A 226,135-nucleotide genomic window follows, 5' to 3' on the forward strand; every position below is an offset into this window, starting at 1 on the left:
CTCAAGCCAGCACTGCCTGCGCAATAGTCCTGCACCGCCGCGAGTTTTGCCTGTTCTGTATACTTAACCATGACACCCCCAAGTTGTGTCCAACCTTTGGGGGTCAGTTCAGAGCGTGGGAACGATCGCTCAACCTGGCGCTGATGGAAGAGCGCTGGCCGGATGTGAAATTCCGCGCGACCCGGGAACACCATTAAGGTCTGAACGGTAGCAGAGAGGGCGAAGCTGTCATGGCTTCGCTCTTTTTGTTGGCCCTATAACTGTGCTGCCAATAGCTTTGGTCTGAATGTGTGTCGAGCTTCTGCATGCATGTAAGTCAGGGCAAAGATACAGGACATCCGCTTGTTGCTCGGCGGCGCCGGGTCAATAGGCTGACTGAATCCAGTCGGCATTTATATGAATAGCGTTGGTGTGTCTACTGTTAATGTTGGCAGTAGACAGGTGCTTTTTCCGCTACTAACGTTGAGTTGTGATGTGAATAAGGAGTGTGGGGCAAACGGTATTTTTTATAGTTGAACGTTAGCTGTCTAGCTGAGGAGGAAAAGGCTATGGGAACTACAAAAGTTATGGCGCCGACCGGGCATTTGGATGTTTACGTCGAAAAGAAGCTTGATTTCAGCGCGAAGGATTTTTTATTTAACAAGGACGATAGAGGGGTCCTGACTTTTGGCGGAAGTAAAGGTTCTTTTTCCCCTGCGGCCTACGTGGCTTGGAGAGGAGACGATTTTGCTGTCGGTTCTTATTCCATTGCGCCTGTTGGCGAGGGTGATGCCATAGCCTGGTATAACCATGCGAGCCTTAATAGTTGGCCGGCGATAAGTGGAACCTTCAATATCCACGCCATTTCGCTGGGAGACAACCCCAGCATTGATTTTGATTTTGATTTTATTGCTAAAAACCGATGGGGTAATAGAGAAGAGATTCATGTTTCAGGGCGGGGAGTTATTAACGGATTTGATAGTAAAGTTGTTTCTCCAAGCGATAAGGATAGCCCGGCGGGCGATGAGCTGTGGCGATAACCACACACCTCCTCGATTGCGGCTGAGCAATCAACTGTGGGAGGGGCTTGCCCCCGATGGCGGTCTATCAGTGACATGTAACGTCCTGACCCACTGCTATCGGGGGCAAGCCCCCTCCCACATTTTGATCTCTATAGGGCTGGAGATTGGCGAGAACCCTGCATCGGGTCTAGCGTTCACACATTGACTGCGAAGGAGACCACCGTGCGCAATGTTCGATACGCTATTTGTCTGATGCTACTGGCAGGCCCGGGGCTGACGACGCTCCCGGCACTGGCTGTCGATGGTACGCCCCAATGGAAGGACACCGGCCCTGTCACCAAGAGAAAGGCCAACGAGGTCAATTCCGGCAGCTGGAAACCGCAGCCTCAGCCCACCGATGTCAGGGATCCGGAAAACCCCGTCAACGAAGGGGAGGACAGTGAGACCTTTGACGACGGCGAGACCTGAGACGCGGCGCTAACCCAAAAAGAAGCCCTTCCCGCCAGGCTGATGCGCAACCTGACGGGAAGGGCTGTAGAACGCTGTATCACTGATCGTTCCCACGCTCCGCGTGGGAATGCATCCCGTGACGCTCCGCGTCACACCACGGGACGCAGAGCGTCCCAGGCGGCATTCCCACGCAGAGCGTGGGAACGATCGCTCAGGCCACAAACTGCTCCGCGTAGTGGCAAGCCACCTGCCGATTATCCAACGGCCGCAACAGCGGCTCCTCGGTGCTGCAGCGCGCTGTCGCATACGGGCAGCGCTTGTGGAACGCGCAGCCAGGCGGCGGGTTCAGTGGGTTGGGCAGCTCGCCGACGATCTTGATCTTCGGCTTGTTCGGATCCGGGTGAATGGTCGGGGTGGCCGACAGCAGCGCCTGGGTGTAGGGGTGCAGCGGGCGGGCGTAGATGTCTTCCTTGGGGCCCACTTCTACCGGGCGGCCGAGGTACATCACCATCACGTCGTCGGCCACATGCTGCACCACCGCCAGGTTGTGGGAGATGAACACGTAGGCGGTGTTGAATTCCTGCTGCAGGTCCATGAACAGGTTGAGCACCTGGGCCTGGATCGACACGTCCAGCGCCGAGGTCGGCTCATCCGCCACCAGCACTTTGGGTTGCAGCATCATCGCCCGGGCCAGGGCGATACGCTGACGCTGACCGCCGGAGAACATGTGCGGGTAGCGCTGATAATGCTCGGGGCGCAGGCCCACTTGCTTCATCATCGCCTGCACTTTCTCGCGGCGCTCGGCGGCGGACAAGTTGGTGTTGATCAACAGCGGCTCGCCGAGCTGGTCACCGACTTTCTGCCGGGGATTCAACGAGGCATACGGGCTCTGGAACACCATCTGCACGTCTTTGCGCAATTGCTTGCGCTGGGCCTTGTCGGCACCGGCGACTTCCTGGCCGGCGATTTTAAGCGAGCCCGAAGACGGCTCCTCGATCAGCGTGAGGGCGCGGGCCAGGGTGGATTTGCCGCAGCCCGATTCGCCCACTACGGCGAGGGTCTTGCCGGCTTCCAGTTCGAAGGACACACCATTAAGGGCACGCACCGTGGCGTGGCCCTTGAACAGGCCACGGGACACTTCGTAGTGACGGGTCAGGTCGCGGGCGGTAAGAACGACGGCCATTACGCCACCTCCTGGTTCAAGGGGTAGAAGCAGCGCGCAAGGCTGTTGGTTTTCGGATCAAGGCTCGGGCGCTGGGTGCGGCAGTTGTCCTGCACGTACGGGCAACGCGGCGAGAGCAGGCAACCCTGCGGGCGGTCATAACGGCCCGGCACGATGCCCGGCAGCGTGGCCAGCCGCGTGGCGCCCAGGCTGTGTTCCGGAATCGCCTTGAGCAAGGCTTCGCTGTAAGGATGCGCCGGGATGTCGAACAGTTGCGGCACCTGACCGACTTCCACCGCTTGGCCTGCGTACATCACGCAGACGCGCTGGGCGGTTTCAGCCACCACCGCCAGGTCGTGGGTGATCAGCACCAGGCCCATGTTCTGTTCTTTCTGCAGGGCCAGCAGCAGTTCCATGATCTGCGCCTGGATGGTCACGTCCAGAGCAGTGGTCGGTTCATCGGCGATCAGCAGTTTCGGTTCGCCGGCAATCGCCATGGCGATTGCCACGCGCTGGCTCATGCCGCCGGACAATTGGTGCGGGTAGGCATCCATACGGCTGGCGGCGCCCGGGATTTCAACCTTTTCCAGCAGTTCGATGGCACGCTTGCGCGCTTGCTTGCCGGACATTTTCAGGTGCAGGCGCAGCACTTCTTCGATCTGGAAACCCACGGTGTAGCTGGGGTTCAGGGCGGTCATCGGGTCCTGGAACACCATCGCCAGGTCTTTGCCGACGATCTGGCGGCGCTGGCGGTTGCTGAGCTTGAGCATGTTCTTGCCGTCGAAGTTCAGCGCATCGGCGGTGACGATGCCGGGATGCTCGATCAGGCCCATCAGCGCCATCATGGTCACGGATTTGCCCGAGCCCGACTCGCCAACGATCGCCAGGACTTCGCCTTTGTCGACCGTAATGTCGAGGCCATCGACCACCGGTACGGCGGTCTTGTCGCCGAAGCGCACGTTGAGATTCTTGATTTCTAACAGTGACATGGGAATCTCCTCAGGCGGCGTTCTTGAGTTTCGGGTCCAGCGCGTCGCGCAGGCCGTCACCCATCAAGTTGATTGCCAGCACGCTGAGCAAAATGGTCAGACCCGGCAGGCTCACCACCCACCAGGCGCGTTCGATGTAGTCACGGGCCGAAGCCAGCATGGTGCCCCACTCAGGCGTTGGCGGTTGTACGCCAAGACCCAGGAAGCCCAGGGCCGCGGCATCGAGGATCGCCGAGGAAAAGCTCAAGGTCGCTTGTACGATCAGCGGCGCCATGCAGTTAGGCAGCACAGTGATGAACATCAGGCGTGGCAGGCCGGCACCGGCCAGGCGCGCGGCAGTCACGTAGTCACGGTTCAGCTCGCCCATCACCGCAGCGCGGGTCAGGCGCACGTAGGACGGCAGCGACACGATGGCGATAGCGATCACGGTATTGATCAGGCCAGGGCCGAGGATGGCGACAATCGCCACGGCCAGCAGCAGCGACGGCAGGGCCAGCATGATGTCCATCAAACGCATGATGGTCGGACCGAGCAAACGCGGGAAGAAACCGGCAAACAGGCCCAGCAGGATGCCCGGGATCAGCGACATCACCACCGACGACAAGCCGATCAGCAGCGACAGGCGCGAACCCTGGATCAGGCGCGAGAGCAAGTCACGCCCCAGTTCGTCGGTGCCGAGCAGGAACTGGATCTGCCCGCCCTCGAGCCAGGACGGCGGGGTGAGCAGGAAATCGCGGTACTGCTCGCTCGGGTTATGCGGTGCAACCCACGGCGCGAAGATCGCGCAGAACACGATCAGCAGCATGAACAGCAGCCCGGCAACCGCGCCTTTGTTCTTGGAGAAGGCTTGCCAGAATTCTTTGTACGGGGACGGGTACAGCAGGCTCTGATCGACTGCTGACACTGGAGTAGAGGTAGTCATGGTCATGATCTCAGCGCTGGTGACGGATGCGTGGGTTGGCGAAGCCGTAGAGGATGTCCACCACGAAGTTCACCAGGATCACCAGGCAGGCGATCAGCAGAATGCCGTTCTGCACCACCGGGTAGTCCCGCGCGCCAATGGCTTCGATCAGCCATTTGCCGATGCCGGGCCACGAGAAGATGGTTTCGGTGAGTACGGCGCCGGCCAGCAGTGTGCCGACTTGCAGGCCCACCACGGTCAGCACCGGAATCAGCGCGTTACGCAGACCGTGCACGAACACCACGCGCGCCGGCGACAGGCCCTTGGCCTTGGCGGTGCGGATGTAGTCTTCACGCAGCACTTCGAGCATCGACGAACGGGTCATTCGCGCGATCACGGCCAGCGGGATGGTGCCCAGCACGATGGCCGGCAGGATCAGGTGATGCAGCGCGTCCCAGAAGGCGTCCGGCTCGTCGGCCAGCAGCGTGTCGATCAGCATGAAGCCGGTGCGCGGCTCGATGTCGTAGAGCAGGTCGATACGCCCGGACACCGGGGTCCAGCCCAGGCTCACCGAGAAGAACATGATCAGGATCAGGCCCCACCAGAAGATCGGCATCGAATAGCCCGCCAGGGAGATGCCCATTACCCCGTGGTCGAACAGGGATCCTCGTTTGAGTGCCGCGATCACCCCGGCCAGCAGGCCCAGGATACCGGCGAACAGCAGGGCGGCCATGGACAGTTCCAGGGTCGCCGGAAAGAGTGCGGTGAACTCGGTCCACACGCTGGTGCGCGTGCGCAGGGACTCGCCGAGGTCGCCCTGGGCAAGTTTGCCCACGTAGTCCAGGTATTGCGCATACAACGGCTTGTTCAAGCCAAGGCGTTCCATTGCCTGGGCATGCATTTCGGGGTCAACCCGCCGCTCGCCCATCATGACTTCTACGGGGTCGCCAGGAATCATGCGAATCAACGCAAAGGTCAGCAACGTGATGCCGAAGAACGTGGGGATCAGTAACCCCAGTCGGCGGGCAATAAAACTAAACATCTTGGTGTATACCTCAATCAGCCGGTTAGGCAGGTTCGGCGCCGTCAATAGCAACGGCGCCGAGCGTTTTTCTTATTTACTTCACCTGGGTGGTGGCGAAGTTATTGGTCGTCAGAGGGCTCAGGGTATAACCCTCGACGTTCTTGCGCATGGCGGTAAACATTTTCGGGTAAGCCATGGGAATCCACGGCTGATCCTTTTCAAACACATCCAGGGCTTGTTCATAGAGTACAGCGCGCTCGGCGGGTTCAGCGTCGGCGCGGGCCTTGTCGATCAAGTCTTGAAATTCTTTGTTACACCAGCGGGCGTAGTTTTCGCCGTTTTTCGCCGCATCGCAACTCAGGTTCGGGGTGAGGAAGTTATCCGGGTCCCCGTTATCCCCGGCCCAGCCGGCGGAAACCATGTCGTGTTCGCCGGCTTTGGCGCGCTTGAGCATCTCGCCCCATTCCATGACCTTGATATTGACCTTCAGGCCAATCTGCGCCAGATCCGCCTGCATGCGCTGGGCGCCGAGCATGGGGTTGGGGTTGGTCGGGCCGCCGCCGTTACGGGTGAACAGGGTGAACTCGGTGCCTTCCGGTACGCCGGCTTCCTTGAGCAGGGCGCGGGCCTTGTCCAGGTCGCGGGGCGGGTTCTTGAGCTTGTCATTGAAGCCCAGCAAGGTCGGTGGATACGGGCCAGTGCCGACGACTGCGTTGCCTTTGCCGTACAGGGCGTCGGTGTAGCCGGCCTTGTCGAACGCAATGTTGATCGCGTGGCGCACCCGCGCATCACTCATGTATTTGTGAGTGGTGTTCAGGGCGGTGTAGCTGGTCATCATCGCCGCCAGTTCATCCACTTTCAGATTCGGGTCAGCCTTGACGCTCGGCACATCGTCGGGCTTTGGATACAGCGCGATCTGGCACTCGTTGGCCTTGAGCTTTTGCAGGCGCACGTTGTTGTCGGTGGTGATTGCCAGGATCAGCGGATCGGCCGGCGGCTTGCCACGGAAGTACTCCGGGTTGGCCTTGAAGCGCACCTGGGCGTCTTTGGCATAGCGTGTGAAGATGAACGGCCCGGTGCCGATCGGCTTGGCGTTGAGGTCATCGGTCTTGCCGGACTTGAGCAACTGGTCGGCGTATTCGGCGGAGTGGATCGAGGAAAACGCCATGGCCAGGTCGGCCAGGAACGGTGCTTCAGGACGGGTCAGGGTAAAGACGACGGTGTGGTCATCGGTCTTCTCTACGCTCTTGAGCAGGTCCTTGAAGCCCATGCTTTCGAAGTACGGGTAGCCCACGTTGGACTTTTTATGCCACGGGTGATTCGGGTCCAGCTGGCGCTGAAAGCTCCAAAGCACATCATCGGCGTTCATGTTGCGCGTGGGTTTGAAATAATCGGTGGTGTGGAACTTGATATCGTCACGCAGGTGGAACGTATAGGTCAGGCCATCTGCGCTGATTTCCGGCAGATCCTTGGCCAGGGCAGCGACCACTTCGGTGGTGCCGGGCTTGAAATCCACCAGGCGGTTGAACATGGTTTCCGCAGCGGCGTCAGCGGTCACGGCGGTGGTGTACAGGACCGGGTCAAAACCTTCCGGGCTGGCTTCGGTGCAGACCACCAGCGGTTTGGCCGAAACGCCGATCGCCACGCTCAGCAGCGCAGCGGCCATGGCAGCTTGTAACGGGAGCATTTTCATTCAGAGCCCTCTGCAATCGATGGAGCCAGAAACGCGAAGGCGGCGGGCTCGTCCTGAGCCCGCCGCTTACCTGGCGCTAATTAAAGAATGTTGAACGGGATGGTGGTGACCAGACGGAACTCTTTGATGCTGCCGTCGGACTGGAACTCGCTGCCACGGTGCTCAACATAGGTTGCGCGCACGGTAGTGGCTTTGAGTGGGCCGCTTTGCAGGGCGTAAGAGGCGCCTACACCGTATTCCTGGTGCTTCTCGCCGTCCTGGGACTGAATGCCGTCGTAGGCGAACTTGGCGCGACCGTTGTTGCCGGTGTAGTGGGTACCGTCGATACCCCAGCCGCGGGCCGAGTAGGCGTTGAACTTCAGGCCTGGCACGCCGTATTCGGCCATGTTGATGGCGTAGGCGATCTGGAACGATTTCTCGTTCGGGCCGTTGAAGTCGGACGTCAGGGAGTTGGCCAGGTAGATGCCGTTGGTTTCGTGCAGGTAGTCGAAGTACTCGTTACCGTTCACTTGCTGGTAGCCGAAGGTCAGGCTGTGGGCCTGGTGAGTCAGCCCCAGGGACAGGGAGAAGGTATCGTTGTCGATTTCCCCCATCTCTTTTTTGCCTTCATCGACCGTCTTGTAGTAGTTGAAGCCGGTGGTCAGGCCCAGTTGCTGAGCGTCGCCCAATTCGTGGGTGGCGCCGAAGTAGTACTGGTTCCAGAAGTCCTTCACGTTGGCGGCGAAGAAGCTGGTCTTCAGGCTTTTCAGCGGCTGGTAGTTCACACCCAGGGTGGAGACTTTGTCGGTCTCCGCGCCATTGCCGTATTCGCTGCGAAATTTCGACAGGCTCTGTTCGCTACGCGGGGAAACGCGATCAAACACGCCGCCCTGGAACGACAGGTTGCTGAATTCTTCGCTGTTGAAGCTCACACCCTGGAAGCTTGAAGGCAGCGCACGGTTGCCGATGGTGTCGACGATGCCGCTGCTGAAGTTCTGGCGACCGGCGGTCAGCGTAGTGTTGGATACGCGGAACTGCACGTTGGCCAGGCCCAGTTTGCTCCATTGGTCTACGGCATCACCGTTGGAGTCGGCCAGGGTGCGGTTGGAGCCGCCCTTGATATCACGCTTGCTGCGGTCCAGGACCAGCGCGTTGTACACGGCTACTTCGGTCTTGACGCCGACAGTGCCCTGAGTGAAACCCGAGCTGGCGTTGAGGATGGTGCCCTGCACCCAGTTGGTACGGTTGCGGTCGGTCAGGGTCTGGCCATGCTTCTGGTAAGAAAAGGTGCCCCCACGGTATTTGCTTTCATGGGAGTACCAGTTACGCGTGGTGCCGCCCAGGCTGAAATCTTCGATGAAGCCCTTGGCCTCGCTTTGGGCGCTGGTGCCGGCCAGAGTGGTAGGAACGAAGTCCTGGCTCTGGGTTTCAGCGTAGGCGGTGGCCGTGATGCTGCTGATGGCCAGGGCCAGAAGCGCTTTGCTGCTCAGTTTCATGGGTGAAGCTCCTTTGGTTCTCTTTTTTATGCCGGTCTTTTTAGGTGAACCGGCTATTGGGTGTGTAACTCGTTCAAGCTGTTGCAAACGTTTGGCGTAGGAAAAATCCCAACAAAAGGCTGCACGTTTGCCGCAGGGCCAACTTCGCCCTGCGCAATCCGGTTATTTTTCTTATGGGGTGATGCTGACGCCCGAGAACACGTTGCGGCCGAAGGGGCTCACTTTGAAACCTTCGACTTTGGCGCTTAACGGCTGGTTGACCGTCGAGTGGGCGACTGGCGTGATCGGCACCTGCTGCTTGAGCAGTTGCTGCGCCTGTTTGTACAGAACAGTCCTTTGTTCACGGTCGGTAACGACCTTGGCTTGCTTGATCAGCTTGTCGTACGCCGGGTCACACCACATGGAGTAGTTGTTCCCGCCGATGGCGTCGCAGCTGTAGAGGGTGCCCAGCCAGTTGTCCGGGTCACCGTTGTCGCCGGTCCAGCCGATCAGGCTGACATCGTGCTCGCCGTTCTTGGTGCGCTTGATGTATTCGCCCCATTCGTAGCTGACGATCTTCACTTTCAGGCCGATCTTGGCCCAGTCGTTCTGCAGCATTTCAGCCATCAGCTTGGCGTTGGGGTTGTATGGACGTTGAACCGGCATCGCCCACAGGGTGATCTCGGTGCCTTCCTTCACGCCGGCGGCCTTGAGCAGCTCCTTGGCTTTTTCCGGGTTGTAGGCGGCGTCCTTGATGCTGTCGTCGTAAGACCACTGGGTTGGCGGCATGGCGTTCACCGCCAGTTGCCCCGCGCCCTGGTAGACGGCATTGAGGATGCTCTGCTTGTTCACCGCCATGTCCAGCGCCTGGCGCACTTCGAGCTGGTCGAACGGCTTGTGGCGCACGTTGTAGGCGATGTAGCCGAGGTTGAAGCCCGGCTTGGTCAGCAGTTGCAGGTTCGGGTCGGCCTTGAGTGCGTCGACGTCGGCGGGGCGCGGATGCAGGGTGACCTGGCATTCGCCGGCCTTGAGCTTCTGCACGCGTACCGACGCGTCGGTGTTGATGGCGAAGATCAACTGGTCGAGCTTGACCCGGCTCGGGTCCCAGTACTGTTTGTTCGCCACGTAGCGAATCTGCGAGTCTTTCTGGTACCGCTGGAACACAAACGGGCCGGTGCCGATTGGCTTCTGGTTGATATCGCTGGGTTTGCCTTCCTTGAGCAACTGATCGGCATACTCGGCGGAGAGGATCGCGGCGAAGCTCATGGCAATGTTTTGCACGAACGCGGCATCGACCGTGTTCAAGGTGATCACCACGGTGTGCGGGTCGGTTTTTTCGACCTTGGCAATGTTCTTGTTCAGGCTCATCCCGTTGAAGTAGGGGAATTCGGTAGGGTAGGCCTTGCGAAACGGATGGTCGGGGTCAAGCATGCGGTTGAAGGTGAACAGCACGTCGTCGGCGTTGAAGTCGCGCGTCGGCTTGAATTCCTTGTTGCTGTGGAACTTCACCCCTTCACGCAGATGAAAGGTGTAGGTGAGCCCGTCTTCGGAGATGTCCCACTTGGTGGCCAGGCCAGGCACTACGTCAGTTGCGCCTTTTTCGAATTCGACCAGACGGTTGTACAACGGCTCTGCAGCATCATTGTCGGTGGCGGTGGTGTATTGCGCGGTATCAAAGCCTGCAGGGCTGCCCTCGGAGCAGAACACCAGGCTCTTCTTGTCGGCGGCTTGAGCCATCGTGGCCACGGCCAACAGGCTGGTGGCAAACAGTGCGGATAGAACGGTGGTATGGCGCATGACGATCCCGATCCTTGTTTGTAGTTATCAACAGCGAGCGATCCCACTGGCCACAGCCAGGGAGACATCACTGATCCCACACACAGCGAGCGCCTTTCCCAAAGTGGGGCCTCTGCTGTCCTACGACGTTATGGGTCGCGGACTTCACAGTAAATGCGCCAAATCGGATTGACCTTGTAGGCAACGGAGACACAGAGCGCAGTTCATTGCTGTAGGACGGCAACGATTGCAGTGTGGTCTGTTTCCTACGGCCTGGCGGATGGAATAACGGCGACGTTACGAACGTCGCCGTTACTGATCCTTACTTGCCGCTTACGCCGACACCGTAGAAGGAGTTCAAGCCAAACGGGCTGATCTTGAAGTCCTGCACGGTGTTGCGCATGGGTTGATACACCGTCGAGTGCGCGATAGGTGTCATCGGAACTGCGTCTTTGAGTACATGTTGCGCCTGCTTGTACAGCTCGGTGCGTTTGGCGACATCCGATGTGGCCTTGGCTTCTTTCACGATGCCGTCGAATTTCTTGTCGCACCACTTGGAGAAGTTGTTGCCCGACAGCGAGTCGCAGCCGAACAGCACGTTCAGCCAGTTGTCCGGGTCACCATTGTCGCCGCTCCAGCCAATGATCATGGCCTGGTTCTCGCCGCCCTTGGAGCGCTTGATGTATTCGCCCCACTCGTAGCTGGTGATCTTGACCTTCAAGCCGATCTTGGACCAGTCGTTCTGCAGCATCTCAGCCATCAGTTTGGCGTTCGGGTTGTACGGACGCTGAACCGGCATGGCCCACAGTACGATCTCGGTGCCTTCCTTGACACCGGCTTCCTTGAGCAGCGCTTTGGCTTTCTCAGGATTGTAGGCGGCGTCCTTGATGGTGGTGTCGTAGGACCATTGGGTTGGCGGCATGGCGTTGACGGCCAATTGACCTGCCCCCTGGTATACCGAGTCGATGATCTGCTGCTTGTTCACCGACATGTCCAGCGCCTGGCGTACGCGCAGGTCGGCCAGTGGATTTGGCTGATCGCTGCCCTTGACCTTGTCCATCACGTTGTAGGCCACGTAGCCCAGGTTGAAACCGGCCTGGTGCGGCAGTTTCAGGTCCTTGTCTTCACCCAGCGCCTTGAGGTCGGCCGGACGTGGGAACAGGGTGACCTGGCATTCGTTTTTCTTGAGCTTCTGGATACGCACCGACGGGTCAGTGGTGATGGCGAAGATCAGGTTATCGATCTTCACGTCTTCAGGTTTCCAGTAGTCCTTGTTGCCGGTGTAGCGAATGTTCGAGTCTTTCTGGTAGCTCTTGAACACGAACGGGCCAGTACCCACCGGTTTCTGGTTGATGTCGGCGGGTTTGCCTTCCTTCAACAATTGCGCGGCGTATTCGGCGGATTGGATCGAGGCGAAACTCATGGCCATGTTCTGGATGAACGCAGCGTCCACTTTGCCAAGGGTGAACTTGACGGTGTGGTCATCGATCTTTTCGATGTTCTTGATGTTGGTGTCCATCCCCATGTCCGTGAAGTACGGAAACTCGGTGGGGTAGGCTTTACGGAATGGATCGTCTTTATTGATCATCCGGTTAAAGGTGAACAGTACGTCGTCGGCCGAAAATTCACGAGTCGGCTTGAAGTACGGGGTGGTGTGGAACTTGACGCCTTCGCGCAGGTGGAAGGTATATGTCAGGCCGTCCGGGGACACGTCCCAGCGGGTGGCGAGGCCTGGCACCACGGCGGTGCCGCCGCGTTCGAACTGGCTCAGGCGGTTGAACATGGTTTCGGCCGAGGCATCGAAGTCTGTTCCGGTGGTGTACTGGCCTGGGTCAAAACCGGCCGGGCTCCCTTCGGAGCAGAACACCAGGTTAGTTGCCGCTTGGGCAAATGGGGCTGCGGCCATAAGGCCAGCGCTCACTAATAACGGAAGGACTGCGTGTTTAAGCATGTTGGCCTCATGATTTGTTGTCATTTTTGGTGGTGAGGGCGACCTCGTGAGTCGGCCTGCGGATACTTATGCAGGCGCCATACCCATTGCAAGATGTTGAACGGTTGCAAGCGTCAAACAGTGGGACGGGCGTACAAGAATGTCGCATTTATGAAAGTTTCGACATAAATGTGTCTGTTTGGCGGGTTTTTTCGGTGCGTGTGGCGCACCGGAAAAGCCCAATCGAGGCGTCTAGTGCACTCGATTGGGGCATTGTTGTTACTTATCTAGACTCACACCATAGAACGGTGTCAGCCCGAAAGGGCTGATCTTGAAATCGCGCACTTGCTTGCGCATCGGTTGGAAAACCGTCGAGTTCGCGATAGGTGTTATAGGTACTTGTTCCTTAAGGATTTGTTGCGCCTGCTGATACCACTTGATGCGCTGGCCGCGATCGTTGCTGACCTTGGCCTGCTGCACCAGCTTGTCATACGCCGGGTTACACCATTTGGCGTAGTTGCTGCCCTTGACCGCGGCACAACTGTAGAGCACGCCGAGCCAGTTATCGGGGTCGCCGTTGTCGCCGGTCCAGCCGTAAATCATCGCGTCATGTTCACCATTCTTGGCGCGCTTGATGTATTCGCCCCACTCATAGCTGACGATATTGGCCTTGATGCCGACCTTGGCCCAGTCCTGCTGGATCATTTGCGCGGACATGCGCGCATTGGGATTGGAGGCGCGTTGCACGGTCATCGCCCAGAGATCAATGGTGGTACCTGGTGCAACCCCTGCTTCTTTTAGTAGCGCCCGGGCCTTGGTCGGATCGTACGGCGCATCCTTGATAGTCGGGTCGTAAGACCACTGCGCGGGTGGCAGCGCGTTCTGCGCCAATTGTCCGGCGCCCTGGTAAACCGCCTTGATGATTGCAGGCTTGTCGATGGCCATATCCAGGGCCTGGCGCACTTTGAGCTGATCCAGCGGCGGATGGGTGACGTTGTAGGCCAGGAAACCCAGGTTGAAGCCGGCCTGTTGCAGCACCCGCAAGTCAGGGTCCTGCTTCATCACCTCGATGTCGGCGGGGCGCGGGTAGCCGCTGACCTGGCATTCACCGGCCTTGAGTTTCTGCAGGCGTGCGGCGGCGTCCGGGGTGATGGCGAAAACCAGATTGTCGAGCTTCACATCTTCGGGTTTCCAATATTGTTTATTGGCAACGTAGCGGATCTGTGAGTCTTTCTGGTAGCGCTTGAACACGAACGGGCCGGTGCCCACCGGTTTCTGGTTGATGTCCTCGGCCTTGCCTTGCTTGAGGAGCTGGGCGGCGTACTCGGCCGATTGCACGGAGGCGAAACTCATCGCCAGGTTCTGTACGAACGAGGCATCCACGTTGTTCAGATTGAAGCGCACGGTGCGGTCGTCGAGTTTGTCGAGGCTTTTGATCGTGGTATTCAGGCCCATGTCGGTGAAGTAGGGCGACTCGGAGGGGTAGGCCTTGCGAAACGGACTTTCGGCATCCAGCAGGCGGTTGAAGGTAAACACCACGTCATCGGCGTTGAAGTCGCGGGTCGGGGTGAAGAAATCGGTGGTGTGAAACTTGACGCCATCGCGCAAGTGGAAGGTGTAGGTCAGTCCGTCGTCGGACACATCCCAGCGGGTGGCGAGGCCGGGCTCGACTTCGGTGCCGCCACGCTTGAACTGGGTAAGGCGGTTGAATACGGTTTCGGCAGAGGCATCAAAGTCGGTGCCGCTGGTGTACTGGCTGGGGTCGAAGCCGGCGGGGCTGGCTTCGGAGCAGTAGACCAGGGTGGTGGCTGCGTGCGCCATGGGCATGAAGGCCAGGAGGCCGGCGGCGAGGAGGAGCGGTTTGAAGGCAATTCTGTGCATGGAGACCCCAGCAATGGCAGCCCTGTAAAAGCAGCGCAAATGAAAACGGCGGTCACCGAGGTTACCGCCGTTCAGGGTTGTCAGGTAGGGGTCACTGCATCTGCACTTCAACCACGCCGTCTGCACTCATGCTGACCTGGCTGGTGCCGGCTTCCACTTCAGGCGTGGGCGCTGAATCGGCCATCGCCGCTTTCATCATCATGGCGCCGCGTGCATAGGGCATCGGGTAGCCGTTGGTGTTGAAGTTCAGGTTGACGATCTTGTAGCCCTTGCCGCCGAGTGCATCGGTGGCCAGTTGCGCACGGGCCTTGAACGCGGCCACCGCGTCTTTGAGCAGCGCATCTTCGCTGGCCTTGCGCGTGCCGTCGGCGATGGCAAAGTCCATGCTGTCCATTTTCAGGGTGTTCAACAGCTCGCCGGTGAGTTTGGACAACGCCGGGAAGTCCGCGCTTTCCAGACGCAGTTCGGCGCGTTCACGCCAGCCGGTGATTTTCTGGTTCTTGCTGTCGTAGATCGGGTAGCTGTTGCGGCTGCCCTGGCGCAGGGTCACGGCCTTGACTTCGCGGGCCTGGCCCAGGGCTGTGTTCATCGTCGTGGTGATTTCGGCGGCAAGCTTGGCCGGGTCCGCGTTCTGCGATTCGGTGTAGAGGGTCACGATCATCTTGTCGCGCGCCACTTCCTGGCTGACTTCGGCGCGCAGGGAGATCTGGTTGTAATGCAGTTCATCGGCGGCCATGGCCGGCAGGCTGGCCAGGGCGCTGGCGCCGAGGGTGAGGACAGCGGCACTGCGAGTGAAACGGGACATGAAAGCTCCTTGAGATTGTCGTGTTCGGTATGACTGTAGACGGTGGCATCGGGTTCTTCGGGTTTACATATTCCCTACATGTCGTGGAGGCGGCGACGAATGGTCATCTGTCCGGCCTGCGTCAAAGAGCCACACGCGCCGTGCCGGCGGGTCTGCTTCGTTTATACTCGTGCCGATCCGCCTGCAGCGCTCATCGGGAGAGCTCATGCTCGCCGCCGTAAAACTGACTTCCGCCACCCGCCAGAACCTCTGGCGCCTGACGTTCATCCGCACCCTGGTATTGGCCGCGCAGGCCGGTTCCGTCGGGCTCGCCTATTGGTTCGACCTGCTGCCGCTGCCCTGGCTGCAACTGGCCGTGACCCTCGGCTTCTCCACTGTGCTGTGTGCGTTTACCGCCATCCGCTTGCGCACCACCTGGCCGGTCACCGAGTTGGAATACGCGCTGCAATTGGCCTGCGACCTGTTTATCCACAGTGTGTTGCTGTACTTCTCCGGTGGTTCCACCAATCCGTTTGTGTCTTATTACCTGGTGCCGCTGACCATTGCCGCCGTGACCTTGCCATGGCGCTATTCGGTGGTGCTGTCGGGCATCGCGCTGACGCTGTACACGCTGCTGCTGGCGCAATTCTATCCACTGCAGACCTTTCCGATCGCTCGGGAAAATCTGCAGATCTACGGCATGTGGCTCAGCTTTGCCTTGTCTGCCGCCGTCATCACGTTTTTTGCCGCACGCATGGCCGAAGAGTTGCGTCGTCAGGAAGAACTGCGCGCGATTCGCCGCGAAGAAGGCCTGCGCGACCAGCAACTGCTGGCGGTCGCCACCCAGGCGGCGGGTGCCGCCCATGAATTGGGCACGCCGCTGGCGACCATGAGCGTACTGCTCAAGGAGATGACCCAGGACCATCACGACCCTGCATTGCAGGATGACCTCAGCGTGCTGCAGGAACAGGTCAAACAGTGCAAGTTGACCTTGCAGCAACTGGTGCGCGCCGCCGAAGCCAATCGGCGTCTGGCGGTCGAGATGCAGGATGTCACCCAGTGGCTCGATGAAGCCCTGAACCGCTGGCACCTGATGCGCCCCGAAGCCAGTTACCGTTTCAGCCTGTTGGGCCAGGGCAGCGTACCGCGCATGGCGCCGCCGCCGGATCTCACCCAGGCCTTGCTCAACCTGTTGAACAATGCCGCCGATGCCTGCCCTGAAGGCCTGGGCGTGCAGTTGGACTGGGACGCGGAAAACGTCACCATCAGCATTCGTGACCACGGCGCGGGCGTGCCGCTGGCCATTGCCGAGCAGATCGGCAAGCCCTTTTTTACCACCAAGGGCAAAGGCTTCGGCCTCGGCCTGTTTTTGAGCAAGGCCAGCGTGACCCGCGCGGGCGGCTCAGTGAAGCTCTATAGTCATGAGGAAGGTGGCACGCTTACCGAGCTGCGCCTGCCCCGTGTCGCACGAGGAGATATCGATGAGTGACGAGATCCAAGTCGAAGGCGAAGAACTGCCGCACCTGCTGCTGGTAGATGATGACGCCACCTTTACCCGCGTGATGGCGCGCGCCATGAGCCGTCGCGGCTTTCGCGTCAGCACCGCAGGCTCAGCCGAAGAAGGCCTGACCATCGCCCAGGCCGACCTGCCGGACTACGCCGCGCTCGACCTGAAAATGGACGGCGACTCGGGCCTGGTACTGTTGCCCAAGCTGCTCGAGCTGGACCCGGAGATGCGTGTGGTGATCCTCACCGGCTATTCCAGCATCGCCACTGCCGTCGAAGCCATCAAGCGTGGCGCCTGCAATTACCTGTGCAAGCCTGCGGATGCCGATGACGTGCTCGCCGCGCTGCTGTCCGAGCACGCCGACCTCGACACCCTGGTGCCGGAAAACCCCATGTCGGTGGATCGCCTGCAGTGGGAACACATCCAGCGCGTACTGACCGAGCATGAAGGCAACATCTCCGCCACTGCGCGCGCGTTGGGCATGCACCGTCGGACGTTGCAGCGCAAATTGCAGAAGCGTCCGGTACGCCGCTGAACGAAGACTGAACAAGCTGCTTCAGGCCGCACGGAGCCCTGAACCGATCGCCTATGATCGGTTCAAACGCCTGTCATATTTTCCCTACCGAGCCTGAACAATGAATCAGAACGCTGAGTACTCTGCGGTCAATGATGCGGTGCGTGGGCAATTCTTCCGCCGAACCTGGGCGATGATCACGCCGTATTGGCGCAGTGAAGAGAAGGGCAGGGCCTGGTTGCTGCTGGCCGCCGTGATTGGGTTGTCGCTGTTTAGCGTGGCGATCTCGGTGTGGATCAACCACTGGTACAAGGATTTCTACAACGCCTTGGAGAAGAAGGACACGGCCGCCTTCTGGCAACTGATCGGTTACTTCGGCGGCATCGCGGCCGTGGCGATCCTGGGCGCGGTGTACCGCTTGTACCTGACCCAGATGCTGACCATCCGCTGGCGTGCCTGGCTGACCGAAAAGCACTTCGCACGCTGGCTCGCCCACAAGAACTACTACCAGCTGGAGCAGGGCGGCTACACCGATAACCCGGACCAGCGGATTTCCGAAGACCTCAACACCTTCACCTCCAGCACCTTGAGCCTGGGCCTGGGGTTGTTGCGCAACGTGGTCAGCCTGGTGTCGTTCTCGATCATCCTGTGGGGCGTGTCGGGCAGCATCGAGGTGTTCGGCATCACGATTCCCGGCTACATGTTCTGGTGCGCGCTGCTGTATGCCGCCGTGGGCAGTTGGCTGACGCACTTGATCGGGCGTCGCTTGATCGGCTTGAGCAACCAGCAACAGCGCTTCGAAGCGGACTTGCGTTTCTCCATGGTGCGGGTGCGTGAAAATGCCGAAAGCATCGCGCTGTACAACGGCGAACCGAATGAAAAGCAGCGCCTGAGCACGCGCTTCGGCAAAGTCTGGCACAACTATTGGGACATGATGAAAGTGTCCAAGCGCCTGACCTTCTTTACCGCCGGCTACGGCCAGATCGCGATTATCTTCCCGTTTATCGTCGCTGCGCCGCGCTACTTCACCGGCAAGATCGAACTGGGCGAGCTGATGCAAATCAACTCGGCATTCGGCAACGTGCAGGAAAACTTCAGCTGGTTTATCAACGCCTACTCGGAATTGGCGTCGTGGCGCGCTACCAGTGACCGTCTGCTGAGTTTCCAGCAGGCCATGAGCGACAACGAACAGCGTGCTCCGGCCATCGATGTGCGCCCTGAAGGCGAACGCCTGGTGATCAAGGATCTGGGCATGGACCTGGCCGACGGCCGTCACCTGCTCACCGACGCCGACATGAGCGTGGAGCCTGGCCAGCGCGTGATGCTCAGTGGGCGTTCCGGCAGCGGCAAGAGCACCTTGCTGCGGGCAATGGGCCATCTGTGGCCGGCCGGTCATGGCAGCATTCGGCTACCGGCGACGCGCTACTTGTTCCTGCCGCAGAAGCCTTACCTGCCGATAGGCACGCTCAAGGCGGTGCTGAGTTATCCACAGGACGACAGCGTCTATCCGGCAGAACGTTATGCACAGGTCCTGGAAACCTGCCGCTTGCCGCATCTGGTTGGTCGCCTGGATGAAGCCAATCACTGGCAACGCATGCTTTCGCCGGGCGAACAGCAGCGCCTGGCCTTCGCCCGCGCCTTGTTGTTCGCGCCGCAATGGCTGTACATGGACGAAGCCACTTCTGCCATGGATGAAGAGGATGAGGCGACGTTGTACCAGGCGCTGATCGATGAACTGCCGGGGCTGAGCATCGTCAGCGTTGGCCACCGCAGCAGCCTCAAGCGCTTTCATGGAAGGCATGTGCGGATCGAGGGTGGGCGGTTGCAGGAACAACAGCCAGCCTAGGGTCATGTGGGGTCAAGTGTGGGAGGGGGCTTGCCCCCGATGGCGGTGTGTCAGTCACCTGATTCGGGTCTGACACACTGCCATCGGGGGCAAGCCCCCTTCCACATTGGATCTCCGTTTTCAGGGAAACTTAGCCCCAACAAAAAGCCCGGCTGATCATCGATCAGCCGGGCTTTTTTATTGCTTGAGGATGACCTACTTCTTCAAGCCGTAATGTTCATCCAGCATGCCTGGGGCGTCCGGCGTTTTTGGCGCGTAGTCCCGCGGCGGTTCCTGGTTTTCCCGGGGCGGGGTCAGGCGTTCCCGTGGGGTTTGCGGTGCATCGGAATGCAGCGCGGCCAGCAGGCGCTGGCGGGTGATGTCGTCGAGGGCCAGGCGGTTTGCGCCATCGGCGAGATGATCCTGTACTTCCTGGTAGCTCTGGGTGAGCTTCTTGACCAGGGTCGCGGTGCTGTTGAAGTGGGTAACAACCTCGTTCTGATAACTGTCAAAACGTTCCTGAATGTCATCCAACTGACGTTGCGTGCGGTTAGGCGCGGCATTCGGCAGCAGGCGAGCAACCAGGAATCCAATGGCGACACCGGCAACCAGGGCAAGAGTCGGCAACAACCAAACTAAGAGCGAGTGTTCCACGAGTCCTTCCTCTATAAACGGCTTTGCTTTACGTTAACGGCTCAAACCTGCGCTGTATACCGCGATTAAGCTCGCAATGATGCCATGCACAGACTTTTAGCTAGACGAGTCGACCCCTTGAGAGGTCACGGAGTTCATCCTTGCTCATGCGTGAAACCCCCGTTTTGATCGATGGCCCGGTAGGGCAATTGGAAGCCCTGTACCTGGATCACCCCGAACCACGTGGCCTGGCGTTGATCTGCCACCCCAACCCGGTGCAGGGCGGCACCATGCTCAATAAAGTCGTGTCGACCCTGCAACGCACCGCCCGCGATGCCGGTTTGATTACGTTGCGTTTCAATTATCGTGGCGTCGGCGCCAGCGCCGGTTCCCACGATATGGCCAGCGGTGAAGTCGACGACGCCGAAGCGGTCGCCACCTGGCTGCGGGAAAAACACCCGGACCTGCCGATCACCTTGCTGGGTTTTTCCTTCGGCGGTTACGTGGCTGCCAGTCTCGGCGGGCGTCTGGAAGCCAAGGGCGAGAAGCTCGCGCACCTGTTTATGGTCGCTGCGGCGGTGATGCGCCTGGGCGAGTCGGACGTGTTGCCCCAAGGCTGCCCGTTGACCCTGATCCAACCGGAAAGCGACGAAGTGGTTAACCCGCAAATCGTCTACGACTGGTCCGCAGCCTTGAATCGCCCCCATACGCTGCTGAAAGTGGCAGAATGCGGACACTTTTTTCATGGCAAGCTGACCGATCTCAAGGATCTGGTGCTGCCACGCCTTTCGAATTGATGACAAGCGATCACCCATGACGACCCGTACCCGCATCCTCACCGGCATTACCACCACCGGCACGCCGCACCTGGGCAACTACGCCGGTGCGATCCGCCCGGCGATCCTTGCAAGCGAAGACGCCAATGCCGACTCCTTCTACTTCCTGGCCGACTACCACGCCCTGATCAAATGCGATGACCCGCAGCGCATCCAGCGCTCGCGCATGGAAATCGCCGCGACCTGGCTGGCCGGCGGCCTGGATGTGAACCGGGTGACGTTCTATCGCCAGTCCGACATTCCCGAGATCCCCGAGCTGACCTGGCTGCTGACCTGCGTGGCCGCCAAGGGCCTGCTCAACCGCGCCCACGCCTACAAGGCCTCGGTGGACAAGAACGTGGAGACCGGCGAAGACCCGGACGCGGGCATCACCATGGGCCTGTACAGCTACCCGGTCTTGATGGCGGCGGACATCCTGATGTTCAACGCGCACAAGGTGCCGGTGGGTCGCGACCAGATCCAGCATGTGGAAATGGCCCGTGATATCGGCCAGCGTTTCAACCACCTGTTCGGCAAGGGCAAAGAGTTCTTCACCATGCCCGAGGCGTTGATCGAAGAAAGCGTCGCCACCTTGCCGGGGCTGGATGGACGCAAGATGTCCAAGAGCTATGACAACACCATCCCGTTGTTCACCAGCGCCAAGGAGATGAAGGACGCGATCTCGCGGATCGTCACCGACTCGCGCGCGCCCGGCGAAGCCAAGGACCCGGGCAACTCGCATCTGTTTACCCTGTACCAGGCGTTCGCGACCAAGGCCCAGGAAGAAGAATTGCGTGGCGAACTGCTGCAAGGCCTTGGCTGGGGTGAAGCGAAAAATCGTCTGTTCCAACTGCTCGACGGCCAACTCGGTGAAGCGCGCGAGCGTTACCATCAACTGATGTCGCGCCCGTCCGACATGGAAGACCTGCTGCTGGTCGGCGCGAAAAAAGCCCGTGCCGTGGCGGCGCCGTTCCTCGCCGAGCTGCGTGAAGCGGTGGGCCTGCGCTCGTTCGTCAACCAGGCTGCGGCGCCGGTCGCGGCGAAGAAGAAAGCCGCTAAATCTTCTCGTGTTCTCAGTTTTCGCGAAGGCAACAGCTTCCGTTTCCGTGTACTTGCCGCTGATGGCTCGCCATTGTTGCTGTCGAGCGAATTTGCCGATGGCAAAAAGGCTGGCGCGGTGATTAAGCAATTGCAATCCGGTCAAACTTTGGACATTCGCACCGAAGCGTATGGCTTCAATGTTTGGCTCGACGGTGAGTGTGTGGCAGAAAGCTCGGCTATTTACGCGGATGCTGCGCAACGAGATGCCGGTATCGAAGCCCTGCGGGTTGCGTTGACCCCCCTCGAGGATTAATTAACCCGACCAAGGGTTGATTGCCATTATCCAGGGCCGTCGTTACAGTGACGGCCCGTTTTTGTTGCCTTGCTAACGAAATTATGACGCCCCTAGAACGATATCAAGCTGATCTGAAACGCCCTGACTTCTTCCATGACGCGGCCCAGGAAAATGCGGTGCGTCATTTGCAGCGCCTGTATGAAGACCTGGTCGCGGCCTCGCAAACCAAGCCGGGAATGTTCAGCAAGCTGTTTGGCAAAAAAGACCACACGCCGGTCAAGGGCCTGTACTTCTGGGGTGGCGTCGGCCGGGGCAAGACTTACCTGGTGGACACCTTCTTCGAAGCGCTGCCGTTCAAGGAAAAGGTGCGTACCCACTTCCACCGCTTCATGAAGCGTGTGCACGAAGAGATGAAGACCCTGCCGGGTGAAAAAAACCCGCTGACGATCATCGCCAAGCGTTTCTCCGACGAAGCGCGGGTAATCTGCTTCGATGAATTCTTCGTCTCCGACATCACCGATGCCATGATCCTCGGCACCTTGATGGAAGAACTGTTCAAGAACGGCGTGACCCTGGTCGCCACCTCGAACATCGTGCCCGATGGCCTCTACAAGGACGGCCTGCAGCGCGCACGCTTCCTGCCGGCCATTGCGTTGATCAAGCAGAACACCGACATCGTCAACGTCGACAGCGGCGTCGACTATCGTTTGCGTCACCTTGAGCAGGCGGAGCTGTTCCACTTCCCGCTCAACGAAGCGGCCCACGAAAGCCTGAAGAAAAGCTTCCGCGCGCTGACGCCGGAATGCACCCAGGCGGTGGAAAACGACAAGCTGATGATCGAGAACCGCGAAATCATCGCCTTGCGTACCTGCGATGACGTGGCCTGGTTTGAATTCCGTCAACTGTGCGACGGCCCGCGCAGCCAGAACGACTACATCGAACTGGGCAAGATCTTCCATGCGGTGATCTTGAGCGGCGTGGAGCAGATGGGCGTGACCACCGACGACATCGCGCGGCGTTTTATCAACATGGTCGACGAATTCTACGACCGCAACGTCAAGCTGATCATCTCGGCGGAAGTCGAACTCAAGGACCTGTATACCGGCGGTCGCTTGAATTTCGAATTCCAGCGCACCTTGAGCCGTTTGCTGGAAATGCAGTCCCACGAATTCCTCTCGCGCGGACACAAACCCTAAGATCAATGCAAATCAAACTGTGGGAGGGGGCTTGCCCCCGATAGCGGTGGATCAGTCAACTCATGCAGTGATTGACCCACCGCAATCGGGGGCAAGCCCCCTCCCACATTTGCTTAAGCGGCCTGCTGGAATTGCTGCCGGTATTGATTCGGCGACAACTCCGTGTGCTGCCTGAACAACCGCGCAAAGAAGCTCGCATCGTCGTAACCCACCTCGTAGCTGATGGTCTTGATGCTCTTGCGACTGGCCGACAGCAGGCCCTTTGCCGTCTCGATGCGCAAACGTTGCAGATAATGCAGCGGCTTGTCGCCGGTGGCGGCCTGGAAGCGCCGCATGAAGTTGCGGATGCTCATGCCATGCTCGCGCGCGACGTCTTCGAAGCGGAATTTGTCGGCGAAATGCTCTTCGAGCCAGTGCTGGATCTGCAGGATGATCACATCCTGGTGCAGCTTCTGCCCGCCAAACCCGATACGCCCCGGCGCATAGTTGCGTTGCACCTCATACAGAATGTCGCGGGCCACGGCCTGGGCAATGTTGGCGCCGCAGAAGCGTTCGATCAGATAAATATAAAGGTCGCAGGCTGAGGTGGTGCCGCCGGCGCAGTAGAGGTTATCGGCGTCGGTCAGGTGCTTGTCCTGGTTGAGCTGAACCTGGGGGAAGCGTTCGCTGAAGACAGTGAAGAAGCGCCAATAGGTGGTCGCCTCCTTGCCGTCGAGCAGGCCGGCTTCGGCCAGCCAGAACACTCCGGTGGCTTCACCACACAGCACGGCGCCGCGAGCGTGTTGTTCGCGCAACCACGGCAGCACCTGGGGGTAGCGGGTGCACATGGCGTCGAAGTCGTCCCAGAAGGCAGGCAGCACGATGATGTCGGCGTCTTCCAGGCCGCCGTCCACCGGCATGATCACATCGCTGAAACTGCGCACCGATTGCCCGTCGGGGCTGACCAGGCGCGTTTCAAACGCAGGGGTCAGACCCAGGCCCTGTTGCTTGCCGTAACGCAGGCTGGCGAGGTGGAAAAAATCCTTGGCTTGCATGAGGGTTGAAGCGAATACCCGATCAATGGCCAGAATGCTGACGCGCCGCAACGGCGTGGAGATTTGGTTAGGCATGATTTCATTTATTCTTATAGGGGAAAGTGGTCACCAGACGGCTGGATCGTCTTATTTTTTGTCGAATGTGTCCAGTGTCCCGTGACGCATTCGCGGCATAGGCTCTGTGGGCTTGTTTTTGTCCGACAATCTACGCAGGTGAGCCATGATTCCCAGAACCTTGTTCAGCCCGGAGCACGAACTCTTTCGCGACAGCGTACGCACGTTCCTCGAAAAAGAAGCCGCGCCGTTCCATGGGCAATGGGAAAAACAGGGTTATATCGACCGCAGTCTGTGGAGCAAGGCCGGTGAGGCGGGGATGCGGTGCTCCCATCTGCCGGAGGAATATGGCGGCTTGGGTGCAGACTTTTTGTACAGCGCGGTGGTGATCGAGGAAATCCGCCGACTGGGGCTGACGGGCATCGGCTTTGCGTACCTTATGCAGGAACTGCCCCAGGAGCGGCTGACCGTGGCGGTTGGCGCGCTGTCTTCAGCGGAGGCGGCGCTGCAGTGGACGCTGGATTACACCCGCGAGCGCAAGGCGTTCGGCAAGGCGATTGCCGACTTTCAGAACACCCGGTTCAAGCTGGCGGAGATGTCCACCGAAATTCAGATCGGCCGTGTGTTCGTGGATAAATGCCTGGCGCTGCATCTCGAAGGCGAGCTGGATGTGCCCACTGCGGCAATGGCCAAATACTGGGCCACAGACCTGCAATGCAAGGTGCTCGATGAGTGCGTGCAGTTGCACGGCGGCTACGGCTTCATGTGGGAATACCCGATTGCACGGGCGTGGGCGGATGCGCGGGTGCAGCGCATTTATGCGGGGACCAATGAGATCATGAAAGAGATCATTGCGCGGGCGCTTTGATCTTGTGGTGTGGCTGATGGCCTCATCGGGGGCAAGCCCCCTCCCACACTTGACCGGGTGCGCAGATTAAAATGTGGGAGGGGGCTTGCCCCCGATGGCGGCCTGAAGGTCAGTCAAGGCGCCGGATTCGGATGATCCTTCTGAATCGCCTCAATCCCTTCCAGCACTTCCTTCGACAGTTTCAAATCGGCACTGGCAATGTTGCTATCGAGCTGTTCCAGTGACGTGGCACCAATAATATTGCTGGTCACAAACGGCTGCTGCGTCACAAACGCCAACGCCATCTGCGCCGGATCCAGTCCATGCTCCCGCGCCAATGCCACATAACGGCTGCACGCCGCTTCCGACTGCGGGTTGAAGTAGCGGCTGAAGCGGCTGTATTCCGTCAGGCGCGCCTTGGCCGGGCGCGCCCCGTCCTCGTATTTGCCGCTGAGCATGCCGAACGCCAGGGGCGAGTAGGCCAGCAAGCCGCATTGTTCGCGAATGGCGATTTCCGCCAGGCCCACTTCAAAGCTGCGGTTGAGCAGGTTGTAGGGGTTCTGGATCGACACCGCGCGGGTCCAGCCGCGGGCTTGGGCCAGGGCCAGGAATTTCATGGTGCCCCACGGCGTTTCGTTGGACAGGCCGATGTGGCGGATCTTGCCGGCCTTGACCTGTTCATCCAGCGCTTCGAGGGTTTCCTCCAGTGGCGTGAGGTCGTCTTCGTCCTTGTGCTTGTAGCTCAGTTGCCCGAAGAAGTTGGTGCTGCGTTCGGGCCAGTGCAGTTGGTAAAGGTCGATCCAGTCGGTCTGCAGGCGCTTGAGACTGGCATCGAGGGCGTCGACGATGTGCCTGCGGTTATGACGCAGGTGGCCGTCGCGGATGTAGTCGATGGTGTTGCCGGGGCCGGCGATCTTGCTGGCGAGGATCCAGTCGGCGCGGTCGCCACGGCTCTTGAAGTAATTGCCGATATACCGCTCGGTGGTGGCATAGGTGTCGGCCTTGGGCGGTACCGGGTACATTTCCGCCGTATCGAGGAAGTTGATGCCCGCGGCCTTGGCCCGTTCGATCTGGGCAAAGGCCTCTGCCTCGCTGTTCTGCTCACCCCAGGTCATGGTGCCCAGGGCGATCGCGCTTACGTTCAGATCGGTCCGGCCCAGCTGTCGATAATCCATCGGGTACTCCTTCGGGGAAAACAATCATAAAAGCAGGTTGAATTTTTTTTCGCAATCTGCATAATTGCCCACCTCTTTCTGCAGTGGAAGTGATGCGCCGCCTGCCGAAGAATCTTGCCGTTGAACGGACGCGCTGACCCGAGCCCCCGATAGCGTCTGTATCCGGCTGCCTTTGACCTTGTCAAAGTAAGCACTATTCAGTAAGATCCGCCGTCTAATTTACAGGGCGGCCCCTGAGGCTATTAAAGAATGACAACTTTTACTGCAAAACCGGAAACAGTTCAGCGCGACTGGTTTGTCGTCGACGCCGCTGGTCAGACCCTGGGTCGTCTGGCCACTGAAGTCGCCAGCCGTCTGCGTGGCAAGCACAAGCCTGAATACACCCCGCACGTTGATACCGGTGACTACATTGTCATCATCAACGCTGAGCAGGTACGTGTTACCGGCAACAAAGCGCAAGACAAAATGTACTACCGTCACTCCGGTTTCCCAGGCGGTATCAAGTCTTCCAACTTTGAAGGCCTGATCTCCAAGAAGCCTGAAGCCCCGATCGAAATCGCGGTCAAAGGCATGCTGCCTAAGGGCCCACTGGGTCGCGATATGTTTCGCAAGCTGAAAGTCTATGCGGGCGCTGTACACCCTCATGCTGCTCAGCAGCCCCAAGAACTGAAGTTTTAACGGAATAGTTCATTATGTCGGCGACTCAAAATTACGGCACTGGCCGTCGCAAAACCGCAACCGCACGCGTTTTCCTGCGTCCGGGCACTGGTAACATCTCGATCAACAACCGCACTCTGGACAACTTCTTCGGCCGCGAAACTGCCCGCATGGTAGTTCGTCAGCCGCTGGAATTGACCGAGACCGTTGAAAAGTTCGACATCTACGTCACCGTTATCGGTGGCGGTGTAAGTGGTCAAGCTGGCGCAATCCGCCACGGTATCACTCGCGCTCTGATGCAGTACGACGAAACCCTGCGTGGCGCTCTGCGCAAAGCTGGCTTCGTAACTCGCGATGCTCGTGAAGTTGAACGTAAGAAAGTCGGTCTGCGTAAAGCGCGTAAGCGTCCGCAGTACTCGAAGCGTTAATTCGCTTTACGTTCTACAAAAACGCCCAGCCTCCTCACGGAGCTGGGCGTTTTTTATTGCCTTGGATTTATGCAGATTTTTCGCCGTGACAACTTGCCACATCCGTAGACCCCCTATACTACAAGGCCTGGGGGTAGTGGCCCGGGCAATTCCCTTGTCATACGTGGGGCTTTTCATTACCATCCGTCAAAATTTTTATAAGTAAAGATTCAATACTTAGTAGACGCCTGATTTAACAGGCCAAAAAGCTGATGGGAGAGGACTGAATGAGCAATGACGGCGTGAATGCAGGCCGGCGTCGCTTCCTGGTAGCAGCCACATCCGTGGTGGGTGCTGCAGGAGCGGTGGGGGCTGCGGTCCCGTTCGTGGGGTCATGGTTTCCCAGTGCCAAGGCGAAAGCCGCAGGTGCACCGGTGAAGGTGAATGTCAGCAAGATCGAGCCAGGCCAGCAGATGATTGCTGAATGGCGCGGCCAGCCGGTTTTCATTGTTCGTCGTACCGAGGAAATCCTGGGGAATCTCAAGAAGATCGAAGGCCAGTTGTCTGACCCTCAATCCGAGAAATCCGACCAACCCGCCTACGCCAAGAACGAAGCACGTTCGATCAAGCCGGAGATCCTGCTGCTGGTCGGTCTGTGCACCCACCTGGGATGCTCGCCGACCTTTCGCCCGGAAGTCGCGCCCGTCGATTTGGGCAAGGATTGGGTTGGCGGTTACTTCTGTCCCTGTCACGGCTCCCATTACGACCTCGCCGGCCGCGTCTACAAGTCCCAGCCCGCGCCCTTGAACCTGCCGGTTCCTCCGCACAACTACGAATCTGACGACATCATTGTCATTGGCCTCGATAAGGAGAACGCGTGATGAGCAAGTTCATGGATTGGGTGGATGCGCGCTTCCCCGCCACCAAAATGTGGGAAGACCATCTCAGCAAATATTACGCGCCAAAAAACTTCAATTTCTTCTACTTCTTCGGTTCCCTGGCTCTGTTGGTGCTGGTCAACCAGATCGTCACCGGCGTCTGGCTGACGATGAGCTACACGCCGTCGGCGGAAGAAGCATTCGCCTCCGTCGAATACATCATGCGTGACGTCGAGTACGGCTCGATCCTGCGCCTGCTGCACTCCACCGGTGCGTCGGCGTTCTTTATCGTCGTCTACCTGCACATGTTCCGCGGCCTGCTCTACGGTTCATACCAGAAACCCCGCGAGTTGGTGTGGGTGTTCGGCATGCTGATCTACCTGGCGCTGATGGCCGAAGCCTTCATGGGCTACCTGCTGCCATGGGGCCAGATGTCGTACTGGGGCGCCCAGGTGATCATCTCGCTGTTCGGTGCAATCCCGGTGATCGGCAACGACCTGACCCAGTGGATTCGTGGCGACTACCTGATTTCCGGCATTACCCTGAACCGCTTCTTTGCCTTGCATGTCGTCGCATTGCCGATCGTGATCCTGGGCCTGGTGGTGTTGCACATCCTGGCGCTGCACGAAGTGGGTTCCAACAACCCGGATGGCGTGGATATCAAGAAGCACAAGGACGAGAACGGCATTCCCCTGGATGGCATTCCATTCCACCCTTACTACACCGTCAAAGACATTGTCGGCGTCGTCGTGTTCCTGTTCGTGTTCTGCTCGATCGTGTTCTTTTTCCCGGAGATGGGTGGCTATTTCCTGGAGAAGCCCAACTTCGAGCAGGCCAATGCGTTCAAGACCCCTGAGCATATTGCCCCGGTTTGGTACTTCACGCCGTTCTACGCCATCTTGCGTGCGATCCCCGACAAACTCATGGGCGTGATTGCGATGGGCGCGGCGATTGCGGTGCTGTTCGTGCTGCCTTGGCTCGACCGCAGCCCGGTCAAGTCCATGCGCTACAAGGGCTGGCTGAGCAAAATCTGGCTGTGGGTCTTCTGCATCTCGTTCGTGATCCTGGGTGTGCTGGGCGTCCTGGCGCCGACCCCTGAGCGCACGTTGCTGTCGCAGGTCTGCACCTTCCTGTACTTCGCCTACTTCATTCTGATGCCGTTCTACACCCGGCTCGAGAAGACCAAACCGGTTCCGGAAAGGGTGACTGGCTGATGAAAAAATTATTCGTTGCATTAGTGCTTGCGGCCCTGCCGCTACTGTCTCTGGCCGCCGAGCATGGCGCGGAACTGGAAAAAGTCGACATCGACGTCGCCGATAAAGCTGCCTTGCAGGATGGTGCGCGCACGTTCGCCAACTACTGCATGGGCTGCCACAGCGCCAAGTTCCAGCGCTACGAACGGGTGGCCGACGACCTGGGCATCCCCCATGAGTTGATGCTGGAAAAACTGGTGTTCACCGGGGCCAAGATCGGCGATCACATGAACATCGGCATGAAGCCGGCAGACGCCAAGGCCTGGTTCGGTGCAGCTCCGCCTGACCTGACCCTGGTGGCGCGTGTGCGTGGCACCGACTGGCTCTACGGCTATCTCAAATCCTTCTACGAAGACCCGGCCCGCCCCTGGGGCGTGAACAACAAAGTGTTCCCGAACGTCGGCATGCCTAACGTTCTGGTCGGTCTGCAGGGTCGCCAGGTGGTAGGATGCAAGCAGGTTCAGGTCGTTGAAGACGGCAAGAAGCAATATGATCCGTTGACCGGCACGCCGCTGACCCATGAAGCGTGTGATCAACTGACCATCGTGCCCAAGACCGGTACGCTGAACGAAGAGCAGTTCGACGAGAAGGTCAAGAACCTGGTGACCTTCCTGGCCTACTCGGCCAACCCGGTCAAACTGCAGCACCAGCGCATCGGTACGTACGTCTTGCTGTACCTGGCTTTCTTCTTCGTATTCGCCTATCTGCTCAAACGCGAGTACTGGAAGGATGTGCATTGATCCAACCGTAAGCAATTGCTGTTAATCTTGCGCGCCCAGCGGCATCTCTGAACACGTAGCGCCGGTTTTACCGGACGTTACAGAGATGCTCTCTGGGCGCGCTCGTTTTTGAGCTTTCGATAATTTCAACAAGCGAGGAGGACCGCCATGGGCGTGACCAACCGGTTGGCCTGTTACTCCGACCCCGCCGACCACTATTCCCACCGAGTACGCATCGTGCTCGCAGAGAAGGGTGTCAGCGCCGAGATCATCAGTGTGGAAGCGGGCCGTCAGCCGCCGAAACTGATCGAAGTGAACCCTTACGGCAGCTTGCCCACCCTGGTCGATCGTGACCTGGCGTTGTGGGAGTCAACCGTGGTGATGGAATACCTGGATGAGCGTTACCCGCATCCGCCTTTGCTGCCGGTCTACCCGGTGGCGCGTGCCAACAGCCGCCTGCTGATCCATCGGATCCAGCGTGACTGGTGCGGGCTGGTGGATGTAATTCTGGATACCCGCAGTAAAGAGGCCGCACGCGTACAGGCGCGTAAGGAATTGCGCGAAAGCCTGACCGGCGTTTCGCCTTTGTTCGCCGACAAACCTTTTTTCCTCAGTGAGGAACAAAGTTTGGTCGATTGCTGCCTATTACCCATACTCTGGCGCTTGCCGATCCTGGGCATTGAACTGCCACGGCCGGCCAAGCCGTTGCTTGATTACATGGAGCGCCAATTTGCGCGTGAGGCTTTCCAGGCGAGTCTGTCTGGCGTCGAACGCGATATGCGCTAAGGCTTAAGGAGCCGTTGATGAACTCCAGTCGACCTTATCTGGTCCGCGCGCTCTATGAGTGGATAGTGGACAATGATTGCACCCCGCACATGCTGGTCAATTCCGAATTTCCGGCGGTTCAGGTACCGCAGGGTTTTGCCAGCGACGGGCAGATTGTATTGAACGTATCGCCCAGCGCCGTGCGCCACCTGCACATGGACAACGAAGCGGTCAGTTTCGAAGGGCGTTTCGGCGGCGTGCCGCATACGCTGTTCGTGCCGATCGGCGCCATCCTTGGGATTTATGCCCGTGAGAACGGCCAAGGTATGGTCTTTGATCTGGAGTCGCCTTTCGAGGACGACGAAACGATCGAAGGGCAAGACGGCGATGATGTACCGCCACCGGATAACGAGCCGCCGCGCCCCACTGGCCGGCCGAGCTTGAAAGTGGTGAAGTAAGCGGCTGCCGCCTTCGGGCGAGCCTGAAAAATGCCTCGGCGGTTGCCGGGGCATTTTTTTGCCTGCCGCACAGGCATGAAAGTCGCGACAGGAACGGTGATCGTACAACCGCCATGGGCTATGATGCGTCTTCAGTTCACCGAGAAAGATGACTCATCATGGAAAACGCCAACGCCGTCCCACGTCTTCCCCGCAAGCGTCGCAGCCTTGCCCAGGAATTGGTCACGGTGTTGTCCGAACAGATCCGCGACGGCCAGCTCAAGCGTGGCGACAAGCTGCCCACCGAGTCGGCGATCATGGAGGCCCATGGCGTCAGCCGGACCGTGGTGCGCGAGGCCATCTCGCGCTTGCAGGCGGCGGGGCAGGTGGAGACGCGGCACGGTATCGGTACGTTCGTATTGGACACGCCAAGCCCGAGCGGTTTTCGCATCGACCCGGCCACCGTGGTGACCCTGCGCGATGTGTTGGCGATTCTCGAATTGCGCATCAGCCTGGAAGTGGAGTCCGCAGGCCTGGCTGCCTTGCGCCGCAGCGACGAGCAACTGTCGGCCATGCGTGCCGCCCTCGATGCGCTGAATGAAAGCGCGGCTCACGCGGGTGATGCGGTGGCGTCAGACTTCGCGTTCCACCTGGAAATTGCGCTGTCCACCGGCAACCGCTACTTCACCGACATCATGACCCACCTGGGCACCAGCATCATTCCGCGTACCCGCCTGAATTCGGCGCGCCTGGCCCATGATGACCAGCAGCACTACATGGGGCGCCTGAGCCGTGAGCATGAAGAGATTTACGAGGCGATCGCACGTCAGGATTCGGACGCGGCGCGGGCGGCCATGCGATTGCATTTGACCAATAGTCGGGAGAGGCTGCGCCATGCCCATGAAGAGGCGGAGGCGCAGCGGGGGTAGACGCTCAGTCAAGGATATGGCTTTTCGGACGTTTTCAAATAGATCGCAATCTGGTTGTTCACCTCGTCGAAGATCTTGCGCTCGACCTGATCGAGAGCAACTTGATCATCTATTTTGGAATAGATCTCATCACCAATGTTTGGCTCATAATCAAGCGAGCGCGCTTTTTTCCCGCTTTTGACGACATTCACTTTCCAAGCCTTGGACATCGTGCACCTCCACAGTTTTGAGAGTTAGCAGCTTTCCGATATCACAGTGCTTGTAGACGAACTCCGCACTGAGGTAACTGAAAGTAGGATGTAACTTATGGCTGCTGGGGAGGGCGTGCTACTGTCAGAATTGACAGTAGCGACGAGCGGTTCAAGACAATAGGTCATTCATCTCAAGCAGGGGGTTGGTCGGCTTGTAGTCCTTGAGCAGCAGATAAGTACTCCACCCCCACCAATCATTCGTCCAGTGTTTGTCGTTAAGGTCATTCACATCCTTACGGCGCAGCACCTTGTCTCCCTCCATCCTGAACAATGGCGAGAAATTGTTTGCCGGGTTTTGCGCTGCATTCAGGTCAGGCACATACAGCGGTGCCCTGAAGCTGGCCGGAGAGGGCGCGACACCGCTGATGAACGTCTCGAAAATTTCATCCGCCGAAGCCTGCACCGCACGTTTGACCTGCACCCGATTGTCCGCATCAACAGTGTCGAAATAGCGTTTATCCCCAAACGCGTGCCACTGATCCCCCACGGCATTGCGCACCTTGAGGCCGAACTTGCTGTCTTCGTCATGCATGAAGCGGCTGATCAGCGACCCCAGTTCCCCAGGTGTGACCACCGCCGCCAGTTGTTTGCGTGGGACGCGCAGGTGGCCAGCGGAAAACAGGTCGGTGAGGAAATGATCGGCAAAGCCGTTCATGGCGTATGCCAATTCCAGTGCCTGGTCGGTGCCGGTCTGATGCGCGACCACGGCTTGTTGCAGCGCTGCGGTATGCCCGGCCAGGTAGGCCGACAATGCCCATTCGCCAAAATGGTCGGCATTGTCCGCCGCCAGTTTCAGGTAGCGTCCCAGTGGAATCAGGGCGGAGATGGCGCTGCCGCCACCGGTGATACGGTTCCACTCCTCGGACAACGTATCACCCAGGGCGTCATAGGCTTCATGAGGTTGCTTGCCGTCCTTTATCGCCTGTTTTACCGCGTTGATCTCTTTTTGCATCACCGCCAGGATCTTGCCGGCTTCTTCTCGCGAAGCAGGCAGGACTGCCAGTGAATTAAAGGCTGCGATGAAGCGTTGTGCACGGTCGGCAGGGGAAGCGCCATCGCTGATAGGTTGGCCGGGAATCCCATAGAAGTCGCCACCCAGGGCAATTACTTGGCCATAGGTCAGCGCCAGCCCGTTAGGCAAATGCAGCTGCACTTCGCGTGCAGGCATCGCTGCGGCGTCCTTGGCAAAACGCAACAGCGTATCGTCGCCGATGGCGCTGTGTTCTGCGCCTTCGAAGCGCAGGGTAGGGGGCTTTTTTGCGGGTGCGGCGTATTCAAGACCTGACATGTTAGCTCCTTGCTATGTCGTAGGAATTTCCCTTTATACTGTATTTATATACAGTAAAAAGAATCATAGGCGGGAAATCTCCTACGTCAAGAAACCTGTTTCAACGACGAGCGTAAGATGAGCGCTGATGAATTGCAGTTGACGAATCTTTTTATAGTTGTACGATGACGTACGACATCACTTAAACCAACAACAACGCTTTCCTTAGAAAGTCTTCGCCCAGGGTGTTCGAATAATGAATCCACAAGAACTGAAGTCCATCCTTTCCCACGGTCTGCTGTCTTTCCCCGTGACCGATTTTAATGCCCAGGGTGATTTTCACCAGGCGGGCTACATCAAGCGCCTGGAATGGCTGGCCCCGTATGGCGCCACCGCCTTGTTCGCTGCCGGCGGCACCGGTGAGTTTTTCTCCCTCGCCGCCAGCGAATACTCCCAGGTGGTAAAAACCGCCGTCGATACCTGCGCCACAAGCGTGCCGATTCTTGCCGGTGTCGGTGGCGCGACCCGCCAGGCCATCGAGTACGCTCAAGAAGCCGAGCGCCTGGGCGCCAAAGGCCTGCTGCTGCTGCCGCACTACCTGACCGAAGCCAGCCAGGACGGGGTTGCCGCCCACGTTGAAGCGGTGTGCAAGTCGGTCAAGATCGGCGTGGTGGTGTACAACCGCAACGTGTGCCGCCTGACCGCGCCGCTGCTGGAACGCCTGGCCGAGCGCTGCCCGAACCTGATCGGCTACAAGGATGGCCTGGGTGACATCGAGTTGATGGTGTCGATCCGCCGTCGTCTCGGTGACCGTTTCAGCTACCTCGGCGGCCTGCCGACTGCAGAGGTTTACGCCGCTGCCTACAAGGCCCTGGGGGTGCCGGTGTATTCCTCGGCGGTGTTCAACTTCATTCCGAAAACCGCGATGGATTTCTACCACGCGATTGCCAAGGATGATCACGCCACCGTTTCCAGAATCATTGACGATTTCTTCCTGCCTTACCTCGACATCCGTAACCGCAAGGCCGGTTATGCCGTGAGCATCGTCAAGGCCGGTGCGAAAATCGCCGGCTACGACGCCGGCCCGGTGCGCACGCCGCTGACCGATCTGTTGCCGGAAGAATACGAAGCCCTGGCCGCGCTGATCGACAAGCAAGGCGCGCAATAACTTATCAACAAGGCCGCTGAGAGATCAGCGGCCTTTTGCGTCAGGAGAAGATTCGTGTCCCAAGCAAAGCGTTTTGACAACTACATCAACGGTGAATGGGTAACCGGCGCCGACTACTGCACCAATATCAACCCGTCGGATCTTTCCGATCTGATCGGCGAATATGCCAAGGCTGACGTCGCTCAGGTCAATGCCGCTATCGACGCCGCCCGTGCGGCATTTCCGGCCTGGTCCACGTCCGGTATCCAGGCGCGCCACGACGCGCTGGACAAAGTCGGCAGCGAAATCCTCGCCCGCCGCGAAGAACTTGGCACGTTGCTGGCCCGGGAAGAAGGTAAGACCCTGCCCGAAGCCATCGGCGAGGTGACTCGCGCCGGTAACATCTTCAAGTTCTTCGCCGGTGAGTGCCTGCGTCTGTCTGGCGACTACGTGCCGTCGGTGCGCCCGGGTGTCAACGTTGAAGTCACCCGTGAAGCCCTCGGCGTGGTCGGCTTGATCACGCCGTGGAACTTCCCGATCGCCATCCCCGCCTGGAAAATCGCTCCGGCCCTGGCCTATGGCAACTGCGTGGTGATCAAGCCGGCCGAGCTGGTACCCGGCTGTGCCTGGGCCCTGGCCGACATCATTTCCCGCGCCGGCTTCCCGGCCGGTGTGTTCAACCTGGTGATGGGCAGCGGTCGCATAGTGGGCGATGTGCTGGTCAACAGCCCGAAAGTCGATGGCATCAGCTTTACCGGTTCCGTCGGTGTCGGTCGCCAGATCGCCGTCAGCTGCGTATCGCGCCAGGCCAAGGTGCAGCTGGAAATGGGCGGCAAGAACCCGCAGATCATTCTCGATGACGCCGACCTCAAGCAGGCGGTCGAGCTGTCGGTGCAAAGCGCGTTCTACTCGACCGGCCAGCGTTGCACCGCTTCCAGCCGCCTGATCGTTACCGCCGGTATCCACGATCAGTTCGTCGCGGCCATGGCCGAACGCATGAAGTCGATCAAGGTCGGCCATGCGCTCAGCAGCGGTACCGACATTGGCCCGGTGGTTTCCCAGGCCCAGTTGGACCAGGACATGAAGTACATCGACATCGGCCAGAGCGAAGGCGCGCGGCTGGTCAGCGGTGGCGGTCTGGTGACCTGCGACACCGAGGGCTACTACCTGGCGCCGACGCTGTTTGCCGACAGCGAAGCGGCCATGCGCATCAGCCGTGAAGAGATTTTCGGCCCGGTGGCCAACGTGGTGCGCGTAGCCGACTACGAGGCGGCGCTGGCCATGGCCAACGACACCGAGTTCGGCCTGTCGGCCGGCATCGCCACCACGTCGTTGAAGTACGCCAATCACTTCAAGCGCCATTCCCAGGCCGGAATGGTGATGGTCAACTTGCCGACCGCCGGGGTGGACTACCACGTTCCGTTCGGTGGCCGTAAGGGTTCGTCCTACGGTTCGCGTGAGCAGGGTCGCTATGCGCAAGAGTTCTACACCGTGGTGAAAACCAGCTACATCGGGTCGTAGCCCCCATTTCACTGTAGGAGCGAGCTTGCTCGCGAAGAACGTCAACGATGACGCGGGCATTCAGGATGCCCGCGGTGCCTGTGAGTTTTTCGCGAGCAAGCTCGCTCCTACAGGGGCTGCACCCAGTAAGACATAACTATTACCCGCAAAAAAAATAATTAGTGGGAGTACTTCTACATGCAAGCGACCAAGCCGACCCACGTCCGCTATTTGATCCTGCTCATGCTGTTTCTGGTGACCACGATCAACTACGCCGACCGGGCCACTATCGCCATCGCAGGCTCCAGCCTGCAAAAAGACCTCGGCATCGACGCGGTCACCCTCGGTTATATCTTCTCCGCATTCGGTTGGGCCTACGTGGCCGGGCAAATTCCCGGTGGCTGGCTGCTCGACCGGTTCGGCTCGAAAAAAGTCTATGCCCTGAGCATCTTCACCTGGTCACTGTTCACTGTGCTGCAAGGCTACGTCGGTGAGTTCGGTATCTCCACTGCCGTGGTTGCGCTGTTCATGCTGCGCTTTATGGTGGGCCTGGCCGAAGCGCCATCCTTCCCGGGTAACGCGCGGATTGTGGCGGCCTGGTTCCCCACGGCCGAGCGCGGTACGGCGTCGGCGATCTTCAACTCGGCGCAGTACTTCGCTACGGTGTTGTTCGCGCCGCTGATGGGCTGGATCGTTTATCGCTTCGGCTGGCAGCACGTGTTTATCGTGATGGGCGTCATTGGCATCGTGTTCTCCCTGATCTGGCTGAAAGTTATCCACAGCCCGCGTCAGCACCCGATGATCAACGAAGCTGAGTTCAATCACATCGCCGCCAATGGCGCGATGGTCGACATGGACCAGGACAAGGGCAAGGGTAAGAAAACCGACGGTCCCAAGTGGGATTACATCCGCCAGTTGCTGACCAATCGCATGATGCTTGGCGTGTACCTGGGCCAATACTGCATCAATGGCATTACTTACTTCTTCCTGACCTGGTTCCCGGTGTATCTGGTGCAGGATCGTGGCATGACCATCCTCAAGGCCGGTTTCATTGCCTCGTTGCCGGCGATCTGCGGGTTTATCGGTGGCGTGCTGGGCGGGGTGATTTCCGACTATCTGCTGCGCAAGGGCCATTCCCTGACCTTCGCCCGCAAGGCGCCGATCATTGCCGGGCTGCTGGTGTCCAGCAGTATCATTGCGTGCAACTACGTCGACGTTGAGTGGATGGTGGTGGGTTTCATGGCGCTGGCCTTCTTCGGCAAGGGCGTTGGCGCACTGGGCTGGGCGGTGGTGTCCGACACCTCGCCGAAACAAATCGCCGGCCTCAGTGGCGGCTTGTTCAACACCTTCGGTAACCTGGCGTCGATCACCACGCCGATTGTGATTGGCTACATCATCAGCACCACCGGCTCGTTCAAATGGGCCTTGGTGTTCGTCGGCGCCAATGCGCTGGTGGCGGTGTTCAGCTACCTGGTGATTGTCGGCCCGATCAAGCGGGTGGTGCTCAAGGAGCCGCCAAGCGAAGGCCCTGCGTTGACCCATCTTTCCCAAGCGCATTCCTGAGGTTCGTGTGATGCAGTTGATTGAACATGCCGACTCGCCGCGCTCGATTCGTTTGCACGAGCGTGACAATGTGGTGATCGTGGTGAACGACCAGGGCGTACCGGCCGGGACCGAATTTCCGGACGGCCTGGTCACCGTGGATTTCATCCCGCAGAGCCATAAGGTGACGCTGGAAGATATTCCCGAAGGCGGACCGATCATTCGTTATGGCCAGACGATCGGCTACGCGCTGGCGCCGATCCCGCGTGGCAGCTGGGTGCAGGAAGACCAGTTGCGCATGCCCACCGCGCCGCCGCTGGACAGCCTTCCTTTGTCCACCGACGTACCCGAAACCCAGGCGCCGCTGGAGGGGTTCACCTTCGAGGGCTATCGCAATGCCGATGGCACCGTGGGCACGCGCAATATCCTGGGGATCACCACCACGGTGCAGTGCGTGACCGGCGTGCTGGATCATGCCGTCAAGCGCATCAAGGATGAATTACTGCCCAGGTACCCGCACGTCGACGATGTGGTGGCGCTGACGCATAGCTATGGCTGCGGCGTGGCGATCACGGCGACGGATGCCTACATCCCGATCCGTACCGTGCGCAACCTGGCGCGCAACCCGAACCTGGGCGGCGAAGCTCTGGTGATCAGTCTGGGCTGCGAGAAATTGCAGGCCGGGCAAGTGATGCACGACAACGACAGCTCCGTCGACCTGAGTGAGCCCTGGCTGTACCGGTTGCAGGATTCCAGCCACGGCTTCACCGAGATGATCGAGCAGATCATGGCGCTGGCCGAAGTCCGTTTGAAAAAGCTCGACCTGCGCCGCCGCGAAACGGTGCCCGCGTCCGAGCTGATCCTGGGCATGCAATGCGGTGGCAGTGATGCGTTTTCCGGCATCACCGCCAACCCGGCGCTGGGTTATGCCTCCGACCTGTTGCTGCGTGCCGGCGCGACGGTGATGTTTTCGGAAGTCACCGAAGTCCGCGATGCCATCTACCTGCTGACTTCTCGCGCAGAGACGAAGGAAGTTGCCGAAGAATTGGTGCGTGAAATGGACTGGTACGACCGTTACCTGGCCAAGGGCGAGGCGGATCGCAGCGCCAATACCACGCCGGGCAACAAGAAGGGCGGGCTGTCGAATATCGTCGAGAAGTCCCTGGGCTCCATCGTCAAGTCCGGCAGCAGCGCGATCAACGGCGTGCTCGGTCCAGGCGAGCGCTTCAAGACCAAGGGCCTGATTTTTTGCGCAACCCCGGCCAGTGACTTTGTGTGCGGCACCTTGCAGCTGGCGGCGGGGATGAACCTGCATGTGTTCACCACCGGGCGTGGCACGCCTTACGGACTGGCGATGGCGCCGGTGGTGAAGGTGTCGACACGCACCGAGCTGGCGCAGCGCTGGCCGGACCTGATCGATATCGACGCCGGGCGCATCGCCACCGGGCGCGCGAGTATCGAGGAGCTGGGCTGGGAGTTGTTTCACTTCTACCTGGATGTGGCCAGCGGCAGGAAGCAGACGTGGGCGGAGCGGCACAAGCTGCACAACGACATCACCTTGTTCAACCCCGCGCCAATCACCTAGGGCTGTCGTTTCCGTCAGCAACGCTCGTTCATCAACGCCTGGATGTGCGCGTGAATCTGGATGGGCGCGTCAGCTCGAAGGACGTGCCCGGACATCTCGGGCATGGGTTGCTTCGTGTAATAGTCAGCGCAAACGAAACCGTCGACCCAGCCATCGGCATACACCTGATAGTCGGATCTGGCATCTCCGACCATCAGGGCTCGACCCGTCAGCCGGCCTTCCTTGCGCCATCGCTGCACGATGCTACTTTTCCCTCTGCCGGGGTTTATCAGCGGTGATGGCCTGGGGCACATCGCTCGCGAACCGGCCCAGAAAAGACGGTTGGCGATGACATTATGGGCGTCGATATTCAGTGATTGGGCAATCGGGGTGATGCACTCTGTGTAACCTCCGGAGAGGATGTACACACGCGTACCCTCTTGTTGCAGGTCGTGCATTGTCTGCTCCAGGGACGGGTCGAGGCTGCCAATGATGGTGTCGACGTACCGTTGAATATGATGCTTGCGGATATACGGGATCATTTTCATCACAGACAGCATTTCCCAGAGGCTGGCCTTGCCCGACAACGCCTTGGGCGTGATGAGTTGCAGTTGCTCCAGCATTGGCTGGGCATTCGGACTTTCCCCAATGGCCGACTTGACGATCTCCAGGGTGCTTTCGTGGTTTACCAGGGTCTGGTCGAAGTCGAAAATGACATGCGTGTCACGGGTCGTTGTCATGGGTGTGCCTGCGCATCTATCCGACGGTAGTGGTGTTTGTCTTCTCGGGTCCACCGGGTTGCTGCGATGCCCAGGTGCTCGGCGATACGCGCTTGTATTAAGTCCGAAAATGCTTGGCCGCTTTGGTTTTCATTGCGCTCCACCGGTTCCAGGTATGTCATTTCGACGGTCATCCAGGGCATGGCCAGCAGGCGCAGAAAGCACGCCAGACCTGACGCATGAAGCGGGCTCGCAACCAGGCCAAAGGGCAGAATCAAGCGTCCCGCAAGTGGCACCACAGGCAACCCGCGGCTCAGCAGCCCGGGGCGGAAGCGATACAAGCCACGGCCATTGTTGATGGTCGCTTCGGGATTGGTGTAAAGGGCGGTGCCTTGGGGGGCGTCTCGCAGACTACGCAGGTTACGTGAAAACGTCTTTTTATCCGCGCCGTTCCAGACGCGGCCACCCGCGCACTTGATCAAAAGGAATGCAGTGAGGCTGATAACCCTGTTGTAGCCGCTCGAGGCCACAAGCGTTGCGCCAGGCATTGCCAGTATGGCGAACGGATCAATAACGCTTACGTGATTGGCGGCCACCACACAACCATCGGTAAGGGTTGCGATTTGTCGCGTTGTAAGTGCGCACCTGACCCTCAGGCCCATTATCCAGAGAATACCTCGGTATATGACGCGCTTGACGGCTAGTGGAAATGGCCAGGCTAACAGGCTTAGTACAACTATCAAGAACATGCGAAGGATGGCCAGTATGTAGCCAAAGGGCATATAAAGTTGCCTTGGGAAACTAGGATAAGCCCAGGTTTCTCGACTGCAGAGGTCCGCTACGGAGTGCAAAGGGCAAGCGGGAGCCGGTTGTATTTTCAAGGGAGCGAATACTCAATGGTGATTTTCGTCAAGCGGACTTGGTGTGTTCAGGCTTTTTCATGCGGCGCGAGAACCGTGTGATTCGCTCGAGATTTGCCAGCCTTATTTCCTGGAACCGCTCACGTGTAAGATCAATTTTTATGTGAGGACCATAGGCGGTATCTATGACTTCTCCCGCCACCGCGGGCATATGCAAAAATGCTCTGTTCATCTCCAGTGCACGGTGATGGTGGATATTGGTAAGCGTGTAGACCTGCTCAAATCCCAGGCGTTGGAAACCGTATTCGAGCGCCAGATGAATCGCAATAAAGGGGTAGGGCGTGCCCCAGTATTTCCTGAGAAAACGGTTGCCAAAGTTGATGCCAAATTCTTTTTTTGCGAATCCTGCATAACCGATAAATGATCCTTCCACGCCCAGGCTTACAGCCCAGCGTGACCAGTCCTGATCGATAAGTTCTTTTGTGAATACCGAAATTTCATTGGCGGCGGCGTCCCTGCCTCGTGTAGTGCCGGCCGAAATGAACTTCATTGCCTCCGGATCAGCGAGCAGGTCGGCATAGCCTTCAATGTCCTGATTGTCCCAGCTCCTGATATGCACATTGTGCAATTGACTGAAGGATCTACGCATAGTCACCCCTTGTGTTTCGAACACATGATGGTTCGCTACCGGATAATTAAAATGTTACAGGGAGGATTTTCAGGGGAGATGCCGATAATGCAGAGGCGCGGATTCTTATCAGTGTGTAGGAGCTTGTGTAGCGTTTTGTGGGATGGGCTGAGCTGAGCCAAGAACTTTGAATTACATCCTACAAATGGATGCAGTTCTCTGATCCTGGATTTTATTTGCAGGCCTATTGTTAAATGAAATGTCAGCCGCACACCCCAGTGCTTTATTATTACGACTCCCTGATAACAGGACTCAAGGCTGATACAGCATGCTCGCTATTTTCCTCACGACGCTAACCATCACCGCGCCGGTGTTCGCCATGCTGTTCCTCGGTGTGCTGCTCAAGCGCATCAACTGGATCAACGACAACTTTATCCATACCGCCTCGTCCCTGGTGTTCAACGTCACCATGCCGGCGCTGCTGTTCCTGGGCATCCTGCATGCCGACCTGCATGCGGCGCTCAAGCCGGGTTTGCTGATTTACTTTGCCGTGGCCACGTTGGTGAGCTTTGCCATGGCGTGGGGCTGGGCGATTTTTCGCTGCAAGCGCGAAGACCGTGGCATCTATACCCAGGGCGCGTTTCGCGGCAATAACGGGGTGATCGGCCTGGCGCTGGCTGCCAGCATGTACGGCGACTACGGGATTTCCCTCGGTGCGATTCTCGCGGCGTTGGTGATCCTGTTCTACAACACGCTCTCCACCATTGTGCTGGCGGTGTACAGCCCGGTGATCAAGTCCGACCCGTGGAGCATCTTCAAGAGTGTGGTGGCCAACCCGCTGATCATCAGCGTGATTGTCGCGGCGCCGTTTGCGTACTTCCAGATCGGCCTGCCCGGCTGGCTGGAAAAATCCCTGGGGTACCTGGCGGACACGACACTGCCCCTGGCGCTGATCTGCATCGGCGGCACCTTGTCCCTGGCGGCGCTGCGCAAGAGCGGCAACATGGCCTTGAGCGCGAGCCTGATGAAGATGGTCTGGTTGCCGGTGATCGCCACACTGGGCGCGTGGCTGCTGGGGTTCCGTGGGCCGGAGTTGGGGATTCTGTTCCTGTACTTCGGCGCGCCGACGGCGGCGGCGAGCTTCGTGATGGCCAGGGCGGCCGAGGGTAATCATGAGCTGGCGGCGGCAATTATCGTGATCACCACCTTGATGGCGGCGGTGACCACGAACATCGGCATCTTTGTGTTGCAGGCGGGCGGCTGGATCTGACGCCTGCAGCGGCTGGCTTTTTCCGAGCGGTCAGTGCGATTCCCTCTTGTGTTGACGGCGCCAGGCGCGCAGCGACGTGAACAACAGCACCAGCACCAGCGCCGGCAGGACGTAAAACAGCATCAATTGCTCAAGTTTGGTAGCCAGCGGCATGCCGGTGGTGAATGCCATGACATGCAGGCCATACGCCAGGTACAGCCCCAGCAACACCAGCCCCTCGGCGCGGGTGACGCGGTAGCCGGTATAGAACACCGGCAGGCACAGGGTGATTGTGCCGAGCATGACCGGCAGGTCAAAGTCCAGGGCGTTGGGCGAGACCGACAGCGGCGACGGCGCCACCAGGGCGGTAAAACCCAGCACGCCGAGCAGGTTGAACAGGTTGCTGCCGATCACATTGCCCACGGCGATCTCCCGCTCGCCACGCAAGGCGGCGATCAGCGACGTGGCCAGGCAGGGCAGCGAGGTGCCGACGCCGATCAACGTCAGGCCGATAATGCGCTCCGACAGGCCCAGGTCGCTCGCCACCGCCACGGCCGCCCCCAGCAGCAAGTGTCCGGCCAGCACCAGTAACAGCAACCCGCCAAGCATCAACAGCACGCTGCTCAGCCAGGGCGCCCTGGTCACGGTGGCCAGCGTGCGTGGGCGCCGCGAATGGCGGGTCTGGTAGTGCAGCACGCCGAGGTAGGCCACCAGCGCCACCAGCAGCACCAGGCCGTCGAGCGGCGTCAGTGCCTCATTGGCGGCAAGGATGAACACCAGCAGGCCGGCGACGATCATCACCGGGATATCCAGGCGCACCAGTTGCCGTGACACCCGCAACGGAATGATCAACGCCGACAAGCCCAGGGTGACGAGGATATTGAAGATGCTGCTGCCGATCACACTGCCCACCGCGATGTCGGTGTTGCCGGCCAGGGTGGCTTGCAGGCTGACCGCCATCTGTGGCGCGCTGCTGCCGAAGGCGACGATGCTCAGGCCGATGATCAACGGCCGCACCTTGAGGCTCGCAGCCAGGCGTACCGCGGCCCGCACCAGGATTTCAGCGCCGACGATCAGCAGCAGCAAGCCGCTGATCAGTTCAAGCAGGCTCCAGGGCGAGAGGGCGTTCAATCCGAAAATACTCAAGGCGGCCTCGATCAGTTGTTCAGGGCTTGCACGCGCACCCGTGCGGTGCCGCTGCCCAGCATACGCAGTTGCTCGGCGGCCTTGCGTGAAAGGTCGATCAGGCGCCCGCGGCCATGCGGTCCGCGATCATTGATGCGCACCACCACAGAGCGGTTGTTGGCGAGATTGGTCACCTTGACCTGAGTACCGAAGGGCAGGCGCCGATGGGCGGCAGTCATGGCGTTCTGGTTGAAGGCTTCACCGCTGGCGGTTCGTTTGCCATGGTGCCTGGCGCCGTAATAGGAGGCGATGCCGGTTTCGTCGTAGCCGTTGGGGTCGATGAGGCCGCTGGCGCAACCGGCCAGCAGGGAAGACAGGGCCAGGAGGCCGAGTAGACGCTTCATTTCAAAATGTCCCCAATAACAAATGTGGGAGGGGGCTTGCCCCCGATAGCGGTGCAGCAGTCAATACATGTGCCGACTGACACACCCTCATCGGGGGCAAGCCCCCTCCCACATGGGGCCGAGTCGAGCATGACATCCCACTCGGACCGTTCTGCGCTATCAGCCTTCAAGCTTGCTTTTGAGCAGTTCGTTGACCTGTTGCGGGTTGGCCTTGCCCTTGGACGCTTTCATCGCCTGACCGACGAAGAAGCCGAACATCTTGCCGCGCTTGGCTTCGTCAGCCGCACGGTATTGTTCGACCTGCTCGGCATTGGCCGCGAGCATTTCATCGAGCACGGCCGAAATCGCGCCGCTGTCGGTGACTTGCTTGAGGCCGCGCTTGTCGATGATTTCATCGGCGCTGCCTTCGCCTGCCGCCATCGCTTCGAACACGGTCTTGGCGATCTTGCCGGAGATGGTGTTGTCTTTGATGCGCAGCAGCATGCCGCCCAGTTGCTCGGCGCTGACCGGTGCTTCGTCGATTTCAAGGCCTTGCTTGTTCAACAGGCTGCCCAGTTCGACCATGACCCAGTTGGCCGCCAGCTTGGCGTCGCCGGCAATGCTCACGACTTTTTCGAAGTAGTTGGCTTGCTCGCGGCTGGAGGCCAGGACGCTGGCATCGTAGACCGACAGGCCGAACTGCGCCTGGAAGCGCTCGCGTTTCTGCTGCGGCAACTCCGGCAGGGTGGCGCGGATATCGCTGAGGAACGAGTCTTCCAGCACCACCGGCAACAGGTCCGGGTCGGGGAAGTAGCGGTAGTCGTTGGCTTCCTCTTTGCTGCGCATGGCGCGGGTTTCGTCTTTGTTCGGGTCGTACAGGCGGGTTTGCTGGATGACCTTGCCGCCGTCCTCGATCAACTCGATCTGGCGACGCACTTCGCTGTTGATCGCCTTCTCGATGAAGCGGAACGAGTTGACGTTCTTGATCTCGCAGCGCGTACCGTATTCGGCCTGGCCCTTGGGACGGATCGACACGTTGCAGTCGCAGCGCAGCGAACCCTCGGCCATGTTGCCGTCGCAGATGCCCAGGTAACGCACCAGCGCGTGGATCGTCTTGACGTAGGCCACGGCTTCCTTGGCGCTGCGCATGTCCGGCTCGGAGACGATTTCCAGCAAAGGCGTGCCGGCACGGTTCAGGTCGATGCCGGTGGCGCCGGGGAACTCTTCGTGCAGGCTCTTGCCGGCGTCTTCCTCAAGGTGCGCACGGGTGACGCCGACACGCTTGATGGTGCCGTCTTCCAGGGGAATGTCCAGGTGGCCCTTGCCGACGATCGGCAATTCCATCTGGCTGATCTGGTAGCCCTTGGGCAGGTCCGGGTAGAAGTAGTTCTTGCGCGCGAACACGTTGTGCTGGCCGATCTCGGCGTCAATCGCCAGGCCGAACATCACCGCCATGCGCACCGCTTCCTGGTTCAGCACCGGCAAGACGCCGGGCATGCCCAGGTCCACCAGGCTGGCCTGGGTGTTGGGCGCGGAGCCGAACGTGGTGGCGCTGCCGGAGAAAATCTTCGATTGGGTGGCGAGCTGGGTATGAATCTCCAGCCCGATCACGACTTCCCATTGCATAGTGTTCTCCTCAGAAGCCGGTAGGGGTGCGGGTGTGCCAGTCGGTGTGCAACTGGTACTGGTGCGCCACATTGAGCAGGCGGCCTTCCTGGAAATACGGGGCGAGCAATTGCACGCCGACCGGCAGGCCATCGACGAAACCTGCGGGCATGGACAAGCCCGGCAAGCCCGCGAGGTTGGCGGTGATGGTGTAGAGGTCTTCCAGGTACTCGGCGATCGGGTCGCCGGTCTTGGCGCCGATCTTCCACGCCGGGTTCGGCGTGGTCGGGCCGAGGATCACGTCGACTTCTTCAAAGGCCGCCATGAAGTCGTTCTTGATCAGGCGACGGATCTTCTGCGCCTTGAGGTAGTACGCGTCGTAGTAGCCGGCGGACAGGGCGTAGGCACCGACCATGATGCGGCGTTGTACTTCGACACCGAAGCCTTCGCCACGGGAGCGTTTGTACAGGTCGGTGAGGTCCTTCGGATTTTCGCAGCGATAGCCGAAGCGCACACCGTCGAAACGCGACAGGTTCGAGGACGCCTCCGCCGGCGCGATCACGTAGTAGGCGGGAATCGCGTGCTGGTTGTTCGGCAGGCTGATTTCCTTGATCACCGCGCCCAGCTTTTCCAGCTCCTTGATGCTGTTGTGCACCAGATCGGCGATACGCGGGTCGAGGCCGGCGCTGAAATATTCTTTTGGCACGCCGATGCGCAGACCCTTGAGCGAGTCATTCAGGCTGGCGCTGTAGTCCGGCACGGGTTCATCGATGCTGGTGGAGTCCTGTTTGTCGAAGCCTGCCATGCCTTGTAACAATATTGCGCAGTCTTCGGCGGTGCGTGCCAATGGGCCGCCCTGATCCAGGCTGGAAGCGTAGGCGATCATGCCCCAGCGGGAAACGCGACCGTAGGTCGGCTTCAGGCCGGTGAGGTTGGTGAACGCTGCCGGCTGGCGGATCGAACCGCCGGTGTCGGTCGCCGTAGCGGCCGGCAGGAAGCGTGCAGCCACGGCTGCAGCCGAACCACCGGAGGAACCGCCGGGAACGTGGTCCAGGTTCCAGGGGTTTTTCACCGCGCCGTAGTAGCTCGACTCGTTGGCCGAACCCATGGCGAATTCGTCCATGTTGGTCTTGCCCAGGGTCACGGCGCCGGCGGTGGCCAGTTTGGAGACCACGGTAGCGTCGTAGGGCGCTTTGAAATTGTCGAGCATCTTCGAGCCGCAGCTGGTGCGAATGCCCTGGGTGCAGAACAGGTCCTTGTGGGCGATCGGTGCGCCGAGCAGCGCGCCGTTTTCACCGTTGGCGCGACGTGCGTCGGCGGCCTTGGCCTGGCTCAGGGCCAGCTCCTCGGTGAGGCTGATGAAGCTGTTGACCTTGGGATCGTGCTCGGCGATACGCGCCAGCAGGGTTTTGGTCAGCTCTTCGCTTGAAAACGTTTTGTCGGCGAGACCGCGGGCGATCTCGGCCAGAGTCATGTGATGCATGAAAGGCTCTTTCCCTTTAGTCGATGACTTTCGGAACCAGGTACAGGCCGTTTTCGACCGCTGGCGCGATGGACTGGTAGGCCTCGCGGTTATTGCGCTCGGTCACGACGTCTGCGCGCAGGCGCTGACTGGCTTCCAGCGGGTGAGCCAGGGGCTCGATGCCGTCGGTGTCGACGGCCTGCATTTGGTCAACCAGCCCGAGAATGCTGTTCAGGGCTGCGGTGGTCTGTGGAAGATCGGCGTCATTGAGGCCAAGCGAGGCCAGATGCGCGATTTTTTCCACGTCGGAGCGTTCAAGCGCCATGGGATTCTCCAGTGGAAAACAGAACGGAGGGCGTCCGTGTGTTAGATTGTCGGAACACTACCGCATTTCTACGGTCATAAGGCCGCGATTGTGGGGGTTGGTGCACAGAAAGTCGGCCAATTTAGCACATTGGCGCCTTGCCCAAAATCCCTGTCGTTGTTAGAGTTTGCCGCACTTTTTTACCCACGCGTTGCCTAGGGTCCCTTTCCCATGTTCAAGAAACTGCGTGGCATGTTTTCCAGCGATCTTTCCATTGACCTGGGCACTGCCAACACCCTTATTTACGTGCGCGAGCGCGGTATCGTCCTGAATGAACCATCGGTTGTGGCCATTCGGACCCATGGTAATCAGAAAAGTGTCGTTGCCGTCGGCACCGAGGCCAAGCGCATGCTCGGCCGTACACCAGGCAATATTGCTGCCATTCGTCCGATGAAAGACGGCGTGATCGCCGACTTCAGCGTCTGCGAGAAGATGCTGCAGTACTTCATCAACAAGGTTCACGAAAACAGTTTCCTGCAGCCCAGCCCTCGTGTGCTGATCTGCGTTCCGTGCAAATCCACCCAGGTGGAGCGTCGTGCCATCCGTGAATCGGCCCTTGGCGCCGGTGCCCGCGAAGTATTCCTGATCGAAGAGCCGATGGCCGCCGCAATCGGCGCCGGCCTGCCGGTTGAAGAAGCGCGCGGTTCGATGGTGGTGGATATCGGTGGCGGTACCACCGAGATCGCCCTGATTTCCCTGAACGGTGTGGTGTATGCCGAATCCGTACGCGTTGGCGGCGACCGCTTCGACGAAGCGATCATCACCTATGTGCGTCGTAACTACGGCAGCCTGATCGGCGAATCCACCGCCGAGCGCATCAAGCAGGAAATCGGTACCGCTTACCCGGGCGGCGAAGTACGCGAAGTCGATGTTCGCGGTCGCAACCTGGCCGAAGGTGTGCCACGTGCCTTCACCCTGAACTCCAATGAGGTGTTGGAGGCTCTGCAAGAGTCCCTGGCCACCATCGTTCAGGCGGTGAAGAGCGCTCTGGAGCAGTCGCCGCCGGAACTGGCCTCCGATATCGCCGAGCGTGGCCTGGTACTGACGGGTGGTGGCGCCTTGCTGCGCGACCTCGACAAGTTGCTGGCCCAGGAAACCGGCCTGCCGGTGATCGTCGCCGAAGACCCGCTGACCTGCGTTGCCCGTGGCGGTGGTCGTGCACTGGAAATGATGGATAAACACACCATGGACCTGCTCTCCAGCGAATAACATCGCCTGGACGGTTCATGCTGGGTCGGCAGGCAGCACTTTGCAGTGCTGCCTGTTGGCGTTTATCTTCTTCAATCTGCATCCAGGCCGGTTTGATGCCGTATGAATAAAGAGAACATTTGCCTGGGAGGAGCGGCCTATTAAACCGCTCTTTGCCAAAGGCCCCTCATTGGGCGTGCGCCTGTTGGTGCTGACCGTGCTTTCGGTCGCGCTGATGGTGGTCGATGCGCGCTTTTCGCTGCTCAAGCCTGTGCGTAGCCAGATGTCGCTGGTGTTGATGCAGACTTACTGGATCACCGACCTGCCGCAACGTCTCTACCAGGGCGTGGCCAGCCAATTCGGCAGCCGCACCGAGCTGGTCGCCGAGAACGAAAAACTCAAGACCGAAAACCTGCTGTTGCAGGGCCGCATGCAAAAGCTCGCGGCCCTCACCGAGCAGAACGTTCGGCTGCGCGAGTTGCTCAATTCTTCCGCGCTGGTCAACGAAAAGGTCGAAGTGGCCGAGTTGATCGGCATGGACCCCAACCCCTTCACCCATCGCATCATCATCAACAAGGGCGAGCGCGACGGCGTGGTGCTCGGCCAGCCGGTGCTCGATGCCCGCGGCCTGATGGGCCAGGTGGTCGAGTTGATGCCCTATACCTCGCGCGTCCTGCTGTTGACGGACACCACCCACAGCATCCCCGTGCAGGTCAATCGCAACGGCTTGCGCGCGATTGCCAGCGGTACCGGTAACCCGGAACGCCTGGAGTTGCGGCACGTGGCCGATACCGCCGACATCAAGGAAGGCGACCTGCTGGTCAGCTCCGGCCTGGGTCAGCGTTTCCCGGCGGGTTACCCGGTGGCCACGGTCAAGGAGGTCATCCACGATTCCGGCCAGCCGTTTGCCATTGTGCGCGCAGTCCCGACTGCCGCGTTGAACCGCAGCCGTTATCTGCTGCTGGTGTTCAGCGACAACCGCACGCCGGAAGAGCGCGCCAATGACGCCGCCCAGGCCCAGGAAGCGGAAGACAAGCAGAACGGCACCGCCCCCGTGATTCCCGCCACTGTGCCGAAACCGGCGTTCGTGGGGCCACCGGCGCCTGCTGCCGTACCCGCCACCGCAGCGCCTGTCGCCACACCGGCCAAGCCCGCTGCACACAGCGCACGCCCGGCGAAACCGGCGGCGACCACCGCGCCTGCCGCAAGGCCCGCGACCACCGCCCCGGCCACGACGCGGCAGAGGGAGGAATAATGGCCAGTACTCATTCGCGTAACGGCTGGGTGGTCTGGCTGACCTTTGCGGTCGGCTTGCTGCTCAGCGTGTCGCCGCTGCCGCAATTCATGGAAATCCTGCGCCCGCTGTGGCTGGCGCTGCTGTTGGCGTTCTGGTCGTTGCACCTGCCGCACAAAGTGGGCATGGTCACGGCGATGTGCCTGGGCCTGGCGGAGGATGTGCTCTATGGCACCTTGCTCGGCCAGAATGCATTGATCCTGACCCTGATTACCTTCCTGGTGCTGTCGTTACAGCAGCGCTTGCGTATGTTCCCGATGTGGCAGCAGTGCCTGGTGATTCTGGTGATCTTCGGCCTGGCGCAACTGGTTCAACTCTGGCTCAGTGCCTTGACCGGCAATCGCCAGCCCACCCTGGCACTGGTGCTGCCGGCGCTGGTCAGCGCGTTGCTGTGGCCTTGGGTCAGTTTCGGCCTGCGTGGGTTACGTCGCCGCTACAAAATCAATTGACGGATTGCGAGGCTCTGCCTGGTTATCGAACCCTACAGGGAGAGTCTGCAATGAATCTGCTTTATCTGGCCTCGGGCTCCCCGCGCCGGCGCGAGTTGTTGACCCAGATCGGTGTGCCTTTCACCGTGGTCAGCGCCGCCATCGATGAAACACCTCTTACCCACGAAACCCCTGTGGCTTATGTCGAGCGCCTGGCGCTAAGCAAGGCCGGGGCGGGGTTGGCTGCGCTTGAGCAAACCGCAGGCCTCTGCGTATTGGGGGCCGATACGGCGGTTATCGTGGATGGCAAGATTCTTGGCAAACCGGTGGACCAGGCCGATGCTCTCGCGATGTTGATGGCCCTGGCGGGACGTGAGCATGAAGTCCTCACGGCGATTGCCCTGACCGACGGCCAGCGCTGTGAAACCCGATGTGTCAGCAGCCGTGTGGCTTTTCGCCAGATTTCTGCTCAGGAGGCGACGGCCTACTGGCACAGCGGCGAACCCCAGGACAAAGCCGGCGGCTATGCTATCCAGGGGCTTGGCTCGGTGTTCGTGACCGGACTCAGTGGCAGCTATTCCGCCGTGGTTGGCTTGCCCGTGTGCGAAACCGCGCAACTGCTGGCGCAATTCGGCATACCCTGTTGGCAAAACCTTACCGTGCGCTGAACGTCGTATACCAGCGCCCAGCCTTAAGCGACCGGTCACTATTGTGAAAACGCCTGAACGAGACCCAGCCATGAGTGAAGAGATTCTGATCAATATCACGCCGATGGAATCGCGCGTGGCGGTGGTAGAGAACGGTGTTCTGCAAGAAGTGCATGTGGAGCGTACCCAGAAGCGCGGGATCGTCGGCAACATCTATAAAGGCAAGGTGGTGCGCGTATTGCCGGGCATGCAGGCGGCTTTCGTCGACATTGGCCTGGACCGTGCCGCGTTTATCCACGCTTCGGAAATCTCCCTGCGCGAAGGCCCGACGGTGGAAAGCATCAGCGCCCTGGTGCACGAAGGGCAGAGCCTGGTGGTGCAGGTCACCAAGGACCCCATCGGCTCCAAGGGGGCTCGGCTCACTACTCAACTGTCGATTCCTTCGCGGTACCTGGTGTACATGCCGCGTACGGCCCATGTGGGCATTTCCCTCAAGATCGAAGACGAAGCCGAACGCGAGCGCCTGAAGAAGGTGGTCAGCGACTGTGTGGCCGCCGAAGGCATCAAGGAAGCCGGTGGTTTTATCCTGCGCACCGCCGCCGAAGGGGCGGGCGCCGATGAAATCCTGATGGATATCCGCTACCTGCGACGCCTGTGGGACCAGATCGATGTACAGATCAAGACTATCGGCGCGCCAAGCGTGATCTATGAAGACCTTGGCCTGGCGTTGCGTACCTTGCGCGATCTGGTCAGCCCAAAAATCGAGAAAATTCGCATCGACTCGCGGGAAACCTTCCAGCGCACCACGCAGTTTGTCGCCGAGTTGATGCCGGAAATCGCCGACCGCCTGGAGCACTATCCGGGCGAGCGGCCGATCTTCGACCTGTATGGCGTCGAAGACGAAATCCAGAAAGCCCTGGAGCGCAAGGTTCCGCTCAAATCCGGTGGTTATCTGGTGGTGGACCCGGCGGAAGCCATGACCACCATCGACGTCAACACCGGCGCGTTCGTGGGCCACCGCAACCTCGAAGAAACCATCTTCAAGACCAATCTCGAAGCGGCCACCGCGATTGCGCGCCAACTGCGCCTGCGCAATCTGGGCGGCATTATCATCATCGACTTCATCGACATGGAGGACGGCGAGCACCAACGCCAGGTCCTGCGCACCCTCGAAAAGCAGTTGGAGCGCGACCACGCCAAGACCAACATCATTGGCATCACCGAGCTGGGCCTGGTGCAGATGACCCGCAAGCGCACCCGCGAAAGCCTTGAACAAGTGCTGTGCGAACCCTGCGGCAGTTGCCAGGGCCGCGGTAAGTTGAAAACCCCTGAAACGGTTTGCTACGAGATTTTCCGCGAAATCCTGCGGGAGGCGCGCGCCTACCAGGCTGAAGGTTATAGAGTGCTCGCCAACCAGAAAGTGGTGGATCGCCTGCTGGATGAAGAGTCGGGTAACGTCGCTGAACTGGAGGGCTTTATCGGGCGCACCATTCGTTTTCAGGTCGAAACCATGTACTCCCAGGAACAATACGACGTGGTGCTGCTCTGATCCCCATTCGTTTTCTCTTTTCGAGACCGACAGGCACTGATCTGTGGTCCGACTACTGCTTTGAGGGTCGCCTGACATGGAGCGTCTGATACGCTTTTTTGCCGCTTTGACCCGTTGGGGGCTGGGCCTGTGTGCATTGCTGCTGGTAGTGGCGGCGGTGTACGTGAGCCTGGGCCGTGAATTGACCCCACTGGTGGCCGAATACCGCGCTGAAGTCGAAGCCAAGGCTCAGGCTGCGGTGCAGATGCCACTGCATATCGGTAGCCTCGAAGGCCGCTGGAGTGGTTTTGCGCCGATATTGCTGGCCCACGATGTGATGGTCGGCGAGGGCAGCAGCGCGTTGCGCCTGGATCAGGTTGAAGTAGTGCCCGACCTCTGGGCCAGCCTGATGGCCCGCGAAGTGCGCATCGCCCACCTGCAAGTCAGCGGCTTGCAGTTGAGCGTCAAGGAAGACAAGGAGGGCCGCTGGGCGCTGCAAGGCTTGCCCGTACAGGACGACCAGCCCCTGGACCCGGAGCAACTGCTCACCCGCATGCAAATGGTCAAGCGCGTATCGGTGCTGGACAGCCAGGTGACGCTGCAACCCTTCGACCGGTCGCCGGTGACCGTGACGTATGTAGGCCTGAACCTGCACACCGGTACCACCCGGCAACGTCTGGACGCGCGCCTGACATTGCCCGACGGCCAACCGCTGGCTTTGAGCCTGCGCAGCCACATGCGCGCCAGTCAGTGGAAAGATGCCGAGGTCGAGGCTTACCTGAGCCTTCCACAAAGCGACTGGGCCAAGTGGATTCCGTCCAGATTGACCCAGCAATGGAAGCTGACTCAGTTCAAGGCCGGCGGTGAATTCTGGCTCAACTGGGCCAACGGCACCCTGCAAAGCGCCGTGGTACGCCTCAATTCGCCGCAGGTGAAGGGCAGCTACGCCGAGCGTAAGCCGGTCCATATCGAGAACCTGGCGCTCACCGCTTATGTGCAACGCAGTGACGGCGGGCTCAAGGTGCTGTTCGATTCGCTGGCGATGAATATCGGTGAAACCCGCTGGGAATCGCGCATGCAACTGCAGCAGAGCCTGGCGACCGATAAAGATCAGGAAGTCTGGAAGCTTCAGGCCGATCGACTCGACCTGACCCCCATCACTCCACTGCTCAATGCCCTGGCACCACTGCCGGAAGGTTTCGCCAAGGCCGTCGAGCATCTGAAAGCCACCGGTCTGTTGCGCAATGTGCTCGTGGACTTTCGGCCACAGGACAACACCGATCAAAAAGTCAGCTTTGCCGCCAACCTTGAGCGTGTCGGTTTTGACGCCTACTTCGGCGCGCCGGCCGCACGCAATGTGTCCGGCAGCATCAGCGGCAACCTGGGCCATGGCGAGTTGCGCATGGACAGCAAGGACTTTTCCCTGCACCTGTCCCCGATCTTCGCCAAGCCATGGCAGTACATCCAGGCCAATGCGCGTCTGACCTGGACGCTGGACAAACAGGGCTTCACCCTCGTTGCGCCGTATATCAAAGTGCTGGGGGAAGAGGGCAAGGTCGCTGCGGACTTCCTGATTCGCCTGCATTTCGACCATAGCCAGGAGGACTACATGGACCTGCGGGTCGGCATGGTCGATGGCGATGGTCGTTTTACCCCCAAGTACCTGCCGGCAGTGTTGAGCCCGGCGCTGGATGAATGGTTGCGCACGGCAATCCTCAAAGGCGCGGTAGACGAGGGTTTTTTCCAGTACCAGGGCTCCTTGAGCCACAACGCGCTGCCGGCCTCGCGCAATATCAGCCTGTTCTTCAAGGTGCATGATGCCGAGCTGGCGTTCCAGCCGGGCTGGCCCCATGTGGGCAAGGTCAATGGTGAGGTGTTTGTCGAGGAGAGCGGCGTGCGCATCCTGGCCAGCAAAGGGCAGTTGCTCGATACCCAGGTCAAGGACGTCTACGTCAATATCCCCCACGCGCCGGCCGGCCAGGACAGTCACCTGCTGCTCACCGGCGGATTTTCCGGTGGTTTGGGCGATGGTCTGAAAATCCTTCAGGAAGCCCCGATCGGCACCGCCTCCACCTTTGCGGGCTGGAAGGGCGAGGGCAACCTGCAAGGCAGCCTGGACCTGGATGTGCCTCTGGCCAAGGGCACCGAGCCCAAAATCGTGGTCGACTTCAAGACCGACAAGGCGCGCCTGCAGCTGGCCGAGCCTACTCTGGACCTGACCCAGCTCAAGGGTGACTTCCGTTTCGACAGCGCCAAAGGCTTGAGCGGCCAGAATATTTCGGCCCAGGCGTTCGACCGCCCGATCACTGCGCAGATTTTTGCCGAAGGCAAGCCCGGCGCTATCAGCACCCGCGTGACCGCCAAGGGCCAGGTCACGGTCAAGCGGCTCACGGACTGGTTGAAAATCAGCCAGCCGCTGCCGGTGTCCGGCGATATCCCGTACCAATTGCAAGTCATCCTCGACGGCGCAGACAGCCAACTGATGGTCGACTCCAACCTCAAGGGCGTTGCGGTGGATTTGCCGGCGCCGTTCGGCATGCCGGCGAGCCAGGGCCGTGACAGTACGTTCCGCATGACCCTGCAGGGCGCTGAGCGTCGTTACTGGTTCGATTACGGTGAGCTGGCCAATTTCACCTTTGCCGCGCCGCCGGACAACTTCAATGATGGCCGCGGCGAATTGTTCCTCGGCGATGGCGATGCGGTATTGCCCGGCGCCAAGGGACTGCGCGTTCGCGGGGTGCTCTCCGAGTTGGATATCGACCCGTGGAGAAAGCTCGCCAACCGTTACGCGGGTAACGATCCGGGCGGCAGTGCCAGGCAACTGCTCAGTGGCGCTGATTTCAAGGTGGGCAAGCTGACCGGCTTTGGTACTCAATTCGACCAGGTCAAACTGCAGCTGGATCGCAAGCCCGTGGCCTGGGGCCTGCAGTTCGACAGCCAGCAAGCCAAGGGCACGGTGAATCTGCCGGATGCCAAGGGCGCCCCCATTGCGGTCAACCTGCAGTACGTGAAGTTGCCCGCCGTAGACCCTACCGTGCAGGCTGACGAGAACGCGCCGGACCCGTTGGCCGAGATCGATCCCAAGGATATTCCCGCGTTGGATATCGCCATCGACCAGCTTTTCCAGGGCCCGGACCTGGTAGGCGCGTGGTCGCTGAAAATCCGCCCGACCGCCAAGGGCCTGGCCTTCAACAACCTGGACCTGGGCCTCAAGGGCATGCAACTCAATGGCGCCGGTGGTTGGGAAGGCGCGCCGGGGGCCAGCAGCAGTTGGTACAAAGGGCGGCTGGACGGCAAGAACATTGCCGATGTGCTCAAAGGCTGGGGCTTTGCGCCCACGGTGACCAGCGAGGACTTTCATCTGGACGTGGACGGTCGTTGGCCGGGCTCGCCCGCCTGGGTCGGGCCCAAGCGGTTCTCCGGTAGCCTGGACGCGGCGTTCCGCAAAGGCCAGTTTGTCGAAGTGGAAGGTGGCGCCCAGGCGCTGCGGGTGTTCGGCCTGCTTAATTTCAACTCCATTGGCCGCCGTTTGCGCCTGGACTTCTCCGACTTGCTTGGCAAGGGCTTGAGCTATGACCGGGTCAAGGGCTTGCTGGCGGCCAGTGACGGTGTGTTCGTGACCCGTGAGCCCATCACCATGACCGGGCCGTCCACCAACCTGGAGCTCAACGGCACCCTGGACCTGGTGGCGGATCGCGTCGATGCCAAGTTGCTGGTGACCCTGCCGGTCACCAACAACCTGCCGATCGCTGCGTTGATTGTCGGCGCGCCGGCCATTGGCGGTGCGTTGTTCCTGATCGACAAGTTGATCGGAGACCGGGTGTCGCGCTTCGCCAGTGTGCAGTACACCGTACAAGGCCCCTGGAAAGACCCGAAAATCACCTTCGACAAGCCATTTGAAAAACCAAACTGAGAGGCTGTGGAGTAGCATGACCGCATGCCCTTTATGGAGTGTCGGCCCATGTCCTTTGCGGTAATTCAAATGGTCAGCCAGAGTGATGTGCTGGCCAACCTGGTCCAGGCACGCCGCCTGCTGGAGCGCGCGGCGGCGCAGGGCGCCAGGCTTGCGGTACTGCCGGAGAACTTCGCCGCCATGGGCCGCCGCGACATGGCCGATATCGGTCGCGCCGAGGCCTTGGGTGAAGGCCCGATCCTCCCATGGTTGAAACAGACCGCCCGAGACCTCACCTTATGGATAGTGGCGGGCACAATACCGTTGCCACCCAGGGATCAACCGCACGCCAAGCCCAACGCCTGCTCGCTGCTGCTCGACGACCGTGGTGAAATCGTTGCTCGTTACGACAAGCTGCACTTGTTCGATGTGGATGTGGCGGACGCCCGAGGTCGCTATCGCGAATCCGACGACTATGCTTTCGGAAGCAATGTAGTCGTGGCGGACACGCCCGTGGGGCGCCTGGGGCTGACGGTGTGTTACGACCTGCGCTTCCCCGAGTTGTACAGCGAGTTGCGTGCCGCCGGGGCTGAGTTGATCAGTGCGCCTTCGGCGTTTACGGCGGTAACCGGCGCTGCGCATTGGGATGTGCTGATTCGTGCGCGGGCCATCGAAACCCAGTGCTACCTGCTGGCGGCCGCCCAGGGCGGAGTGCACCCGGGGCCACGTGAAACCCATGGGCACGCGGCGATTATCGACCCCTGGGGGCGCATATTGGCCCAGCAGGATCAAGGCGAAGCGGTGCTGGTGGCCGAACGCGACAGCAGTGAACAGGCGTCGATACGGGCGCGCATGCCGGTGGTCAACCACCGGCGCTTTTTCTCGCAGGGCGCACAGCGACCTGCTTCAGAACGATGAATTTAAGGCCAAACCTATGAGCGAGTTGTTGTCCTCAGTCAGTGAACACCTCCTGGCACCCGGTGGCGTGACCATCGAAAATCTGCAAACCGTGCTGGGCGATCTGGCCGGGCCGGGCATTGACGCGGCCGACCTGTATTTCCAGGGGCAGATTTCCGAGTCCTGGGCGCTGGAAGACGGCATCGTCAAGGAAGGCAGTTTCAACCTTGACCAGGGTGTGGGCGTTCGCGCGCAATCGGGCGAAAAAACCGGTTTTGCCTACAGCAACGCCATTACCCTGGAGGCCCTGGGCCTGGCGGCGCGTGCGGCGCGCTCGATCTCCCGCGCGGGGCAAAACGGCACGGTGCAGGCGTTCAGTACCCAGGACGTGGCGCAGTTGTACGCGCCGGATAATCCGCTGGAAGTGATCAGCCGCGCGGAGAAGGTCGAGCTGCTCAAGCGTGTTGACGCGGCTACGCGTGCCCTGGACCCGCGTATCCAGCAGGTCACCGTAAGCATGGCCGGCGTGTGGGAGCGCATCCTTGTCGCGTCCACCGACGGCGGGCTGGCGGCGGATGTGCGGCCACTGGTGCGTTTCAACGTGAGTGTGATCGTCGAACAGAATGGTCGCCGCGAGCGCGGTGGCCATGGCGGCGGCGGGCGTACCGACTACCGTTATTTCCTCGCCGAAGACCGCGCCATGGGCTACGCCCGTGAAGCGCTGCGCCAGGCACTGGTCAACCTGGAAGCGATTCCTGCGCCGGCCGGTACCTTGCCGGTGGTGCTGGGCTCGGGTTGGTCCGGTGTGTTGTTGCACGAAGCCGTGGGCCATGGGCTGGAAGGCGACTTCAACCGCAAGGGCAGTTCCGCCTACAGCGGCCGTATGGGCGAGAGGGTCGCATCCAAGCTGTGCACCATTGTCGATGACGGCACCCTGGCCGGTCGCCGTGGTTCGTTGAGCGTGGATGACGAAGGAACGCCGACCGAGTGCACCACCCTGATCGAAAACGGCGTGCTCAAGGGCTATATGCAGGACAAGCTCAACGCCCGCCTGATGGGCGTGGCGCGCACCGGCAACGGCCGCCGTGAATCCTATGCCCACCTGCCGATGCCACGCATGACCAACACCTACATGCTCGGTGGCGAGAGCGATCCGGCAGAAATCATTGCTTCGGTGAAGCGCGGCATCTACTGCGCCAACCTTGGTGGCGGGCAGGTGGATATCACCAGCGGCAAGTTCGTGTTCTCCACCAGCGAGGCGTACCTGATCGAAGACGGCAAGATTACCGCACCGGTCAAGGGCGCGACATTGATCGGTAATGGGCCGGAGGCCATGAGCAAGGTGTCGATGGTCGGTAACGACCTGTCGCTGGACAGCGGCGTGGGTACGTGCGGGAAGGATGGGCAGTCGGTGCCGGTGGGCGTGGGCCAGCCAACCTTGAAAATCGATGCGATCACCGTGGGTGGCACGGGGTCGTAAGCCGTGGAGCTTCGGGTGGCGAAGACCGCCACCCGCGGAAGAGGGTCAGCGCAGACCGCGTTGAGTCTCGTCCAGCTCACGGATGTATTTGAAGATTTTACGGCTGGTGGCCGGCGCCTTGTTATGCGCCTGCTCATGCTGGGCCTGACGGATCAGGGAACGCAATTGCTGGCGGTCCGCGTCCGGATAGTCCAGCACGAATTTCTCCAGCACGGCGTCATCGCCCGAGATCAGGCGGTCACGCCAGCGCTCCAGGTTATGGAAGCGTTCGTTGTACTGGCGAGTGGAGGCATCGGTCTGATCGAGCAAGGCCAGAATAGCGTCAGTGTCCTGATCGCGCATCAGCTTGCCGATAAACATGATGTGCCGTTTGCGCGCGATATTCGCGGTGTGCTTAGGCGCATCGGCCAAGGCCCGGCGCATTTCGTCGGTCAGTGGCAGTTTGGCTATCAAGTCCTTTTTGAGCGTTGTAAGGCGCTCGCCAAGGTCAACCAGAGCATGCAGCTCGCGTTTGACCTGGGTTTTGCTTTTCTCCCCATCGAGGGAGTCGTCGTAAGAATCAACCATGGTGGCAGTCCGCAAAGAAACGTCGCCATGATAACCAGTCGGGGGCCGCTTGTCCGGCCCGGTCGCTCGATGGCCTTAACCGAGAGCAGAATTTGAGTGGAGAAAACCATGAGTGCAGCCCAAAGCGTCGGTCCGCAAGCGTTACCGGCACTGCAGGAACAAGTCGAGCAGATCCTTGCCGAGGCCAAGCGCCAGGGGGCCAGCGCCTGTGAAGTAGCGGTGTCGCTGGAACAGGGGCTGTCGACGTCGGTGCGTCAGCGGGAAGTGGAAACCGTCGAGTTCAATCGCGACCAGGGGTTCGGCATTACCTTGTACGTTGGTCAGCGCAAGGGCTCGGCCAGTACGTCGGCCAGTGGCCCGGAGGCGATTCGCGAAACCGTCGCCGCTGCTTTGGCAATCGCCAAGCACACTTCCGAGGATGAAAGCTCGGGCTTGGCCGACAAAGCGTTGATGGCCAAGGATCTGCAGGATTTCGATCTGTTCCATGCCTGGGACATCACGCCTGAGCAAGCCATCGAGCAGGCGCTGACCTGCGAAGCGGCGGCGTTTGACGCCGATGCCCGCATCAAGAATGCCGACGGCACCACGCTGAGCACCCACCAGGGCTGCCGTGTCTATGGCAACAGCCATGGTTTTATCGGCGGCTATGCGTCCACCCGTCACAGCCTGAGCTGCGTGATGATCGCTGAAGCCAATGGCCAGATGCAGCGTGATTACTGGTATGACGTGAATCGTCAGGGTGAGTTGCTGGCAGACCCCGTAAGCATTGGCCAGCGCGCCGCGCAGCGTGCAGCCAGCCGTTTGGGCGCGCGCCCGGTGCCCACCTGCGAAGTACCGGTGTTGTTTTCCGCCGAGTTGGCCGGTGGTTTGTTCGGCAGTTTTCTCGGGGCGATTTCCGGCGGCAACCTCTACCGTAAATCTTCCTTCCTCGAAGGCGCGATCGGCGAGACGTTGTTCCCTGAATGGCTGACTATCGATGAGCGCCCGCACCTCATGCGCGCCATGGGCAGCACCTCGTTCGACGGCGATGGCCTGGCCACCTATGCCAAGCCGTTCGTCGAGAACGGCGAGTTGGTGTCTTATGTCTTGGGCACCTACGCGGGCCGCAAGCTTGGCCTGCCCAGCACCGCCAACTCCGGCGGCGTCCACAACCTGTTCGTGACTCATGGCGATGAAGACCAGGCGGCGCTGTTGCGTCGCATGGGACGCGGCCTGCTGGTGACCGAACTGATGGGCCACGGCCTGAACATGGTGACGGGTGACTATTCCCGTGGCGCGGCGGGATTCTGGGTGGAGAACGGCGAAATTCAGTTCGCCGTCCAGGAAGTGACGATCGCCGGCAACATGCGCGATATGTTCAAGCAGATCGTTGCAGTGGGGAATGATCTGGAGCTGCGCAGCAATATCCGCACGGGCTCCGTATTGATCGAACGGATGACGGTCGCCGGTAGCTGACCTGCGACGCGTCACCAAAAAAGGCGCGCCATCTCGATGATGGCGCGCCTTTTTTTGGGGCTCTGTAAGGCGAGTTCAACCTGTCGTTCTTGTTTTGATTCTTAATATCATTTAATAATGAATATCATTACTGGATGAGTGTGGATCATGAGTTCTGTCTTGCATGAGGACCCGTACCTGGAAAGTTGGCGGTGGATGAGTCGTCAGATCCGCTGCGGGCTCGACCCCAATGAACCTCGCCTGATCGAACATTACCTCAATGAGGGGCGGTATCTGGCGTGTTGCACCGCGACCCACCCGTGGACGATCGCCGAAACCTCATTTCGCCTGCTCATCGACACCGCCAGCGATACCGCGCTGCCCTGGCATTGGCGCTCCCTGTGTCTGGACCAGGCCTGGCGTCCATTGCGTGACCTGGAAAAACTCTCCCACTGCGCCTGCCGGCTAAAGCGCTGGCAGGCGTTCGCCTGGCAATTGGCAACCTGCCAACTGCTGCCATCCCTCTCTTTCTCCGATGTGGTGCAAGGATCCAACGATGAGTAATACACGTATCGAACGCGACAGCATGGGCGAACTGCAAGTCCCCGCCGAGGCCCTGTACGGCGCGCAAACCCAGCGTGCGGTGAACAACTTTCCGATCAGCCACCAGCGCATGCCGGCGCAATTCATTCGCGCGCTGATCCTGGCCAAGGCCGCAGCCGCCAGGGCCAACGTCGACCTCAAGCAAATCAGCGAAGGGCAGGGCAAGGCCATTGTCGATGCCGCCCAGGGCTTGCTGGAAGGCGACTACATGCAGCACTTTCCGGTGGATATATTCCAGACCGGCTCCGGCACCAGTTCCAACATGAACGCCAACGAAGTGATTGCCACCCTGGCCAGCCGCTTGCTGGGCGAGGTGGTAAACCCCAACGATCACGTCAATTGTGGGCAAAGCAGCAATGACATCATTCCTACCACCATTCATGTCAGCGCCGCGCTGGTGCTGCACGAGCAAACATTGCCGGCCTTGCTGCACCTGGTGCAGGTGATCGAGCAAAAAGCCGAAGCGGTTCACCCGTTTATCAAGACCGGGCGCACTCACTTGATGGATGCTATGCCGGTGCGCATGAGCCAGGTGCTCAAGGGTTGGGCGCAGCAACTCAAGGCCAATATCGGCCACTTGCAGGACCTGTTGCCGGCGCTGCAGGCGCTGGCCCAGGGCGGCACGGCCGTGGGCACCGGCATCAACGCGCATCCCGAATTTGCCGCACGCTTCAGCCAGCACCTGAGCCACCTGACCCAAGTGACGTTTACGCCGGGCAAGAACCTGTTTGCGTTGATTGGCTCCCAGGACACCGCCGTCGCCGTCTCCGGCCAGTTGAAAGCCACCGCCGTATCGCTGATGAAAATCGCCAATGACCTGCGCTGGATGAACTCCGGCCCGCTGGCCGGCCTTGGCGAAATCGAGCTGGAAGGCCTGCAGCCGGGTTCTTCGATCATGCCGGGAAAGGTCAATCCGGTGATCCCTGAAGCCACGGCCATGGTGGCCGCCCAGGTCATCGGCAACGACACGGTGATTACCGTGGCCGGCCAATCGGGCAACTTCGAGCTGAACGTGATGCTGCCGATCATCGCCCAGAACCTGCTCAGTAGCCTGGAGCTGCTGGCCAACGCCAGCCGTTTGCTGGCAGACAAGGCCATCGCCAGCTTCAAGGTCAACGAAGCGAAGCTCAAGGAGGCGTTGTCGCGCAACCCGATTCTGGTCACCGCCCTCAATCCGATCATTGGTTACCAAAAGGCCGCTGAAATCGCCAAACAGGCTCATCAGCAGGGCCGTTCGGTCATCGATGTCGCCCTCGAACACACCGACTTGCCGCGCAGCCAACTGGAAGTCCTGCTGGACCCGGAAAAGCTCACGGCTGGCGGCGTGTAAACCATCGACCCCGCTTTGGAGGTTCACCATGGAGCACTGGAAACGCACGATCGAACGGGCCAATCGCTGCTTTATGGCGGGCGAGCTGGTGGACGCCCGCGAGGCCTACCTGCAAGCCCTGGCCCTGGCCCAGGTGTTGTTCGAACGCTGGGCGGATGCCGACGAGGCAGTGGCGGCTTGCGTCATTTCCCATCACAACCTGGCAGACCTGCACCTGCGCCTCAACCAGCCTGAGGAAAGCGCGGAATACCTCTGCGCCATTCACCAGCGGCTGCTGCAGACCATGCAGGACCCCCGCCTCAGCCCCCAGTTGCGCGAGGCAGCGCTGCGCCAGAGCAGCAAAACCTACGTCGAACTGTTGAATTTCATCAGCGATCACGGCGAATACCCGCGCACCCATCGCTTACTGGGCGGTGCTACGACGCAACCGACCCCCTCTCAATATGGAGCACATTGATATGACCTACACCCTGCCGGCCCTGCCTTATGCCTTTGACGCGCTTGAACCCCATATCGATGCGCAAACCATGGAGATTCACTACACCAAGCACCACCAGACTTACATCAATAACCTTAATGCCGCGGTCGAGGGCACCGAGTTCGCGGGCTGGCCGGTGGAGAAACTGGTGTCCAGCGTTGAAAAATTACCGGAGCAATTACGCGCTGCCGTGGTCAACCAAGGAGGCGGCCATGCCAACCACTCATTGTTTTGGGCGGTCATGTCGCCTGCAGGTGGCGGAAAGCCTGAGGGTGTTCTGGGCCAGGCCATCGACGAACAACTGGGGGGCTTCGACAGTTTCAAGGACGCTTTTACCAAGGCAGCGTTGACCCGTTTCGGCAGCGGCTGGGCCTGGTTGAGTGTGACCCCACAAAAGACCTTGGTGGTGGAAAGCAGCGGCAACCAGGACAGCCCGTTGATGAGCGGCAATACGCCGATCCTCGGCCTGGACGTCTGGGAACACGCCTACTACCTGCTGTATCAAAACCGACGACCGGAGTACATCAATGCCTTCTATAGCGTCATCAATTGGCCGGAGGTTGCCGCGCGCTACCAGGCTGCCCTGGCCTGACATTCACTCTATAACAAGACCTAAGGCCGACTATGGGCACTGAAACACTGGCGATTAGCAGCGTGCGATTATTTCGCTACGCGTTTGGCTCCCTGCTTGTATTAGTCGGTACGGCACTACTGGTGGCTCATGGCCTGGCCTGGCTCGACCTGGAGCCGCGCATCTTGCGTGCGCTGCAGGGCGGGGCGATCTGCGCGCTCGGTACCGCTCTGGGCGCGGTGCCGGTGCTGGTGATTCGCCGTATGCCGGCGGCGTTGAGCGATACCTTGCTGGGTTTTGGTGCGGGGGTCATGCTGGCAGCGACCGCTTTTTCGCTGGTGGTGCCGGGTATTGCCGCCGCAGAAAACCTGGGGCTCTCGCCCTGGGGCGCAGGTGGCCTGATCAGCTTCGGCATCATGCTCGGTGCCTTCGGGCTGTATCTGGTGGACCGCAAGGTTTCAGGCGCCAGCCCGGAAATGCTGGTGGGCACGCCGGATAAGCCGGTTATCCCGCCGCGCATCTGGCTGTTTGTGTTCGCGATCATTGCCCACAACATTCCGGAAGGTATGGCGGTGGGTGTATCTGCCGGCGGCGGCATGGCGGATGCCGACAGCCTCGCCATGGGCATTGCCCTGCAGGACGTACCGGAAGGCTTGGTAATTGCGCTGGTATTGGCTGGGGCGGGGATGTCGCGGATCAAGGCGTTTTTGATCGGCGCTGCGTCGGGTCTGGTAGAGCCGGTATTTGCGGTGCTCTGTGCGTGGTTGGTGAGCCTTGCCGAAGTGCTGTTGCCCTTGGGGTTGGCACTGGCTGCCGGTGCGATGCTGCTGGTGGTAACCCATGAGGTCATCCCGGAGTCACGCCACAACGGTCACGACAAGCTCGCCAGCCTGGGATTGTGCATCGGGTTTTGCTTGATGATGGTAATGGATACGGCGTTGGGATAGCAGGAGCGAGCCGGTTCGCTCCTGCAAGAGGAAGGCGTTATTCACCCTCGTCGAAGTAGTTGTTGATCAACGCGACCAACGCGTCCATCGCTTCCTGCTCTTGTTCACCTTCGGTTTTCAGATGGATTTTGGTGCCCTTGCCTGCGGCGAGCATCATCATCGCCATGATGCTTTTGCCGTCGACCATCGATTCCGGGGTGCGCCCGGCGCGGATCTGGCAGGGGAACTGCCCGGCGACACCGACAAACTTGGCTGATGCGCGGGCGTGCAAGCCCAGCTTGTTGATGATTTCAATTTCCCGAGCCGGCATCGCAGTGGTGTTCCTTTCAGCTAAGGTCGCGGTGGCGAACCTGGACGTTCTTGAGGGTTTGTTGCAGCACCTGGCCCAGTCGCTCCGTCAGATAGACGGAACGGTGGTGGCCGCCGGTACAGCCGATGGCAATGGTGACATAGGCGCGGTTGCTTGCGGCAAAACGCGGCAACCATTTGAGCAGGTAGGTGGAGATATCCTGGAACATCTCTTCCACATCCGCTTGTGCCGCCAAGTAGTCGATCACCGGCTGATCAAGCCCGGACTGATCGCGCAACTCCGGTTTCCAATACGGATTAGGCAGGCAGCGCACGTCGAACACCAGGTCGGCATCCACCGGCATGCCCCGCTTGAAACCAAACGACTCGACCAGAAACGCCGTACCAGGCTCCGGCTGGTTCAGCAACCGCAGCTTGATCGCATCGCGCAGCTGGTACAGGTTCAGGTTGGTGGTGTTGATCTTGAGGTCGGCCAGGTCGATGATCGGCCCCAGCAGCTTGGTCTCGTCCTCGATGGCTTCGGCCAGGGAGCGATTGGCGCTGCTGAGCGGGTGGCGTCGCCGGGTTTCGGAGAACCGCTTGAGCAGGGTCTCTTCGTCGGCGTCCAGATACAGCACGTCGCAATGAATATGCTTGGCGCGCACCTCCTCGAGCAGTTCGGGGAACCGCGAGAGGTGACTGGGCAGGTTGCGGGCGTCGATCGACACGGCGACCAGCGGTTGCGCCAACTCGGTGTGGATCAGGGCGCGTTCCGCCAATTCCGGCAGCAAGCCGGCGGGCAGGTTGTCGATGCAATAGAAGCCGCTGTCTTCAAGAACATTAAGGGCAGTGCTCTTACCCGACCCGGAACGGCCGCTGACGATGATCAAACGCATGATTACTGCCCGTTTTGCTCATCCAGGACGACCTGATACAGCGCCTCATTACTGCTGGCGCTGCGCAATTTATCGCGCACTTCCTTGCGGTCGAGCATGCTGGCGATCTGCCGGAGCAGTTCCAGGTGGGCATCGGTGGCGGCTTGTGGGACCAGCAGAACAAACAGCAGGTCGACCGGAGCGCCGTCGATGGCATCGAAATCGATAGGGTGATCCAAGTGCAGCAGAGCGCTGACCGGTGTTTCGCAGCCTTTGAGGCGGCAGTGGGGGATGGCGATGCCGTTGCCAAAACCGGTCGAACCGAGTTTTTCACGGGCAATCAGCGCCTCGAAGACATCTTGCATCTCCAGCTCAGGCACTTGGCTGCTGATCAGGTTGGCAATTTGTTCGAGGGCTTTCTTCTTGCTGCCGCCCGGCACGTTCACAAGGGAACGGCCGGGGGTCAGGATGGTTTGAAGTTGGATCATAGGGGGAGGGTTAACGACCTGTACCTTGCATCAGGTGCAGATTCTTTTCCTTATGCTTTTTGAGTTGGCGGTCAAGCTTGTCGGTGAGCAAGTCGATCGATGCATACATGTCTTCATGCTCGGCATTGGCAACCACTTCGCCACCGGGTATCTGCAGGGTCGCTTCGATTTTCTGCTGAAGCTTGTCGACCTTCATGATGACCTGCACGTTGGTGATCTTGTCGAAATGTCCTTCAAGCTTCTTCAGCTTCTGTTCGACGTATTCGCGCATTGGTGGGGTGACTTCTACATGGTGTCCACTGATGTTGACTTGCATACAGCTTCTCCTTCGTTGCCAGTGCATAAAGCGACAGGCGAAAAGCGCCTGCCACTGGAACGCTGTGCCCCGCCCGTCACATCAAACGCTTACGCTCGCTGGAAGGCGCGATCCCAAGGGACTCGCGGTACTTGGCGACGGTTCGACGGGCGACCTGAATGCCTTGTGCCTCCAGTAAACCAGCGATCTTGCTGTCACTCAACGGCTTTTTCTGATTTTCCGCGGCAACCAGTTTTTTGATGATCGCGCGGATCGCCGTGGACGAGCATTCGCCGCCTTCGGAGGTGCTTACGTGGCTGGAGAAAAAGTATTTCAGCTCATATATACCCCGTGGGGTATGCATGAATTTTTGCGTGGTCACCCGTGAAATCGTCGACTCGTGCATGCCCACCGCCTCGGCGATGTCATGCAGCACCAGCGGCTTCATGGCTTCGTCACCGTATTCCAGGAAGCCGCGCTGGTGCTCGACGATCTGGGTGGCGACTTTCATCAGGGTTTCGTTGCGGCTTTGCAGGCTCTTGATGAACCAGCGCGCTTCCTGCAGCTGGTTGCGCATGAAGGTGTTGTCGGCGCTGGTATCGGCGCGGCGCACGAAACCGGCGTATTGCGGGTTGACCCGCAGGCGTGGCACCGATTCCTGATTCAACTCGACCAGCCAACGCTCATTGTCCTTGCGCACGATCACATCAGGCACGACATATTCGGCTTCGCTGGACTCGATCTGCGAGCCCGGACGCGGGTTGAGGCTCTGGACCAGCTCGATGACCTGGCGCAGCTCGTCTTCCTTGAGCTTCATGCGACGCATCAGCTGGCTGTAGTCGCGGCTGCCCAGCAGGTCGATGTAGTCGCTGACCAGGCGCTTGGCTTCAGCGAGCCAAGGGGTCTTGGCCGGCAGTTGGCGCAGTTGCAGCAACAGGCACTCGCTGAGCGTACGGGCGCCAATCCCGGCGGGCTCGAATTGCTGGATGCGGTGCAGGACGGCTTCGATCTCGTCCAGCTCGATATCCAGCTCAGGGTCGAACGCCTCAAGAATTTCTTCCAGCGTCTCGTCCAGGTAACCCTGGTTATTGATGCAGTCGATCAGGGTGACGGCAATGAGGCGGTCGGTGTCGGACATCGGCGCCAGGTTCAGTTGCCACAACAGGTGACTCTGCAGGCTCTCGCCGACCGACGTGCGGGTGGTGAAGTCCCATTCGTCGTCATCGTTGCTGGGCAGGCTGCTGGCGCTGGTCTGGTAGACGTCTTCCCAGGCGGTATCCACCGGAAGCTCGTTGGGAATGCGTTCGTTCCATTCGCCGTCCTCGAGGTTGTCCACCGTCGGGGCGGTTTCCTGATAGGACGGTTCCTGTACGTCGGGATTGGGCTTTTGCTCGATGTTGTCGGCCAAAGGGTCTGTGTTGTCGAAGTCGTCGCCTTCTTCCTGGCGTTCGAGCATCGGATTGGACTCCAGGGCCTCCTGGATTTCCTGTTGCAGGTCCAGGGTCGACAATTGGAGCAGGCGGATGGCCTGTTGCAGCTGCGGTGTCATCGTCAGCTGCTGGCCCATTCTCAGGACTAGCGATGGTTTCATGGCAGGGGCTTAACACCTTATTCGCCGGCGCAATGCGCCATCCACGACAGGGCGCGTGAGCGCCAAACATAAGCAAATTATATGCCTGATATCGGGGCCTTTGCCTAGAGCGCGGTAACAATAAAAAAACCGAGGTTTTCATTGACTCGCTCGCACTCTCGCGAATGGCCCGATAGCACCGCGTTTACAGGCGGAACTCGTGACCCAGGTAAACTTCTTTCACCAGTTCGTTGGCCAGGATCGTCGCGGAATCTCCTTCGGCGATCAATTGCCCGTCGTTGACGATGTAAGCGGTTTCGCAGATATCCAGGGTTTCACGCACGTTGTGGTCGGTGATCAGCACACCGATGCCCTTGGCCTTGAGGTGATGAATGATCTGCTTGATATCGCCTACCGAGATCGGGTCAACACCGGCAAAGGGTTCGTCCAGCAGGATGAACTTGGGGGCGGTGGCCAGGGCCCGGGCGATCTCCACGCGACGACGCTCACCACCGGACAGGCTCATGCCAAGGTTGTCGCGAATGTGGTTGATGTGGAATTCCTGCAGCAGGCTTTCCAGCTCCTTGCGGCGGCCGTCGCGGTCGAGTTCCTTGCGGGTCTCGAGGATTGCCATGATGTTGTCGGCCACCGACAGTTTGCGGAAGATCGACGCTTCCTGGGGAAGATAGCCAATGCCCGCGCGCGCACGACCGTGCATGGGCTGGTGGCTGACGTCCAGGTCGTCGATCAATACGCGCCCCTGGTCCGCCTGGACCAGCCCGACGATCATGTAGAAGCAGGTGGTCTTGCCGGCGCCGTTGGGGCCGAGCAAGCCGACGATCTGGCCGCTGTCGATCGACAGGCTCACATCGCGTACCACCTGGCGGCTTTTATAGGCCTTGGCCAGGTGCTGGGCTTTCAGGGTTGCCATTACTCGGCCTTCTTCTTCGGCTGGATGACCATGTCGATACGTGGGCGAGGCGCGGTGACCTTGTTGCCATTGGCGCGACCCGCCTGGGCGACCTGGGTCTTGGTGTTGTAGACGATCTTCTCGCCTTCGGTGGAGTTGCCGTCGGCACTGAGCACCTTGGCCTGGTCAATCAGTACGATGCGATTTTGCTGGGCATGGTATTGAATGGTCTTGCCGTAGCCTTTCATCGGGCCCGGATCTTCTGCCTTTTGCTTCTGTTCGAAGTAAGCCAGGTTGCCCACCGAGGTCACGACATCGATATCGCCGGCCGGAGTGCGCGTCAGGGTCACCGTGTTGCCGGTGATCTTCATCGAGCCCTGGGTGATGATCACGCCACCTGTGTAGGTCGCGACGCCTTGTTTGTCATCCAGCTGCGCATCGTCAGCCGAGATGTGGATCGGTTGCTGGCTATCGTTCGGCAGAGCCCAGGCGCTCACGCTTCCCAGTGCTGCGCCCAGACCGAGCAAAATAGGGAGGGTTTTAACGAGCCTCATACTGTCCTCTTACGTTCGATAGCAGGTGTATCCTGCTTTCTTTCAAATACGCTTTCATTCCCTTGCCAGTCGATACACCGCCAGCGCCGTCGATTCTAACGTCTTGCTCGGTCTGCGCATATTGCTGTTGTGGGAATACCGTCATGCGACTGCTGGTAATGATGGTGTCACGGTTCTGCGCGTCTGTACGTGCGACGCGTACCGAATCGATCAGTTCGATTTGAGTGCCGTCCGGATTGACCTCGCCACGCAGGCTGGTGACATGCCACGGCAGTTCGGTGCCACGGTACAAGTTCAGGTCCGGGTTGGTCAGCAGGCTGACTTCCGAGGCCTTCAGGCGCTCGACCTTGTCGGAGGCCAGCACATACTGCACCTTGCCATCGGGCAGGAACTGCACGGTGTGGGTGTTGGTGGCGAAGTTATCGATGATGCTTTCGTCAACCTGCACAACAGGTTTGTCGAGAAAGCGCTCAGGGCTGATATTCCAGTAGCCCACCGCGAGGAACAGCGCGGCGATGACCCCGAATAACAGGAAGTTGCGAATCTTTTTGCTCAGCATATAACGCTCTATAGGTAGGCGGCGTGGGCCGCTTCAAGACTGCCCTGGGCACGCAGGATCAACTCGCAGAACTCGCGGGCGGCACCCTCACCGCCACGGGCGGTGGTAATGCCATGGGCGTGTTCGCGCACAAACGCTGCGGCATTGGCGACGGCCATGCCCAGGCCTACCCGGCGGATCACCGGCAGGTCAGGCAGGTCGTCACCCAGATAGGCGACCTGTTCATAGCTTAGGTTGAGTTGGCCAAGAAGCTCGTCCAGCACCACCAGTTTATCCTCGCGGCCCTGATACAGGTGAGCAATACCCAGGTTTTGTGCGCGGCGTTCCACAACGGGTGTCTTTCGACCACTGATAATCGCGGTTTGCACGCCTGCGGCCATCAACATCTTGATGCCCTGGCCGTCGAGCGTGTTGAAGGTCTTGAATTCGCTGCCGTCTTCGAGAAAGTACAGGCGGCCATCGGTCAGCACGCCATCGACGTCGAATATCGCCAATTTGATGTTTTTGCCGCGTTGCAACAGGTCGCTGGTCATTTACATCACTCCCGCACGTAACAAGTCGTGCATGTTCAGGGCGCCGATCGGGCGGTCATTGTCATCGACCACCACCAGCGCGCCGATCTTGTGGTCTTCCATGATCTTCAGAGCTTCGGCTGCAAGCATCTCGGCGCGAGCGGTCTTGCCGTGGGGCGTCATCACGGCGTCGATGGTTGCGGTATGGATGTCGATGGTGCGGTCCAGGGTGCGACGCAAATCACCATCGGTAAACACGCCGGCCAGTCGCCCGTCGGCTTCCAGGATTACGGTCATGCCCAGACCCTTGCGGGTCATTTCCATCAGCGCGTCCTTGAGCAGGGTGCCGCGTTGTACATGGGGTAGTTCATCGCCCGCATGCATGACGTTCTCTACTTTCAGCAGCAGGCGACGGCCCAGGGCGCCACCGGGGTGGGAAAAGGCGAAGTCTTCGGCCGTGAACCCGCGCGCTTCCAGCAGTGCCACCGCCAGGGCGTCGCCCATGACCAGCGCGGCGGTGGTGGAGGAGGTGGGCGCCAGGTTCAGCGGGCAGGCTTCGTGGGCGACATGAACGTTCAGGTTCACTTCGGCAGCCTTGGCCAGCGTCGATTCCGGGTTGCCGGTGACGCTGATCAGCTTGATGCCCAGGCGCTTGATCAGCGGCAGCAGCGTCACGATTTCGTTGGTGGTGCCCGAGTTGGACAGGGCCAGAATCACGTCATCCCGGGTGATCATGCCCATATCACCGTGGCTGGCTTCGGCCGGGTGCACGAAGAACGCCGTGGTGCCGGTGCTTGCCAGCGTCGCGGCGATCTTGTTGCCGATGTGGCCGGACTTGCCCATGCCCACCACGACAACGCGGCCCTTGCTGGCCAGAATCATCTCGCAGGCGCGTACGAAATCTGCGTCGATATGGGCCAGCAAACCTTCTACGGCTTCCAGCTCGAGGCGGATGGTGCGTTGTGCGGATTGAATAAGGTCGCTGGATTGGCTCATGTCTGAAATCGTATAGCCTGACGAAAAGTCGGCGATTATAGCGGTAATGATCAATTCCCTCACGCAAGTTCGTCAGGCTTTGTTCCGAAGGTCTTCGGGATTCGTCCCGATGACATGGCGGGCAAGGTTTTTTTCGCTGTCCTTAATCTGAACAAGCGCTGTTCCGGCCTTGGGGGCGCTGTACCAGCAGTGATATAGTTCGCGGCCAGTTCGGTCCGCCCAACCCATGGCGCAAACATTTGCGCATCCGCAGCAAACGAAAGCTGCATACATGGTGTCTGAGTGAAAGGCTGCATCCCAAGGAGATTAGATGAGTGCCGATAACGCCTACGCGGTCGAGCTGAAGGGCCTTTCCTTCAAGCGCGGTACGCGCAGCATCTTCAATAACGTCGATATTCGCATTCCTCGCGGAAAAGTCACGGGCATCATGGGGCCTTCCGGTTGCGGCAAGACCACCTTGTTGCGCCTGATGGGCATGCAATTGCGCCCCAGTGCCGGCGAAGTGTGGGTCAACGGCCAGAACCTGCCGACGCTGTCGCGCAGCGATCTGTTCGATGCGCGCAAGCACATGGGGGTTCTGTTCCAGAGCGGCGCGCTGTTTACCGACCTCGATGTATTCGAAAACGTAGCGTTCCCGCTGCGGGTGCACACGCAGCTGTCCGATGAAATGATTCGTGACATTGTGCTGCTGAAACTGCAGGCCGTAGGGCTTCGCGGGGCCATCGACCTGATGCCTGACGAATTGTCCGGCGGCATGAAGCGCCGTGTGGCCCTGGCGCGAGCCATCGCACTGGACCCGCAGATCCTCATGTATGACGAGCCTTTCGTGGGCCAGGACCCGATCGCCATGGGCGTGCTGGTGCGCCTGATCCGCCTGCTCAACGACGCACTGGGCATCACCAGCATCGTGGTATCCCACGACCTGGCTGAAACCGCGAGCATCGCCGACTACCTCTATGTAGTGGGTGATGGCCAGGTGCTGGGGCAGGGGACGCCGGAAGAGCTGATGAACGCCGATAATCCGCGCATTCGCCAATTCATGACCGGCGATCCCGATGGCCCGGTGCCTTTTCACTTTCCGGCAGCGGACTACCGCGCAGATCTTCTGGGGAAGCGCTGATGCGCAAAACATCTATTATCGAGAAGGTTCGCCTTTTCGGTCGCTCGGGCATCGACATTGTCGAAGTTCTCGGGCGTTCGACCATTTTCCTGTTCCACGCCTTGCTCGGCCGCGGCGGCATCGGCGGCGGTTTTGGCTTGCTGCTCAAGCAACTGCATGCGGTCGGCGTGATGTCCCTGGTGATCATCGTGGTCTCCGGGGTGTTCATCGGCATGGTGCTGGCGCTGCAAGGCTTCAACATCCTGTCCAGCTACGGTTCCGAGCAGGCGGTAGGGCAGATGGTCGCCCTGACGCTGTTGCGTGAACTGGGGCCGGTGGTCACCGCCTTGTTGTTCGCCGGGCGTGCCGGTTCGGCGCTGACCGCCGAAATCGGCAACATGAAGTCCACTGAACAGCTGTCCAGCCTGGAAATGATCGGCGTGGACCCGCTCAAGTACATTGTTGCCCCGCGCCTGTGGGCCGGCTTCATCTCCCTGCCGCTGCTGGCGATGATCTTCAGCGTGGTCGGGATCTGGGGCGGTTCATGGGTGGCGGTGGACTGGTTGGGCGTCTATGACGGTTCCTACTGGGCCAACATGCAAAACAGCGTGACCTTCACGGGCGACGTGCTCAACGGCATCATAAAGAGCATCGTCTTCGCCTTTGTAGTGACCTGGATCGCCGTATTCCAAGGCTATGACTGTGAGCCCACTTCAGAAGGGATCAGTCGCGCCACCACCAAGACCGTTGTGTACGCCTCGCTGGCGGTACTGGGCCTTGACTTCATTTTGACCGCCTTGATGTTTGGAGATTTCTGATGCAAAACCGCACTGTGGAGATCGGTGTCGGCCTTTTCTTGCTGGCTGGCATCCTGGCTTTACTGTTGCTGGCCCTGCGGGTCAGTGGCCTGTCGGCCAGCCCCACCGCCGACACTTATAAACTTTATGCGTACTTCGACAATATCGCCGGTTTGACGGTCAGAGCTAAAGTGACCATGGCTGGCGTAACCGTCGGCAAGGTCACGGCAATCGATCTGGATCGCGACAGCTTCACCGGGCGAGTGACGATGCAACTGGACAAGAAGGTGGATAATCTGCCGACTGACTCCACGGCATCTATCCTCACTGCGGGTCTGCTGGGCGAGAAGTACATCGGTCTCAGCGTTGGCGGGGAAACAGCCCTGCTCAAGGATGGTTCGACAATCCACGACACACAGTCGTCGTTGGTACTTGAAGACTTGATCGGTAAATTCCTGCTCAACACGGTCAATAAAGACGCCAAATGAGGAATCTGTTCATGATCTCTACCTTGCGACGCGGCCTTCTGGTGCTGCTTGCAGCGCTGCCGTTGATGGCCAACGCAGCCGGTTCCGCCCACGAACTGGTGCAGGACACGACCAACAAAATGCTGGCCGATCTGTCGGCCAACAAGGAAAAGTACAAACAGGACCCGAGCCAGTTCTACAACGCGCTCAACAGCATTGTCGGTCCGGTGGTGGATGCCGAAGGCATTTCCCGCAGCATCATGACCGTCAAGTATTCGCGCAAGGCCACGCCTGCGCAGATGCAGCGCTTCCAGGAAAACTTCAAGCGTGGCCTGTTCCAGTTCTACGGCAACGCCTTGCTTGAATACAACAACCAGGGCATTACCGTGGCTCCGGCCGGTGATGAGTCGGGCGATCGCACCAGCGTCAACATGAGCGTCAAGGGCAACAATGGCGCTGTGTACCCTGTGCAGTACACGCTGGAGAAGGTCAACGGCGAGTGGAAACTGCGCAATGTGATCATCAACGGTATCAATATCGGCAAGCTGTTCCGCGACCAGTTCGCCGACGCGATGCAGCGCAATGGTAACAACCTGGACAAGACCATTGACGGCTGGGCCGGTGAAGTGGCCAAGGCCAAGGAAGAAACCGATAAAGCCGCCGAGAAGCCAGCACAATGACCGAGTCGGCTGTTCGTATCGGCGGCGCCGGCGAGTTGTTGCTCAGCGGTGTGCTGGATTACCGTACCGGGCCTGACCTGCGCAAGCAGGGCCAGGCACTGATCAAGGCCAGCAGCGCGCCTGCGCTGGTGGTTGACTGCTCGGCGGTGACCAAGTCCAGCAGTGTCGGGCTGTCGTTGCTGCTGTGCTTCATGCGCGATGCGCAAGCGGCAAAAAAGCCTCTCAGTATCCGTGCGTTGCCTGAAGACATGCGTGAGATTGCCGAGGTTTCCGGCTTGACCGAACTGTTGGCACACCCTTAATACACATTTATCACGAAAGCCCCCCGTCAGAGTCCTGCTATGCGGGGTTCGCAGGCGCGGGGCTTTTTTGTATGATGTGCGACCCGTGCGCACTGGGCGCCGATAGAGGTTGAGCATGCAGGCCCTAGAAGTTAAGAGCTTCCTTGAAGGAAAGCTGCCGGAAACGACTGTTGAAGTTGAAGGCGAAGGCTGCAATTTCCAGCTGAACGTGATTAGCGATGAACTGGCGGCATTGAGCCCGGTCAAGCGTCAGCAGCAGATCTATGCCCATTTGAACCCATGGATCACCGATGGCAGCATCCATGCGGTCACTATGAAATTTTTCAGCCGCGCGGCCTGGGCCGAGCGCACCTGAGCCCCCAAGGCGTCGAGATTCTTATGGATAAATTGATTATTACCGGCGGTGCCCGCCTTGATGGCGAGATTCGCATTTCCGGTGCGAAAAACTCCGCCTTGCCGATCCTGGCGGCGACCCTGCTGTGCGACGGTCCCGTGACTGTAGCCAACCTGCCGCATCTGCACGACATCACCACCATGATCGAGCTGTTCGGTCGCATGGGTATCGAGCCTGTGATCGACGAGAAATTGTCCGTCGAAATCGACCCACGCACCATCAAGACCCTGATCGCCCCGTACGAGCTGGTGAAAACCATGCGTGCGTCGATTCTGGTGCTCGGCCCGATGGTCGCGCGTTTCGGTGAGGCCGAAGTGGCCCTGCCTGGTGGTTGCGCCATTGGTTCGCGTCCGGTCGACCTGCACATCCGTGGCCTTGAAGCCATGGGCGCGGTCATCGACGTCGAAGGCGGCTACATCAAGGCCAAGGCGCCGGAAGGCGGCCTGCGTGGCGCCAACTTCTTCTTTGATACCGTCAGCGTGACCGGTACCGAGAACATCATGATGGCCGCTGCCCTGGCCAAGGGCCGCAGCGTCCTGCAAAACGCCGCGCGCGAGCCGGAAGTGGTCGACCTGGCCAACTTCCTCAACGCCATGGGCGCGAAGGTTTCCGGTGCCGGCACCGACACCATCACTATCGATGGTGTAGAGCGTCTGCACACCGCCACCTACAAAGTCATGCCCGACCGCATCGAGACCGGCACGTACCTGGTTGCCGCTGCCGTCACCGGTGGCCGCGTGAAGGTCAAGGACACCGATCCGACCATCCTCGAAGCCGTGCTGGAAAAACTCAAGGAAGCCGGTGCTGAAATCACCACCGGTGAAGACTGGATCGAGCTGAACATGCATGGCAAGCGGCCAAAAGCCGTCAATGTGCGTACTGCCCCGTACCCGGCATTCCCGACCGACATGCAGGCGCAGTTCATTTCCTTGAACGCAATCGCTGAAGGCACCGGTGCCGTGATCGAGACCATCTTCGAAAACCGCTTCATGCATGTGTACGAACTGCACCGCATGGGCGCCAAGATCCAGGTCGAGGGCAATACCGCCATCGTCACCGGCATCGACAAGCTCAAGGGCGCGCCAGTGATGGCAACCGACCTGCGCGCTTCGGCCAGCCTGGTCATCTCGGCACTGTGCGCTGATGGCGACACCCTGATCGACCGCATCTACCACATAGACCGTGGCTACGAGTGCATCGAAGAAAAGCTGCAGATGCTCGGCGCGAAAATCCGCCGCGTTCCGGGCTAAAGCCTGCTGCCCTGTAGGAGCGAGCTTGCTCGCGAAAAACTCATGTACACCGCGTTGACTCTGAGTGAACGCGTTATCGTTGACGTTCTTCGCGAGCAAGCTCGCTCCTACACACACTGTTTGTTTCAATCGAGGCTGTAAGGGCCTCGATCTGTGTCTGGCGCCATTTGTGACCAGTCAGCAATAGCCTGATGAAGGACTGACATTTCCCATGTTGACCATCGCACTGTCCAAGGGCCGCATCCTTGACGACACGCTGCCGCTTCTGGCTGAAGCGGGCATCGTGCCGACCGAGAATCCGGACAAGAGCCGCAAGCTGATCATCCCCACGACCCAGGACGACGTGCGCCTGCTGATCGTGCGGGCTACCGACGTGCCGACCTATGTTGAACATGGTGCCGCCGACCTGGGTGTCGCCGGCAAGGACGTGCTGATGGAATACGGTGGTCAAGGTCTCTACGAGCCACTGGACCTGCGTATCGCGCTGTGCAAGCTGATGACCGCCGGCCGTGTCGGCGATGTTGAGCCCAAGGGCCGCCTGCGGGTGGCGACCAAGTTCGTTAACGTCGCCAAACGCTACTACGCTGAACAAGGCCGTCAGGTCGATATCATCAAGCTCTACGGTTCGATGGAACTGGCGCCGCTGATCGGCCTGGCCGACAAGATCATCGACGTGGTCGACACCGGCAACACCCTGCGTGCCAACGGTCTCGAGCCTCAGGATTTCATTGCCGACATCAGCTCGCGCCTGATCGTCAACAAAGCATCGATGAAGATGCAGCACGCCCGTATCCAGGCGTTGATCGACACCCTGCGCCAGGCAGTGGAGTCTCGACACCGCGGTTGACTCACCCGCGTAGCCCAAAAGCTGCGCCCGTCTATCCGCCTCATAGCCAGAATTCTCAGGTGCCCAAGCGGAAACGACTGCTAGTTTAGGGCGCCTGAGTTTTTGCCAATCTATTGAGGCCCTCGCTATGACCACGTCCACTGCAATTGCCCGACTCAACGCTGCCGACCCGGATTTCGCCCGCCATCTGGATCATCTGCTGAGCTGGGAAAGCGTGTCCGACGACTCGGTCAACCAGCGGGTGCTCGACATCATCAAAGCCGTGCGCGAGCGCGGCGATGCGGCACTGGTGGATTTCACCCGTCAGTTCGACGGCCTGGACGTCAAGTCCATGGCTGATTTGATTCTGCCCCGCGAACGCCTGGAACTGGCCCTGACGCGTATCACCGCGCCCCAGCGTGAAGCGCTGGAAGTGGCGGCGGCGCGGGTGCGCAGCTATCACGAAAAACAGAAACAGGATTCCTGGAGCTACACCGAGGCCGACGGCACCGTGCTGGGCCAGAAGGTCACGCCGCTGGACCGCGCCGGCCTGTATGTGCCGGGCGGCAAAGCCTCGTACCCATCGTCGGTGTTGATGAACGCGATCCCGGCCAAAGTGGCGGGCGTGACCGAGGTGGTCATGGTGGTGCCGACCCCCCGTGGCGAACTCAACGAGCTGGTATTGGCCGCCGCCTGCATCGCCGGCGTCGACCGCGTGTTCACCATCGGCGGCGCCCAGGCAGTGGCCGCCCTGGCCTATGGCACTGAAAGCGTGCCGAAGGTCGACAAAGTGGTGGGGCCGGGCAATATCTACGTCGCCACCGCCAAGCGCCATGTGTTCGGCCAGGTCGGTATCGACATGATCGCCGGGCCTTCGGAAATTCTCGTGGTGTGTGACGGCCAGACCGACCCGGACTGGATCGCCATGGACCTGTTCTCCCAGGCCGAGCACGACGAAGACGCCCAGGCGATCCTGGTCAGCCCCGACGCTGACTTCCTCGACCAGGTTGCCGCCAGCATCGAAAAGCTGCTGCCCACCATGGAACGCGCCGAAATCATCGAAAAATCGATCAATGGTCGCGGCGCACTGATTCTGGTGAGCGACATGGAGCAAGCCATCGAAGTGGCCAACCGTATTGCGCCGGAGCACCTTGAGCTGTCCGTGGCGGACCCACAAGCCTGGCTGCCGTCGATTCGTCACGCCGGAGCGATCTTCATGGGGCGTCACACCAGTGAAGCCCTGGGCGACTACTGCGCAGGCCCGAACCATGTGCTGCCGACCTCCGGCACCGCACGTTTTTCCTCGCCGCTGGGGGTGTATGACTTCCAGAAGCGCTCGTCGATCATCTTCTGTTCTCCCCAGGGCGCGTCCGAATTGGGCAAGACCGCTTCGGTGCTGGCCCGTGGCGAGTCGCTGAGCGCCCACGCGCGCAGTGCTGAATACCGCATTCTTGAAGAGGGGAAATGAGGCATGAGTAAATTCTGGAGCCCTTTCGTCAAGGATCTCGTGCCTTACGTGCCCGGCGAACAGCCGAAGCTGACCAAACTGGTCAAGCTCAACACCAACGAAAACCCCTACGGGCCATCGCCCAAGGCGCTGGCGGCGATGCAGGCCGAGTTGAACGACAACTTGCGTCTGTACCCGGACCCTAACAGCGATCTGCTCAAGCAGGCCGTTGCCGGCTATTACGCGATTGATGCGAGCAAAATATTCCTTGGCAACGGTTCCGACGAAGTCCTGGCGCACATCTTTCACGGCCTGTTCCAGCACGATCTGCCGCTGCTGTTCCCGGATATCAGCTACAGCTTCTATCCGGTGTATTGCGGCCTCTATGGCATCAGGTTCGACGCGGTGCCATTGGACGAGCAATTCCAGATTCGCGCGGCCGACTATGTACGGCCCAACGGCGGGATCATTTTCCCCAACCCGAACGCGCCGACCGGCTGCGTGCTGGCGCTGGACGCCGTGGAGCAGATCCTCAAGGCCAGCCCGGACTCGGTGGTGGTGGTCGACGAAGCCTATATCGACTTCGGCGGCGAGACGGCCATCAGCCTGGTGGACCGCTATCCCAACCTGCTGGTGACCCAGACCCTGTCCAAATCGCGCTCACTGGCCGGTTTGCGGGTGGGCCTCGCCGTGGGCCATCCGGACCTGATCGAGGCGCTGGAGCGGGTCAAGAACAGCTTCAACTCCTATCCCTTGGATCGGCTGGCAGTCGCTGGCGCAGCCGCCGCTTTCGATGACCGTGAATACTTTGAGAAGACGTGCCGGTGGGTGATCGACAGCCGCGAGAAGCTGGTTGCGCAGCTGCAGGCCAAGGGCTTTGAAGTGCTGCCGTCAGCCGCCAACTTCATCTTCGCCCGCCACCCGCAACATGACGCCGCCGGCCTGGCAGCCAGGTTGCGTGAACAAGGCGTGATTGTTCGGCACTTCAAGCAGGCGCGGATTGCCCAGTTCCTGCGGATCAGCATCGGCACACCGGAGCAGAACCAGGCGCTGATCGATGGCCTGGGCGAGCTCTAAGCCACACTGGAGATAAAAATGTGGGAGGGGGCTTGCCCCCGATAGCGGAGTGTCAGTCAACAGATGTAATGACTGACACACTGCCATCGGGGGCAAGCCCCCTCCCACATTTAGTTAGATCAGCGGTTCGTCAGGCTTCTTGTTCTTCCAGCCATCGTTACCCGGCAGCAGCAGGTTCAAACCAATCGCCACCACCGCACACAGGGCGATGCCCTTGAGGCCGAAGTCATCCGGGCCGGTGCCGGTTCCTACCAGTACACCACCAATCCCGAACACCAGGGTCACCGACACAATCACCAGATTGCGCGCTTCACCCAGGTCGATCCTGTGGCGAATCAGCGTATTCATCCCCACCGCCGCAATCGAGCCGAACAGCAGGCACAGAATCCCGCCCATCACCGGCACCGGAATGCTCTGCAGCAGCGCGCCGAACTTGCCGATGAACGCCAGGCTGATCGCGAACACCGCGGCCCAGGTCATGATTTTCGGGTTGTAGTTCTTGGTCAGCATCACCGCGCCCGTCACTTCGGCGTAGGTGGTATTGGGCGGGCCGCCAAACAGGCCGGCGGCCGTCGTGGCAATCCCGTCACCCAGCAAGGTGCGGTGCAGGCCAGGCTTCTTCAGGTAGTCGCGACCGGTCACGCTGCCTACCGCAATCACGCCACCGATATGTTCGATCGCAGGGGCCAGGGCCACCGGCACGATAAACAGGATCGCCTGCCAGTTGAACTCCGGCGCAGTGAAGTGGGGCAGGGCGAACCACGGCGCAGCCGCGATCTTTGCCGTGTCGACCACGCCGAAGTAGAACGCCATGGCAAAACCCACCAGCACGCCGGAAATGATCGGCACCAGGCGGAAAATGCCCTTGCCGAACACCGCCACGATCAAGGTGGTCAGCAGTGCCGGCATCGAGATCAGCATGGCCGTCTGGTAGTGGATCAGCTCGGCGCCGTCGCCGGACTTGCCCATGGCCATGTTGGCGGCAATCGGCGCCATGGCCAGGCCGATGGAAATGATCACCGGGCCGATCACGACCGGCGGCAGCAGTCGGTCGATAAAACCGGTGCCTTTGACCTTCACGGCCAGGCCCAGGAAGGTATAGACGAAACCCGCCGCCATCACCCCGCCCATGGTCGCCGCGAGGCCGAATTGGCCCTTGGCGAGAATGATCGGGGTGATGAACGCAAAGCTCGATGCCAGGAACACCGGCACCTGCCGCCCCGTCACCACCTGGAACAGCAGCGTGCCCAGGCCTGCGGTGAACAGTGCGACGTTTGGATCAAGACCTGTGATCAGCGGCATCAACACCAGCGCGCCAAATGCTACGAAGAGCATTTGTGCGCCAGACAGGATCTGGCGCCAAAGCGGGTCGTTGAATTCATCCTGCATGGTCACGCGTCCTTCTGCTTGGTGCCGAAGATTTTGTCACCGGCATCGCCCAGGCCTGGGATGATGTAGCCGTGTTCATTCAGGCGCTCGTCGATGGAGGCGGTGTAGATCTGTACGTCAGGGTGCGCTTTCTCGACGGCGGCGATGCCTTCGGGGGCCGCAACCAGCACCATGGCGCGAATGTCGCGGCAGCCGGCTTTTTTCAGCAGGTCGATGGTGGCGACCATGGAGCTGCCGGTGGCGAGCATCGGGTCGATGATCATGGCCAGGCGTTCGTTGATTTCCGGGACGAGTTTTTCCAGGTAAGTATGGGCCTGCAAGGTTTCTTCATTGCGGGCCACGCCCACGGCGCTCACCTTGGCGCCCGGGATCAGGCTGAGCACACCTTCGAGCATGCCGATACCGGCGCGCAGGATCGGGACTACGGTAATTTTCTTACCGGCGATTTTCTCGACTTGCACGGGACCGGCCCAACCGGAGATCTCGTAAGTCTCCAGGGGTAAATCCTTGGTGGCTTCGTAAGTGAGCAGCGCTCCAACTTCCTGAGCAAGCTCACGGAAATTCTTCGTGCTGATGTCGGCACGGCGCATAAGGCCGAGTTTGTGTCGGATCAGCGGGTGGCGGATCTCGCGAGTGGGCATGGGAAAGGCTCCGGCGGCGGGCAAAAAAACCGGCCTAGATTAATCTATCCGAGGGTGTTGTCCTATAGACATCACCTACGTTAGTCCATAAAGGCTTGATTGGAGCGCACGAGAAGCGTACCTTCGCCCGCTTTTCTTGCCACAGCACCCCTTGGAGAGCGCCATGTCCGCTGATCTCGAGCATATCCGTCAAATCATGCACGAGGCTGACTGCCTGTACACCGAAGCGCAAGTCGAAGCAGCGATCGCCAAGGTCGGCGCCCACATCACCCGCGAAATGGCCGACACCAACCCAGTAGTTTTCTGCGTGATGAACGGTGGCCTGATCTTCGCCGGCAAATTGCTCACCCATCTGCAATTTCCCCTGGAAGCGTCTTACCTGCACGCCACCCGCTATCGCAACGAAACCAGTGGCGGCGATCTGTTCTGGAAGGCCAAGCCGGAAGTCTCGTTTATCGACCGTGACGTGCTGATCATCGATGACATCCTCGACGAAGGGCACACCCTGGGCGCGATCATCGATTTCTGCAAACATGCTGGCGCGCGTAAAGTGCACACCGCCGTGCTGATCGACAAAGACCACGACCGCAAGGCGCGCCCCGAGCTGAAAGCCGATTTCGTCGGGCTGCCGTGCGTCGACCGCTATATCTTCGGGTATGGCATGGACTACAAGGGCTACTGGCGTAACGCCAATGGCATCTACGCCGTTAAAGGAATGTAATCGATGGCCCGTTTTCTTGATCAGACCTTATTTGCAGAGTTGGCCGAGAAAGCGGGCGACAGCCCCCGTGGCCGGCACCATCACAATTTCCACCAGATGCAAGAGCCGTGTCATCGCCTCGCCGTGGCCCTGCAGCCGAGTACCTATGTGCCCCCTCATCGGCACCTGAGCGCGGACAAGGCGGAAACCTTGCTGGTGCTCAAGGGCCGGTTGGGGTTGCTGATATTCAGCGAAACCGGCGAAGTCATCGCCAAGCGCGTCATGCAGGCCGGGGGCGAGTGCGCCGGCGTCGACCTGCCGCCGGGAGTGTTCCATGGCCTGGTGGTACTGGAACCCGATACGGTGATGTTCGAATGCAAGGCCGGGCCTTATCGGCCGGTGGGCGAGGGTGAGCAGGCTGCCTGGGCGCCGCGCGAAGGCGATGCCGGTGTGGCTGACTACCAACGCTGGATGCTCGCCCAGTTCGATTGAGCTGACCAAAATCCAAATGTGGGAGGGGGCTTGCCCCCGATAGCGGTGTGTCAGTCCATACCTGTGTGCCTGACCCACCCTCATCGGGAGCGAGCCCCCTCCCACATTGGCCCGTCCCCGCTTCCGAAGCCCGCGTCACGCAGGTAGACTTCAAGCCCCGTGTCAATGTCTGCAGGCTGGAGTCGGTAATGCGTAAAGATAAAAAACAGGTGATCGGTGACGAGATCGGCGACGACCAGATCAAGTTGTTCCTGAACTTCGAACCGGTCGATACGACTTCTGCGTCCCTGCACAAACTGATCAAGGCCTATCGCGGCCTGCGTGTCGACGACTTCGAGCGTTTCCTGGTTTTTTTCAAAGAAGCAGGGCTGGACCTGGATGGCAAGGATGAGCATGGCCAGACCTTTGTCGACCTGATCAAGGACCAGCGCAACGCCGCCGAGTACATCGCGCTGATCGACAAGGCTCGCGGCTGATTATCCAAGCCACGCAAAAACGCCCCGGCCTCATAAGAGTCCGGGGCGTTTCGCTTTTAGCTGTAGGAGCGAGCTTGCTCGCGAAGAACCTGAGAGCGCCGCGTTAATCCACTTGCGCTGCGTTATCGTTGACGTTTTTCGCGAGCGAGCTCGCTCCTACAGGTTCCACCAGCTCCAGGCTGATGTTGTTCTGCGTATTGATCCTGCGATACAGCTCGGCATCCGTCTCCAGCACTTTTTCGCGCGCCGGGAAGATCTCGTGCAGCTTGGTCGCCCATTCGCCTTTGGCTTTTTCAGGGAAGCAGCGTTCGATCAATTCCAGCATGATCGACACCGTCACCGAAGCGCCCGGCGAGGCGCCCAGCAGCGCCGCCAGCGAACCATCCGCGGCGGCAACCAGTTCGGTGCCGAATTGCAGCACGCCGCCTTTCTTCGGGTCCTTCTTGATGATCTGCACCCGTTGGCCGGCCACTTCCAGGCGCCAGTCTTCGGCTTTCGCTTCGGGGTAGAAGCGGCGCAGGGATTCCAGGCGCTGCTCCATGGACTGGCGCACTTCGCTGACCAGGTACTTGGTCAGGTCCATGTTGTCGCGCGCCACGGCGAGCATCGGGCCGATGTTGCCGGCGCGGATGGACATCGGCAGGTCCAGGAACGAGCCGTGCTTGAGGAACTTGGTGGTAAACCCGGCGTAGGGTCCGAACAACAGCGACTTCTTGCCATCCACCACGCGGGTGTCCAGGTGCGGCACCGACATCGGTGGCGAACCCACGGCCGCCTGGCTATAGACCTTGGCCTGATGCTGCTTGACCACTTCCGGATTATCGCAACGCAGCCACTGGCCGCTGACCGGGAAACCGCCGAAGCCTTTGCTTTCTTCGATGCCCGAAGCCTGCAGCAGCGGCAGGGCCGCACCGCCGGCGCCGAGGAACACGAACCGGGCATCCACTTCGCGGCTGTTGCCGCTGTTGACGTCCTTGATGCTCACGGTCCAGCCGGCGCCATTGCGCTTGAGGCCGGTAACGCGCTTGCAGTACTTGACCTGGGCGTCCGGCGAACTGGTCAAGTGATTGAGCAACTGGTTGGTCAGGGCGCCAAAGTTGACGTCAGTGCCATTCATCACGCGGGTCGCGGCGATTTTTTCATCGAGCGGGCGGCCGGGCATCATCAGCGGCATCCACTCGGCCATCTCGCTGCGGTCTTCGGTGTAGTGCATGTCCGAAAACGCATGGTGCCGGCTGAGGGTTTCAAAACGCTTCTTGAGAAAGGCAACGCCGTTGTCGCCCTGCACGAAACTCAAGTGCGGGACCGGGCTGATAAAGGACTTGCACGAGCCAAAGGTGCCTTTTTTGGCCAGGTACGCCCAGAACTGCTTCGATACCTCGAACTGGGTGTTGATGTGCACGGCTTTCTTGATGTCGATGGAACCATCGGCGGCCTGCGGCGTGTAGTTCAGCTCGCAGAGCCCGGCGTGGCCGGTACCGGCGTTGTTCCACGGGTTGGAACTCTCCGCGGCACCCGAATCCATCAGCTCAACGACTTCCAGCTTGAGGCCGGGGTCGAGCTCCTTGAGCAGTACGGCCAGGGTGGCACTCATGATGCCGGCCCCTACCAGAACTACGTCGACTGCTTCGTTATGCGCCATTTAACGCGTCTCCAAAATCTGCAGCACCAAATTGACGGCATGGCTGCCAGGAGTGACGGGGCGGTTCACGTGTTGCCCCAAATACTCATGGCCAGGATCGCCATGTCCGTTTCGCAATTCCTTGCAACTTCAGCGCACGCTTCCTGCCCGGCTAATCTGCCTATGAACGCATTCATGGGCGCCTGTGGCAATTCGACTTATGGTCAAAGCGTGCGATTCGTGCAACCAATCCGCAGCGGACAGGCTCAAGCTCCGGTTATTGAGGAACGCTCGGTCCTGTGTTGGGCTGTTTCAGACGCTGATGGTGCTTGTACAAACGCCAAACTATTCATTTGCTCGCCACACTCTTGTGAAGTTGTGAAAACCCGTTTTTTTCACGCTCTTTTGAAGACGTGAACCTCAAAAAAGGGCTGCCCCAGCCTGGCACCTGGCCCGCGAAACGGGCAAACAACTCAAGTGGCCGAGCGCAATGGCAGCTCTGGCAGATTCGATAAAGACGGGTGGTTTGCACAGGAAACAGCAAGCACGCCAGCTTCACTCGATCTGTGTGGGCGGCTCTCTGTGGGCGATTTGGAGGTTAATGCCAAGGCATTAACGATGCTGCGGGGCCCGATCAGGAGACGTCCTTATAATCGGGGGGAGATTGTAGCGAAGAACGCCGGGGAAATGGGCGTGTTTTATGACTTTTATTAGGACGTCGGTCAGGAGGCCAACGCTTGACGCGATTGTGCGCGTACAAATTGCGGGCTGACCCTGGCACTGACCGGCAGCGGGCGGTGCATCCAGCCCAGGTGTGTCTCGGCGACTTCGACCCAGCCTTCACCGACGGGCGGCAAGCTGCATTGCTTGAACGCCAGGCAATGACCATGGGCATCGAGCAGGGCAAAGTGACGGTGGCGGCTGTGTGACAGGAACAGTGACTTGAGAAGGCGCATGGCTGTGTACCGGTTGCGTTACATGCTTGAAGGTTGTCAGTCTGGCATGACATTGGAATGACGCTTTTATGCGAAATTGTAATTTGCCGATGCCTTCAGCTGCGGTTCAGGATCGCTGGTGGGTGATGCGCGTGCACCGTTATACTGGCGACCTGTCTGCGCCTAGTCCTGGAGAAATGAGTATGTTGCAACGCCTGTTGTTCGGTTTGATCACTGTGACCAGTTTGGCTTTGGTTGGCTGCGCCAACAGCCCGCAACAACTCAGCCCGCAACCCAAAGTCACGGCGCAGTTGGCCCCGGTCGGTCACGGCCAGCCGGTGTCGGTGCGTGTGGTGGACGGTCGTCCGTCACCGACCCTGGGTTCGCGTGGCGGTCTGTACCCGGAGACCGCGCTGATTTCGGTGACCGGCCAGGACGTGCTGCCCAAGCTGCAGGCCCAGGCTGAAGCCGCTGTGCGCCTGCTGGGCTTTACCCCGACCAATTCGCCCGGTGCGCCGCAACTGACCGTTACCCTGGCCGAACTGAAATATCAGTCGCCCAAGGAAGGCCTGTATGTGACCGAAGCGTCCATCGGCGCAACTTTCAAGTCCGACGTCAGCGCCGGGACCCGTCGCTACAGCGGTCGTTATGCCGCGTCCCTCAACCAGCGCTTCGGCATGTCGCCGAATCAGGAAACCAATACCAAGCTGGTCAGCGACGTGCTCAGCGATGCCCTGACCCGGCTGTTCAAGGACCCTAGCATCGGCCAGTTGCTCAGTTCGCAATAAGCGGTTCAAAAAGACCGGGCTCATCGCTGAGCCCGGTTTTTTTATGCCTGTCGCTTTCAGGCGGCGGTATCGACGTAAAAATCCAGCATGCTCACGCCGGTAAGTGAATCCAGCTCCGGCAGGTCGGCATGCGCATGCCCGGCGAGGGCGCAATACACCAGCCAATGACGGTCCTGGACATTGAATGCAAGGCCGCCGATCAGTGCTTCCTGTTCATCGCTCGGGGCGATCAGATACAGCCGGTCCTGGTTTTTCGCGTGCAGCATGACAAGCTCCTCAAGCGTCGAAGGGCAACAGAGTGGCCTGTTAAGGTGACGTTCAGGTGACGCTGTAAATTACTGGATACATTAGCCGTCAACGGGGAGGGAGCATTAACGGCGCAGGGAGCCACTATCGTTCAGGTTCGTATCTGGACCGATACCCGAATACTGTCTCGCCGAGGTTTTGCGATGGCGCTGCTGATCAATGCTATTGCCCTGATGGTCGCCTGCTGCGGCGCCATACTGCTGTTCATCACTCGCCTGCTGGCGCAACGGGCGATGGCCGAACTCACCGCGCAAAGTGAAGAGCGCGCGATTGACCAGCCGATGCTGTTTCTGGACACGCGCACCGAACGGGCGCATCGCCAGGCTTACCGCATCGGGTTCGCCGGACTGGGGTTGGCGCTGGCCATGTCCTGGATCAGCACCCACTTCTAAGTACACCCGCAGACAAATGTGGGAGGGGGCTTGCCCCCGATAGCGGTGGGTCAGATACAAATAGGCTTACTGACGCACTGCAATCGGGGGCAAGCCCCCTCCCACATTAGATCGATGTTTACAGGGGGATCCCGGCCTTGACCCGGTATTGATTGCGCACAGGCGTCGCATATTGCGTCACCAGATAAGGACGATGCTCGGACGGACATTCGTTCAGGCGCCGCTGCCACTCGGCTTTCGCCTTGGCCAGCTCATCGGCCGGGAACACGTCCGCGGCCTTTGGTACATCCAGTTGCGGGTCGGCATCGTTCCATTGGGCGTACGCCAGGTAGTGCACCGGGAACAACCGGTAACCACCGAGAATCTGCCGGTCCATTTCGGCCGCCAGCAACTTGGTGTCTTCGAAGCGCTCGGTAATCGGCGGCGCGAAATTCACGTGCACCCGACCCTTGTAGCCGGTGATGCCCAGCGCAATGCTCACGTCATCCTCGCCCGGCGCTTTGCAGTAGGTGCCGGTGGTGGCGCGGATATACAGCTCGCGGGCCTTGGCGGCGTCGCACGGATCATACTCGTAGCTGATCGACACCGGCGTCAGGTTCAACGACTGGATGACTTCGGCGAACGGCTCGTCCTTGCGGCTGACGTGGAACATCTTGAGGATCGCCGATTCGGTGCGATCATCTCCATCCTTGGCGCGGCCTTCGGCCTGGGCGATCCAGATCGACTGGCAGTCGTTGCGGATCGAATGGTTGATGTAGGCCGACAGCAACTGGTAGGCCGCCATCTTTTCCTTTCGCCCGGTGATCGAGCGGTGCACGATGAAGCTCTTGTTCAAACGCATCAGGTCGCTGACAAACGGTTTCTGCAGCAGGTTGTCGCCGATGGCGATGCGCGGCGTCGGCAGGCCGGCGTGGTACACGGCGTAGTTGACGAAGGCCGGGTCCATCACGATGTCGCGGTGGTTGGCCAGGAACAGGTAGGCGGTGCCGGATTTCAATTGCTCGACGCCGGTATAGGTCACGCCATCAGTTGCGCGGTCGATGGTATGGTCGACGTAATACTCGACTTTATCCTGCAGCGTCGCCACGGTGGTGACGCCGGCGAACTCACGGCGCAGTTTGCGTGCGATCATCGGCTTGAGCAGCCAGCCCAGCGCGCCGGCAAAGCGCGGGAAGCGAAAGTGAGTCAGAATGTCCAGAAAGGCCTTGTCACTGAACAGCCGGTCCAGCACTGCCGGGACTTCGCTGTCATTGTAAGGTCGGATGGTATCGAATTCGCCCATCATGCTCTCTTGTTAGAAACGGCTAGGGTAAGTAGAGGAAATACCAGGGGCGGCGTGAGTAAACGGGCTCAGCCGGGAATAGCCCTGTCAATAGACCGGCGATTATACGCACAAGTCACCTGGGAGACTGCGATGCTGGAAACTGCTACGTACGATTGTCCTTATTGTGGTGAGCAGGTCGAAACGACTGTGGATTTGTCCGGCGGTGATCAGGTTTACATAGAGGACTGCCAGGTGTGTTGCCGACCTATCACTTTCGACCTGCAGGTGCATGGGGAAGAGTGGATGCTCGAAACCCGCAGCGAGAATGACTGACAGGTATACCCATGCAGCGAATCTACGAACCGGAAAACCTGATGGAAGGCGAGCTGCTGCAACAGATGCTTGCCAGCGAAGGCATCGAGGCGCACCTGGTGGGCCGCCATTTGCTCGGTGGCACCGGCGAACTGCCAATATTCGGCCTGCTCGGGCTGGAGGTCGATAATGACCAGGCTGCCAGTGCCCGCGCGCTGATCACGGCCTATATCGGCGCGCAACCCATACCCGGGGATGAACCCGACAGCTTCCCCGACGTATTGGTCTGTTAGGCTGTCGGTCGGTTTACCCCAAGAGTCGTGTTGCCCCATGTGTGGACGTTATGCCCTGTTTCGCTGGAATCCCGCCTTTGCTGCCTTGCCGGGTTTCCCGGCCGACCAGCAGGCCCAGTGGAATATTTCCCCCAATGATTCGGTGCTGATCCAGCGCGCCACCGACGGCCAGCTCAGCCTGGCGCGCGCACGCTGGGGCCTGACGCCGCCTTGGCTCACCGACCTCTCGCGCACCCCCGCCCATGCCCGCGCCGAAACCCTGGCCGAGCAGCCGATGTTCCGCGAAGCGTTCCGCCAGCGCCGTTGCCTATTGCCGGCCAACGGGTTTTACGAATGGCGCGGTACCCAACGCAAACGCCCGTACTGGCTGACGCCGGGGGAAGGCTCCACGCTGTTTTTTGCGGCGATCTGGGAAGCCTATCCGGTGCAGGAGCAGGTGTGGTTGAGTACGGCGGTGGTCACCCAAGCTGCGCAGGCCCAGCGCCGGCCGTTGATTCTGGATGAGGCGGGGCAGGCCGCCTGGCTGGATCCCGAGACGCCGCTGCATGTGCTGCAAAGTCTGTTGGCCAGTGAACCTGCCGCGTTGCGCGAGCGGGTGCTGGCCAACATGGTCAACGATCCCAAGCTCAACGGGCCGGAGTGCCTGACCCCGGCTTGAACCTGGGCTTATCTGACGGCATGTGAGATGGGTCCGAAATACAGCAGTTAAACGTCTGATGTATCTGGCGCCGATACAAATGTACGCCTACGATACGCGCCATGTTTCTAGGGAGCGTGTTCATGAAGAAGTCATTGGCGGTAAGCGGGTTGGTTGCAGCGATGCTGCTGGCAGGGTGTCAGTCGGTCAACACCACCAGCGGCGGCGCGGTTGGGGTTGAGCGCAAGCAGTACATGTTCAGCATGCTGTCGAGCCAGGAAGTCGACCAGATGTATGCCCAGTCTTACCAGCAGACCCTGGGCGAAGCCAGTGGCAAAGGGGTTCTGGACAAGACCAGTGCCAACGCCAAGCGCGTGCAGGCCATCGCCAATCGCCTGATCGCCCAGGCCCCGACCTTCCGCCCGGATGCGGCGCAATGGAAGTGGGAAGTGAACCTGATCAAGAGTGATGAGATGAACGCCAACTGCGGACCGGGTGGCAAGATCCTGGTGTACAGCGCGTTGATCGATAACCTCAAGCTCACCGATGACGAACTGGCCGCCGTGATGGGCCATGAAATCGCCCACGCCTTACGTGAGCACGGTCGCGAAGCCATGTCCAAGGCCTACGGCATCGAGATGGCCAAGCAGGGCGCCGGTGCGATATTCGGACTCGGTCAGGACAGCCTGGCGCTGGCCGATACCGTGGCCAACTACGGCATGACCTTGCCCAACAGCCGCAGCAATGAAAACGAAGCCGACCTGATCGGCCTGGAACTGGCCGCCCGCGCCGGCTACAACCCGAACGCAGCCATCACGCTGTGGAACAAGATGGCCAAGGCCTCCGAAGGCGCGCCGCCGGAGTTCATGAGCACTCACCCGGCGTCTGATAGCCGCATTGCCTCGTTGCAGGCGGCTATTCCGAAGGTGATGCCGCTGTACCAGCAGGCCAAGAAATCCTGATATTCCAAGCCTGGTAAAGATCCAAATGTGGGAGGGGGCTTGCCCCCTCCCACATTGGATTGGGTTTACAGCTTTGGTTCCTTAGATCCAGCCACTGCTTTGCATGGCCTTGTACACCGCCACAACCGCCAACACAAAAAACGCCGTAGCCGCCAAGCGCCGAATCAAGGTCAACGGCAGCTTCTCCGCCGCGAAATTCCCCGCCAGCACCACCGGCACGTTGGCAATCAACATGCCCAGCGTGGTCCCGATAATCACCAGCCACAACTCCGGATACTGCGCCGCCAGCATCACCGTGGCGATCTGGGTCTTGTCACCGATTTCCGCGAGGAAGAACGCAATCAGCGTGGTCAGGAACGGCCCGAACTTGCGCGTGGTGCCGGCTTCGTCATCGTCGAGTTTGTCCGGCACCAGGGTCCACAACGCCGTGGCGCAGAAGCTCGCCGCAAGAATCCAGTGCAACACCGCATCGGAGAAGAAACTCCCGAACCAGGCCCCCACCGCACCGGCCGCCGCATGGTTGGCCAGGGTCGCGGCGACGATGCCGGCGATAATGGGCCAGGGCTTGCGAAAGCGGGCAGCGAGAATAAGCGCGAGCAGTTGCGTCTTGTCGCCGATTTCGGCCAGGGCAACGATTGCGGTAGGAACGAGCAGTGAATCCAGCATCAGGTAGTTTCCAGGGGCGGGTCGACACGGCTATGACACGTACAGCCTTCCCGCCCCGGGTAAGGTGTGCGTGTCATAGGTCTTGTCAGACCCCGGTCCGTCTGTGCGGACTCCTGGGTCGCATACGCCATGGTCTGCTGACCAAGTATGTTGACGTATGCCGGACGAGCATGGCGCTCGTGGGAGACTACTCCCCTAGGACGGAGCGGATTCTGCCTAGGCAAAACCCATTCGGCAAGCCTTCTTTTTCAAACGCCCGTCAGGGGCGCTTGGCCCGGTAGATGCGAAAACCATTGCCCTCGGCCTTGACCGCGCAGATGCCCAGGTGCTCTTCGATCAAAGGCTGGTACTTGAGGAAACTGTTCGCAACCAGGCGCAGTTCGCCGCCTTTTGCCAGGTGTTTACCGGCTTTTCGCAGAAGATTCTCCGTGGCGAAATAGTCGGTGTGCACGCCCACATGGAACGGTGGGTTGGTCAGAATCGCATTCAAACCCTGCGGTGCCGCGTCGATGCCATCACCGGTCAGCACGTCGGCTTCCAGACCATTGGCGGCCAGGGTCAGGCGGCTGCTGGCGGCGGCAAACGCATCCACATCCAGCATCGTCACGGTGTTGTGCGGGTAGCGACGCTTGACGGCCGCGCCCAGCACGCCGGCACCGCAACCGAAGTCCAGCAGATGGCCGCTGGGCAGCTTGTCCAGATGTTGCAGCAACAACTCGGTGCCGCGATCCAGACGGCCGTGGCTGAACACGCCCGGCAAGCTCACGACTTTCAGAGGGCCTTCGGCCAGGGGCACTTCGAAGACCTGCGCCAGGCTCTCCAGCTCGACGGCCTGCGGCGCGTTGGCCACGGTAATCTGCCACAGCTGGCAATGCCGCGCGCTGTCGAGCTTGCGCGGTTTGCCCAAGGGGCTCATCTGCTTGGCGGCGCTTTCGATGCCGGCTTTTTTCTCCCCCACCAGGAACAGCTCGGCGCCTGGCAGGCGCGCGGCCACCGCATTGAGCAGGTAGTCGGTGAGGTCCTTGGACTTGGGCAGGAAGATCACCGCCGCCTCGAACTCGCGCTCGGGCACATTCACGCCGAACTGGCTGCGCTCCGCAAAGCGGGCGTCGAGCGCTGCCTGGTCGCCGGCATGCCAGCACCAGCCGTGAGCGTCGGGCAGGCGCCCCAGCAAGTCGTCGGCAGGCAAACCTACCAGCAACAGCTTGCCCTGAAAAAGTTCGGCCTGGCGAAGCAGTACTTCACTGCGCGGATCCATGGTCTGCTCCTTGAAAAGGGGCGCAGTTTATCAAGCGACGACGCGCAGCGGGGCACCGTTGAAAAAGCCCAGGGCGTTTTCGCTCAATTGCCCGACGATCCGTTGCCGCGCTTCCCGGCTGCCCCAGGCGTTATGGGGCGTGACGATCAGCCGAGGGATATCCCCGGCCAGCAGCGGGTTGCCGTTTACCGGAGGCTCGACACTCAACACATCGGTGGCCGCGCCGCCCAGATGCCCACTGCGCAGCGCATCCGCCAGCGCCTGTTCATTGATCAAGCCGCCGCGTGCGGTGTTGACGATAAACGCGCCGGGCTTGAGCAGTGCCAGCTCGCGAGCCCCGATAAAATCGCGGGTGTGCTCGTTGAGCGGGCAATGCAAGGTCAGCGCGTCGACCTGCCCCAGCAGTTCATCCAGCGGCACGCGGTCGGCGCGGGCAGGGCGCCCGGGAATTGCGCCCAGCACCACGCGCATGCCGAAGGCTTCGGCCAGGCGCGCCACGGCGCTGCCCAGTTCGCCATGGCCGAGCAGGCCTAACGTCTTGCCTTCGAGCTCGACAATCGGATAGTCCAGCAGGCAGAACTGCCTGGCCTGCTGCCATTTGCCGGCTGCCACATCGCGCTGATAGTCCTTCAGGCGCGTGGCGAGGTTGAGCAGCAGCATGATCGTGTGCTGCGCCACCGAAGGCGTGCCGTAACCCTGGCAGTTGCTCACGGTGATGCCCTGGGTGCGGGCGGCTTGAAGGTCGATGTTGTTGGTGCCGGTGGCCGACACCAGGATCAGCTTGAGCTCGGGGCAGGCCGCCAGGGTCGCGGCGCTGAGCGGGATTTTGTTGCTGATGACCACTTGAGCGCCTTGCACGCGTTCGAGCACATTCTGCGGTGTGGTCTGTTCGAACAGCTGCAGCTCGCTGAAGCAGTCATGCAACTCGCTGAGGTCGAGGTCGCCGAGGTCCAGGGAAGGGTGATCGAGAAAGACGGCGCGGCGATTGTTCATTATCAACTGTACCTTTTGCGGCGAGGTTCGAAGGCGTAATCTGCTGAGCCTATCAGATGAAATAATCCGTTACTTATGGAGTGCGCATGTACGCCGCCGAGTTTTTGACCGTAGCCTTGATTCACCTGTTGGCGGTGGCCAGCCCCGGGCCGGACTTCGCCGTAGTGGTGCGTGAAAGCGTGACCCATGGCCGTCGCGCCGGCACCTGGACTGCGCTGGGCGTCGGTTCGGCGATTTTCCTCCATGTCGGTTATTCATTGCTGGGCATCGGCTTGATCGTGTCCCAGTCCATCGTGCTGTTCAATGCATTGAAATGGGCGGCGGCGGCGTACCTGTTGTACATCGGTTTCAAGGCGCTGCGCGCGCAACCGGCCAAGCCGCCGGTGGAAGGCGAGCTGCATCGCGAGGCGGGCGAGCGCACGCCGCGTGGCGCGTTTACCGCAGGTTTCGTCACCAACGGTTTGAATCCCAAGGCCACGCTGTTTTTCCTGTCGCTGTTCACAGTAGTGATCAACCCGCACACCCCGCTGGCGGTGCAGGCCGGTTATGGGGTGTACCTGGCGGTGGCGACGGCGCTGTGGTTTTGCCTGGTGGCCATGCTGTTCAGCCAGCAGCGCGTGCGCGCCGGGTTTGCGAAGATGGGGCATTGGTTTGATCGGACCATGGGCGCGGTGCTGATTGCGATCGGGGTGAAGCTGGCGTTTACCAGCATGAAATAAACGTCGCCCTTGAGCGGGCACGGTAGAAAAAATGTGGGAGGGGGCTTGCCAGTTAAGGCTTGTTGTAGGAGCGAGCTTGCTCGCGAAAAACTCACAGGCGCCGCGCTCATTCAAAAAGCACGCGTTATCGTTGACGTTTTTCGCGAGCAAGCTCGCTCCTACAGACGGCGAGGTACGCTTAACTGGCAAGCCCCCTCCCACATTGGATCCTCATAAGCTGGAGATGGTGGCGCAAAGCTAGCATTTGCCGGGCTCTGCAAATCATTCCTTTGGCTGATTTGGTTGAAACATAACGTCTCTACAGTGCAGGTCTTCACGCCAAGACCGCGCAGTCATAAAAGGGATTCGTATGTTGCAGACCCGTGTTATCCCACCCGCCGAAGGCGCTTACCAATACCCGCTGTTGATCAAGCGCCTGTTGATGTCCGGCACTCGTTACGAAAAGACCCGGGAGATCATTTACCGCGACACGCTGCGCTACACCTACCCGACCTTGATCGAGCGCGTCGCGCGCCTGGCCAATGTACTGACCGCAGCCGGGGTCAAGGCCGGGGACACGGTGGCGGTGATGGACTGGGACAGCCACCGTTACCTGGAATGCATGTTCGCCATCCCGATGATCGGCGCGGTGATCCACACCATCAACGTGCGCCTGTCGCCGGAGCAGATCCTCTACACCATGAACCACGCCGACGACCGCTTTGTGCTGGTCAACAGCGAATTCGTGGGGCTTTACCAGGCGATCGCCGGGCAGCTCACCAGTGTCGACAAGACCTTGCTGATCACCGACGGCGACAGCAAGACCGCCGACCTGCCCAACCTGGTGGGCGAGTACGAAACCCTGCTGGCCGCGGCGAGCCCGACGTACCACTTCGAGGATTTCGACGAGAACTCGGTGGCCACCACCTTCTACACCACCGGCACCACCGGCAACCCCAAGGGCGTGTATTTCACCCACCGCCAGTTGGTGCTGCACACCATCGGTGTGGCGACCATCATGGGCAGTGTCGACAGCGTGCGCCTGCTGGGCACCAACGACGTGTACATGCCCATCACGCCGATGTTCCATGTGCACGCCTGGGGCCTGCCTTACGTGGCAACCATGCTCGGTTTGAAGCAGGTCTACCCCGGCCGCTACGACCCCGAATACCTGGTGGAGCTGTGGCGCAAGGAAAAGGTCACCTTTTCCCACTGCGTGCCGACCATCCTGCAAATGGTGCTCAATGCCAAGGCCGCCCAGGACGTGGATTTCGGCGGTTGGAAAATCGTCATCGGCGGCAGCGCGCTCAACCGTTCGCTGTACGAGGCCGCCAAGGCCCGTGGCATTCAATTGACGGCTGCGTACGGCATGTCCGAGACCGGGCCGCTGGTGTCCTGTGCCCACCTCAACGCCGAGCTGATGGCCGGCAGCGAAGACGAACGCACCACCTACCGGATCAAGGCCGGTGTGCCCGGGCCGCTGGTGGAAGCCGCGATCATGGACACCGACGGCAACTTCCTGCCGGCCGACGGCGAATCCCAGGGCGAGCTGGTACTGCGCGCGCCCTGGCTCACCGAGGGTTATTACAACGAGCCGCAAAAGGGTGCCGAGCTGTGGGCCGGTGGCTGGATGCACACCGGTGATGTCGCCACCCTGGACGCGTTCGGCGTGATCGATATCCGTGACCGCATCAAGGATGTGATCAAGACCGGAGGCGAATGGATCTCCTCCCTGGCCCTGGAAGACCTGGTCAGCCGCCACCCGGCGGTACGCGAAGTAGCGGTAGTGGGCATTGCCGACCCGCAGTGGGGCGAGCGCCCGTTTGCCCTGTTGGTGTTGCGTGATGGCCATGTGATAGGGGCCCGTGAGCTCAAGGAGCACCTCAAGCCGTTCGTTGAATTGGGTCACTTGAGCAAGTGGGCGATTCCGAGCCAGATCGCCGTTGTTACTGAAATTCCCAAGACCAGCGTCGGCAAGCTCGACAAAAAACGTATCCGTATCGACATCATCCAATGGCAGGCCAACAACAGCACGTTCCTGTCGACCCTCTGACACCGCTTGCCGCGCCTTTCCGGGGGCGGCAATGCTCTATCTCAGGCCTTTACTTGTGATTTGCCAGATTTCAGCCATCCTTGCCGCGTCGACCTTCGTCGACGTGGCGAAAGGGTCGGGGCAGACGGGTTGGTGATGCAAATCACACTTTAGAGGGATCAAGCACTACCCCCTGCTGGCTATAGTCCCTTCCAGAGTTTTTCGCGGATGTTGCGCTTCGGGTGAGGGTGGCCCGGTTGTCGCTCGGCATTGGAATCGTTGTATCCCGGCCGTTACATGCATCTTCCGAAAGAGCTCACTGCCATAACAATAAAATGCACATGGAGTAGCGTCGATGACCTCAGTAAACCAGTTCTGGCGCCGGGCACGTCTGCCCCTGGCCGTCAGTCTCGCTTCTACGCTCGCCGGGCCCGCATTCGGCGTCAGTTTCAACATCGGTGAAATCGAAGGGAGTTTTGACTCGTCCCTGTCGGTAGGCGCCAGTTGGAGCACGTCCAAGGCCAATCGCGACCTGATCGGCGCCAACAACGGCGGCAGGGGCCTGTCCCAGACCTCCGACGACGGGCACCTGAACTTCAAGCGCGGAGAAACCTTCTCGAAGATCTTCAAGGGCATCCACGACCTGGAACTGAAGTACGGCGACACCGGTGTGTTTGTGCGTGGCAAGTACTGGTACGACTTTGAACTCAAGGACGAAAGCCGTGAGTTCAAGGACATCAGCGACAACAACCGCAAGGAAGGCGCCAAGTCGTCCGGCGGGCAGATCCTCGATGCGTTCGTCTACCACAACTACTCGATCGCCGATGCGCCGGGTTCCGTGCGTTTCGGCAAGCAGGTGGTGAGCTGGGGCGAAAGTACCTTCATCGGCGGCGGTATCAACTCCATCAACCCGATCGATGTTTCCGCATTCCGTCGTCCGGGCGCCGAGATCAAGGAAGGCCTGATTCCGGTCAACATGTTCTACGTGTCCCAGAGCCTCACCGACAACCTGTCGGCCGAGGCGTTTTACCAGTTGGAATGGGACCAGACCGTTACCGACAACTGCGGCACCTTCTTCTCGCAGCCGGATGTGATTTCCGACGGCTGCAGCAACAACCTGCGGGTACTCAACAAGCGCTCGACCATCCCTGCCGCGGCACTGCCGACCCTGGGCGCGCTGGGTGTGGACGTCAACAGCGAAGGCGTACTCGTGCGCCGTGGCCCGGACCGTGATGCCCGCGACAGCGGCCAGTTCGGCGTGGCCATGCGCTACAACTTCGAGCCGCTGGACACCGAGTTCGGCGCCTACTTCATGAACTACCACAGCCGTGCGCCGATCTTCAGCGCACAGGGCGCGCCATCGGCGGCCTACACCCGTCCGTTGGGGCCGCTGGGGGCATTGCGTCCGCTGATCGTGGCGGGCAGTTCGAACTACTTCGTCGAGTACCCGGAAGATATCCGCCTCTACGGCCTGAGTTTCTCCACCACCTTGCCGACCGGCACCGCCTGGAGCGGTGAGTTGAGCTATCGGCCGAATGCGCCGGTGCAGTTGAGCACCACCGACATTCTGTTCGCCGGTGTCACGCCGATCCCGGGCTTTGGCAATGCCTCCGTGCTAAAGGGCTCGCCGGGTCAGGACCTGCACGGTTACAACCGCAAGGAAGTGACCCAGTTCCAGACCACCTTCACGCACTTCTTCGACCAGGTGATGGGCGCCAGCCGCCTGACCACCGTCGGTGAAATCGGCGTGACCCATGTGGGCGGCCTGGAAAGCAAATCCCAGGCCCGCTATGGCCGCGACCCGGTATTTGGTCCCGGTACCTTGCCAGGCGGGTTCTGCAACGCCCTCAACAACTCGACCGCAACCGGTGCCGGCCTGCCCAACGCGGCCGGGCTGAACACCAACTGCAACAACGACGGCTACACCACCGCAACGTCCTGGGGCTACCGCGCCCGTGCCATCTGGGAATACCCGGACGTGTTCGCCGGCGTCAACCTCAAGCCCAACGTCGCCTGGTCCCATGACGTCAAAGGCTACTCGCCGGGCCCTGGCGGCAACTTCGAAGAAGGGCGCAAGGCGGTCAGCCTGGGCCTGGATGCCGAATACCAGAACACCTACACCGCGAGCCTGGCCTACACCAACTTCTTTGGTGGCAAGTTCAGCACCGTGGATGACCGTGACTTTGTCGCGTTGAGCTTTGGCGCCAACTTCTAAGCACACTCTTTTCAAGTGGTATGTATTCAGGAAGTCCAGAACATGAAAATAACTAAAAGTCTGTTGCACGTGGGTGTGCTTGGGCTGTCGATCCTGGCGAGCAACGTCATGGCGGCAGTGTCGGCGGATGAAGCCGCCAAGCTGGGCACCACCCTGACCCCGATGGGCGCCGAAATGGCCGGGAACGCGGCCGGCACCATCCCGAAGTGGTCACCGATGCCGGTGAACGCAGGGGCAGTGGATGCCAAGGGTTTCCTGGCCAACCCCTACGCCAGCGAACAACCGCAGTTCACCATCACCGCGCAGAACGTCGAGCAATACAAAGACAAACTGGCCCCCGGGCAGTACGCGATGTTCAAGCGTTACCCGGACAGCTTCAAGATGCCGGTGTACCCGAGCCATCGCGGCGCCACGGTGCCGGCTGAGGTGTTCGCCTCCATCAAGAAGAACGCCACCACCACCAACCTGGTGTCCGGCGGTAACGGCCTGGAAAACTTCGAGACGGCGGTGCCGTTCCCGATTCCGAAAAGCGGCGTCGAGGTGATCTGGAACCACATCACCCGTTATCGCGGTGGCAGCGTGACCCGCCTGGTGACCCAGGCCACGCCGCAAACCAACGGTTCCTACAGCCTGGTGTACTTCCGCGACCAGTTCGTGTTCCGCGACAAAATGAAAGACTTCGACCCGAAAAACCCGGGCAACGTGCTGTTCTACTTCAAGCAGCAAGTCACCGCCCCGGCGCGTCTGGCCGGTGGTGTACTGCTGGTACACGAGACCCTCGACCAGGTCAAGGAACCGCGTTCGGCGTGGGTCTACAACGCCGGGCAACGCCGCGTGCGTCGGGCGCCGCAGGTGTCCTATGACGGGCCGGGTACGGCCGCCGATGGCCTGCGCACCTCCGACAACCTCGACATGTACAACGGCGCGCCGGACCGCTACGACTGGAAACTGGAAGGCAAGAAGGAAATCTACATCGCCGCCAACAGCTACAAGATCGACGATCCGAAGTTGAAATACGCCGACATCATCAAGGCCGGCCACATCAATCAGGACCTGACGCGCTACGAGCTGCGCCGCGTCTGGCACGTGGTCGCCACCCTGAAAGAGGGCCAGCGCCACATCTATGCCAAACGTGACTTCTACATCGACGAAGACACCTGGCAAGCAGCGGTGATCGACCATTACGACGGCCGTGGCCAACTGTGGCGCGTCGCCGAAGCCCATGCCGAGAACTACTACGACAAACAAGTGCCGTGGTACGCCCTGGAAACCCTCTACGACTTGCAGTCCGGCCGCTATCTGGCCCTGGGCATGAAGAACGAAGAGAAGCAGGCCTATGACTTCGGCTTCACCGCCACCACCAGCGACTTCACCCCGGCAGCGCTGCGCCAGGACGGCGTTCGCTAACCTGCGCTGATACCCAACTGTGGGAGGGGGCTTGCCCCCGATGGCGGTGGTTCAGTCAACTAAGCGTTGGCTGGCACACCGCCATCGGGGGTAAGCCCCCTCCCACATTTTTGTTTGGGGTGGCTGTGGGGATATTTTTTGTCGCAGTTCTTTTTCAGGCATTTGTTGCAAAGATCTACAATCTCGGCGCTTTTACCGCTAGTCTGCGCACATCTGCAGTGCCGACAACAGCCTTCCACAAGAGCCCGGCGATGACTGATCTGTCCCGAATCCAGGGGCCTGCCGGCGCGGTGATTCCAAGCCTGGAAGGCCGTTTCTACAGGCCGCCGCTGCCCGACGGCTATGTGCTGCGCCCACGCCTGTGCGAACGCCTGGGCGCCGGCCTGGAGGGGCGACTGTTGCTGGTCAGCGCGCCGGCGGGGTTCGGCAAGAGTTCCCTGGCGGTCGAGTTCTGCCAGAGCCTGCCGGCCCACTGGCAAAACCTGTGGCTGGGCCTGAGCCCGCGGGACAGCGATCCTGGTCGTTTTCTCGAGCGCCTGCTCGAAGGCTTGCGCGAGTATTTCCCACAGTTGGGTGCCCAGTCCCTGGGCCTGCTGAAGATGCGTCAGCGTCATCAACCCTTCGCCTTTGAAGAATGGCTCGATGGCCTGCTCGATGAGCTGACGGTGCACTTGTCCGTCCAGACGCCGCTGTTGCTGGTACTTGATGACTACCATTTGGCCCAGGGCCCGGTGCTGGACCGTTGCCTGCAATTTTTCCTCAATCATTTGCCCGATGGCCTGCTGGTGCTGGTCACCAGCCGCCAGCGTCCGGACTGGCACCTGGCGCGCCTGCGCCTGTCTCGGCACCTGCTGGAATTGCACGAGCAAGACCTGCGCCTGACCCATGACGAATCCCTGGCCGTGCTGCGCCGGCACAGCAGCTCGTTGCGCGGCGAGGCTCTGGAAAACCTGATCCGCCGTAGCGAGGGTTGGGTCGCCGGCTTGCGCTTCTGGCTGCTGGCGGCCTCCGAAGCCGGCAATGACGGCGCTCTGCCACAAAGCCTGAACGGGGGCGAAGGGCTGATTCGTGATTACTTGCTCGAAGAGGTCATCGACTGCCTGCCGGCGCAGGTGCAGGCGTTTCTGTACGACACCGCGCCCCAGGAGCGCTTTTGCAGCGAGCTGTGCGACGCGGTCCGCGAGGCCCATGACAGCTCGGACATCCTGCGCTACCTGCAGGCCCATCAGGTTTTTCTGGTGCCATTGGATGAGCAGGGCCACTGGTACCGTTATCACCATTTGTTTTCCGATTTGCTGCGTGCCCGGCGCGAGAAGAGCGCCACGCCGCCGCCGGCCAGTCTGCACCTGCGGGCCTGTCGCTGGTTCAACGCCCAGGGCCTGATCGACGAGGCGGTAGAGCAGGCGCTGCGTGCCGGTCACCTGGATGTGGCGGCGAACCTGGTGCAGAGCCTGTCCGAGGAGCAGTTGCTGGCGGAACAGAATGTCGGCATGTTGCTGCGCTGGAAAATGGATTTGCCCGACAGCCTGCTGATCAGCACCCCACGCTTGATCGTGCTCTACAGCTGGGCGCTGGGGCTGGCGTGCCAGTTGGATGCGGCGCAGGAATTATCCAGCTACCTCAGTCGCTTCCTGCCGGCGCCGTCGGCCACCGCGCAGAAATCCATGCTGGCCCAGTGGCTGGCACTGAGCGGGATCATCGCCCGTGGACGCGGCGACCGCGAGTTGACCCAGCGCTATTGCAACGAGGCATTGGAGAGTCTGCCGCACAAACGTTACGGCCAACGGCTGATGTGCCTGTCCACCTTGTCCAACCTGGCGATTGTCGACGCGGACCTGTGGCGTGCCCGCGGTCTGAATCGCGAATCCCTGGAGTTGGCGCAGCGTGTCGGTAATCCGCTGTTCGAAGCCTTGGCCCATTACGACCGGGCCCGGGTGCTGCAGGCGCGCGGCGAGGTCCTGCGTGCCCTGGACGAAGTGCGCCAGGGCCTGCAGCGCCTGCACGGGCTGGCGGCCCAGCGGCTGTATGCGGTACGCGCGCGGTTGTCGCTCTATGAAGGCTACTTGTTGCTGTTGCGTTACCAGCCCGATGCCGGCCTTGCGCGGTTGCGCGCCGGCCTGGCGGAAGCCCGCGCCTGCCGGGATATCAGTGTGCTGATCGGGCATTGTGTGATCGCCAGCTTCGAAGGTCGACGTGGGGATTTTTCCACCGCCTTTGTCGAGCTGGCCGAGGCTGAACGATTGATGCATATCTGGGACGTGCCGCCGATCTACTACCTGGCGATGATCACCCTGATCAAATGCGAGCTGTGGCTGGCCCAGGGCCGCACTGACCTGGCGGACGCCTGGCTGACCCGGTTGGGCCAGACCTACACCGGTGAGCAGGCTGCCGCCGCTCCGGAGTTTCACCCGCACCTGCCGCAGCATGTGGAGCTGCAACAGGCCGCGCTGGACGCCATTCGCCACCAGCCCGAGCAGGCGCTGCAACGGCTTGAGCGCCTGGCGCAACAGGCGCTCGATAGCGGGCGTCAGATGATTGCCTTGATGGCGCTGACCCAGCAGGCGCATTTGCTGCTGGCGTGTGGTCAGCAAAGCAAGGCCGGGCCGGTGTTGGCCCGCGCCCTCGAAGCCGGCGCGGGAGGCGCGCTGCAACCGTTCCAGCGTTTGCTGGAGCACTATCCGGATTGGATGCGCGAGCAGTTGGGCAAGCATCCACTTAGCCTGCTGAACCAGGCGTTGCTGACGCTGCTACCGGCAATCGCCGCCGTTGAGAGCTTGCCTCACCATGAAACCCTGAGCGCACGGGAGCTGGCGGTACTGCAACTGATCGCCCAGGGCTGTTCAAACCAGGAGATCAGCAACCAGCTGTTCATTTCCCTGCACACCGTGAAAACCCACGCCAGCCATATCAACAGCAAGCTGGGCGTGGAGCGCCGCACCCAGGCGGTGGCGCGGGCCAAATCGATGGGCTTGCTCGGCTGATTGCGCCGCTCACTGCGCGCTCGGGCACTGCGTCAGGGACGAGCCTGCGGCGCTGTTGATCAGCGCGGCGAAGCGCTTGAGGTTGTTCTGGTGCGCCACCACCACGTCATCGATGCTCGGGCCTGCCGGTGACTGCAAGGTCGAGCGGCAGGTCAGTCCAGGACGATCACCCTCGCCGACCGGCCTGAGGCGCCAACGCGCGTCGAGCAGCGCGTACTGTCCAGGCACCGAATCAAAGCGCTGCACCTCGACGCGCAACGACACCGCTTGCCGGGCATCGCTGTTGGCCAGTTGGTCCACCAGCGCGCTCCTCAGCTCATCGGCAAGGCTGGCGGCCCACCACTGGGTTTCCAGAATCGCCAGGCCGCTGTCGCCCTCGCGGATCACGATCTGCGCGCGGTCGACCTGAGGCGGCACACTGATGCTTTCAATGCGTATTGCTCCGGCCTCCGCGCGCGTGGCGTTGTTCCCGTGCGCCGGGGTCAGGGTATGGAACGCAATCGGCTCGCTGCGGCACGCCGCCAGCAGCAAGAGGGCGGTCACCCAGGTGATTTTCAACGGCAACGTCATGGCGGCTCCAATAGTCATTTGCGGGGTGGCCCTTGCAGGTCCAGAGGCGCGGCGTTATCGGCGCGACCGCGAATCAGCGATTCCGGATGCCGGCCCAGGTAATCCGACAGCTCGCGCAAGGAGCGCGACATGCGCGCCAGTTCATCCAGGGTCTGGGTCAGTTGCTCGCGCTGCGGCGAGTCTTCGGCCAGGGTGGAACTGGCCGATTGCAGGGTCTTGCTCACGTCGCCCAAGGTGGTTTGCACACCGGGCAAGGTCTTGGCGTTGAATTGGGCCAGCCCCTTGCGCAGCTCGACCAGGCTGGCGTCGAGGTTGCCGGCAATGCGCTCGACAGGCAGTTGGCTAATTTTGTTGACGATGCCTTCGAATTTCTCCTGCAACTGTTCCAGGTTGCCGGGAAGGGTAGGGATGCCCACGGGGCGTTGGTTCGGGTCAAACGCGACTTTCTCGGCCTTGGGGTAGAAGTCCAGGGCAATGTACAGCTGACCGGTCAGCAGGTTGCCGCTGCGGGCCTGGGCGCGCAGGCCGTTTTCGATGAAGCTGCCGATCAGGCGCACGCCGGCGGCCTCATCGTCAGGGTTGTTGTTCATCGCCTTGAGCAGCTTGGTGTGCGCCTGGCCGAGCAGTTGCGGGTAGATCACGATGCCGACGTTGACCGGGAAACTGCGTTTGCGGGCGTCGAAATCCAGGTTGATCGAGACCACCTTGCCGAACTCGACCCCGAGGAACTCGACCGGCGCGCCGACCTTCAACCCACGCAGGGCCTGATCAAAGCGCAGTACCATGTATTGACCTTTGCCATTGGGCGGTGCAAGGGCGCTTTGCTGGTCTTCGAACAGCTCAAAGTTCTGATTTTCCCCGGCCGGTTTGTCATTGGGGCTGTAGGGCGGTGCCTGAAAGGAGATGCCGCCCATCAACATCGACGACACCGATTCGGTCTTCATCTCGAAGCCATTGGCACCGACGCTGAGGTCGACGCCGCTGGCGTTCCAGAACCGCGTGTTTTCGGTGACGTACGCATCATTGGGCGCATGCACGAACACTTCGATATTCACGCCCTTGCCCTCGCTGTCCAGTGCGTAGGCAACCACCTGGCCGACCGGGATCTTGCGGTAATACACCGGCGAGCCGATATCCAGCGACCCCAGGCCCTGGGTATGCAGGGTGAAGCGCTTGCCGGGCTCGCCGTAGGTGATGGGCGGCGGGTTTTCCAGGCCCTTGAACTGTTTGGCGCGGGTATCGGACTGGCCGATGTCGGCACCGATATAGTCGCCGGACAGCAGCGTATCGATGCCGGACACGCCACCGGCGCCGATGCGCGGGCGCACCACCCAGTACTTGGAGTCTTCACGGGTGAAGCTTTCGGCCTGCTTGACCAGTTCGACGGTGGCGTTGACGCTTTTCTGGTCATCGCTCAAGGCGACACCGGTCACCTGGCCAATGACCACGTTGCGGTATTTCACTTCGGTCTTGTTGGCGACCAGCCCGCTGCCGGTCTTGAAGTTGAGGGTGATGGTCGGTCCTTTTTGCAGCATGCTGTGGACCACCAATGAGAGACCCACCAGTACGGCGACAATCGGCACGATCCATACCAGCGAAACGCTGAAGCGACGTGTCTTGATCGCGGGTTGCCCCGCCGTGTTGTCAGCCTTGGATGAGCTCATCCGAGGTCTCCTCATTGTGTGGATTTTCCCAGATCAGCCGGGGATCGAAACTCATGGCGGCCAGCATCGTGAACACGACCACCAGCCCAAAAAACAGAATGCCCAGGCGCGGCTCGATGTTGCCCAGGGCCTGGAACTTCACCAGCGCGGCGACGAGTGCGACCACGATCACATCCAGCATCGACCAGTAGCCGATCAGCTCGATGAACCGAAACAGCTTCGAGCGCTCCTTGCGCGCCCACTGGCTATTGCGCTGCACGGTGATCAGCAGCAACCCCAGTGACACGAACTTGATACCCGGCACGGCAATGCTGGCAATGAAAATGATCAGCGCAATGTCCCAGGCGCCATGCTGCCAGAATTCCAGCACGCCGCTCATGATGGTGCTGTCCGCGCCGGAACCGAGCATGGTGGTGTTCATTACCGGCAATATGTTCGCCGGCACATAAAAGGCCAGCGCGGTGAGCAGGTAGGCCCAGGTGCGGGTCAGGGACTGCACCTTGCGTCGGTGCAAGGGCGCGCCGCAGCGGCTGCACTCGGTGGGCTCAAAGCGCATGTCGCAAGGCTTGCCGCAGGTGTGGCACAGGCACAGGTTGAGCTGGCGGGCGGTGGGTGGTGAATTCATAGGGTGTCCCACAGGTCGCGCACATCGCGCCCGGCGATGCGGATCAGCAAAAGGCTGAGGACGGCCAGCGCGAACAGGCCGATGCCGGGTATCACATCGAGCATGCCGGCCAGCTTGAACACCGCGACCATTGCGCCCAGCAGGCACACCTCCAGCATGCTCCAGGGCCTGAGTGCTTCCAGCCAGCGCATGCACAGCTTGAAGGCCGGCGAGCGCCTGCCGGTGAGGGCGAAACTCAATACCCAGGTCAGCAGCAGCAACTGGAATACCGGCGCGATGATCATGGAAATCGCCGCCACCAGGGCGATAAACGTGATCGGTCCCAGACTCAGCGCAACCACCGAATCCCACAGGGTCGCGCTGTTCTTCAAGCCTTGCAGGCTGATGCTCATCACCGGATAGAAATTGGCGAACGCCCACAGCACCGCAGCGGTGACCGTCAACGCGAGGCGCTGTTGCACCGACAGGCCGTTATAGCGCTGCAGTACACCGTCGCAGCGCAGGCACAGGGCTTTTTGATGCCGGGCGAGCGTGACTTTCTGATACACGCAGTCGCAGTGTTCGCAGATGACCTGTTGGGTTGCCATACGTGTTGCTCCGGATACAAATGACTGCGGTGTGGATCATCGCCGTGGGCTGAGTTCGGGTAGCTTAGCAGCCCGAAGGCTCGATTATCCTTTTGTGCGTGCCTGAAGGCGCGAGCTGCCTCTGTGGGAGGGGGCTTGCTCCCGATAACGGTGTGTCGGCTATAGTTGAGTTGACTGATCCACCGCTGTCGAGAGCAAGCCCCTCCCACACTTGAAACTCCATGTCCTGGATGAATCCGGTTTACGCCTCGCGCACGGAATTTTTACCGCTTGTCGTGTTCCAAACCCGGCACAGGTCCGTTGCCCATGTCCTCTGCATCACAGAATGCAAAAGTAGGAGCTTCCTTCATGTTCACTCCGCGTCGTCTGCTTGTTGTTGCTACCGCCGTAGCCCTGTTGTCCGGCTGCGCTTCACCTAATCCTTATGATGGCAGCCAGGGACAGGCCGGCAATGGTTCCGAAAGCGGCATGAGCAAGACCGCCAAGTACGGCGGCCTCGGTGCGCTGGCCGGGGCACTGGCCGGTGCCGCCATCGACCATAACAACCGTGGCAAGGGCGCGCTGATTGGCGCAGTGGTCGCCGGTGCCGGTGCTGCCGGCTATGGCTACTATGCCGACCAGCAAGAGAAAAAACTGCGCGAAAGCATGGCCAATACCGGGGTTGAAGTGCAGCGCCAGGGTGACCAGATCAAGTTGATCATGCCCGGCAATATCACCTTTGCTACCAACTCCGACGCCATCTCCAGCAGCTTCTACCAGCCGCTGAACAACCTGGCCAACTCCCTCAAGCAGTTCAATCAGAACACCATCCAGATTGTTGGCTACACCGACAGCACCGGCAGCCGCCAGTTGAACATGGACCTGTCCCAGCGCCGTGCGCAGAGCGTGGCCAACTACCTGACCTCTCAAGGTGTCAGTGCCGCCAACCTGAGCGCTCGTGGTGCCGGCCCGGATAATCCGATTGCCAGTAACGCCGACGTCAATGGCCGTGCCCAGAACCGTCGCGTGGAAGTGAACCTTGGTCCGATTCCTGGCCAGCAGTACGGCCAGCCGGGCGCCCAGCAACAGGCGCCGCAACAGAACAACCAGTTCCAGGGCAACCCGTACTCGCAATACCAGTAAACAACTGCTGCAAAAAAGGGCGCCGTGCATTGACTGCACGGCGCCCTTTTTTGTGGGTGTGGCTAGACGCTGGTTACATCAGTCGATGTATTCGAACACCTTCACGATTTTTTGAACGCCAGACACGCCCTGTACCAGGTTGGCCGCGCGAGTGGCTTCAGCCTGGGTCAGCAGGCCCATCATGTAGACGATGCCGTTGTCGGTGACGATCTTGATGCGCGAGCCCGGCACGGCACTGTCGGTGAGCATCTGCGCCTTGATCTTGGTGGTCAGCAACGCATCGTTGCTGATCGCCAGCAGCGTGATCGGGTCCATGACCTGCAGTTCGTTGTGCACCTTCTTGACCCGCTGCACCGCCGAGGCGGCCTGTTCAGCCTGGGCCTTGAGGTCTTCGCGCGGCGTTTGACCGGCCAGCAGCACGACGCCGTTGAAGCTGGTCACGACGATGCGCGATGCGCCATTGCCCAGGTCCGTAGCCGCTTTGGCGACGTTGACCTTGACCTTGGTTTCGATCAGCGAGTCATCGATGGTGCTGCCGAAGGTGCGTGTGCCCCGGTCGTCCTGGATGGGGGTGTCCCGTGTTGCGGTGATTGCCGTGCTGCAACCGCTGATGGCGAGGCACAGCGTGATGGCCAAAAGGCTGAGGCGGTTAACGGTCATTCTTCACTCCCGAACAGTTGGCTGTCGATCAGATCGCACAGGCAGTGGATCGCCAGCAGGTGGACTTCTTGAATGCGTGCAGTGACATTGGCCGGGACGCGAATCTCCACGTCCTCGGGCAGCAGCAACGAGGCCATGCCGCCGCCGTCGCGCCCGGTCAAGGCTACGACAATCATTTCGCGATCATGTGCGGCCTGGATCGCTTGAATGATGTTCGCCGAGTTGCCGCTGGTGGAAATCGCCAGCAGCACATCGCCCGGCTGGCCGAGGGCGCGGATCTGTTTGGAGAAGATTTCGTTGTAGCTGTAGTCGTTGGCGATCGAGGTGATCGTCGACGTATCGGTGGTCAGGGCAATCGCCGGCAGGCTCGGGCGTTCGCGCTCGAAGCGGTTGAGCAGCTCGGAGGAAAAATGCTGGGCGTCACCCGCCGAGCCGCCATTACCGCACGAAAGCATTTTGCCTTCGTTGAGCAAGGCATTGACCATGACCTGACTGGCTTGCTCGATGTGCGGTGCAAGTACGTCCATCGCCTGTTGCTTGGTGTCGATGCTGGCCTGGAAAAGCTGGCGAATTCGGGATTGCATGTCCATCTGTGTGACCTTAATTAGCGCGGCTGTTTGGCACAGGAATGTGCAGCCCGCAAAGCAAAGAGCAAAAGTGTGGGGTGAAGGAGCCGGGTGAGTCAGCTGTCGAAGGCATCTTTGAGCCAGTTCAGATCAGCAGGGCCCGACGGTGTGCTTTCTATGGCAACCACATCGAAACGGCAGGGGCTGTCGGCCCAGCGACGCTCTTTGAGCAGGAAAAACTGCGCGGCAAGTATCAGCTTCTGACGCTTGCGCCCATCGATACTGGCGAGCGCGCCACCCCATTGTGCGTGTTTTCTGTAGCGGACTTCGACGAATACTACTGTATCGCCGTCAAGCATGACCAGATCAAGCTCACCGCGTTTACATAACCAGTTCTGCGCCAGAAGGCGCAGACCCTGTTGTTGCAGGTAGCTCAGCGCTTGGTGTTCGGCATCCTTGCCGCTTTGCGCGCTGGACCGCTCGGGCATCAGCGTGGCGTGTCCGGCAGGCGCTGGATCTCGCCGCCGACGAACTTGGCCCAAGGCATCTGGCGGTCAACGCGCTGGTTGGCGCTGATGCCCAGGTTGCCGGAGAGGCCGTCGACACGGGTGTCCGGCAGTGCCTTGAGCTGGCCCAGGCGTGGCGCCAGGCGATAGGCATCCACGCCCATCGCGTAGAGGCGGCCCAGGCTGCCATTGGCTTGCGGCCATTGCGCGGCCACCTGGTTGCGCAGCGGGTCGGTAGTGTTGAGCAACCAGGGGGTTTCGCAGAACATCACGTTGGTCATGTCCAGGTACTGGTTGCGGTCGCCGCTGGCGCTGAATACGTGGGAAGTTGCGTAGACAGGCACATCACCGGCGTATTGGAAGTTCAGGGTCGGCTTGATCTGCTGGGCCAGTTGCGGGGTGACGGCCAGGAAGATGAATTCGATGTCCTGGCGACGCGACGGCTGGGCGGCAACGTCAGTGCCGACAGTGCCTTGCAGGCTCTTGGCGCGGCCTTCGCTTTTGCGCAACTGGAACAAGTCAGCGATCTGCTGGGCCAGTGCCACCGGTTGATCGACATACTCGACGCCCATGACGGTGCCGCCATTGGCTTCCCAATCCTCACGGAAGGCTTTGTAGACACGCTCGCCCCATTCGCCACGGGGCACCATGGCGGCGGCGCGATGCAGGCCGTCGGCACGGGCGCGGCGCGACACTTCACGGGCTTCGTCTTCAGCTGCCAGGCCGAACTGGAACAGTTGCGCCGGGCCTTGATCGGTTTCGCTGTAGTTCAGCGCCAGGGTGGTGATCGGCAGCTGCGGGCGAGCACTGAGCTGCTTGACCAGCGGCTTTTCCAGCGGGCCGACGACCAGTTGCACGCCGGCGGCCTGGGCCTTGGCGTAGAAGTCGTCGATGGAAGTCAGGCGCGAGCTGTCGTAAAACTCAATCACGGGCGGCTTCTGCCCGGCCTGTTCGGCCTGGTAGTGAGCGGCCATGAAGCCTTCACGCAAGGCCTTGCCGACTGACGCCAGGGCGCCTTCCTGCGGCAACAGCAGGGCGATCTTGCTAAGCGGCTGGCTGGCCAGTTCCTTGAGTTTGGTCAGCGGCGTCGGCAATTGCACGGCGGCCGGATGCCCCGGGTTGCGCGCACGCCAGGTGTCGATGGCGGTTTGCTGTTGTTCCAGCGTGCCGGCGCCCTTGACCGCCTGGGCCAGGGTGATCCAGCCGTCCAGTGTCGGGTTGCCGGTGGCTTGCAACTGCTCGGCCGGCAGCGCGGCAATCAGCGCCCAGATCGCTTCGTGGTTGCTGTTGGCCGCATCGCCGCTGAGCAGAGGTGCCATGGCGACCCGCTCGCGCGCTGCGGCCAGGGTCTGGCCGTCGGCTTCATAAGCGCGGGCATGCACGGTGCCCGTGCGGATCTGCTGATCGGCCGGCAGCTCCTTCAGGCTTTGCAGGCTGGGATGGTCCAGCGCCGTCAATGCCGCCTTGGGCTGGTTGCGGGTCATCGCCAGTTCCGCTGCCAGGGTGCTGGCAAATATCTGCGCGGCCGGCTTCAGAACAGTCAGGGGCACCTGGGCAAGGATCTGCGAGGAACGGCCAGGGTTGTTCTGCCGGAAGGCCAGGTCAGCCGCGCTCAGGCGCAGCAATGCGGCCTTTTCCGGCGTGCTGGCGGCGGTGGCCTGTTCAAGCAATTGCTCGATACTGGCATCCGGGGTGCGTGGAAGGTCGCCCAGACTCGACGAGGGCGAGCTGGCGCAAGCGGCCAGCAAGGCAGCGAGGCAGAGGGCGGAGAGCAGCCGCAGGCAAGCGATCATGTAAATGTTCCTGATACCGATCAAATTAGCGTGGAAGTGTACCCAAGCACTGGCCCAGGCGCGATGTTCGTGGCGTGAAACCGTGGATTTAGGTCGTGCAATTGTTGCCAGTTACTAACGGTGGCTGAAACGACATCCGCCGTGACGGCATATTTTCAGCGCGTCGACGCGCTACAATGTGGCTTTTGCCAATCATCGAGGTGTGCGTTTTGACTGCTCCAGGTCCTTTGAATTCCACTGCAGGCTCGCTTTTTGTCGTGGCGACGCCCATTGGCAACCTGGACGACATCAGTGCCCGGGCCTTGAAGGTGTTGCGCGAGGTTAAATTGATCGCGGCCGAAGACACACGGCACTCCCAGAGGTTGATGCAGCATTTTGGAATCAGCACGCCATTGGCGGCGTGCCATGAACACAATGAGCGTGAGGAGGGCAGCCGTTTTATCACCCGTTTGCTGGCCGGTGATGACGTTGCACTGATCTCCGACGCGGGCACGCCGCTGATTTCCGATCCCGGGTACCATCTGGTCCGCCAGGCGCGCGCCGCTGGTATCAATGTAGTGCCTGTTCCGGGAGCGTGCGCGCTGATCGCCGCATTATCTGCAGCCGGCTTGCCGTCGGACCGTTTTATTTTTGAAGGCTTCCTGCCCGCCAAGACGGTTGGGCGTCGCGCCCGTCTTCAGGCACTGAAGGAAGAGCCGCGCACCTTGATTTTCTACGAAGCGCCGCACCGCATCCTGGAATGCCTGCAGGATATGGAACTGGTATTCGGCGGCGAGCGCCTGGCGCTGCTGGCGCGTGAGTTGACCAAGACCTTCGAAACCCTCAAGGGCTTGCCCCTGGAAGAACTGCGTGGATTTGTCGAAGGCGACAGCAATCAGCAGCGTGGCGAGTGCGTGGTGCTGGTGGCCGGCTGGACGGCGCCAGAGAGTGAGGATGCGTTGGGTGGCGAGGCCATGCGCATCCTTGATCTGCTGCTCAAGGAAATGCCGCTCAAGCGTGCCGCCGCTCTTGCGGCGGAAATTACAGGGCTGCGCAAGAATGTGTTGTATCAAGCCGCGCTCGATAAACAGAAAGCCGAATAGTTCCGGGGCCGGGCCGGTGTTTCGTCCGAACGTGATGGCAATGCTGCACTTTTAATACTTGTCCTGAAGCCCTCGTGCCGTTAACCTGCGCGGCGGAGAGTCGATTGGACAGTCGCTGCCCTCTATGAAAATTAGGGGGGGGAGGAAAGTCCGGGCTCCATAGGGCGAAGTGCCAGGTAATGCCTGGGAGGCGTGAGCCTACGGAAAGTGCCACAGAAAATAACCGCCTAAGCACTTCGGTGCCGGTAAGGGTGAAAAGGTGCGGTAAGAGCGCACCGCACGACTGGCAACAGTTCGTGGCTAGGTAAACCCCACTTGGAGCAAGACCAAATAGGGTCCCAAGGCGTGGCCCGCGCTGGGACCGGGTAGGTTGCTAAAGATGTCCAGTGATGGCCATCGTAGACGAATGACTGTTCAAGACAGAACCCGGCTTACAGATCGACTCTCCACCTTTTTTCCTTCCGTCCGAAACTCGGGCAGAAACCGGTAGTAACGCAAGAATCCCTCCCTGCCAAATCATTGGCAGATGCGTCTTCGTAATACCAAAAAAATCTTACTCTTAATAAATTACTTTAACTTTGAGCCTCAGCTCTTTGAGTTTTTTGCGCTTGTTGAGTCAAAAACAACGCTGAAGTTGGGTTTCTCCTCTCGTTACGCTCGTAAATCTCCGTTCTGTAAGGCTTTTCCTTGTATCCGCGCCTTGACGGTGTGGTGGGCGCATTCCTATAGTGTGCGCAAGTGGCGGAAAGTGGCACAAAGTGGGTTTTTTGAACGTAAAACGCTAAAATTTGGAGAAACGCATCTGTGTTTCGCGGAGCTAACGCTATCAGTCTCGATGCAAAAGGCCGTCTCGCCATGCCGAGCCGGTATCGTGACGAGCTCATTTCGCGAAGTTCAGGGCAGTTGATCATCACGATTGACGCCGTTGACCCTTGTTTATGTGTTTACCCCCTTGATGAGTGGGAGTTGATCGAAACCAAGTTGCGCGCGCTGCCTTCATTGCGTGAAGAAAACCGTCGCCTCCAGCGTTTGCTGATCGGTAATGCCGTCGACCTTGAACTCGATGGCAGCGGTCGTTTCCTGGTGCCTCCTCGTCTGCGCGAATACGCCCGGCTCGACAAGCGCGCCATGCTGGTAGGCCAGCTGAACAAGTTCCAATTGTGGGACGAAGATGCCTGGGATGCTGTTTCTGCAGCTGACCTGGCTGCTATTCAACAACCGGGCGCCATGCCTGATGAACTGCGTGATCTGATCCTGTGACTATTGATAGCGGCTTTAACCACATCACCGTACTGCTTGACGAAGCCGTTGAGGCTCTCGCCGTACGCGCGGATGGCTGCTATCTGGATGGCACCTTCGGCAGGGGCGGGCACAGTCGGTTGATACTCAGCCAGCTCGGGCCCGGCGGTAAGCTCCTCGGGTTCGACAAAGACCCTCAAGCGATTGCCACCGGGCAAGCGCTAGCGGCCGAAGACGGCCGCTTTGTCGTTGTGCAGCGCAGCTTTGCCGAGCTTGGCGCCGAAGTCGCCGAACGCGGTATGGCGGGCAAGGTGGCCGGGGTTTTGCTCGATCTGGGCGTGTCTTCGCCGCAGCTCGATGACCCCGAGCGCGGCTTCAGCTTCATGAACGACGGTCCCCTCGACATGCGCATGGACCCGACGCGGGGCGTCAGCGCCGCGCAGTTCATCGCTACCGCGCCCGTGGAAGAAATCGCCCGGGTATTCAAGGAGTACGGTGAGGAGCGCTTCGCCGGCCGTATGGCCCGCGCCGTGGTCGAGCGCCGCGAGATCCAGCCGTTCGAACGCACCGCTGACCTGGCCGAAGTGCTGAAGGTCGCCAATCCGGCCTGGGAGAAGGGCAAGAACCCGGCAACCCGTGCGTTCCAGGGCCTGCGCATTCACGTCAACAACGAATTGGGCGACCTGGAGGCCGGCCTCGAGGCTGCCCTCGAGGCGCTGGAAGTGGGCGGTCGCCTGGTGGTGATCAGTTTTCACTCCCTGGAAGACCGCATCGTCAAGCTGTTCATGCGTCGCTTGGTCAAGGGCGAGTCCGACAACCTGCCGCGCAACCTGCCGGTGCGTTTCGAAGCCTTTGTGCCGAAAATCAAAATCCATGGCAAAGCGCAGTTCGCCTCCGAAGCCGAACTCAAGGCCAACCCACGTTCCCGCAGCGCCGTCATGCGCGTCGCGGAGAAGTTGCGGTGAGCAAGCTTTTCGCCAAACCCCTGCCGGGCGGCAGCTTCTTTATGTTGCTGTTGTTTGTCGGCGTGCTGGTGTCCGCAATTGCGGTGTCCTACAGCGCGCATTGGAATCGTCAGTTGCTCAACACCCTCTATGGGGAGTTGAGCGTGCGCGACAAGGCGCAGGCGGAATGGGGCCGGCTCATTCTGGAGCAGAGCACCTGGACGGCCCATAGCCGTATCGAAGTGCTGGCCACCGAACAGTTGAAGATGCACATTCCGGGCGCTGCCGATGTTCGCATGGTGGCACCATGATGAAGCTCGAGGGCGCACTCTACCCATGGCGCTTCCGCCTGATGCTCGGCTTGCTGGCCTTGATGGTCGGCGCGATCGTCTGGCGGATCTTTGACCTGCAGGTGGTCGACCGCGACTTCCTGATCGGCCAGGGCGATGCCCGTAGCCTGCGGCATATCCCGATTCCCGCGCACCGCGGCCTGATCACCGACCGTAACGGCGAGCCCTTGGCCGTGAGCACGCCGGTGACCACCCTGTGGGCCAACGCCAAGGAATTGCAGGTTGCCAAGGACAAGTGGCCCGAACTCGCCGCCGCCCTGGGGCAGGACCGCAAAGCGCTGACCGAGCGTCTGGAAGCCCAGGCCAACAAAGAATTCATCTATCTGGTTCGCGGGCTCACCCCTGAACAGGGTCAGCAAGTGCTCGACCTGAAAATTCCCGGTGTCTATGGCATCGAGGAATTTCGTCGTTTCTACCCGGCCGGGGAAACCACTGCGCATATGGTCGGTTTTACCGATATCGATGACCATGGCCGCGAAGGGGTCGAGTTGGCCTACGACGAATGGCTGGCCGGGGTTCCAGGCAAGCGCCAGGTCATCAAGGATCGGCGCGGCAGACTGATCAAGGATGTTCAGGTCACCAAGAACGCCAAGGCCGGCAAGCCCTTGGCGTTGTCGATTGACTTGCGCCTGCAATACTTGGCCAACCGCGAGCTGCGTAACGCGATCATCGAGAACGGCGCCAAGGCCGGCAGCCTGGTGATCATGGACGTGAAGACCGGCGAGATCCTCGCCATGGTCAACCAGCCGACGTACAACCCGAACAACCGTCGCAACCTGCAGCCGGCGATGATGCGCAACCGCGCCATGATCGACGTGTTCGAGCCAGGTTCGACCATGAAAGCCATCTCCATGAGTGCAGCCCTTGAAACCGGACGCTGGAAGCCCAGCGACAAGGTCGAGGTGTATCCAGGTACCTTGCAGTTGGGCAAATACACCATTCGTGACGTGTCTCGCACCGAGGGCCCGGTGCTCGACCTGACCGGCATCCTGATCAACTCCAGTAACGTCGGCATGAGTAAGGTCGCCTTTGATATCGGTGGCGAAACCATTTACCACCTGGCGCAGAAAATCGGCCTGGGTCAGCCCACCGGCCTTGATTTTCCCGGTGAGCGTGTCGGCAACCTGCCGAACTACCGCGACTGGAAAAAAGCCGAGACCGCCACGCTGTCCTACGGCTACGGCCTGTCCGTGACCGCGATCCAACTGGCCCACGCTTTCTCTGTATTGGCCAATAACGGCCGCATGGTTCCGCTGAGCCTGATTCATGTCGACGAAGCGCCGAAAGCCACCCAGGTGATCCCGGAAAAAGTCGCCAAGACCATGCAAGGCATGCTGCAACAAGTGATCGAGGCGCCGCGTGGCGTCTTCCGCGCCCAGGTGCCGGCTTATCACGTGGCGGGCAAGTCCGGTACCGCGCGTAAAACCTCGGTCGGCACCAAGGGCTATGCGGAAAACTCCTATCGCTCGCTGTTCGCCGGTTTCGGTCCGATGAGCGACCCGCGCTACGCCATCGTCGTGGTGATCGATGAACCGAGCAAGGCCGGTTACTTCGGTGGCCTGGTCTCGGCGCCGGTATTCAGCAAAGTGATGTCCGGCACCCTGCGCCTGATGAACATCACGCCGGACAACCTGCCGCCGACCCAGCAAGCGAATGCCGCACCGCCGGTAGCCGCCGTAAAAGCCAATGGAGGGCGCGGCTGATGTCTCTTAGCCTGAACAAGATTTTTGCCCACGCCGGCCGCGATCTGTTGATCCGCGAGTTGAGCCTGGACAGCCGTACTGTACGCGCCGGTGACCTGTTCCTGGCGGTGCCCGGTGGCAAATTCGATGGCCGTGCGCACATTGCCGACGCCCTGCAGCGTGGCGCCGCCGCCGTGGCCTATGAAGTGGATGGCGCCACTGTGCTGCCAATCACCGATGTGCCGTTGATTCCGGTGAAGAACCTGGCCGCCCAGTTGTCCGACATTGCCGGGCGCTTCTATGGCGAGCCGAGCCGCCACCTCAACCTGGTGGGTGTGACCGGCACCAACGGCAAGACCAGCGTGACTCAACTGGTCGCCCAGGCGCTGGACCTGCTGGGCCAGCACTGCGGCATCGTTGGCACCCTGGGCACCGGCTTTTATGGCGCGCTGCAAAGCGGCCTGCACACCACGCCGAACCCGATTGCCGTGCAAGCGACCCTGGCCGACCTGAAAAAGGCCGGCGCCAGGGCGGTTGCCATGGAAGTCTCGTCCCATGGCCTGGATCAGGGCCGCGTCACCGCGCTGGCGTTTGATGTGGCGGTGATGACCAACCTGTCCCGCGATCATCTGGATTACCACGGCACCATGGAGGCGTACGCCGCCGCCAAGGCCAGGCTGTTCGCCTGGAACGATCTGAAATGCCGGGTGATCAACCTCGACGACGCGTTCGGCCGCCAGTTGGCTGCCGAAGACAGCGAAGCGCGCCTGATCAGCTACAGCCTGGAAGATTCCAGCGCCTACTTGTATTGCCGCGAGGCCCAATTCAATGACGAAGGCGTGCGCGCTACGTTGGTCACCCCTCAGGGCGAGCACCATTTGCGCAGCACCTTGCTCGGTCGCTTCAACCTGAGCAATGTCCTCGCCGCTATCGGCGCGCTGCTCGGTCTGGATTACGCCCTCGACGAAATCCTCAAGGTCCTGCCGAAGCTGGAAGGCCCGGCCGGGCGCATGCAGCGCCTGGGTGGCGGTACGCAACCGCTGGTGGTGGTCGACTACGCTCACACCCCGGATGCACTGGAAAAAGTCCTGCTGGCGCTGCGCCCGCATGCCAAGGGCAAGCTGTTGTGCCTGTTCGGCTGCGGCGGCGACCGCGATCGCGGCAAGCGTCCGTTGATGGCCGAGATTGTCGAGCGCCTGGCTGACGGCGTGCTGGTGACCGACGATAATCCGCGCAGCGAAGACCCCGGCCGGATTTTCGACGATATCCGCGAAGGCTTCAAAGACACCGCCAACGTCACCTTCGTGGCCGGTCGCGGCGCAGCCATCGCTCAATTGATTGCCGGCGCCAGCGCGGATGACGTAGTGGTACTGGCCGGCAAAGGGCATGAGGACTACCAGGAAATCAATGGCGAGCGCCATGCCTTTTCCGATCTGGTCGAGGCGGATCGCGCCTTGACTGCCTGGGAGGTCGCCCATGCTTAAGGCGATGACATTCAGCCAGCTGACCCATTCCTTGTCGGCCCGCGTGCTGTCCAGCGATTGCACGTTCGACGGCGTCAGTATCGACAGCCGCAACATCAAGCCGGGCCAGTTGTTCGTCGCCCTCGCAGGGCCGCGCTTCGATGGTCACGACTACCTCAACGAAGTCGCCGCCAAAGGCGCCGTGGGTGCCCTGGTGCAACGTGAAGTGGCGCACGCCACCTTGCCGCAGTTGCTGGTTGCAGACACCCGCCTGGCCCTGGGTCAACTGGGCGCGCTGAACCGAGCCGCCTTCGACAAGCCGGTTGCCGCCGTCACCGGTTCCAGTGGCAAGACCACCGTCAAAGAGCTGTTGGCCGGCGTACTGCGCACGCGCGGGCCGGTGCTCGCCACCCGTGGCAACCTGAACAATGATTTCGGCGCACCGCTGACCCTGCTCGAACTGGCCCCGGAACACACGGCGGCAGTAATCGAGTTGGGCGCTTCACGCCTCGGCGAGATTGCCTACACCGTGGCGCTGACCAAGCCCCACGTCGCAATTATCAACAACGCCGGTACCGCCCATGTCGGTGAGTTCGGCGGCCCGGAAAAAATCGTCGAAGCCAAGGGTGAAATTCTTGAAGGCCTCGATGCGTCGGGCACCGCCGTACTGAACCTGGATGACAAGGCGTTCGAGACCTGGCGCGCACGCGCCGCCGGTCGCAAGGTGCTGACGTTTGCCGTGCTGAACGCCGCGGCCGATTTCCACGCCTCGAACATTACCGTCGATGCACGTGGCTGCCCGTCTTTCACCTTGCATACCCCGCAGGGCAATGAGCATGTGCAACTGAACCTGCTGGGCAACCATAACGTCGCCAACGCCCTGGCCGCCGCCGCTGCCGCTCACGCCCTGGGTGTGTCGCTGTTCGGCATCGCCACAGGCCTGGGCGCGGTGCAGCCGGTCAAGGGGCGCACCGTGGCGCAATTGGCCAGTAACGGCATGCGCGTGATCGATGACACCTACAACGCCAACCCGTCTTCCATCAATGCCGCCGTGGATCTGCTCAACGGCTTTGACGGCCGCAAGGTACTGGTACTGGGCGATATCGGCGAATTGGGCGACTGGGCCGAGCAAGGCCACCGCGAAGTCGGCGCCTATGCCGCCGGTAAAGTCGACGCGCTCTACGCCGTCGGCCCGAACATGGCTCACGCCGTCAACGCCTTCGGCCCCGGTGCGCGACATTTCGCGACCCAGGCCGAATTGATCCAGGCGTTGGCTGCGGCCGAGCACGATAAACACACAACCATTTTGATCAAGGGATCGCGCAGCGCGGTGATGGAAAACGTCGTCGCAGCCTTGTGTGGCTCAAGTACGGAGAAACATTAATGCTGCTGCTGCTGGCTGAGTATCTGCAACAGTTCCACAAAGGCTTCGCGGTCTTTCAGTACCTGACCCTGCGCGGGATCCTGGGTGTGCTGACCGCGCTGTGTTTGTCGCTGTTCCTGGGGCCGTGGATGATCCGCACCCTGCAGAACCTGCAAATTGGTCAATCGGTTCGCAATGACGGCCCGCAGTCGCACCTGTCCAAATCCGGCACCCCGACCATGGGGGGTGCGTTGATCCTGTCGTCCATCGGCGTCAGCACCTTGCTCTGGGCCGACCTGCATAACCGCTATGTGTGGGTGGTGCTGCTGGTGACCCTGCTGTTCGGCGCCATTGGCTGGGTGGATGACTACCGCAAAGTGATCGAGAAAAACTCCAAGGGCCTGCCAAGCCGCTGGAAGTATTTCTGGCAGTCGGTATTCGGCCTGGCGGCGGCGATCTTCCTGTACACCACCGCGCCAAGCGCCGTGGAGACCACCTTGATCATCCCGATGCTCAAGGACGCCAGCATTCCACTGGGCATCGGCTTCGTGGTGCTGACCTATTTCGTGATTGTCGGCTCCAGCAACGCGGTGAACCTGACCGACGGCCTCGACGGCCTGGCGATCATGCCGACGGTGATGGTGGGCGGCGCGCTCGGCATCTTCTGCTACCTGTCGGGTAACGTGAAATTCGCTGAATACCTGCTGATTCCCTATGTGCCGGGCGCGGGTGAGCTGATCGTGTTCTGCGGCGCGCTGATCGGAGCCGGCCTGGGATTCCTGTGGTTCAACACCTACCCGGCGCAAGTCTTCATGGGCGACGTCGGCGCACTGGCGCTGGGCGCGGCCCTGGGCACCATCGCGGTGATCGTGCGCCAGGAAATCGTGCTGTTCATCATGGGCGGTGTGTTCGTGATGGAAACCCTGTCGGTGGTCATCCAGGTGGCTTCCTTCAAATTGACCGGGCGCCGCGTATTCCGCATGGCTCCGATTCACCACCACTTTGAACTCAAGGGCTGGCCCGAGCCGCGCGTGATCGTCCGTTTCTGGATCATCACCGTGATTCTGGTACTGGTCGGCCTTGCCACCCTGAAACTGAGGTAGAAACGAGTGTCCCTGATCGCTTCAGACCACTTCCGCATCGTTGTCGGCCTCGGCAAGAGCGGCATGTCCCTGGTTCGCTTCCTGGCGAACCGGGGCACGTCGTTCGCCGTGGCCGATACGCGGGAAAATCCACCGGAGCTGGTCACGCTGCGCCGTGACTACCCGCACGTGGAAGTGCGCTGTGGCGAACTGGATGTCGAATTTCTGTGCCGCGCCGATGAGCTCTACGTGAGCCCTGGCCTGGCGCTGGCCACACCGGCCCTGCAAGCCGCCGCGGCGCGTGGCGTGAAGCTGTCCGGCGATATCGACCTGTTTGCGCGTAACGCCAAGGCGCCGATCGTGGCCATCAGCGGCTCCAACGCGAAAAGCACCGTGACCACCCTGGTCGGCGAGATGGCGATGGCTGCCGGCAAGCGCGTGGCGGTGGGCGGCAATCTCGGCATGCCTGCGCTGGACCTGCTCAACGACGATGTCGAGCTGTACGTGATGGAGCTGTCGAGCTTTCAGCTGGAAACCACCCACGACCTCGGTGCCGAAGTGGCGACCGTGTTGAACGTGAGTGAAGACCACATGGACCGCTACAGCGGCCTGCCGGCCTACCACCTGGCCAAGCACCGGATCTTCCGGGGGGCGAAGCAATTTGTGGTCAACCGCCAGGATGCCCTGAGCCGTCCGTTGATAGGCGAGGGCATGCCATGCTGGACTTTCGGCCTGGGCAAGCCCGACTTCAAGGGGTTCGGCATTCGCGAAGAGAACGGCGAGAAATACCTGGCCTTCGAATTCCAGAACCTGATGCCGGTGCGCGAACTGAAAATCCGTGGCGCCCATAACCAATCCAACGCGTTGGCAGCCTTGGCGCTCGGCCACGCGGTGGGCCTGCCGTTCGACGCCATGCTCGCCGCCCTGCGCACGTTCGCCGGCCTCGAGCACCGCTGCCAGTGGGTGCGCGACCTCGGTGGCGTCAGCTATTACAACGATTCCAAGGCCACCAATGTCGGGGCTGCCCTGGCGGCCATCGAGGGCCTGGGTGCCGATATCGACGGCAAGCTGGTGCTGATCGCCGGTGGCGACGGCAAGGGTGCCGACTTCAAGGACCTTAAAGGTCCGGTGGCTGCGCATTGCCGCGCCGTGGTGCTGATGGGCCGCGATTCGGACCTGATCGCCGCCGCCTTGGGTGACGCCGTGCCGCAGGTGCGTGCCACATCCCTGGACGACGCGATTGCCCAGTGCAAAGCCCTGGCCCAGCCGGGTGATGCGGTGCTGCTGTCGCCGGCCTGCGCCAGTTTCGACATGTTCAAGAACTATGAAGAGCGCGGCCAGTTGTTCGCCCGCGCCGTGGAGGCTTTGGCATGAGCCTCAACCTGAGAAACATCATCAAGCCGTACCCGTCGCCGATCATTACCGGGCGCGGCATCGACCTTGATTTCCCAATGCTCGCCGGTTGTCTGGCGCTGCTCGGCCTGGGCCTGGTGATGATCACCTCGGCATCTTCCGAAGTGGCCGCCGTGCAGTCGGGCAATACCCTGTACATGATGATCCGTCACCTGGTGTACCTGGTGATCGGTCTCGGCGCGTGCATCGTCACCATGATGATTCCGATCGCCACCTGGCAGCGCCTGGGTTGGCTGATGCTGATCGGTGCGTTCGGCTTGCTGGTCATGGTGATCCTGCCCGGCATCGGCCGCGAGGTGAACGGTTCGATGCGCTGGATCGGCTTCGGTGCGTTCAACGTACAGCCGTCGGAAATCGCCAAGGTGTTCGTGGTGATTTACCTGGCCGGCTACCTGGTACGCCGTCAGAAAGAAGTGCGCGAAAGCTGGATGGGCTTCTTCAAGCCGTTCATCGTGTTGCTGCCCATGGCCGGTCTGCTGCTGATGGAACCCGACTTCGGCGCCACCGTGGTGATGATGGGCGCCGCCGCCGCGATGCTGTTCCTCGGCGGTGTCGGCCTGTTCCGCTTCACCTTGATGGTGGTGCTGGCCGTCGCGGCGGTCACGATCCTGGTGCAGGCGCAACCCTACCGGATGGCGCGCCTGATTACTTTTACCGACCCGTGGTCCGACCAGTTCGGTTCCGGCTACCAGCTGACCCAGGCGTTGATCGCTTTCGGGCGCGGCGAGTGGCTGGGCGTGGGCCTGGGCAACAGCGTGCAGAAGCAGTTCTACCTGCCGGAAGCGCATACCGACTTCGTGTTCTCGGTCCTCGCCGAAGAACTGGGCGTGGTCGGTTCGCTGTGCACCGTCGCGCTGTTCGTGTTCGTGTGCGTGCGCGGCATGTACATCGGCCTGTGGGCCGAAAAGGCCAAACAGTATTTCGCCGCCTATGTGGCGTACGGCTTGTCGTTCCTGTGGATCGGCCAGTTCCTGATCAATATCGGCGTGAACGTCGGTTTGCTGCCGACCAAGGGCCTGACCTTGCCGTTCCTCAGTTACGGCGGCAGTTCGCTGGTGATTTGCTGCGCTTGCCTTGGCTTGTTGCTGCGCATCGAGTGGGAAAGTCGCACGCACCTGGGCAGCGAAGAGATGGAGTTCAGCGAAAGCGACTTCGCCGAGGAGCCGACCCATGGGCGCTAACGTGCTGATCATGGCCGGCGGCACCGGAGGCCACGTGTTCCCGGCCCTGGCCTGCGCGCGCGAATTCCAGAACCGTGGCTACAGCGTGCACTGGTTGGGCACGCCGCGTGGCATCGAGAACGAGCTGGTGCCGAACGCCGGTCTGCCGCTGCACCTGATCAACGTCACCGGATTGCGTGGCAAGGGCAAGCTGTCCCTGCTCAAGGCGCCGTTCGTGTTGCTCAAGGCTGTAATGCAGGCACGTAAAGTCATTCGTGAGGTGAAGCCTGTGTGTGTACTCGGCTTTGGCGGTTATGTGACCGGCCCCGGTGGCGTGGCGGCAAAACTTGCCGGTGTGCCGGTGATCGTGCACGAACAGAACGCCGTCGCCGGTACCGCCAACCGTTTGCTGGTGCCCCTGGCCGCACGGGTGTGTGAAGCCTTCCCGAACACCTTCGCGGCTTCGGACAAACGCCGCACCACCGGTAACCCGGTGCGCACCGAGCTGTTCATGGGCATTGCCCGTGAGGCGCTGGCCGGACGCAAGGCACATCTGCTGATCCTCGGCGGCAGCCTGGGCGCCGAGCCACTGAACAAATTGCTGCCTGAAGCCGTTGCGCAACTGCCTGAAGCGCTGCGCCCGGAGATCTTCCATCAGGCCGGCAAAAACCACGATGAAGTCACCGCCACGCGCTATCGCGAAGCCGGTGTCGAGGCGAACGTACAGCCCTTCATCCAAGACATGGCCCACGCCTATGGCTGGGCCGACCTGGTGGTCTGTCGCGCTGGTGCGCTGACCATCAGTGAACTGGCCGCCGCCGGTCTGCCGTCGTTGCTGGTGCCTCTGCCCCATGCCATCGACGATCACCAGACCCGCAACGCCGAATATTTGGCCGGGGAGGGCGCTGCCTTCCTGCTGCCGCAAAGAACGACTGGCGCCGCCGATTTGGCCGCACGCCTGACCGAGGTTTTGATGCAACCGGAACGACTCAACAGCATGGCGAGCACCGCAAGCCGCCTGGCCAAACCTGACGCAACCCGCACCGTGGTCGATATCTGCCTGGAGGTGGCCCATGGTTGAGAATCAAAAAGCCATGCCGCAACCGGAAATGCGCCGCATCCGTCGCATCCACTTCGTCGGTATCGGCGGCGTGGGCATGTGCGGGATTGCCGAAGTATTGCTCAACCTGGGCTACCAGGTGTCCGGCTCTGACCTGAAAGAGTCGCCGGTCACCGAGCGCCTGAAGTCCTTTGGCGCGCAGATTTTCATCGGCCACCGTGCCGAGAACGCCGCCGAGGCCGACGTGCTGGTAGTGTCCAGCGCCGTGAACACCTCCAACCCGGAAGTGGCCACCGCCCTCGAACGCCGCATCCCTGTGGTGCCGCGTGCCGAGATGCTTGCCGAACTGATGCGCTACCGCCATGGCATCGCCGTCGCCGGTACTCATGGCAAGACCACCACCACCAGCCTGATCGCCTCGGTGTTCGCCGCCGGTGGCCTGGACCCGACCTTCGTCATCGGTGGCCGCCTGAATGCAGCCGGCACCAATGCCCAGCTCGGCACCAGCCGCTACCTGATCGCCGAAGCCGACGAAAGCGATGCGAGCTTCCTGCACCTGCAACCGCTGGTCGCCGTCGTCACCAACATCGACGAAGACCACATGGCGACCTACGACGGTGACTTCAACAAGTTGAAGAAAACCTTCGTCGACTTCCTGCACAACCTGCCGTTCTACGGGTTGGCGGTGGTGTGCCTGGACGACCCGGTGGTGCGCGAGATCCTGCCGCAGGTCAAGCGCCCGACCGTGACCTACGGCTTCAGCGAAGACGCCGACGTGCGCGCCATCAATGTGCGCCAGGCCGGCATGCAGACCTTCTTTACCGTGCTGCGCCCCGACCGCGAGCCGCTGGATGTCTCGGTCAACATGCCGGGCAACCACAACGTGCTGAACTCCCTGGCGACCATCTGCATCGCCAGCGACGAGGGCGTCAGCGATGAAGCCATTGTCGAGGGCCTGTCGCGCTTTGCCGGTGTCGGCCGGCGCTTCCAGGTCTACGGCCAACTGCCGGTCGAAGGCGGTGACGTGATGCTGGTGGACGACTACGGTCATCACCCGACCGAAGTTGCCGCCGTGATCAAGGCCGTGCGCGGTGGCTGGCCGGAGCGCCGCCTGGTGATGGTGTACCAGCCGCACCGCTACAGCCGCACCCGCGACCTGTACGACGACTTCGTCAATGTATTGGCCGATGCCAACGTGCTGCTGCTGATGGAGGTCTACCCGGCCGGTGAAGAACCGATCCCGGGTGCCGACAGCCGCAAGCTGTGCAACAGCATCCGTCAGCGCGGGCAGTTGGACCCGATCTACATCGAGCGCGGCGTGGACCTGGCGCCGATCGTCAAGCCGCTGCTGCGCGCCGGCGACATCCTGCTGTGCCAGGGCGCCGGCGATATCGGTGGTCTCGCGCCTAAATTGCTGGCCAGCCCGTTGTTTGCCGCCGAGAAGGGGACGTCGAAATGATCACTGATTACGCCTCCCTGTTTTCCACGGTCGCGCCTGCCGACTTCGGTCGCGTCGCGGTGCTGTTCGGCGGCAAGAGCGCCGAGCGCGAAGTGTCGCTCAAGTCCGGCAATGCCGTGCTTGAAGCCCTGCAAAGCGCGGGTGTGAATGCGTTCGGCATCGACGTGGGCGATGACTTCCTCGCCCGTCTGCTGGCCGAAAAGATCGACCGCGCCTTCATCATTCTGCATGGCCGTGGCGGTGAAGACGGCAGCATGCAGGGCCTGCTCGAGTGCGCCGGCATCCCTTACACCGGCAGCGGCGTGCTGGCCTCGGCGCTGGCGATGGACAAGTTGCGCACCAAGCAGGTGTGGCACAGCTTGGGGATTCCGACGCCGCGTCACGCCGTGCTGTGCAGTGAAGACGATTGTATTTCTGCGGCCAAGGAACTGGGCCTGCCTTTGATCGTCAAACCAGCCCATGAAGGCTCCAGTATCGGCATGGCCAAAGTGAACTCGGCCGCCGAATTGATCGACGCATGGAAAGCGGCAAGCACCTACGATTCGCAAGTGATGGTGGAACAGTGGATCCAGGGTCCCGAGTACACCATCGCCACCCTGCGTGGCCAGGTATTGCCGCCCATCGCATTGGGCACGCCCCACACTTTCTACGATTACGACGCCAAGTACGTGGCTTCCGATACCCAGTACCGGATTCCCTGCGGTCTTGACGCAACCAAGGAACAGCAATTGATGGACCTCACGGCGAAAGCCTGTGAGGCGCTGGGTATCGCCGGTTGGGCGCGGGCGGACGTGATGCAGGATGACCAGGGCAATTTCTGGTTCCTGGAAGTCAACACCGCACCGGGCATGACCGACCACAGCCTGGTCCCCATGGCCGCCCGTGCCGCCGGCCTGGATTTCCAGCAGTTGGTGCTGGCGATCCTGGCCGCCAGCATCGAGCCAAGAGGCTAAGACATGAAAGGCGCATCGCTTCGTCATCAGCCCCCACAAGCACCGAGCCGCAAGCCGGTGCCACGGGGTGCCAGCCGCATGGTGGCCAAAGAGCCGATGTCGGCGCGCCTGCCCAAAGCCAACTTTGGTTTCATCAAGGCGCTGTTCTGGCCGGTGTTGCTGGTGGTGCTGGGCTTCGGTACCTACGAGGGCGCGCAGCGCCTGTTGCCGTATGCCGACCGCCCGATCACCAAAATCAGCGTGCAGGGCGACCTGAGCTACATCAGCCAGCAAGCGGTGCAGCAGCGTATCAGCCCGTTCCTGGCGGCGAGCTTCTTCACCATCGACCTGGCCGGCATGCGCGCCGAACTGGAACAGATGCCGTGGATCGCCCACGCCGAAGTCCGCCGCGTATGGCCGGACCAGGTGACGATCCGCCTGGAAGAACAACTGCCCGTGGCCCGTTGGGGCGATGGTGCGCTGTTGAACAACCAGGGGCAGGCGTTTGCGCCGCGTGAAGTGGCGAACTATGAGCACCTGCCGCAGCTGTTCGGGCCGCAGCGGGCGCAACAGCAAGTGATGCAGCAGTACCAGGCCTTGAGCCAGATGCTGCGGCCACTGGGCTTCTCCATTGCACGCCTGGAATTGCGTGAGCGGGGCAGCTGGTTTCTGACGACCGGGGCAGGCAGTTCCGGCCCGGGCATCGAGTTGTTGCTGGGACGCGACCGCTTGGTGGAAAAGATGCGCCGCTTTATTGCCATCTATGAAAAAACCTTGAAAGAACAGATTACGAACATTGCGAGCGTCGACCTGCGTTACGCCAACGGCCTGGCCGTCGGTTGGCGTGTACCGGTAGCGCCCACGGCAGCACAACCCGCTGTCGCGAAGAATTAAGAAGAGGCAGGACCCATGGCAAACGTGCAAAGCGGCAAAATGATCGTCGGTCTCGATATCGGCACCTCCAAGGTGGTGGCGCTGGTCGGCGAGGTCGGTGAAGACGGCACGATCGAAATCGTCGGTATTGGCACGCATCCGTCCCGGGGCCTGAAGAAGGGCGTGGTGGTGAACATCGAGTCCACCGTGCAATCGATCCAGCGCGCCATCGAAGAAGCGCAGCTGATGGCCGGTTGCCGGATTCACTCGGCGTTCGTCGGCGTGGCCGGTAACCATATCCGCAGCCTGAATTCCCACGGCATCGTGGCGATCCGCGACCGTGAAGTCAGCGCGGCCGACCTCGAGCGCGTGCTCGACGCGGCCCAGGCCGTGGCGATCCCGGCTGACCAGCGCGTGCTGCACACCCTGCCGCAGGACTACGTGATCGATAACCAGGAAGGCGTTCGCGAGCCGCTGGGCATGTCGGGCGTGCGCCTGGAAGCCAAGGTCCACGTGGTGACCTGCGCCGTCAACGCCGCCCAGAACATTGAAAAATGCGTGCGCCGCTGCGGCCTGGAAATCGACGACATCATTCTCGAGCAACTGGCGTCCGCGTATTCGGTACTGACCGACGACGAAAAAGAACTGGGCGTGTGCCTGGTGGACATCGGCGGCGGTACCACCGACATCGCGATCTTCACCGAGGGTGCGATCCGTCACACCGCCGTGATCCCGATTGCCGGCGACCAGGTCACCAACGACATCGCCATGGCCTTGCGTACACCGACCCAGTACGCCGAAGAGATCAAGATCCGCTATGCCTGCGCCCTGGCCAAGCTGGCCGGTGCCGGTGAAACCATCAAGGTGCCGAGCGTGGGCGATCGTCCACCGCGCGAGCTGTCGCGCCAGGCCCTGGCCGAAGTGGTCGAGCCGCGCTATGACGAGCTGTTCACCCTGATCCAGGCCGAGCTGCGCCGCAGCGGCTACGAAGATTTGATCCCGGCCGGCATCGTGCTGACCGGTGGCACCTCGAAGATGGAAGGCGCGGTCGAACTGGCCGAGGAAATCTTCCACATGCCAGTGCGCCTGGGCGTGCCCCATGGCGTCAAGGGCCTGGGCGACGTGGTGCGCAACCCGATTTATTCCACCGGTGTGGGCTTGCTGTTGTACGGACTGCAAAAGCAGACCGACGGCATTTCCCTGTCGGGCCCCAGCATCCGTGACAGCTACCGCAGCGACGACGAAGCCAAAGCGCCGTTGTTCGAGCGGCTGCAGGCCTGGGTCAAAGGCAATTTCTGAAGATTTACCGCAACACCGCAGCACCCGTAACAAGCAGTAGGCGAAAAAACTAGAGAAAACGAAAGGAGAGGGAACATGTTTGAACTCGTAGACAACATCCCCGCTAGCCCGGTTATCAAAGTAATCGGTGTCGGCGGTGGCGGCGGCAACGCTGTCAACCATATGGTCAAGAGCAACATTGAAGGCGTTGAATTCATCTGCGCCAACACTGATGCCCAGGCGCTGAAAAGCATCGGCGCGCGGACCATCCTGCAATTGGGCACAGCCGTGACCAAGGGCCTCGGCGCCGGCGCCAATCCGGAAGTCGGCCGTCAAGCCGCCCTGGAAGACCGCGAGCGTATTGCCGAAGTGCTGCAGGGCACCAACATGGTGTTCATCACCACCGGCATGGGCGGCGGTACCGGTACCGGTGCAGCGCCGATCATTGCCGAAGTGGCCAAGGAAATGGGGATCCTGACCGTCGCTGTCGTGACCCGTCCGTTCCCGTTCGAAGGCCGCAAGCGCATGCAGATCGCCGACGAAGGTATCCGTCTGCTGTCTGAAAGCGTCGACTCGTTGATCACCATTCCCAACGAGAAACTGCTGACCATCCTGGGCAAGGACGCAAGCCTGCTGTCCGCGTTCGCCAAGGCTGACGATGTACTGGCCGGTGCCGTTCGCGGTATCTCCGACATCATCAAGCGCCCGGGCATGATCAACGTCGACTTTGCCGACGTCCGTACCGTCATGAGCGAAATGGGCATGGCGATGATGGGCACCGGCTGCGCCAGCGGTCCGAACCGTGCACGCGAAGCCACTGAAGCGGCCATCCGCAACCCGCTGCTCGAAGACGTGAACCTGCAAGGCGCGCGCGGCATCCTGGTGAACATCACCGCAGGTCCCGACCTGTCCCTGGGTGAGTACTCCGACGTGGGTAGCATTATCGAAGCCTTCGCGTCCGAGCACGCCATGGTCAAGGTCGGTACCGTGATCGATCCGGACATGCGCGACGAGCTGCACGTGACCGTGGTTGCAACCGGCCTGGGCGCAAAAATCGAGAAGCCTGTGAAGGTCATCGACAACACCCTGCATAACAGCCAGGCCAGCCACGCCAGCCAAGCGGCTGCCGCTCCAGCGCCTTCGCGCCAGGAACTGCCGTCGGTGAACTACCGTGACCTGGACCGTCCGACCGTGATGCGCAACCAGGCGCAAGCCGGTGCCGCGGCGTCCCGTAGCCCGAATCCGCAAGATGATCTGGACTACCTGGATATCCCGGCATTCCTGCGTCGTCAGGCCGATTGATGGAATGTATCAGGGCTATGAAGGTGATTGGTGTTCAGCAAAGGTCTGGTCTGCTATTATCGCCAGCCTTTGTTGATACCAGTTCGCAATTTGCGCTCAAGCGGTCCAAGCCATGATTAAACAACGCACCCTGAAGAATATTATCCGTGCCACAGGTGTAGGTCTGCACTCCGGGGAGAAGGTATACCTGACCCTCAAGCCCGCACCTGTCGACACCGGCATCGTGTTTGTTCGTGCCGACCTGGACCCTGTGGTGCAGATTCCTGCTCGCGCGGAAAACGTTGGCGAAACCACTATGTCGACCACATTGGTCAACGGTGACGTCAAAGTGGACACGGTGGAGCACTTGCTCTCGGCCATGGCCGGTTTGGGCATCGATAACGCCTACGTCGAGCTCTCCGCGTCCGAAGTCCCGATCATGGATGGCAGCGCTGGACCTTTCGTATTCCTGATTCAATCTGCCGGCCTGGAAGAACAGGACGCAGCCAAGAAGTTCATACGCATTCTGCGGGAAGTGACAGTAGAAGACGGCGACAAGCGCGCCACCTTCGTCCCGTTCGAAGGCTTTAAAGTGAGCTTTGAGATCGATTTCGATCACCCGGTATTCCGCGACCGCACCCAAAGTGCAAGCGTGGATTTTTCCAGCACTTCGTTCGTAAAAGAAGTCAGCCGCGCCCGTACCTTTGGTTTCATGAGTGACATCGAGTACCTGCGCAAGCACAACCTCGCACTCGGCGGCAGCGTTGAAAACGCCATTGTGGTCGACGCGGATGGTGTACTGAACGAAGACGGCCTTCGCTACGAAGACGAATTCGTCAAGCACAAGATCCTCGATGCAATCGGTGACCTCTACCTGCTGGGCAATAGCCTGATAGGCGAGTTCAAAGGCTTCAAGTCGGGCCACGCCCTTAACAACCAGCTGCTGCGCAAGTTGATTGAGCAGACGGACGCTTGGGAAGTCGTGACCTTCGAAGATGCCAGCACCGCACCGATCTCTTACATGCGTCCCGTTGCGGCGGTGTAAGTAACAACTCTCTTTCTTTAGTTTTTAAAGGCTGCCTTCGGGTGGCCTTTTTTTATGCGCCGATAGATCGTTCCTACACGGGCAGGGTTGTCGCATCCATCGTTCGGTTACGCCCACTGTGTTTGGCCTCGTACAACGCCTGGTCGGCCTTGAGCAGCAGATCCTCCAGGGTATTACGGCTGTGCTTGTGCCAGGTACCCATGCCGATGCTCACCGTGATCGGCTGATCATCCCCGGCCATCCGTGGCAAGTACTGGACGCTCTGGCGGATACGCTCGGCGATCACCCATGCGCCCTTGGCGTCGGTATGGGGCAATACCACCGCGAATTCTTCACCGCCATAACGCGCCGCCAGGTCGGCCGGGCGGCGGATATTGCTGTCGATCACCTGCGCCACCGCGCGCAGCGCATCATCGCCGCCCTGATGGCCATGGCGGTCGTTGAAGGCCTTGAAGTGGTCGACGTCGATCATCAACACCGTAAGCGGTTCGGTCGAGCGTTGCGCGCGGTCCCATTCCAGGCGTAGGCGTTCGTCCAGGGTGCGGCGGTTGGCCAGGCCGGTGAGCGCATCGGTGCCTGCCAGTTCTGACAGCACCTGCTCGACCCGATGGCGCCGTCGCAGCTCCTTGCTCAGCGCCCAAGTCAGCCATAACAGGCCAATGCACAACACCCCCGTTGCGAGGCTGACCAGCCACGCTGCGCGTCGCCAGGGCGCGAACACTTCGTCGCTGGCCAAGGCCACCGCGACCATCAGCGGCAAATTGCCCACACTCGAGAAACTGTAGAGTCGCCCCCGGTGGTCGACACTGGATACGCTGCGAAAATTGCCGTCCCGCTCGCGCAGCATGCGTGCCACATTGGGTCGCGAACTCAGGTCCTGGTTGATCATGTCCGCTTCCAGCAGGGGTTCCTGCGCCAGCAGGATGCCTTGATGGTTGAGCAGATTGATGGTGCTGCCGGCGCCGATATTCAGGCTGCTGAACAGTTGGTGGAAGTACGAAAGACGCATGGAGGCGACCGCCACCCCTTCAAAGCGCCCGTTCGCTGAAGAAACCCGGCGGCTGAACGCAATGCGCCAGGGGTCTTCGCATTCACAGCGGGCCATGAACGGGCGACTGATATACAGCCCGATGTCGGAGTCGCCACGGTGGACCTGGAAATAGTCGCGGTCGGCGAAATTGCCGGCCTTGGGTGTGAGCAGGGAAGAGTCGGCAATCACCTCGCCGCTTGAATCCAGCAGCAGGATGTCGCCCTTATAAGGCGCTGCGTCGGAGCGGTCGAACAGCACCAGGTGCCGGATGCTGGGCGACAGGCCCTGCAGGTCGGTGCGCGCGGTCGCGGCGATCAGGCCTTCCAGCGCCATGTCATACAGCTCGACATTGCGCAGCACATCGGCGTCGATCAACTGAGTGATGGTATTGGCGGTGCGCTTGGCCGTCTGCAAGGTGTTGGCGTGTTCACGGATCAACAGGGCGGTGACGATGCCCACGATCAGCAATACCGTGAGGGTGCTGCTCAGGATCAGCAAGCGCTCCGGGCGGCGGGTAGGGCGGGCAGGGCTTGGGCTCATCGGGCGTACTTCTGCGTTGAGATGCCCTTAGCGTAGTAGCAACTCCGGAATATGCTGCAGGACCCAATGTGGGAGGGGGCTTGCCCCCGATAGCGGTGGGCCAGTCACCCTATCATTTGCTGACACTCTGCTATCGGGGGCAAGCCCCCTCCCACATTTGATCAGAACACGTTGATCGGGTAGTCCACGATCATCCGGTACTCATCCACATCCCGATCCACCGCCGAATACCCGTCGCCACCCCGGTTCGTCGCCCATTGCAGGCGCACCGCCAGGTCCTTGGCCTTGCCGCCTTGCACCACGTACTTCACGTCGATGTCCCGCTCCCAATGTCTGGCATTCTTGCCATCGGCGCTGTACCAGCTGGCGTAGCCGCGGCTGTTCGGGTCGACGCGGGTGAGGTCGGTCTTGCCGCTGATATAGGACACGGCGGACGTCAGGCCCGGCAGGCCCAGACCGGCGAAATCATAGGCGTACTTGAGCTTCCACGAACGCTCGTTGGGGCCGTTGAAGTCCGAGTATTGCTGGGAGTTGTCCAGGTACACGCTGTCGCCCTGGGTGATGTAGTCGAACGGCGTGTTGCCGTTGACCCGCTGATACGCGGCGGTGACGCTGTGGTTGCCCACGCCCAGAGTGACATGCAGGCTGTAGGTGTTGTTGTCGATGTCGCCCAGCAGGGCCTGGCCGGTGTTCTGGGTGTGGTAGTAGTGCAGGCCTGGGGTCAGGCTGACCAGGTCGTTCAGTGCGTAGGTGTATTCGAGGTCGTAGTAGTACTGGTGCCACACGTCCTTGAGCTCGGCGGCGTACAGGTTGCTGGTCAGCTCGGGAATACCGCTGAACGACACACCGGCCCAGTTCAGGTGCCGGCTGTCGGCGTTGGCCGGCAACGCGCCGTAGCTGGTGCCGATGCGCCGGTGGCCGCTCTGGTTGTAGAGCTTGGTAAAGCTGGCCTGGCCGCCTTCGAACGTCCAGCCGTCGAGGCTGTGGTTGCTCAGGCTGATGCCGCGAAACGTCTGGGGCAACATGCGGGTCATGCCGCCGGCGATCACCGGGTTGTTGAGGAACAGGTCGCCGGCCTTCAGCTCGGTGTCGAACGCACGCATTTTCAAGGTTCCGCCAGCGGTGGAGAACGAGCCGGGTGCCTTGCCGTTGCCGCTGCCGTAGGGAAGGATGCTGGAGCCGTCGGTACCGCCACCGCCGTCGAGCTTGAGGCCGAGCATGGCATTGAGGTCCAGGCCAAAGCCGACGGTGCCCTGGGTGTAGCCGGACGCGAAGGTGCCGATAAAGCCCTGGCCCCACTCCTTGCTGTCATCGCTGTGAATGTCGCGGCGGTCGCGGTTCATGTAGTAGTTGCGGGTGTTGATCGTGAGGTGTGAACCCTCGACGAAACCTTCGGCGGAGGCAGGGTCTGCCGCGTGGGCAAGGGGCGTGATCGTTGCTGCAATTGCGAGGAATAACGGGGTGAACGTCAGCGAGTTCTTCACCGGTGGAGCTCCTTTGGTCACATGAACGGCCAGTGTCGTGGAAGTGTGCCCGGCCTTTTTTCACGGCAAAAAAAAGCCGCTGAAGTCAGCGGCTTTAAGACAGATTCCCAGTGTAGAGCCCTGGAAATAAGTCGAGGGAAATTCGGGTGAGGGGCCAGCTGCCTTTGCCGTCGCGCTCATCGATGCGTCAAAGTAACGCAGGTGAGCGCTGCGATATAGAGTGTAACAAGATAATGACTGTTGCCCAAATCGCAACAGTTTCCACATGTATACATAGTCCAACTGTGGGAGGGGGCTTGCCCCCGATGGCGGTGAATCAGCCGACTCATCTGTAGCTGGCATACCGCAATCGGGGGCAAGCCCCCTCCCACATTTGATTGAGGTGTTCTAGACAGGCAGGGTCATGCCGAAGGTATTGCCGCCGTGCTCACTGCGCACAAACACATCCCCACCGTGCATCAGCGCAATCGCCTTGACGATCGCCAGCCCCAACCCGTGATTCGCGCCGCTGTTACTGCGTGACGCGTCCACTCGATAAAAACGTTCGAACAGGCGCGGCAGGTGTTCGTCGGCAATCGCCTCGCCGGGATTGGTCACGCCGATCATCACCTGTTGCCCCTGCACCTCAATATGCACATCGATGACCTGGCCGGGCGCGGTGTGTTGCACGGCGTTGCTCAGCAGATTGATCAGCGCACGCCGCAGGTGGGCCTTTTCGATCTGTACCCGTGCATCACCGTGTACGCGCACTTCGACCCGGGCGTCTTCCAGGATGAAGTCCAGGTAGTCGAGGGTGGTCGCGACTTCATCGGCCAGGGCGCTTTCGATCAGCTTGGTGGCCTTGCTGCCCTGGTCGGCGCTGGCGAGAAACAGCATGTCGTTGATGATCGAGCGCAGCCGTTCCAGTTCTTCCAGGTTCGATTGCAGCACCTCGAAATAATGCTCGGCCGAACGACCGCGGGTCAGTGCCACCTGGGTCTGGCCGATCAGGTTGGTCAGCGGCGAGCGCAGTTCATGGGCCACATCGGCGTTGAAGGATTCCAGGCGTGAATAGGCGAGTTCGACGCGGTCGAGGGTGGCGTTGAACGAGTTGACGAACTGGCTCAGTTCCGGCGGCAACGGTGACAGTTGCAGGCGCCCGGAGAGCTTGGGGGGCGCGAGTTTTTGCGCTTCGGCCGAGAGCTTTTCCAAGGGTTTGAGACCGATGCGCGACACCCAGAAACCCAGCAACGAGGCCATGACCACGCCGACCAGCGCCAGGCTGACCAGCGCCACCAGCAGATGGTGCTGGGTGGCGCGGAAATTCTCGGTGTCGATGGCGATCATGAACCGCAGCGGCGGGCGTTGCTCCTTGGCGGCAAACTGGCTGACCAGCACCTTGAACGGGTAATCGTGGCCGGGCAGGCGCAGGTCGCGTTTACCGGTCGGGCCCTGGGCAAACGCACGGATCTGCGCATCGGGCTCGCCGTATTCGTAATTCGGGTCGCTGCTGACCACCCAGAAGCGAATGCGCTTGTCTTCCTCGCCCAGCAGCTTGAGCTTGGCCCTTATCTTGACCCAGTGCTCCGGCGTACCGAAGCGGTTCACCGAGGATTCGAGCACGCTGTAGCGCGCATCCAGCTCGGCTCCCGGCAACAACCCCAGGCCGCGGTCCACTTGCTGGTAGAGCACGCCGCCGATCAGCACGAAGATCAGCAGCGCCACCAGGGTGAACATGCCGCTCAGGCGCAGGGCGATGGAATTAGCCGGCACTGCGGTTCTCCAGCACGTAGCCCATGCCGCGAATGGTGTGCAGCAGCTTGTGCTCGAACGGCCCGTCGAGTTTGGCGCGCAGGCGCTTGATCGCCACTTCGACCACGTTGGCATCGCTGTCGAAATTGATGTCCCAGACCATCTCGGCGATCGCCGTCTTGGACAGGATTTCGCCCTGGCGCCGCGCCAATACGCTGAGCAACGAAAACTCCTTGGCGGTCAGGTCCAGGCGCACGCCATTGCGGCTGGCCTTGCGGCTGATCAGGTCGATCCACAGGTCGGCCACCGTCACTTGCACCGGCTCATGGCCGCCGCTGCGCCGGGTCAGCGCCTGCAGGCGCGCCACCAGTTCCAGGAAGGAAAACGGCTTGCCCAGGTAGTCGTCGGCGCCTTCGCGCAGGCCACGGATGCGGTCTTCCACGCGTTCGCGGGCAGTGAGCATGATCACCGGGGTCTGTTTGCGCGCACGCAAGGCGCGCAACACGCCAAAACCGTCGAGTGCCGGCAGCATTACGTCGAGCACGATCACCGCGTAATCGTTCTCCAGCGCCAGGTGCAAGCCCTCGACGCCGTCGCGCGCCACGTCGACGGTGTAGCCTTGCTCCGTCAGGCCGCGGTGCAGGTAGTCGGCGGTTTTTTCTTCATCTTCGATAATCAGGACGCGCATCAGCCTTTTGTTCCAGGGCGGGGCCTTGGCCTCAGTGTGTGGTCGCCAGCGCGAGCGCTGGTTTGGGCCTGTGGAAAAATCGTTCAAGGTACAAGTATATGACCGGCGTGGTGAACAGCGTCAGCGCCTGGCTCACCAGCAAGCCACCGACCACCGCGATACCCAGCGGTTGGCGCAGCTCCGCGCCCGGGCCGGAGCCGAGCATCAACGGCACCGCGCCAAGCAGGGCGGCCAGGGTGGTCATGATGATCGGCCGGAACCGCGTCACACAGGCTTCGTAGATCGCATCCTCCGGTGGCAGGCCGCGCACGCGCTGGGCCTCCAGGGCGAAGTCGATCATTAGAATGCCGTTTTTCTTGACGATGCCGATCAGCAGTACCAGGCCGATCAAGGCCATGATCGAGAAGTCCTGGCCCAGCAGCCACAGCATAATCAACGCGCCCAGGCCCGCCGAGGGCAGGGTGGAAATGATCGTCAACGGGTGCACGAAACTCTCGTACAGCACGCCGAGGATAATGTAGACCGCCACCAGTGCCGCGAGGATCAGCCACGGCTGGCTGGCCAGCGAACTCTGGAACGCCTGGGCCGCGCCCTGGAAATTACCGATGATCGCAGCGGGCATGCCAATGTCGTTCTTGGCCTGGTTGAGCATGATCACCGCGTCGCCCAGGGCCACACCGGGCGCCAGGTTGAACGACAGGTTGGCGGCGGGGAACATGCCGTCATGGCTGATGGACAGCGGTCCCACCGTAGGCGGGTCAACCCTGGCCAGCGCCGACAGCGGCACCATCTCGTTGGTCAGCGGCGAGCGCAGGTAAAAATAGTTCAGGCTCTCGGCCTTGCCGCGCTGCTGGCGGTCCAGCTCCAGCACCACCTGGTACTGGTTGATTTCGGTCTGATACTCGTTGATCTGGCGCTGGCCGAAGGCATCGTACAGCGCCTGGTCGACATCGGTGGCGCTCAAGCCGAAACGCGCGGCAGCCTGGCGGTCGATCGTGATGTGGGTGATGCTGCCGCCCAGTTGCAAGTCGTTGGACAGGTCACGAAACGCCGGGTTGGTACGCAGCTTTTCGGTGAGGCGCTGGGTCCAGGTGTTCAGTGTCGGGCCGTCGTTGCTCTTGAGTACGTATTGGTATTGGGCGCGGCTGGGGCCGGAGCTCAGGTTGATGTCCTGGCCGGCGCGCAGGTACAGGACGATGCCCGGCACCTTCGCCAGCTGCGGGCGGATACGGTCGATGAACTGGCTGGCGGACACGTCACGGTCGGCGCGGTCTTTCAAGGCAATCCAGAAGCGACCGTTGGCGATGGTCTGGTTGCTGCCGGTGACCCCCACCGAGTGGGAGAAGGCCTGCACCGCCGGGTCGGCCTTGACGATCTCGGCCAGGGCCTTGTGCTTGGCAACCATGTCCGGGTACGACACATCGGCCGCCGCCTCGCTGGTGCCGAGCACAAAACCGGTGTCCTGCACCGGGAAGAATCCCTTGGGGATAAACACGTAGCCGATCACTGCCAGGGCCAGGGTCACCACGAAGATTGCCGCCATGCTGCGTTGATGGGCCAGGGCGCGGCGCAGGTTGCGCGCATAACCGGCCAGCAGGCGCTCGCTGAACGTGGGTGTGGCATGGGCATGATGGGTCGGCGCCCGCATGAACAGCGCCGCGAGTGTAGGCGCCAGGGTCAGCGAGACCACCACCGAAATCAGGATGGTCGAGGTGGCGGTCAGCGCAAACTCCTTGAACAGCCGCCCGACCACGCCGCCCATGAACAGCAGCGGAATGAAGGCCGCCACCAGCGAGAAGCTGATGGACACCACGGTAAAGCCGATTTCGCCCGCGCCCTTGATCGCGGCTTCGCGCTTGTCCAGCCCGGCCTCCAGATGCCGATGGATGTTTTCCACCACTACAATCGCATCGTCCACCACAAAGCCCACGGCAATCACGATGGCGACCAGGGTCAGGTTGTTCAGGCTGAAGCCCATCACATACATCAGCGCGAAACTGGCCACCAGCGAAACCCCGAGCACCGCCGACACAATCAACGTCGCCGACAGTTGGCGCAGGAACAACGCCATCACCGCCACCACCAGCAGAATGGCGATCAGCAGGGTCATTTCCACTTCATGCAGGGAGGCGCGGATGGTCTTGGTGCGGTCGGTCAATACGCTGACCTGCACCGAGGCCGGCAACATCGCTTCCAGGCGCGGCAGTGCCTGCTGGATGCGGTCCACCGTGTCGACGATATTCGCGCCCGGCTGGCGCGAAATCACCAGGTTGACCCCCGGTGTATCGCCGGACCAGGCCTGCACGTAGGCGTTTTCCGAACCGTTGATGACCCTGGCGATATCACGCAACTGCACCGGCGCGCCATTCTTGTAGGACACAATCAACTGGCCGTATTCGTCGGGGTGAAACAGTTGATCGTTGGTCGACAGGGTCGACACGCTGTTGGCGCCGTAGATCGCGCCTTTGGCCAGGTTCAGGCTCGACTGCTGGATGGCCAGGCGGATGTCCGCGAGCGTCAGGCCGACCGCCGCGAGTTTGTCGGGGGAGGCCTGCACGCGAATCGCCGGGCGTTGCTGGCCGGTGATGTTGATCTGGCCGACACCGTCGATCTGACTGATCTGGCGCGCCAGCAAGGTTTCAACGTAGTCGCTCAGTTCGGTGCTGGGCAGGCTGGCGGAGCTGACGCTGAGGATCAGCACCGGGCTGTCGGCCGGGTTGACCTTCTTCCAGGTCGGCAGGCTCGGCATATCGCCGGGCAGCTTGCCGGAGGCGGTGTTGATCGCGGCCTGCACTTCCTGGGCGGCGGTGTCGATGCTCTTGTCCAGGGTGAATTGCAGGGTCAGCAGGCTTGAGCCCAGGGCGCTGCTGGAGGTCATCTGGGTTATGCCGGGGATGGCGCTGAATTGCACCTCAAGCGGCGTCGCCACCGAGGAGGCCATGGTGTCCGGGCTGGCACCGGGTAACTGGGCGGTGACCTGGATCGTCGGAAATTCCGCTTCCGGCAGTGGCGCGACAGCCAGGCGCGGGAAGGCAATGATGCCCAGCAGTACCAAGGCGAATGTCAGCAGCAGGGTGGCGACCGGGTGATCGACGCACCAGGCCGAGGGCGAGCGACTGCCGCTCATGGCTGCACCCTGGCATCGGCGGTCTGGATAACTTGCGGCGGCTCCTTGAGCACTTCCACTCGGGCGCCGGCCTTGAGCCGCGACTGGCCGTCGCTGACCAGCACATCCCCGGCCTGCACGCCCTTGATGATATTCACCTCGCTGTTCTGGTAGCTGACCTGCACCGGCACCACTTCGACGTGGTCACCGTTGAGCCGGTAGACGAAATGCGAATCCAGGCCACGCTGCACCACGGTCGGCGGCACCACCAGGGCGTTCCTGTCGATGGCGGTCTGGATCTTGATGGTCACCAGTTGCCCCGGCCACAGCTTCTGCGCGCTGTTGGGGAACTCGGCCTTGGCGCGCAGGGTACCGGTGCTGGAACTGATCTGGTTGTCGATCACGCTCAAATGGCCTTCGCCGAGCAAGTCGCCGGTCTGGCCGTCGGTGTCGGCGCCCAGGTAGGCATTCACGCGGGCTTTTTCTGGCGCGGCGATCAAGCCTTGCAGGCTCGGCAGCATCTGCTGCGGCAGGGAAAACTCGACCGCAATCGGGTCGATCTGGGTGACCGAGAACAACCCCTGGGTATCGCTCATGCGCAGGAAGTTTCCTTCATCCACCGTGCGAATGCCCACGCGGCCGCTGACAGGAGAACGAATCTGGGTGAAGGAAAGTTGTACTTGAGCCGCATCAATCGCCGCCTGATTACCCTGCGCGGTGGCCTTGAGCTGATTGACCAGTGCCTGTTGCTGGTCGTAGGTCTGCTTCGACACGCCGTCGTCGATGCTCAGTGTCTTGTAGCGCTTGAGGTTGACCAGCGCCACTTGCAACTGCGCCTGGCTTTCGCCCAATTGTGCCCTGGCCTGGTCGAGGCTGGCGCGGATCGAACGGTCATCGATGGTTGCCAGCAAGTCGCCGGCCTTCACCCGCTGGCCTTCCTTGACCAGCAACCGAGTGAGGATGCCGTCGATCTGCGGGCGGATCACCACGCTGTGCAACGACAACACCGAGCCGATGCCGCTGACGAAGCGGGGCACATCCCGTTGCGCCACGCTCACCACGCGTACGGGAATCGCACTGGGTGCCGCCAGCCTGGCCTTGGCGGGCCGCGTCAGCGTCCAGGCTGTCACTGCCAGAACCAGAAGGGCGCCCACCAGCAGGGCCGTGTTTCGTTTTATGTGCATAGGTACGGCGCCAGGCAAAGGATTGGAAGCGTGAAATCACCGTTATAGACCTTTGATCGGGTCAGCACGGTGACGGCTATCTGACAGCACTGTCAGTTAAGCGGCGACCATTCGTACGCCAACGCATAAAGATCCAGAGCGCGCAGGTATACTGTGTGCCAGTGTGGCCCGCTTGCCGGACCCGCTTCATCTTTTGCGCACCTCGGAGCACCCATGACTTCCCCGATCCAACCCCCCGTTGAAGCGGTCGACGCCGACGGCGTTGAAAAAGCCGACATCCCGGCGTTCAAGTTTCCCTTCAAGCCGGGCGAACTGGCGGGGACCAAGCAGGCTGGCCAGCCTTGGTACAAAGGCGGCGCCAGGAACGGTCATACCAAGACGCCCGGTATGGCGCCGCCGGGTACACGCCGTTCGATGGGTAAACGTTGAGAGTAATGCCTGTGGGTGCGCTATAGGCATTTGCCTACAACTCGCGTCGATATTTCTGCTTGTAGGTCCGCGACCGTTTCTTGAAAGCTTGCCCAGCATCGCCAGGCCCTGATCAGTTGTATCAGGACATGGCGATGCCGCCCTCTCTGGAAAAGGACGTTTCCCGTGGCCCTGATACACCTTTGTGTTGCACTTGCCCTCTTGCTGTCGGTGGAGGCCTTGGCCGCCATCGAGCCGCCGCGACGCGAAATCCGCTTCGCCGTCGCTGCGCATTTTCCGCCCTTTCAAAGCCGTAACCCGCAAGGGCAACTGGTGGGGCTCAATATCGAATTGGGCAACGCCTTGTGCGTGCAACTCAATGTGCATTGCACCTGGGTCGACCAGGTCGTCATGGAAAATTTTCCCGCCCTCGACGCCAGGCGATTTGACGCGATCATGGGCATGGCGCCGACACCGGGCCGACGGCAATGGGTCAATTTCAGCGATGACCTTTACCCGATCACCACCCGCCTGGTGGCACGCAAGGACTCAGGTTTGAGCCCGGACAGGCAGTCACTCAAGGGCAAGCGCGTCGGAGTGCTGTTAAGAAGCAACCGGGAAGCCTTTGCCCTGGCACGCTGGGCGCCTTCGGGCGTGCACATCAAGAGTTTCTGGCTCAATGACCAACTGGTGGGCAGTCTCCTCGCGGGCGAGATCGATGCAACCCTGCAAGGCGCTGTGGAAATCCGCGAAGCCTTGCTCGACAAGCCCGAAGGCATGGATTTCGCGTTCATGGGCCCCCCGGTGTCGTCCGAGCTGTTGGGCGCCAGTGTCGCAATTGCCTTGCGCAAGACCGATACCGTCTTGCGTACCGAACTCAACCATGCCCTGGAGCAACTCAAGCAAAACGGCGAATACCAGCGCATCCTCCAGCCCTACCGCCTGGACACAACGCCGATTGATCCATCAACGCTCAGGCCGCCCGCAACGGGATAAACGCGTAATTGGCCGGCACCTCGGTGGCAATCTGCGCCCCGGCGTCCAGCAGTTGTTCGGCAATGTCCATGGCGGATACATGAAACACCCATTGATTGGCCGGCGCCGGCTGGGCGGTCGCCGCGTCAATGGCCTGGGCAAATGCCTGCATATCCGGGAGGTACGCCGTGAACCCGTCGCCCTTGAGCGCCGTGGTGCGAATTCCCAGCAAGGCGCACACGGACTCCTTGGTCTGCACATCATCACGGTCGGCCTGGCGTGAGCGGCGGATCAGTTCAGCCAGTTCCGCGTCCATCAACTCACCGCCGACGATCAACGCCGGGCCCTGTTCCCAGGACTCCGGTGGGCAATCCTTGGCGCTTGGGTTCAACGGGATATGCGGATTGATCTCCATCGGATAGATCCGGCACACCAGTGGGCGTCGTTCGTAGATGCCGCAGCGGTTGTCTTCGTCAAGATTCCGGCAGCGCCCGGCGTTGTACGCGGCAAAGGTGATTGCCACGAAGGCCTCGGTATTGCCGCTGGGGACCACCACTGAACGGCGCTCGGCATGTTCACGTTGCTGCGGGGGCAACCCCAGGCCGCTGGCGAGAAAACCTTCGACCAGCACGATCACGTTGCCGCCGTCCGCCGCCCAGTGGCGGGCCTCTTCGAGAGTCAGGGGCACATGGTGATCGGAGCAGCATTTGCCGCAACCTACGCAGGAAAAATGAGTGTTCATGGCAGATCGGTCACCAGGCAAGGTCAGAGGACAAGCGTGAGCGGTGACGGGTTTTGACCTCTGTCCACCGCTTGGTCTCTCTGCAAGCAAGTTATGCGCCAGTGACGTCAGTCCTCGGCAACCACGTCGCGCAGGACGAAGCGCATGCCTGCGCTTTCATACAGTTGCCGCGCGCGCAGATTACGCTCCAGCACCTTGAGATCCACATAGGGTTCGCCGCGTTGCTTGAACACATGGAAGGTATGCAGCAACAACGCACGGCCCAGTCCCTGGCCCTGGGCGCAGGGGTGTACCGAGAGGTTCTTGATAAAGGCGCTGGTCCAGCAGACGGCCACGCCAAGAATGCCATCGGCATTGCTGGCCACCAGGCACAGGCTGGGGTCGAACTCGGCATCGGCAACAAACTGCCGGCGCCACGGCTCCAGGCTCACCACACGGCCACCGCCCTGATCCTGGGTCATGCGCAACACCGCGTGAATCGCCGGGGCCAATTCATCGCGGTAGTGATCCAGTTGCGTATCGGCCGGCCACTGTGGGGCCGGCAGGCTGCCGGTGAGGTCGCGACGCAGCAGCTGGAAATATTCGGGCAAGGCTTACAAACCCTTTTGCGCCACGGTTTGCGCAGCGACGACCAGGCACTTGGTCAGTTCGGGGGAGGAAAACTTGGTCAGCACCGCATCGGCGCCGGCCAGGCGCGCTTTCTCACTGTTCATCGCGCTGTCCAGGGAGGTGTGCAGCAATATGTAGAGATGCTGGAAGTCCGGGGTTTCACGCAAGGTGCGGGTGAGCGCATAACCGTCCATTTCGGACATTTCAATGTCCGACACCACCACATTGATCTGCTCGCCGGTGCCTTGCAGCTCCAGCAGCACATCGATGGCTTCCTTGGCGCTGCGCGCGGTGTGACAGGTCAGGCCGAGGTTGCGCAGGGTGTGCACCGATTGCTGCAGCGCCACTTGGCTGTCATCGACCACCAGAATGCGCGCATTGCCCAGGACTTCGGCTTCTTCCATGGTCAGATCGGTCGGCGCGGCTTCGATCGGCGCCGGGGCGATGCCATGGATGACTTTTTCGATATCCAGCACCTGCACCAGGCCACCTTCCACCTGGGTCACCCCGGTAATGAACGCGCGATTGCCGCCCGAACCATAGGGCGGTGGACGGATGTCGGTGGTCAGGCAATGCACGATCTTGCTCACCGCCTGCACATGCAAACCCTGCTTGGAACGGCTGACATCGGTGACGATCAGGCAGCCGCCGTTCGGGTCCAGCAACGGCATCTCACCCAGGGCGCGGCTCAGGTCGATCACGGCCAACGAGTTACCGCGCAACGTGGCAATGCCTTTGACGTGGGGGTGCGACTCCGGCAGTTTGGTCAGCGGGGGGCAGGGGATGATTTCGCTGACCTTCAGCAGGTTGATCGCCATCAGCTTGCCGCTGCGCAAGGTAAAGAGCAGAAGCGACAATGAGTCTGCGCGGGCTTTGGTGGTGGACATAAAAACCTTCTGGGGGATCAGGGATGACGATCTATACACCGTTATCGGCCCTGACCCCGAAAACTGTAGGAGCGAGCTTGCTCGCGAAGAACGTCACGATAACGCAGCGAATCTGGTTTAACGCGGCGTTCTCAGGTTTTTCGCGAGCAAGCTCGCTCCTACAGTGGGGGGGTGTCAGCCCTTCCACACCTGCGGGTTCACCAGGTCCTGCGGGCGCTGCCCGAGCAAGGCGCTGCGCAGGTTGTCCAGCGCGCGGTTGGCCATGGCTTCGCGGGTTTCACCGGTGGCCGAGCCGATGTGCGGCAGGGTCACCGCATTGCTCAGTTGGAACAAGGGCGACTCGGCCAGCGGTTCCTTTTCATACACATCCAGCCCGGCGCCACGAATGCGCTGGGTTTGCAGGGCTTCGATCAGCGCCGGCTCGTCCACCACCGGGCCACGGGAGATGTTGATCAGGATGGCACTGGATTTCATCAGCGCCAGCTCCCGGCGGCTGATCAGGTGGCGGGTCTTGTCGCTCAAGGGCACCACCAGGCAGACGAAATCCGCCTCGGCCAGCAACTGGTCGAGGCTGCGAAACTGGGCGCCCAGCTCCTGTTCGAGCGCGCTCTTGCGGCTGTTGCCGCTGTACAGGATCGGCATATTGAAGCCCAGGCGCCCACGTCGGGCCACGGCCGCGCCGATATTGCCCATGCCGACGATGCCCAGGGTCTTGCCGTGCACATCGCAGCCGAACAACGGAGTGCCGACGCTGGCTTTCCACTGCCCGGCCTTGGTCCAGGCGTCGAGTTCGGCCACGCGGCGCGCGCTGCTCATCAACAGGGCGAAGGCCAGGTCGGCGGTGCTTTCGGTGAGCACGTCAGGGGTATTGGTGAGCATGATCCCGCGCTCATTGAAGTACGCGACATCGTAGTTGTCGTAGCCCACCGACACACTGGACACCACCTCCAGGTGGCGCGCGCCTTCAAGCTGTTCGCGGCCCAGCTTGCGGCCCACACCGATCAATCCGTGGGCATGGGGCAGGGCTTCGTTGAATTGAGCGTTGATGTCGCCCAGCTTGGGATTGGGTGCGATCACCTCGAAATCCTGTTGCAGGCGCTCGATCATTGGCGGCGTGACACGGCTGAAGGCGAGGACAGTCTTTTTCATGGCAGGCGGGCTCATCGACTACGAAAGAATGCCAGGCACGCTAACATTTATCCCCTCATCACAAAACCTGTAGGAGCGAGCTTGCTCGCGAAAAACGTCAACGATAACGCGTTCATCCAGATTGAATGCGGTGCCCTCAGGTTTTTCGCGAGCAAGCTCGCTCCTACACATGTCGTCAGTTCGCCATCCGCACGCCGCCCAGGCCACCGCTCAACTCATAGGCCACCAGCTCCGCCTGGTGCGCCGCGAGGATTTCCGGCAGCGAGCCGCGCAGGTATTCCACCCAGGTCTTGATCTTCGCATCCAGGTATTGGCGCGACGGGTAGATGGCGTACAGGTTCAGCTCCTGGGAGCGGTAGGTCGGCATCACGCGCACCAGCGTGCCGTTGCGCAGCCCTTCGATGGCGGCGTACACCGGCAGCAGGCCGACGCCCATGCCGCTGGTGATGGCGGTTTTCATCGCATCGGCCGAGTTCACCAGGAACGGCGAGGTGTTGATCGCCACGCTTTCCTGGCCTTCAGGGCCGTTGAAGGTCCATTTGTCCAATTGGATCACCGGACTGACCAGGCGCAGGCAGGCATGGTTGAGCAGATCCTGGGGCCGTTGTGCACAGCCCTTGGCTTTGACGTACTCCGGCGAGGCGCAGGCAATGCTGTAGGTGATGCCCAGGCGTTGCGAGACGAAGCCGGAATCCGGCAGTTCGCTGGCCAGTACGATGGACACGTCGTAGCCCTCATCGAGCAGGTCCGGCACACGGTTGGCCAGGGTCAGGTCGAAGGTCACGTCGGGGTGGGTGCGGCGGTAGCGGGCGATGGCGTCGATCACGAAATGCTGGCCGATACCGGTCATGGTGTGCACTTTCAATTGCCCGGCGGGGCGCGCATGGGCGTCGCTGGCTTCCGCTTCGGCTTCCTCGACGTAGGCGAGGATCTGCTCACAGCGCAGCAGATAGCGTTTGCCGGCCTCGGTGAGCGCGATGCGGCGGGTGGTACGGTTGAGCAAGCGGGTTTGCAGGTGGGCCTCAAGGTTTGAGACCGCGCGCGAGACGTTGGCGGTGGTGGTGTCCAGTTGCGCGGCGGCGGCGGTAAAGCTGCCGGCCTCTGCCACGCAACTGAACGCGCGCATGTTTTGCAAGGTGTCCATGGGGTGTTCTCAAGGGAGATGGCAAATTGTGACATGAAGTTGCGCACAGGTGTGTATCCGCTCGGCCTGGCGCTTCAGGACAGGGTCCAGGCCTCACTGACTTTCGCCTCATAGTGCGGCAGGTAGGCCAGCAGAAGCTGATTGAAGGCGTCCAGTGCCTGAGTGCGGTGTTCTGCGGTGGGTTCTTCAACGGCAGCATTTGCCTCCTGGACCAGTGTTTCCACGGCGAGAGTGAGTGCGGGACTGATGCGTTTGAACTCGTCGAGCTCGGCACTGAGCACCGTACCCAGGGTTTGCCGGCTGATTGAATCCAACAGCGCCTGAATGTCATCGGCGTGGCGCTGTAAGTAAGCGTCCCAGCCCGGTCGTTCATCGGGCGTGTGCAGATAGCGGCGGGCGACAGGCAAAAGATGGTCCAGCGATTGGTTGCCCAGCTGTTCTTTAAGCAAGGTTTTGCGGGTGCGCAGGGACTGCAGGTCAAGGTCGCTGTGCTGCTTGAGCTGTTCCGGCAGCGCCAGTTCGCGGTCTTTGTTGATCGTATGGCGGGTGAGCAGCGTCACCGGTTCGCCATGCTTTATTTTGACCAGCACTTGGGTGGATGAAGGGGTGGCGGGGTCGAGCAGCGATGCGCTGATTGAGCGGACCAGATGCTCCCAGTCGAACGTCTGCTGGCCAATGCTTGAGAGCGCCTGGCGCAGGCTTTCTTTTACTACCTCCGCGGATTTGATCGGGGCGATGTCCAGGACCAGGTAATCACCGCTCAAGTGCGGATCATCCAGCCTGCGGTGACTGACCTCGATCGTCACGCCTCTACCGGCTCCCGCGCGCGACGACGCGGTGACACCCGCTGAGCCGCTCAGCGTCTGGCACTCGGCGGTCAGCTTGTATATTTTCAAGGCTTCGGGCCGAAGCAGCGCCCGATTCTGGTTGATTGCAGTGCGAAACCGGTCGTCCAGATTGGGATCGATACGCCAGGTCGCCTTGAGTGATACATAACGTTCCAGCAGCGCGCGGGCTTGCCGCTGGCTCTTGTGCAGGCTGGCGTTCAACTCCGAGGCCAATACCGGCGCACAGGCCTGCTCGGTAAACAGGCGGCTGCTTGACGCCACGTGGGTGTTCATTTCATCGAGCAGCGCGACAGGGTCGTCGTGATACTTCACGCGCATGGCAAGCTGGTGCTGTGCCAGCGCGGGAGACATCTCGCACAGGCCAAGAATATCCAGGTCTTTGCGCAGCCGGGTACGCTGCAGCGTCAACGCCAACGTGGTGTTAACCGTCAGTACGCTGAAAAAATCCACCGCGATGTCGCTGTCGGCCTCCAGTGCCAGACCTTTTTCAGTGACGAGCGGTGCTGCGCTGTTTTGCAGACGCGGCAGCCCACCCTCGGCCAGGCCGGCATGGGTCAGTGCGTCGCGCACATAGGGCTGGCTCAGGGCTGAGTAAGCTCTGTCCCTGTGCAGATTGCGCTGGTCGCTCAACAGGCTGCCCAGGTTCACGACGGTGCGAGCGACACTTTCGCTCAGCGAGGTATTCACAGAACCACTGCGGTTATCTGCGTAATGTTCCAGGCTCGCGTACTGGCGAGAGGATACATGGGCGAGGCCGAACTGCTGGTCAGACCTTGCTTGACTCAGATTCGTCAGCGCTGATTTGAGCTTGACCTGCAAGGCGATGGTTCGGGTGCTCTTGACGCGTTGGTCGGCGGTAACTTCCAGGTGCGAATCAATTGCCAGGTGGGGCCCCGCAGTGACTTGTCGCGTTGATTCCAGCGAAAAGTTGTAGCCCAGATGACGATGGTTGATGCGTTCGCCGCCTTCGCGGATATAGTTCAGCGAAGGCAGCAGCTCCTGCGTCAAACCCTGGTGCTTGCTCTCTCTGACGGCTGCGCGAAATTGCCATTTCAAGGCCCGGCACAGGGTGTAGTCGGTCTCGATAGGCGGGTTTTGGCCGTTGCGATGATGCTTTAACAGGTGCTCGGCTTTTTTGAAAAAGGCATAGGCGCCGGCCAGCTCATCGGCCGTCACCGCCAACTGCGGCTCGCCGTTGCAGAGTGTGCGATGAAGCGCCTCTATCTCGGCCTGGTCGCGACGGTAGCCGGCAAGGGGTACCAGCTTTTCCAGCACATGGTCGGCGAGCCGGCGCACATCGCCTCGCAGAGGCAGCGGAAGGGGACCCGGGGATTCGGACATGCCGGGCAACTGCCTGTTCAAGGCATCGGCATCGGTGATGTCCTGTGCCGAGTGGCGCGGCAACACTGGGCTGAGTACTGAAAGCATCAAGTGCTCCTGAGGCCGGGGGGCTCAGGATTGTGGCCGCTGGTGACGCAGGACGCTGTAGGCCGAATTCCCGTCCCCCTGGAAAACTGTCCGAACCGCGCATGCCCCGCCTGGATTATCGTCGCAACGGTAATAAAGATTCACAGAAATGCCTGCTTATCGTTCCCGGTCGTGCCCCCTAGAATTGCGCCACTTTCCCCGCGTCAACCACCTCAGGAATTCGCAAGCCGTGCCGCGTCGCATCAGCAGAGAGCTGAAGACTCTCAGTGTTTGGGCCCTTACGCTCGCCATCAGTGGCTGCATCGGCACCGCAGGAATCGGCCCCCAGGGCCAGTCATTGAACGCCAGCCACCTGGCCACCGACCAAGCGATCCAGAGCGCCGCCAGCGACGCCCGCTGGCCCAGCGTCCAATGGTGGCGGGCCTACGGCGATCCGCAGCTCAACCGCTGGGTCGAACTTGCCACGCAAGACAGCCCCAGCCTGGCCGTGGCCGCCGCACGGGTGCGTCAAGCGCGGGCGCTGGCCGGGGTGGCCGAGTCGGCAGAGTCCCTGCAGGTCAACAGCGACACCACGCTCAAGCGCCACAACTGGCCCAAGGATCAGTTCTATGGTCCCGGCGAGTTGAGCGGTGCGAACACCTGGGACAACAACACGTCCCTGGGCTTGAGTTACGCCCTTGACCTGTGGGGCCGCGAAAGCAATGCCACCGAGCGTGCCGTGGACCTCGCCCATATGAGTGTCGCCCAGGCGCGTCAGGCCCAGCTCGAGCTGCAGAACAATGTGGTGCACGCCTATATCCAGTTGTCCCTGCACTACGCCGAGCGCGATATCGTCGCGGCCACCCTGGCCCAGCAACAGCAGATCCTGGACCTGGCCAACAAGCGACTGAACGCCGGGATCGGCACGCACCTGGAGGTCAGCCAGGCCGAAACCCCGCTGCCGGAAACCCACCGTCAGCTTGACGCGCTGGATGAGCAAATCGCCCTGAGCCGCAACCAGCTGGCGGCGTTGGCCGGCAAAGGGCCGGGGGAGGGCGCGCAGTTGCAACGCCCGAGCCTGTTGCTTGCCGCCCCGTTGACGTTGCCCTCGACCTTGCCCGCGCAATTGCTCGGCCAGCGTCCGGACGTCGTCGCCCGTCGCTGGCAGGTGGCGGCCCAGGCGCGGGGTATCGATGTCGCCCACGCGGGCTTCTATCCCAACGTCGACCTGGTCGGCAGCCTCGGTTACATGGCTACCGGTGGCGGCATGCTGGCGTTTCTTGCGGGCCAGAAATTCAACTACAACGTCGGCCCGGCAATCACCCTGCCGATCTTCGACGGTGGGCGTCTACGCGCAGAGCTGGGTGAAGCCAGCGCCGGTTATGACATTGCCGTGGCCCACTACAACCAGACCCTGGTCGATGCGCTCAAGGGCATCAGCGACCAGTTGATCCGCCGCGAGTCCATGGACAAGCAAGCGTCGTTTGCCGCGCAGTCGGTAGCGTCGGCGCAGAAAACCTACGACATCGCCACCATCGCCTACCAACGCGGCCTCACCGACTACCTCAATGTGCTGAACGCCCAGACCCTGCTGTTGCGCCAGCAGCAGATAGCGCAACAAGTACAGGCCGCGCGCCTGAGCGCGCACGCCGAACTGGTGACCGCCCTGGGCGGTGGCCTCGGTGCCGGCGACGATATACCGCGCGACGACAAAACCTTCCCCAGCAAGATTCCGGCGGCGCTGGCCGTATTCGATCACTGAGTAAATGGCGATGACCTCCTTGTCTGCACCGCTGCGCTGGCTGCACGCCCTTGAGTGGCGCCGTGGTTTTTTCGACTGGGCACGCAGCGATGGCGTGACCTGGGTGTATATCTTCAAGGTGCTGCTCGCCGCATTCCTCACCCTGTGGCTGGCGATGCGCCTGGAACTGCCGCAGCCGCGCACCGCAATGATCACGGTGTTTATCGTGATGCAACCGCAGAGCGGCCAGGTGTTCGCCAAGAGCTTTTACCGCTTCCTCGGCACGCTGGCCGGGTCGGCGGTGATGGTGTTGCTGATCGCGTTGTTTGCGCAGAACACCGAACTGTTCCTCGGCGCCCTGGCCATCTGGGTAGGCATCTGCACCGCCGGTGCCACGCGTAACCGCAACTTTCGCGCCTACGGGTTTGTGCTCGCCGGCTACACGGCGGCGATGGTCGGTTTGCCGGCCCTGGCCCATCCGGACGGCGCCTTTATGGCGGCGGTGTGGCGGGTGTTGGAAATCTCCCTGGGGATTCTCTGCTCGACGCTGGTCAGCGCCGCGTTCCTGCCGCAAACCTCCAGCGCCGCGATGCGCAATGCCCTCTATCAACGCTTCGGGGTGTTCGCGCTGTTCGTCACCGACGGCCTGCGCGGGCGCAGTCGGCGTGAAGAGTTCGAGAGCGCCAACGTGCGCTTTATCGCCGAGGCTGTCGGCCTGGAGAGCCTGCGCAGCGTCACCGTGTTCGAGGACCCGCACATGCGGCGGCGCAACGGTCGGCTCAGTCGCCTCAACAGCGAATTCATGAGCCTCACCACACGCTTCAACGCCTTGCATCAGTTGCTGGCGCGACTGCGCGCCGACGCCGCCGATCATGTGGTGGCGGCGATCAAGCCCGGCCTGCAGGACCTGGCCGAAGTGCTCGACGGTTTTTCCGCACGTGCCCTGACCAGCCCCGACGCGACGCGGCTGGTCAACGTGCTCAGCGCCTACAAGGACAGCTTGCCCGCCCAGGTGCGCAGCCTGCGCGCGGCTTTCCAGGAAGGCGAACCCACCGAAGCCGAGCAACTGGATTTTCATACCGCTTACGAGCTGCTGTACCGCTTTGTCGACGATCTGCACAACTACGCGCAAACCCACGCGTCCCTGGCCGATCACCGCCACGCGCGGGAAGACTGGAACGAGGTCTATACGCCGAAAACCAACTGGCTGGCCTGCGTTGCCGCCGGCCTGCGTGCCTCGTTCATCCTGATCGTGCTCGGCAGTTACTGGGTGGCCACTGCCTGGCCCAGCGGTGCAACCATGACCTTGATCGCCGCCGCCACCGTCGGCCTGTCCGCCGCCACGCCCAACCCCAAGCGCATGGCTTTCCAGATGGCCTGCGGCACGCTGATTGGTGCGCTGGTCGGCTTCGTCGAAATGTTCTTCGTGTTTCCCTGGATCGACGGCTTCCCACTGCTGTGCGTGATGCTCGCGCCGGTGATCGTTTTCGGCGCCTTCCTCGCCTCACGCCCGCAGTACGCCGGGGTCGGCGTGGGTTTGCTGATCTTCTTCAGCACCGGCTCGGTGCCGGATAACCTGACGATCTATAACCCCTACACCTTCATCAACGACTACATCGCCATGGTCATCGGCATGCTGGTGTGCGCGGCGGCCGGGGCGATCATCCTGCCGCCCAACAGCCGCTGGCTGTGGCAGCGCCTGGAGCAGGACCTGCGCGAGCAAGTGGTGTATGCGATCAGCGGCAAGCTCAAGGGTCTGGCGTCGAGTTTCGAAAGCCGCACCCGTGACCTGCTGCACCAGGCCTATGGCCTCGCCGCCGGCCAGCCGCAGGTGCAGCGCGACCTGCTGCGCTGGATGTTCGTGGTGCTGGAGGTCGGTCACGCGATCATCGAACTGCGCAAAGAGCAGGCGATTTTGCCGGTGCACCCGGCGTATGCCGAATCCCAGCCGTGGCGCCAGGCGATCCGCGTGATGGGACGCTCACTGGTGCGGCTGTTCCTGCAGCCCAGCGCCAGCAACCTGGAGCGCGGGCTGATCGCCGTCGACCATGCGATCAGCCGCGTGCAGGCCACCGACGAGCCGTTCGCGCCGCACTTCGACACCTCGGCCCTGCGCCGGGTGAAAAGCTACCTGCACTTTATCCGCACCTCGTTGTTGGACCCGCAATCGCCGTTGGCGGCGCTCAAAGGCGCCACGCAAGGAGCCATGAATGCCCCGTGAAATTGCCTTCCACGGCCTCTACATGCCGACCATGACCCTGATGTTCCTGGTCGCGGCCGTCCTGGCCTGGGCCCTGGACCGCTTTCTGGCCGGGTTCGACCTGTACCGGTTTTTCTGGCACCCGGCGCTGCTGCGCCTGAGCCTGTTCGTTTGCCTGTTCGGCGCCCTGGCGCTGAGCGTCTACCGTTGAGAATGCCCCGATGAAAAAGTTTTTCAGCCTGCTCGCGACCTTGCTGGTGCTGGCATTGGCGATCTGGATTGGCCGCACGTTGTGGGTGCACTACATGCAAACGCCCTGGACCCGCGACGGGCGCGTGCGTGCCGATATCATCAACGTGGCGGCCGACGTGACTGGTGAAGTGGTGGACGTGCCGGTGCGCGATAACCAGTTGGTAAAAAAGGGCGACCTGCTGATGCAGATCGACCCCGAGCATTACCGCATTGCGGTCAAGCAGGCGCAGTCGCTGGTGGCTTCACGCAAAGCCACCTGGGAAATGCGCAAGCTCAATGCCCATCGCCGCGCCGACCTGGATGCCCTGGTGATCTCCAGGGAAAACCGCGACGACGCCAGCAACATCGCCGATTCGGCCCTGGCCGATTACCAGCATGCGCTGGCGCAACTGGAAGCCGCCGAACTGAACTTGAAACGCACCCACGTCGTGGCGGCGGTAGACGGCTATGTCACCAACCTCAATGTGCATCGCGGCGACTATGCGCGGATCGGCGAGGCGAAGATGGCCGTGGTGGATATGAACTCGTTCTGGGTCTATGGCTTCTTCGAAGAGACCAAGCTGCCCCATGTGAAAGTGGGTGACACAGCCGATATGCAATTGATGAGCGGCGAGACGCTCAAGGGCCATGTGGAGAGCATCTCCCGGGGCATCTATGACCGCGACAACCCCGAGAGCCGCGAGCTGATCGCCGATGTGAACCCGACGTTCAACTGGGTGCGCCTGGCCCAGCGCGTGCCGGTGCGCATTCATATCGATGAGGTCCCGCAAGGGGTTCTGTTGGCGGCGGGTATCACCTGCACCGTGATCGTCAACCCAACGCAAAACTAAAAAATGTGGGAGATTCAAATGTGGGAGGGGGCTTGCCCCCGATAGCGGTGGTTCAGTTAATCAATCCGGTGACTGACACACCGCTATCGGGAGCAAGCCCCCTCCCACATTTTTGACCGAGTCAGGCCTTGATGAAGGTTTCATGCAAGTGCCGCCATAGCAGCGCGCCACTGGCCTGCTTCTCGAACACGACCGTGGCGCGACGATCCGTGCGGGTGCCGCTGTCATCCACCTGATGCTCGCGATAGGTCACCGTGGCACCGCGTGCATGCCGGTCTATCCCGGTCATTTCGCTCAAGGTGATTTTCAGTCCCGGACGCATCCCGCCCAGGCGCGTGAACAGCGCATCGACCCCGGCCCGGTTGACCCGCGTGCCGGTGGCAGGCGCAACCATGCTGAACTCAGGCGAGAAGCGCGCCAGCAAGTTCTGCAACGTGTCCTCAGGGGCGACGCCGGCGAACCATTGCTCGATTTCGACGTGGGTCTGGATCACTTCTTCAAAAAAATCGCTGTAGTCAATCATTTACAAACTCCCCTTCAAACCAAAGCGTTTCTTCAGCACGGCTTCCAGCAACCCCTTGGGCAACAGCGCCGCCATCAACGGCAACGCACGGCTGCCGTTGCCCGAGCGCAACAGGCGCGGTGGCTGCGTTTGCTGCACGGCTTTGAGCACATCCGCCGCAAACTCGCTGGCTGGGGTGGGTTTATCCTGGGAGGCTTGGCTGCGCGCACGAATGCCTTCGCGTAACGGCCACCAGGGCGATTGTTCATTGATCAGCAGCTCGGCCTGGGCGCCGGCATTCTTCGCAAAGCGGGTATTGATCGCGCCGGGCTGGACTTCCATGACCCGCACGCCAAACGGCGCCAGCTCCATGCGCAGGGCATCGCTCAGCGCGTGTACGGCGGCTTTTGACGCGCAGTAGGCGCCGGCGAACGGGGTCACCAGCACGCCGGAAACGCTGCCGATGTTCACCACCAGGCCCTTGCTGCGGCGCAGCGCGGGGAACAGCGCCTGGGTCACGCCGACGATGGAAAACACGTTGGTTTCGAACTGGCGCTGCATCGCCTCGGTACCGCCTTCGAGCAACGGTCCCATGGCGCCGTAGCCGGCGTTGTTGACCAGCACATCCAGCTCGCCCAACTGTTCGGCCAGGCGTTGCAGGGCGGCGCGGTCGTTGACGTCCAGTTGCACGGCGTGGAAGCCGGCGGCGGCGAGGGCGGCCACGTCATCGCTGCGGCGGGCGCTGGCCCACACCTGGAAACCTGCGGCTTTGAAGGCGTCGGCGAGGGCGCGGCCGATGCCGCTGGAGCAACCGGTGATCAGTACGTTGGGCATGGATCAATCCTTTGTCAGTCCGAGAAACTGCCTTGCAGGTGCTCGGCGCGAAATTCCAGGGTTTGCGGGCGGTAGCCGGGGCGCAGTGGCGGGGCGGGCAGGCAGTCCTCCCAGGTGGCACCGGCCTGCAGTTCACCGGGGCCGCGATAGCGTGGCGCGGCGTAGACGTTGTCGGCCAGGTTGACGGTATCGCCCGGTGCATAGGCGGCGACGCGCCAGCGCAGTTCGGCCAGTGGGACGTCGTTGCCGTTGTTCAGGGTGAGTTTTAACGGACGGTCGGCCGGGCATTCCTGCGGGGCGTAAGTAATGCGCAGTTCCAGGCGGGCCAGTTGCTTGGCTTCGCGGTTATCCAGCCACACCACCCATACCGCGACGAAACCCAAGCCGACGGCAGCGGCCAGCGACACCGGCAGGGCCTTGGCGGGGTAGCGCAGCAGCAGGACCAGCCAGGTGATGACCAGGAGAACGCCGAAAAACATAGTCACTGCCTCGCGATTGGGTGGACCATCGTACTGCGGGGCAGGCGACTTGCCTATCGGCCGAGGGAAAGGTGGAACTGTTTGCTGTCGGCTATTCACACAAGTGAGGTCACACTCCGGCTGTTCCATCCACTCAGAGGCTTTTCATGAACGTAGCAAACTCTCCTTCGACGGCATACGCCCCCGCTCCAGCAGCGACGGATCAAGCTGGCGCTGCTTCGGCGGTCGGCGCGCAGATTCCCCCGCGCAGTACCGCCACTGAACCCAAAAACAACGGATGCATGAGCGGTTGCACCGGGCCGGTCGCGGCCAGTGTCGTGAACTCCCTGGCGGGACTGGCCACTTCAGTCATAGGGCTATTAAACAAACAGGATCGTTGCAATCACTCAAGCAGCCGGGAGTCACTGCCCAAGTAGCGCGTAAAAAAAAGCCCCCACCCAGCCCACTGCGGATAGGGGACGCAATGGGCTGGGTGAGGGCTTCTTGTACGACTGTTTTACTGCGCGATAGTTTTCACCGACACGCCACGTTCAATCGGCGTGGAGCGACCGTAGATATCTTCGAAGCGTTCGATATCGTCTTCGCCCAGGTAGCTGCCCGATTGCACTTCGATGATTTCCAGCGGGATCTTGCCCGGGTTGCGCAGGCGGTGCACCGAGGCGATCGGGATGTAGGTGGACTGGTTCTCGCACAGCAGGAACACGTTGTCGTCACAGGTGACTTCAGCGGTGCCGCTGACCACGATCCAGTGTTCGGCGCGGTGGTGGTGCATCTGCAGCGACAGGCACGCACCCGGCTTGACCGAGATGTGCTTGACCTGGAAACGCCCGCCCATGTCCACCGAGTCGTAGGAGCCCCACGGACGATAGACTTCACAGTGATTCTGGGTCTCGCTGCGGCCCTGTTCGTTGAGGGTGTTGACCATCTGCTTGACGCCCTGGACCTTGTCCTTGTGGGCAATCATCATCGCGTCCTTGGTTTCCACCACCACGATGTTGTCCAGGCCGATTACCGACACCAGCTTGCCGTTGCCGTGCACCATGCAGTTGCGGCTGTCCTGGATCACCACGTCGCCCTTGCTCACGTTACCGTTGGCGTCTTTGTCATTGACCGCCCACAGCGAGGCCCAGCAACCCACGTCGCTCCAGCCGGCGCTCAACGGCACCACGCAGGCGCGTTGGGTTTTTTCCATCACGGCGTAGTCAATGGAGTTGTCCGGGCAGCAGGCGAAGGTGGCTTCGTCGAAGGTCACGGTGTCGGCGGTCTGCTCGCTGCGCTCCAGGGTCAGTACGCAGGTGTCGTAGATGTCCGGATCGTGCTTTTTCAGCTCTTCCAGGAAACGGCTGGCGCGGAACAGGAACATGCCGCTGTTCCAGAAGTAACCGCCGCTTTTGACGAACTCGACGGCGCGTTTTTCATCGGGTTTTTCCACGAACTGCTGCACGCGGCTCACGCCTTCGGGCAGCAGCGAATCGTTGCTGGACTTGATGTAGCCATAGCCGGTTTCCGGACGGGTTGCCGGCACGCCGAACAGCACCATCTCGCCGCGCTCGGCCGCCACGGTGGCCAGGGCCAGGGCACGTTGCAGGGCTTTCTGGTCGTCGATCACGTGGTCGGCGGGCAGCACCAGCATCAGCTCGTCGCGGCCTTCATTGACCAGCATCATCGCGGTCAGGGCCACGGCCGGGGCGGTGTTGCGGCCAAACGGTTCCATCAGGATGCGCTGGCATTCGAGCTTGCGCGCACTCAGTTGCTCGTTGACGATAAAGCGGTGGTCCTTGTTGCAGACCACGATCGGGGCGTCCATGCCTTCGAACACCAGGCGCTCCAGGGTTTGCTGGAACAGGGTGTGTTCGCCGGTCAGGGCCAGGAATTGCTTGGGGAACTGTTTGCGGGAAAGCGGCCAAAGACGTGAGCCGCTACCACCGGAAAGGATTACTGGGATCATGGGTGTTTCTCCTTGAATCAGTTTGGGTCAGAGCTACGAAGGTTTGTCGTTTCACTCTTGTTTTTGTCTCGGTCCGAACTGAAACCGCAATCCCTGTAGGAGCGAGCTTGCTCGCGAAAAACCTGAGAGCACCGCGATAAACCAGAGGCGCTGCATCATCGTTGACGTTCTTCGCGGGCTAGCCCGCTCCTACAGTAGATTGCGTTCAGTTCGGGAAATAATCAGCGGGTCGACACCGGGCGTTTTACCCAGACCGGCGACAGGCTCGAACCGGAACCGGTGACGTACAGCACCGCTGCCTCACCGCGCTCCAGGGCAACCGGCTTCACATCGCCGACTTTCTTGTCACCGTCATACAGCGCCAGGCTCACCTTCACCGGGTTGATTTCACGTTCGCCGCGGCCCTTGGCGGCCACGGACTTGACCACGTCGGTCTTGCCGTCGGCAGTCTTGAGGGTCAGGGCCTTGTCGCTGAGGTTCTGCACGCGCACCAGGGACTTCTGCTTGTTCTTGAACGGCGGCTCCTCGATCAACTGCGGCTGGCCGCTGCTGTTATTGACCAGGGTGTAGTAGTGATCGGCGGCAAGTTTCACCGGTACGGTCTGGCTGCCGACCTTGGCGCTGTAGTCACCGCCCGGCATGAAGCTGAAGTCGCTGCTGGCGAGCGGAGCGACGTCGCTGAGGTTGGTGCTGCCAACCGTCGCGCTGACTTCCTGGTTCGAAGCGTTGTAGATGCGCACGAAGCTCGAACCTTTTGGCGCGGTCGGGCCGTAGAGCGCGGCGTCCCCACCGGCGAAGGCGGACACGGATACGAAGCTCAAGCCGGCAGCGATGGCCAGGGTCTTGGCGAGACGACGCGGAGTAGTAGTGAAAGTCATGTGAGTTACCTCTCTTTCAGTTTTGCGCCCGGTCGGGCGTCTCGGATTTAGTGTTGATAGCCATGTTTTGTTGGCGCGAACCGGCTTGTTTAAGCTGCGCAACCCACGCGGGGTCGGCATCACCGATTTCGTTGTTGACGGGCAGATAGCGTTCAGGGAACTCCCAAATCAGCACCTGAGGCGGGCTGTTCTTGAAGTCGTCACTTTTCAGGTAGCTGAGCATCGGCAGGATCGGGCCGTGGCCGTCTTCGGCGTAGCTGACCACGTCGCTGCCCAGGGCTTGCTTGAGGGCGCCGACGAAGTTCCAGTTGGGGTTGGCGCTGTAGCTGGTGCCCACCAGGGCCACCGGGGTTTCGCTGTCGCTGAACAGCGCGTCATCACCTTTGTCTTCGGCCAGGTGGGTGACGCGTTTTTGCAGCGGCTCCTTGGGCGGCATCAGGTTTTCGAACAGCGGGTCCAGCGGCAGGAACAGGCGCAGGTCGCCCTTATGCGGTTCGGTCTTCTCGGCTTCGGTGACAAAGCGCTGCGGCTCGCCGCTCAGCGGGGTCTTGTCGGCAATCACCCTGGCCAATTGCTTGGCGGCGATTTCCGCACCGTCCGGGGTCCAGTGGGTGTCGGTGCGCAGGAACACTTGCTTGCCGGCGAGCTTGGCCTGTTGCAACGGGCCGAGCAGGTCCGGGGCGGGGATGTTGTCTGCCGCGACACGGGCGTGGAAGTCCTGATACAGATTGGCGTGGATGCTTGCCGGTTTCACTTCACCCAGGTGTTCGGGGTACAGGCGCACCTTGGCCGGCACGATTGCCATCACCAATTGGATGCCCTGGGCCTTGAGCTTCTGGCGCACGCCTTCGACCAGCGCGTAGTTGCCTTGCAGGTTCTGGTCTTCGTTGACGGCGGGGTTGAATTCCTCGTCGCTGTACAGCCAGTGGTCGCGGCCCAGCACCACGCCAGGACGACCTTCATTGAACAGCTTGTAGTCCAGCGCTGCCCACAGGTTGGTGCCCAGGCGCTTGATCGGGAACTCGTCGTCGTAGTGTGTCTCGACGGCCTTGGTCCAGCGACCGTTGAGCACGGTCGCGTCGGCGTTGGTGCTGAAGCCGAAGAAGCTGCGCAGCGACCAGGCGCCCAGGGCCAGCAACAGCGCCAGGAACAGGCTGATATAGAGGACGCGTAATGAACGGGTCATGGTCGGCTCCCTCAGAATTGGAAGTAAAGGAACGGCGAGAAACTCTGCGCCGACAGTTTCAGGATCGACGCCACGAACAGCAGCAGCACCGCCGCGCGCATGGCGTAGCGTGGCCAGTCAGCGGTCCAGTAGGCCGGTTGCACGGCAGCGTCACGGCCCACGCTGAAACCGGGCTCGTGGATGCTGCCGGGGTTGTCGCCCGGTACGGCCTTGATCAGGCTCGGATCACTCGGCTTGCTCTTCTCCGCAGGGCGATTGCGGTAGAAATCACGCAGGCCGAAGAACGCCAACGTTGCGTATGCCACCACCAGGGTTGCCACTTGCAGGCCGGTCAGGTTGGCGCGGTTGAGTTCCGACAGCGACCATTCGCTGAAGCTGAACATCGCACCGTACATGCGACCCGCTACGTGCAGGTTCTCGGCGCGGAAGATCACCCAGCCCATCACCACCAGCAGGAAGGTGAAGGCCCAGCGCAGTACGTTGAAGCTGCGCGGCGCGGTATTCAGGCCGATGGCTTTTTCAATCGCCAGCCACATGCCGTGCCAGGCACCCCATACGATGTAGGTGATGTTCGCACCGTGCCACAGGCCACCGAGCAGCATGGTCAGGAACAGATTGCGGTAGGTGGTCAGCGTGCCTTTGCGGTTGCCGCCCAGGGTGATGTACAGGTAGTCGCGCAGCCAGGTGGACAGGCTGATGTGCCAGCGCCGCCAGAACTCGGTGATCGACTGGCTGATATACGGCTGCTTGAAGTTTTCCATGAAGCGGAAACCCATCATCAAGCCCAGGCCGATCGCCATGTCGCTGTAGCCGGAGAAGTCGAAGTACAGCTGCGCGGTGTAGGCCAGCGCGCCGAGCCAGGCGTCGCCGGTGGTGGGGTTTTGCAGGGCGAAGCAATGGTCGGCCACCACCGCCAGGGTATCGGCGATGAAGACTTTCTTGATGAAACCCTGCATGAACCGCGTGCAGCCCTCGGAGAACTTGTCGAGGGTGTGGGTGCGGTTGTTGAACTGGTCGGCCAGGTCGCGAAAGCGCAACACGGGGCCGGCGATCAGGTGCGGGAAGATTGCCACGAACGCCGCGAAGTCGATCAGGTTGCGGGTCGCCGGGGTGTCGCCGCGGTACACGTCGATGATGTAGCTGATGGACTCGAAGATGTAGAACGAGATCCCGATCGGCAACAGCACATGGGTGAGGATGAACGGCTCCAGGCCCGCCGACTTCATCATCAGGTTGATGCTGTCGACGCCGAAGTTGGCGTATTTGAAGTAGCCGAGGATGCACAGGTCGACGGCCACGCCGAGCAGCAGCCAGCGCTGCGCCGGCTTGGTGCGCACGCCGGCCGCACCGACCTTGAGGCCGATCCAGTAGTTCCACAGCGTGACGGCGGCGAACAGCGCCAGGAAGTCCACTCGCCACCAGGCGTAGAACACGTAGCTGGCAATCAGCAGCAGCAGGTTGCGATAGCGTTGCCCGCTCAAGTAGTACAAGCCGAGAAAGATCGGCAAGAACAGAAACAGGAACACATTGGACGAGAAAACCATCCCGATCTCTCCATGTTTAACCAACAGTCAAGGGCCGTAGCCCCCCCAAACCCCCCCACAATTTTGGGGAAGGTTGTGTTGCGATCCCACTGTCGAAACCGGCTCAAAAATGTGGGAGGGGGCTTGCCCCCGATAGCGGTGTGTCATTCAACACAGATGGCGACTGTTACACCGCCATCGGGGGCAAGCCCCCTCCCACATTTTTTACCGCGTTCCGTCAGCTGCCTTTTTTGCCTTTTTCATGCGTCGGGTCGTAGACCTTGGTCAGGTCGCCGCCCAGGCGGAAGGTCTTGAACGGTTGCATGCCGTGCTTGCGTTCGATCACCTCCGGGGCACAGGTGTAGAGGGTGCAGAAGGGCTCAAGCCAGGCAAATTTCATGTCTTCCTTGAGGTCCTTCATGTCCTGCTCTTTGCCGTTCTTCTGCTCGAAGATGTCCGGGTCTTTCACCCCGGCCAGCACCTTGTCGCCCAGGCGCTTGAGCGCGCTGTTGTTTTCCTGGCGCAGGTCTACACCATTGACCAGCGCAAAACTGGCGATCATCGACAGCGGCGGCAGGGCGTAGTTGTGGTACGACAGGGCGCGTTGCTGACGCTTCAATTCGTTGGGCAGGAAGCCCTGGTCATCAACCTGGTTCACGCCGACCTTGTATTCCTTGACGGCCCAATCGAACAGGTCGCGGCGGTTGGTGGCGATGGACGTCGCCATCACCGACCAGGCGGCCCAGTAGGAGTGGTTGTTGGTTTTTTCCAGCGGCAGGTTGTCCCAGTCGCTCACCACCTGATCGGCCAGTTTGTTGAACCAGGCTTCGATCAGTTGCGATTCCTGCTGGTGGTTGGCCAGCGGGTGCGACTCGGAGAACTTCAGGCGCACATAGGCCGAGGCCATGCTGCCCAGTGCCCATTTGCGCATGGACTTGCCGGTGTGGTTGAAGTCCTTGGACATCAAGGCATCGGCCTTGGCCCACGACACCAGCCAGTTCAGCGTGCATTCGAGCTGCTCGGGGCGGCCGTCGCGCATGAACTGCATCACGCGTTTGCTGGTGTCTTTTTCCAGCTTGGTGATGTCGGCGGTGCTGTCGCGAAAGGCTTTTTCCGACTGCACATTCAGCGTCGAGCGAGCCTTGTCGGAGCCTTCGTACTTGCTGCGAAATTGCAGAGGCCCGGTGTAGGGCGTCGGCATAGTGTCGCAGTTTTCCTTGAAATCACCGGTCTTGAACGCTTCGATGGGCGCGAAATAGCCTTGAGGCGGACGCAGTGGCGCGGCCGCATTCACGGAGCCGGCAAACATGGCCAGGCCCAGCAGGGTAGGGAGCAATAACTTTTGCATAAGTAACCTCACTTCCCGAGTTGGGCGGTCTGCTGACCGCCGCTTGGGAATACGTTGCGTGTGCAAATTTTCGCTTCGACCTTCTGCGCGGCAGCACCCTTTTCCGGGCCCTGCACTTCCACGGCCAGCAAGTTCTGCGAGGCCCAGTCTTCATCGGTGCGCAGTTCAAAGGCGAAACGCCCGTCTGTATCGGATGTTTCGGGTTTCTCGATCTTGATGTCCTCGTGGCGCCCGTTCATGTACCAGAGGGTGGCTTGCAGGGTTTTCACCGACGGATCGGCGAAGCGGATATCGACCTGATGGTTGGCGTTGCGCAGGTCTTTGTTCGCGCTGTTGACCATCAGTTCGTTTTTGCCCGGTTTCAACGTGGTGCTGGCCGACATCTGCGCGGTCTTGCCTTCGCAGCCGTTGTCGAGCAGTGCCATCATCTGGCGGTAGATGGTTTCCTGGTCCAGACGGTACAGCGGCGAGAATTCCCAGATCAGGATCTTCGGCGGGTTTTTCTGGAATTCTTCGCTGCCCAGGTACTGGATCATCGAGCCTTCCAGGCCACCGCCGGGGAAGGCGACGTTAAGGATGTCGGCACCGATTTCTTCCTGCAGGAAGCCGGCGAAGTTGTAGTTCTTGCCGCTGTGGCTGGTGCCCACCAGGGTGATCTGCGGGTTGCCCGAATCGCCGAACAGGTCACCGTCACCGGCTTCGCCCTTGGGCTCGGTGGTGAACTGGTCCATGTACTGGATCGCATAGCTGGTGCCGCACAGTTGCCCGGCCATGTTGTGCAGGGTGCCGGTCTTGCCCATGCGGCCCGAGCGCTTGGTCTCGAATTCGCGCTTGGGAATCTCGGCATATTCCGGCATCTGCTTGACCTTGGCCGCGACGATTTTTGCGGTGCGCTGGGCGCCGTACGGGGTCCAGTGCTGGTCGCCACGGAAGTAGAAATCGTGGGCCGGCAATTCGTCGGGCAACTGCTCGTTGGTGAGCGGCGACAGGTCCGGCACCACATAGCCCATCTTGGCGAAACGGCCGAGCATGGTTTTGTAGTTGCCCAGGGCCTTGTCGAAATCGAACTGGGCTTTTTCTTCGGGGTTGAGCTTGTTGCGGTTCACCAGGCCACGGGTCGGCTGGTAGACCACCACCAGTTCCACGCCCTTGCTCTTGAACGCATCGTGCAACTGCTGCATGCGCTTGTAGCCGGCCGGGGTGGTGTCGAATTCGGTGCGCAGGTCTTCCTGGGTACGGAACAGCCAGTCGCCCTGGGCTTGTACCAGGGTGGTGAAGTTCTGCTGGTAGCGCGTGGTGTAGTTCTTCGCGTCGTGGGCGGCCGGGCACAGGCTGCAGCAGGGCTCAGCGGTGAAGGTCGGCGCCTTCACCTCATCGGCGCGCACGCCCTGGCTGGCCGCGAGCAGGCCGAGGGTCAGACCCGAGAGGCTCAGCAGTTTGATCATGTGTGGGTGCATAAGGGTCATCCTCAGTCCTGCAGTTCGGTCTGGCGTTCGACGGGGTCGATCAGCACGGCTTTCTGCTGGCGCACCAGCAGGTCGAGAATTTCTTCCTGGCGCTCGCCCAGAATGCCGGAGAAGCTGATGCCGCTGGATTTGGTCGGCGCCAGCATCGACACGCGGTACAGCTCGATACTCAACGGCGAGTCGATGGACAGCGGCCCGCTGCCGTTACCCGCCAGCTCACCGCCGACCACGATCAGCGAGACCTTGGCGTCGAACGGGTCGAGGGCAATGTCGCGGTCAGTGTCGGTCAAGTCCTTGATGTGGCCGTACACACCGGTCAGGCCGTTGGCCATGGCGGTGTTTTCGTAGAGCTTGATGTTCACGCTGTTACGCACGCGGATGCCGTGGCGACGGTTGCTGATCACCTTGTTGCCCCACAGCAGGTTGTCACCGCTCTCATAGAGGGTGATGCCGTCGGTGTGGTTGCGGTAGATCTCGTTGTCGACGATCAGGTTGTTGACGCTGTTACGGTCGATCACCAGGCCCGACAGCTTGTTGTCGTAGCTGCGGTTGTTGAAGATGAAGCTGTCGTTCACTTCCCGGGAAATGATGATGCCGTGCTTCTTCTTCGTGCCGTACACGGTGTTGTCGGCGATGATCAGGCCGTGGGAACGGTCGTGGGGGTCAATGCCGTAGACGATATTGTCTTTGTAGGTATTGCCCTTGATCACAAAGCCTGTGGTCTCGTAGCAGTAGAAGCCGTACCACATGTCGGAGAACTCGGAATCGATGATCCAGCCGGTCGGCTCAGGACGCTTGAGCACCTTGGCCATGTTCGGCGTGTACTGGGAAATACTCACCCCGTACGACTTACTGTTGGCATAGCCGAAGCTGGCCATCTTGGTCTTGGAGATATAGGTCTCGGTACCGCCCCAGGCCAGCAGGAACGGGCGGAACTCCTTGGGCGACTTGAACAGTGCCGGGCCGTTGGTTTTTTCATCCCAGCCGGTGACCTTGGTGTCACGCACGAACAGTTGGCCGTCGTTGATCAAAAACGAGCCGGCTTGCTGGGACAGGCGCAGTTCCTGGGTGTTCTTGTCGATATCGAGGATGCCTTTACGGCCGACCACGATGGGCAACTTGGCCAGGAACACACCGGGCGAAGTCTCGCTGAAGTACTGCTTGGGCACCTTGCCCAGCAGGTCCTTGAGGTTCATGTAGCCGTCGTCGACAAAGATCGCCTGGGGAATGCCGTGCTGGCGCACCACCCATTCGGCCATCTTGTTGTCACCGCCGATGAAGTCCTTGAGCGCGTCCTCCTGCATCATGCGGCGGATGCTGATCTTGCCCGCCTTGGTCTTGACGATCTTCTTTTCCATGGCCGCGGCGGTATAGCCCGACAGGTCGGGCAGCGCCGGCTTGGCCATTTCCAGCGGCGCGGTGGGCGGGCTGGAAATGGTGTAGGTCTTGGCCTGTTGCAGTTCCTTGGCGATGGTCGGCGCCTTGGCCGCCGTATCGGCGAACGCCGGGGCACTGGCCACCAGCATTGCCGCGACGAGTAGGCTTTGAGCATTCATTGCGCAGGCTCCCATCAGAATTTCCAGACCACGTCGACAAAGGCGCGGTGCATGTAGGAGTCGACCTGGCTGCCATAGGCGTCACCTGGTTTGAACACGCCGGCGCGCAAGCGCACCAGGGCCGACGGCTCGTCGATCGACTGGCTCAGCGCGGCGGGCAGCAAGCCTTTCTTGAAGTACTTGGTGACGACAAGGTCCATCTCCTGGCCGAGGTCCTTCTTGCCGTCTTCCAGGGGCAGGGAGGTGCTGGAGAGGATCGCGCCGGTGACGTCGTCGGTGTTGTTCTGCACCGCGTCGATGCCGTTGCTGCCCACCGGCTTGTTGCCGTCCACGCGCCAGAACTTGTGGTACACCAGGCTGGCATCGTAGTCCTCGCGCAACTGCCAGGAACCGAACAGGCTCATGGACTGCATGTTGTTCATCTCGCCGCGAAACGCTTCACCGAAGCGGTGCACGCGGGACTGGGTACCGGTCCAGTTCGAACGGTTGCTTTGCAGGCCGTTCTGCTCGTACTCGGCACTGGCGCGCGAATAAGCCGCGCCGACTTGCCACTGCGGGTCGAGGCGCAGGCGCACGCCGATATCGGTGGCCCAGCCGCTGACGTCATCACTGCGCTTGGCGTTGGTGGGACGGCTGCCATCGGCGTTCAAGGCGTTGACCGTGTCGCGGTCGCCACGCATGCCGGTGATGCTGGCCCAATAATTGACGGTGTTGGTGTTGCGCCAGTTGTAAGCGTCGCTGTTGGCTTCGATGCCGAGCCAGGTCAGGTCGCCGTTCTCGCGCTTGTCCAATGGGTCGCTGGCCACGCCCGGTTCGGCGTAGTCGAGCTTGCCGTCGTCGTGGGTGTGGTGGCCGCGCAGGCCGATCCACTGGCCCGGCGTCCACTGGTAGGCGGCGTCGGCGTAGAAGTGCTGGCGGTCCTTGTCGACCGGCGACAGCTCCTTGAGGTCGGTGCGGTATTCGCTGAAGCGTTCGGCGGCGCCGACATTGGCCTTGAGCAGGGTGGTGTCGAAGGTCCAGTTCAGCGCTTCGATGTTGGTGTCGCGCCATTGGCCGTCGTCATTGCGCAGGCGCTGGCGACCGAACTTGAGGATCTCGCCGGGGTAGGGCGTGAAGCCGCTGTAGCCGACCCAGAACTCGCGCAGGGCCAGGTAGTTTTTCTTGGCCTTGCGATCATCGTTGCTCGATTGTTCGGTCGTGTCATCGGCCGACGGTTGCAGGGTGTCGGTCTCGATGATGTCGCTGGACACCACCGCCTGGCCCATGGCGTAGGCGCTCCACGCGCCGCTTTCGCCGTAGATCCACGGGCGCAGGTCGAGACCGATACCGTTGACGTCGCCGCCTTTCTGGGTGCCCAGGTCGCGGTCGTCTTCGGACTGCGCGGTGGCTTTGACTTCCAGGCCGAAGTTCTTGGCTTCGGTCAGCGCAGCCAGGGTCGGGCACGACCACAGCAGGGCGAAGGACAGGCCGATGCCGGCCTTGACGAATGGGTTGAGCTTCATAGGGATTCCTCGCCGTCTTCTTCTTGCAGGGCGTGCAGTTGCAGCGTGCTCTGGGCCAGGGTGCCGCGGGCGGCCAGTTCCTGTTGCACCAGGCGTTGGCCTTCGGCGCGTTGTTCGGGCGTCAGCGGCGCTTCGAGCTGGGTGGCCAGGTCATTGGCTTGCGGCGTGTCTTGGGCTTTGGCCAACTGGCTGAAGACATAGGCGTTGAGCGGGTCGGGCTTGGTGCCCTTGCCTTGGGAAAACAGCTGGGCGATGGCAAAGTCGGCGCTGTTCTGGCCGTTTCGCGCAGCGGTCAACAGGTGGTCCAGGGCTTTTTGCGGGTAGACCTTGCCCAGGTAGCCACGGCGGTAGATCTGGCCGAGGTAGTAATCGGCGGCCACTTCACGGCCCACGGCTTTCTCGAAATGCGCCTCGGCAGCCTTGGCGTCGGCCGGCACCCATTTGCCTTCGTAATAGAGCTTGCCCAGCAGCAATTCGGCGCGTGGCTGGTCGGCGGCGCGGCCGTTGTCGAGGTACTTCATCATCTGGTCGACGTCGCCCAATTCGGGGAAGTCGTAGAGCAGTTGCGCCAGGCTGACCCAGGATGCCGGGTAACCCGGGGCGATTTTTTCAAGCAACGCCTGGGCGGTTTTCTCGTCCGGCGTGCCGAGGGTGGCATCGCCGAGTACGCGGGCGACGCTGTCGACGCGCTGGGCGGTAACGGTGCCACGGCTGTAGCCGGCTTCCATCTGCTTGAGCAGCTCGGCCTGTTTTTCCGGCTCGGCTTTTTTCTGGTAGACGGTGGCCAACTCGACGTAGCAGATGTCGGTGGTGTTCAGCGCGGCCTTGCAGATGCGCTCCACGTCATCCAGATGCTGGTCGTAGGTGTTCTGGGTGCGATACAGCAGCACTTGGGCCAGGCCGGCTTCCGGGTAACCGGCGGCCTGCCATTGGCTGATCTGCTGCTGGGCGTTCACGTCGGGGAAGCTGTGCGGGTATTGCAGGTACAGCATGGCCAACGGGATCAGGGTATTGCCTTCGCCATTGGCAAAGGCTTTTTTCAGCAATTTTTCGGCTTCATGGTGTTCGGCTTCGGTGGCGCCGGGCTTGGCCACCAGCAGACGACCCAGACGCGCCTGGGCCCGCGGCGAAGTGTCCGCCGCAGCGCGGTAGGTGGCTTCGGCTTGCTTGATCTGCGCCGGATCGCGGGTGCCTACCTGGATATCGGCCAGGCCCACCTGGGCCTCGCTGTAACCCAGGTCTGCCAGTTGCTGGTAATTCTGCTGGGCGGTGACGGTGTCGCCACGCTTGAGCGCTTCGTTGGCCAGGCGCTGGTCGGGCAGGCCGGCGCAACCGGCCAGGCTGATTGCCAGGGAAAGCAAGGCTACCGAACCAAAGTGGGCACTGCCTTTGTGGCGAGGGAGCTTGCTCCCGCTGGGGTGCGCAGCGCCCCCCAAAGCCGGCTCCAGCTGCGCTGTCGAGCGGGAGCAAGCTCCCTCGCCACAGCAAGCCCGCTCCCACAGGGATTGTGTTGTTCTTGAAATAGGGTTCACAGGCATGTCCTCGCTTACAGACCGTGAGCCATGGCTTTATCGATCAGCCAGTTCAGCGAAGGGCCACGGTCGCTGGTGACTTCCACCGGGCGGCCGGCGTAGGTGCTGTCCAGCGGGGCGTCCGGCTTGATCTGCACACGGATGTCGGAGGACAGGTCGGCGCTGTTCAGGCTGGTGCTGCTGACGATGGTGCCGGTGCGCACCTGTTCTTCGTCGGCAACCTGGAAGCTCACCGGCGTACCTGGGCGCACATCGCCGAACTGGCGATAAGTGAAGCGCGCTTCCACATTGGCCTGGCTGCCGCGTGGCACCAGTTGGAAGATCACATCGCCCTTGCTGGCGTACTGGCCGTCGGCGACCAGTTGCTGGGCGACCACGCAATCGCACGGTGAGGTCAGGGTGCCGGTCATTTGCTTGCCGAACAGTTCTTCAACCTTGGCCGGTTGCAGCTGGTCTTCGTCCAGGTGGCCTTTGAGCACATCGAGCATGCTGGTGCTGAAGGTGGCCAGTGGCGCGCCCTTGGCCGCTACCGCGTCACCCTTGAGCAGGCTTTGCACGGTGCCGTCACGCGGCATGGTCACGTTCATGCCCGGTACACTCACCAGGCCGGCCTGGGCGTGGCTGACGAAGTACATGCCGTACAGCGATTTGAACACAAAGCCGAAGGCTGCCAGGCCCACCAGGAAAATCGCCAGGCTGAAGGTCACGGCGCGCAGACGCCCGAACGCGGTCATGCCGCTGCCGCCGTCCTTGACCTTGCGCGCCTTGGTGAAGTTGTCGCGTTGCAGCGTCGCCAGCACGTCGCCCATGGTCACGATGTCGCCGGACAGGTGCGACGTGATCAGGTGGCGCAGGGTGGAGATATCCTGGGCATCGAGGTTCTGGAACTGGCAGCCGGTGCGGCCGGTCTGGCGGTCGTAGGAGCGGATCTGCAGCTCCACGTCCATCGCCAGGCCAAGGTTATCGATGACGAACTGCAGGCGACCCTTGTGCACCTGGCCGATGGTCAGCGGCTGGGTGGCGGTGAAGGCCAGGCCACCGGCGGACAGGTCGATGACCTTGGCTTCGGTCGGCGTGCGGTCGCTGTTGAAGAAGCGCAGCTTGGCCGGGATTTTGACCCGGGCGTGCTGGCGCTGGGCTTCGGATTCGTGGACAACGTTGGCGTTTACTTGGCTGTTCATGACGGTGTAATTCCTTGGTTAATTCAGGCTTGGCAGGGTCAGACCATCATCAGCAACACGGCAACGAAGATGCTGCCGGCGGAGAAGGTCATGGTCCGAGACGACCAGGTGTTGAACCAACGTTGAAAGCTGGCCAAATCGCGGGTCAGTTTGGTGTCCTGGCGGGTCCAGGACTGTTGATCAAGGCGGAAGAACACGTAGATCTTCACCAGCGCGCCCATGATCTGGTTGTAATAGAGAATCAGCGGGTAGGCCGGGCCGATCTTGTGGCCGGAGCACGACAGCAGCAGGGTCAGGATCAGGCGGGTAATGCCGATCCACAGCAGGTAGGCGAGGATGAACGCGCCGCCGTACTTGAAGGTGGCGATGATCGCCACGGTCAGGCCGAGCAGGGAGGTCCACATCGACACGCGCTGGTCGAACAGCACCACGCTGGTGAACAGACCCAGGCGGCGCATCCCCAGGCCCAGGGCGCGGGAGTTCTGGCGCAGGTTGTTGCCGTACCAGCGGAACATCAGTTTGCGGCTGGCCTTGATAAAGCTTTTTTCCGGCGGGTGTTCCACGGTGTTGATCGCGGCATCCGGCACGTAGAAGGTGTCGTAGCCCAGGCGCATCAGGCTGAACCAGCTGGACTTGTCATCACCGGTGAGGAACTTGAAGCGGCCCAGGCGCCAGTGTTGCAGCGAGTCGCTTTCCACGTCGGCGATAAAACCCGGGTCAGTCACCACGCTGGCGCGGAACACCGACATACGCCCGGTCATGGTCAGCACGCGCTTGGACAGGGCCATGGAGCACATGTTGATGTGGCGCTGGGCGAAGCGCAGCTTGTGCCACTCGCTCATGATGTAGCCGCCGCGCACTTCGCAGAACTCGTTGGTGGTCAGGCCGCCGACATTGCCGAACAGCTGGAACCACGGCACGGTCTTGCGCACCACGCCCTCGGCGAGCACGGTGTCGCCATCGATCACGGCCACCACGGCGCGGTCATCCGGCAGGTGGCGCGAGATGGCGCGGAAACCGAAGGCCAGGCCGTCACGCTTGCCGGTACCGGCGATGCGCACGAAGTCGAGCTTGACGTGAGCCGGTGGGTTCATTTTTTCCCAGAGGCTCTTGACCAGCAGCTCATCGGACATTTCCACCAGCGAGCAGACCACGGTGGTGGGAAAGCCGCATTCGATGGCTTCGCGAATCACCGAGCTGTAGACCTGCGCGGTGGTCAGCGCGTCGATCCTGAAGCTTGTGACCATCAGGAACACATGGGAGGGGTCGGCGGCCTTGCCCAGCTTGCGCACTTTGCGGCGCAGGTGCGGGTACACCACGTACAGGAACAGCATGCCGCGAAAGAAATGCGTTGCACCCATCGAGTAGCGCCAGATACCCACGGCGCCAATCAGGAAAATAAAATTCTTCGATTGCGAATCGAAGGTGCTCGCCGGCAACAGCAGGGCGAGTCCCATCAGCAGGCTGAGAAACAACAGCCAGCCGGCGGCTTGCAGCAATACATGTTTTAACTTGGACATAAGCGTCATCCGGAAGGGGAGGAGGCTTCAGGCTGCCAGCGCTGGGGTAAGCCGCTGGCAGCCTGAAACTTGCCGTTGCTGTTACCAGCAAATACCTTCAGTACGGCCGCTCACGCTGGTGGCCTTGGACATGAAGCCCACCAGGTCGACCACTTGCTTGCCTTCCGGTGCGTTGTGCGCCAGGGCGCGGAACTTCTCGTCACGGTTACCGAGGATGATCACGTCGGAGTTGTTGATCACATCATCGAAATCCGAGTTGAGCAGGGACGACACGTGGGGGATCTTGCCTTCGATGTAGTCCTTGTTCGCACCGTGCACCCGGGCGTACTCGACGTTGCTGTCGTAGATGCTCAGGTCGTAGCCCTTGCCGATCAGCATTTCCGCCAGCTCTACCAACGGGCTTTCACGCAGGTCGTCGGTACCGGCCTTGAAGCTCAGGCCCAGCAGGGCGACTTTGCGCTTGTCGTGGCTGGAGACGATGTCGAAGGCGTTCTGTACCTGGGACTCGTTGCTGCGCATCAGCGAGTTGAGCAGCGGCGCTTCCACGTCCAGGGAACCGGCGCGGTAGGTCAGGGCACGCACGTCTTTGGGCAGGCACGAGCCGCCGAAAGCGAAACCCGGGCGCATGTAGTACTGGGACAGGTTGAGGGTCTTGTCCTGGCACACCACGTCCATCACTTCACGGCCATCGACGCCGACGGCCTTGGCGATGTTGCCGATTTCGTTGGCGAAGGTGACTTTGGTGGCGTGCCACACGTTGCAGGTGTACTTGATCATCTCGGCAACGGCGATGTCCTTGCGGATGATCGGCGCGTCGAGTTCTTCGTAGAGCGACTGCAGGACATCGCCGGAGGCGGTGTCGAACTCGCCGATAACGGTCATCGGTGGCAGGTCGTAGTCGGCGATGGCGGTGGATTCACGCAGGAACTCCGGGTTGACCGCCACGCCGAAGTCGACGCCGGCTTTCTTGCCCGAGCAGTCTTCGAGGATCGGGATGACCACATTGGCCACGGTGCCCGGCAGTACGGTGCTGCGCACCACGATGGTGTGGCGGGTGGTCTTGTCGCGCAGGACAAAACCGATCTCGCGGCATACCGATTCGATGTAGTTGAGTTCCAGGTCGCCGTTTTTCTTGCTCGGCGTGCCCACGCAAATCATCGACAGGTCGGTATCGCGAATGGCTTCGGCGAAGTTGGTGGTGCCACGCAGTCGGCCAGTCTGGATACCCTGGCTCAACAGCTCGCCCAGACCCGGTTCAACGATCGGCGATTTACCGGCATTGATCAGGTCGATCTTTTCCTTGGAGATGTCTACGCCGACCACTTCGTGGCCGCGAGCAGACAGGCAACCGGCACACACGGCGCCAACGTAACCCAAACCAAATATGCTGATGCGCATCGCAATTACCTCTGTATTTAAATCATGCCATTAGATGGCCGGAGTTCATGTTTGCAAGCGTCACTGATGCCGCGAAAGTTGGGCGAATAGACGCCGACTTACCGCGTACAGGCATGTTGAATAACGAGTGACTAACTATTGCACTCAAGTTGTGCGCAACCAGGCCTTATTATTGGGGCTTGCCCTGAAATGCAGCCGTGCTTCCTTGGAGGAAGGCTCCGGCGCCGGTGCGGCAAGGTATGGATGTAGGCAAAATGCCTTTTTTATCAATGCCTTGGGTTTTTGCACGGGCTCATTTAGGTCAGCGCTTCCTTGGCCTGTAGGGGATAGCAATGCGTACTTATCGCCACCCTTAACTCGATCAGTTGATGTTGTGACCATAGAGTCAAAGTGCTTTATGACAACTTGACTGCTTCCATTGGTCGTTATGTAAGTCATCTCTTACAGCAGCAGAGAATTTCGTTACCGGTGGTATGAGCGGTGCTTCAGGACGAAGTTCCAGGCCGCTCATCCTGTTTCCGGAAATTTCTTGAAATATTGGGAAAGATGGCACTGGTAGTATATTGATAGCACTTGCTATTTAAGCCAGTAGTTGTGGGGAGTTGGTGCGAGTGGATAGTTTTGTGCCACTACTGAATTAAAAAGATGGTGCCACTACGAAAAAAAATGATGAATGTCGAGTGAAGAAATCTTTAGGGTTGTGTCGGGATGTTTTTCTGGCGCCAAATAAATGACTTTTACCAGATTTGAAATACAAACAAATGTGGGAGGGGGCTTGCCCCCGATAGCGGTGGAGCAGTCAATACTTCGGTGACTGACACTCCGCCATCGGGGGCAAGCCCCCTCCCACATTTGATCATTCGTGTCTGTACGGCCTTATTCCGGTGCGTGATCGCGCAAAAACACCAGGTTATCCGGCTTGGACTGCTGCGCATTGAAGCGATAGCCCTGCACATCGAACTGCTTGAGCTTCGCCGGGTCGTTGATGCGTTCCTCGATCACAAACCGACTCATCATGCCCCGGGCTTTTTTCGCATAGAAGCTGATAATCTTGTACTGGCCGTTCTTCAGGTCCTTGAACTCGGTGTTGATGATCCGCGCGTTCAGGGCCGTGCGCTTGACCGCCGAGAAGTACTCGTTGGAGGCCAGGTTGAGCAACACGTCGTCGCCTTGTGCCGCCAGTGCTTCGTTCAACCACTCGCTGATCCGCATGCCCCAGAATGCATAGAGGTCCTTGCCACGGGCATTGCTCAGCTTGGTGCCCATCTCCAGGCGATACGGCATCATCAAATCCAGCGGGCGCAGCAGGCCGTACAGGCCCGAGAGCATGCGCAGGTGGTCCTGGGCATAGCTGAAATCGGCCTCGCTGAAAGTCTCGGCATTCAGGCCGGTGTACACGTCACCCTTGAACGCCAGCAGCGCCTGCTTGGCGTTGGCCGGTGTGAAGGCCGGCGTCCAGCTGCTGAAGCGGGCGGCGTTGAGGCCGCCGATCTTGTCGGAGACGTGCATCAACTCGCTGATCTGCGCCGGGCTCAGTTCGCGCAGTTGCTCGATCAGTTCCTGTGAGTGGTCCAGGTACTGCGGCTGGGTGAAGCGCGCAGTGACCGGCGGTGACTCGAAGTCGAGGGTTTTGGCGGGGGAAATCACCATCAGCATGAAGTTGGCTCCTGGAATCGTTGGCCCGATTCTATGGGGTTGGAGCGTTCGACTCCACCTATCAAGCCAATAGGCCCCGGTTTTTGTGTAGAAGCGAGCTTGCTCGCGAAAGTCGTCAACGATAACGCTGGCAGGCTGAATAAACGCGGTGCCCAGACGTTTTTCGCGAGCAAGCTCGCTCCTACACAAAAAGGGCGGGGCAGTCCGCTATGATGGGCGGTAACTTCGCAGAGGGAGAGCTCGTGTGCGATTAGCGCTTTTATTGTCGGCTTGCCTGCTAGGCGTCACCGCCCAGGCGGCGCCGGTGGACGTCGCCAGCCTCGACCGCGCCACCTGGCCGGAAAAACTCGCCAGCCCGGCGCTGTTCGACGTGGCCTCGCGTGCGGAAATCCTCATGTTTGCCCATGGTTTGATCGCCAGCGAAGCCCAGGACGACACCGCGCTCAAGCAGCGGCTGGGGCTGAAGATCATCAACCTGGCCGCCATCGACGACCTGCGCCGCCAACTCTGGCAACGGCTGTTGGAGAACTACACCTTTGCCCAGCAAAGCTGCGAGGAAGACGCTTCGTTCTGCTACCTGGTGGAAAACATGGACGACCTGCGCGAGCAGGCCGGCAAGTTCGAGATCAGTGAAGACTCTTTCTATATAGGCTGGGCCGCCCCGAGCCGGCACTTTCACGAACGCTATCTGGATGAACTGCTGCGCAAGGCCGCGCTGTTGCCGCAGATCAGCAGCGAAGTGGCGCGCTTTGGCGACCACGAACGCAATGGCGACGAACTCAACGATCGCATGTTCCTGCTGACCTTCGACGGTGGCCCGGCAACCGTCGGCGGCAATACGGACTGGCTCGCCGATTACCTGCGCAAGCAAAAGATGAACGCCACGTTCTTTGCCCTTGGCAGCAGCCTGCAAAGCCGTGTGGAGCGCAGTTCCGCTGCGGATGTGCAGGCGTTGTATCAGGGGCAGTGCGTGGGGATCCAGGGGTGGCAGTATCGCTCGCACAGCCATTGGGTCGACTGGCAGGATTCCATCACCCGCAGCGCGTCACTGGTGCAAAACCTGCTGCCGGAAAACTACCTGCCGCTGTTCCGCCCGCCTTACGGGCAACGGCGCGCGGACAGCCAGGGATTCTTCCAGGCTCAAGGTCTGCAAGTGGCGTTATGGGACATCGATTCCCAGGACGATCCGGGCAAGCTCAAGGCCGAGGAGTCGGCGCAGCGGGTGCTGACGCTGATGCTGCTGTGGCGCAAAGGGGTGATGGTGTTTCACGACACCCAGGACAAGGCGCGGGTGGCACTGCCCATGGTGTTGCAGTCGACGGCGCAGAGTGGCTTGGGTTGGCAGGACTGCCGTGAAGCATTTCGATGAAATGCCCGGCCCTGTTGGTTGAGGGGGATTTTCGGGGTGATTTTCCGCGACATTTCGATGCAGGCGGACTTCCGACTTTAACGGGGTACCTGACACTCGGCTAGTGCTATTCGTCATCCTGAAAAATAAACTTCAAAAAAGCGTCAAAGTGCTTTTTCCTGTCATGGGTTTTGCGGTATTACGAAGTCAGACCGCCGAAACCTGCAGCACAGGTGGCGTCTTCCAAGACTCCTCATGTGGGCACTGCACTTGACCTTACTCAAGGTGCAGTCGGTGGTCGAATCGAGGCGCAGCACCGCCCAGGTATTGCGTCGACTGGCTCCCACAAAGGTGACCGAGTATGGATGATCATGGACGCACCCCTTCTTCCGACCAGCCAATCCTTTATGTGCTTGATACCAACGTACTGATTCACGATCCAAACGCACTGCTTAACTTTGAAGAACACCACGTCGCCATTCCCATGATCGTGCTGGAGGAACTGGACAAACTCAAAAGCGGCCACCACAGCGTTGCCGCCGAATGCCGCCAGGCCATCCGCCTGATCGACAAGACCCTGGGCGAAGCCTCGCCCGAGGACGTTGAAGTCGGCGTGCCGATCCAGCGGGGCAAGAGCGGGCCCAAGGGGTTGCTGTCGATCCTGATGAGCAAGCGCAACGAGCCCAACAGCCTGCTTCCGGAAAACCTCAACGACAACAAGATCATCAACCAATTGATCGACCTGCACGCGCGCGACAAGGATCTGCGCGTGGTGCTGGTGACCAAAGACATCAATATGCGCCTCAAGGCCCGAGCGTGTGGGATCGCGGCCGAGGACTACAGTACCGACCAACTGGTCGACGACGTGTCGATGCTGTCCCGTGGTTATCACATGATGACCGGCTCGTTCTGGGACCGCGTCAGCAAGGTCGAAACCCGCCAGGATCACGGGCGTACCTGGCATCAGGTGCAGCTGATCGACAACCTGCCGGCGGTGCATATCAATGAATTCATCGTCGACGAACAGGGCTTCGTGGGCTGGATCAAAGAGATCCAGGTCGACAAGCTGCTGATCCTCGACCTGCATCAGGAACCCCTGTTGCACCAGGAAGCCTGGGGCCTGAAACCGCGTGATATCTACCAGAGCCTGGCGTTGTATGCGCTGCTCGACCCGGACATCCACTTGGTCAACCTGACCGGCGCCGCAGGCTCGGGTAAGACCATCCTCGCCCTGGCCGCCGCCATCGAACAGACCATGGTGACCAAGCGCTATCGCCGCATCATCGCCACCCGCAGCGTGCAGGGCCTGGACCAGGAAATCGGTTTTCTGCCCGGCACCGAGGCGGAAAAAATGGAGCCGTGGCTGGGGGCGATCACCGACAACCTCGAAGCCTTGCACATGGATGACGAAAACACCCATGGCAGCGTCGACTACATCCTCAGCAAAGTGCCGTTGCAGTTCAAATCCCTCAACTACATTCGAGGCCGCAGTTTCCAGCAGAGCCTGATTTTGATCGATGAATGCCAGAACCTCACCCCGCACCAGATGAAAACCATCATCACCCGTGCCGGCGCCGGTTCCAAAGTGGTGTGCCTGGGCAACCTGGCACAGATCGACACCCCTTACCTGTCCGCGACCAGCTCCGGGCTGACCTACCTGACGGAACGCTTCAAGGATTTCCCGAACGGCGTGCATATCGCGCTGCAGGGCGTGCCACGTTCGATTCTGGCCGAATACGCCGAATCTCACCTCTAAAACGCGATCAATGTGGGAGGGGCTTGCCCCCGATGACGGTGGTGCATTCAACATCTCTGTTGACTGACCCACCGCCATCGGGAGCAAGCCCCCTCCCACATTTTTTCTGTGTTGGGTTTACAATCGCTGCTCCTGATCAGGAGTATCGCTGTGCTGACTCATCTCGATTCCCAAGGCCGCGCCCATATGGTCGACGTCACCGACAAAGCCGTGACGTTCCGTGAAGCCGTGGCCGAAGCGCGGGTGCGCATGTTGCCCGCCACCCTGAAAATGATTGTCGACGGCGCCCACCCCAAGGGCGACGTGTTTGCCGTGGCCCGCATTGCCGGGATCCAGGCGGCGAAAAAAACCAGTGACCTGATCCCCCTGTGCCATCCGCTGATGCTCACCGGCGTTAAGGTCGAACTGCGCGCCGATGGCGTGGACGCGGTGCATATCCTGGCGCGCTGCAAGCTCTCCGGGCAGACCGGCGTGGAGATGGAAGCATTGACCGCCGCCAGCGTCGCGGCGCTGACGATCTACGACATGTGCAAGGCCGTGGACCGTGGCATGACCATCGAAAATATTCGCCTGCTGGAAAAGCTCGGCGGCAAAAGCGGGCATTTCAAGGCGGACCAGGCATGAGCATCAACGTATTGTTTTTTGCGCGTTACAGCGAAGCGATTGGCTTGGATTCGCTGGAGATGGAAGGCGAGTTCGCGACCGTCGACGCCGTGCGCCAAGCGTTGGCGGCTGAAGCGGACTTCGCGGTGCTCAACGAAACCAGCCTGATGTGCGCCCGCAACCAGGAACTGTGCAGCCTCGACGAACCGCTGCAAGCCGGCGATGAAGTCGCGTTTTTCCCGCCCGTGACCGGAGGCTGAGCATGGCCATTCGTGTGCAGAACGAGGCCTTTGATCCCGGCGCCGAAGTCAACGCGATGCACGCCGCCAATGTCGGCGTGGGCGCGGTGGTGAGTTTTGTCGGTTATGTGCGCGACTTCAATGATGGGCGCGAGGTGTCCGGGATGTTTCTGGAGCATTACCCTGGCATGACCGAAAAGGCCTTGGTCAAGATTGCCGTGGAAGCCGAGCAGCGCTGGCCGTTGCTCAAGCTGGAAGTGCTGCATCGCATCGGCGCGCTGGAACCGGGTGAGCCGATTGTGTTTGTGGCGGCGGCCAGTGCGCATCGTCAGGCGGCGTTTGATGCCTGTGCGTTTGTGATGGATTACTTGAAGACGCGAGCGCCGTTTTGGAAGAAAGAGACCACGCCAGAAGGTGCGCGTTGGGTTGAAGGGCGGGCCAGTGATCACTCGGCAGCAGATCGCTGGAAATAGCCAGCCAGGACAAATCTCAAAACCAGCAGAGATCAAAGTGTGGGAGGGGGCTTGCCCCCGATGACGGTGGATCAGCCAGCTTATGTCTAGCTGACCCACCGCTATCGGGGGCAAGCCCCCTCCCACACTTTTATTGCATTTGAGCTTAAGGGCGCTTGCGTTCTACAGCGCGCAGCAAATGCGTCGGCGGCGTCTCACAACTGATCTTGCGCCCCAGCAACGTCTCGATCGACGGCAACTGATACGAGTCATCTTCCCCGGCAAAGCTGATCGACACACCCGCAGCCCCGGCACGCCCGGTACGACCGATACGGTGCACATAGTCGTCCGGCACTTCCGGCAGGGTGAAGTTGATCACGTGGCTGATGCCGTCGATGTGAATGCCGCGCCCGGCCACGTCGGTGGCCACCAGCACGCGGATCTTGCCTTCGCGGAACCCTTCCAGGGTCTTGATGCGCTTGTGCTGCGGCACATCGCCTGACAACTGCGCGGCGTTGACGCCATCGCGCACCAGGCGTTCTTCGATGCGGCGCACTTCGTCCTTGCGGTTGGCGAACACCATCACGCGCTCCCAACCGTTGTCGTTGATCAGGTTGTAGAGCAGCTTGTACTTGTCGGCACCGGCCACGGCATAGATGTGCTGCTCGACGTTTTCGCTGGCGACGTTGAGCGCTTCGATCTCGACGATGGACGGGTCGGTGGTCCACTGCTTGGCGAGGTTCATCACGTCTTCGGTGAAGGTGGCGGAGAACAGCAGGGTCTGGCGCTCGGCTTTTGGCGGGGTCTGGCGAATGATCTGGCGCACTTGCGGGATGAAACCCATGTCGAGCATGCGGTCGGCTTCGTCCAGCACCATCACTTCGACCATGTCCAGGTGCACGTCGCCGCGCTGGTTGAAGTCGAGCAGGCGGCCCGGGGTGGCGACCAGGATGTCGCAGTGGCGGGCTTCGAGGTGCTTGAGCTGCTTGTCGAAGTCCATGCCGCCAACGAAGGTCATCACGTTGAGGCCGGTATACTTGGTCAGGTCGGCGGCGTCCTTGGCGATCTGCACCACCAGCTCCCGGGTCGGGGCGATGATCAGTGCGCGCGGCTCACCCATGTAGCGTTCTTTGGGCGGCGGCGTCTGCAGCAGCTGGGTGATGATCGAGATCAGGAACGCGGCGGTCTTGCCGGTGCCGGTCTGGGCGCGGCCGATGGCGTCTTTACCCGCCAGGGTGAAGCCCAGCACCTGCGCCTGGATCGGCGTGCAGTACGGGAAGCCCAGGTCCTGGATGGCGTGCATCAGTTCCGGGGCCAGGTCGAAGTCGTGGAAGCGGGTCTTGCCTTCCTGGGGCTCGACGATGAAGTCTTCGAGCTTCCACGGGATGACGACCGGCTTCGGGGCGTGTTCGCGGCGAGGCTTTGGCGCGACTGGCGCGGCAGCGACTTCAACCGGTTTTGCCTGTTCCGGCGCTGTCACCTTCGGCTGGGCAACGGGTGCCGTCCGGGCGGGCTGCCTGCCGTCATTGCGGCTGCCGGTTGGCGGGACGGGAGCACTGGGAACTGGCGCGAGCGGCTCAGCCTCGCTTTTGCCGAACATCTTCTTGAGTGCTTTGAGCACGGTCATCTCATTAATTGGTTAAGGAATGTACGCCGGCCAGTGTAATGCAAGAATCGGGCGCGGCGTAGTGCGTCTGTCATACAACTACATGAACGCGGGGATCAGCGCAGGCGCTCAGCCAGCCAGGTGCCGATATCGTGTATCTCCTGGGGTAACACTTCGTGACCCATTGGGTATTCCTGCCATGTCACGGTGACACTACGGCTCTTCAAATGCTCGAAGGCGCTGCGGCCCATGGCGTTCTGCACCACCTCGTCGTGCTGGCCGTGCAGGCACAGGGCCGGAATGCGTTGCTGGCTGGCGGATAATTCCAGCTCGTCATCGAAGGTCGGCGCGTAAGTGGAGAGGGCGATCACGCCACCCAGCGGGCCCTGCCATTGTTTAAACGCTGTGTGGAAAACCACTGCGCCGCCCTGGGAGAAGCCAGCCAGGAAAACGCGCGAAGCGTCTATCCCGCGCCTCTTCTGCGCCTCGATCAAGTCCATGACCATTTCGGTGGAGGCGTCCAGCTCTTCCAGGCTGATCGAACGGGCCGGACTCATGGCCCTGATGTCGTACCAGCTTGGCATCTCGTAGCCACCATTTATTGTCACCGGGCGGTTGGGCGCCTGGGGCAAAACGAAGCGGGTGGTCATTAATGTTTCCTGCAGCAGTTCGGCCACCGGCAGGAAGTCGTAGCGATCGGCGCCCAGGCCATGCAGCCAGATAACGCAGGCGTCTGCGGACTTGGTGGGCTCTAGAATCAAGGGTTCGGTCATGTTTGCTCCATAGATGTGCAGGCGCTCCGATTGGGTGCGTCGCAACGGTGCGCGACAGGTTGATCTGTTAAGAGAATGTCGCAAGGTTGAATCTTTTGCCATAGAACAGGGCGCTCAGCGACTCAGCCAGCACTCTGGTACGGGCCTTGCTATGTGTAGGTCGATGTCAGAACTCTCCTAGGACGGTAACACTATCAGTGACTGCCGCTTGTGGGAAAGCAACTGGAATTACCGCAAAGATCTCATGCTGCTTGACCCCAAAAAAAGCCAACACGGGTCGATATCGCCTCATAAGGGTGCGCTGAGGTCGGAGCTCCGACACAACAAGAGCAACTGGAGGTTTGAATGAAGGTATTGAAATCCACCCTGGCCATCGTGACCGCGGCCGCTGTATTGGGTGTCAGTGGTTTTGCCCAGGCTGGCGCCACCCTGGACGCGGTGCAGAAGAAAGGCTTCGTGCAATGTGGCGTGAGTGACGGCCTGCCGGGTTTCTCGGTGCCGGATGCCAGCGGCAAGATCCTCGGGATCGACGCTGATGTGTGCCGCGCTGTGGCCGCTGCCGTTTTCGGTGACGCGACCAAGGTCAAATTCAGCCAGTTGAACGCCAAGGAGCGTTTCACCGCGCTGCAGTCCGGCGAAGTCGACATCCTGTCGCGCAACACCACCATGACCAGCTCCCGCGATGCGGGCATGGGCCTGAAATTCCCAGGCTTCATCACCTACTATGACGGCATCGGTTTCCTGGTTAACAACAAGCTGGGCGTGAAGAGCGCCAAGGAGCTGGACGGCGCAACCATCTGCATCCAGGCCGGTACCACCACCGAACTGAACGTTTCCGACTACTTCCGTGGCAACAACCTCAAGTACACCCCGATCACCTTCGACACCTCCGATGAAAGCGCCAAGTCGCTGGAGTCCGGGCGTTGCGACGTGTTGACCTCCGACAAGTCCCAACTGTTCGCCCAGCGCAGCAAGCTGGCCGCACCGAAGGACTACGTCGTTCTGCCGGAAACCATTTCCAAGGAGCCCCTGGGCCCGGTCGTGCGTAACGGCGACGACGAGTGGCTGGCTATCGTGCGCTGGGTAGGCTACGCCATGCTCAACGCTGAAGAAGCCGGTATCACCTCCAAAAACGTCGAAGCTGAAGCCAAGTCCACCAAGAACCCGGACGTTGCTCGTCTGCTCGGTGCCGACGGCGAATACGGCAAAGACCTGAAAGTGAAGAAAGACTGGGTCGTGCAGATCGTCAAGCAAGTGGGTAACTACGGCGAAGTGTTCGAGCGCAACCTGGGCAAGAGCACCCCGCTGGAAATCGACCGTGGCCTGAACGCACTGTGGAACAACGGCGGCATTCAATACGCACCCCCTGTGCGCTGATCGCTGATGGTTCTGTCACCCGGTGGGCCAACCGCCGGGTGATGTTCTGTTCCATTCTTTTCGGGGCACTTCATGCAAAATCAAATCGGCGCACCCAAGCAGAAGCTCAGCTTCAGCGATCCCAAAGTGCGTGCGTGGCTCTTCCAGATCATCACGATTGTGGCGGTGGTCTCGCTGGGCTGGTACCTCTTCAACAATACCCAGACCAACCTGCAGCACCGAGGCATCACCTCGGGGTTCGACTTTCTTGAGCGCAGTGCCGGCTTCGGCATCGCGCAGCATTTGATCGATTACACCGAGTCGGACAGTTATGCCCGGGTGTTTGTGATCGGTCTGCTCAACACCTTGCTGGTGACCTTTATCGGCGTAATCCTGGCGACACTGCTCGGGTTCGTCATTGGCGTGGCGCGGCTGTCGCCGAACTGGATGATCAACAAGCTGGCGACTGTGTATGTGGAAGTGTTCCGCAACATTCCGCCGCTGCTGCAGATCCTGTTCTGGTACTTCGCGGTGTTCCTGACCATGCCGGGGCCGCGTAACAGTCACAATTTCGGCGATACCTTCTTTGTCAGCAGCCGTGGCCTGAATATGCCGGCGGCGCTTGCCGCTGACGGGTTCTGGCCGTTTGTGGTCAGCGTCGTGGTTGCCATTGCGGCCATCGTGCTGATGACGCGTTGGGCCAACAAGCGCTTTGAAGCCACCGGTGTTCCGTTTCATAAGTTCTGGGCGGGCCTGGCGCTGTTCATCGTGATCCCGACGCTGTGCGCGTTGATCTTTGGTGCACCGCTGCACTGGGAAATGCCCAAGCTGCAAGGTTTCAACTTCGTCGGCGGCTGGGTACTGATTCCCGAACTGCTCGCGTTGACCCTGGCGCTGACCGTCTACACGGCAGCGTTTATCGCCGAGATCGTGCGTTCGGGCATCAAGTCGGTCAGCCACGGCCAGACCGAAGCCGCGCGCTCCCTGGGCCTGCGCCCCGGGCCGACGCTGCGCAAGGTCATCATCCCGCAAGCGTTGCGGGTGATCATTCCGCCGCTGACCAGCCAATACCTGAACCTGGCGAAAAATTCGTCGCTGGCCGCCGGTATCGGTTACCCGGAAATGGTTTCGCTGTTTGCCGGCACGGTGCTCAACCAGACCGGCCAGGCGATCGAAGTCATTGCCATCACCATGAGCGTGTACCTGGCGATCAGCATCAGCATTTCCCTGCTGATGAACTGGTACAACAAGCGCATTGCGCTGATCGAGCGGTGAGGAAACGCCCATGAGTTCACATACATTCAAACCGGATATGCCGCCGCCGAACAAAGTCTTCGGGCCGATGGCATGGATGCGCGCCAACCTGTTCTCCAGCTGGCTCAACACGCTGCTGACCTTGCTGGCGTTCTACCTGATCTACCTGGTGGTGCCGCCGATCCTCAGCTGGGCGATCATCGATGCCAACTGGGTCGGTACCACCCGCGCCGATTGCACCAAGGAGGGCGCCTGCTGGGTGTTCATCCAACAGCGCTTCGGGCAGTTCATGTACGGCTACTACCCCGGCGACCTGCGCTGGCGGGTGGACCTCACCGTGTGGCTGGCCATCGTTGGCGTGGCGCCGTTGTTCATCTCGCGTTTCCAGCGCAAGGCGGTCTACGGCCTGAGCTTTCTGGTGCTGTACCCGATCATCGCGTTCTTCCTGTTGCACGGCGGCGCGTTCGGGCTGACCAACGTGGCCACCAGCCAATGGGGCGGCTTGATGCTGACCCTGGTCATCGCCACCGTGGGCATTGCCGGCGCGTTGCCGCTGGGCATCATGCTGGCGTTGGGGCGGCGCTCGAACATGCCGGCGATTCGGGTGGTCTGCGTGACCTTCATCGAATTCTGGCGCGGCGTGCCGTTGATCACGGTGTTGTTCATGTCTTCGGTGATGCTGCCGCTGTTCCTGCCTGAAGGCATGGGCATCGACAAGCTGCTGCGCGCATTGATCGGCGTGATCCTGTTCCAGTCGGCCTACGTGGCCGAAGTGGTGCGCGGTGGCTTGCAGGCGATTCCCAAGGGCCAGTACGAAGCGGCCGCGGCGATGGGCCTGGGTTACTGGCGCAGCATGGGCCTGGTGATCCTGCCGCAGGCGCTGAAGATGGTGATCCCCGGCATCGTCAATACGTTTATCGCGTTGTTCAAGGACACCAGCCTTGTGATCATCATCGGCCTGTTCGACCTGCTCAACAGCGTCAAGCAAGCCGCCGCCGACCCCAAATGGTTGGGCATGGCCACCGAAGGCTACGTGTTCGCCGCCCTGGTGTTCTGGATTTTCTGTTTTGGTATGTCGCGCTATTCCATTCATTTGGAACACAAGCTCGACACAGGCCACAAGCGTTAGGAGTTGATGTGATGAGCGAAGCGATCAAACAGCCTGTGAGCCCTGAAGGCATTATCCAGATGCAGGGCGTCAACAAGTGGTACGGCCAGTTCCACGTATTGAAAGACATCAACCTCAACGTCAAGCAGGGCGAGCGTATCGTGCTGTGCGGGCCGTCGGGGTCGGGCAAGTCCACCACCATCCGCTGCCTCAACCGCCTGGAAGAGCACCAGCAGGGCCGCATCGTGGTCGATGGCGTGGAACTGACCAACGATTTGAAGCAGATCGAAGCGATCCGCCGTGAAGTCGGCATGGTGTTCCAGCACTTCAACCTGTTCCCGCACCTGACCATCCTGCAGAACTGCACGCTGGCACCGATGTGGGTGCGCAAGATGCCCAAGCGCAAGGCCGAGGAAATTGCCATGCATTATCTTGAACGCGTGCGCATTCCGGAGCAGGCCCACAAGTTTCCGGGGCAGCTTTCAGGCGGCCAGCAACAGCGCGTGGCAATTGCCCGCGCGCTGTGCATGAAACCCAAAATTATGCTGTTCGACGAGCCGACGTCGGCGCTGGACCCTGAGATGGTGAAAGAGGTTCTGGACACCATGATCGGCCTGGCCGAAGACGGCATGACCATGTTGTGCGTCACCCACGAGATGGGCTTTGCGCGCACCGTGGCCAACCGCGTGATCTTCATGGACAAGGGCGAGATCGTGGAGCAGGCGGCGCCGAATGACTTCTTCGATAACCCGCAGAATGATCGGACCAAGTTGTTCCTGAGCCAGATTTTGCATTGATCGGTGGATGATGCTTGAAAACAAACCCGGCCCTGGCGCCGGGTTTGTTTTTTTGGGTTTACGAGGCTTTCAGCGTTTCGGCCTCGTCATGGACGGTATAGGTGAAGGCGCCACGCAAATCAGCACCTTCGGCCAGGACTTTTGTGTCCGCCAGCAAATGCGGGTGGCGATCCAATAGCCGCATCAGGATCACCAGGGACCTTGGGGCGGCCAGTTCGCCGCGTTCGTAGCGAGAGAATGCGTTGTGGCCGACGCCGGACAGCAAATCCACGGCCTCTTTTTGCGTAAGGTGAAGCTTGCGGCGGATGCGTTTGATCTCGGCGCCGATCATTTTCCGGGCGGCGAGGGCCAGTTCAGCCTTTGCCGCGTCGTATCGATCTGTGCTGTCGTTGTCCGGGTCCCAGAAACTGTCGCCGCATACCTTGCATTCCCAGCCTGAAAGATTGTCGACCTGGCGCTCCATGCCTTTGATGCGGATGGTTTCGCTGCGGCCCTCAAAGTAACTCAATGCATCTGGGGCGCCGCAGATGTAGCAAAGCTCGGTTTTTTTCATGATTGTCTCTCCTTGAAGGAGATTACCGGCGGTCTACCGTTTGGGCGGTAAGTGACCTTGATGTAAATCTCCCTGTTTTTTGCATGCGTGTAATACACGTCTTGCCAGGTTCGATGATCCCCATAGGTCGTCATCGACTTGTACAGCATCCTGTTTCTCAGTTCGTAAATGACGCTCTGCATATCCTCGATACTAAAGCCGAGATGCTCGCTGGATTCCTTTGCTGTCCTGGTAAACGCTCTGCTTCCAAGCCGCCTGACATCCGCTTTTATCACCGCCAAATCGTAATGAGGTGTGTACTTTTCCATAAGACACCTGAGTCCAATAATTACCCTCTGAGGGTAATTTTACCAATCGAAAATACTGCTCCTTTCCCTGCCCAAGAACCCTAGTGCGTTGCCTTTGTAGGCAGCTCCGAATAGCCTGTGGGAAAATTCATCCTGTGAGTGGCCGTACTGCAAGCGATCTGCAGGCACTGCGCTCGGCAAGACCCGCAACGCGCCAAATCCCTCTGCCGGCAGTTGATCAATGAACCCTGAAACCCGACGCAAGACTGAACTTGAAGAGCTGCTGATTGACGCCGAGGCCGACGACGAGGCGGTGCAACACGCGCAGCCGGGCGTGGCTCGCCCCTGGTTGCTGTTGCTCGGCCTGGTCCTGGTGGCGCTGAACCTGCGCCCGGCGTTGTCGAGCCTGTCGCCGCTGCTGGCGCAAGTCTCCGGCAGCCTGGGCTTGTCGGCCGTCAAGGCCGGGTTGCTGACCACCTTGCCGGTGCTGTGCCTGGGCCTGTTCGCGCCGACCGCGCCACTGCTGGCGCGACGTTTTGGCGCCGAGCGCGTGGTGTTGGGCATTCTGCTGACCCTGGCCGCCGGGATCATCCTGCGCAGTTCGTTCGGTGAAGTGGGCCTGTTCCTCGGCAGCCTGATTGCCGGCGCGAGCATCGGCATTATCGGCGTGCTGTTGCCGGGCATCGTCAAGCGTGATTTCGCCAGGCAGGCCGGGACCATGACCGGGGTCTACACCATGGCGTTGTGCCTGGGCGCCGCGATGGCAGCGGGTGCTACCGTGCCGTTGAGCCACTACTTCGGTGACAGTTGGAACATTGGCCTGGGCTTCTGGATGCTGCCGGCGCTGGCGGCGGCGTTGGTCTGGTTGCCGCAGGTCGGCCAACAGCACGGCAGCCACCGCGTTGCTTATCGTGTAAAGGGTTTGCTGCGCGACCCACTGGCCTGGCAGGTCACGCTTTACATGGGGCTGCAATCTTCGCTGGCCTACATCGTGTTCGGCTGGTTGCCCTCGATCCTGATCGGACGCGGCCTGAGTGCCACCGAGGCCGGGTTGGCATTATCCGGCTCGATCATCGTGCAACTGCTCAGTTCGCTTGCCGCCCCCTGGCTCGCCACCCGGGGCAAGGACCAGCGCCTGGCAATCGTGGTGGTGATGCTGCTGACCCTGGGCGGTTTGTTCGGTTGTCTTTACGCACCGCTGGAGGGCTTGTGGGGTTGGGCGATTGTATTGGGCCTGGGGCAGGGCGGTACCTTCAGCCTGGCGCTGACCTTGATCGTGTTGCGCTCACGCGATTCCCACGTGGCGGCCAACCTGTCGAGCATGGCTCAGGGCATCGGTTACACCCTGGCGTCTCTCGGCCCGTTCGCGGTCGGCCTGGTGCATGACTGGACCGGCGGCTGGACAGCCATCGGCTGGATCTTCGCCGTGATCGGCCTGGGTGCCATCGTCGCGGGCCTCGGTGCCGGACGTGCGCGCTACGTGCAAGTCACCGGCGAGCCCGTTTAGAGGTACACCACTTCCAGCGTGGCCGAGCCATCGAGTGGGGTGTCCACGCTCAGGTCCAGGTTCTGCCGGGCATTGATCACGGTCTGCACCGTGACGATGCCGCCCAGGACACCGATGGCCGTGGGCCCGCTGACGCTGCCTTCAACGGCGGTAAAGCCCAGGTAGCTTCTGGAACCGATGTCGATGGGGTTGAGGTTGGAGGTGCGCCACGCCAGGCCACCGGTGGTGGACTCGGTGCCGTAGAGCTGCGGCGTGTTGCCCGCCTGGGTCTGCCGAGGGTCGAAGGTCATGGAGTAGACCCCAAGGCGGTTGCCGCTGTTGTCGAACCCCAGCCCGTAGTAAATCTCACTGTTGACCATGGCCGAGCCGTCGCGGTTGTCGCGCATGCGCAGGGCATAGCGGGTCGGGCCGTTGCAGGCGATGCCGATGTGCAGGGTCTTGGCGGGCAGCCGTGTGGCGGTGTCCAGGTTCAGGTCTTGCCGGGCGATCTTGCCGTAGTCGATCAGGCCGCCGCCGGACAGTTGCGGCTGGCACGCGGCGGGAGTGATCAGTCCTTGGACGCTCAGGTCCACCGTCGAAGCCGCCCACGCCGACTCGGCGGTGGCAATCAAGAACAGGCTGGAAAGGACGCAGGTCTTCATGGTTCGGACTCCTATAAGTAAAAGATTTCGATAGTGCCGGACCCGTTGATGCGCACGACGTCGCGCAGATCCAGGGTTTGCGTGGGGGCCAGGTACGCCTTGATGCGCACCGTGCCGGCCAGGGTCTGAATAGCGATTGGCCCGGTGGTGACGCCGGTTTTGTCGGTAAACGCCAGCAGGCTGTTGGCGGCCATGGGGATTTGTCGCGCTGTGGAGCTGCTCCAGGCAGCGCCACCACTGGTGGAGTCGGTACGGTAGAGCGCTGCGTAGCTGTCGGCGCTGAAATCCGCCGGGTCGACCGTCAGGTAGAAACGCCCGATTTTGTTGCGGCTGGCGTCCAGGTCCAGTCCATAGGCCGTTTCATCGATGCCGCCGGTGGCCGAGCCGTCGCGGTTGTCGCGCATGTGCAGGGCGAAGCGCGCCGGGGCGTCGCAGGTCACATTCAAGCGCAGGGTGCGAGCCGGCAGCGGCGTCTCAGTGGTCGCGCTCAGGTCTTTGGCGTACAACGTGCCGTAGTCCACCACGCCCTGGTCCGACAGCAACGGTTGGCAGGCGGTCGGCGCGAAGTGGGCGCGCAGTGTCAGATCGCGGTAGCGCCCGCTGGCATTGTTGTACAACATCCCGCTGACTTCCCAGGTGGTGGCGTCGCGCACCTGGGTGGCGGCCGGGTCGGCCCAGGCGCGCAGCGTCATGTGCAGCGACAGGGTTTTACCCATCATCGGCACGCCCTGGTCCAGCGGCGCGATGCCATGGTCGGGACGCCATTGCAGCACGCTTGCGCTGCTCACCGGCGCCTGGCCCGCGCCGGGCAACAAGCCCAGTTCCACCGCCCTGCCGTCGAGTACGGCGTTGCCGACCTCGATGGCATAGCTGCCGTGGGGCGTGAACTGCAGGCGCTGTGCGGTGGCGGCGGTGCCGCGATAGAACAGGCTCAGGTCCTGGGCTCGGGGGCAGGTGAAGGTGAGGCTTATCCGGCGTTCGCCAAGCAAGCGTTGCGGCGCACTGTCGCTTTGCGCCAGGCGGCTCATCAGGCCGAAATCCACCAGCGGTTCGCTGAGGTTGAGTTGGCACTCTTCAAAGGCATGAGCGGTGCCGGCAAACGCGAGTAATAACCCCAGGCTCAGGTGGCGCAAACAAGTAGCAAAATGCATGGCGGTAGTCCTCATGGCGTGTGGCAGCGAGCGGGCGCGGTTTCGAAATACACCGTAGGATCGGCTTTTTCCGGCAGTTCGTAGCGCAGCTCACAGCGTTCGCCCTGCGGCGTGGTGATCCACAGTTGCCCTTGATCCAATACATTGGGCAGGAACACTTGGCTGGCGTCCTGCACCAGGGTGATGAACTCACCGCTGGCCGTGCTCACGGAGGCGCCCACCGGCAGCGGTTCGCCTCGGTCGGTGCTGACGGTGAGCAACATGCGGCGCGTCAGGCCCACGCCGAACTCGACCCGGTCCACCGCGCCGCGCCCGGCCGAGATCATCGCCAGGCCGTTGTTGATGTCGGCATTGCGCGGTAGCGAACGGGTTTGCACTTCCACCGGGCTGCGCCCGTAGGCGGCCACTTGGGAGACCACAGCCTGGCCGTGCCAATCGGTCCAGACCGGGCCGCTGGGGGTGCTGAGCTTGATGCCGCTCATGTCGCCGACCGATACCAGAGCGAAGGTATCGCGCACCGGATACGGTGAAAACGTGACGCCGCCGTCGTGCAATACCACCCCGCCGCGTGCGCCGCCCTGGTAGCTGGAGCGCTCGGCATCGGAGCGGCTGTAGCTCAGGTCCAGCTGGGTGTAGCGCGGCAGTGCCGAGACACCGACGCTGGTTTCCACCTGACGGTCGCGGCTGTCGTGCTCGGCGCTGACGCGGTAACTGAGCTGGTCGTCGATCTGTTCGGTGACGCCCAGGCCGGTGCGGTTTTCGCCGCCGGAATTGCGTACCCAGCTGCGCAGCCGGCGACTCTCGCCCAACGGCACGCTGATAGTGAGGTACACCGCATTGTCCTGTCGCTGGCTGCCGCCCAGTTGCCATTCGGCACTGGCCGAAAACGATACCGCCCCGATGCTCGTGCCCCACGAGGCCAGGGCGCGGCTGCTGCCGTCGCCGGCAAAATTGGACGAACGCGACACGCCGGCACTGAAGGCGCCCAGCATCGGGTGCGACCACCCCAGATTGAGGCTTTGCTGGTCTCGATAGCGTGAGTTCTTCTGGCTACCGTCGCGCTCGTAGGTGCTTTCTTCCAGCTCGCGATAACCGATGCTGCGCCAGGAGTTGGCGGCGCTGATCGACCACTGTTCGCCCAAGCGTTGCGACCAGGAAATATCCGTCTGCACCCCGGAGACCTTTTCCCGGGCCTGGGTGTTGGACAGTTGCGTGGACAGTTGGATCTGGGTGTCCAGGAGCGGCTGCCAACCCAGGCTTGCCCCTGCCGAGCGGTATTGGCTGGCGGCCAGCACACCGCCGCCCAGGGTCAGTTGCGGATGCACGGCCCCGGTCCAGCCGCCACTGACGACCCAGGGATCTCCCCCTTTGGCGTCGCCGAGCTTGCGCACGCGACCCGCCGCCAGCGCGTACCCCGGCGCTGGCAGCCCCAGGCCAAGCATGGCGGCGGGTACGGTAAAGCGCCGTTCACCGCCGACACTTTCCTTGACCGTCACTTCCACGTCCGAGCGCGTATTGAGCCGACGCACATCACTTAAGGCGAAGGGCCCGGCGGGCACCACCGTGGAGTGAATCAACGCGCCGTTCTGGCGAACTTCCACTTGCGCGGGACTGTTGGCGATGCCCTGGATCAGCGCGCCCTGGCCTTGTTCTTGAAGCGCATGCTCAGTGAGCACCTGCACACCGGTAATCTGCGCGCCCGACAACACCGGGTTATAGAGGTTGATCTGCCCGGCTTGCAGCACCGCTTGCCGACTGGCAAAGGTGCGCTGGGCATAGGCTTCCAGATGGGTACTGCGTGACAGGCCATCCTGCCAGGTCTGGACCTGCCGGCTGCGCACGATCCAGTCACCGGCGTTGAAGCCCACTTCGGTATTGGCCGAGCCGAACCGGCTGGCGTCATCGCCAAAGCGGTTGTAAAAGCCGCTGAGGTCGTAATTGAGCATCCCGGCAAAGCCCCCGGTTTCGTACCCGGAGATATCCTGCGGGATTGGGCGCAAGGCTTCGGTAGGTACCACCAAAGACACCGACAGCGTCGCCGGATCGGGCTCCACCAGGCTTTGCGGGTACTGCGCCAGGAAGTCGTGGCAGTGCTCGGTATCGTCGGGCACCACCAGGTTGGCGGCGTCCAGCAAAGCGCGGTCAAAGCACAGGTTGCCTTGGCGGTCGAAACTTGCGTCGAGGCGGCCACGGCGCTGGCCATTGACCCGCAGGTTGACGGTGTGCCGTCCGGTGGCGAAGCGCGGCGCATCCAGCAACAGGCTGGCCAGTTGCGGGTCGATGCCGCGTTGTTGCAGGGTCTGGGCGTCGAAACCGGACGAGCCGGCACCCTCGGCCCAGGTCTTGGCCGGCAGCAGGGCGCACAGCAGCATCACCAGCGGCATGGGCTGGCGCAGGGGGAGAGCGGGCACGGCTTCGCCGTCACGGTAACTCGATACTGTTTTCACGCTTGGCACTCTTGATGTGAACGCGCGGGCCCGTTTGATCCGGTGCCGGCAGGCGTTCCGGTGACGATCAATGAGCCGTCACTTCTTTATCCGGGCGTGGTGATGCCCGGTGGTTCAGTCAGCGGGTGAGCGGTGCGTCGTAGGCCGCAACGGCAAAGCCGTACACCGTGGCTGGTTGCAGCCGCACTGTGTCGGCGCCGGCGCCGCTGGCCGGTACGCTCAAGGTTTCGCCGGGCAGCACATAGGTGCGCGGCAGCATGGCCTTGCCGTTACCGGGCAGCAGTTGCAGCTCCTGCGCCAGGCGCACCACGTAGGGGGTGTCGTTGCGCACCTGCAAGGTGCCGTTGGTGAGCGTCCAGGTCAGGTCGGTCCACGGCGTGCGGTTGGGGGCCAAACCCTTGGGGTGCACGATCACCGGCAGGTTCTGGCGCACGGTCACGCCCACGCGGGCATGCCCGGCGGCGGTGGCTGCGCGCCCTTGGGGCATGCCTTCGAACACCGCGCGTTTGAGCCGCTGGGTGAGCAACGGCTGCTGGTTTTGCAGGATGAAACGCACCAGTTGCGATTTGGACGATTCCACCCGTGACAACGGTGGCGTCACCACCAAAAGCGGCTCGGTGTCTTCGGGGATGTCCTGCAAGGTAACGTGCAGCAGTGCGAGTTGGCTGTCGGTGTTGGTCACCGATACGCTGGCTTCGCCATCGGCTTCAAGCACGATCACCACGGAGCTGTCGGGCACCATGCCGTCGGCCTTGGCTTGAGAACCGAGTACCAGCAGCAAGGCAATCAGCCCTACAGCAGTGTTTGAGAAGAACGTCGTCATGACGGGGTTTCCATTAGGGCAAATAAGTCGATCAGAGGTAGCGCAAATCCAGCACGATGGAGCCGTCGAGGGGCACTTCCTGATCCAGGGTCAGGTAGCGCGAAAAGTTGATCGCGGTTTCGACCTGAAGCTGGGTGGTGAGCTGGCTGAGAAAGTCGGGTTGACGGTCGCCCGGCAGGGCAAAGGCCATATAGGCGCGTGGGTAGGCATTCGGGTCCGGCGTCCAGGTTTCGCCGTCGTTGAGCGAGGACAGCACCTGCAGGGGTTGCGCGTCGCCCACCGGGTTGCGAAAGGCCAGCCCCACGGAGCCCAGGCGTTCGTCCGGGACATGAATGTTTATGCCCAGCCCGTAGAAAAAGTCCGGCGCCAGGGACGAGTCCGCGCGGTTGTCGACACCCACCAGCGCAAACAGCATTGGCCTTGCGCACTGCACATGCAGTTCCAGCGTGCGGCTGGGCAGCACGGTGAATTCGTCGCTGTGCAGGCTGCGCGCGGGGATCTTGCCGTACTCGATGCTGCCGTCTTCGGACAGCTCCACATGGCAGGCATCCGGCGTCACCCGGCCGGTTACCATCAGGTCGACATAGGACGCCGCCCCGGCCTCTGCGGTGGCGGCCAGGGCGAGCAGCACGGCAACAGAGCGCACCTTCAGCCGGGAGCATGGTCGGTGCCTGGCGGGGTTTGAGGAAGGGGCGGTCATGGGTCAGAGGTACTTCACTTCGAGGGTGGCGGAACCGTCGAGCGTGACTTCGTTGCTCAGGTCCAGGCCGTCAGAGCGGTTGATATGGGTTGTAACCCGCAGGTCCATGGTCAGATCTTTAACCGCTACCGGCTGAGTGTCGTCATTCATTGAGGCCACCGACATGTACATGCTCGGCTGCCATACTCTCTCGCTGGACCAAGTCTTACCTTGATCATACGAGCCGATTGTCTGTACCACCGCGCCGTCTTCGGCGACCGGGTTACGCAAGGAAAGGGAGTACCTGCCCAGCTTTTGGGTCTCGTTGATGAAACCCAGGCCATAGTCTGTCGTAAGGCCTGAGCCTACGCGGTTATCGATCGAATGCAGGGCGAACTGGATGGGTGCGTCGCAATTGACGGTCATCGTCAAGGTGTGGACGCCAATCAGCGTCGCTTGGTCCGGCTGCAGGTCCTTGGCCGAAACCTTGCCATGATCAATCACCCCACCGCTGGACAGGCTGGGCGTACAAGCGCTTGGCACAATCAAACCCTTGACCGTCAAGTCCACGCTTGAGGCGGCAAAGGTGTTGGCCGAGCTGAGCAGCGCGATACCGGCGGCCAGGGTGGTGAATCGGGTCTTCATGGTGGCGACTTCCTTGGTGGGGATCAGAGGTAATTGACTTGCACGGTGGCGTGGCCGTCGATGGGGACTTCGTCGGTCAGCGTCAGGCCGTCGGCGGGGGCGATGTGGGTGATCAGGCGGATTTGCGCGTCCAGTTGCTCGACGGCGATCGGTGCCACACCCTCGTTATTGGAGACGGCCGTGAGCAGGGTGTGGCTGAGCATGGTCGAGGGGCTCCAGGTCACACCGCCATCCCTCGAGGTGATAGTGCGTACGGGGACGTTGTCGGCAATCGGCGCGTAGAGGCCAAGCCCTGCATCGCCGACTTTTTCATCGTTGGCGGTCGTGCCCAGGCCATGCCAGCTGAAGTGGCTGGCGGCGGTGCCTGCGCGGTTGTCGATGGTGTTCAGGGTAAAAAACGTCGGGCCGTCGCAACGCACACTCAGCAGCATGGTTTCCCGTGGCAGGTCGGTGTAGGTGTCGGTGTTGAGCTCCTTGACCGACACCTTGCCGAAGTCAATCACCCCGCCGCCGGAGATCACCGGTTCACAGGCACTGGGCGTAATGCTCCCCTTGACGAGCAGGTCGGTGTTGCTGGCGGCGAATGCGGGCGGGCAGAGCAGCAACGTACTGATCAAACTGAGAGCAAAAACCTTCATGGCGAGTGGATCTCCTTGGGCTCAGGGGCCGATATCGTTGGGATTAGAGGTACACGACTTCCACGGTGATGGAGCCGTCGATGGGGACCTCGCCGCTGAGGCTCAGCTCGCTAGTGGGGGCGATCTTGGTGTAGATCCTGGCTTCTGCGGTCCACAGCTTGGCCGGGATCGGCGTGGTCCCACCGGGCACGGTAGGGGTCAAATAGATTTCATGTGCCCAATACCGGCTGCTCATCCACGGACCTTCCTTTTTTCTGGAGGAGAGACTGCCGGCAGGCGCATCATCGACGATCAATGACGAGTTCAAAAACCTCACCCCCATGTAGCCAAGTTTTTCCGTGCCGTTGTTGATCAGGCCCAGACCGAATTTTTCCGAATCCAGAACGCCACTGCTCGACCCTGTGCGGTTGTCCATTGTCCGCACAGCCACCAATGTGGCGGCGTCACAGCTGACAGAAAACTGCAGGGCTTTGGTGGGCAGGGAGGTCTCCGTGTCGACGTTCAGGTCCTTGGCTGCAATCTTGCCGTAGTCCACGACCCCGCCTTCGGACAGTGCGGGGGTACAGGCGCTCGGGACAATCGAACCCTTGACGGCGAGGTCCACGGAGCTGGCTGCAAACGCCGAGGAGGTCAGCGCAAGGAACAAGGCGCTGCTCAGTAGCGATAGAGAGGTGGTGCTCATTTCATTGGTTTCCATTGCAAGGCTGGCAGATTACGACGCGTGCAAAGTCTGGCCCGCTTCTTTATGGGCGGGTGCGCAGGGCAACGGTCTATTGGTTTACGGCGGCGGTGAAGGCGCGAGCCGTCCCTCTGTGGGGTGGGGGGAATTTATCGAGAAGCCCAGGCAGTGGAAATACAACTTCTACGACATTGCCGTGGCCCGTCGAGCAGGCTGTTTAGCGCGCTGGGGGAAGGTCTTTGGCTTTGTTTTTCGTAGTTGTTGTATGGGCTTTGAATTGCTTGAAAGGTTATTGGTGTGCCGCCGATAGCATCCCTGTGGATGTGACTGTCTGGGCTGCACAATAGGTTTCGTTGGCTATTGCAGCGGCGCTGCAGATTATCGCCGTTTCTATAGTCACGAAGAGGTACTGATGGGCTCCCTGCCAGGTTCAACCGCAAGGGCGAGCCGGACGTTGCGGCCGCCCGTTGTACCCCCGCTTCATTGGAAACACTTGAATGTCCTGGTCGTCGATGACCACTCTGCCTACCGTCTGCTGCTGGGCTGGCTTTTGCAGCAACTGGGGCTTGGGCACGAATCGGCCGCTGACGGCGACCGTGGGTTGCTGGCCTTTACCCGTCGGCCCTTCGACCTGGTGATCAGCGATTGTCGAATGCCCTTTCTGGATGGGTACGCAATGGCCCGGGCGATTCGCGCGCATGAGCGTGAGCATGGGTTACGGCGAGTGCCGATCATTGCCTTGACTGCCAACCTGCAGAGCGACAGCCCGCAGCGCTGTCGTGACGCCGGCATGGATGCCTGGTTGCTCAAGCCTGTGACACTTGAACAATTGCACGCCGTTCTGATGCGCTGGCTGCCCGGCGCAAATGCGCCGCAGGCCTGCCAGGCGCCGCCGGCGCCACGGGCGAACTGGCCCACCCGTGCCACCTTGGTCGCGACGTTTGGCAGCCACCAGGTTGTTGACCAGATGTTGCAAACCCTATTGGTCGAGGCATGGGAGGACCATGGGATCTTGCATCACGCCTGTGTCACTTTGAACGCCCCAGCCGTTGCCGAACGGCTCCACCGGTTGGTGGGCAGCCTGGTGTTTTTGGGCGGGACCGACCTTGAATCGACGGCGGTAGGGCTTATCGAGCAGGTCGTGGCTCATGGCGTCGTCTCTCGCAGGGCGGCGTTGGAGCGCTTCCAGGCTGAGTTGAGGGTTTATCTCGAGTATTTGGCGGGCATTTGAATCAAGATTTTGCAATAGGATTCAGTCATTGAGCTCTTGTGTTTTTTGTAGGTATTTTCCTATTGTTTTGTAGTCCGAAAACTTGTCACTACTGAACATTGAGCGTGGCTGCAAGCAGCTCTTTGTTAGTAGTTGTTGATAAGCGCCCGTGGGGGTATTTTGCGCGGATTCAAGTTGCCATCATTCGTGGGTATGTATGCTTCGAGTAATTATTGCTGACGATCATCCTATTGTGCGGGTCGGACAAAAAGTGGTGATCGAGGCGAATGGCAGATGCAAAGTGGTCGGCGAGGCCGATGGTCCCGATCAGTTGATCAATTTGTTAACTACAACGGCGTGCGACGTGCTCGTCACGGACTTCGCCATGCCCGGTGGCCAACAGGCCGACGGCTACGGTTTGTTGAGTTTCCTGAACCGCCAATATCCGGCTATGCCGGTGATTCTGGTAACCATGTTCGCCAATGTCGCCACCTTGCGCGCCTCGTTTGCCCAGGGGGCCAGGGCCGTAGTGGCCAAAAGCGCCTCGGCCAAAGAATTGCCGCTGGCAATCAAGGCGGTCTGCGCCGGCCAGACCTTCGCCAGCGAGTGCCTGCGGGTGCAGATGGTCGAGGCGGGCACCGGCAATCCATTGCAACAGCCGCAGTTGTCCGGCAAGGAGCGCGAAGTGGTGCGCATGCTGGCCAGCGGCATGACGGTCAGTGAGATTGCGGCGCGGGTCAATCGCAGTATTTCGACCATCAGCAAACAGAAAACCACGGCGATGAATCGGTTGTGCATTTCTACGGATGTGGATTTATTTGCCTATGCCCGTGACGCGGGCATGGTGCCTTAGTAGATGACAGTTTATGACGGTGTTTGAGCGGGCGCTGTAACCAAGTATTCGTATTAGTTGTATGGGAGCGCAGTAGGCGCAGTGCTCCAATGTGTCTTGAGCAATCTGCCGTTAATGGCGCTGATTCTCAACCTTAGTCTATTAATTGAGTCGAGCCCTCGGGGTGGCGACGTACTTTCGTTCGTCTGTTTATTCCCCCGGGTAACCGACCGTGAGTGAGCATTGAAATGCAACAGTCCCGTTTAATTATTGCTGCAGCGTTGTCGCTGGCCGGTATCTCCAGCGTATTTGCGGCGTCCAGTGTGGACCTGGTGGTCAAAGGCACCATTACACCCTCTGCCTGCACGCCGACGGTGTCGAGCAACGGCCTCGTTGACCATGGAAAACTGTCAATCAAGGACCTGACCTCCATCACGCAATTGCCGGATGCCACGTTACAGTTCGCTGTGGTTTGTGATGCGGCCACCTTGCTGGCGGTCAAGGGCACCGATAATCGATCTGGAACTGCCTGGTTCAACGGTTACGAAACCACTTCGCTGTTCGGTCTGGGATTGAGCGCCGATAATCAGAAATTGGGCGCGTACCGGCTGACGATGGAAAACACCACGGTCGATGGTGCCGCCGTTTCCCTTATTGAGTCTGTCGATGGTGAGACCTGGTTCCCAGCCGCTGATGTCTGGCAACCACGTTGGATGAGAGCGGTGAGTGGGTCGCAAGGCGCCGATCATTTACCGGTGGCGATTCAAAATCTGGCAACCGATGTGGTCATCAGCACTTTCGTCAGGAAACCGAAAATGACCATTGAAGAGATCCCTTTGGACGGGAGTGCAACCCTGGACATCGTCTACCTGTAAGCCCGGGGCGACGCCATATTCGTCATCAATGGTCATGGTCTTTACGGCCTGCGCGGATTATCGTGCAGCCCTGACCATCATCCTCCCGGAGCCTGCCCATGAGTGACGCCAATACCGCCCTGATCACCCGCTTCTACGAGGCGTTCCAACGCCTGGACGCCGAAGCCATGGCTGCCTGCTACGCCGACGACGTGGTGTTCAGCGACCCTGCCTTCGGTGAGCTGCGCGGGCGTGATGCCGGGGACATGTGGCGCATGCTCACCACCCGGGCCAAGGATTTCTCCCTGACGTTCGACCATGTGCGCAGCGATGAAACCACCGGCAGCGCCCATTGGGTGGCGACGTACCTGTTCAGCGCAACCGGCAATACGGTGGTCAACGATATCGGTGCGCGCTTCGTATTTCGCGATGGCAAGATCTGTGAGCATCACGACCACTTCGACCTGTGGCGTTGGTCGCGCCAGGCGTTGGGCCTCAAGGGCCTGTTGCTGGGCTGGTCGCCGGCGCTGAAAAACGCGGTACGGGCCCAGGCGCTCAAAGGCTTGAAGGCATTTCAGGCCGGGCGTTGATAAGATTGGCGCACTTCTGGTTTGCCGACATCGACTCGTGACTGATCCCTCTGAACCCAAGCCCTGGTTCGTCTACCTGGTGCGTGCCGCCAATGGCTCGTTGTATTGCGGCATCAGCAACGACCCTCAGCGTCGCTTTGCCTCTCACCAGCGTGGCAAGGGCGCGCGGTTCTTTTTGTCCAGCCCGGCGGTGGCACTGGTCTATACCGAGCAGTGTGCAAGCAAGGGCGATGCGCTGCGCCAGGAGCGCCTGATCAAGAAATTGAAGAAGAGTGCCAAGGAGTGCCTGGCGGCGAATGGCGTTGAGGGTGAAATTAACAAAAATAGTTGCAAACCCATGTGAGGTAAACCGGCGGCCCATCCGTGTAATGCTTGAAACTGCGATCTATTCGCATTAACAGCATTTTCCACACGGGTTCTCACAGCATGAAGTCGACGGCGGGCGGTTGGGTCAAACAGTGGCTGGGAGCCTCGGTATTTACGGTGTCTGGGGTGGTCTTGCTGCCCCTGGCGATGGCGCAGGCGCAGGAGCAACAAAGCGCCCAGTTCAAGTTTGCCCTGGCCGCCAAACCGCTGCCCCAGGCCCTGAGCGATTTCAGCCGGGTCACCGGCATCAGCGTGATCTATACCGATGAAGCGCCCTACGGCCTCAATGCCCCGGCAGTCAGCGGGCAAATGAGCGCGAGCCAGGCCCTGCAACGCCTGCTGGGCCAGTCAGGCTTCACCTTCCGCCAGATCGATACCCGCACCCTGGCCCTGGAGCCTGTGCCAACCGACGGCGCGGTCAATCTCGGCGCTACCACCATCAGCGGCGCCAACCTTGCCCAGGACAGCACCAGCTACCAGCCGCCGCCGACCAGCTCGGTGATGCGCTCCCACGGCCTGTTGTTGGAAACCCCGCAGACCGTCAATGTGGTCCCGGCCCAAGTCCTGCGCGACCAGCAACCGCGCAACCTGGATGATGCGCTGGGCAATATCAGCGGTATCACCCAGTCCAACACCCTCGGCAGCACCCAGGACGCGGTGATGCTGCGCGGTTTTGGCGACAACCGTAACGGCTCGATCATGAAGGACGGCATGCCGCTGGTGCAGGGCCGCGCCTTGAACGCGACGGCCGAGCGCGTCGAAGTGCTCAAGGGCCCGTCGTCGTTGCTGTATGGGATCCAGGATCCCGGCGGCGTGGTCAATATCGTCAGCAAAAAGCCCGAGCTGGTGCAGTCCACCGCCCTGACCGCGCGCGGCTCGACGTTCGGCAGCGGCAAGAACGGCAGCGGCGGCAGCCTGGACACTACCGGCCCCGTGGGCGACAGCGGCCTGGCCTATCGCCTGATCGTCGACCATGAAGATGAAGATTACTGGCGCAACTACGGGACCCACCGCGAGACGTTGGTGGCGCCGTCGCTGGCATGGTACGGCGACACCACTCAAGTGGTGTTGGCCTATGAGCATCGCGAATTTCTCTCTCCATTCGACCGTGGCACCGCCATCGATCCCAAAACCAACCATCCGCTGAACATCCCCGCCACCCGCCGCCTGGATGAGCCGTTCAACAACATGGAAGGCCGCTCCGATCTGTACCGCCTCAACGTCGATCATGATTTGAGCGATGACTGGAAAGCCCATTTTGGCTACAGCTGGAACCGCGAAACCTACGACGCCAGCCAGGTGCGCGTGGTCAAGGTCAACACCAACGGCACCCTGACCCGCAGCATGGACGGCACCCAGGGCGCGCTGACCACCGACCGCTTCGCCACCGCCAGCCTTGAAGGCAAGGTGAATGTGGCGGGTATGCAGCACGACCTGGTGTTCGGCCTGGATGATGAATACCGCAAAATCTACCGCGCCGACCTGGTTCGCCAGACGCCGCGTGGCGTTTTCAACTACAACGACCCGGTGTACGGCAACGAAGTGGCGGGCTCCAAAGTCAGCGCGCCGGACAGCAACCAGACCGATCTGCTGCGCAGCGACTCGTTGTTCTTCCAGGACGCCATTCACCTGAACGATCAGTGGATTCTGGTCGGCGGCGCGCGTTACCAGATGTACGACCAATACGCCGGCAAAGGCGTGCCGTTCACCGCCAACACCGATGGCAACGGCCAGAAATGGGTGCCGCGTGCCGGGCTGGTGTATCGCTACACCGATGAGCTGTCGTTCTATGGCAGTTATACCGAGTCGTTCAAACCCAACTCCACCATCGCGCCGCTGGCCAATAAAACCGTGCTGGATGGCAGCCTGGAGCCTGAAGAATCCAAGGCGTGGGAGCTGGGCACCAAGTTCGACCTGCCGGGGCGCATCACCGCGAGCGCGGCGTTGTTCACCATTGATAAACGTAATGTGCTGGTGCAGGTTGGCGACGGGTTGACCTCGGTCTACAGCGTGGCGGGCAAGGTGCGATCCCGTGGGCTGGAAGTGGATGCCAGCGGCCAGCTGACCGACAAGTGGAGCCTGATCGGCAGTTATGCCTACACCGATGCCGAGGTCACCGAAGACCCGAGCCTCAAAGGCAATCGCCTGCAGAACGTGGCGAAAAACACCGGCTCGCTGTCGGCGGTGTATGACTTCGGCAGCATCCTGGGCGGTGATCAACTGCGCGTCGGCGCCGGCGCGCGTTATGTCGGTGAGCGGGCAGGGGATGCGGCCAACAGTTTCGAACTGCCGAGTTATACCGTGGCTGATGTGTTCGCCAGTTATGACACCCGGCTTGAGGGGCAGAAGGTCAAGTTCCAGCTCAATGTGAAGAACCTGTTTGACCGCACCTATTACACCTCTTCGGTAAATACGCAGTTCGTGTCTATTGGCGATGCGCGGCAGGTATCGGTGTCCAGCACCCTCTCTTTCTGACCGGATCTGCTTTATGTGGGAGGGGGCTTGCCCTGATGCCAGTCAGTTAAATGAACGAAATGCTTAAAGCAGCGAAGATCAAATGTGGGAGGGGGCTTGCCCCCGATGACGGTGTGTCAGCCAACACTACTGTTGGTTGACACACCGCTATCGGGATCAAGCCCCCTCCCACATTGACACCTGAGCTGTTAGCGTTGCCGCCATTGGATGCCTACGGAAAACGCGACTGATGTATTTTGCAAAATGGATACACACCAGCACCCTGCTGGTTGGCTTGAGTTTTTTACTGGGCGGCTGCGCCAGCGTTTCGCAGACCTCCACGTCCGCGACTCTCGACATGCTGCTGGCCGACCCGGCGCTGCAAGGCGCCACCGTCTCGCTGACGGTGCGCGACGCCCGTACTGGCAGCACGCTCTACCAGCACAACCCACGCACACGGTTGGTGCCTGCATCTAACCTGAAACTGCTGACCACCGCCGCAGCGATGGATGTGCTGGGCCCGCAGTACCGCTTCGCCACGCAACTGTTGAGCAATGGCACCCGCCAGGGCGATCGCCTTACCGGCAATCTCTACCTGCGTGGCGTGGGGGATCCTGCTATTCAATACGCCGACTATCAGGCGCTGGCGGCGCAATTGGCCAGCCAGGGCGTGCGCCAGGTGCAGGGCGACCTGGTGTTCGATGACACCTGGTTCGATGCCGAGCGGCTGGGGGTCGATTGGTCCCATGACGATGAAACCACCTACTACGGCGCGCAGATTTCCGCGCTGACGGTGTCGCCCAATACGGATTTCGATGCCGGCAGCGTATTGGTCACCGCCAGGGCGCCGCTGCGGGTTGGCCAGCCTGTCAGCGTCGACATCTTTCCGCCTACCGACTACCTGCAACTGAGCAACCGCGCCGTCAGCGGGCCGGGCAACAGCTACGGGATAAACCGCCGGCATGGCACCAACCTGTTGCAGCTCAGCGGCGCGGTGGCACCGGGGCGGCAGAGCCAGCAACTGATCAGCGTCTGGGAGCCGACGCAACTGGTGGCCAATCTGTTTGAACACGCCTTGGCGCAACAAGGCATTACGGTGCAGGGGCGGCGAGTGATGGGCGGGGCGAGCCCTGCGGTGGTGACGCTGCTGGCCGAGCACCAATCGGCGCCGTTGCAGGAATTGATCACGCCACTGCTCAAACTCTCGAACAACACTATGTCCGAAGCCCTGCTCAAGGCCATGGGGCGCCAGACCGCCAACAGCGGCACGGCGGCGGCGGGTGCATTGGCGGTGGCCGGGTTCCTCAAGCGCCAGGGGCTGGACACCACCACGCTCAGTCAGGTCGACGGCTCGGGCCTGTCGCGACGTAACCTGGTTTCTTCGCAAACCTTTACCGACCTGTTGCTGGTCGCGGGCAAGCAGCCGTGGTTCGACGCCTGGTACAACGCGCTGCCGGTTGCCGGCAACACTGACCGCATGACCGGGGGCAGCCTGCGCTATCGCTTGCGCGGCACGCCGGCCGACAACAACCTGCATGCCAAGACCGGCTCCATGGCCGGCGTGTCATCACTGAGCGGTTACGTCACCGACGCCCAAGGGCGCAAGTTGGTGTTCTCGATGCTGACCAACAACTATGTGGTGGACGGCGCGCAGGTCAAAGCGCTGGAAGACCGCATGGCAGTGGCGCTGTCGCGCTGGGACGACTGATTCAGGATTGATAGCCCATGCGCCAACTCACGGCCCGGGTCGCCGCCAGCAACTGCTGCGCCGCCGGGCCGTCTTCATCGGCGTGGAACAGCGAGGTGGGGCCGACCACGGTCATCACCGCCGCCACGTGTCCGGTGGCGTTGAATACCGGCGCTGACAGCGCATCCACGCCGGGCATCAGCAAGCCATGCACAAAATGCAGGCCACGGCGGCGGATCTGTTCGCAAAGGGTGGCGTAGGCCGCATCGTCCGCCAGGGCGTGGGCGGTGCCGGCCTGGATCTCGCGGTCACGCAATTCCACGGTCTCCCGCGACGGCAGGTAGGCGCTGAACACCAGCCCGGTGGACGAACTCAAGAGCGGCAATACCGAGCCCAATTGCGTCACCACCGTGACGGCGCGCACCGCCGGCTCGATCTGCACCACGGTCGCCCCCTGGTTGCCCCACACCGCCAGAAAGCAGGTTTCATTCAATTGATCGCGCAGTTCCGCCAGCGGCAGTGCGCCGACCTTCAACACATCCATGCTGCCCAGCGCCGCCAGGCCCACGCGCAGCGCTTCGCGGCCCAGGCCGTAGTGGTTGGTGGCGGTGTTCTGTTCGGCAAAGCCCGACGCAATCAGCGCCTGCAAGTAACGGTGGACCTTGCTCGCCGGCATCTGCACATGGTCGGCCAGGCGCGACAGCGAGGTGGACGGCGACAGTTGTGCCAGGGCCTTGAGGATATCGGTGCCCACCTCGGCCGAGCGGACTTTCTGTTTACCGGTGTCGCGGGGCTTTTCCATGGGGGAGCGAGAATCCGAGAGAGAAGTGGGCGTCTTTATAGCTTGACGCTCCCCGGCGATCAAATTACGTTATGCGTAACTGGATTACGATAAAAACAACTGACCCAGAGGATGCTCCATGAACCTCGACTACCTGTCGGGCTTTGGCAACGAATTTGCCAGCGAAGCCTTGCCTGGCGCGCTGCCCGTTGGCCAGAACTCGCCGCAGAAAGCGCCCTACGGGCTGTACACCGAACTGTTCTCCGGCACCGCGTTCACCATGGCGCGCAGCGAAGCGCGGCGTACCTGGCTGTACCGCATCCAGCCATCGGCCAATCACCCGGCCTTCATCAAGCTGGAGCGGCAATTGGCTGGCGGGCCCTTGGGCGCTGTGACGCCGAACCGGTTGCGGTGGAACCCGTTGGAAATCCCAGGTGAGCCGACTGACTTTATCGACGGGCTCGTAGGGATGGTCGCCAATTCCGGGTCGGAAAAACCGTCAGGGATCAGCATCTACCACTACCGCGCCAATCGGTCTATGGAGCGGGTGTTGTTCAATGCCGACGGCGAACTGTTGGTCGTGCCCGAGCTGGGCCGTTTGCGTATCGCCACTGAACTGGGTGTACTGGACGTCGAGCCGTTGGAAATCGTGGTACTGCCACGCGGGCTCAAATTTCGCGTCGAACTGCTCGACGCCCAGGCACGCGGTTATGTCGCCGAAAACCATGGCGCACCGCTGCGCCTGCCGGACCTCGGCCCGATTGGCAGCAACGGCCTGGCCAACCCGCGCGACTTCCTGACGCCGGTCGCCCGCTACGAAGACCTCAAGCAACCGACCACCCTGGTGCAGAAATTTCTCGGCGAGCTGTGGGCCTGCGAGCTCGACCATTCGCCGCTCAACGTGGTCGCCTGGCACGGCAACAACGTGCCGTACAAATACGACCTGCGCCGCTTCAACACTCTTGGCACGGTGAGCTTCGATCACCCGGACCCCTCGATCTTCACCGTCCTGACTTCGCCCACCAGCGTGCATGGCCTGGCCAACCTCGACTTCGTGATCTTCCCGCCACGCTGGATGGTGGCCGAGAACACCTTCCGGCCGCCGTGGTTCCACCGCAACCTGATGAACGAATACATGGGCTTGATCCAGGGCGCCTACGATGCCAAGGCCGAGGGCTTCCTGCCCGGCGGCGCGTCCCTGCACAGTTGCATGAGCGCCCATGGCCCGGACGGCGAAACCTGCACCCGGGCGATCAATGCCGAGCTGGCACCGCACAAGATCGACAACACCATGGCGTTCATGTTCGAGACCAGCCAAGTGCTGCGGCCCACACAGTTCGCCTTGCAATGCCCGCAATTGCAGCCCTCTTACGACGCGTGCTGGGCCGCGCTGCCCGCCACCTTCAACCCGAATCGGAGATAACCCATGACTCAACCAACGCAGACCCGCAGCTGGGTGGCCTCGGCCAACGGTCACGCGGACTTCCCCCTGCAAAACCTGCCGCTGGGGGTGTTCAGCATCAAGGGTTCGGCGCCGCGCAGTGGCGTGGCGATTGGCGACGCGATCCTCGACCTGCACGCGGCGCTGGACGCATTTGACGGTGAAGCCCGGCGCGCAGTGCAAGCCACCGCGGGTGGCCAATTGAACGCCTTTTTCGAACTCGGTCGCGGCCCCCGCGTGGCGTTGCGCGAGCGCCTGCTGGAGCTGCTGGCCGAAGGCAGCCCCCTGCAAACCCGTGAGGCGCAGGTGTTGCACCGCGCCGCCGATTGCCAGATGCACCTGCCGGCCAGGATCAATGACTACACCGATTTTTACGTCGGTATTGAACACGCACAGAACGTCGGCAAACTGTTCCGTCCCGACAACCCGCTGTTGCCCAACTACAAGTACGTGCCGATTGGTTACCACGGCCGTGCCTCGACCATCCGCCCCTCAGGCACCGAGGTCCGTCGCCCTAAAGGCCAGACCTTGCCCGCCGGCCAGGCCGAGCCGACGTTCGGCCCCTGCGCACGCCTGGACTATGAGTTGGAACTGGGTATCTGGGTCGGCCCGGGCAATGCCATGGGCGACGCGATCGCCATTGGCGATGCGGCTGAACATATCGCCGGTTTCTGCCTGCTCAACGACTGGTCGGCGCGGGATATCCAGGCCTGGGAATACCAGCCGCTCGGGCCGTTCCTGTCCAAGAGTTTCATCACCAGTATCTCGCCATGGGTGGTCACGGCTGAAGCGCTGGAGCCCTTTCGCAAGGCGCAACCGGCGCGTCCCGAAGGCGATCCTCAGCCGTTGCCGTACCTGCTGGACGTTCGCGATCAGAAGGCCGGCGCCTTCGATATCGAGTTGGAAGTGCTGCTGACCACCGCTTCGATGCGTGAACAGAACCTGCCGGCCCATCGCCTGACCTTGAGTAACACCCAACATATGTACTGGACCGTGGCGCAACTGGTGGCGCACCACAGCGTCAACGGTTGCCAGTTGCAGGCCGGTGACCTGTTTGGTTCGGGTACCTTGTCCGGTCCGCAGCCGGGACAATTCGGCAGCCTGCTGGAGATCACCGAAGGCGGAAAGAAGCCGATTGAACTGGCGTCCGGCGAGGTGCGCAAATTCCTCGAAGACGGCGATGAAATCATCCTGCGTGCCCGCTGCAAGCGTGAAGGCTTCGCCTCCATCGGTTTCGGTGAGTGCCGTGGCACCGTGGTCGCCGCACGCTGAGAGGGCAGGGTCATGGAACTGTATACGTACTACCGCTCTACCGCGTCGTACCGAGTGCGCATCGCGCTGGCGCTCAAGGGCCTGGATTTCACCGCAGTGCCGGTCAACCTGCTGGTGCCGGCCGGCGGGGCCAATCGCCAGCCCGCGTACCTGGCGCTCAATCCGCAAGGGCGCGTGCCGGCCTTGCGCAGCGAAGAGGGGCACTTGTTGATTCAGTCCCAGGCGATCATCGAATACCTGGAAGAACGTTATCCACAGATACCGCTGCTCTCCAAGGACCTGACCGCCCGTGCCCATGAACGCGCAGTGGCGTCGATCATCGCCTGTGATATTCACCCGCTGCACAACTCCAGCACCCAGAACCTGCTGCGCCAGTGGGGCCACGATGAAGCGCAGTTGCTTGAGTGGATCGCCCATTGGATCAGCCAGGGCCTGGGCGCGGTGGAGCAGTTGATTGGCGACACAGGGTTTTGCTTCGGCGAGCAGCCGGGCATGGCGGACGCGTTTCTGATTCCCCAGCTGTATGCCGCCGAACGTTTCAAGGTGCCGTTGGGCGCGTACCCGCGCCTCGGCCGAGTGGCGGCGTTGGCGGCGCAGCATCCGGCCTTCGTGCAGGCCCACCCCGCCAACCAACCTGACACCCCATAGCGCTCAAAACTGCATAGATCCAAATGTGGGAGGGGGCTTGCCCCCGATTGCGGTGTATCAGCAATAAATTTGCAACTGACACACCGCTATCGGGGGCAAGCCCCCTCCCACATTTGATCGTGCCAACCTAATAAAAATAAAGGTCCCTTGCGATGCACAATCAGCTTGCCAGCTTTCGCGCGGCACTCGACGCCCGTCCGGTGTCGCGCTACCAGTGGTTGATTCTTCTGTTGCTGGCATTGCTGCTGGTCACCGACGGCTACGACGCCCAAGTGCTGGGCTACGTGGTGCCGGCCCTGGCCAAGGACTGGGGCCTGGAAAAAGCCGCGTTCGGGCCGGTGTTCAGTGCCAACCTGCTCGGCCTGACTCTGGGCTCGCTGCTGGTGACGCCGCTGGCGGACCGCTTCGGCGTGCGACGCATCCTGCTGGGCTGTGTGTTGATCTACGCCAGCCTCACCGTGCTGATGGTGTTTGCCAGTTCATTGACCACGTTGATGGCCGCACGCTTTATCTGCGGCATCGGCATGGGCGGCGCGATGCCCAGCGCCATGGCCCTGATGTCGGAATATTCGCCGCCACGCATGCGTACCTTCATGGTGACTCTGGCCGCCTGTGGCTTCTCATTCGGCGGCGCGGCGGGTGGTTTCGTGGCGGCCGGGTTCATCGACGGCTTTGGTTGGCAGGCGGTGTTTCTGGCGGGTGGTGTAACGCCGTTGCTGCTGTTTCCGTTCCTGCTGTGGTTGCTGCCCGAGTCCCTGCCTCGTTTGCTGCGCGATGCGCCGCCCTACCTGCGTTTGCGCAAAGTTACCGCGCGCATGTTGCCCGACTGGCAACCGCCGCCTGCCAGCGAAGCCGAAAATCGCCAGGAGCAGGGCAGCCAACTGACGGTGCTGGAGCTGTTTCGCAATGGCTACGCACGCCCGACGTTGCTGATCTGGGCGACCTTCTTCGTCAGCCTGATCCTGCTGTACTTCATGATCAGTTGGTTGCCTTCGCTGTTGCTCGAAAGCGGGCTGGCGCTCAACCAGGCCAATCTGGTGACTTCAATGTTCCTGTTCGCCGGCACCTTGGGCGCCATCCTCATGGCCTGGTTTGCCGACCGTCTGAAAAGCAAGGTGCGACTATTGTCCGGCGTGTTGGCGGCGGCTGCGTTGTGCACCCTCCTGCTGGGTTTGAACCACGACAATCCACGTTACCTCGTGGCCTGTGTGTTCGCCGCCGGGTTCTGCATCATCGGCGGGCAACTGACCCTCAATGCGTTCGCCAGCAATTTCTACCCGGCGCACGTGCGCGCCACCGGCACAGGCTGGGCGCTGGGGGTAGGGCGCTTCGGATCGATCCTGGGACCGTTGTTCGGCAGCCTGTTGCTGGCGATGCATATCCCGGTGCAGCAGATCTTCTTTTTCTGCGCGATTCCAGCAGTGATTGCCGCGTTGCTGATTATCCAGGTACGTTCGCCGGGACGCACTGCACCGAACACGCCATTGCCTGGCGATAGTCTCAATCGCTCACTGTAGGAGCGAGCTTGCTCGCGAAAAACGTTAACGATAACGCGGGCATCCTGGTTAAACGGGTGTCCTGGATTTTTTCGCGAGCAAGCTCGCTCCTACCGTTGGGAGTTGGGTCAATGCACCACTGAATTGGGCGGCAGATGGCCGAGTCGCTCGGTCAGGCGCAGACGCTGGATCGGGTCTTCGCTGAGCATCAACGCGTGTTCCAGATCAAAGCGCTCGGCGCTCGGGCAGTCCAGGCGTTGATACAGGCTGGCGCGTGCCAGGTAATCGGCGGCGCTGGCATTGCCCAGTTCCAGCACGCGCTCGGCATCCACCAGGGCGGCCAGCGGTTCGTCGTTGGCCAGGTAAAGTTGGCGCAAGTTACGTGACAGCCGCTGCAGGATCGAGCGTGGCTCGGCCGTTTGCAGGTGCTCGGCCTGCAACTTGAGGTTCGGCCCGTATTGGCGATGCAGCAGTTCGCGACAGTCGTTGGGATACAGGCGTCGGCCACCACACGGGTCCAGCAGGTGATCGGCACCGGGCACGCGCAACAGGAAGTGGCCGGGGAAATTGACGCCCACCATGGGGATATCCAGGCGCCGGGCCAGCTCCAGGGCGATCAGGCCCATGGCCAGGGGTTGCCCGCGCTTGCGCTGCAACACCTTATCCAGCAAGGCGGCGGCGGGGCGCAAAGGGGTGAAATCATCCTGGGCAAACCCCAGCTCATTCATGCGCCGCAGCAACGGTTGACCCAGCTCATCGGCCGGCAGCAGCGGCATGCCCAGGCTGACTTGCTGTTGCAACAGGCCGAATGCCTGCAGGATCAGCAACGGCTGCACGGCGGCGTCGTGTTCGGCAGCAACCCATAGCGCGGCTTCGAACAGCGCAGGGGGTGAACGCTCCAGGCAGGCGAAAAAAGCGGTGCGGGGATTCATTGCATTCTCCGGCGGATGCTCTCGTTTTAGCCTTGCTGTGAATTTTCGTCCAGCACCTTGAGAAATATCCCACTCGCTTATGTCGCAAAGCTCGCGAGATCTGGCGGCTTATTCCAGTGCAATCCAGCACTTTTCCGCCGCAAGCCTATACTTCGTCCACCATCAGAAGTGATTCGGGAGCACGACGATGTTTGCGCTCATGCACAGCACCCGCCTGGAATCGCTGCACCTGAGCGTCGACCCGGTGACCGGGCTGAAGGCGGTCATTGCCATCCATAACAGCCGCCTGGGCCCTGCCTTGGGCGGCTGCCGCTACCTGGCTTATCCCGACGATGAAACAGCCATCGCCGACGCCGCACGCCTGGCCCAAGGCATGAGCTACAAAGCCGCCCTGGCCGGCCTGCCGGTAGGCGGCGGCACGGCGGTGATCCTGCGGCCTGCCCATGTGGAGAGTCGTGCGGCGCTGTTTGAAGCCTTTGGTCGCTGTGTCGAGCAGCTCGGCGGTCGCTACATCACCGCCATCGACAGCGGCACCTCGGTCGCCGACATGGATTGCATCGCCCAACACACTCGCTTCGTCACCAGCACCAGCGCTGCCGGCGACCCCGCGCCCCATGCCGCCATGGGGGTGTTTACCGGCATTCGCACCACCGCCATGGCCCGCCTGGGCAGCGACAACCTCGAAGGCCTGCGCGTGGCGGTGCAGGGCCTGGGCAATGTCGGTTACGCCCTGGCCGAACAGCTGCATGCGGCGGGCGCCGAACTGCTGGTCAGCGACATCGACCACGGCAAGGTGCAACTGGCCATGGAGCAACTGGGCGCGCATCCCATCGCCAACGACGCTTTGCTCAGCACCCCCTGCGACATCCTCGCCCCGTGCGGCCTGGGTGCGGTGCTCAATCGCCAGAGCGTCGGCCAACTGCGCTGTGCCGCCGTGGCCGGTTCCGCCAGCGCGCAGTTGACCAGCCTGGACATCGCCGATCAACTGGAAGGCCGCGGCATCCTCTACGCGCCCGACTACGTGATCAATTCCGGTGGCCTGATCTACGTCGCACTCAAACACAGCGGCGCCGAGTTGCCGAGCATCACCGCGCACCTATCCAACATCGGCAGGCGCCTCACTGAAATCTATGCCCACGCCCAGGCTGAAAAGCGCTCCCCCGCTCGAGTGGCCGATGAATTGGCCGAACGCCTGCTGTATCCGCAGGCCAGGGATTAACCCGGCTCGCCTGCCTAAAAAACATGATTTTGAGCATTAGTTAAAACTCAACAATAAAAAACGTAAAAAAGAAGAAGCACGTACTTCTCTGTTTTGTCGCGCTTGCATCAGTACAACTTTTGTTACATGTATGAAACAAACAGTAATGATAGTTTTGAAGCAAAAAAAATATTCTGTGCTTTGCGTAATTTGTAATAATTTGAAATATATGCCGGTTGGACAATAAAGTCGCCGGCCATTAACTTCGCTGCGACTTCGGAATGACGGAAAGTCCTGTAAGAGATTTCTGAAAAATTTGTATGATCTCTGAAACGAAAATTATTTGATCGAAGTGAAAATAGAGCTGCCCATCCAAGTAATGCGGCAGCGGGTCTTGCGCTACTGGATAGTGTGAGCAAACGTTTTGGCCTGGTGGGACTCTTGACTGGCTTATTGTTTGTTAACGTCGAACTTTGATAAGGAATATCAGATATGACGAACGCTTCAATTCATGGTGTCCTTCCGGTCGCCATCCTTCCGTACAACAGCGATCTTTCTCTGGATACTTCAGCCCTGCGGCTCCAGATCGAACACATTCTGCACACGGGGTGTGACGGTGTGGTAATCGGGCAAATCTCGGAAGTATCACGGTTGACCACTACCGAGCGTTTTCGCGTCGCTGAATTGATCGCCGAGCAAACGGGCGATAAAGGCGTGGCGATCATGAGCACGGGCGGCGAAAGCATCGCCCAGGCCATTGAGTATTCGCGGCAGGCCGAGCAGGCAGGTTGTGACGCATTGCTGGTGATGCACCCGTCGATGTGGGCACTTGACGATGAACAGATGTATGTCTACTTCGCCAATGTGATCGAGAGCGTCAGCGTTCCGGTGCTGGTGCACCACGCCAAATCCCTTGCCAAGCGTCCAATGTCGATTGATGTGCAGGCGCGTCTGCTCAAGACGTTCGGGGCGCAGAAAGTGCAGTTCAAACCGGAGTCGGCACCTACCGCGCCCAAAGTATCGCTGTTGCGCGATGCCACCGGTGGCGAGGCCAGGATCTTCGAAGGCGATGGCGGCATGATGTTGGTCGATACTTATAAGCGTGGGTTGGCAGGCGTTATTCCGGCGACCGAAATCGCCGAAATTACCGTGGCATTATGGCGCGCGCTGCAAACTGGCGATGAAAAACTCGCCAGGGCTATTGGTTATCCGTTGTCTTATTTAATGTGCCATATGATGGCGAGTATCGATTGTTACTTGCAGTTGTCAAAGCACTTGCTCAAGCGGCGTCGTTTAATGAGCAATACATTAATTCGTCCGCCGGTTGATTTCACCATGGACCCGGAAACACTTTGCGAAGTTGAAAAGGTCTATGATCAACTTCTTGAATTCGTGACCCAGTAATAAGGAAGTTACACATGAAGCGTTTTGGTTTTTCAATCGAGTTGACCAGTGCCGAAGCAGTAACCTTGTATAAGACGTTACACCGCGACGTGCCGCAACAAATTGCCGGTGAGCACGGCGTGCTCAAGGAAATCGGCTTGCAGCGCATGTCGATTTATCTTTTGCCGCCCCGCACGCTGTTCATGCAGGTAGAGGCGAACGATGAGTTTGATGCGCTGCGTGACTTCAGCCGTGCCTTGTCTTTCCATCCGGCAGTGCAGGCGTGGGACGACCAGATGCATGGTGATAATCCGTTGCTCAAACGCATTGCCGGCAATCAGACAGAATTGAACTGGTGGCGCCTGGAGCAGGTGTACGACTGGAGCGTCGATACGGCAGGCCAGCAAAAATGACCGATCGAAAACAGTCATTCGCGTTACTGGATTGCACCTTGCGCGATGGTGGGTTCCAGACCGATTGGCGGTTTTCCGATGCCATGGCTCGGCAGTACTTCGGTACTTGCCTCGCCACTGGCGTGGACATCGTCGAATTGGGTTACCTGAATCTCGATACGTTCTCGCATAGCGCTGATTACGGGTCTTATAAGGCATTGCCCGAGTCACTGACGGAGCAGCAGTGCCTGCTGATTGATCCGCATCAGGTCAAAGTGGCCGTCATGATCGACGCGGGGCCGGCGCTGGAGCAATCACCCCAGGCAATGGCCGACGTGATACTCGCCTCGGTTCGCCGCGCGCCATTTCGTATCGATATCCTGCGCATTGCGGCCAAGAGCAGCCAGTTCGATGATTGCGTGAGATTGGCGCGGGCTTTGGAGGGCAATGAGCTGACAGTGATCCTCAACCTGATGCAGGTCGCCGAGCTGTCGAACGATCAGTTGGCCGGTAGTCTGAACGGCCTGGACCAGGAGCCGATCACTGCCCTTTATTTTGCCGACAGTTTCGGCCGCATGTTGCCGGGGCAGGTGCACCAATTGTTCCGCAACGCTGCAGAGTTGACGGACTTGCCGCTTGGCTTTCATGCCCATGACAACTACGGCCTGGCCGTCGCCAATACCCACGCTGCGATCCAGGCCGGGGCCCGATACGTCGATGGTACCTTTGCCGGAATCGGCCGTGGCGCGGGTAATGCGGCGACGGAAAGCTTGGCATTGCTCAAGCCTCAACAGCCGATGGCGCATTGCGAAAACTTCCTGGCCGAACATATCGAGCCGTTGCGGCAAGTAGCGAACTGGGGGTACTCGCCGACCTACCGTTGCCAGGCCCGGCATAACATCCACCCCACCTATGCACAGAGACTGTTCGAAGGTGCTCCGTTAAGTGGTGCGCAGCGCATCGACATCGTCGGCAGAATCGCCGGGCACGCCGGATCGCACAAGTTTGATGTGAACATTCTCAACCAGTACAGGTAAGTGCGGAGTACGCGTATGACCAGGGTCACGCTTGGCGATAGGTTAGTGGGTAAGCGGTTGGTATTTTTCGATTGCGACGGCGTGTTGCTCGACTCCAATGGCGTGAAGCTGGCGGCGGTCGATTACGCACTGGCGCATTACTCGCAGAAGCTGCGCGATCGCTGCAAGGAAAGTTTCAGACTTAACTTCGGACGACCCAGACTCTGGCATTTTGAGGTCTTCCAGCAACTGATTGCGCCCGTCGGCCCCGATGCCGAGCATTTCCTGGCGACGTGCATCTCACGTTATGAAGATTATCTGCGCACCCATTACAGCGCTGCACCCTTGGTGGCCGGGGCGCAGCAGTTGCTGGCGCAACTGGCAGAGGGCAACGTGCTATGTGCAGTGGTGAGCGGTGGCAAGGAGGAGGAAATTATCCAGGCGTTGAGGGTGAGCGGTATCGATCGCTACATGGTACGAGTGATCGGCTCACCCACCTCCAAGACTGCTGCCATTCGTGCTCTGCTCGATCAATATGGGTGTGATGCTTCGCAGGCGCTCTTTCTGGGGGATGCCATTGCCGATGCCGAGGCTGCGATTACCTGCAAGGTGCCGTTTATCTTTGTCAGCGGCCATGCACTGGTCGGGCGTTCAGCCTTGAGCGCCAACTGGCCCGCCGATTACCGGGCGGGAGAGGTGCCTGATTTGCAACCGGATAATCCTGTTTCACAGTTCAACGCACGCTGTTCGAGGGTCAAGGAGGACTTTTTACAATGAAAGCAAGAGCGCCACTCACCATTGCCATCACCGGCGTAAGCCGTGGCTTGGGCAAAGCCCTGGGCCATGCGCTGGCCGCACGCGGCCACCAGGTTCATGGCTGCCAGCTTGCAGTTGACGCGCCTGTCGGCGCGGTGCAAGGCAATCCTGCGCTGTACTGCGCCTCGGTCACCGAGCCTCAGGACATGCAGCAATTCGCAGAGGCCGTGTTGCGCGACGGTCCGGTTGACATCGTGGTGTGCAACGCCGGGGTGATCAGCGAACGTAAGCCGGCGTGGGAGATTGACCTGCAGGACTGGGCGCGAGTGATGGAGGTGAACGTGCTGGGGGTCGTCAATACCCTGCATGCTTTTTTGCCATCGATGCTCGACCGTCGCCAGGGCCTGTTCATCGCGATCAGTTCCGGTTGGGGGCGCTCGGCTTCGTGGGGACTGGGGCCTTACTGTGCCAGCAAATTCGCCATCGAGGGGCTGATTGGCTCGCTTAACGCTGACTTGCCGGCGCAGGTGAATGCTGTCGCGCTTGATCCGGGCAATGGTGTGAATACCCAAATGCTCTCCATCTGCCTGCCGGACGAGCATCACCAGTACATCGCTGCCGATATCTGGGCCGAACACGCCGCCGACTACATCGTTGATCATCTCTATCAGGAGAAGGTCTCGGGTAGCCAGACGGTTCCCCATCCGGGCTTATAACGAACCTTGCGACAGGAACGCATACCATGCTGAAAAATAAACGTGTTGTCGTCACCGGTGGTGGTCGTGATTTCGGCCAGGCGGTGTCGGTGTGGCTGGCCCGGGAAGGGGCTCATGTCGACTTGTGCGCGCGCCAGATGTCCAGTGCGCAGGCCACGTGTGAGCTTATTCGAGCCGAAGGGGGATCTGCGCGTGCCTACGCGTGCGACATCGCCGACCCTGCATCGGTGCGCGCCTTCGCTGCGCAAATCCTGCAGGATGAGCGGGCGGTGGACGTTCTGGTGCTGAGCGCGGCGCAGTGGCTTGAGGGGCTATTGGGAGAAGACGACAGTGACGACGACATCGCCGGCACCATCAACTCCGGTCTGACAGGCTCGATCATCCTGACGCGTGCGCTGTTGCCCGGGCTGCGTCGCTCGGCGGCGGCCGATATCATGGCGATGGTCTCGGTGTGCGGCGTGCCGCAGTTTACCGACTCTATCGCCCATCCAGCCTTTTTCGCCGCCAAACACGGTATGAGTGGCTTTTGCCAGAACATGGCTCATCACCTGGCCAAGGAGCACATTCGGGTCACCGGTTTTTACCCGCCCGATTTCGAAGTGACCGGCCTGGATGAGGCGGTTGATCCTGCCAGCCCATTGCTCAACGGTCGTTCCATCTGGGAGACCATGCGCTTCGTGCTGACGCAACCGCGCAACTGCCACATCGATGCGGTGCACTTCCGGGGCCCGACTCGCGAGACGCTGCAATGATGAACAACACCACTGCACGGTGCCCGGCACCGGTCAGTTATCGGCTCTCCAGCGATGACCTGGAGCTGCGTCAGGTCATGCCGCTGAACATCGCCGATGGGTTTTTCACCGCAGGCTGCGATCCGGCAGTGTTCTTTGACAAGTGCGCGCAACACCAGGCGGTTCGCAGGCTCGCCCCTGACTTGGCGTTTGACGGTCGGCAAGTAGCATCGTTGGACCGGTTGCCGCTTGATGATGGTCGTGCCTGGGTCGTGCGCCCGGCGCTGTCGCCGAGTTCGCGCGGTTCAGCCGTGCTGCTGGGGGGGCAGTGGGCCACTGCGTTCCAGGTCGCCGCCTTGCTGGATGATTCACCGGGGCCGTTTCAGATCCATGTCCATGAACCGGGTTATCCCGTGTTCATCAATGGGGTACTCGACGCGGGTGAGTTCCACGTCACTGACGCCTGGCGCTGTCATACCCTGGATCTGGAAGGGCGCAGGCTCCTCACTGCCGTCAACAGCCTGCCTCCCGCCGTGCTGCCGGCGCGGCTGGTGCCGCAGCTTGCCGCGCTGGCTAACGGGCTCGGCATGCTGCACGGCCCGTTGCACGCTGAGGTGGTGATCACATCAACCGGTGCGCGACTGGTGAAGCTGTCGCCGCGACTGGCCAGCACGCCGTTGCCGCAGCTTTGCCGGGTGGGCGGGTGGCCAGCCCAGGAGGATTGCTGGAAACAGTGGCCGCAGGCACTCGGGCAAGGCCCGACGCAAGGTGCAGCGGTGGCGGATTACTCTTTTGTGATTACGCGGGCCGGGCGGGTCAAGGCCTTTCGCTTTGACCGTGAAGTGCGCAGCCTGGAGAGCTTCAGCCACTATTTCGTGGCGCCGTCGCTTGGCCAGGCGGTAGCAATGACCACTGACGGCACCACCTACGGATGTACGGTTTTCTTACGCAATCATTGCCTTGAAAAGTTGACCGAGGAGATCGCCATGCTCCAGTCGCTCAACCTTACCGACGCCTTCGAGATCGATTAACCCGTCGCCGCTGCGCAGCACCCCAATAGAAATGCCCAGGGAGGTCATCACACGATCAACCTCCTGCGGCTGCGCTCAGCCTGAAATTCTGTAGACAGGGAGTTCACATGAGTTTTGCAACAGATTTGGTCATCAGCCCTTGCGAGCAAAAAATCCACGATGTGGTGGGTATCGGCTTTGGCCCTTCGAACATTTCGCTCGCTATCGCCCTTCAGGAGATGGCCCCCGAGCTGGATGTTGCTTTTTTTGACAGCGCACCTGGTTTCGGTTGGCACAAGGGCATGCTGTTCAAGAATGCAACCATGCAGGTGACGTTTCTCAAAGACCTGGTCAGCTTTCGCAACCCGCGCAGCCACTTTACGTTCGTCAATTACTTGCATAGCAAAGGCAGGATCGCCGCCTTCTGCAACAAGAAGGACTTCTTCCCCGGCCGCCTGGAGTTCCACGACTACCTGAGTTGGTGCGCGGCGGAGTTCAGCGACCAGGTGTTCTACGGTCATCAGGTCCTGAGCATCAACGAGGGCGGCGTGGACGATGACGGTTCACCTCTGTTCAGAGTCCAGATGCAGGTGGGTGATATGACGACAGCTGTGCTTGCCCGTTCGGTGGTTCATTCATTGGGCCTTGAGCCTCAATTGCCATTGGGGGTGGAGCCCGGCGAGCGGGTAACGCACGTTCATCACTTGCTGGCCCATCTTGAAAAGACTGCGTTGAATGCCGACGGCCACTGCGTCGTGGTGGGCGGTGGGCAGAGTGCCGCCGAGGCCGTTGAGTACCTGCTCGAGACGTATCCGGCCATGAACGTGACAGCCATAATGGCGCGCTATGGCTACACGCCAGCCGACGACAGCCCATTCGTCAACGAAATATTCAACGCCGACGCGGTCGATGATTTCCACGCGTCGCCCGCCCATGTCCGCCAACACATACTGCGCACACATGCCTCCACCAATTACTCCGCAGTGGACATGGCCCTGATCGAAAAACTTTACCGCAACTGGTACGACGACGAAGTCAGTGGGCAGCAGCGTCTCAAGCTGGAACGCATGAGTCGTTTCCAATCGGTCCTTGTTCAGGGTGCCGGACTACAGGTGGCGTTCAACCGCCAAATGAGCAGCGATGTACAAAAGCTGCGCTGCGACTATCTGGTCTGCGCGACCGGCTTCCGTCCCCGCCGTATCGCCGACCTGTTGTGCGCATCCCTGGCTGCCCGAATGGTCCACGACGAGGGCTCGGCGCGTATTTTGCGTAACTACCGCCTGACCTTTCAGGGGGACTCGGCGCCACTGCTGTATTCCACGGGTGTTGCCGAAGACACTCATGGATTGAGCGCCACGCTCATTTCCAATATGGCCATTCGCGCCGGTGAAATCGTCGACGATCTGCGCACCACCCTGAAACGGAGGCACTATGAGCAAGCCGTTTGACGTCATCATCATTGGGGCCGGCATCATCGGGGCGACGTGCTTTTATATCATGACCCAGGCGGGCAAACGCTGCCTGCTGCTGGATGACAAGCAGCTCGGCTGCGGTGTGACAGGCGCTTCCGGCTGCATCGTGCGGGTCACTCATGCGTCCTGGGAGGCGACCCGCGCTGCGGCGCAGGGCTATCACTTCTACCGGCAGTTGGCGCAGGACTCCGGGGGGCAGGTGCCCTTTACCGAGACGGGCTACCTGCATTTCGCCGAGCCACACGCATTGGCCGACATGCAGGGCTGGCTGGAGCGCGAAGGGGTTCCCGCTCAATTGCTCGACTCCCGGGCCTTGGCTGCCCGCTACCCCGCATTGCCGATCACCGCGCAAATGGCGCTGTACGAACCGGGCTCAGGCTACATGGAGGCCAGGCCGACGTTGCAGTATCTGGTGCAATCGGCCATCGCCCAGGGGGGGGTCTACCATGACGCGGTAAAGGTTCACGCGGTACGTGTCGATGTTGCGAGCCGGCAGGCCGTTGGCGTGCTGAGCTCCAACGGCGATTACGACGGTGCGCAGGTGATTGTCGCGATGGGCAATGGTACCAGCGAGTTCCTGATTCGCCAGTTCGGTGATGCCTTTGGCCTGTGGAGTCAACATATTCAGGTCACACGGTTCAAGGGCACGACACCGTTACCTGAGGCGCCGTGTTTCATTGACGACATCAATCAGCTTAACGGACGACCGTGCCCCCTGACCGGCGGGCTCTACGTCGGCTACCCGACGGGTATGCGAGTGCCTGCCAGCCACAGTTACATGCCTGCTCAACTGTCCCACGCACAACTGACCCGAGAGCAGGGGCAACGGCGTTTTCCCTGGCTGCAAGACGCATCGCTGGAGGGTGCGCTGTGCCATAGCGACTGCTACAGCGAGCAACCCATCGGGTTGATTGGCAAGCAACCGGGGTTGCCGGGCGGCGTGCTGGTTGCCTCTGGTTTCAGTGGCGGCGGATTCAAAATGGCGCCCCATGTTGCCATGCAGCTCACCCGCGTAATTTCTCAAGGATAGAGAGCAACGACCATGAAAAAGATCAATATGTTTTCCCCGGCCAAACGCTTCTACAACGTCGACTCGCGCACCGTTGACCTGCCTGGCACTGACCTTAACCTGATGGGCTGCACCCTGGGGCCTGGCGAGGAAAGCCAGCCGCACAATCACTTTGAGGATGAGTTGTTTATTTTCACCGCTGGGCATGGCGTGGTTAAAACCGCGCAGGAGACGCTTGAAGTGCGTGCGGGGGACGCCGTGCACTGCCAGCGCTTCGAACCTCATACCCTGCGTAATCTGAGCGATCAACACCCCTTGACCTTCCATTCATTATATTGGGATGCGGGGCGCTCTAACGCGCCCGCAGCAGCGCCGGTTGTGGACACCCTGATCTACGCCACCCCGCCGACGCCGAACGGTGATTTGCACTTGGGACATCTCTCGGGGCCCTACATCGCAGGTGATGTGCTCAAGCGCGTGCTGGGCAACACCGGTGCCAGGGTTTTCTACGGCAGCGGGCGTGACGATAACCAGACGTACGTCGTAACGTGCGCAACCAAGGAAGGCATCGGTCCGGGCGCATGCGCCGATCACTATGCCCAGGCCATCCGCGAAACGTGGCAAGGTTATGGCATCGATATGGACGTGTTCATCACACCGGATACCCAAGGTGAGTACGCGGACTTCGTTCATCACTACCTGCAACGACTGCATGAGCAGGATGTTATCTATGCCAAGGACACGCCAGTGTTCGTGGATGACGCGGGAAACGCGCTGCATGAGGCGTTCATTCATGGGGGCTGCCCGCATTGTGGTGAAAGCAGTGACGGCAATGCCTGTGAGGCCTGTGGCCAGCCCAACCAGTGCACCGACCTGACCCAACCGCGCGTCAAGCGCGATGGGCGTCAACCCCGATTAAAAATCGAAACACGCTTATTCTTCCGCTTGAGTGCATTTGCCGACGAACTGCTCAAGTACATCCAGACGGCCAACATGCCCGCCCATGTCTATCAGCTTTGCCACACCATGCTGCGCCAGGGGCTGCCGGATATCTGCATCAGCCATCGCAGCGACTGGGGTATTCGTCACCGCCTGCCATCCGTGCAGGATCAGGTCATCTACGTCTGGTTCGAAATGGCCTTCGGTTATCTGTGGGGCGCCAGCGACCTGCCGGTTGACGGCAACGATCGCTTCGCACGTGCCGAGCAGTGCTATTCGGGCGCGATGGATGTGGTTCATTGTTACGGCTTCGACAATGCCTATTATCACACCTTGTTATTCCCGGCGATCTACCTGGCATTGGACTTGACCCCCCCGCGACACCACATTGTCAACGAACTGCTTGATCTTGATGGCAGTAAGTTCTCCACCAGTCGCCGCCATTTGATCTGGGGCCGTGAGTTTTTGGCCGAAGCCGGCAGCGATTATGCGCGCATGGCGCTCATGCTCGCGCGCCCTGAGGGGGTGAGAACCAATTTCACCGTCGATGAGATCAGCGAGCAGCTCAATGACCTGTTTGCGCAGAAACTGAATGGGTTGATCCAGCGCCTGGATCAGTGCATCGCCAGGCATGGCGGCGGCGTGCCTGAGCCTGGCGCCTGGCTGAGCGACCAGAAAACCTATCATGAAGAACTGTGCCAATGGATGGACGGGTATCGGCAGGCTGCCTCGATCCAGAGTTTCTCGCCCAAACGCATGGCCGAGCAGGTCGCTCATGTGATTCATCGCGCGTCACGTTTCAGTGCCGCACAAGAGCATTTACTGAAGTCTTCGGCGCAACCGTTATCCAACCATGCGCGCACTGCACTGGCGCTGCAGGCCATGACCCTGCGCTGGCTTGCTTATGCCTCTTACCCGTTGATGCCGGGTATCAGCCAGCAACTGAGCGAATGGCTCAATCTGCCTGGGCTCGAACGTGAAGATGTACTGGCCGGCTCGTTCTTTGCCGGCGGTCATACCCTGGCCCGCCGGCCACCTGTGAAACTGCACAGCGTGTCGGCGCAGGCACTGGCGCGGCTTATGCCGGGGCACGTCTAGATGAGCGCAGTCATGCGCGGACAACGGGTGGGTGTCGTTGGGCCTCTGACGGGCCCTCGGGCGGCGTATGGGGAGTGGCTTCGCAAGGCCGTGCAAGGGTCATCGCTACCTCTGATATGGGCGGATGATGCGGCCGACCCCGTCGTCGCGGTAGCTGCGGCGCGCCGACTGTTGGCCGGCGGAGCAGGGGTGGTCATTGGGCATTTCAACAGTGAATGCGCCCGGTCGGCCGGAGCACTCTACCAGGCGGCCGGTGTTCCCTTGCTATTGCCCGCCGCAACGGCACCAGACCTTTGCCGTACGGTCGGTGCCTTTCGCTTGTGTGCCAGTGAATTGCAGCAAGTGATCACCATTGTCGACTACCTGGCTCAGGTTTATACGCAGGTTGAAGAGTTCTGGTCGGATGGCTCGCCGTACGGCGAACGATTGGCCTCGGCTTTGCAACAGCGTCTGCTGCCGATGACGCTGCAAGGGGCAAGCCAGTCGGTATGCGCGTTGATGGGCTCGCACGTCGCGGTGGCTGCGGAAATTCGTCGAAGAGCGCGTCCGGGGACGGTTTATCTGGTGCCGGATGATTGTGTGGTCGAAGAGTTTGGCGAGTTGCTGGCGGGGACCGGCGCAATCACCCTGTGCCCCCATGCCACGCCGGATTTTGGCGACTGCGCGCGCATGGCGCTGAGGTTTGTGGCTGCTGCCGTTGAGGAGGGCTGCGCCGTACGCGAGTACCTCGATGCACATGCGGATTTCGACCAGGGTCAGTACCGACATGCCGGCTACATCATGAAGTGGCACGAATATTCCATTTTTCCTGGCCATGACAAAGGACGTCATCATCATGCAACTTGAACATTCTGGAACCTTGCGCGAGTTACCCTGCATAGGCCATGACGACATCGCACCCGGCGACATTGAGATTATGCTGTCCGCGTTCCGCCAGGCCCTGACCCAGCCCCGCGCCAAGCTGTCGGCGCCGTGTGATGCCGAGCACATTACGCAGGCGGCAGAAGAGGCAGTCGGCACCACGATTTGTGAATCAGGTATAGGCCTGGAACCCGCGTTGGAACTCTACACCAGCTTGCTTGGCCGGCACGGCGTGCCGACCGACCACCCGGGTTATCTGGCCTACATCGGTGCCCGTGCTACCCCGGCAGCCGCGTTGATGGACGGCTTGCTGTCCGCTAGTGGCATGATCGGCTCGGGATGGCTGGGCGGGGCGGGCTTGATCTGGGCGGAGAATCAGGCATTGCGCTGGTTGTGTGAGCTGGCCGGTTTGCCGGACGGCGCCGGAGGGTGTTTCGTCGGTGGTGGCACCGCGGGTAATTTCTCCGCGCTGGTGGCCGCCCGACATCGCTACCGAGAACGCGCGGGGCGGCATCAGGGGCTTTTAGTGGTGGGAGAGGGAGCCCATTCTTCAATTATCGTCAGCGCCCGGTTGCTCGACCTGGGCGTGGTTACGGTGGCTTCGGATGAGCTGGGCCGTTTGACGGCTTTCGAACTGGCGAAGACCCTGGAACAACTGGCCGTGGAGGGGCGGCGCGACCATGTGGTCGCCGTGGTAGCGGTCGCCGGCGCGACCAATTCGGGACAGATTGATGATCTTTCCGGTATAGGGGAAATCGCCCGTCAGCATGCTATCTGGTTGCATGTGGATGCGGCCTATGGCGGTGCGTTCCTGTGTGTACGGAGTGTGAGGACTCAACTGGAAGGTATTGAGCGGGCCGACTCACTGATCATCGACCCACACAAGGGCCTGTTCGTACCCTACGACTGTTGTGCGCTGCTCTATGCCAAACCCGATGAGGTTACCGCAGCTTTTACTCAGGATGCTTCCTATCTGGAGCAGATCAATGAGTCCGAGCAATGCAACCCCATGCACTATGCCTTCCATCTGTCGCGTCGGGCCCGGGGCATGCCGCTGTGGTTCTCACTGGCGGTGCATGGCATCGCGGCTTACCGGCATACTCTGGAGCGCATCCTTGTGCTCAGCGCCTACCTGCGCACGCGCATCGTCAGCCATCCGAGGCTGGAGCTGATAAAGGCGTCCGGCTTGAGCGTTATCCTGTTCACGCGCCACGGCTGGCAAGCCGACGATTATGATCGCTGGGCGCAGCGTTGCCTGCGTGACGGTGTTGCCCTGGTGGTCCCTTCTCGCTGGCAGGGGAAGACCGTGATGCGGGTATGCATCATGAACACAACGCTGGATGAGCAGCAATGTGATGACCTGCTGGCTGACCTCTGAAGAATGCGTGCTGATTTCTATCCTTCAGCATCGGCTGGAGCATTCAGCTCGTTGAGCGCCATTGCGTTGTTTTTGAAGGCGGCTGCGAAGATGGCGCGATTTTTTGCCATGTAGATACTTGCATCTTCAGCGTGTTTTTCGGAGAGGCCGGCGACGTTTTTCATCAATACGTCCGTCAGGGCCTCTGCCAGTTCAAGCATCTGATCGTGAGCGTCGGCAAGTTTTCGGTCCACGAACGTAGTCTCCAAATCCCGGGTACTGCGGTAAAGGGTCTCAACAGCCATTTTGGCCTCGTCGTAATATCAAGTGTTGAATGGGGTCGCCCCGGCGCTGCGGGCTTTGTGCTGTGTCCGACAAGCTACGCAATCATCGAGTCTGCGGTTCGAGTGTCCTGACCAGATAGGGCGCATCTGACATATCCAGGCATTCACGACCCTTACCTCTGGTGCATACTGTGTTTATATACAGTTAAAAGCAAGCGAAACATTTGGCGTTGGAGGGCAGGTTTTTAATGTAGTCGGAAAATTGCGAGTTGCTACGCCGCAAACGCGCATTGGGGCTGAATGCCATGATCTGAGTGAATAAAGTGCCTCGTGTCACTCGGCCACCCTCTCACCAGCGGCCTCTGGCTTTTTTCCTGCATGCAGAACAACCGTCACCTCCACCCCGCATTATCCGGTCGAACCGACCTAAGGAAGCATCATCGTGAAAATCAACTGGGCCGAGAAGCTGCGTCAGCAAGTCCATGGGCTGGCCGAGTCGCTGGGCAATCTGTTTGTGGAGTCGTTCCATTACCTGGCGCTGTTCGCCATTGGTGCAGTGACCGCCTGGGCGGCGGTGATGGAATTTCTGGGGATGCTGGAGAACGGGCACATCAAGATCGATGACATCTTGCTGCTGTTCATCTACCTGGAACTGGGCGCCATGGTCGGGATTTATTTCAAGACCAACCACATGCCCGTGCGCTTCCTGATCTACGTCGCGATCACCGCGCTGACGCGGCTGCTGATCTCCAACGTATCCCATCACAACCCGCCGGACGTGGGCATTATCTATTTGTGCGGCGGGATTCTGCTGTTGGCCTTCGCGATTCTGGTGGTGCGCTACGCGTCGTCGGCGTTTCCTTCGGTGAAAGTCGAAGGCCCGCGTCGCAAGGGCGAGGCGAGCCTGGAAACCGAGAAGGGCGAG

General features: G+C 60.9%; 214 protein-coding genes, 1 other RNA gene and 1 riboswitch (1 of these 216 cut by a window edge). Of the genes, 121 read left to right on the forward strand and 94 right to left on the reverse strand.

Going from position 1 to position 226,135, the window contains the following annotated elements; genetic code table 11:
- The 3 genes from TU82_RS29015 to TU82_RS17375 form a co-directional block, all read left to right on the forward strand.
- A partial coding sequence (locus tag TU82_RS29015) for a hypothetical protein (protein ID WP_211269735.1) occupies window positions 1–197 on the forward strand: 197 nt, incomplete at its 5' end.
- A gap of 351 nt (window positions 198–548) precedes the next feature.
- Window positions 549–1,019 carry a hypothetical protein gene (locus TU82_RS17370; RefSeq protein ID WP_057724520.1) on the forward strand — a complete coding sequence of 157 codons (471 nt, stop codon included), beginning with the start codon at window positions 549–551 and terminating at the stop codon, window positions 1,017–1,019.
- Window positions 1,020–1,223: 204 nt separating this feature from the next.
- A complete protein-coding gene (locus TU82_RS17375) occupies window positions 1,224–1,469 on the forward strand; it encodes a hypothetical protein (protein WP_057724521.1) in 246 nt (81 codons plus the stop codon).
- Between the two features lie 193 nt (window positions 1,470–1,662).
- Here TU82_RS17375 and TU82_RS17380 read toward each other — a convergent pair whose 3' ends face one another.
- The 10 genes from TU82_RS17380 to TU82_RS17425 form a co-directional block, all read right to left on the reverse strand.
- Window positions 1,663–2,634, reverse strand: a complete 972-nt coding sequence (locus TU82_RS17380) for a peptide ABC transporter ATP-binding protein (protein WP_057724522.1) — start codon at window positions 2,632–2,634, stop codon at window positions 1,663–1,665.
- The gene (locus tag TU82_RS17385; protein ID WP_057724523.1) at window positions 2,634–3,602 is read right to left on the reverse strand and encodes an ABC transporter ATP-binding protein; all 969 of its coding nucleotides are present in this window, start codon (window positions 3,600–3,602) and stop codon (window positions 2,634–2,636) included. Before TU82_RS17385 ends, TU82_RS17380 begins: the two co-directional genes overlap by 1 nt.
- 10 nt (window positions 3,603–3,612) lie before the next feature.
- A complete protein-coding gene (locus tag TU82_RS17390) occupies window positions 3,613–4,524 on the reverse strand; it encodes an ABC transporter permease subunit (RefSeq protein WP_057724524.1) in 912 nt (303 codons plus the stop codon).
- Window positions 4,525–4,534: 10 nt separating this feature from the next.
- Window positions 4,535–5,545 (reverse strand): ABC transporter permease subunit, encoded by a 1,011-nt coding sequence (locus TU82_RS17395; protein ID WP_003171721.1) that lies wholly within the window; start codon window positions 5,543–5,545, stop codon window positions 4,535–4,537.
- Between the two features lie 76 nt (window positions 5,546–5,621).
- Window positions 5,622–7,220: an ABC transporter substrate-binding protein gene (locus TU82_RS17400; RefSeq protein WP_057724525.1), complete on the reverse strand. Its 1,599-nt coding sequence runs from the start codon at window positions 7,218–7,220 to the stop codon at window positions 5,622–5,624.
- An 80-nt stretch (window positions 7,221–7,300) separates the two neighbouring features.
- Window positions 7,301–8,695 (reverse strand): OprD family outer membrane porin, encoded by a 1,395-nt coding sequence (locus TU82_RS17405; protein WP_003188488.1) that lies wholly within the window; start codon window positions 8,693–8,695, stop codon window positions 7,301–7,303.
- Window positions 8,696–8,866: 171 nt separating this feature from the next.
- A complete protein-coding gene (locus TU82_RS17410; RefSeq protein WP_057724526.1) occupies window positions 8,867–10,471 on the reverse strand; it encodes an ABC transporter substrate-binding protein in 1,605 nt (534 codons plus the stop codon).
- A gap of 301 nt (window positions 10,472–10,772) precedes the next feature.
- A complete protein-coding gene (locus TU82_RS17415; protein WP_057724527.1) occupies window positions 10,773–12,401 on the reverse strand; it encodes an ABC transporter substrate-binding protein in 1,629 nt (542 codons plus the stop codon).
- 258 nt (window positions 12,402–12,659) lie between these two features.
- Window positions 12,660–14,261 carry an ABC transporter substrate-binding protein gene (locus TU82_RS17420; RefSeq protein ID WP_057724528.1) on the reverse strand — a complete coding sequence of 534 codons (1,602 nt, stop codon included), beginning with the start codon at window positions 14,259–14,261 and terminating at the stop codon, window positions 12,660–12,662.
- A gap of 91 nt (window positions 14,262–14,352) precedes the next feature.
- Entirely contained in the window at window positions 14,353–15,066 is a 714-nt protein-coding gene (locus tag TU82_RS17425; RefSeq protein ID WP_057724529.1) for an SIMPL domain-containing protein, read from the reverse strand.
- A 205-nt stretch (window positions 15,067–15,271) separates the two neighbouring features.
- On the opposite strand from TU82_RS17425, the gene TU82_RS17430 reads away from it, so the two are divergent.
- From TU82_RS17430 to TU82_RS17440, 3 genes are all read left to right on the forward strand, one after another.
- Window positions 15,272–16,534: an ATP-binding protein gene (locus tag TU82_RS17430; protein WP_057724530.1), complete on the forward strand. Its 1,263-nt coding sequence runs from the start codon at window positions 15,272–15,274 to the stop codon at window positions 16,532–16,534.
- Window positions 16,527–17,087, forward strand: coding sequence for a response regulator transcription factor (locus TU82_RS17435; protein ID WP_003171731.1), 561 nt, complete (start codon window positions 16,527–16,529; stop codon window positions 17,085–17,087). Before TU82_RS17430 ends, TU82_RS17435 begins: the two co-directional genes overlap by 8 nt.
- A gap of 100 nt (window positions 17,088–17,187) precedes the next feature.
- Complete coding sequence (locus TU82_RS17440; RefSeq protein ID WP_057724531.1) at window positions 17,188–18,912, forward strand: ABC transporter ATP-binding protein/permease; 1,725 nt, start codon at window positions 17,188–17,190, stop codon at window positions 18,910–18,912.
- 195 nt (window positions 18,913–19,107) lie between these two features.
- Here the strand turns inward: TU82_RS17440 and TU82_RS17445 are convergent, their stop codons facing one another.
- A complete protein-coding gene (locus TU82_RS17445; protein ID WP_057724532.1) occupies window positions 19,108–19,545 on the reverse strand; it encodes a Z-ring associated ZapG family protein in 438 nt (145 codons plus the stop codon).
- 146 nt (window positions 19,546–19,691) lie between these two features.
- Here TU82_RS17445 and TU82_RS17450 point away from each other — a divergent pair, with 146 nt between their 5' ends.
- The 3 genes from TU82_RS17450 (at window position 19,692) to zapE (ending at window position 22,871) form a co-directional block, all read left to right on the forward strand.
- Complete coding sequence (locus tag TU82_RS17450) at window positions 19,692–20,321, forward strand: alpha/beta hydrolase (protein WP_057724533.1); 630 nt, start codon at window positions 19,692–19,694, stop codon at window positions 20,319–20,321.
- A 16-nt stretch (window positions 20,322–20,337) separates the two neighbouring features.
- Complete coding sequence (locus TU82_RS17455) at window positions 20,338–21,693, forward strand: tryptophan--tRNA ligase (RefSeq protein ID WP_057724534.1); 1,356 nt, start codon at window positions 20,338–20,340, stop codon at window positions 21,691–21,693.
- Window positions 21,694–21,776: 83 nt separating this feature from the next.
- A complete protein-coding gene (gene zapE, locus TU82_RS17460) occupies window positions 21,777–22,871 on the forward strand; it encodes a cell division protein ZapE (protein WP_057724535.1) in 1,095 nt (364 codons plus the stop codon).
- Between the two features lie 113 nt (window positions 22,872–22,984).
- On the opposite strand, the gene TU82_RS17465 is transcribed toward zapE, so the two are convergent.
- Window positions 22,985–23,905 (reverse strand): GlxA family transcriptional regulator, encoded by a 921-nt coding sequence (locus tag TU82_RS17465; RefSeq protein WP_173667510.1) that lies wholly within the window; start codon window positions 23,903–23,905, stop codon window positions 22,985–22,987.
- A 220-nt stretch (window positions 23,906–24,125) separates the two neighbouring features.
- Here TU82_RS17465 and TU82_RS17470 point away from each other — a divergent pair, with 220 nt between their 5' ends.
- Window positions 24,126–24,827: an acyl-CoA dehydrogenase family protein gene (locus tag TU82_RS17470; protein ID WP_057724537.1), complete on the forward strand. Its 702-nt coding sequence runs from the start codon at window positions 24,126–24,128 to the stop codon at window positions 24,825–24,827.
- 113 nt (window positions 24,828–24,940) lie between these two features.
- Here the strand turns inward: TU82_RS17470 and TU82_RS17475 are convergent, their stop codons facing one another.
- Window positions 24,941–25,981 (reverse strand): NADP(H)-dependent aldo-keto reductase, encoded by a 1,041-nt coding sequence (locus TU82_RS17475; RefSeq protein WP_057724538.1) that lies wholly within the window; start codon window positions 25,979–25,981, stop codon window positions 24,941–24,943.
- Between the two features lie 249 nt (window positions 25,982–26,230).
- On the opposite strand from TU82_RS17475, the gene rplM reads away from it, so the two are divergent.
- The 8 genes from rplM (at window position 26,231) to TU82_RS17515 (ending at window position 32,026) form a co-directional block, all read left to right on the forward strand.
- Window positions 26,231–26,659 carry a 50S ribosomal protein L13 gene (gene rplM, locus TU82_RS17480; protein ID WP_003171742.1) on the forward strand — a complete coding sequence of 143 codons (429 nt, stop codon included), beginning with the start codon at window positions 26,231–26,233 and terminating at the stop codon, window positions 26,657–26,659.
- A 14-nt stretch (window positions 26,660–26,673) separates the two neighbouring features.
- A complete protein-coding gene (gene rpsI, locus TU82_RS17485; protein ID WP_003171743.1) occupies window positions 26,674–27,066 on the forward strand; it encodes a 30S ribosomal protein S9 in 393 nt (130 codons plus the stop codon).
- Window positions 27,067–27,332: 266 nt separating this feature from the next.
- Window positions 27,333–27,926, forward strand: a complete 594-nt coding sequence (petA, locus tag TU82_RS17490; protein ID WP_057724539.1) for a ubiquinol-cytochrome c reductase iron-sulfur subunit — start codon at window positions 27,333–27,335, stop codon at window positions 27,924–27,926.
- Window positions 27,926–29,137, forward strand: a complete 1,212-nt coding sequence (locus TU82_RS17495; protein WP_003188526.1) for a cytochrome b — start codon at window positions 27,926–27,928, stop codon at window positions 29,135–29,137. The genes petA and TU82_RS17495 overlap by 1 nt, the downstream gene beginning before the upstream one ends.
- On the forward strand, window positions 29,137–29,916 hold the full coding sequence (locus TU82_RS17500; protein ID WP_057724540.1) for a cytochrome c1: 780 nt from the start codon (window positions 29,137–29,139) through the stop codon (window positions 29,914–29,916). The genes TU82_RS17495 and TU82_RS17500 overlap by 1 nt, the downstream gene beginning before the upstream one ends.
- 147 nt (window positions 29,917–30,063) lie before the next feature.
- Entirely contained in the window at window positions 30,064–30,681 is a 618-nt protein-coding gene (locus TU82_RS17505) for a glutathione S-transferase N-terminal domain-containing protein (RefSeq protein WP_010213164.1), read from the forward strand.
- A gap of 17 nt (window positions 30,682–30,698) precedes the next feature.
- Window positions 30,699–31,118 carry a ClpXP protease specificity-enhancing factor gene (locus tag TU82_RS17510; protein ID WP_057724541.1) on the forward strand — a complete coding sequence of 140 codons (420 nt, stop codon included), beginning with the start codon at window positions 30,699–30,701 and terminating at the stop codon, window positions 31,116–31,118.
- A gap of 158 nt (window positions 31,119–31,276) precedes the next feature.
- On the forward strand, window positions 31,277–32,026 hold the full coding sequence (locus TU82_RS17515) for a FadR/GntR family transcriptional regulator (RefSeq protein WP_057724542.1): 750 nt from the start codon (window positions 31,277–31,279) through the stop codon (window positions 32,024–32,026).
- A gap of 8 nt (window positions 32,027–32,034) precedes the next feature.
- Here TU82_RS17515 and TU82_RS17520 read toward each other — a convergent pair whose 3' ends face one another.
- Window positions 32,035–32,235: a hypothetical protein gene (locus TU82_RS17520; protein ID WP_057724543.1), complete on the reverse strand. Its 201-nt coding sequence runs from the start codon at window positions 32,233–32,235 to the stop codon at window positions 32,035–32,037.
- Window positions 32,236–32,386: 151 nt separating this feature from the next.
- Complete coding sequence (locus TU82_RS17525; protein ID WP_057724544.1) at window positions 32,387–33,565, reverse strand: hypothetical protein; 1,179 nt, start codon at window positions 33,563–33,565, stop codon at window positions 32,387–32,389.
- Window positions 33,566–33,800: 235 nt separating this feature from the next.
- Between TU82_RS17525 and kdgD the strand changes: the two genes are divergently transcribed.
- From kdgD to garD, 4 genes are all read left to right on the forward strand, one after another.
- Window positions 33,801–34,712 carry a 5-dehydro-4-deoxyglucarate dehydratase gene (kdgD, locus tag TU82_RS17530; RefSeq protein WP_057724545.1) on the forward strand — a complete coding sequence of 304 codons (912 nt, stop codon included), beginning with the start codon at window positions 33,801–33,803 and terminating at the stop codon, window positions 34,710–34,712.
- Between the two features lie 54 nt (window positions 34,713–34,766).
- A complete protein-coding gene (locus TU82_RS17535) occupies window positions 34,767–36,212 on the forward strand; it encodes an aldehyde dehydrogenase family protein (RefSeq protein WP_057724546.1) in 1,446 nt (481 codons plus the stop codon).
- A 177-nt stretch (window positions 36,213–36,389) separates the two neighbouring features.
- Entirely contained in the window at window positions 36,390–37,754 is a 1,365-nt protein-coding gene (locus TU82_RS17540; protein WP_057724547.1) for an MFS transporter, read from the forward strand.
- A gap of 10 nt (window positions 37,755–37,764) precedes the next feature.
- Entirely contained in the window at window positions 37,765–39,318 is a 1,554-nt protein-coding gene (garD, locus tag TU82_RS17545) for a galactarate dehydratase (RefSeq protein ID WP_057724548.1), read from the forward strand.
- A gap of 14 nt (window positions 39,319–39,332) precedes the next feature.
- On the opposite strand, the gene TU82_RS17550 is transcribed toward garD, so the two are convergent.
- The 3 genes from TU82_RS17550 to TU82_RS17560 all read right to left on the reverse strand — a co-directional run bounded on the left by TU82_RS17550 (window position 39,333) and on the right by TU82_RS17560 (window position 41,525).
- Entirely contained in the window at window positions 39,333–40,037 is a 705-nt protein-coding gene (locus tag TU82_RS17550; protein WP_057724549.1) for an HAD-IB family phosphatase, read from the reverse strand.
- Window positions 40,034–40,612 (reverse strand): lysophospholipid acyltransferase family protein, encoded by a 579-nt coding sequence (locus TU82_RS17555; protein WP_124422380.1) that lies wholly within the window; start codon window positions 40,610–40,612, stop codon window positions 40,034–40,036. Before TU82_RS17555 ends, TU82_RS17550 begins: the two co-directional genes overlap by 4 nt.
- A 313-nt stretch (window positions 40,613–40,925) precedes the next feature.
- A complete protein-coding gene (locus TU82_RS17560) occupies window positions 40,926–41,525 on the reverse strand; it encodes a GNAT family N-acetyltransferase (protein WP_057724551.1) in 600 nt (199 codons plus the stop codon).
- Window positions 41,526–41,832: 307 nt separating this feature from the next.
- Here TU82_RS17560 and TU82_RS17565 point away from each other — a divergent pair, with 307 nt between their 5' ends.
- The gene (locus tag TU82_RS17565) at window positions 41,833–42,774 is read left to right on the forward strand and encodes an AEC family transporter (RefSeq protein WP_057724552.1); all 942 of its coding nucleotides are present in this window, start codon (window positions 41,833–41,835) and stop codon (window positions 42,772–42,774) included.
- A 30-nt stretch (window positions 42,775–42,804) separates the two neighbouring features.
- Here TU82_RS17565 and TU82_RS17570 read toward each other — a convergent pair whose 3' ends face one another.
- The 5 genes from TU82_RS17570 to gatC all read right to left on the reverse strand — a co-directional run bounded on the left by TU82_RS17570 (window position 42,805) and on the right by gatC (window position 47,653).
- Window positions 42,805–43,884: a calcium/sodium antiporter gene (locus TU82_RS17570; protein ID WP_057724553.1), complete on the reverse strand. Its 1,080-nt coding sequence runs from the start codon at window positions 43,882–43,884 to the stop codon at window positions 42,805–42,807.
- Between the two features lie 26 nt (window positions 43,885–43,910).
- On the reverse strand, window positions 43,911–44,282 hold the full coding sequence (locus TU82_RS17575; protein ID WP_057724554.1) for a septal ring lytic transglycosylase RlpA family protein: 372 nt from the start codon (window positions 44,280–44,282) through the stop codon (window positions 43,911–43,913).
- A 159-nt stretch (window positions 44,283–44,441) separates the two neighbouring features.
- Window positions 44,442–45,887 (reverse strand): Asp-tRNA(Asn)/Glu-tRNA(Gln) amidotransferase subunit GatB, encoded by a 1,446-nt coding sequence (gene gatB, locus TU82_RS17580; protein ID WP_057724555.1) that lies wholly within the window; start codon window positions 45,885–45,887, stop codon window positions 44,442–44,444.
- A 10-nt stretch (window positions 45,888–45,897) separates the two neighbouring features.
- A complete protein-coding gene (gene gatA / locus TU82_RS17585; protein WP_057724556.1) occupies window positions 45,898–47,349 on the reverse strand; it encodes an Asp-tRNA(Asn)/Glu-tRNA(Gln) amidotransferase subunit GatA in 1,452 nt (483 codons plus the stop codon).
- Window positions 47,350–47,365: 16 nt separating this feature from the next.
- Window positions 47,366–47,653, reverse strand: a complete 288-nt coding sequence (gatC, locus tag TU82_RS17590) for an Asp-tRNA(Asn)/Glu-tRNA(Gln) amidotransferase subunit GatC (protein ID WP_005784804.1) — start codon at window positions 47,651–47,653, stop codon at window positions 47,366–47,368.
- Between the two features lie 210 nt (window positions 47,654–47,863).
- Here gatC and mreB point away from each other — a divergent pair, with 210 nt between their 5' ends.
- The 8 genes from mreB to tldD all read left to right on the forward strand — a co-directional run bounded on the left by mreB (window position 47,864) and on the right by tldD (window position 59,046).
- Window positions 47,864–48,901, forward strand: a complete 1,038-nt coding sequence (gene mreB / locus TU82_RS17595) for a rod shape-determining protein MreB (RefSeq protein WP_002555108.1) — start codon at window positions 47,864–47,866, stop codon at window positions 48,899–48,901.
- A 139-nt stretch (window positions 48,902–49,040) separates the two neighbouring features.
- Window positions 49,041–50,135 (forward strand): rod shape-determining protein MreC, encoded by a 1,095-nt coding sequence (mreC, locus tag TU82_RS17600; RefSeq protein WP_082632034.1) that lies wholly within the window; start codon window positions 49,041–49,043, stop codon window positions 50,133–50,135.
- On the forward strand, window positions 50,135–50,623 hold the full coding sequence (gene mreD, locus TU82_RS17605; protein WP_057724558.1) for a rod shape-determining protein MreD: 489 nt from the start codon (window positions 50,135–50,137) through the stop codon (window positions 50,621–50,623). The genes mreC and mreD overlap by 1 nt, the downstream gene beginning before the upstream one ends.
- 50 nt (window positions 50,624–50,673) lie before the next feature.
- The gene (locus TU82_RS17610; RefSeq protein ID WP_057724559.1) at window positions 50,674–51,270 is read left to right on the forward strand and encodes a Maf family protein; all 597 of its coding nucleotides are present in this window, start codon (window positions 50,674–50,676) and stop codon (window positions 51,268–51,270) included.
- Window positions 51,271–51,340: 70 nt separating this feature from the next.
- Window positions 51,341–52,798 carry a ribonuclease G gene (gene rng, locus TU82_RS17615; RefSeq protein ID WP_057724560.1) on the forward strand — a complete coding sequence of 486 codons (1,458 nt, stop codon included), beginning with the start codon at window positions 51,341–51,343 and terminating at the stop codon, window positions 52,796–52,798.
- 76 nt (window positions 52,799–52,874) lie between these two features.
- Window positions 52,875–56,690, forward strand: a complete 3,816-nt coding sequence (locus tag TU82_RS17620; protein ID WP_057724561.1) for a YhdP family protein — start codon at window positions 52,875–52,877, stop codon at window positions 56,688–56,690.
- 48 nt (window positions 56,691–56,738) lie between these two features.
- Complete coding sequence (locus tag TU82_RS17625) at window positions 56,739–57,587, forward strand: carbon-nitrogen hydrolase family protein (protein WP_057724562.1); 849 nt, start codon at window positions 56,739–56,741, stop codon at window positions 57,585–57,587.
- A gap of 16 nt (window positions 57,588–57,603) precedes the next feature.
- A complete protein-coding gene (gene tldD, locus TU82_RS17630) occupies window positions 57,604–59,046 on the forward strand; it encodes a metalloprotease TldD (protein ID WP_057724563.1) in 1,443 nt (480 codons plus the stop codon).
- A 45-nt stretch (window positions 59,047–59,091) separates the two neighbouring features.
- On the opposite strand, the gene yjgA is transcribed toward tldD, so the two are convergent.
- Window positions 59,092–59,613, reverse strand: coding sequence for a ribosome biogenesis factor YjgA (gene yjgA / locus TU82_RS17635; RefSeq protein ID WP_017138246.1), 522 nt, complete (start codon window positions 59,611–59,613; stop codon window positions 59,092–59,094).
- A 108-nt stretch (window positions 59,614–59,721) separates the two neighbouring features.
- On the opposite strand from yjgA, the gene pmbA reads away from it, so the two are divergent.
- The 6 genes from pmbA to TU82_RS17665 all read left to right on the forward strand — a co-directional run bounded on the left by pmbA (window position 59,722) and on the right by TU82_RS17665 (window position 64,976).
- Window positions 59,722–61,068 (forward strand): metalloprotease PmbA, encoded by a 1,347-nt coding sequence (pmbA, locus tag TU82_RS17640; RefSeq protein ID WP_057724564.1) that lies wholly within the window; start codon window positions 59,722–59,724, stop codon window positions 61,066–61,068.
- 147 nt (window positions 61,069–61,215) lie between these two features.
- Window positions 61,216–61,611 carry a hypothetical protein gene (locus TU82_RS17645; protein WP_057724565.1) on the forward strand — a complete coding sequence of 132 codons (396 nt, stop codon included), beginning with the start codon at window positions 61,216–61,218 and terminating at the stop codon, window positions 61,609–61,611.
- Window positions 61,604–62,980 carry a class II fumarate hydratase gene (locus TU82_RS17650; protein WP_057724566.1) on the forward strand — a complete coding sequence of 459 codons (1,377 nt, stop codon included), beginning with the start codon at window positions 61,604–61,606 and terminating at the stop codon, window positions 62,978–62,980. Before TU82_RS17645 ends, TU82_RS17650 begins: the two co-directional genes overlap by 8 nt.
- Window positions 62,981–63,008: 28 nt before the next feature.
- On the forward strand, window positions 63,009–63,437 hold the full coding sequence (locus TU82_RS17655) for a hypothetical protein (protein ID WP_057724567.1): 429 nt from the start codon (window positions 63,009–63,011) through the stop codon (window positions 63,435–63,437).
- Window position 63,438: 1 nt separating this feature from the next.
- Window positions 63,439–64,050 (forward strand): superoxide dismutase, encoded by a 612-nt coding sequence (locus tag TU82_RS17660; protein WP_057724568.1) that lies wholly within the window; start codon window positions 63,439–63,441, stop codon window positions 64,048–64,050.
- 32 nt (window positions 64,051–64,082) lie between these two features.
- Entirely contained in the window at window positions 64,083–64,976 is an 894-nt protein-coding gene (locus TU82_RS17665; protein ID WP_057724569.1) for a ZIP family metal transporter, read from the forward strand.
- Between the two features lie 37 nt (window positions 64,977–65,013).
- Here the strand turns inward: TU82_RS17665 and TU82_RS17670 are convergent, their stop codons facing one another.
- The 10 genes from TU82_RS17670 to TU82_RS17715 all read right to left on the reverse strand — a co-directional run bounded on the left by TU82_RS17670 (window position 65,014) and on the right by TU82_RS17715 (window position 72,023).
- On the reverse strand, window positions 65,014–65,286 hold the full coding sequence (locus TU82_RS17670) for an HPr family phosphocarrier protein (protein ID WP_044271635.1): 273 nt from the start codon (window positions 65,284–65,286) through the stop codon (window positions 65,014–65,016).
- A gap of 16 nt (window positions 65,287–65,302) precedes the next feature.
- Window positions 65,303–66,160: an RNase adapter RapZ gene (gene rapZ, locus TU82_RS17675; protein ID WP_057724570.1), complete on the reverse strand. Its 858-nt coding sequence runs from the start codon at window positions 66,158–66,160 to the stop codon at window positions 65,303–65,305.
- 2 nt (window positions 66,161–66,162) lie between these two features.
- Window positions 66,163–66,627 (reverse strand): PTS IIA-like nitrogen regulatory protein PtsN, encoded by a 465-nt coding sequence (gene ptsN / locus TU82_RS17680; protein WP_057724571.1) that lies wholly within the window; start codon window positions 66,625–66,627, stop codon window positions 66,163–66,165.
- 10 nt (window positions 66,628–66,637) lie between these two features.
- Window positions 66,638–66,943 carry a ribosome hibernation-promoting factor, HPF/YfiA family gene (gene hpf / locus TU82_RS17685; protein ID WP_057724572.1) on the reverse strand — a complete coding sequence of 102 codons (306 nt, stop codon included), beginning with the start codon at window positions 66,941–66,943 and terminating at the stop codon, window positions 66,638–66,640.
- A gap of 76 nt (window positions 66,944–67,019) precedes the next feature.
- Entirely contained in the window at window positions 67,020–68,513 is a 1,494-nt protein-coding gene (locus tag TU82_RS17690; RefSeq protein WP_057724573.1) for an RNA polymerase factor sigma-54, read from the reverse strand.
- 184 nt (window positions 68,514–68,697) lie between these two features.
- On the reverse strand, window positions 68,698–69,423 hold the full coding sequence (gene lptB / locus TU82_RS17695) for an LPS export ABC transporter ATP-binding protein (protein WP_003171806.1): 726 nt from the start codon (window positions 69,421–69,423) through the stop codon (window positions 68,698–68,700).
- On the reverse strand, window positions 69,423–69,956 hold the full coding sequence (gene lptA / locus TU82_RS17700; protein ID WP_057724574.1) for a lipopolysaccharide transport periplasmic protein LptA: 534 nt from the start codon (window positions 69,954–69,956) through the stop codon (window positions 69,423–69,425). Before lptA ends, lptB begins: the two co-directional genes overlap by 1 nt.
- Window positions 69,943–70,515 carry an LPS export ABC transporter periplasmic protein LptC gene (gene lptC, locus TU82_RS17705; RefSeq protein WP_057724575.1) on the reverse strand — a complete coding sequence of 191 codons (573 nt, stop codon included), beginning with the start codon at window positions 70,513–70,515 and terminating at the stop codon, window positions 69,943–69,945. Before lptC ends, lptA begins: the two co-directional genes overlap by 14 nt.
- 8 nt (window positions 70,516–70,523) lie before the next feature.
- Window positions 70,524–71,048, reverse strand: a complete 525-nt coding sequence (locus TU82_RS17710) for a KdsC family phosphatase (protein WP_005784847.1) — start codon at window positions 71,046–71,048, stop codon at window positions 70,524–70,526.
- Entirely contained in the window at window positions 71,049–72,023 is a 975-nt protein-coding gene (locus TU82_RS17715) for a KpsF/GutQ family sugar-phosphate isomerase (protein ID WP_057724576.1), read from the reverse strand.
- Window positions 72,024–72,333: 310 nt separating this feature from the next.
- Between TU82_RS17715 and TU82_RS17720 the strand changes: the two genes are divergently transcribed.
- From TU82_RS17720 to hisC, 10 genes are all read left to right on the forward strand, one after another.
- Complete coding sequence (locus tag TU82_RS17720) at window positions 72,334–73,143, forward strand: ATP-binding cassette domain-containing protein (protein WP_057724577.1); 810 nt, start codon at window positions 72,334–72,336, stop codon at window positions 73,141–73,143.
- Complete coding sequence (gene mlaE, locus TU82_RS17725; RefSeq protein WP_057724578.1) at window positions 73,143–73,940, forward strand: lipid asymmetry maintenance ABC transporter permease subunit MlaE; 798 nt, start codon at window positions 73,143–73,145, stop codon at window positions 73,938–73,940. Before TU82_RS17720 ends, mlaE begins: the two co-directional genes overlap by 1 nt.
- Window positions 73,940–74,407 (forward strand): outer membrane lipid asymmetry maintenance protein MlaD, encoded by a 468-nt coding sequence (mlaD, locus tag TU82_RS17730; protein ID WP_057724579.1) that lies wholly within the window; start codon window positions 73,940–73,942, stop codon window positions 74,405–74,407. Before mlaE ends, mlaD begins: the two co-directional genes overlap by 1 nt.
- Window positions 74,408–74,418: 11 nt before the next feature.
- Window positions 74,419–75,066 carry an MlaC/ttg2D family ABC transporter substrate-binding protein gene (locus tag TU82_RS17735; protein WP_057724580.1) on the forward strand — a complete coding sequence of 216 codons (648 nt, stop codon included), beginning with the start codon at window positions 74,419–74,421 and terminating at the stop codon, window positions 75,064–75,066.
- Entirely contained in the window at window positions 75,063–75,368 is a 306-nt protein-coding gene (locus TU82_RS17740) for an STAS domain-containing protein (RefSeq protein ID WP_057724581.1), read from the forward strand. The genes TU82_RS17735 and TU82_RS17740 overlap by 4 nt, the downstream gene beginning before the upstream one ends.
- A 115-nt stretch (window positions 75,369–75,483) precedes the next feature.
- A complete protein-coding gene (locus tag TU82_RS17745; protein WP_003188597.1) occupies window positions 75,484–75,723 on the forward strand; it encodes a BolA family protein in 240 nt (79 codons plus the stop codon).
- A gap of 23 nt (window positions 75,724–75,746) precedes the next feature.
- Complete coding sequence (murA, locus tag TU82_RS17750; protein ID WP_057724582.1) at window positions 75,747–77,012, forward strand: UDP-N-acetylglucosamine 1-carboxyvinyltransferase; 1,266 nt, start codon at window positions 75,747–75,749, stop codon at window positions 77,010–77,012.
- Window positions 77,013–77,223: 211 nt separating this feature from the next.
- Window positions 77,224–77,859, forward strand: coding sequence for an ATP phosphoribosyltransferase (gene hisG, locus TU82_RS17755; protein WP_027604802.1), 636 nt, complete (start codon window positions 77,224–77,226; stop codon window positions 77,857–77,859).
- A gap of 127 nt (window positions 77,860–77,986) precedes the next feature.
- Complete coding sequence (hisD, locus tag TU82_RS17760; RefSeq protein WP_057724583.1) at window positions 77,987–79,306, forward strand: histidinol dehydrogenase; 1,320 nt, start codon at window positions 77,987–77,989, stop codon at window positions 79,304–79,306.
- Window positions 79,307–79,309: 3 nt separating this feature from the next.
- Window positions 79,310–80,362 (forward strand): histidinol-phosphate transaminase, encoded by a 1,053-nt coding sequence (gene hisC, locus TU82_RS17765; protein WP_057724584.1) that lies wholly within the window; start codon window positions 79,310–79,312, stop codon window positions 80,360–80,362.
- Between the two features lie 114 nt (window positions 80,363–80,476).
- Here the strand turns inward: hisC and TU82_RS17770 are convergent, their stop codons facing one another.
- Window positions 80,477–81,751: a uracil-xanthine permease family protein gene (locus TU82_RS17770; RefSeq protein WP_057724585.1), complete on the reverse strand. Its 1,275-nt coding sequence runs from the start codon at window positions 81,749–81,751 to the stop codon at window positions 80,477–80,479.
- A gap of 2 nt (window positions 81,752–81,753) precedes the next feature.
- The gene (gene upp, locus TU82_RS17775; RefSeq protein WP_057724586.1) at window positions 81,754–82,392 is read right to left on the reverse strand and encodes a uracil phosphoribosyltransferase; all 639 of its coding nucleotides are present in this window, start codon (window positions 82,390–82,392) and stop codon (window positions 81,754–81,756) included.
- A gap of 163 nt (window positions 82,393–82,555) precedes the next feature.
- Between upp and TU82_RS17780 the strand changes: the two genes are divergently transcribed.
- The 3 genes from TU82_RS17780 to TU82_RS17790 all read left to right on the forward strand — a co-directional run bounded on the left by TU82_RS17780 (window position 82,556) and on the right by TU82_RS17790 (window position 84,060).
- Window positions 82,556–83,113 carry a hypoxanthine-guanine phosphoribosyltransferase gene (locus TU82_RS17780; protein WP_003188610.1) on the forward strand — a complete coding sequence of 186 codons (558 nt, stop codon included), beginning with the start codon at window positions 82,556–82,558 and terminating at the stop codon, window positions 83,111–83,113.
- A 3-nt stretch (window positions 83,114–83,116) separates the two neighbouring features.
- Entirely contained in the window at window positions 83,117–83,584 is a 468-nt protein-coding gene (locus TU82_RS17785; protein ID WP_057724587.1) for a WbuC family cupin fold metalloprotein, read from the forward strand.
- A gap of 188 nt (window positions 83,585–83,772) precedes the next feature.
- Window positions 83,773–84,060: a PA4642 family protein gene (locus tag TU82_RS17790; RefSeq protein ID WP_057724588.1), complete on the forward strand. Its 288-nt coding sequence runs from the start codon at window positions 83,773–83,775 to the stop codon at window positions 84,058–84,060.
- A gap of 103 nt (window positions 84,061–84,163) precedes the next feature.
- Here TU82_RS17790 and mqo read toward each other — a convergent pair whose 3' ends face one another.
- Both mqo and TU82_RS17800 read right to left on the reverse strand, forming a co-directional pair.
- A complete protein-coding gene (gene mqo, locus TU82_RS17795) occupies window positions 84,164–85,702 on the reverse strand; it encodes a malate dehydrogenase (quinone) (protein ID WP_057724589.1) in 1,539 nt (512 codons plus the stop codon).
- Window positions 85,703–86,403: 701 nt separating this feature from the next.
- Window positions 86,404–86,637, reverse strand: coding sequence for a hypothetical protein (locus TU82_RS17800; protein WP_057724590.1), 234 nt, complete (start codon window positions 86,635–86,637; stop codon window positions 86,404–86,406).
- Between the two features lie 182 nt (window positions 86,638–86,819).
- Here TU82_RS17800 and TU82_RS17805 point away from each other — a divergent pair, with 182 nt between their 5' ends.
- Window positions 86,820–87,404: a YajG family lipoprotein gene (locus TU82_RS17805; RefSeq protein ID WP_057724591.1), complete on the forward strand. Its 585-nt coding sequence runs from the start codon at window positions 86,820–86,822 to the stop codon at window positions 87,402–87,404.
- Window positions 87,405–87,460: 56 nt separating this feature from the next.
- Here TU82_RS17805 and TU82_RS17810 read toward each other — a convergent pair whose 3' ends face one another.
- The gene (locus TU82_RS17810; RefSeq protein ID WP_057724592.1) at window positions 87,461–87,670 is read right to left on the reverse strand and encodes a hypothetical protein; all 210 of its coding nucleotides are present in this window, start codon (window positions 87,668–87,670) and stop codon (window positions 87,461–87,463) included.
- Window positions 87,671–87,853: 183 nt separating this feature from the next.
- On the opposite strand from TU82_RS17810, the gene TU82_RS17815 reads away from it, so the two are divergent.
- A complete protein-coding gene (locus TU82_RS17815; protein WP_057724593.1) occupies window positions 87,854–88,102 on the forward strand; it encodes a hypothetical protein in 249 nt (82 codons plus the stop codon).
- Between the two features lie 118 nt (window positions 88,103–88,220).
- On the opposite strand, the gene TU82_RS17820 is transcribed toward TU82_RS17815, so the two are convergent.
- Window positions 88,221–89,384 (reverse strand): 1-acyl-sn-glycerol-3-phosphate acyltransferase, encoded by a 1,164-nt coding sequence (locus TU82_RS17820; protein ID WP_173667486.1) that lies wholly within the window; start codon window positions 89,382–89,384, stop codon window positions 88,221–88,223.
- A gap of 132 nt (window positions 89,385–89,516) precedes the next feature.
- Here TU82_RS17820 and TU82_RS17825 point away from each other — a divergent pair, with 132 nt between their 5' ends.
- The 4 genes from TU82_RS17825 (at window position 89,517) to TU82_RS17840 (ending at window position 91,570) form a co-directional block, all read left to right on the forward strand.
- Window positions 89,517–89,699, forward strand: coding sequence for a CPXCG motif-containing cysteine-rich protein (locus tag TU82_RS17825; RefSeq protein WP_057724595.1), 183 nt, complete (start codon window positions 89,517–89,519; stop codon window positions 89,697–89,699).
- A gap of 11 nt (window positions 89,700–89,710) precedes the next feature.
- Complete coding sequence (locus tag TU82_RS17830; protein ID WP_057724596.1) at window positions 89,711–89,971, forward strand: putative signal transducing protein; 261 nt, start codon at window positions 89,711–89,713, stop codon at window positions 89,969–89,971.
- A gap of 37 nt (window positions 89,972–90,008) precedes the next feature.
- Entirely contained in the window at window positions 90,009–90,629 is a 621-nt protein-coding gene (locus TU82_RS17835; RefSeq protein WP_057724597.1) for an SOS response-associated peptidase, read from the forward strand.
- A 122-nt stretch (window positions 90,630–90,751) separates the two neighbouring features.
- On the forward strand, window positions 90,752–91,570 hold the full coding sequence (locus TU82_RS17840; RefSeq protein WP_057724598.1) for a M48 family metallopeptidase: 819 nt from the start codon (window positions 90,752–90,754) through the stop codon (window positions 91,568–91,570).
- 81 nt (window positions 91,571–91,651) lie between these two features.
- Here TU82_RS17840 and TU82_RS17845 read toward each other — a convergent pair whose 3' ends face one another.
- The 3 genes from TU82_RS17845 to TU82_RS17855 form a co-directional block, all read right to left on the reverse strand.
- A complete protein-coding gene (locus tag TU82_RS17845; RefSeq protein ID WP_057724599.1) occupies window positions 91,652–92,236 on the reverse strand; it encodes a TMEM165/GDT1 family protein in 585 nt (194 codons plus the stop codon).
- Window positions 92,237–92,323: 87 nt separating this feature from the next.
- A riboswitch (yybP-ykoY riboswitch) is annotated at window positions 92,324–92,445 on the reverse strand.
- A gap of 50 nt (window positions 92,446–92,495) precedes the next feature.
- Entirely contained in the window at window positions 92,496–93,494 is a 999-nt protein-coding gene (locus TU82_RS17850; protein WP_057724600.1) for a methyltransferase, read from the reverse strand.
- A 30-nt stretch (window positions 93,495–93,524) separates the two neighbouring features.
- Complete coding sequence (locus tag TU82_RS17855) at window positions 93,525–94,490, reverse strand: 2-hydroxyacid dehydrogenase (protein WP_057724811.1); 966 nt, start codon at window positions 94,488–94,490, stop codon at window positions 93,525–93,527.
- A gap of 83 nt (window positions 94,491–94,573) precedes the next feature.
- Here TU82_RS17855 and TU82_RS17860 point away from each other — a divergent pair, with 83 nt between their 5' ends.
- From TU82_RS17860 to TU82_RS17880, 5 genes are all read left to right on the forward strand, one after another.
- Entirely contained in the window at window positions 94,574–95,206 is a 633-nt protein-coding gene (locus tag TU82_RS17860; RefSeq protein WP_057724601.1) for a LysE family translocator, read from the forward strand.
- 349 nt (window positions 95,207–95,555) lie between these two features.
- On the forward strand, window positions 95,556–97,238 hold the full coding sequence (locus tag TU82_RS17865; protein WP_057724602.1) for a fatty acid--CoA ligase: 1,683 nt from the start codon (window positions 95,556–95,558) through the stop codon (window positions 97,236–97,238).
- Window positions 97,239–97,572: 334 nt separating this feature from the next.
- Window positions 97,573–99,432 carry a DUF1302 domain-containing protein gene (locus tag TU82_RS17870; RefSeq protein WP_057724603.1) on the forward strand — a complete coding sequence of 620 codons (1,860 nt, stop codon included), beginning with the start codon at window positions 97,573–97,575 and terminating at the stop codon, window positions 99,430–99,432.
- A 42-nt stretch (window positions 99,433–99,474) separates the two neighbouring features.
- On the forward strand, window positions 99,475–100,839 hold the full coding sequence (locus tag TU82_RS17875) for a DUF1329 domain-containing protein (protein WP_057724604.1): 1,365 nt from the start codon (window positions 99,475–99,477) through the stop codon (window positions 100,837–100,839).
- A 251-nt stretch (window positions 100,840–101,090) separates the two neighbouring features.
- Window positions 101,091–103,820, forward strand: a complete 2,730-nt coding sequence (locus tag TU82_RS17880; protein WP_057724605.1) for a winged helix-turn-helix domain-containing protein — start codon at window positions 101,091–101,093, stop codon at window positions 103,818–103,820.
- 9 nt (window positions 103,821–103,829) lie between these two features.
- Here the strand turns inward: TU82_RS17880 and TU82_RS17885 are convergent, their stop codons facing one another.
- From TU82_RS17885 to TU82_RS17900, 4 genes are read right to left on the reverse strand one after another with little or no spacing between them, the layout of a single operon-like run.
- The gene (locus tag TU82_RS17885; RefSeq protein WP_057724606.1) at window positions 103,830–104,390 is read right to left on the reverse strand and encodes a PqiC family protein; all 561 of its coding nucleotides are present in this window, start codon (window positions 104,388–104,390) and stop codon (window positions 103,830–103,832) included.
- Window positions 104,391–104,404: 14 nt separating this feature from the next.
- Window positions 104,405–106,054, reverse strand: coding sequence for a PqiB family protein (locus tag TU82_RS17890; RefSeq protein ID WP_057724607.1), 1,650 nt, complete (start codon window positions 106,052–106,054; stop codon window positions 104,405–104,407).
- A complete protein-coding gene (locus TU82_RS17895) occupies window positions 106,035–106,679 on the reverse strand; it encodes a paraquat-inducible protein A (RefSeq protein ID WP_057724608.1) in 645 nt (214 codons plus the stop codon). The genes TU82_RS17890 and TU82_RS17895 overlap by 20 nt, the downstream gene beginning before the upstream one ends.
- A complete protein-coding gene (locus tag TU82_RS17900; RefSeq protein ID WP_057724609.1) occupies window positions 106,676–107,266 on the reverse strand; it encodes a paraquat-inducible protein A in 591 nt (196 codons plus the stop codon). Before TU82_RS17900 ends, TU82_RS17895 begins: the two co-directional genes overlap by 4 nt.
- A 348-nt stretch (window positions 107,267–107,614) precedes the next feature.
- Between TU82_RS17900 and TU82_RS17905 the strand changes: the two genes are divergently transcribed.
- Entirely contained in the window at window positions 107,615–108,388 is a 774-nt protein-coding gene (locus TU82_RS17905) for a YiaD family glycine zipper/OmpA-like lipoprotein (protein ID WP_057724610.1), read from the forward strand.
- A 78-nt stretch (window positions 108,389–108,466) separates the two neighbouring features.
- Here TU82_RS17905 and TU82_RS17910 read toward each other — a convergent pair whose 3' ends face one another.
- The 4 genes from TU82_RS17910 to TU82_RS17925 form a co-directional block, all read right to left on the reverse strand.
- A complete protein-coding gene (locus TU82_RS17910; RefSeq protein WP_057724611.1) occupies window positions 108,467–109,048 on the reverse strand; it encodes a BON domain-containing protein in 582 nt (193 codons plus the stop codon).
- The gene (locus tag TU82_RS17915) at window positions 109,045–109,638 is read right to left on the reverse strand and encodes a phosphoheptose isomerase (protein WP_003216190.1); all 594 of its coding nucleotides are present in this window, start codon (window positions 109,636–109,638) and stop codon (window positions 109,045–109,047) included. The genes TU82_RS17910 and TU82_RS17915 overlap by 4 nt, the downstream gene beginning before the upstream one ends.
- Window positions 109,639–109,730: 92 nt before the next feature.
- Window positions 109,731–110,102 carry a YraN family protein gene (locus TU82_RS17920; RefSeq protein ID WP_057724612.1) on the reverse strand — a complete coding sequence of 124 codons (372 nt, stop codon included), beginning with the start codon at window positions 110,100–110,102 and terminating at the stop codon, window positions 109,731–109,733.
- Window positions 110,102–111,913 carry a penicillin-binding protein activator gene (locus TU82_RS17925; RefSeq protein ID WP_057724613.1) on the reverse strand — a complete coding sequence of 604 codons (1,812 nt, stop codon included), beginning with the start codon at window positions 111,911–111,913 and terminating at the stop codon, window positions 110,102–110,104. Before TU82_RS17925 ends, TU82_RS17920 begins: the two co-directional genes overlap by 1 nt.
- 176 nt (window positions 111,914–112,089) lie before the next feature.
- On the opposite strand from TU82_RS17925, the gene rsmI reads away from it, so the two are divergent.
- From rsmI to lpxC, 18 genes are all read left to right on the forward strand, one after another.
- Window positions 112,090–112,995, forward strand: a complete 906-nt coding sequence (rsmI, locus tag TU82_RS17930) for a 16S rRNA (cytidine(1402)-2'-O)-methyltransferase (RefSeq protein ID WP_162276156.1) — start codon at window positions 112,090–112,092, stop codon at window positions 112,993–112,995.
- A 96-nt stretch (window positions 112,996–113,091) separates the two neighbouring features.
- Window positions 113,092–113,445, forward strand: an RNA gene (gene rnpB, locus TU82_RS19055) — RNase P RNA component class A.
- Between the two features lie 354 nt (window positions 113,446–113,799).
- Window positions 113,800–114,255, forward strand: coding sequence for a division/cell wall cluster transcriptional repressor MraZ (mraZ, locus tag TU82_RS17935; RefSeq protein WP_004371993.1), 456 nt, complete (start codon window positions 113,800–113,802; stop codon window positions 114,253–114,255).
- A complete protein-coding gene (gene rsmH, locus TU82_RS17940; protein WP_057724614.1) occupies window positions 114,252–115,199 on the forward strand; it encodes a 16S rRNA (cytosine(1402)-N(4))-methyltransferase RsmH in 948 nt (315 codons plus the stop codon). Before mraZ ends, rsmH begins: the two co-directional genes overlap by 4 nt.
- Window positions 115,196–115,489: a cell division protein FtsL gene (gene ftsL / locus TU82_RS17945; protein WP_057724615.1), complete on the forward strand. Its 294-nt coding sequence runs from the start codon at window positions 115,196–115,198 to the stop codon at window positions 115,487–115,489. The genes rsmH and ftsL overlap by 4 nt, the downstream gene beginning before the upstream one ends.
- A complete protein-coding gene (locus TU82_RS17950) occupies window positions 115,489–117,231 on the forward strand; it encodes a peptidoglycan D,D-transpeptidase FtsI family protein (RefSeq protein WP_163001703.1) in 1,743 nt (580 codons plus the stop codon). Before ftsL ends, TU82_RS17950 begins: the two co-directional genes overlap by 1 nt.
- Window positions 117,231–118,694 (forward strand): UDP-N-acetylmuramoyl-L-alanyl-D-glutamate--2,6-diaminopimelate ligase, encoded by a 1,464-nt coding sequence (locus TU82_RS17955; RefSeq protein WP_057724617.1) that lies wholly within the window; start codon window positions 117,231–117,233, stop codon window positions 118,692–118,694. Before TU82_RS17950 ends, TU82_RS17955 begins: the two co-directional genes overlap by 1 nt.
- Window positions 118,687–120,057 (forward strand): UDP-N-acetylmuramoyl-tripeptide--D-alanyl-D-alanine ligase, encoded by a 1,371-nt coding sequence (locus TU82_RS17960; RefSeq protein WP_057724618.1) that lies wholly within the window; start codon window positions 118,687–118,689, stop codon window positions 120,055–120,057. Before TU82_RS17955 ends, TU82_RS17960 begins: the two co-directional genes overlap by 8 nt.
- Window positions 120,057–121,139, forward strand: a complete 1,083-nt coding sequence (gene mraY / locus TU82_RS17965) for a phospho-N-acetylmuramoyl-pentapeptide-transferase (protein ID WP_057724619.1) — start codon at window positions 120,057–120,059, stop codon at window positions 121,137–121,139. The genes TU82_RS17960 and mraY overlap by 1 nt, the downstream gene beginning before the upstream one ends.
- 6 nt (window positions 121,140–121,145) lie before the next feature.
- Entirely contained in the window at window positions 121,146–122,492 is a 1,347-nt protein-coding gene (gene murD, locus TU82_RS17970; RefSeq protein ID WP_057724620.1) for a UDP-N-acetylmuramoyl-L-alanine--D-glutamate ligase, read from the forward strand.
- Window positions 122,489–123,712, forward strand: a complete 1,224-nt coding sequence (gene ftsW, locus TU82_RS17975) for a putative lipid II flippase FtsW (protein WP_057724621.1) — start codon at window positions 122,489–122,491, stop codon at window positions 123,710–123,712. The genes murD and ftsW overlap by 4 nt, the downstream gene beginning before the upstream one ends.
- Window positions 123,702–124,772 (forward strand): undecaprenyldiphospho-muramoylpentapeptide beta-N-acetylglucosaminyltransferase, encoded by a 1,071-nt coding sequence (gene murG / locus TU82_RS17980; RefSeq protein WP_057724622.1) that lies wholly within the window; start codon window positions 123,702–123,704, stop codon window positions 124,770–124,772. The genes ftsW and murG overlap by 11 nt, the downstream gene beginning before the upstream one ends.
- Window positions 124,765–126,210, forward strand: coding sequence for a UDP-N-acetylmuramate--L-alanine ligase (gene murC / locus TU82_RS17985; RefSeq protein WP_057724623.1), 1,446 nt, complete (start codon window positions 124,765–124,767; stop codon window positions 126,208–126,210). The genes murG and murC overlap by 8 nt, the downstream gene beginning before the upstream one ends.
- Window positions 126,207–127,163 carry a D-alanine--D-alanine ligase gene (locus TU82_RS17990; protein ID WP_057724624.1) on the forward strand — a complete coding sequence of 319 codons (957 nt, stop codon included), beginning with the start codon at window positions 126,207–126,209 and terminating at the stop codon, window positions 127,161–127,163. Before murC ends, TU82_RS17990 begins: the two co-directional genes overlap by 4 nt.
- A gap of 3 nt (window positions 127,164–127,166) precedes the next feature.
- Window positions 127,167–128,036, forward strand: a complete 870-nt coding sequence (locus tag TU82_RS17995; protein WP_057724625.1) for a cell division protein FtsQ/DivIB — start codon at window positions 127,167–127,169, stop codon at window positions 128,034–128,036.
- A gap of 15 nt (window positions 128,037–128,051) precedes the next feature.
- A complete protein-coding gene (ftsA, locus tag TU82_RS18000) occupies window positions 128,052–129,314 on the forward strand; it encodes a cell division protein FtsA (RefSeq protein ID WP_057724626.1) in 1,263 nt (420 codons plus the stop codon).
- Window positions 129,315–129,389: 75 nt separating this feature from the next.
- Entirely contained in the window at window positions 129,390–130,595 is a 1,206-nt protein-coding gene (ftsZ, locus tag TU82_RS18005; RefSeq protein ID WP_017526184.1) for a cell division protein FtsZ, read from the forward strand.
- Between the two features lie 112 nt (window positions 130,596–130,707).
- Entirely contained in the window at window positions 130,708–131,619 is a 912-nt protein-coding gene (lpxC, locus tag TU82_RS18010) for a UDP-3-O-acyl-N-acetylglucosamine deacetylase (RefSeq protein WP_003171886.1), read from the forward strand.
- 73 nt (window positions 131,620–131,692) lie between these two features.
- Here lpxC and TU82_RS18015 read toward each other — a convergent pair whose 3' ends face one another.
- From TU82_RS18015 to TU82_RS18040, 6 genes are all read right to left on the reverse strand, one after another.
- Window positions 131,693–133,189, reverse strand: coding sequence for a sensor domain-containing diguanylate cyclase (locus TU82_RS18015; RefSeq protein WP_057724627.1), 1,497 nt, complete (start codon window positions 133,187–133,189; stop codon window positions 131,693–131,695).
- A gap of 161 nt (window positions 133,190–133,350) precedes the next feature.
- Window positions 133,351–134,673, reverse strand: coding sequence for an OprD family porin (locus TU82_RS18020; RefSeq protein WP_057724628.1), 1,323 nt, complete (start codon window positions 134,671–134,673; stop codon window positions 133,351–133,353).
- A 387-nt stretch (window positions 134,674–135,060) separates the two neighbouring features.
- Window positions 135,061–136,425: a heavy metal sensor histidine kinase gene (locus TU82_RS18025; protein ID WP_057724629.1), complete on the reverse strand. Its 1,365-nt coding sequence runs from the start codon at window positions 136,423–136,425 to the stop codon at window positions 135,061–135,063.
- Window positions 136,415–137,092: a heavy metal response regulator transcription factor gene (locus TU82_RS18030; protein WP_057724630.1), complete on the reverse strand. Its 678-nt coding sequence runs from the start codon at window positions 137,090–137,092 to the stop codon at window positions 136,415–136,417. Before TU82_RS18030 ends, TU82_RS18025 begins: the two co-directional genes overlap by 11 nt.
- 31 nt (window positions 137,093–137,123) lie before the next feature.
- On the reverse strand, window positions 137,124–140,219 hold the full coding sequence (locus tag TU82_RS18035) for a multidrug efflux RND transporter permease subunit (RefSeq protein WP_057724631.1): 3,096 nt from the start codon (window positions 140,217–140,219) through the stop codon (window positions 137,124–137,126).
- Window positions 140,216–141,382 (reverse strand): efflux RND transporter periplasmic adaptor subunit, encoded by a 1,167-nt coding sequence (locus TU82_RS18040; RefSeq protein ID WP_057724632.1) that lies wholly within the window; start codon window positions 141,380–141,382, stop codon window positions 140,216–140,218. The genes TU82_RS18035 and TU82_RS18040 overlap by 4 nt, the downstream gene beginning before the upstream one ends.
- A 213-nt stretch (window positions 141,383–141,595) precedes the next feature.
- Here TU82_RS18040 and TU82_RS18045 point away from each other — a divergent pair, with 213 nt between their 5' ends.
- Both TU82_RS18045 and TU82_RS18050 read left to right on the forward strand, forming a co-directional pair.
- Window positions 141,596–141,811: a hypothetical protein gene (locus TU82_RS18045; protein WP_057724633.1), complete on the forward strand. Its 216-nt coding sequence runs from the start codon at window positions 141,596–141,598 to the stop codon at window positions 141,809–141,811.
- 165 nt (window positions 141,812–141,976) lie between these two features.
- On the forward strand, window positions 141,977–142,786 hold the full coding sequence (locus TU82_RS18050; RefSeq protein ID WP_057724634.1) for a transporter substrate-binding domain-containing protein: 810 nt from the start codon (window positions 141,977–141,979) through the stop codon (window positions 142,784–142,786).
- On the opposite strand, the gene TU82_RS18055 is transcribed toward TU82_RS18050, so the two are convergent.
- The 6 genes from TU82_RS18055 to TU82_RS18080 all read right to left on the reverse strand — a co-directional run bounded on the left by TU82_RS18055 (window position 142,764) and on the right by TU82_RS18080 (window position 149,572).
- Complete coding sequence (locus TU82_RS18055; protein ID WP_057724635.1) at window positions 142,764–143,507, reverse strand: YkgJ family cysteine cluster protein; 744 nt, start codon at window positions 143,505–143,507, stop codon at window positions 142,764–142,766. The genes TU82_RS18050 and TU82_RS18055 overlap by 23 nt on opposite strands.
- A gap of 107 nt (window positions 143,508–143,614) precedes the next feature.
- Entirely contained in the window at window positions 143,615–144,097 is a 483-nt protein-coding gene (locus tag TU82_RS18060) for a GNAT family N-acetyltransferase (protein WP_057724636.1), read from the reverse strand.
- Between the two features lie 3 nt (window positions 144,098–144,100).
- Window positions 144,101–145,003: a chemotaxis protein CheV gene (locus TU82_RS18065; RefSeq protein ID WP_057724637.1), complete on the reverse strand. Its 903-nt coding sequence runs from the start codon at window positions 145,001–145,003 to the stop codon at window positions 144,101–144,103.
- Between the two features lie 174 nt (window positions 145,004–145,177).
- On the reverse strand, window positions 145,178–146,152 hold the full coding sequence (locus TU82_RS18070; RefSeq protein WP_057724638.1) for a 2-hydroxyacid dehydrogenase: 975 nt from the start codon (window positions 146,150–146,152) through the stop codon (window positions 145,178–145,180).
- Between the two features lie 175 nt (window positions 146,153–146,327).
- Complete coding sequence (locus tag TU82_RS18075; RefSeq protein ID WP_057724639.1) at window positions 146,328–147,296, reverse strand: LysR family transcriptional regulator; 969 nt, start codon at window positions 147,294–147,296, stop codon at window positions 146,328–146,330.
- Window positions 147,297–147,370: 74 nt separating this feature from the next.
- Window positions 147,371–149,572, reverse strand: a complete 2,202-nt coding sequence (locus tag TU82_RS18080) for a hypothetical protein (protein ID WP_057724640.1) — start codon at window positions 149,570–149,572, stop codon at window positions 147,371–147,373.
- A 229-nt stretch (window positions 149,573–149,801) separates the two neighbouring features.
- Between TU82_RS18080 and TU82_RS18085 the strand changes: the two genes are divergently transcribed.
- Genes TU82_RS18085 through TU82_RS18100 form a run of 4 tightly spaced genes read left to right on the forward strand, consistent with a single transcriptional unit; the run spans window position 149,802 to window position 154,574 of the window.
- A complete protein-coding gene (locus TU82_RS18085) occupies window positions 149,802–151,313 on the forward strand; it encodes an efflux transporter outer membrane subunit (RefSeq protein WP_057724641.1) in 1,512 nt (503 codons plus the stop codon).
- A gap of 10 nt (window positions 151,314–151,323) precedes the next feature.
- Entirely contained in the window at window positions 151,324–153,513 is a 2,190-nt protein-coding gene (locus TU82_RS18090) for an FUSC family protein (RefSeq protein WP_057724642.1), read from the forward strand.
- Window positions 153,503–153,703, forward strand: coding sequence for a DUF1656 domain-containing protein (locus TU82_RS18095; RefSeq protein WP_057724643.1), 201 nt, complete (start codon window positions 153,503–153,505; stop codon window positions 153,701–153,703). The genes TU82_RS18090 and TU82_RS18095 overlap by 11 nt, the downstream gene beginning before the upstream one ends.
- Window positions 153,704–153,713: 10 nt before the next feature.
- Window positions 153,714–154,574, forward strand: coding sequence for an efflux RND transporter periplasmic adaptor subunit (locus TU82_RS18100; RefSeq protein ID WP_057724644.1), 861 nt, complete (start codon window positions 153,714–153,716; stop codon window positions 154,572–154,574).
- A gap of 121 nt (window positions 154,575–154,695) precedes the next feature.
- Here the strand turns inward: TU82_RS18100 and TU82_RS18105 are convergent, their stop codons facing one another.
- The 16 genes from TU82_RS18105 to yaaA form a co-directional block, all read right to left on the reverse strand.
- Window positions 154,696–155,097, reverse strand: coding sequence for a hypothetical protein (locus TU82_RS18105; protein WP_057724645.1), 402 nt, complete (start codon window positions 155,095–155,097; stop codon window positions 154,696–154,698).
- Window positions 155,098–155,910 (reverse strand): SDR family oxidoreductase, encoded by an 813-nt coding sequence (locus TU82_RS18110; protein WP_057724646.1) that lies wholly within the window; start codon window positions 155,908–155,910, stop codon window positions 155,098–155,100.
- Between the two features lie 14 nt (window positions 155,911–155,924).
- On the reverse strand, window positions 155,925–156,389 hold the full coding sequence (locus tag TU82_RS18115) for a hypothetical protein (RefSeq protein WP_057724647.1): 465 nt from the start codon (window positions 156,387–156,389) through the stop codon (window positions 155,925–155,927).
- A 496-nt stretch (window positions 156,390–156,885) separates the two neighbouring features.
- Window positions 156,886–158,337 carry a mannose-1-phosphate guanylyltransferase/mannose-6-phosphate isomerase gene (locus tag TU82_RS18120; protein ID WP_057724648.1) on the reverse strand — a complete coding sequence of 484 codons (1,452 nt, stop codon included), beginning with the start codon at window positions 158,335–158,337 and terminating at the stop codon, window positions 156,886–156,888.
- Window positions 158,338–158,558: 221 nt separating this feature from the next.
- On the reverse strand, window positions 158,559–159,215 hold the full coding sequence (locus tag TU82_RS18125) for an alginate O-acetyltransferase AlgF (protein ID WP_057724649.1): 657 nt from the start codon (window positions 159,213–159,215) through the stop codon (window positions 158,559–158,561).
- A gap of 16 nt (window positions 159,216–159,231) precedes the next feature.
- Window positions 159,232–160,401 carry an alginate O-acetyltransferase gene (locus TU82_RS18130; RefSeq protein ID WP_057724650.1) on the reverse strand — a complete coding sequence of 390 codons (1,170 nt, stop codon included), beginning with the start codon at window positions 160,399–160,401 and terminating at the stop codon, window positions 159,232–159,234.
- A gap of 11 nt (window positions 160,402–160,412) precedes the next feature.
- A complete protein-coding gene (locus tag TU82_RS18135; protein ID WP_057724651.1) occupies window positions 160,413–161,945 on the reverse strand; it encodes an MBOAT family O-acyltransferase in 1,533 nt (510 codons plus the stop codon).
- A 217-nt stretch (window positions 161,946–162,162) separates the two neighbouring features.
- Complete coding sequence (locus TU82_RS18140) at window positions 162,163–163,272, reverse strand: mannuronate-specific alginate lyase (protein WP_057724652.1); 1,110 nt, start codon at window positions 163,270–163,272, stop codon at window positions 162,163–162,165.
- 8 nt (window positions 163,273–163,280) lie between these two features.
- A complete protein-coding gene (locus TU82_RS18145) occupies window positions 163,281–164,729 on the reverse strand; it encodes an alginate O-acetyltransferase (RefSeq protein ID WP_057724813.1) in 1,449 nt (482 codons plus the stop codon).
- A gap of 11 nt (window positions 164,730–164,740) precedes the next feature.
- Window positions 164,741–166,309, reverse strand: a complete 1,569-nt coding sequence (gene algG / locus TU82_RS18150) for a mannuronan 5-epimerase AlgG (protein ID WP_057724653.1) — start codon at window positions 166,307–166,309, stop codon at window positions 164,741–164,743.
- Window positions 166,309–167,796, reverse strand: a complete 1,488-nt coding sequence (locus tag TU82_RS18155; RefSeq protein WP_057724654.1) for an alginate export family protein — start codon at window positions 167,794–167,796, stop codon at window positions 166,309–166,311. Before TU82_RS18155 ends, algG begins: the two co-directional genes overlap by 1 nt.
- A complete protein-coding gene (algK, locus tag TU82_RS18160) occupies window positions 167,793–169,334 on the reverse strand; it encodes an alginate biosynthesis TPR repeat lipoprotein AlgK (protein ID WP_173667487.1) in 1,542 nt (513 codons plus the stop codon). The genes TU82_RS18155 and algK overlap by 4 nt, the downstream gene beginning before the upstream one ends.
- An 8-nt stretch (window positions 169,335–169,342) precedes the next feature.
- Window positions 169,343–170,509 carry an alginate biosynthesis protein Alg44 gene (locus tag TU82_RS18165; RefSeq protein WP_057724655.1) on the reverse strand — a complete coding sequence of 389 codons (1,167 nt, stop codon included), beginning with the start codon at window positions 170,507–170,509 and terminating at the stop codon, window positions 169,343–169,345.
- A 38-nt stretch (window positions 170,510–170,547) separates the two neighbouring features.
- On the reverse strand, window positions 170,548–172,029 hold the full coding sequence (alg8, locus tag TU82_RS18170) for a mannuronan synthase (RefSeq protein WP_162276157.1): 1,482 nt from the start codon (window positions 172,027–172,029) through the stop codon (window positions 170,548–170,550).
- An 81-nt stretch (window positions 172,030–172,110) separates the two neighbouring features.
- A complete protein-coding gene (locus tag TU82_RS18175) occupies window positions 172,111–173,427 on the reverse strand; it encodes a nucleotide sugar dehydrogenase (RefSeq protein ID WP_057724657.1) in 1,317 nt (438 codons plus the stop codon).
- Window positions 173,428–174,303: 876 nt separating this feature from the next.
- On the reverse strand, window positions 174,304–175,083 hold the full coding sequence (gene yaaA, locus TU82_RS18180; RefSeq protein WP_057724658.1) for a peroxide stress protein YaaA: 780 nt from the start codon (window positions 175,081–175,083) through the stop codon (window positions 174,304–174,306).
- 244 nt (window positions 175,084–175,327) lie between these two features.
- Here yaaA and TU82_RS18185 point away from each other — a divergent pair, with 244 nt between their 5' ends.
- From TU82_RS18185 to moaE, 5 genes are all read left to right on the forward strand, one after another.
- Window positions 175,328–176,452 carry a polysaccharide deacetylase family protein gene (locus tag TU82_RS18185; RefSeq protein ID WP_057724659.1) on the forward strand — a complete coding sequence of 375 codons (1,125 nt, stop codon included), beginning with the start codon at window positions 175,328–175,330 and terminating at the stop codon, window positions 176,450–176,452.
- A gap of 340 nt (window positions 176,453–176,792) precedes the next feature.
- On the forward strand, window positions 176,793–178,187 hold the full coding sequence (locus tag TU82_RS18190) for a PhoH family protein (protein WP_057724660.1): 1,395 nt from the start codon (window positions 176,793–176,795) through the stop codon (window positions 178,185–178,187).
- A 150-nt stretch (window positions 178,188–178,337) separates the two neighbouring features.
- Window positions 178,338–178,811, forward strand: a complete 474-nt coding sequence (gene moaC, locus TU82_RS18195) for a cyclic pyranopterin monophosphate synthase MoaC (protein ID WP_057724661.1) — start codon at window positions 178,338–178,340, stop codon at window positions 178,809–178,811.
- Window positions 178,808–179,050 carry a molybdopterin converting factor subunit 1 gene (moaD, locus tag TU82_RS18200; RefSeq protein WP_057724662.1) on the forward strand — a complete coding sequence of 81 codons (243 nt, stop codon included), beginning with the start codon at window positions 178,808–178,810 and terminating at the stop codon, window positions 179,048–179,050. Before moaC ends, moaD begins: the two co-directional genes overlap by 4 nt.
- 2 nt (window positions 179,051–179,052) lie before the next feature.
- Window positions 179,053–179,502: a molybdopterin synthase catalytic subunit MoaE gene (gene moaE / locus TU82_RS18205; protein WP_057724663.1), complete on the forward strand. Its 450-nt coding sequence runs from the start codon at window positions 179,053–179,055 to the stop codon at window positions 179,500–179,502.
- 145 nt (window positions 179,503–179,647) lie between these two features.
- Here the strand turns inward: moaE and rhlB are convergent, their stop codons facing one another.
- Complete coding sequence (rhlB, locus tag TU82_RS18210) at window positions 179,648–181,108, reverse strand: ATP-dependent RNA helicase RhlB (protein ID WP_057724664.1); 1,461 nt, start codon at window positions 181,106–181,108, stop codon at window positions 179,648–179,650.
- A gap of 95 nt (window positions 181,109–181,203) precedes the next feature.
- Entirely contained in the window at window positions 181,204–181,860 is a 657-nt protein-coding gene (locus tag TU82_RS18215) for an alpha/beta hydrolase (RefSeq protein ID WP_057724665.1), read from the reverse strand.
- Between the two features lie 345 nt (window positions 181,861–182,205).
- Here TU82_RS18215 and TU82_RS18220 point away from each other — a divergent pair, with 345 nt between their 5' ends.
- The 4 genes from TU82_RS18220 to TU82_RS18235 all read left to right on the forward strand — a co-directional run bounded on the left by TU82_RS18220 (window position 182,206) and on the right by TU82_RS18235 (window position 186,375).
- On the forward strand, window positions 182,206–183,237 hold the full coding sequence (locus tag TU82_RS18220) for an amino acid ABC transporter substrate-binding protein (protein ID WP_016978213.1): 1,032 nt from the start codon (window positions 182,206–182,208) through the stop codon (window positions 183,235–183,237).
- A 72-nt stretch (window positions 183,238–183,309) separates the two neighbouring features.
- Window positions 183,310–184,491 carry an amino acid ABC transporter permease gene (locus TU82_RS18225; protein ID WP_057724666.1) on the forward strand — a complete coding sequence of 394 codons (1,182 nt, stop codon included), beginning with the start codon at window positions 183,310–183,312 and terminating at the stop codon, window positions 184,489–184,491.
- 10 nt (window positions 184,492–184,501) lie between these two features.
- Window positions 184,502–185,599, forward strand: coding sequence for an amino acid ABC transporter permease (locus TU82_RS18230; protein WP_016978216.1), 1,098 nt, complete (start codon window positions 184,502–184,504; stop codon window positions 185,597–185,599).
- Window positions 185,600–185,610: 11 nt separating this feature from the next.
- Window positions 185,611–186,375, forward strand: a complete 765-nt coding sequence (locus TU82_RS18235) for an amino acid ABC transporter ATP-binding protein (protein WP_003171943.1) — start codon at window positions 185,611–185,613, stop codon at window positions 186,373–186,375.
- Between the two features lie 58 nt (window positions 186,376–186,433).
- Here the strand turns inward: TU82_RS18235 and TU82_RS18240 are convergent, their stop codons facing one another.
- Together TU82_RS18240 and TU82_RS18245 are read right to left on the reverse strand one after the other, a co-directional pair.
- Window positions 186,434–186,928 (reverse strand): type II toxin-antitoxin system MqsA family antitoxin, encoded by a 495-nt coding sequence (locus tag TU82_RS18240; protein WP_057724667.1) that lies wholly within the window; start codon window positions 186,926–186,928, stop codon window positions 186,434–186,436.
- Window positions 186,925–187,236 (reverse strand): type II toxin-antitoxin system MqsR family toxin, encoded by a 312-nt coding sequence (locus tag TU82_RS18245; protein ID WP_057724668.1) that lies wholly within the window; start codon window positions 187,234–187,236, stop codon window positions 186,925–186,927. The genes TU82_RS18240 and TU82_RS18245 overlap by 4 nt, the downstream gene beginning before the upstream one ends.
- A gap of 220 nt (window positions 187,237–187,456) precedes the next feature.
- Between TU82_RS18245 and TU82_RS18250 the strand changes: the two genes are divergently transcribed.
- Window positions 187,457–188,722, forward strand: coding sequence for a CynX/NimT family MFS transporter (locus tag TU82_RS18250; RefSeq protein WP_057724669.1), 1,266 nt, complete (start codon window positions 187,457–187,459; stop codon window positions 188,720–188,722).
- On the opposite strand, the gene TU82_RS18255 is transcribed toward TU82_RS18250, so the two are convergent.
- The 8 genes from TU82_RS18255 to TU82_RS18290 all read right to left on the reverse strand — a co-directional run bounded on the left by TU82_RS18255 (window position 188,719) and on the right by TU82_RS18290 (window position 196,428).
- Window positions 188,719–189,363 (reverse strand): DUF1120 domain-containing protein, encoded by a 645-nt coding sequence (locus TU82_RS18255; RefSeq protein ID WP_057724670.1) that lies wholly within the window; start codon window positions 189,361–189,363, stop codon window positions 188,719–188,721. The genes TU82_RS18250 and TU82_RS18255 overlap by 4 nt on opposite strands.
- Window positions 189,364–189,374: 11 nt before the next feature.
- Window positions 189,375–190,514 (reverse strand): DUF1120 domain-containing protein, encoded by a 1,140-nt coding sequence (locus TU82_RS18260; protein ID WP_173667488.1) that lies wholly within the window; start codon window positions 190,512–190,514, stop codon window positions 189,375–189,377.
- Window positions 190,515–190,525: 11 nt separating this feature from the next.
- Window positions 190,526–192,961 carry a fimbria/pilus outer membrane usher protein gene (locus tag TU82_RS18265; RefSeq protein ID WP_057724671.1) on the reverse strand — a complete coding sequence of 812 codons (2,436 nt, stop codon included), beginning with the start codon at window positions 192,959–192,961 and terminating at the stop codon, window positions 190,526–190,528.
- Window positions 192,962–193,079: 118 nt separating this feature from the next.
- Window positions 193,080–193,784, reverse strand: a complete 705-nt coding sequence (locus tag TU82_RS18270) for a fimbria/pilus chaperone family protein (protein ID WP_057724672.1) — start codon at window positions 193,782–193,784, stop codon at window positions 193,080–193,082.
- Between the two features lie 31 nt (window positions 193,785–193,815).
- Entirely contained in the window at window positions 193,816–194,484 is a 669-nt protein-coding gene (locus TU82_RS18275; RefSeq protein WP_057724673.1) for a DUF1120 domain-containing protein, read from the reverse strand.
- Between the two features lie 3 nt (window positions 194,485–194,487).
- Window positions 194,488–195,108 (reverse strand): DUF1120 domain-containing protein, encoded by a 621-nt coding sequence (locus TU82_RS18280; RefSeq protein WP_057724674.1) that lies wholly within the window; start codon window positions 195,106–195,108, stop codon window positions 194,488–194,490.
- 23 nt (window positions 195,109–195,131) lie between these two features.
- Window positions 195,132–195,746 carry a DUF1120 domain-containing protein gene (locus TU82_RS18285; protein ID WP_057724675.1) on the reverse strand — a complete coding sequence of 205 codons (615 nt, stop codon included), beginning with the start codon at window positions 195,744–195,746 and terminating at the stop codon, window positions 195,132–195,134.
- 43 nt (window positions 195,747–195,789) lie between these two features.
- Window positions 195,790–196,428: a DUF1120 domain-containing protein gene (locus TU82_RS18290; RefSeq protein ID WP_057724676.1), complete on the reverse strand. Its 639-nt coding sequence runs from the start codon at window positions 196,426–196,428 to the stop codon at window positions 195,790–195,792.
- A 409-nt stretch (window positions 196,429–196,837) separates the two neighbouring features.
- Here TU82_RS18290 and TU82_RS18295 point away from each other — a divergent pair, with 409 nt between their 5' ends.
- The 7 genes from TU82_RS18295 to dacB all read left to right on the forward strand — a co-directional run bounded on the left by TU82_RS18295 (window position 196,838) and on the right by dacB (window position 204,439).
- Window positions 196,838–197,656 (forward strand): response regulator, encoded by an 819-nt coding sequence (locus TU82_RS18295; protein ID WP_057724677.1) that lies wholly within the window; start codon window positions 196,838–196,840, stop codon window positions 197,654–197,656.
- Window positions 197,657–197,852: 196 nt separating this feature from the next.
- The gene (locus tag TU82_RS18300; protein ID WP_057724678.1) at window positions 197,853–198,488 is read left to right on the forward strand and encodes a response regulator; all 636 of its coding nucleotides are present in this window, start codon (window positions 197,853–197,855) and stop codon (window positions 198,486–198,488) included.
- Between the two features lie 227 nt (window positions 198,489–198,715).
- Window positions 198,716–199,342, forward strand: a complete 627-nt coding sequence (locus TU82_RS18305; RefSeq protein ID WP_057724679.1) for a DUF1120 domain-containing protein — start codon at window positions 198,716–198,718, stop codon at window positions 199,340–199,342.
- 98 nt (window positions 199,343–199,440) lie between these two features.
- Entirely contained in the window at window positions 199,441–199,911 is a 471-nt protein-coding gene (locus TU82_RS18310) for a nuclear transport factor 2 family protein (protein ID WP_057724680.1), read from the forward strand.
- Between the two features lie 37 nt (window positions 199,912–199,948).
- Window positions 199,949–200,254, forward strand: coding sequence for a GIY-YIG nuclease family protein (locus TU82_RS18315; RefSeq protein WP_057724681.1), 306 nt, complete (start codon window positions 199,949–199,951; stop codon window positions 200,252–200,254).
- 83 nt (window positions 200,255–200,337) lie between these two features.
- Window positions 200,338–202,752, forward strand: a complete 2,415-nt coding sequence (locus tag TU82_RS18320; protein ID WP_057724682.1) for a TonB-dependent siderophore receptor — start codon at window positions 200,338–200,340, stop codon at window positions 202,750–202,752.
- Between the two features lie 229 nt (window positions 202,753–202,981).
- The gene (dacB, locus tag TU82_RS18325) at window positions 202,982–204,439 is read left to right on the forward strand and encodes a D-alanyl-D-alanine carboxypeptidase/D-alanyl-D-alanine endopeptidase (protein ID WP_057724683.1); all 1,458 of its coding nucleotides are present in this window, start codon (window positions 202,982–202,984) and stop codon (window positions 204,437–204,439) included.
- A gap of 1 nt (window position 204,440) precedes the next feature.
- On the opposite strand, the gene TU82_RS18330 is transcribed toward dacB, so the two are convergent.
- The gene (locus TU82_RS18330; protein ID WP_057724684.1) at window positions 204,441–205,220 is read right to left on the reverse strand and encodes an IclR family transcriptional regulator; all 780 of its coding nucleotides are present in this window, start codon (window positions 205,218–205,220) and stop codon (window positions 204,441–204,443) included.
- Between the two features lie 118 nt (window positions 205,221–205,338).
- Here TU82_RS18330 and hmgA point away from each other — a divergent pair, with 118 nt between their 5' ends.
- The 4 genes from hmgA to TU82_RS18350 all read left to right on the forward strand — a co-directional run bounded on the left by hmgA (window position 205,339) and on the right by TU82_RS18350 (window position 210,077).
- The gene (gene hmgA, locus TU82_RS18335; protein WP_057724685.1) at window positions 205,339–206,622 is read left to right on the forward strand and encodes a homogentisate 1,2-dioxygenase; all 1,284 of its coding nucleotides are present in this window, start codon (window positions 205,339–205,341) and stop codon (window positions 206,620–206,622) included.
- A 3-nt stretch (window positions 206,623–206,625) separates the two neighbouring features.
- On the forward strand, window positions 206,626–207,912 hold the full coding sequence (gene fahA / locus TU82_RS18340; RefSeq protein ID WP_057724686.1) for a fumarylacetoacetase: 1,287 nt from the start codon (window positions 206,626–206,628) through the stop codon (window positions 207,910–207,912).
- A 12-nt stretch (window positions 207,913–207,924) separates the two neighbouring features.
- Window positions 207,925–208,560, forward strand: coding sequence for a maleylacetoacetate isomerase (maiA, locus tag TU82_RS18345; protein WP_057724687.1), 636 nt, complete (start codon window positions 207,925–207,927; stop codon window positions 208,558–208,560).
- A gap of 152 nt (window positions 208,561–208,712) precedes the next feature.
- Window positions 208,713–210,077, forward strand: a complete 1,365-nt coding sequence (locus TU82_RS18350) for an MFS transporter (RefSeq protein ID WP_057724688.1) — start codon at window positions 208,713–208,715, stop codon at window positions 210,075–210,077.
- A gap of 107 nt (window positions 210,078–210,184) precedes the next feature.
- On the opposite strand, the gene TU82_RS18355 is transcribed toward TU82_RS18350, so the two are convergent.
- On the reverse strand, window positions 210,185–210,988 hold the full coding sequence (locus tag TU82_RS18355) for a SirB1 family protein (RefSeq protein ID WP_057724689.1): 804 nt from the start codon (window positions 210,986–210,988) through the stop codon (window positions 210,185–210,187).
- Window positions 210,989–211,175: 187 nt separating this feature from the next.
- Between TU82_RS18355 and TU82_RS18360 the strand changes: the two genes are divergently transcribed.
- The 13 genes from TU82_RS18360 (at window position 211,176) to TU82_RS18420 (ending at window position 224,947) form a co-directional block, all read left to right on the forward strand.
- Complete coding sequence (locus TU82_RS18360) at window positions 211,176–212,207, forward strand: Leu/Phe/Val dehydrogenase (RefSeq protein WP_057724690.1); 1,032 nt, start codon at window positions 211,176–211,178, stop codon at window positions 212,205–212,207.
- 471 nt (window positions 212,208–212,678) lie between these two features.
- Complete coding sequence (locus TU82_RS18365) at window positions 212,679–213,590, forward strand: dihydrodipicolinate synthase family protein (RefSeq protein WP_057724691.1); 912 nt, start codon at window positions 212,679–212,681, stop codon at window positions 213,588–213,590.
- A gap of 14 nt (window positions 213,591–213,604) precedes the next feature.
- Complete coding sequence (locus TU82_RS18370) at window positions 213,605–213,982, forward strand: L-rhamnose mutarotase (protein ID WP_057724692.1); 378 nt, start codon at window positions 213,605–213,607, stop codon at window positions 213,980–213,982.
- A complete protein-coding gene (locus tag TU82_RS18375) occupies window positions 213,979–214,998 on the forward strand; it encodes a beta/alpha barrel domain-containing protein (RefSeq protein ID WP_057724693.1) in 1,020 nt (339 codons plus the stop codon). Before TU82_RS18370 ends, TU82_RS18375 begins: the two co-directional genes overlap by 4 nt.
- 15 nt (window positions 214,999–215,013) lie before the next feature.
- Window positions 215,014–215,754 (forward strand): HAD family hydrolase, encoded by a 741-nt coding sequence (locus tag TU82_RS18380; RefSeq protein ID WP_072024074.1) that lies wholly within the window; start codon window positions 215,014–215,016, stop codon window positions 215,752–215,754.
- Window positions 215,751–216,449, forward strand: a complete 699-nt coding sequence (locus TU82_RS18385) for an SDR family oxidoreductase (RefSeq protein WP_057724695.1) — start codon at window positions 215,751–215,753, stop codon at window positions 216,447–216,449. The genes TU82_RS18380 and TU82_RS18385 overlap by 4 nt, the downstream gene beginning before the upstream one ends.
- A 26-nt stretch (window positions 216,450–216,475) precedes the next feature.
- A complete protein-coding gene (locus TU82_RS18390; RefSeq protein ID WP_057724696.1) occupies window positions 216,476–217,201 on the forward strand; it encodes an SDR family oxidoreductase in 726 nt (241 codons plus the stop codon).
- Window positions 217,198–218,211, forward strand: coding sequence for a hypothetical protein (locus TU82_RS18395; protein WP_057724697.1), 1,014 nt, complete (start codon window positions 217,198–217,200; stop codon window positions 218,209–218,211). The genes TU82_RS18390 and TU82_RS18395 overlap by 4 nt, the downstream gene beginning before the upstream one ends.
- A gap of 107 nt (window positions 218,212–218,318) precedes the next feature.
- Entirely contained in the window at window positions 218,319–219,638 is a 1,320-nt protein-coding gene (locus TU82_RS18400; RefSeq protein ID WP_057724698.1) for a lysine N(6)-hydroxylase/L-ornithine N(5)-oxygenase family protein, read from the forward strand.
- The gene (locus TU82_RS18405) at window positions 219,622–220,692 is read left to right on the forward strand and encodes an NAD(P)/FAD-dependent oxidoreductase (protein WP_057724699.1); all 1,071 of its coding nucleotides are present in this window, start codon (window positions 219,622–219,624) and stop codon (window positions 220,690–220,692) included. Before TU82_RS18400 ends, TU82_RS18405 begins: the two co-directional genes overlap by 17 nt.
- A 12-nt stretch (window positions 220,693–220,704) precedes the next feature.
- The gene (locus TU82_RS18410; RefSeq protein ID WP_248842641.1) at window positions 220,705–222,708 is read left to right on the forward strand and encodes a class I tRNA ligase family protein; all 2,004 of its coding nucleotides are present in this window, start codon (window positions 220,705–220,707) and stop codon (window positions 222,706–222,708) included.
- Window positions 222,709–223,554, forward strand: coding sequence for an ABC transporter substrate-binding protein (locus tag TU82_RS18415; protein WP_057724700.1), 846 nt, complete (start codon window positions 222,709–222,711; stop codon window positions 223,552–223,554).
- Complete coding sequence (locus TU82_RS18420; protein ID WP_231982735.1) at window positions 223,544–224,947, forward strand: pyridoxal phosphate-dependent decarboxylase family protein; 1,404 nt, start codon at window positions 223,544–223,546, stop codon at window positions 224,945–224,947. Before TU82_RS18415 ends, TU82_RS18420 begins: the two co-directional genes overlap by 11 nt.
- Window positions 224,948–224,964: 17 nt before the next feature.
- Here TU82_RS18420 and TU82_RS18425 read toward each other — a convergent pair whose 3' ends face one another.
- Window positions 224,965–225,231: a YebG family protein gene (locus TU82_RS18425; RefSeq protein ID WP_057724702.1), complete on the reverse strand. Its 267-nt coding sequence runs from the start codon at window positions 225,229–225,231 to the stop codon at window positions 224,965–224,967.
- 421 nt (window positions 225,232–225,652) lie between these two features.
- Here TU82_RS18425 and TU82_RS18430 point away from each other — a divergent pair, with 421 nt between their 5' ends.
- On the forward strand, window positions 225,653–226,135 hold the 5' portion of the coding sequence (locus TU82_RS18430) for a phosphate-starvation-inducible protein PsiE (protein WP_057724703.1). The gene runs 6 nt beyond the window's last position; 483 of the gene's 489 nt are visible here — the first part of the coding sequence; it begins with the start codon at window positions 225,653–225,655; its stop codon lies beyond the right edge, outside the window.

Origin of the sequence: Pseudomonas orientalis (assembly GCF_001439815.1) — a bacterium.
Taxonomy (GTDB): domain Bacteria; phylum Pseudomonadota; class Gammaproteobacteria; order Pseudomonadales; family Pseudomonadaceae; genus Aquipseudomonas; species Aquipseudomonas orientalis.

What these genes read in the sequence shown, in the direction of transcription:
- TU82_RS17370 (WP_057724520.1), top strand. Translation starts at nt 549, where the DNA reads ATGGGAACTACAAAAGTTATGGCGCCGACCGGGCATTTGGATGTTTAC.
- TU82_RS17380 (WP_057724522.1), bottom strand. Translation starts at nt 2,634, where the DNA reads ATGGCCGTCGTTCTTACCGCCCGCGACCTGACCCGTCACTACGAAGTG.
- TU82_RS17385 (WP_057724523.1), bottom strand. Translation starts at nt 3,602, where the DNA reads ATGTCACTGTTAGAAATCAAGAATCTCAACGTGCGCTTCGGCGACAAG.
- TU82_RS17390 (WP_057724524.1), bottom strand. Translation starts at nt 4,524, where the DNA reads ATGACTACCTCTACTCCAGTGTCAGCAGTCGATCAGAGCCTGCTGTAC.
- TU82_RS17395 (WP_003171721.1), bottom strand. Translation starts at nt 5,545, where the DNA reads ATGTTTAGTTTTATTGCCCGCCGACTGGGGTTACTGATCCCCACGTTC.
- TU82_RS17400 (WP_057724525.1), bottom strand. Translation starts at nt 7,220, where the DNA reads ATGAAAATGCTCCCGTTACAAGCTGCCATGGCCGCTGCGCTGCTGAGC.
- TU82_RS17405 (WP_003188488.1), bottom strand. Translation starts at nt 8,695, where the DNA reads ATGAAACTGAGCAGCAAAGCGCTTCTGGCCCTGGCCATCAGCAGCATC.
- TU82_RS17410 (WP_057724526.1), bottom strand. Translation starts at nt 10,471, where the DNA reads ATGCGCCATACCACCGTTCTATCCGCACTGTTTGCCACCAGCCTGTTG.
- TU82_RS17415 (WP_057724527.1), bottom strand. Translation starts at nt 12,401, where the DNA reads ATGCTTAAACACGCAGTCCTTCCGTTATTAGTGAGCGCTGGCCTTATG.
- TU82_RS17420 (WP_057724528.1), bottom strand. Translation starts at nt 14,261, where the DNA reads ATGCACAGAATTGCCTTCAAACCGCTCCTCCTCGCCGCCGGCCTCCTG.
- TU82_RS17425 (WP_057724529.1), bottom strand. Translation starts at nt 15,066, where the DNA reads ATGTCCCGTTTCACTCGCAGTGCCGCTGTCCTCACCCTCGGCGCCAGC.
- TU82_RS17430 (WP_057724530.1), top strand. Translation starts at nt 15,272, where the DNA reads ATGCTCGCCGCCGTAAAACTGACTTCCGCCACCCGCCAGAACCTCTGG.
- TU82_RS17435 (WP_003171731.1), top strand. Translation starts at nt 16,527, where the DNA reads ATGAGTGACGAGATCCAAGTCGAAGGCGAAGAACTGCCGCACCTGCTG.
- TU82_RS17440 (WP_057724531.1), top strand. Translation starts at nt 17,188, where the DNA reads ATGAATCAGAACGCTGAGTACTCTGCGGTCAATGATGCGGTGCGTGGG.
- TU82_RS17450 (WP_057724533.1), top strand. Translation starts at nt 19,692, where the DNA reads ATGCGTGAAACCCCCGTTTTGATCGATGGCCCGGTAGGGCAATTGGAA.
- TU82_RS17455 (WP_057724534.1), top strand. Translation starts at nt 20,338, where the DNA reads ATGACGACCCGTACCCGCATCCTCACCGGCATTACCACCACCGGCACG.
- zapE (WP_057724535.1), top strand. Translation starts at nt 21,777, where the DNA reads ATGACGCCCCTAGAACGATATCAAGCTGATCTGAAACGCCCTGACTTC.
- TU82_RS17465 (WP_173667510.1), bottom strand. Translation starts at nt 23,905, where the DNA reads ATGCAAGCCAAGGATTTTTTCCACCTCGCCAGCCTGCGTTACGGCAAG.
- TU82_RS17470 (WP_057724537.1), top strand. Translation starts at nt 24,126, where the DNA reads ATGATTCCCAGAACCTTGTTCAGCCCGGAGCACGAACTCTTTCGCGAC.
- TU82_RS17475 (WP_057724538.1), bottom strand. Translation starts at nt 25,981, where the DNA reads ATGGATTATCGACAGCTGGGCCGGACCGATCTGAACGTAAGCGCGATC.
- rplM (WP_003171742.1), top strand. Translation starts at nt 26,231, where the DNA reads ATGACAACTTTTACTGCAAAACCGGAAACAGTTCAGCGCGACTGGTTT.
- rpsI (WP_003171743.1), top strand. Translation starts at nt 26,674, where the DNA reads ATGTCGGCGACTCAAAATTACGGCACTGGCCGTCGCAAAACCGCAACC.
- petA (WP_057724539.1), top strand. Translation starts at nt 27,333, where the DNA reads ATGAGCAATGACGGCGTGAATGCAGGCCGGCGTCGCTTCCTGGTAGCA.
- TU82_RS17495 (WP_003188526.1), top strand. Translation starts at nt 27,926, where the DNA reads ATGAGCAAGTTCATGGATTGGGTGGATGCGCGCTTCCCCGCCACCAAA.
- TU82_RS17500 (WP_057724540.1), top strand. Translation starts at nt 29,137, where the DNA reads ATGAAAAAATTATTCGTTGCATTAGTGCTTGCGGCCCTGCCGCTACTG.
- TU82_RS17505 (WP_010213164.1), top strand. Translation starts at nt 30,064, where the DNA reads ATGGGCGTGACCAACCGGTTGGCCTGTTACTCCGACCCCGCCGACCAC.
- TU82_RS17510 (WP_057724541.1), top strand. Translation starts at nt 30,699, where the DNA reads ATGAACTCCAGTCGACCTTATCTGGTCCGCGCGCTCTATGAGTGGATA.
- TU82_RS17515 (WP_057724542.1), top strand. Translation starts at nt 31,277, where the DNA reads ATGGAAAACGCCAACGCCGTCCCACGTCTTCCCCGCAAGCGTCGCAGC.
- TU82_RS17520 (WP_057724543.1), bottom strand. Translation starts at nt 32,235, where the DNA reads ATGTCCAAGGCTTGGAAAGTGAATGTCGTCAAAAGCGGGAAAAAAGCG.
- TU82_RS17525 (WP_057724544.1), bottom strand. Translation starts at nt 33,565, where the DNA reads ATGTCAGGTCTTGAATACGCCGCACCCGCAAAAAAGCCCCCTACCCTG.
- kdgD (WP_057724545.1), top strand. Translation starts at nt 33,801, where the DNA reads ATGAATCCACAAGAACTGAAGTCCATCCTTTCCCACGGTCTGCTGTCT.
- TU82_RS17540 (WP_057724547.1), top strand. Translation starts at nt 36,390, where the DNA reads ATGCAAGCGACCAAGCCGACCCACGTCCGCTATTTGATCCTGCTCATG.
- garD (WP_057724548.1), top strand. Translation starts at nt 37,765, where the DNA reads ATGCAGTTGATTGAACATGCCGACTCGCCGCGCTCGATTCGTTTGCAC.
- TU82_RS17550 (WP_057724549.1), bottom strand. Translation starts at nt 40,037, where the DNA reads ATGACAACGACCCGTGACACGCATGTCATTTTCGACTTCGACCAGACC.
- TU82_RS17560 (WP_057724551.1), bottom strand. Translation starts at nt 41,525, where the DNA reads ATGCGTAGATCCTTCAGTCAATTGCACAATGTGCATATCAGGAGCTGG.
- TU82_RS17565 (WP_057724552.1), top strand. Translation starts at nt 41,833, where the DNA reads ATGCTCGCTATTTTCCTCACGACGCTAACCATCACCGCGCCGGTGTTC.
- TU82_RS17575 (WP_057724554.1), bottom strand. Translation starts at nt 44,282, where the DNA reads ATGAAGCGTCTACTCGGCCTCCTGGCCCTGTCTTCCCTGCTGGCCGGT.
- gatB (WP_057724555.1), bottom strand. Translation starts at nt 45,887, where the DNA reads ATGCAATGGGAAGTCGTGATCGGGCTGGAGATTCATACCCAGCTCGCC.
- gatA (WP_057724556.1), bottom strand. Translation starts at nt 47,349, where the DNA reads ATGCATCACATGACTCTGGCCGAGATCGCCCGCGGTCTCGCCGACAAA.
- gatC (WP_005784804.1), bottom strand. Translation starts at nt 47,653, where the DNA reads ATGGCGCTTGAACGCTCCGACGTGGAAAAAATCGCGCATCTGGCCTCG.
- mreB (WP_002555108.1), top strand. Translation starts at nt 47,864, where the DNA reads ATGTTCAAGAAACTGCGTGGCATGTTTTCCAGCGATCTTTCCATTGAC.
- mreD (WP_057724558.1), top strand. Translation starts at nt 50,135, where the DNA reads ATGGCCAGTACTCATTCGCGTAACGGCTGGGTGGTCTGGCTGACCTTT.
- TU82_RS17610 (WP_057724559.1), top strand. Translation starts at nt 50,674, where the DNA reads ATGAATCTGCTTTATCTGGCCTCGGGCTCCCCGCGCCGGCGCGAGTTG.
- rng (WP_057724560.1), top strand. Translation starts at nt 51,341, where the DNA reads ATGAGTGAAGAGATTCTGATCAATATCACGCCGATGGAATCGCGCGTG.
- TU82_RS17620 (WP_057724561.1), top strand. Translation starts at nt 52,875, where the DNA reads ATGGAGCGTCTGATACGCTTTTTTGCCGCTTTGACCCGTTGGGGGCTG.
- TU82_RS17625 (WP_057724562.1), top strand. Translation starts at nt 56,739, where the DNA reads ATGTCCTTTGCGGTAATTCAAATGGTCAGCCAGAGTGATGTGCTGGCC.
- tldD (WP_057724563.1), top strand. Translation starts at nt 57,604, where the DNA reads ATGAGCGAGTTGTTGTCCTCAGTCAGTGAACACCTCCTGGCACCCGGT.
- yjgA (WP_017138246.1), bottom strand. Translation starts at nt 59,613, where the DNA reads ATGGTTGATTCTTACGACGACTCCCTCGATGGGGAGAAAAGCAAAACC.
- pmbA (WP_057724564.1), top strand. Translation starts at nt 59,722, where the DNA reads ATGAGTGCAGCCCAAAGCGTCGGTCCGCAAGCGTTACCGGCACTGCAG.
- TU82_RS17645 (WP_057724565.1), top strand. Translation starts at nt 61,216, where the DNA reads ATGAGTTCTGTCTTGCATGAGGACCCGTACCTGGAAAGTTGGCGGTGG.
- TU82_RS17650 (WP_057724566.1), top strand. Translation starts at nt 61,604, where the DNA reads ATGAGTAATACACGTATCGAACGCGACAGCATGGGCGAACTGCAAGTC.
- TU82_RS17655 (WP_057724567.1), top strand. Translation starts at nt 63,009, where the DNA reads ATGGAGCACTGGAAACGCACGATCGAACGGGCCAATCGCTGCTTTATG.
- TU82_RS17660 (WP_057724568.1), top strand. Translation starts at nt 63,439, where the DNA reads ATGACCTACACCCTGCCGGCCCTGCCTTATGCCTTTGACGCGCTTGAA.
- TU82_RS17665 (WP_057724569.1), top strand. Translation starts at nt 64,083, where the DNA reads ATGGGCACTGAAACACTGGCGATTAGCAGCGTGCGATTATTTCGCTAC.
- TU82_RS17670 (WP_044271635.1), bottom strand. Translation starts at nt 65,286, where the DNA reads ATGCCGGCTCGGGAAATTGAAATCATCAACAAGCTGGGCTTGCACGCC.
- rapZ (WP_057724570.1), bottom strand. Translation starts at nt 66,160, where the DNA reads ATGCGTTTGATCATCGTCAGCGGCCGTTCCGGGTCGGGTAAGAGCACT.
- ptsN (WP_057724571.1), bottom strand. Translation starts at nt 66,627, where the DNA reads ATGATCCAACTTCAAACCATCCTGACCCCCGGCCGTTCCCTTGTGAAC.
- hpf (WP_057724572.1), bottom strand. Translation starts at nt 66,943, where the DNA reads ATGCAAGTCAACATCAGTGGACACCATGTAGAAGTCACCCCACCAATG.
- TU82_RS17690 (WP_057724573.1), bottom strand. Translation starts at nt 68,513, where the DNA reads ATGAAACCATCGCTAGTCCTGAGAATGGGCCAGCAGCTGACGATGACA.
- lptB (WP_003171806.1), bottom strand. Translation starts at nt 69,423, where the DNA reads ATGGCAACCCTGAAAGCCCAGCACCTGGCCAAGGCCTATAAAAGCCGC.
- lptA (WP_057724574.1), bottom strand. Translation starts at nt 69,956, where the DNA reads ATGAGGCTCGTTAAAACCCTCCCTATTTTGCTCGGTCTGGGCGCAGCA.
- lptC (WP_057724575.1), bottom strand. Translation starts at nt 70,515, where the DNA reads ATGCTGAGCAAAAAGATTCGCAACTTCCTGTTATTCGGGGTCATCGCC.
- TU82_RS17710 (WP_005784847.1), bottom strand. Translation starts at nt 71,048, where the DNA reads ATGACCAGCGACCTGTTGCAACGCGGCAAAAACATCAAATTGGCGATA.
- TU82_RS17715 (WP_057724576.1), bottom strand. Translation starts at nt 72,023, where the DNA reads ATGAGCCAATCCAGCGACCTTATTCAATCCGCACAACGCACCATCCGC.
- TU82_RS17720 (WP_057724577.1), top strand. Translation starts at nt 72,334, where the DNA reads ATGAGTGCCGATAACGCCTACGCGGTCGAGCTGAAGGGCCTTTCCTTC.
- mlaE (WP_057724578.1), top strand. Translation starts at nt 73,143, where the DNA reads ATGCGCAAAACATCTATTATCGAGAAGGTTCGCCTTTTCGGTCGCTCG.
- mlaD (WP_057724579.1), top strand. Translation starts at nt 73,940, where the DNA reads ATGCAAAACCGCACTGTGGAGATCGGTGTCGGCCTTTTCTTGCTGGCT.
- TU82_RS17735 (WP_057724580.1), top strand. Translation starts at nt 74,419, where the DNA reads ATGATCTCTACCTTGCGACGCGGCCTTCTGGTGCTGCTTGCAGCGCTG.
- TU82_RS17740 (WP_057724581.1), top strand. Translation starts at nt 75,063, where the DNA reads ATGACCGAGTCGGCTGTTCGTATCGGCGGCGCCGGCGAGTTGTTGCTC.
- TU82_RS17745 (WP_003188597.1), top strand. Translation starts at nt 75,484, where the DNA reads ATGCAGGCCCTAGAAGTTAAGAGCTTCCTTGAAGGAAAGCTGCCGGAA.
- murA (WP_057724582.1), top strand. Translation starts at nt 75,747, where the DNA reads ATGGATAAATTGATTATTACCGGCGGTGCCCGCCTTGATGGCGAGATT.
- hisG (WP_027604802.1), top strand. Translation starts at nt 77,224, where the DNA reads ATGTTGACCATCGCACTGTCCAAGGGCCGCATCCTTGACGACACGCTG.
- hisD (WP_057724583.1), top strand. Translation starts at nt 77,987, where the DNA reads ATGACCACGTCCACTGCAATTGCCCGACTCAACGCTGCCGACCCGGAT.
- hisC (WP_057724584.1), top strand. Translation starts at nt 79,310, where the DNA reads ATGAGTAAATTCTGGAGCCCTTTCGTCAAGGATCTCGTGCCTTACGTG.
- TU82_RS17770 (WP_057724585.1), bottom strand. Translation starts at nt 81,751, where the DNA reads ATGCAGGATGAATTCAACGACCCGCTTTGGCGCCAGATCCTGTCTGGC.
- upp (WP_057724586.1), bottom strand. Translation starts at nt 82,392, where the DNA reads ATGCCCACTCGCGAGATCCGCCACCCGCTGATCCGACACAAACTCGGC.
- TU82_RS17780 (WP_003188610.1), top strand. Translation starts at nt 82,556, where the DNA reads ATGTCCGCTGATCTCGAGCATATCCGTCAAATCATGCACGAGGCTGAC.
- TU82_RS17785 (WP_057724587.1), top strand. Translation starts at nt 83,117, where the DNA reads ATGGCCCGTTTTCTTGATCAGACCTTATTTGCAGAGTTGGCCGAGAAA.
- TU82_RS17790 (WP_057724588.1), top strand. Translation starts at nt 83,773, where the DNA reads ATGCGTAAAGATAAAAAACAGGTGATCGGTGACGAGATCGGCGACGAC.
- mqo (WP_057724589.1), bottom strand. Translation starts at nt 85,702, where the DNA reads ATGGCGCATAACGAAGCAGTCGACGTAGTTCTGGTAGGGGCCGGCATC.
- TU82_RS17800 (WP_057724590.1), bottom strand. Translation starts at nt 86,637, where the DNA reads ATGCGCCTTCTCAAGTCACTGTTCCTGTCACACAGCCGCCACCGTCAC.
- TU82_RS17805 (WP_057724591.1), top strand. Translation starts at nt 86,820, where the DNA reads ATGTTGCAACGCCTGTTGTTCGGTTTGATCACTGTGACCAGTTTGGCT.
- TU82_RS17810 (WP_057724592.1), bottom strand. Translation starts at nt 87,670, where the DNA reads ATGCTGCACGCGAAAAACCAGGACCGGCTGTATCTGATCGCCCCGAGC.
- TU82_RS17815 (WP_057724593.1), top strand. Translation starts at nt 87,854, where the DNA reads ATGGCGCTGCTGATCAATGCTATTGCCCTGATGGTCGCCTGCTGCGGC.
- TU82_RS17820 (WP_173667486.1), bottom strand. Translation starts at nt 89,384, where the DNA reads ATGGGCGAATTCGATACCATCCGACCTTACAATGACAGCGAAGTCCCG.
- TU82_RS17825 (WP_057724595.1), top strand. Translation starts at nt 89,517, where the DNA reads ATGCTGGAAACTGCTACGTACGATTGTCCTTATTGTGGTGAGCAGGTC.
- TU82_RS17830 (WP_057724596.1), top strand. Translation starts at nt 89,711, where the DNA reads ATGCAGCGAATCTACGAACCGGAAAACCTGATGGAAGGCGAGCTGCTG.
- TU82_RS17835 (WP_057724597.1), top strand. Translation starts at nt 90,009, where the DNA reads ATGTGTGGACGTTATGCCCTGTTTCGCTGGAATCCCGCCTTTGCTGCC.
- TU82_RS17840 (WP_057724598.1), top strand. Translation starts at nt 90,752, where the DNA reads ATGAAGAAGTCATTGGCGGTAAGCGGGTTGGTTGCAGCGATGCTGCTG.
- TU82_RS17845 (WP_057724599.1), bottom strand. Translation starts at nt 92,236, where the DNA reads ATGCTGGATTCACTGCTCGTTCCTACCGCAATCGTTGCCCTGGCCGAA.
- TU82_RS17850 (WP_057724600.1), bottom strand. Translation starts at nt 93,494, where the DNA reads ATGGATCCGCGCAGTGAAGTACTGCTTCGCCAGGCCGAACTTTTTCAG.
- TU82_RS17860 (WP_057724601.1), top strand. Translation starts at nt 94,574, where the DNA reads ATGTACGCCGCCGAGTTTTTGACCGTAGCCTTGATTCACCTGTTGGCG.
- TU82_RS17865 (WP_057724602.1), top strand. Translation starts at nt 95,556, where the DNA reads ATGTTGCAGACCCGTGTTATCCCACCCGCCGAAGGCGCTTACCAATAC.
- TU82_RS17870 (WP_057724603.1), top strand. Translation starts at nt 97,573, where the DNA reads ATGACCTCAGTAAACCAGTTCTGGCGCCGGGCACGTCTGCCCCTGGCC.
- TU82_RS17875 (WP_057724604.1), top strand. Translation starts at nt 99,475, where the DNA reads ATGAAAATAACTAAAAGTCTGTTGCACGTGGGTGTGCTTGGGCTGTCG.
- TU82_RS17880 (WP_057724605.1), top strand. Translation starts at nt 101,091, where the DNA reads ATGACTGATCTGTCCCGAATCCAGGGGCCTGCCGGCGCGGTGATTCCA.
- TU82_RS17885 (WP_057724606.1), bottom strand. Translation starts at nt 104,390, where the DNA reads ATGACGTTGCCGTTGAAAATCACCTGGGTGACCGCCCTCTTGCTGCTG.
- TU82_RS17890 (WP_057724607.1), bottom strand. Translation starts at nt 106,054, where the DNA reads ATGAGCTCATCCAAGGCTGACAACACGGCGGGGCAACCCGCGATCAAG.
- TU82_RS17895 (WP_057724608.1), bottom strand. Translation starts at nt 106,679, where the DNA reads ATGAATTCACCACCCACCGCCCGCCAGCTCAACCTGTGCCTGTGCCAC.
- TU82_RS17900 (WP_057724609.1), bottom strand. Translation starts at nt 107,266, where the DNA reads ATGGCAACCCAACAGGTCATCTGCGAACACTGCGACTGCGTGTATCAG.
- TU82_RS17905 (WP_057724610.1), top strand. Translation starts at nt 107,615, where the DNA reads ATGTTCACTCCGCGTCGTCTGCTTGTTGTTGCTACCGCCGTAGCCCTG.
- TU82_RS17910 (WP_057724611.1), bottom strand. Translation starts at nt 109,048, where the DNA reads ATGACCGTTAACCGCCTCAGCCTTTTGGCCATCACGCTGTGCCTCGCC.
- TU82_RS17915 (WP_003216190.1), bottom strand. Translation starts at nt 109,638, where the DNA reads ATGGACATGCAATCCCGAATTCGCCAGCTTTTCCAGGCCAGCATCGAC.
- TU82_RS17920 (WP_057724612.1), bottom strand. Translation starts at nt 110,102, where the DNA reads ATGCCCGAGCGGTCCAGCGCGCAAAGCGGCAAGGATGCCGAACACCAA.
- TU82_RS17925 (WP_057724613.1), bottom strand. Translation starts at nt 111,913, where the DNA reads ATGATCGCTTGCCTGCGGCTGCTCTCCGCCCTCTGCCTCGCTGCCTTG.
- rsmI (WP_162276156.1), top strand. Translation starts at nt 112,090, where the DNA reads ATGTGGCTTTTGCCAATCATCGAGGTGTGCGTTTTGACTGCTCCAGGT.
- TU82_RS17950 (WP_163001703.1), top strand. Translation starts at nt 115,489, where the DNA reads ATGAAGCTCGAGGGCGCACTCTACCCATGGCGCTTCCGCCTGATGCTC.
- TU82_RS17955 (WP_057724617.1), top strand. Translation starts at nt 117,231, where the DNA reads ATGTCTCTTAGCCTGAACAAGATTTTTGCCCACGCCGGCCGCGATCTG.
- TU82_RS17960 (WP_057724618.1), top strand. Translation starts at nt 118,687, where the DNA reads ATGCTTAAGGCGATGACATTCAGCCAGCTGACCCATTCCTTGTCGGCC.
- mraY (WP_057724619.1), top strand. Translation starts at nt 120,057, where the DNA reads ATGCTGCTGCTGCTGGCTGAGTATCTGCAACAGTTCCACAAAGGCTTC.
- ftsW (WP_057724621.1), top strand. Translation starts at nt 122,489, where the DNA reads ATGAGCCTCAACCTGAGAAACATCATCAAGCCGTACCCGTCGCCGATC.
- murG (WP_057724622.1), top strand. Translation starts at nt 123,702, where the DNA reads ATGGGCGCTAACGTGCTGATCATGGCCGGCGGCACCGGAGGCCACGTG.
- murC (WP_057724623.1), top strand. Translation starts at nt 124,765, where the DNA reads ATGGTTGAGAATCAAAAAGCCATGCCGCAACCGGAAATGCGCCGCATC.
- TU82_RS17990 (WP_057724624.1), top strand. Translation starts at nt 126,207, where the DNA reads ATGATCACTGATTACGCCTCCCTGTTTTCCACGGTCGCGCCTGCCGAC.
- TU82_RS17995 (WP_057724625.1), top strand. Translation starts at nt 127,167, where the DNA reads ATGAAAGGCGCATCGCTTCGTCATCAGCCCCCACAAGCACCGAGCCGC.
- ftsA (WP_057724626.1), top strand. Translation starts at nt 128,052, where the DNA reads ATGGCAAACGTGCAAAGCGGCAAAATGATCGTCGGTCTCGATATCGGC.
- ftsZ (WP_017526184.1), top strand. Translation starts at nt 129,390, where the DNA reads ATGTTTGAACTCGTAGACAACATCCCCGCTAGCCCGGTTATCAAAGTA.
- lpxC (WP_003171886.1), top strand. Translation starts at nt 130,708, where the DNA reads ATGATTAAACAACGCACCCTGAAGAATATTATCCGTGCCACAGGTGTA.
- TU82_RS18015 (WP_057724627.1), bottom strand. Translation starts at nt 133,189, where the DNA reads ATGAGCCCAAGCCCTGCCCGCCCTACCCGCCGCCCGGAGCGCTTGCTG.
- TU82_RS18030 (WP_057724630.1), bottom strand. Translation starts at nt 137,092, where the DNA reads ATGCGCGTCCTGATTATCGAAGATGAAGAAAAAACCGCCGACTACCTG.
- TU82_RS18035 (WP_057724631.1), bottom strand. Translation starts at nt 140,219, where the DNA reads ATGAGCGGCAGTCGCTCGCCCTCGGCCTGGTGCGTCGATCACCCGGTC.
- TU82_RS18040 (WP_057724632.1), bottom strand. Translation starts at nt 141,382, where the DNA reads ATGCACATAAAACGAAACACGGCCCTGCTGGTGGGCGCCCTTCTGGTT.
- TU82_RS18045 (WP_057724633.1), top strand. Translation starts at nt 141,596, where the DNA reads ATGACTTCCCCGATCCAACCCCCCGTTGAAGCGGTCGACGCCGACGGC.
- TU82_RS18055 (WP_057724635.1), bottom strand. Translation starts at nt 143,507, where the DNA reads ATGAACACTCATTTTTCCTGCGTAGGTTGCGGCAAATGCTGCTCCGAT.
- TU82_RS18065 (WP_057724637.1), bottom strand. Translation starts at nt 145,003, where the DNA reads ATGTCCACCACCAAAGCCCGCGCAGACTCATTGTCGCTTCTGCTCTTT.
- TU82_RS18070 (WP_057724638.1), bottom strand. Translation starts at nt 146,152, where the DNA reads ATGAAAAAGACTGTCCTCGCCTTCAGCCGTGTCACGCCGCCAATGATC.
- TU82_RS18075 (WP_057724639.1), bottom strand. Translation starts at nt 147,296, where the DNA reads ATGGACACCTTGCAAAACATGCGCGCGTTCAGTTGCGTGGCAGAGGCC.
- TU82_RS18080 (WP_057724640.1), bottom strand. Translation starts at nt 149,572, where the DNA reads ATGCTTTCAGTACTCAGCCCAGTGTTGCCGCGCCACTCGGCACAGGAC.
- TU82_RS18090 (WP_057724642.1), top strand. Translation starts at nt 151,324, where the DNA reads ATGACCTCCTTGTCTGCACCGCTGCGCTGGCTGCACGCCCTTGAGTGG.
- TU82_RS18095 (WP_057724643.1), top strand. Translation starts at nt 153,503, where the DNA reads ATGCCCCGTGAAATTGCCTTCCACGGCCTCTACATGCCGACCATGACC.
- TU82_RS18100 (WP_057724644.1), top strand. Translation starts at nt 153,714, where the DNA reads ATGAAAAAGTTTTTCAGCCTGCTCGCGACCTTGCTGGTGCTGGCATTG.
- TU82_RS18105 (WP_057724645.1), bottom strand. Translation starts at nt 155,097, where the DNA reads ATGATTGACTACAGCGATTTTTTTGAAGAAGTGATCCAGACCCACGTC.
- TU82_RS18110 (WP_057724646.1), bottom strand. Translation starts at nt 155,910, where the DNA reads ATGCCCAACGTACTGATCACCGGTTGCTCCAGCGGCATCGGCCGCGCC.
- TU82_RS18115 (WP_057724647.1), bottom strand. Translation starts at nt 156,389, where the DNA reads ATGTTTTTCGGCGTTCTCCTGGTCATCACCTGGCTGGTCCTGCTGCTG.
- TU82_RS18120 (WP_057724648.1), bottom strand. Translation starts at nt 158,337, where the DNA reads ATGATCCCAGTAATCCTTTCCGGTGGTAGCGGCTCACGTCTTTGGCCG.
- TU82_RS18125 (WP_057724649.1), bottom strand. Translation starts at nt 159,215, where the DNA reads ATGACTTTCACTACTACTCCGCGTCGTCTCGCCAAGACCCTGGCCATC.
- TU82_RS18130 (WP_057724650.1), bottom strand. Translation starts at nt 160,401, where the DNA reads ATGACCCGTTCATTACGCGTCCTCTATATCAGCCTGTTCCTGGCGCTG.
- TU82_RS18135 (WP_057724651.1), bottom strand. Translation starts at nt 161,945, where the DNA reads ATGGTTTTCTCGTCCAATGTGTTCCTGTTTCTGTTCTTGCCGATCTTT.
- TU82_RS18140 (WP_057724652.1), bottom strand. Translation starts at nt 163,272, where the DNA reads ATGCAAAAGTTATTGCTCCCTACCCTGCTGGGCCTGGCCATGTTTGCC.
- TU82_RS18145 (WP_057724813.1), bottom strand. Translation starts at nt 164,729, where the DNA reads ATGCACCCACACATGATCAAACTGCTGAGCCTCTCGGGTCTGACCCTC.
- algG (WP_057724653.1), bottom strand. Translation starts at nt 166,309, where the DNA reads ATGGGAGCCTGCGCAATGAATGCTCAAAGCCTACTCGTCGCGGCAATG.
- TU82_RS18155 (WP_057724654.1), bottom strand. Translation starts at nt 167,796, where the DNA reads ATGAAGCTCAACCCATTCGTCAAGGCCGGCATCGGCCTGTCCTTCGCC.
- algK (WP_173667487.1), bottom strand. Translation starts at nt 169,334, where the DNA reads ATGCCTGTGAACCCTATTTCAAGAACAACACAATCCCTGTGGGAGCGG.
- TU82_RS18165 (WP_057724655.1), bottom strand. Translation starts at nt 170,509, where the DNA reads ATGAACAGCCAAGTAAACGCCAACGTTGTCCACGAATCCGAAGCCCAG.
- alg8 (WP_162276157.1), bottom strand. Translation starts at nt 172,029, where the DNA reads ATGTCCAAGTTAAAACATGTATTGCTGCAAGCCGCCGGCTGGCTGTTG.
- TU82_RS18175 (WP_057724657.1), bottom strand. Translation starts at nt 173,427, where the DNA reads ATGCGCATCAGCATATTTGGTTTGGGTTACGTTGGCGCCGTGTGTGCC.
- yaaA (WP_057724658.1), bottom strand. Translation starts at nt 175,083, where the DNA reads ATGCTGATGGTGATTTCCCCCGCCAAAACCCTCGACTTCGAGTCACCG.
- TU82_RS18190 (WP_057724660.1), top strand. Translation starts at nt 176,793, where the DNA reads ATGGATGATCATGGACGCACCCCTTCTTCCGACCAGCCAATCCTTTAT.
- moaD (WP_057724662.1), top strand. Translation starts at nt 178,808, where the DNA reads ATGAGCATCAACGTATTGTTTTTTGCGCGTTACAGCGAAGCGATTGGC.
- moaE (WP_057724663.1), top strand. Translation starts at nt 179,053, where the DNA reads ATGGCCATTCGTGTGCAGAACGAGGCCTTTGATCCCGGCGCCGAAGTC.
- rhlB (WP_057724664.1), bottom strand. Translation starts at nt 181,108, where the DNA reads ATGACCGTGCTCAAAGCACTCAAGAAGATGTTCGGCAAAAGCGAGGCT.
- TU82_RS18215 (WP_057724665.1), bottom strand. Translation starts at nt 181,860, where the DNA reads ATGACCGAACCCTTGATTCTAGAGCCCACCAAGTCCGCAGACGCCTGC.
- TU82_RS18220 (WP_016978213.1), top strand. Translation starts at nt 182,206, where the DNA reads ATGAAGGTATTGAAATCCACCCTGGCCATCGTGACCGCGGCCGCTGTA.
- TU82_RS18225 (WP_057724666.1), top strand. Translation starts at nt 183,310, where the DNA reads ATGCAAAATCAAATCGGCGCACCCAAGCAGAAGCTCAGCTTCAGCGAT.
- TU82_RS18230 (WP_016978216.1), top strand. Translation starts at nt 184,502, where the DNA reads ATGAGTTCACATACATTCAAACCGGATATGCCGCCGCCGAACAAAGTC.
- TU82_RS18235 (WP_003171943.1), top strand. Translation starts at nt 185,611, where the DNA reads ATGAGCGAAGCGATCAAACAGCCTGTGAGCCCTGAAGGCATTATCCAG.
- TU82_RS18240 (WP_057724667.1), bottom strand. Translation starts at nt 186,928, where the DNA reads ATGAAAAAAACCGAGCTTTGCTACATCTGCGGCGCCCCAGATGCATTG.
- TU82_RS18245 (WP_057724668.1), bottom strand. Translation starts at nt 187,236, where the DNA reads ATGGAAAAGTACACACCTCATTACGATTTGGCGGTGATAAAAGCGGAT.
- TU82_RS18250 (WP_057724669.1), top strand. Translation starts at nt 187,457, where the DNA reads ATGAACCCTGAAACCCGACGCAAGACTGAACTTGAAGAGCTGCTGATT.
- TU82_RS18255 (WP_057724670.1), bottom strand. Translation starts at nt 189,363, where the DNA reads ATGAAGACCTGCGTCCTTTCCAGCCTGTTCTTGATTGCCACCGCCGAG.
- TU82_RS18260 (WP_173667488.1), bottom strand. Translation starts at nt 190,514, where the DNA reads ATGCATTTTGCTACTTGTTTGCGCCACCTGAGCCTGGGGTTATTACTC.
- TU82_RS18270 (WP_057724672.1), bottom strand. Translation starts at nt 193,784, where the DNA reads ATGACGACGTTCTTCTCAAACACTGCTGTAGGGCTGATTGCCTTGCTG.
- TU82_RS18275 (WP_057724673.1), bottom strand. Translation starts at nt 194,484, where the DNA reads ATGACCGCCCCTTCCTCAAACCCCGCCAGGCACCGACCATGCTCCCGG.
- TU82_RS18280 (WP_057724674.1), bottom strand. Translation starts at nt 195,108, where the DNA reads ATGAAGACCCGATTCACCACCCTGGCCGCCGGTATCGCGCTGCTCAGC.
- TU82_RS18285 (WP_057724675.1), bottom strand. Translation starts at nt 195,746, where the DNA reads ATGAAGGTTTTTGCTCTCAGTTTGATCAGTACGTTGCTGCTCTGCCCG.
- TU82_RS18290 (WP_057724676.1), bottom strand. Translation starts at nt 196,428, where the DNA reads ATGAGCACCACCTCTCTATCGCTACTGAGCAGCGCCTTGTTCCTTGCG.
- TU82_RS18295 (WP_057724677.1), top strand. Translation starts at nt 196,838, where the DNA reads ATGGGCTCCCTGCCAGGTTCAACCGCAAGGGCGAGCCGGACGTTGCGG.
- TU82_RS18300 (WP_057724678.1), top strand. Translation starts at nt 197,853, where the DNA reads ATGCTTCGAGTAATTATTGCTGACGATCATCCTATTGTGCGGGTCGGA.
- TU82_RS18305 (WP_057724679.1), top strand. Translation starts at nt 198,716, where the DNA reads ATGCAACAGTCCCGTTTAATTATTGCTGCAGCGTTGTCGCTGGCCGGT.
- TU82_RS18310 (WP_057724680.1), top strand. Translation starts at nt 199,441, where the DNA reads ATGAGTGACGCCAATACCGCCCTGATCACCCGCTTCTACGAGGCGTTC.
- TU82_RS18320 (WP_057724682.1), top strand. Translation starts at nt 200,338, where the DNA reads ATGAAGTCGACGGCGGGCGGTTGGGTCAAACAGTGGCTGGGAGCCTCG.
- dacB (WP_057724683.1), top strand. Translation starts at nt 202,982, where the DNA reads ATGTATTTTGCAAAATGGATACACACCAGCACCCTGCTGGTTGGCTTG.
- TU82_RS18330 (WP_057724684.1), bottom strand. Translation starts at nt 205,220, where the DNA reads ATGGAAAAGCCCCGCGACACCGGTAAACAGAAAGTCCGCTCGGCCGAG.
- hmgA (WP_057724685.1), top strand. Translation starts at nt 205,339, where the DNA reads ATGAACCTCGACTACCTGTCGGGCTTTGGCAACGAATTTGCCAGCGAA.
- fahA (WP_057724686.1), top strand. Translation starts at nt 206,626, where the DNA reads ATGACTCAACCAACGCAGACCCGCAGCTGGGTGGCCTCGGCCAACGGT.
- maiA (WP_057724687.1), top strand. Translation starts at nt 207,925, where the DNA reads ATGGAACTGTATACGTACTACCGCTCTACCGCGTCGTACCGAGTGCGC.
- TU82_RS18350 (WP_057724688.1), top strand. Translation starts at nt 208,713, where the DNA reads ATGCACAATCAGCTTGCCAGCTTTCGCGCGGCACTCGACGCCCGTCCG.
- TU82_RS18355 (WP_057724689.1), bottom strand. Translation starts at nt 210,988, where the DNA reads ATGAATCCCCGCACCGCTTTTTTCGCCTGCCTGGAGCGTTCACCCCCT.
- TU82_RS18360 (WP_057724690.1), top strand. Translation starts at nt 211,176, where the DNA reads ATGTTTGCGCTCATGCACAGCACCCGCCTGGAATCGCTGCACCTGAGC.
- TU82_RS18365 (WP_057724691.1), top strand. Translation starts at nt 212,679, where the DNA reads ATGACGAACGCTTCAATTCATGGTGTCCTTCCGGTCGCCATCCTTCCG.
- TU82_RS18370 (WP_057724692.1), top strand. Translation starts at nt 213,605, where the DNA reads ATGAAGCGTTTTGGTTTTTCAATCGAGTTGACCAGTGCCGAAGCAGTA.
- TU82_RS18375 (WP_057724693.1), top strand. Translation starts at nt 213,979, where the DNA reads ATGACCGATCGAAAACAGTCATTCGCGTTACTGGATTGCACCTTGCGC.
- TU82_RS18380 (WP_072024074.1), top strand. Translation starts at nt 215,014, where the DNA reads ATGACCAGGGTCACGCTTGGCGATAGGTTAGTGGGTAAGCGGTTGGTA.
- TU82_RS18385 (WP_057724695.1), top strand. Translation starts at nt 215,751, where the DNA reads ATGAAAGCAAGAGCGCCACTCACCATTGCCATCACCGGCGTAAGCCGT.
- TU82_RS18390 (WP_057724696.1), top strand. Translation starts at nt 216,476, where the DNA reads ATGCTGAAAAATAAACGTGTTGTCGTCACCGGTGGTGGTCGTGATTTC.
- TU82_RS18395 (WP_057724697.1), top strand. Translation starts at nt 217,198, where the DNA reads ATGATGAACAACACCACTGCACGGTGCCCGGCACCGGTCAGTTATCGG.
- TU82_RS18400 (WP_057724698.1), top strand. Translation starts at nt 218,319, where the DNA reads ATGAGTTTTGCAACAGATTTGGTCATCAGCCCTTGCGAGCAAAAAATC.
- TU82_RS18405 (WP_057724699.1), top strand. Translation starts at nt 219,622, where the DNA reads ATGAGCAAGCCGTTTGACGTCATCATCATTGGGGCCGGCATCATCGGG.
- TU82_RS18410 (WP_248842641.1), top strand. Translation starts at nt 220,705, where the DNA reads ATGAAAAAGATCAATATGTTTTCCCCGGCCAAACGCTTCTACAACGTC.
- TU82_RS18415 (WP_057724700.1), top strand. Translation starts at nt 222,709, where the DNA reads ATGAGCGCAGTCATGCGCGGACAACGGGTGGGTGTCGTTGGGCCTCTG.
- TU82_RS18420 (WP_231982735.1), top strand. Translation starts at nt 223,544, where the DNA reads ATGCAACTTGAACATTCTGGAACCTTGCGCGAGTTACCCTGCATAGGC.
- TU82_RS18425 (WP_057724702.1), bottom strand. Translation starts at nt 225,231, where the DNA reads ATGGCTGTTGAGACCCTTTACCGCAGTACCCGGGATTTGGAGACTACG.